Here is a 230,686-nt window from a genome sequence, read left to right on the forward strand (position 1 = left end):
CGGTTTTTTGATGCGGTATCCGGTTTTTCCGAGCAGCCGTTCAGGCACTTGGCGGCTGCCCGGCCGGTCTTGCGTCCAGTCCGTCATGCTCAGGCCTTGGTGTTGATCTTAATCTGATACAAATCCCTTCTCCGGTCGGCCAGTTGCCGGACGGAGCCGCTGTTGCGGTTGCGGCGCAGCTTCTCAAGATCGACATCGCCGACAACGACGGTATCGACATTGGGATCGCATTCCCCGACAATGCCATCGCGGGCAAAACCGAAATCGGAGGGAGAAAAGATCCCGGACTGGGCATACTGGATATCCATGTTTTCCACGTGGGTCAGGTTGCCGACTGTTCCCGCAATACAGGTGTACACCTGGTTTTCAATGGCCCGCGCCTGTGCACAGTAGCGGACGCGCAAATAGGCCTGGCGGTCGTCCGTGCAAAACGGGACAAAAATAATGTTCGCACCGTGGTCGACAGCGACACGGGCCAGCTCCGGAAACTCGATATCATAGCAAATCAGAATCGCAATTTTCCCGCAATCCGTATCAAATACATTGAGTTCGTTTCCTTCCGCGATCCCCCACCATTTCCGCTCATTTGGCGTAATATGGAGTTTGGTCTGCCTCTCAATCGTCCCATCGCGCCGGAACAAAAAAGCGACATTGTAAATGCCCCCGTCTTCTTCCACAAAATGGGACCCGCCGATAATGTTGACATTGTAGCGTACGGCAAGCTCTGTAAACAGTTCAATATATTGGTCTGTGTACCCGGAAAGCCGGCGCACTGCCTGGTCAGGGCGTTTTTCTTCCAGGTAGGACATCAACTGTGTGGTGAAAATTTCCGGAAAAACGGCGAAATCAGAACCGAAATCCGCGGCCACATCGACATAATATTCTACCTGTCTGACAAAATCATCGAAGGAATCAATTTTTTTCATCATATATTGGATCGCTGTAATCCTGACCGGGAACGAAGCATGATAGACACGGCGGGACTTCGGCAAATAATCGACGTTATGCCATTCCATAAGCGTTGCAAATGAAGCGGATGCTGTATCATCCGGCAAATACTGCCTGTTGATCCGCATAATCTGGAACCCTTCAAGCAGCTGGAAGGACAGAACCGGGTCATAAATATTGTGCATCTCGACTTCTTCCACGTATTCGCGCGGGGTCATTTTGTCTTTATATTTGCTGTAATTCGGAATCCGGCCGCCAATGATGATGCTTTGAAGGTTCATTTTCCGGCAAAGCTCTTTCCGTGCCTCATACAAACGGTGCCCGAACTTCATGCGCCGGTATTCCGGGTCGATCATCACTTCAATGCCGTACAGGTTGAGCCCGTGCGGATTATGGTTGGTAATGTAGCCGTTCGCAGTGATCGTATCCCATGTATGCTGGTCTTCGTATTCATCGAAATTGACAATTAAGCTGGAGCAGGAACCGACGATTTTCCCTTCGTATTCCACGCAAAACTGCCCTTCCGGAAAAATCCGGATATGGCTTTCCAGCTGCTCGTGTTTCCACGGCTCCATCCCCGGAAAACATTTTTTCGACAATGCCATAATATCATCAATGTCTTCAAAGCGGATGTTCCGCACCTCGATTTTCTTCTCAAACTTGGATACATCTGTCTCTGGCACAATCTCACACCCTTAACACACTTTTTCTATTATCATACCCTATCCGAATCGGTTTTGCCCGAAAAGCAGCTGAAATGCCGAAAATATAAGTTGACAAATCGGAATAATATTATTTATCATAGTTTTAACAAATTATTTCTATACAGCTTATCAAGAGAGGGGGAGGGACTGGCCCGAGGAAACCTCAGCAACAGATTCTTTTTGGGAATACTGTGCTAATTCCAGCAAGCGCCAAGCTTGGAAGATAAGTTAAGGAGCCTCGCCCTCTTCTTAACTTTTCTTGAAGGGGGCCTTTCTTTTTTGGATCATCCGCATGGCCGGCCGGACCACCACGCACACACGAAATTTATTTTGGGGGGTATGAAAAATGGCTCATATTGATGAAACGAAAGTAGCCCGCATTATGGAATCATTGCAAAAACTGGAGTTTGGAACAGTGGTCATTTCGATCCATGAAGGAAACATCACACAGATCGAAACAACCGAGAAAGTCCGGTTTGCACTGGAAAAGAAAAAAGCGGCACTTCCCAAACAAAAGATGGGATGACGGGCGCCGGCATTCCGGTTATCTCTTTTCCCGTTGTTCGTGCTACACGAATGCCGGCATTTGGATATCGTCCAAATGCCGGATTTGTTTAAGAGTACAGCGGTATGGAAATTTGCGGAAATGCTGTTTTTAAAGCAGCATTCAGGCGGCCAGCCGCTTGCCGGTCGAGTTCATAAAACCCATCCTTTTTTTTCACTTGTTGGTCGAGAATGAACACCCCTTTTTCAATGCAAGTTGTCCCGAGCGAAGCCAAGACCGGTTTCAGGGCGTAATCGAGCGCGAGCAAGTGGCCGAATGTGCCGCCCATGGCGAGCGGCAGCACCTGTTTGCCGGATAAGCCATTTTGCGGCAAAAGATCCAGAAACGTCTTGAGCAGTCCGGAATAAGACGCTTTATAGACCGGTGTCAAAATGATTATCGTATCGCCTTCTTCCACTTTTCTTAATGCCCCGGTGATGGGCGGGCTTTGCCGGGCATGCATTAAATCGCCGGCCGGAAGTTCCCGGATATTGATGAGCTCCGGTTCGTACCCGTGCCCCCTTAACCCGGCCCTGATATAATCACGGATCCCATTTAATCTCGTATACGCAGAAGGGCTCCCGTTCAGCAGTACTATTTTTTCCGCCATATGAATCCCCCATTTCTTCCTTAATTTTTCATTGCATGCAAAACCGGGTGGCCGCTCCCTAAAATGCGGTTTAAAATATGATTGGCCGTTGCTGCAAAGAGGGCGTGGTCCCTTTTCCGCGGATAAGGGAGTTTTACCGGGCAGTCCATCCCAATTTCCCCTTCTTCGATTAACACTACCCGATCGGCAAGGGCGACTGCTTCTTCCACGTCATGTGTCACCAATATGGCCGTAAAATGTTTTTCAAGCCAAAGCGACTGGATCAGCGCATGCATTTCAATCCGGGTTAATGCATCGAGCGCCCCAAGCGGTTCATCGAGGAGAAGGATGTCCGGCTCATGGATTAATGCCCTCGCCAGTGCCACCCTTTGTTTCTGGCCGCCGGATAAAGACGAAGGCCAATCATTTGCACGCCCTTCCAGCCCGACTTTTCCAAGCATTTCAAGTGCCTTGTTCTTCCAGTCGCCCGCAAGGCCAAGCCCGACATTTTGAAGCACGGTTTTCCATGGGAGCAGGCGGCCGTCCTGAAACATCATTTTTGCCGATCCGTTTCTGCCGGATAAAGGCGCCCCGTTTATAAGGATTTTTCCGCCGCTTGCCGCTTCAAGTCCTGAAAGCAGCCTGAGAAGCGTACTTTTGCCGCATCCGCTCCTCCCAACAATCGCAACAAATTCCCCTTTTCTTATTTTTAAATGAAGATGGCGCAGGATGCGATGGCTGCCGAATGATTTCTCCAGCCCCTCAATCTCTACAGCAAACGCCTTTTCTTTCGGCATCGTTTCCTCCTCCTTTATTTTTGATATGACGGGTGCCACTTTAACAATCGTTGTTCTGCGATTTTTGCCAGCCAGTCGGACAGTTTTCCAAGAAGGGCATATAAGACAATACTCAAAACGACAACATCAAGCTGCATGAACTCGCGGGCGTTCATGGCCATATAGCCAATGCCGGAGTTGGATGCAATCGTTTCGGCCACAATCAAGGTTATCCATGTGACCCCGAGCGCATAGCGCACACCGACTAAGATGGAAGGAAGCGCCCCCGGCAGGATCATATGCCAAAAAAGTGCCGTCCCTTTCAGCCCGTAAACTTCTCCCATTTCGATTAGCGCTCTGTCCACCGAGCGGATGCCATGGAACGTATTTAAATAGATTGGAAAAAAGGTGCCGAGCGCAACGAGAAACAGCTTCGCTTCTTCCCCGATCCCGAACCATAAAATGACAATCGGAATTAGGGCAAGGTGGGGAACGTTTCGGATCATTTGCACGGTACTGTCGAGCAGGCTTTCCGCTTTTGTGGACAGCCCGGTAAACAACCCGAGTCCAAATCCGATTCCGCCGCCAACCAAAAATCCGATCAGTGCCCGTTTTGTGCTTGCGCCGATATAATCGAAAAGCTGTCCGGATTGTGTGAGACCCCAAGCCGCTTTTACAACGGCAACAGGGCTTGGGAGCACATTGGGTGGCAAGATGCCAGCAGAACTTGCAAGCTGCCAGGCAAACAGCAGGCAAACCGGCACCACCCACGGCATGACGCGTTTTTTTAACATCAGATCGGCCTCCTTACTTTAATACTTTCGGCAGTGCATCGTTCGCCACAATCTCGCCGAACGGGCTGATGACATTGGAAACGGGGGCATCAGGCTGTTCAAGCGGAAGGTATGGGAACAACAGCTCAGCCGTCCGGTACGCTTCTTCAAGATGCGGATAACCGGATAAAATGAACGTTTCAATGCCAAGCTCTGCATATTCCTTCATTCTTTCTGCGACAATTTCCGGGCTCCCTACAAGCGCCGTTCCCGCCCCGCCGCGCACGAGCCCAACGCCGGCCCAAAGGTTCGGGCTAATTTCAAGATTGTCCCGGCTGCCGTTGTGAAGAGATGTCATCCGTTGCTGGCCGACCGAGTCAAACCGTGAAAAAATCTTTTGGGACGCATGGATGAGTTCATCATCAACATACCGGATCAAGTCATTGGCTGCATCCCATGCCTCGTCTTCTGTTTCCCTCACAATGACATGGAGCCGAATCCCGAAACGCACTGTCCTTCCTTGTGCTGACGCCAGTTTTTTGACATGATCGATTTTTTCCTTTACTTTTTCCGGCGGCTCGCCCCAGGTCAAATAGACATCGACATGTTTTGCCGCCACTTCCTGCCCGATTTCTGACGACCCGCCGAAATAAAGTGGCGGATAAGGCTGCTGCACCGTTGGGTAAAGCAGTTTGCTCCCTTTTACGTTTAAATATTTGCCTGTAAAATCCGCTTCCCTGTTTTCGAGCAAGTTCCGCCAGATGGTCAGAAATTCATCGGTCAGTTCATAACGTTCGCGGTGGCTGAGGTGGAGACCGTCCCCGGCCAGTTCAACCGGATCTCCCCCTGTGACAACATTGATGAGCAGCCGGCCTTCAGAAAACCGGTCAAATGTTGCGGCCATTCTCGCTGCCTGCGATGGAGACATGATCCCGGGCCGGACCGCAACGAGAAACTTCATTTTTGAAGTAACCGGAATCAGGCTCGAGGCCGTCACCCATGCATCTTCGCAAGATCTTCCGGTTGGGAGCAAAGCCCCAGTGTAGCCGAGCTGGTCGACCGCTTGTGCCACTTGCTTTAAATAATGATAAGTGACGGCCCGCCCGCCGGTTGTTACCCCTAGGTAGCGCGAATCGCCATGCGTCGGTATAAACCAGAATACTTTCATGTATCATTTCCCCTTTCATTTAGTCGGATAAAAAGGCTTCTTTCACTTTGATTGGTTTCGGAATTAACTTCAGTTTGTAAAATTCATTTGCGATTTGCTGCTGGCCCTTAATCGTTTGCGCTGTGATTTTTTCAACGCCAAACTGTTTGCGGCTGAGCGCCAGTTCCAATGATTTTTTATCCATTCCAATCTGCGGCGCCAGGAATTCAGCCGCCTGCTTTGGATTTTTCTCCACCCATAGGTCTGTTTTCTCAAGTTGTTTAAAAATCACTTGGAGAACGTCCGCATGGTTTTGTGCAAACGGCTTTGCTGCCAGGAAGAATTCCCGGTTCGCGACAAGGCTGGTGCCGTCCACTATGGTGCGGGCTTTCGTTGCCAGCTGTGCATCAGCCAAAAACGGATCCCAGATCACCCATGCATCGACATCCCCTTTTTCAAATGCAGTGCGCGCATCGGCGGGCGCCAGAAAAACCGGATGGATGCTGCTGTAGGAAATGCCGGCTTTCTCCAATGCCCGTACAAGCAAATAATGGACATTCGACCCTTTGTTCAACGCGATTTTCTTGCCTTTTAAATCTTTGAGGCTATGAATGTTGGAATTTTTCGGGACAATGATGGCTTCCCCTTTTGGATTGCTGGCCGAATTGGCAAAATATACGAGCGGCGCCCCTGCTGCCTGGGCAAAAATGGGCGGCGCTTCCCCCGTATGGCCAAAGTCTAGACTCCCCGCATTGAGTGCTTCCAAAAGCTGCGGGCCGCCGGGAAATTCCGTCCATTTTACGGAATATCCGAGCGGTTTCAGTGCTTTTTCAAGTGTTCCTTTCGCTTTTAAAATGTTTAAGGTTCCGAATTTCTGATAGCCAATCCGGACCACTTTACCGCCTTTTTCGCCCGATTTTGCCGCTGCTGTATCCTTTTTCCCACTGCTGCATCCGCTGATGAGTAAAAAAATGGCGGTGATCAGCAGCAAATGGACCGACACCAGCCGCTTTCGTTTCTTTAACATTTTCCTCTCCCCTTTCTTGTTTTATAGCATTATGTAGGAGGTACACATGAGCACCGCCTCCTTTCCTATCATTCCGATTTATTTAGTGGGTATAAAGCCGCAAAAAAGGCCCCTCATCTTTTAAATAAAGTGAGGAGCCTTCGGTTGACCGGCCGGCTTCAAAATATTTCAATTGTCTTTCCACATCTGTACCCGTCAGATGTGGTTTCCCGTTTGAAAGGTTAAATTCATTTTAATTCCACTATTCCGACGTGTCAAGTATTATTATATTTTTTTAGGATTCGTGCTGGCCACCGGCATCGGGGTGGATGGTGCACTTTCATGAAAACCTTTGACAATTGTAAAAAAATCAGGTAAAGTACCAATGTACGAACGTTTATTGAGTTATATTCAAATAATATTCGTTTTTAGGGGTGTAAAACCATGGATACAGTGTTTGATTATGAAGATATTCAGCTGATTCCGGAAAAATGCATTGTAAACAGCCGGTCGGAATGTGATACGAGTGTGGAATTGGGCGGGCGGAAATTCAAGTTGCCTGTTGTGCCGGCTAATATGCAAACAATTATAGATGAAAAAATCGCAGTCTACCTTGCGGAAAACGGATATTTTTACATTATGCACCGTTTTCAGCCGGAAAAGCGGCTTTCGTTTGTAAAGGAGATGAAGGAACGCGGGCTTTATGCTTCTATCAGCACAGGCGTCAAGCCGGAAGAATATGCGTTTATCGAAGAGCTGGCTACAAGAAACCTGGAGCCGGAGTATATAACAATTGACATTGCACATGGCCATTCGAATGCCGTGATTGATATGATCCATCACATCAAAAAGCATTTGCCGGAAACCTTTGTCATTGCCGGAAATGTCGGCACGCCCGAAGCTGTCCGGGAACTGGAACATGCCGGGGCAGACGCCACAAAAGTCGGGATCGGGCCGGGGAAAGTATGCATTACAAAAATTAAAACCGGGTTCGGAACAGGGGGCTGGCAACTGGCGGCATTGCGCTGGTGTGCAAAGGCGGCAAGCAAGCCGATTATTGCGGACGGCGGGATCCGCACGCACGGCGATATCGCCAAATCGGTCCGGTTCGGGGCGACAATGGTAATGATCGGCTCCCTTTTCGCCGGGCACGAAGAATCCCCGGGTGAAACGGTTGAAATGGACGGAAAACTTTACAAAGAGTATTTCGGTTCGGCATCGGAGTTTCAAAAAGGGGAACGCAAAAACGTCGAAGGAAAAAAAATGTACGTGGAATACAGGGGCCCGCTTCAGGATACGCTGAAAGAAATGGAAGAGGACTTACAATCTGCCATTTCCTATGCCGGCGGCAACAAACTGGCGGACATCCGGAAAGTGGACTATGTCATCGTGAAAAGCTCCATTTTTAACGGGGACCGGGTATATTAACGCCCGCCACAGTTGAACCCATCATATGAATGTCATAAGGGACTCTTTTTGTGCAAACCTCAAATTCCTTCATTATAGGATTGCTTGCTAGCTCGTTTCAGAGAGACAAAAATTGGGTGCGGCACAAATATTCGGCTTCGGCAGTTAATGGCCACAAATATCGCCATTCCCGGGGGCATTATAAAGGCACGGTTTCCTCACGAAGGCGTTAAAAAAGGATATGAGCCCGATTGAAGCCCATATCCTTTCGCTTTTACTTGAGCTGTAAATGTTTTTCCCTGACTTCTTTCGTCGCTTGGACAAGATTTTTAAGCGCAGGAATCGTTTCTTCCGGTTTTCTTGTTTTCAGGCCGCAGTCAGGATTGATCCAGAATAATTTAGGGTCAATCACGCGAAGCGCACGTTCAATGCTCGTCTTGATTTCCTCGACACTTGGTATTCTGGGGCTGTGAATGTCATAGACACCGAGGCCGATCCCTTTGTCATACTCATGGTCTTCAAAGGTGGAAATGATTTCCCCATGGCTTCTGGCAGCCTCAATTGAAATCACATCAGCATCCAATTGATCGATGGCATCAATGATTTCATCAAATTCTGAATAACACATATGCGTATGAATTTGTGTGCTATGATCCACATAGCTGGTTGCCAAGCGGAAAGCATAAACAGCATCATGAAGATACTTTCCTTTTTTCTCCTCTTTTAATGGTAACCCTTCGCGAATCGCGGGTTCATCTACTTGAATCATCCGAATATCATTTTCCTCAAGGGCATGAATTTCTTTTTTCAAGGCAAGCGCAATCTGTTTGAAGACATCAAATTGACTGATATCATTTCGAACGAATGACCAATTGTAAATCGTAACAGGGCCGGTGAGCATGCCTTTGACCGGTCGTGTTGTCAGACTTTGGGCATAGGTGCTTTCTTTTACGGTCATTGGAGCCTCCAGATCAACATCGCCAAAAATAATCGGCGGCTTGACACATCTGGAACCATATGATTGAACCCAGGCAAAACGGGTAAAAGCGAAGCCGCGAAGTTTTTCACCAAAATATTCGACCATGTCATTCCGCTCAAATTCGCCATGGACGAGCACATCGATGTCCAAGTCTTCCTGAATTTTAATCCATTTTGCGATATTTTGCTGAATGAATTGTTCATATTGGCTTTCCGTCCATTCGCCCTTGCGCCATTTTTGTCTTGCTGAACGAATCTCTTTGGTTTGCGGCAGACTGCCAATTGTTGTCGTCGGCAGAAGCGGCAGTTTCCACTTCTTTTCTTGAATCGCTTGCCGCTCAGAAAATGGCAACGGCCGTTTTGGCATGTCATCCCCAAGCGATTGAATTTCTTTTTTAACTGAATCAATGTTTCGATGCGATGAGTGATTTAATGCCTGTATCGCTTCTTTGCTTTCTTTTATTTCTTCAAGGATGGCATCGCGCCCTTCATTCACGCCTTTTACAAGTGCCACGACTTCTTTCAGTTTTTCATCCGCAAAACTGATCGCATTTTTTAAAACTGGCTCCAGTTCGCTTTCTTGGCGGACCGTGACGGGAACATGCTGTAAACTGCAGGATGGCTGAATCCAAAGCCGTTCCTGATCCACAAAATGGAGGAGATCATTTACTTGTTGTAACGCTTCATCAAGATCGGTGCGCCAAATATTCCGGCCATCCACCACTCCCGCAGCAAGTACTTTATCTTCCGGGAATCCGTATTTTTCAAGTGATGCAAGATTAGCACCGTCATCATATACAAAATCAAGACCAATCCCTTGGACAGGGAGAGCTGCCACGTCCTGATAATGATCAACAGATTCAAAGTACGTTTGAAGTAAAAGATTTAAATTGGGAACAGCTTGATGAAAAGCTTCGTATGTTTCTTTGAAGTAGCCAAGCTCTTTCTTGTCAAGCGTTGTGGAAAGAATGGGTTCATCGACTTGAACCCATGTCGCTCCCGCTGTTTGAAGATCGGTAAAGACTTCAATATAAAGCGGGATAAGGGCGCGCAAAAGATTCGGAAAGTCCTTCTTTTCAAACCCCTTTGATAGTTTTAACAAGGTAACAGGGCCCACAATAACCGGCTTTCCATCGATATTCAGCTCTTTCTTCGCTTCAAGATAAAGATTGAGCAAACGATTTTCAGTAATATAAGGGGTAGTGCCGGCGTTTATTTCCGGGACGATGTAATGGTAATTGGTATTAAACCATTTTGTCATCTCGGAAGCGACCGCATTAGAATTGCCGCGGGCTATACTAAAATATGTATCTAAGCTGACAGCGCCGTTTGTATGGTGAAACCGTTCAGGGATCAGGCCGAAAAGAACAGCAGTATCCAGAATGTGATCATATAAGCTAAAATCACCGATTGGAATCAGATCGATACCGCTATTTTTTTGCTTTTCCAAATAACTTAAGCGCAATTCCTTTACCCGTTTTAAAAACGCTTCTTCAGAAAGCGTTTTTGCCCAAAATTGCTCGAGCGCCTTTTTCCATTCCCTTTTTTCTCCGATTCTGGGGTAACCTAAGTTGGAACTTTTTACTTTTGACACATCGTTCTCCTCCTTGTTCGTGACCCTGTATAAGGGGTTCCGCTGCGAAGTTATGGAAAAATACCGAAGTTATGAAAAATACTGAAGTTATGTTTCTTATTGTATACAGGCTGGTGCCTGAATGCAAGGAAAAATTGGATTCGGTGAATACGTCGGGGGATTATTTTCGAGGGGAAATCGTTCGAAATGCCATCTTAAACGGTAAAACCGTACGAATTATCTTTATGCATTCCAAATAGGCGCGGGAATCCGCTGCATATAAGCGCATGCTGGTCCCGCATATCGCCGCACAAAAACAGGCAGCAAGAATTTTGCTGCCTGTTTTCGGCTTACATATCATCTTTGGAAAACGCGCCGGGGAGGAGTTCTCCGACGGTGGTTAGCCGCCTGTCGCCTTTTGTGTTGACAAGCAGGACCGGCATATCTTTCTCGCAAAATTCGCTCATCACTTGGCGGCATGCCCCGCATGGCACAATGGGTTCATCCGTATCTCCGGCGATGACCATGTATTGAAATTCCCTTTCCCCTTCAGATACCGCTTTAAAAATAGCCGTTCTTTCCGCACAGTTGGATAATCCGTATGATGCATTTTCAATATTGCATCCTAAATATTCCTTCCCGCTTTTTGTAACAAGACAGGAGCCAACCTCAAAGTGGGAATAAGGAACATAGGCGGCTTTACGAATTTCAATGGCATCTTTGACCCATTTTTCAACATCCATGTCTCGCACTCCCTTTCTTATTCGCTTACAATTTGCACCGATCCAGCTCTTTGAACGAGCGAATCCCCGATTACGATTCGCTCACAATTTTTACGCCGGAGCTGGCCCCGATTCTTGTTGCGCCGGCTTCAATCATGGCTTCCGCTTCTGCTTTTGTATGGATTCCGCCTGAAGCCTTGACACCGGCTTTGTCCCCGACTGTTTGCCGCATCAGTTTTACATCCTCTATCGTGGCGCCGCCTGTTGAAAATCCGGTTGACGTTTTTACGAAATGGGCGCCTGCCTTGACAGCCAGTCTGCAAGCCAGTTCTTTCTCTTCGTTTGTCAATAAGCAGGTCTCGATAATGACTTTGACCAATTTTCCTTGTGCCGCTTCCACGACCGCACGGATATCCGCCTCAACGGCTTCTATATCTCCGCTTTTTAATGCACCGATATTGATGACCATATCAATTTCATCCGCGCCGTCCTCGATTGCTTTTTTCGTTTCAAAGGCTTTTGTCTCGGACGTTGTGGCGCCAAGCGGGAAGCCAATGACGGTGCAGACTTTCACGCCTGTTCCAGCCAGCTCTTTGGCAGCCAATTTTACCCAGTAAGGATGAATGCAGACAGATGCAAAATGATATTGTGCAGCTTCTGCTGTTAAATTTAAAATGTCTTTTTCGGTTGCTTCTGGTTTTAATAAGGTATGATCAATATACGCTGCAAGGTTCGTCATAAAATTTCCCCTTTCAATAGGATCGATTATTCTGTAATGATTTTATGAATCAGTTTCGGTTCCTCACCGTGATCGGAGATGGTGATATTGTCGTATATTTTTTCTTTTACTTCTTCGACTGCTTCCCGGTTTGCATAAATCGTGGCGAGCGGTTCTCCGGCTTCTACCCGATCCCCGACTTTTTTCCGCAAAACGATTCCTACTGCAAAATCAATTTTATCTTCTTTCGTGGCGCGTCCTGCCCCCAGCATCATTGCCGCAACCCCGATCTGGTCTGCAACCATTTTGGAAACGTACCCGGAAGTTTTTGCCGGGAGATCGATCGCATATTTCGCTTGCGGCAGTTTTTCCGGATGGTCAATCACAGAAGGATCCCCGCCCTGGTTGGCGACAAATTTTTTAAACTTCTCAAGACCGGCGCCGTTTGCGATGGCTTCCTTCAGCATGTTCCTTGCTTCTTCCAATGTCGTTGCTTTTCCGGCAAGCACCACCATCTGGCTGCCGAGCGCAAGCACCAGTTCCGTCAAATCATCAGGGCCTTCTCCTTTTAATGTATCGATGGCTTCTTTTACCTCGAGGGCATTGCCGATGGCGTATCCGAGCGGCTCGGACATATCGGAAATTACGGCCATGGTTTTGCGGCCGACATGGTTGCCGATCCGGACCATTGTTTCAGCGAGGCGGATAGCATCTTCTTCTTTTTTCATAAAAGCGCCGGCGCCTGTTGTGACATCTAAAACAATGGCGTCTGCACCCGCAGCAATTTTTTTGCTCATGATTGAACTTGCAATCAGCGGGATGGAGTCCACCGTCGCAGTGACATCCCTGAGGGCGTACAGCTTTTTATCAGCGGGGGCCAGGTCGGCGGTTTGTCCGATAACCGCGACTTTTTCCCGGTTCACCAAATCAATAAACTGGTCTGTCGTAATTTCAACATGAAACCCTTGAATGGATTCCAGCTTGTCAATGGTACCGCCGGTGTGCCCCAAGCCCCGGCCCGACATTTTTGCTACCGGGACGCCGAGTGCTGCGACAAGGGGGGCCAGGACAAGCGTTGTTGTGTCACCGACACCGCCGGTTGAATGTTTGTCCACTTTGATGCCGTGGATGGCGGACAGATCAAGCGTCTCCCCGGAATGGACCATCGCCATGGTCAGATCCGCGATTTCACGGTCTGACATATCCTGGAAGTAGATGGCCATAGCCAGGGCGCTTGCCTGATAATCAGGAATGGTGCCTTCTGTATACCCCTTCACAAAAAAGTTGATTTCTTCTGTTGCCAGTTCTCCGCCGTTCCGTTTTTTTTCAATAATATCGATCATCCGCATGGCTCGTCACCTTTCTTTTCAGCGTAGTTCGTTCAAAAAGCTGGTCCCGATTTTGGGCGCACGGACACCGAAGTTCTCTGCGACCGTTGCGCCGAGATCGGCAAACGTCTGCCTTACAGGAAGGGCGCGGCCTTCTTTAAAACGCGGAGAGTAGACAAGCAGCGGCACGAATTCCCGTGTATGGTCCGTTCCTTTAAACGCCGGATCGTTTCCGTGGTCAGCTGTAATAATCAGTAAATCTTCTTCCGACAGTTCCGGCAGCACTTCATCCAGCCGTTTGTCAAACGCTTCAATCGCTTGTCCGTAACGGATCGGATCACGGCGGTGGCCGTATTTCGCGTCAAAGTCGACAAGGTTTGTAAAACAGAGGCCGTGGAACGGTTTTTTCAGTTCGTCCACTAATTTATCCATGCCGTCCATATTGCTTTCCGTGTGGAATCCTTTTGTAATCCCGTGACCGCTGAATATGTCGTTGATTTTGCCGATGGCGATGGAATCCAGCCCGCTGTCTTTGATAAAATCCATCACAGTTTCTTCCGTTGGTTCCAGTGTAAAATCTTTCCGGTTGGATGTTCTTGTAAAATTATCGGCGGACGTTCCGACATATGGCCTTGCAATGACGCGCCCGATCCGGTAAGGCTCATCAATCGTCAGCCCCCGCGCATATTCGCAGATTTTGTACAATTCTTCAAGCGGGATGATTTCTTCATGGGCCGCAATCTGGAGAACAGAATCCCCGGAAGTATACACAATCAGCTCCCCTGTCTCCATTTGTCTTTCACCGAACTGCTTAATGATTTCCGTGCCGCTTGCCGGTTTGTTCCAAAGCACTTTGCGGCCGCTGAAATCCTCGATTTTTTTTATCAATTCATCCGGGAAACCTTCCGGAAACGTGTGCAGCGGGCTTGTGACAGGAAGGCCCATCATTTCCCAGTGGCCGTCCATACTGTCTTTCCCTGCAGAAATTTCCTGCATTTTGGTAAAGAAAGCTTTCGGATGCTCCTGAACCGGCACCCCAACGAGCGGATTTTCTGGACGGATATTGGACAATCCCATCGCTGCCATATTCGGGACGTTGAGCCCGTTCATTTTTTCGGCAATATGGCCGAGTGTGTCGCACCCTTCATCGCCGTACTTTTCTGCATCGGGCGCTTCTCCAATTCCGACCGAATCCAGTACAATAATCGATACTCTTTTAAATTTTTCTGCCATCATTGTTCTCTCCTTTATGCCAAAACATGGTTTGAAAACTCACTTGCCTCATTTGCTGGTACTGCTCAGGCACCCCGTTGTGAAAACAGAATGACAGCCACATTGAAAGGTTTACCTGAAAAAACGGTTGGCCGGCAGGCAGCAAGGAAGACCCGGAAAACGCGGTAAATATTTTTACCTGCTGTAATCGCTTCCTTTCGCCCCCATCATAGCCCTCTGTTTTTTCTTTGTCAATATCTGGGACACAGCGATATTGGGGGCGCCTGTTTTTTCGCGCGTGGCGTCCATTCAGGATTGGCTTTATTGCAAGCCGGCAATCCGGAAAATCCAGCCAATCAGCACACCCGTTTTCCGCGGACCTTTTATCCCGGCATTTGTATTGCGCTATGTTGCTTGGCTATCACAATGCAGGAAACCGCATGCCTGTTTTCTTCTTTTATCGGAACCCCTACTTTATCCCTGTTCCATGCCCAGCAATTGTTTAGCGGTATGTTGATCGGTAATCAATACATTTGCATAGCCGGCTGTAAGTGCCGTATGGGCAGGAAGGACTTTCCGCCTGCCGCCCGCAATGAGGATGGACCATTCTTTTTTGCGCAGTTCCGCAAGTTCAATGCTCACCGTCCGCCTGTCAATCGACGTGTCGCATATCTTTCCGTTTCGGTCTATAAACCGTGAGCACACATCCCCGACCGCTTTTTCCATCAGTTTTTCTTTTTCTGCTTCGGTAAAATAACCGAGCTTAAACAGCAAGGCCTCTTCATCTGCAGCCCCGACCGTAAAAATGGCTGCCTGGGCTTCCCTGCCTTTCTCTATAATTTTTTGGATGGATTGATCTTGCATGACGATTTCCATGGCTTCCGCCTTTTCAAACAACAGCGGCAACGGAAAATAGACAGGGAGCGTCTGCAGGGCATTGCCGAAAAGCATTAACGTTTCCCATGCGTACGTGTTTACATGCGAGAAACTCGTCCCGCCTTTTAACTGTACCACTTCTGCCCCTTTGACATGCATTTTCGGAAGTTTTGCCGCGACCTCATAGACGGTCGATCCCCAGCTGATGCCGATGCTCATGCCGTTTCGGATCAACCCGCTTAAATACTCGGCCGCCCGGATGCTCACATAATGCAGAATGGTTGCCGGATCTGATGCAGGTGAAAACGCGACACACGCCTCTTTCAGGCGGTATTTTTCGGCCAGCTGCTGCTCGAGTTGCTGCAAATCCACGAAAGGGTCCGCAATTTTAATTTGCACATATCCTTTTTCTCTCGCGTATTGCAGCAATCTGGAAACCGTCGGGCGTGATATTTTCAAATGTTCAGATATCTCCTGCTGGCTGTAGTTCAATTGATAATAGAGCTCTGCCACTTCAATGCTTAACTTGCTTTTCTCCATTTCTTTCTTCATCAGGTTCCCCTCCCCGGCCTGACACGAAAATGGCGCTTTGTGTAAAATTTTTTGGAAAATCGTGCAGCGCGGCAGCACGGCTTGGCATGCAAACATGCAGCAGCTCTTTCTGCCTTTATTTTAACCGTTCTTCTTTACATTTGGCAATCGGGTTTGTGAAATTATTTTCATGTCTGCGTTTACAAAATTTTTCGGACGTGTTATATTGGCACTAGAATTCAAGATGCATCTTGGTTTGACTATCTTTTCGCCTTTTTCAACAATTCAGGCATGCTGCATCCGGCCATTTTTACGGATGACAATTTCAGTAAAGGAGCATCATAAAATGAGCACACATATTGGCGCAAAACAAGGCGAGATTGCTGACACAATTCTGTTGCCGGGAGACCCGCTCAGGGCGAAGTATATTGCGGAAAATTTCCTTGAGAACGCGGTATGCTATAACGAAGTGAGAAATATGTTCGGATTTACGGGAACGTATAAAGGCAAAAAAGTATCGGTCCAAGGCACAGGCATGGGCATTCCTTCCATTTCGATTTATATCACGGAACTGATGAAGGATTACGGTGTGCAAAATTTAATTCGTGTCGGGACATGCGGCGGCATTCAAAAAGATGTCAAAATCCGCGATGTCATTCTAGCCATGGGGGCATCGACCGACTCCCAAATCAACCGGAAAATTTTCGGTGCAATGGATTACGCACCGCTGGCAAATTTTGACTTGCTGAAAAGCGCATACGAAAGTGGCGTGGAAAAAGGATTGAATTTGAAAGCCGGCAATGTGTTCAGTGCAGATTTATTCTATGATGACTACGCTGACCACGAAAAATGGGCACAATACGGCATTTTGGCCGTAGAAATGGAAACTGCAGCCCTTTACACGCTGGCAGCCAAATATGGCAGAAAAGCACTGGCAATTTTAACGGTCAGCGACCACCTGTTAACAGGGGAAGCGACAACGGCCGAAGAACGCCAGACCACATTCAATGACATGATCCGCGTTGCTTTAGATGCTGCTGTAAAGTAAGCAAAAAATGTTGCCGGCCGGTTTATCGGCCGGCTCTTCTTTTTCCCGGAATCTATTGCCCTTCCTGGTTTTTCTTCCCTTTCCTGTAAACTGAAAATTTAATCTTTGAAAATAATTTTATGTTTGCGTATACAATTGTTCAATTCAGTGTTATATTCACTTTGTGAAACAGAACACAGCCACCATGTTTTTGTATGATTTTTTTCCGAAAACATTTGAAGTTTCAGATGTAACCGGAAGCGTACAAGGGACATGCTGAAAGCTTCATAAATGTTTTGTTTATCTTAATGGAAAGAAGGTCTGTGCCATGTTCGGATATTTGCTTCTCAACATCGTTGGCATTTTGGTATTTATTGGCGTCGCTTATTTATTGTCAAAGGATAGAAAGAATATTCATTGGAAATCCATTTCCGTGATGGTTATCCTCAATATTTTCCTGGCCTGGTTTTTAATCCGTTTTCCGGTAGGGCGCGCCATGGTGCATGGGGCAGCATACGGTTTTAACTGGCTCGTGCAGACGGCTTACGACGGCATCGGGTTTGCATTTTCCAGCTGGGTGCATGTCAAACAAATGGACTTTTTCGTCAGTGCGTTGCTTCCGATCCTGCTCGTCGTTCCTTTATTTGACATTTTAACTTATTTCAATGTATTGCCTTGGATTATCGGCAAACTCGGATGGATTTTGTCCAAAATTACCGGCCAGCCGAAATTCGAGTCGTTTTTCTCTGTTGAAATGATGTTTCTGGGCAATACGGAAGCGTTGGCGGTTTCCAGCCTGCAAATTAAAAAGAACAGCCCGGAGCGGAATTTAACGCTGGCGATGATGTCGATGAGCTGCATTACCGCGGCTATTGTCGGGGCCTATACACAAATGGTGCCGGGACAGTTTGTGCTCTCTGCAATTCCGCTCAATATTATCAACGCCATTATTGTGGTCAACATCCTGAACCCTGTAAAGATAGATCCGGATGAAGATAAAGTGGTGGAAGTCAAAAGAGAAGAAAAAGAACCTTTCTTTTCTTTCCTTGGCGACTCCATTCTGGCAGCGGGCAAATTGATTTTGATCATTGCCGCTTCTGTTATCGCTTTTGTCGCACTTGCCGCATTGATTGACAAACTTCTGATGCTCATAGCCCCTTGGCTGACACTGGAATCGATTTTGGGCATCATCTTGTTCCCGTTCAGCTTTTTGCTCGGGCTGCCGGCAGACCAGGCTTTCCATATGGCACAATATATGGGGACAAAGCTGGTTACCAATGAATTTGTCGTAATGGGTGAAATTGCGCCAAAAGTCAATACGTTCGCACCACATTTCCGCGCCGTCCTTTGCACGTTCCTGATTTCTTTTGCGAACTTCTCGACGCTGGGGATGGTGATTGGTGCGTTTAAAGATTTGTCGGACAAGGCCACCGTCAACCATATTTCGAAAAATGCAGGCTATTTAATCCTTTCCGGTATCCTTGTCTCACTCATGAGCGCCGGCTTTGTCGGTTTGTTTGTATGGTGATAGGATGATCATGTGTAAAATTTCCCCTGAAAACAGGGCGCTTCGTTCCGGAAGAATAAATATAAAAAAATCCGTGCACCCTTCCTGTTCGCGGCGGGTGCACGGAAAATGGCGGAAAGGCCGTTAAAAACGCGGACTACTCTCTATCTGATGCCCGGACGGAATAGGAAGGAAGGCAAAGAAGCGCCGTTTTTTTCCGCCCCGTTGCTGATTTTTTTCATCTTTCCGCTGTTTGATAAAATCAGTTTCTGTCTGTTCATGCCGGCGGGAGGTGTAGCAAACATCCCGTTCTAAACAGGGCGGTTGCCAATAGAACATACAAATAAAAAGGGAATGAATCAAAATGTCTCATCACCAGCTCTATCATGATCGCACGCTGTCTTCCGGCCGGCCATCCTTATGGCAGGCCTTTTCTGATAAATCCATTGTAAAAAGGGAAATCACAGCCGGAATAACCGGTTTTTTTGCCATTTCGTATATCATCATTGTGAATCCGATGATTTTGGCGGATGCCGGGATTCCCGTCAACTTGAGTGTATTTGCCACCATTTTATCTTCCGTGGCTGGCTGCCTGATTATGGGGTTTTGGGCAAATGCACCCATCATCCTGACGCCCGGAATGGGAGTCAATGCCTTTTTTACGTATACGATTGTGGTCAATATGGGATTGCCATGGCAACAAGCGCTTGCGATTTCCATGCTGGCCAGTGTGCTGTATATGCTTGTGGCTTTTACAAAACTGGGCACAGTGTTATCGGCGGCCATCCCGGCTTCCTTGAAAACCGGCATTACAGTCGGAATCGGGTTGTTTCTTGTTGAAATCGGGCTGGAAAAGGCATCTTTGATCCAGCCGGGGAAAGCTTCATTAATCGAACTCGCCTCTCTCACCAATCCGAATGTCCTTCTTTTCTTGTTCGGCCTTTTTGTCAACTTGATGCTTTTTATCAAAAAAGTTAACGGCGGATTTTTGATCGGCATTGCAGTGACAGCTATTGCCGGCATCCTGTTTGGCATCCGCGGCAGCGAATCCGCGCATGTGTCCTTATCCAATTTTACGGGCTATGGCGCGATTGTTGGGAAAGGGGATTTCTCACACCTGCTTTCTCTCCCGTTTTTGCTTGCAGTCTTTTCCATGTCGATGATCCTTATTTTTGAATCGATGGGCATGCTGGAAGGAATCCTCCCTGATAAAAGGAATTTCAAACGGACTTTCGAAGGGAGTGCTGCGACAAGCTTGATTTCGGGTATATTGGGCACAAGCCCGACCGTTGCCGCTGCAGAAAGCGCGGCCGGAATCGAAAGCGGCGGCAGAACGGGGATCATGGCGGTAACAGCCGGCATTCTGTTTGCCTTATCGCTTTTCTTTACGCCGCTGTTGGGTTATATTCCGCAGGCTGCCATTGCGCCGATTATCTTCATTACCGGCGCAATCATGATGCAGCAGTTAAAAGACCTTCATTTCGATGATTTCAGCAGCTGGTTTCCGGCATTTTTGATCATCGTGCTGATTCCTTTTACGTCCAGTATTTCCACCGGCCTTTCTTTTGGTTTTGTAGCTTGGCCCGTTCTGAAAATCCTGGAAGGGAAGGCAAAAACATTGCACCCTGTAATGATTTTATTAGGGGCTTTATTTCTGATCAACTTGATCTGCAGTGCTTTATTATAATAGGAAGAAAAGCGAAAAACCCGTCAGGAAATGAACTTTCCAGGCGGGTTTTTTTGAGGCGCCGCGATGCCGCGTGAAAACATTTCGGATAGGAAAATTCCTGGAAAATCAAACAGTGTCCCGCAAGCCGGCTGGCAGCGGGACACTGTTTGATTTGCTACAATTTTTCTCCGTTTGTTGCACGCTGACGATCATTGCCCTGCCCAGACACCCCTGTTGAAAACATTTCTGACTGCAGCCCATGCCGTTTTGCCCTTCATCCGTTCGCCCCGTCTTAGTGCAGGGCTCCGCCTGTTTCCACCAGATCTTTTTCGGTCGTGGCGGAGACGGAAACAGCAATTTCAAGCGCTTTGACGATCGTTTCAAGGGACATGCTTGGAGCGCTTGTTTCGGTTGTTTGTTCCGGAATATAAGGCACATGGATAAAACCGGCGCGGGCCGGTATGTTGTTTTTTGCCAGATGGTGCATGACGCCGTAAAACAGGTGGTTACAGACAAATGTGCCTGCTGTGTTGGAGACAGCAGCCGGGATTCCCGCCTCTCGCAGCTGCCTCGTGATCGTTTTAATCGGCAGCGTCGACCAATAAGCCGCGGGGCCGTCCGTTGCAATCGGGTCGTCAATGGGCTGATTGTGCTGATTGTCCGGGATGCGGGCATCATCGATATTTATCGCCACACGTTCCGGCGTGATTTGCGTGCGCCCCCCTGCCTGCCCGACGCAAATGACAACATCGGGCTTTTCGCGTTCAATGGCCTCAGCAGCGATCCGGATCGATTCGTGAAATACGGTCGGCACTTGCTGCGTGACGATACGAGTACCATCCATATTTTTTCCGTCCAATTGCTTGATGGCTTCCAGGGCAGGGTTTACTTTATCCCCGCCAAAAGGATCAAAACCGGTTAAGAGTACTTTTTTCTCCATTTTCCTCTCCTCCTTCAATAAAGTGCAATGATCTCTCGTTTAATCTCGTATTCTCCAAATTTCAAATGGATATAAGCAGGGTAAGGCCCAGCCTCCTATTTGACTAACAGATACATCAATACAATGTTAAATGCAAGTGTCAGCAACGCGGTTGGCACTTGTACACGGATGACATGGTTTTTATCTTTTAAATCAAGCAGCGCAGCCGGCACAATATTAAAATTTGCTGCCATCGGGGTCATGAGCGTGCCACAGTAACCGGCGAACATCGAAAGGGCTGCAATCTGGTCCGCATTGGCACCGAACCGCTCGATCAAAAACGGAATCGCAATCCCGGCCGCCATCACCGGAAAAGCGGCGAACGCATTGCCCATGATCATCGTAAAAAGTGCCATCCCGACACAGAAAACAAACACGACCCAGAAAACCGAATTTTCCGGAATCACTTTTGTAATCAGGCCTGACACCACTGTACCGACCCCTGCTTTTGTAAAAATGGTACCGAGCGTCGCCAGCATTTGCGGAAGGACAACAGCCCAGCCGATTGCTTCCAAAAGGCGCCGTGATTCTTTAAACGTGGTTTGCGGGCGGCTTTTTGTCAGCACCATTGCGGTAAGGATGGCAATCATACACGCCACCCCGAGCGCGACAAGCGTCGGATTGGAAGGATCCAGCAAAAGACGCGAGCCGATTTTTACATTGACAAGCAATTTTGAGCCCAATACGGTTAAAACCGGGATCAGTATTGCCGGCAGAAAAAGCTTGTTTCCCAACCGCTTGCGGCTTTTTTCCCGCTCATCCGCACTCACCCCGTTGTAGCTTCCCTTTTGCAGGCCGCCAAATGCGACAATTGCCACCATGGCAAGTACCATCAACCCGGTGTAAAAAGGCGGGATCACTTTTCCAAATAAGAGCGTAACGGCATAAATCAGGTAAAAAAGGCCGGACGGGATGCGCCTGCTGTTTGCCTGATCAAAAAAAGTGTAGGCAGAGCAGAAAAAGCAAACGATTCCCATGATGATATAAATCCACTCAGTTGAAATGATCATTTTTCCACATCCTTGCTTCCGGTTTTTCCAAGCTTGCGGTCCAGTTTCCGGTCAAAGAGGCGGAGCCGGATGGAATGGACGATAAATACAAATATGGCTGTCGGCAACCCCCAAAGCGCCATCGAAATCGGATCCGCTTTAATGCCGTTTTGGTCAAAAAATCCTTTCATTAAAAGAATGGCGCCGACCGCAACAAAGATATCTTCTCCGAAAAACAGGCCGATATTATCGGCAGCAGCCGCCTGGGCACGGATTTCTTCTCTGTCTTCTTCCGGAACATCGCCGTAATTTGCTTCCGCCGCCCCTTCAGCCATCGGTGCAATGAGCGGCCGCACTGTCTGCGGGTGCCCGCCGAGGCTGTTCAGGCCGAGCGCTGCGGCAATTTCACGGATCAGCAGATAAAACGTGAGGATTTTACCGGCCGTTGCTGCTTTGATTTTGGAAACGAGATGTTTCGCCTGTTCCTGCAACCCGCTTCTTTCCAAAAGGCCGATCACCGGCAAGGTAATAATTAAGATGGACATATAGCGGTTTGTTGTAAAAGCTTCCCCGAATTGCGTAATCAGTTGTTTCAGCGGGAGGCCCGCGATCAATCCGGTGACAAGGCCCGAAACGGTCACAACGACCAGCGGGTTAAATCTGAGTGCAAATCCAATGATAATCAGTGCAACACCGATCAATACCATACCCGTTCACTCCTTTTCTATATACAGATAACCCCCGCCCGTACTTTTTGTTCTGTAATCTTTAAGGCGGGGGAATTCACGTGTGATAGGAAAATGTATAATTTCAATCTGCAGCAGTTCCGCGGTGATTTGTTAAACCAATCGGGCATATGCCGCTGTGCTGCTTGTTTTCTGCCAGCAGTTGGTTGGGCCCGGCTTTGCGAGGGAGGGTTATGAATGTTTAACCCTTGCAGACTCACAAATATATTGGCCATATGCATTGGACCGGTTTTACGCGGAGAGACTGCGATTTTTCGGGATAAGCCGTTGTGCTGCTTTCCTCCCATTCCAAGGGTGGCGGTCGGAATTCCAGTTGGCGCCACCCTGTTCAGCTCAAATGGCTGATTTTTTCTATCTTGATTCCTTCCCGTTCAAGCGACTGGCGGATAAATTCCGCGAATGCAAGCGCCTGTCTGCCGTCGCCGTGGATACAGATTGTATCCGCACGGACGCTGACATCTTCTCCTTGCACGGAGGTGACCACGCCTTCTTTGATCATCCGGATCACCTGTTTTGCCGCCGTTTCACGGTCTTCAATCAAGGCATTCGGTTTGCGCCGCGGTGTCAAAGAGCCATCTTGTTGATAAGTCCGGTCGGCAAAAACTTCGCTCGCCGTCTTTAAGCCGGCTTTCTCTCCGGCTTTCACAAGTTCCGAGCCGGCAAGCCCGAATAAAATCAAGCCGGGGCTGACGTCATAAACCGCCTCCGCAATGGCTTCGGCCAGGTTTGGATCTTTGGCTGCCATATTGTAAAGTGCGCCGTGCGGTTTTACATGCCGGACGGTACTTCCTTCCGCTTTTGCAAACGCAGCAAGGGCACCGACCTGGTAGATGGTCATATCATAAGCCTCTTGCGGGGAAATTTGCATATTCCGGCGCCCGAACCCCATCAAATCCGGGAGCCCGGGGTGCGCGCCGATCCCAATCCCTTTTTCAGCCGCCATCCGGACCGTTTTCCGCATCACAGCCGGATCGCCGGCGTGAAAACCGCACGCAATATTGGCGGAAGTGACCAAATCCAGTATTTCTTCATCTCTCCCAATGGTATAGGCACCAAAACTTTCGCCCATATCACAGTTCAGATCAACGCTCAGCATGCGTGCCCCTCCTTCTCGCCTGATAGGCAATTGTTCCCTTCAACATGCGAATTTGTTTTTCTCTTTCTATATAAAGCAACTGTGCTTCCTGCAACGTTATTTTTTTGAACCTGAGCTTATCACCCGGCTTCAGCTGGGCGAGTAACGGCAAATCTACAAAAGCAACCTGGGCGATTTTCGGATATCCCCCTGTCGTTTGCCGGTCTGCCAACAGGACAATCGGCTCCCCGCCGGACGGCACCTGGATGGTTCCAAAGCTGACACTTTCAGATAACATCTCCTGCGCCGCTTTTACCGCCAGTTTCGGACCTTCGAGGCGGTACCCCATCCGGTCGGAATTTTGCGAAAGGCGGTATGGTTCATGGAAAAATGTTTCAATACTTTCTGCGGCAAATAAATCGTGATGGCGGCCCGGAATGGCCCGGATCGTTGGAAACGGACTGTAATCTGGCAGCATGTTTTTCGATACAGACCATGCCGGCGGGTATTCAAGAGATGCAGCCAGTTGCCTGGAGACTTCCCCGGGAGTCCCGGTTTCGAGCACATCGCCCGCCTGGAGCGCCCTGCCGTTGAAACCGCCTATCCTTGCGCGCAAATAAGTTGACTTGCTTTTCAGCACTTCCGGAACAGATATCCCGCCGGCCACTGCCAAATAGACGCGGCAGCCGGTCCCGCCCTGCCTCAGTCTGAGTTCACTGCCGCTTTTCACTTTCACGGGGCGCCATAGCCCGACCGGTTTCCCGTCCAAAACAGCATGGAACCCGCTGCCGCAAATGGCAATCAGTGTATCGTTCTGAAACTCCAGCACCGGCCCTGTGAGCGTAATTTCCAGTGTTGCTTCATTTTCTGGATTGCCGACAAGCAAGTTTGCGGCTCTGTGGGCAAAAGCATCCATTGCCCCGCTTTGGACAACCCCGTATTTTTGGTAGGGCCGCCCGAGATCCTGCACCGTTGTCAGCATGCCCGGTTTGATGATTTTAATCATGACGGCATCTTCTCCAGTTCCTGGTATTCTTCAAGGCTCACCGGCCGGAAGCGGATTTTGTCGCCCGCTTGCAGGAGGCTTGGCCCATCCCGGTCCGGCCGGAACAGTTTGACAGGGGTCCGGCCGATGATTTGCCAGCCTCCGGGTGTTTCGATCGGATAAATCCCGGTTTGTTTCCCGGCGATTCCGACCGATCTTTCCGGTATTTTGAGCCTCGGCGTTTTTTTCCTTGGCGCTGCGATTTTTTCAGGCATGCCGCCGATATAAGGAAAACCTGGTGCAAATCCGATCATGTATACGGTGTAGTCGCCGGAAGCATGGATGCGGATCACTTCTTCAGGCGTAAGGCCGTTGATGCGGGCAACATTTTCGAGATCCGGCCCGAATTTGCCGCCGTAGCATACCGGGATATCGACTGTGCGCGGTTCCGGGATAAATGTAGGCTGCGCTTTTTCAAGAAGACGGGTGAAATAGCGGGATACATATCTGTAGGGATATTCGCCAAATTTTGCATAAACTTTGAAAGGGTCATACAGAACGGTGACTGTTGTGTAGGCGGGAATATATTCAATCATCCACGCAGGCGCCGCTTTTTCGATTAATGAAACGATCGCCCGGATTTTCCTGTGGTTTGCAAGGCTGATTTCTTTCCCTGCTTCAATCAGGATTGCGCCGTCGCCTTCCGGAAACAATTGAAAATCCATATAGACGCCTCCATCCTTGTATTCATTTAAAAAGATTATTATCATATAATAACAAATGTTTTCTATTTTGTCACTGAAAAAAACCCAGCCGGTAATGCCACAGCATTTCGTTTTGATTTGCTGCAAGAAAGAAGTAGCAGTTGGCTGCTTTAACGTTTTTCGAACCCTTTGTTTAAGCAGCGCAACCGTATCCGGTTTCAAGATTGTTTTTTAAAAAATCTGTCTCCCGGCAAACCGGTTGCGGGAAGCTTGCGGATGGAAAAGCCGTGCTGATAGCAGGCGTTTTGACAGCCATGAGAATAATATTTTGTGATAACTTTGGAAAGTATTTCTATCTTTAAATTATTCACTTTGTAAACATTTATATTTCAAAGTATACACCGGCATTAAGGGATAAGGCAACGATTGCGCATGTGCACGTTTCCCCCATGGTAAACCATCGGACCGAATGCTTGTTCTGACTTTGTAATGTTCTTCGATGGCGCTGCGTTAGAAACGCAAGGGGGCTGCTGAAAAAGTGTGCTTGGTAATCTTTCTCGCTAGGTGCCGCACTCCCTGCAGCATGGGCCCCTATAGTGAACTACCCTCCACTTATCAACCTTACGGTTTGATTGAAGTGGGGGCTTCTCGACTTATCGTTGCTTTTACTAGCCAACGAAAACTGACCGAGCTAACCCTCTTGTTCCAAGAGTTTTGTTACTTATGATAACGCTAATAAGCGTAATCCCTCATTTTTGATATTGATTGCTGAATTGTGATCGCGATCTAATACAAAGCCGCAAGAACATTTATATACACGTTCAGATAATGGCATTTCTTTTTCCTTGCCGCAACATGAACACTTCTTAGTGGAGGGAAACCACTTATCAATTTTCACAAGTTGTTTCCCTTGTTCTTTTAGCTTATACGCTAAGAAAGTAGTGAACATTCCCCAGCCGTTATCATGAACGCTTTTCCCAAAGTGAAGGGCTTGAGACATCCCTTTCATGTTCAAGTCCTCAATCACGACAGCATCAAAGTTAGAAGCTAATTCTTTTGACTTATGATGAAGAAAATTCATGCGTTGGTTCGCCACTTTCTCATGTAACTTAGCCACTACTAGTCGTTGCTTGTTCCAACGTGCAGAACCTTTCTTTCTTCGAGAAAGAATTCGTTGTGCTTTTGCTAATTTATCTAAGGCTTGCCGATAGTAACGTGGGTAATTGGCTTTCTTACCCTGTTCACTCTCGACATATAGACCATCCATAGCAAAATCCAAACCAACAACTTTTTGTATTTTAACTGGACGAATATCTTTCTCATATTCTGTCAAAATTGAAATGTAGTATTTTTTAGAAATAGTGCAAGATTTGATTTTATAATCAGCAGGTATCTCTCTATGCTGTTTCATTTTTATTGGCTTTTTGATTTTTGGCAGTTTGATATGACCATTTTCTAGCTTAATATTTCCGTTGACCATATTAGTTGTATAGGATTGTTTTGCTTTACGATTTTTGAACTTTGGAAAATCCGCATTTCCTTCAAAGAAATTCTTATAAGCAGTCTGTAAGTTCATTTGTGCATTTGCCAAAGCTAAAGAATCCACTTCTTTTAGGAATGGAAATTCACTTTTATATTTTGCAGGGGTCGGAAACTTTTGCTTTTTAAGCAATTCTTTATCATCCTTGAACTTTTCATACGTTTCTTTGCGTTCAGCTAACATCTTATTGTAGACAAAGCGAACACAACCAAATGTCTTAGCTAATAATGCGGATTGTTCTTTGTTTGGTAACAAACGAAACTTGAAAGCTTTGTTTTGCTTGGCCATATCAATTCACCTCACTTTGTGCGGAAAAATTTCGTATATATTGATTATATCGTAAAAAATCCGTACAATCAATATGAGGTGATAATCATGAGAGAAGAGAAAGAACGTGTAGAAATTCGTATGCCTAAGACGATATTAGAAAAATTGGAGCAATATCAAAAAGAAAATGGGATTCCAACTAGAACAGCCGCAATCTTAGAATTGTTGAGAAAAGGATTGGAAAAATAACTTTGGCTAAAGCCAACCGAAATTCATCTCGCACCTTCACATTCCTTGAGGATGGGAGACTTCTTTCGGAAAGCCGTTAAAAAATTGCGCCGGCTGATTTTCATCCCTTTGCCGGTGCTGCACTCTTTGCAGCACGGTTCTGCGCCGGGCACCCCCACCATGCCAGGTGTAAAATGCGGCATGGACATATTCGAAGAAGAGCTTCTGTTATTTCTGGTATAGACACACATTGAATATTCTTGCTGAAACGTTCTATAATGAAGTTACCTGTTTTTGTATGTTAGAAATGGGGGGGTACTTCCTTTGGATAAACCGAAATTGTGGACGAAAGACTTCATTATGATTTCTTCCACAAATTTTTTTACGCACGTTGTATTTTACTTGTTAATGACCAGTATTGCCATGTATGTCACAACCGCCTACCATGCAAGCCAGGGGATGGCAGGGCTTGCGGCGGGAATATTTGTGCTCGCTTCGCTCATTGCACGGTTATTTGCCGGGAAATATTTCGACAAAATCGGCCGCAAGCAGATGCTGGTCAGCGGATTGGTTGTTTTTCTGGCGGTGATGTTGCTTCATTTTAAAGCTGACAGTCTCCTGTTTTTGATGGTTTTGCGCTTTATCCAGGGAGCAATGCACGGCGTGATTACGACAGCGGCCGGCGCCATTGTCGCGGATATCATCCCGAATGAACGGCGCGGGGAAGGCACCGGCTATTATGCGACAAGCATGAATCTAGCGATGGCGATCGGGCCGTTTTTAGGGATTCTGATTACCCGGTTTGCCGATTTTCAGATGATCGTGCTGGTGTCAAGCATCATTGCATTCATCGATCTGATTTCTGCCATTTTGTTATCCGTTCCAAAACCGGCGCCTGCGAATGCACAAGTGAAGGAAATGGCCCGTTTTAAAGTAAAAGATTACTTTGAACCGGCTGCCGTGCCGATTTCAGGTGCAGTTTTTGCGGTTACGCTTGCCTATTCCAGCGTGCTGTCTTTCTTATCTTTGTATGCAAGGGACATTGGACTAACCGGCGCCGCCACTTATTTTTTCCTTGTATATGCGGCAGCGCTCGTCATTACAAGGCCTTTCACAGGCAGATGGTTTGATGAACGCGGGGAAAATGTTGTCGTTTACCCGCTGTTTATTTTGTTAATTGCCGGTTTCGTCCTGCTCAGCCAGGCGCACAGCGGATGGATGCTGCTTTTGTCAGGAGCTTTGATCGGGATCGGTTACGGCACCGTGCAGTCCAGTTTCCAGGCAATTGCCATTCAGCTTTCGCCGCCGAACCGGAAAGCCCTGGCAACTTCGACGTTTTTCATTTTTCTTGACCTGGCAAGCGGATCTGGGCCTTATCTGCTCGGGACAGTTGCCGGTTTGATGGATTTCCGGATGTTGTATCTTGCGGTTTCGGGCTGGGTTGTCCTGTGTATTGCCGTTTATTATGCCGTCCATGGGAGAAAAGCAGCAGCCAGCAAAAACACAACAGCAGCAGAAAGTAAATTTTAACAGGAGGGGTTGCATATGGCAGAACATCATTTTCATTTAAAAGCAGACTGGCCGGGGCTTCGCAATGATACAGGGAACATCGCATGCGGAAATCTGGTGGCAAAAATTTCCATTCCTCCGGAGATGGGCGGTCCGGGTGCCGGCACAAATCCGGACGAAATGTTGCTCGGAGCTGCCGCAGCATGTTATATCATTACGCTGGCGGCGATGATGGAACGCAGCAGCCTGGAGAAAGAAAGTTTGACAATGGCATCAGAAGGGATCGTCGATGTGACCGGCGGCGTATTTACGTATAAAAAGATCATCCACCGGCCGGAAATTGTGCTGAAACCGGGCGCATCCGAGAGCGACGTCCGGCTCGCGCGGAAACTCGCGGAAAAAGCCGAAAAATCATGCATGATCAGCCGGGCCATTCAGGGAAATGTGGAAATGGAGCTTGAAGTTACGGTAAAAACAGCCGGCTGACTGGAACGGCAGGCAACTGTGAAAAAAGAAAAAGGCTGCCCTGCTGTTTGGGAAGCCATTGGAAAAGTGATTTTGCATGTCAGTATACAACATATAGAACGGAAAAAGACGTTGAGGCGGTGTCCCAACGTCTTTTCTTAGCTTCGCTTTTTGGGAGCTGCCTTCGTTTCCAGCAGCTCCTTTCGGTGAACAACTGTGTTTTTTACAATACTTTGTCCAAAAAGTCCTGTGCCCGGGTTGTTTTCGGGCGCGAAAAGAATTCATCCGGTGTGCTGTCTTCCAAAATTTTTCCGCCGTCAAGAAACAGGACGCGGTCGGCCACTTCGCGGGCAAAGCCCATTTCGTGTGTGACGATGACCATCGTCATGCCGGTTTGGGCAAGGTCTTTCATGACGTTCAGCACTTCTTTGACCATCTCGGGATCAAGTGCGGATGTCGGTTCGTCAAACAGCATCAGTTTCGGTTCCATCGCCAGCGCGCGCGCAATCGCGACACGCTGCTTCTGCCCGCCGGAAAGGCTGTCCGGATATGCGCCTTCTTTTTCCATCAGGCCGACTTTTGCCAGCAATTCGCGCGCTTTTGCTTCGGCGGTATGGCGGTTCATCTTCTTTACTTTCATCGGCGCGTAAGTCAGATTGTCCAGCACCTTTTTATGCGGAAAAAGATGAAAGTGCTGGAACACCATTCCAATTTCCGAGCGGACTTTCATTACATTCGTTTTTTTATCGGTGATTTCTTCCCCGTCAATCCAAATCCGCCCTTTTGTCGGCTCCTCCAGGAAATTCAGGCAGCGCAGAAAGGTCGATTTGCCGGATCCGGACGGTCCGATGACAACGACGACTTCCCCTTTTCCGACTTCTGTTGTAATATCTTTTAAAACTTCATTATGCCCGAACTGCTTATGGAGATGTTCGACTTTAATCACTGTATTTCATCTTCCTTTCCACTTGTCTGCCAAGCATGGTGAGGATAAAGACAAGCACCCAGTAAATCGCGGCAACAAACAGCAGCGGTTCAAAATTGTGATACGTTTGCGCGCCGACAACCTGGGCACGGCGCATCAAATCGAGATAACCGATGGTCGATACAAGGGCAGACTCTTTTGTCAGGGAAACAAATTCATTCATCAACGCCGGCAAAATATTTTTCATCGCCTGCGGTAAAATCAAGTCTTTCATCATTAAATAATACGGTACGCCGAGCGCCTGGGCAGCTTCGGTCTGGCCTTTGTCGACCGCCTGGATCCCGGCCCGGATGATTTCCGAAACGTAAGCGGCGGAGTTCAGGCCGAATGCGAGAATTGCGGACGGAAACGGCTGAATATCGTAACCGGTCAGCTGCGGGATGGCAAAATAAATGAGCATCAGCTGCACAATAAGCGGCGTGCCCCGGAAAATCGATGTATAAATATCGCCAATCCATTTTAATGTTTTAATATGTGAAATTTTAAAAAGGGCAAAAATCGTGCCGAGCACGAACCCGAAAAGGATCGCAAAGAATACAAATTTTAAAGTTACCCATATTCCTTTTAAAATAAAAGGAATATAAGGCACAATTTGGCTGAAATCCAAATTCATGCCTTACACCTCACTTTGATTATTTTGAAAAAACAGCGCCCTGCTCAGCAAGGCGCCTGCATGCATTACTGTTTGTCAAGTTTCCATTTCTTTCTCAGCTCATCCAGCTTCCCGTTCTTTTCCGCTTTTGCCAGCACTTTGTTGACTTTTGCCGTCAACTTGCTGCCTTTTGGAAAGGCAACCGCCATACCCGGGGAACTTGAGGTCGGATCATCAAAGCCGGCCAGGTTTTGCTTCTTGATATAACCTTCTGCGACCGATTTATCCAGATAGGCTACTTGAATCCGTTTTGAAAGCAATTCTTCAATTAAGTTTGTGGAGTTGTCCAGTTTTTTGACCGTAAAATTGTACTTCCCTTTCAGCTTGTCCGCGCCCTCTTCCTGAATGGTGCCGAGCTGGACGCCGACAGTTTTGCCTTTCAAGTCATTCAGTGTCTTGATAGGGGAACCCTTTAACGTAACGAACATTTCCCCTGAATGATGGTACGGGGTGGAGAAGTCGACGTTTTTGGCGCGTTCTTTCGTTGCGGACATCCCGGAAAAGACCATGTCAACACGGTGCGATTGCAGCGCCCCGATCAATCCGTCAAATTTCATATCTTTAATTTCGAGTTTGTATCCCAGTTCTTTTGCAATATAGTTGGCGAGATCCGCGTCAAATCCAATTACTTTTCCTGCTGTGTCCCTTGTTTCAAACGGGGCAAAGTCGGCTGAAGTGCCCATGACGAGCGTTTTTTCTTTTTTCGCGGTGCTTTTGCTGCTGTTCGTTTGGCCGCAAGCTGCCGCAATCACCATTGAAAATACAATTGCGATGCCTAACACGATCTTTTTCACAATGTTTCCCCCTATGAATATATCATTCTTGGTAAGTATCTTTATTCAACAAAATGTATTTTAACACGATGCGCAATGTTTGAAAAGATCCTTATTTTAAAAAGGATTGCCATTTTTCAGCTGCTTACCGGTATTTTTTTAACGGTTTCTGCAAACTCGCCTTTTACTTTTTCCAAAAGTTCCCCATTTGTGAGAAGGTCAAATCCGGTCATGGCCAAAGCCAGCGCGCCGCTCGATAAGATCTGATGCGCATTGTCCGTAATCGTCATATCGGCAAATGCTTTTGTATGTGCGACAAGCCCCGGGGCATCCAGGCCGATATACGGGTGGATCGCCGGCACGACATGGCTGACATTGCCCATATCAATGGATCCGTATGAGGTTTTTGGCGGATTGACTTTTTTCACTTTTGTTTGTAAAAGGTTTTCCGTGAACATTTTCGACAATGTCTTGTTGGTGATCATATTGTCATAGCTTAGTTCATAATTGGATATTTGCACGGCGGCACCGGTCATCATCGCCGCACCCTGTGCGATTCTTTTCACCTTTTCAACCACTTCGTTTAAAACAGCGCGTGCTTTGGCGCGCACATAAAACTGGGCTACCGCCTTATCAGGGACAATGTTTGCGGCAATGCCGCCTTCTTTGATAATGCCGTGGATACGGACATCGGAAGTGACATGCTGGCGGAGCGCATTTACGCCGTTAAACAACTGGATCGCCGCGTCGAGTGCGTTAATGCCGTCTTCCGGATTGGATGCCGCATGGGCTGATTTCCCGCGGAAGTCAAACTGGATCGCGTCCATCGCAAGCGACTCGCCGCTTTCATACGACTCATCGGCCGGGTGGACAATCATCGCGGCATCGATCCCATTGAAAATGCCCTGTTCCGCCATCGCAACTTTCGCGCCGTTCGTTTCTTCCGCCGGTGTCCCAAGCACCACCACGCGGCCGCCGGTTTCACCAATGATTTTGCTTAAAAGCAAGCCCGCACCTGCGCTCATCGTTCCGATCATGTTGTGGCCGCAGCCGTGGCCGACACCCGGAAGCGCATCATATTCGCATAAAAAGGCAACTGCCGGTCCCGGTTTTCCGCTGTCATAAACTGCTTTAAAAGCAGTCGGCCTGCCGACAATCCCTTTGTCCACCGAAAAGCCGTGTGACGTAAGGAAATCCGTGAGCAATTTCATAGACTGGTATTCCTGGTCGCCAAGTTCGGGATGATGATATAAGTAGTCGCTCATTTCCCAGAGCTTGGACTCGATTTGACTCAAATGGTGTCTAAGCTGTTCCTTCATTGGATGGCCCCCTTGTATTGTTCGTGTGCGCCAAAGTTAATATTTATAAATAATATGTTATAAATATACATCACCTTTCCCATTCGGGCAACCCTTTTTTTATAAAAAATACAAAAAGACCCCATCTTGCTTTCAGATGGAGCCTTCTTCGTCATATAAACTACTGCTATTCATGAAATGTTCCAGCCATACGGTTTGCAAATGTCCCGGTGCTCACCGGCACGGGCACAGCAACCATGCCGGCCGTCGCGGGGGCCGTAGATTTGCTGGATGTCCCGTGGCTTTTTTGCAATATGCGGGCTTCCTTATGCCATCATTTTGCAAATATCATTTGAAAATGCAACCGGGTCTTCAATCTCGAGCCCTTCAATCAGCCGCGCCTGGTTATACAACAGGTTTGTATAAAGCTTGCATTTGTCCTTGTCATGGGCGAACGCCTCTTTTAATGCGTTAAATACATCATGATGGATGTTAATTTCGAGCACTTTATCGGCTTTCACATTTTGCCCGTTCGGCATGGCGCTCAGCACCTTTTCCATTTCAATTGATACTTCGCCGTCCGTGGTGAAGCAGACCGGATGCGATTTTAAGCGGTGCGAGGCGCGGACATCTTTCACTTTTCCGTCCAGTGCCTCTTTCATAAATGCAAAGAGATCTTTGTTTTCTTTTTCCTCGGCATCGGTTTCTTTTGTGTCTTCCGTTTCAAAGCCGAGGTCGCCGCTTGACACGGACCTGAATTCTTTTTCCTTATAATTCATGAGCATCTTAATCGCAAATTCATCAATATCTTCCGTAAAATAAAGGATTTCGTATCCTTTATCAAGCACAAGTTCCGTCTGCGGCAATTTTTCAATCCGGTCGATCGACTCGCCGGTTGCGTAATAAATGTATTTTTGGTCTTCCGGCATGCGACTTACGTATTCATCAAGCGTAACAAGCTTTTTCTCTTTTGAAGAATAAAACATCAGGAGATCCTGCAAATCTTCTTTGTGCGCGCCAAATTCATTGTACACACCGAATTTCAGCTGGCGGCCGAATGATTTGAAAAACGCTTCGTACTGCTCGCGGTTCTCTTTCAAAAGGTTTGCCAGTTCGCGTTTGATTTTGCTTTTGATATTTTTCGCAATCAGCTTCAGCTGACGGTCGTGCTGGAGCATTTCCCGCGAAATGTTCAGAGACAAATCTTCGGAATCGACCATCCCTTTGACAAAGCTGAAGTAATCCGGTAAAAGATCCGGGCATTTTTCCATAATCAGGACGCCATTCGCATACAGTTCCAACCCTTTTTCATATTCCGGCGTATAATAATCGAACGGAATTTTTTCCGGAATGTAAAGAATCGCATTGTAACGCACAGTGCCGTCGACTTTGATGTGGATATGCTTAACCGGTTTGTCAAAGCCGTAATGCTTTTCCATATAAAATTGCTCATAATCTTCGTCTGTCAGTTCGTTTTTGTTTTTGCGCCAGATCGGGACCATGCTGTTGAGCGTTTGTTCTTCTTTGACCTCTTCGTACTCATCTTCGCTGCCTTCTTTCAGGCGCCTTTCCGTTACTTCCATTTTAATCGGGTAGCGGATAAAATCAGAATATTTTTTCACGATGGCCCGCAGCCGGTACTCTTCCAGGTACTGATCGTAGTCTTCATCCTCTGTGTTTTCTTTCAGCTTCAATATAATTTCCGTGCCGTTGCCGTCTTTTTCGCACGGTTCAATTGAATAGCCTTCCGCGCCTTTCGACTGCCATTTATAAGCCTGATCGCTCCCTGCAGCCTTGGAAATGACGGTAATTTCATCTGCCACCATGAATGCCGAGTAGAAACCGACGCCGAACTGGCCGATGAGGTCATATCCGTCTTTCATTTCATTGTCATTTTTAAACGCAAGTGAACCGCTTTGTGCAATGGTGCCGAGGTTTTCTTCCAGTTCCGTCTCCGTCATGCCGATCCCGGTATCGGAAACCGTCAGTGTCCTGTTTTCTTTGTCCGGGGTAATTTGAATGTAGTAGCTGTCTTTATCAAATGTTAAATTTTCATCTGTCAAAGCTTTGTAATAAATTTTATCGATCGCGTCGCTGGCGTTGGATATCAGCTCGCGCAAGAAAATTTCTTTTTGCGTGTAAATCGAGTGGATCATCATGTCGAGAAGCCGTTTGGATTCTGCTTTAAATTCCTTTACCGCCACTTCGATCTCTCCTTTATATGTATAAATGATGGCAATGCCCCTTTAGCACTCCGAACGCAAGAGTGCTAACATCTTATTTTTTAGCACAGCACCGCTTGTTTGTCAATGAAACAGTGGCAGAAATTGTCCTTTCCAACAGGCAGGGGTTGTTCTATAATTAGTAACTGACATCTAAATACGGGCCTGGGCGATGGAAACAGGTGAAATTCCTGTACGGTCCCGCCACTGTGATGGAAAAAATTTTCCTAAGTCAGATCTTTCTCCCAAGCTGCCGGTTTATTTGAAGCCTACGAGGTATAGGCGAAAAATTTTTGCCCTTGTATACCTCTTTTTGTACAGGGGTTTTTTTATGGAAAGGAGAGCGGTAATGGTGGGGAAAAAATGGTTCGGGATTCTCTGGGGAATTGTTCTTATTTTTGTGTTATCTTTCCCGTCCGAAAGCTTTGCAGCAGTATCTGTCAGCAAAGACATAAAGAATACGGCATCATATTTTAAATCTTCCGCTTTAAACTCTGATTTTGCAGTAGCCGCACTGGCAAAGGAGAATTTGCTAACAGCCAATGAGATAAAGCAGTACCGGGGAGTTTTAACAGACCGGGTGAATGCCAAAAAGGTAACCGGTACGGAACTCGTTAAGACCATCATCGCTCTAAAAGCGATTGGAGAGGATCCGGAAAACTTTCAAAAGCAGAATTTGATCAAACGCGTATACGATACGGCGGCAGAAAGCTCGGTAACCGGATATGCCTATGATTTAATCGCTTTGAATACGGATGACTATGAGATTCCGAGTGATGCACCGAATACTCCTGCTAAAATTGCAGCAAAACTGGTTGATGCGGAACTTCCGGACGGCGGTTGGAGCTGGAGTTCTTCCGCCAAAAATTCGGATGTTGACTCAACCGGCATGGTACTGACCGCACTTGGCACTTATCAGGATAAACATGATAAAGATGTGAACACGGCAATCCGTGACGGCATTAAATACTTGAAGGCAGCAGAAAAAGAAAACGCCAGCTTTGACAACTACGGCATTAATTCGTGCACAACCGCCCAGGCCATCATCGGTCTTGTCTCTGTCGGCGTTGACCCGACAACCGGTGATTTTGTTAAAAAAGGCACGAATCCTATTTCTGCACTCAGCACATATAAAGATTCCAAAAACGGCGGGTACAAATGGCAAACGACAAGCGAATCTTCAGACAGCTTTTCAACAGAACAGGTTTTCCAAGCCCTTGTCGCCTATGACCTTTTTCTAAAAGGAGATACCCTGTATAACTTCAGGAATATTAGCAGATCCGATGCCGGCAGTACGGGCGCAACTGATTCGGATGCTGAAGACAAAGATCCAGGCAAAAGTCCCGGTCACAGCCCGGCTGCAGCTCCTCCGAGAGTGGTTGAAAAGCATACGAAAGAAGTCGTAACCAAAACGAACACCATTACGAATACGAAAGACCATACGATTACGCATAACAACACCACTACAAAAACCAATACGGTGGAAAAACCGGCTGCAGCCAAAAAACAAACGCCGGCAAAAACAAAAACAGCTTCAAATGCAAAAAAAGAGGACAAGCCTGCAACTGCAGCTGCCCAGGCACCCCCTGCAGAAGATGTGCAGCAAGAGCCGAAAAAAGTCGTCATTACCAAAACAACGGGTGTTTCTCCTGTGCACGGCTGGGTCGGTTCCCTTTCTGCGGGTGCAGGCGTCATCCTGCTAATCATCCGTAAAAAATTTCTGGGGGTATGAGCAGGAATGAAATATAAAAGTATCATTATTGATAGTATTGCCGTTTTATTGATTGCATTCGGCGCCTGGTTTTTTATCGATGGTTTCCATTTTGAATCGAAAACCGTTAAAACTTATTCAGAAACAACACAACTTGCAAACACTTCAGCGAAGGAAAAGGATGCGGCAGCAAAAGACAGTACATCCGGAAAGAAAACGGACGCCGCCGGCAGCAACAAAACGGATGAAAAAAGCAATACGGGCGGATCCGAAAGCAATGCGGCGGATTCAGCTGCCCACTCCAAAAATGCTGAAGAAAAGGCTTCTGCAGACAGCAAGACGGATAAAGCACCTGCCACAAATACCAAAACGGCGGTCACATCCAGCACATCAACGAAAACGACAACCGGGGCTTCTTCGTCCGGGTCCGGCAGCAGCCACGCTTCCGGCAACACCGCAGCGCCATCTAAAGCAAAAGCTGAAACGGTTTCTTTAACCGTAAAGGGCTACAAAGGGCCGGTTTTCAGCGGCAAATACAGTTATAAAAGCGGAGACACTGCATTTTCCGCTTTAAAAAAAGCCGCCGCTTCTGAAGGCGTAAGCCTCGATTATTCCGGGTCCGGTGCAACCGTCTATGTAAAGGGCATTAATGGCCAGTATGAAGGGGATCAAGGCGGCATGAGCGGCTGGAAATATAAAGTAAACGGAAAAGAGCCAAACGTTTCCGCAGGGTCGTATAAACTAAAAACCGGCGATCAGGTTGTCTGGTTCTATTCTAAATAGGAGATGCATAAAATGGGGAATCAGCCGCTTGAAAAAAGGAAGTCAGCGAAAACCGCTTCACGGCTGACAAGGAGAATGGCGCTTCTTGCCATGCTGGCGGCCCTGAGCGTCGCCGGGCGGATTTTGATGGCATCGGTCCCGAATGTCCAGCCGTGCACCGTGATCATCATTTGCAGTTCTTTTGTTTTCGGCATCCGCTTCGGTTTGGCGCTTGCCTTTTTGACGGTCTTCGGTTCCGACATGTTTCTCGGCATGGGGCTGTTTGCGATCATGCAATTTCTTGCGTGGGGTACTATCGCGGTGCTTTCCGGCCTGCTCGGCAAGAAAGAGTTATACAAAAAAGTCCCGCATCTCGTGTTATGTCTGTATGCAGCTTTTACCGGCTTCCTGTTCGGCTTTATGGTTTCATTAAATTATTTATTTATCGGCGGGCCGTTTGCGTTTTGGACATACTACCTCGGCGGGCTGTTGTTTGACAGCTACCATGCCGCGGGAAACTTCTTCTTTTATTTAATTTTAGGGCCGGTTTTAATCAAACTGATTGCAAAAGAAAAAACGCGAATCGAACGCATTTAGCCTAAGGCTGCCTGTTTCACGCAGGCAGCCTTGTTTGGCTGTTGTCTGATATGGAGCACAACAAAAGATGTTGGGTTAACTTAATGGAGAGAATTTAAGTGAACTATTTGAGGTTGGTAATACTTTCGAGTTTATATAATGTTTTAACTGCTATGAGTCTTTCAAGATTCCATTGAATAGCACAATAAACAACAGCACCTCCTTCGTATCCATCAAAGGAAGTGCTGTCCTGTATACTTATCAAAATGATACGTACTGATTACTCATTTCTTCAGTCTGTAATTGATATTCCCGTACAAAAGCCCTGGCCATCTTGGCAACTCCCGCAAAATCATTGTTTTCCGCAGGCTTCAACAAGCTTCCGCCAACGCCAATTATTCTGCAGCCTGCCTTTATCCAATCCCCCATATTATCCAGATTTATGCCGCCTGAAGGCATAATTTCCAGTTGAGGCAAAGGGGCTTTAACATTTTTTACAAAAGCCGGGCCGACAATGTTACTTGGAAACAATTTTATTATTTCCGCACCTGCCTGCATCGCTTCTTTCATTTCATTAACAGTCATACACCCCGGGATATAAGGAATTTGATAAAGATTACATAGCAGGGCAGTTCCCTTATCGAAAGTTGGTGAAACGATAAATTTCGCTCCGGAAAGATGTGCGATTTGAGCAGTCGCGGAATCAAGAACAGTGCCAGCCCCTATCAATATGCCCCGCCGATCTTTATATTTCTCTGTAATTTTTCTTATTGCGATATCCGCGTTAGGGACCGTAAATGTTAATTCAATATTTTTGATACCGCCTTCAATTAAAGCATCTGTAATTGTAATCGCTCGTTCAACGGTATTAGTCCGTAAAACAGCAATAAGCCCATTTTTTTCTAAAGCGCTTAATATATTACCTTTTTTCAAAATGCTCACACCCTTTATCTCTATTAAGAGAACCCAGAATTGCCCTTAATGATTCTTTTACAGTACCGACTTATTTCCAGCTTCTCCCCACTGGTACTGCCTTAAAGGAGAGAATATCCATTCCCAGAGAAAGTTAAGCAGCCTGATCAACTATATTACATTGCCTTAAAAGTCTTCATTCTCTTCATCAGAAGGATCTTTTTCTGACGGCCATACCACCATACTCTGCTGGCCTTCATTTAAAATAGCATTCACTGCCTCATGAATAGGAGTGCCCATCATTCTCTGATTGATCGCTTCAATTAACACTGGCAAGTTAACACCGGTAATAACAAATATTTTTTCCTGCTGTTCAACAGGGAGTGAATGAACGGCTAAGGTAGCCTGATTGTAGGGGCTTGCACCAAAAAGGTCTGTGAAAATCATAACGCCATTATCTTGATCAACTTTATTAATTGCTTCAAGTACTTGTTTATTTAAATCCTGAACATTGTCTCCTTGAAACAAATTCAAGGTTACAATATTGTCTGTCCCGCCTATAATAAGTTCGGCAGCGTCCACTAAACCATCACTCAATTTCCCATGGGTAGCGACAATGATCCCGATCATTTGGATTTCCTCCTTGCGACTTGCTCTAAAAACGCAAACGCATTCTTCATATTACTTTCATTCATCTTCTTTTTCTTCAAATCATTCCGTGATAATACAAATTGGTTATCCTTTTTATCTCCGCTAATGATATAAACCAGACGTTCATTCTTTAAAGCTAGTGAATCCTCTTGGCCCCCCTGTTTTATGGCGCTGTATTGCCCGGATTTTGGATTTACCAGATAGAGTGGTTTTTCAGCACCAATGCTATCCAGCATGAAAATTTTCGCATGACTGTCATGCATGACTTTTTTCAAACCTGCATTGTTTGTACAACCAGCATCCACAAAAGCAAACGCCAGCCGTTCTGAACGGAAAGAGGCGATACAATTCAAAAGCAATAATATAGAAGAAGTGTTTTGTATTACATTATTTTTTTTAGGCCACCCTCGTGTAATTTTATTCAGGAAATAAAAATACAGGATGTATATCAAAATACATAATACGAACCAAGTTTTCCCTGTTTCTTTTGCTTGGAATATTGGAATGGCTACAAATAAAGTAAATAGCAATCCAACAATAATATATAAAATGGAAGAAAATAAAATGGTTTTTGTTATACTTCTCTTCCTGTTCTCGACATCAAAAAAATGATATGGACTGAACCGGGCTGCTGGCGTATCATAATAAGTACAGAAAATGGTATCCGCTTTTTTTACATTGCCCACATAAAGATTTTTGTATTCGCTTTTATCTTTCTCATTTATTTTAAATATATCAAGCTTAATATCCTTACGAAACGGAAGGATATCAGCAGATAAGCTTTTCAAAAAACGATCCTTCTGTTTTATTGTATAACGCTTATTAAAAATCAAACGATAGCGAACATACCAATCCTGCAAAAGTTCTTGTCGGTTCATCCATATCATTCCTTAATAACGAATTTTATAACTTGAATTTACTTAATACCTCTTTCAAGCTGGTACGGGGAGCTGAGGGCGTTGCTTGAAAATAGATATTTTCAACCCCATATTTTTCGTTTAATTCTTTTAATTTCAGTGCATTTTCTTTATTTAAATAAACAGATTTGGTGACCAGCACGTCTTTTTCAGAATCCTTTTGAGCAATGCCGCCGATATTTAGTTCTTTCATCGGAACCCCATGTTTTACTAACTCATACATGACATCAATGGTTTTGGCAATGAGAATACAGCTATATTCTTTAAAACGATATTCATCCCAATAATACTTACATTTATCCAGGGTCATTACAATTGTTTTTTGGCCTGTACGGCTGCCTGCACTCTTATAGAGGTCTTTCATAAATTTATCTTTTGCTACAACATCATCCACTACGAATATGGAGTTAACACCGTTGCGCTTCGATAAGGTGATCATCACTTGTCCATGGATTAGACGCTCATCTACACGAGCCAGATTTACAACACCCATTCATTCTATCCCCTTTGCCAAAAATTTTTTGTTATAAAATTCTAACAGCTGCAAGAACACCCAATATTACGGTTAGCCAGATTAATGCCCGGGTAACTTTCAATCCCTTCTTCGTGTAGTACCAGTATACTCCTAATACTACTGCTAGAGGCAACATTCCAGGCAGAATAGAATTTAATGTCTCTTGTATATTAAATTCGCGTCCCGATAAATGGAATGTCAAAGATGATGAAACTTTTACATAGTTCCCGGCCAGAATGCCCATCATGAACAAACCTAAAATTGAAAGCAAGTCAATAATATTTTGAATCCCTGAACTTTGCATCAATGAAGTCGCATTACGTCCTCTTGTAAATCCTTGACGGGCGAAAAATAAACCAATCAATACTTGGTAGGTAGCAAAGCAAACAAACGGGAAAAGTGCGCCCAAGGCACTTCCATGTTGAGCCCAAGGAATGGCAATTGCAATAAAAATGTATTGAATCGTACCTGAGTCAATTGAATCCCCGATACCTGCTAAAGCTCCCATCAACCCGGCCTTCGTATTATACATTAAGTCGTCGGTCATTTTTATTTCTTCACGGTTATACTCTTCTCGGGCACGTTCCTGCTCCATTGAAGACATTAAACCGGTAATGATACCGCCGCCCCAGGTTAACTGCGTGTTAAAGAACAACAGTTGCCTCTTATATGCCGCACGTAAAGCTTCATCATCTTTATACAATTTACGCAGTATTGGCATCATAGCCCATAATAATGAAGCTGCCAGATAACGGTCAAAAGAGTGCGGGATTTCATTCGCAAAATGCCATCTTATATAGGATTTGGATACATCTTTACTTGTAATTTGCTCAGGTTCCAAATTTGAACCTGATGCATTTGGCAGTTTATTTCCTTTGTCCTGCATTTTAAATTCTCCTTTCTTTTAGCCTATTAGAAGTCATCATCATCGTCATCAAAACTGCTTGCATCATTTGCATTTGTTGAAGCCGTTCTATTATTCGAACTTTTAACAAGCACGAATATCGCAGCGATTAATGCGCCCAGGATTGCATATGTTACCATTGTGATTTTTAAACTTGCAAAAATAACACTCATAAAAAAGGCTAATAGGAAGAAGACAATATATTCCCGGCGCCCGATGACATAAATCGTTGTCGCAATACCAATTGCTGCTAAACCGCCTCCAATGACTTCAAGGATATGAAATACGACAGTTCCTTCCAAAGTTTTAATAACATCAGCGATAACAGGAGCGCCAAAATACAATGCAATAAAGACCAACGGAACAAACAGGATAAAGGACGCTATAACAGGATAAAGAACAATACTGCGAGTAATTGCACCATCATCCAACTTTTCTACAGCCCTATCAGTTATTTTGCCTAAAAAGGTATTGATGAAAAAGCGGAATTGATATAAATATGCACCTAACAACCCAACAGGTACTGCTACCGCGATGGCTGCTTCCGGCTTTAGATTACCTAATATTGCAACCGGAACAGCGATGGCTGCTGCAATTGAGGGCTCTGAAGGCATTGTCCCCCCAGGAGAAAAAACCCCCATATAGATCAACTGAATGGCTGCGGTGATGATCATTGCTTCTGCTACATGCCCCATTACTATCCCTACAACTAAACCTGTCATTAATGGGGAAAAGCGTAATGTTAATGTTGCCCCTCCTAAAAACGCGCGCGACATTATGGCTGCTACCCAAAGCGCTATGATCAAACTTTGCCAAAATGTTAATGTTTCCACGCTTTGCAACCCCCTTATTTATTAATATAATTCTCCAAATTGATTAACGCTTCCGTTAAAACGTTTTCATTTATTTCAATTGGAAGCAAGTGTACTTTTTGTTTGCTATTAACAAATTGAATAATGTCTTTCAATAAACTTTCAGACATAGGGTATACGCCCATTTCCGTTAAAGACTTCGGTAAATTCAATTTCTCATAAAACGGAGTTAATTCATCAATGACTTTCCACTTTCCTTCCAATGCCAATTGATAAAATATGCCATACGCTACTTTTTCTCCATGTAAATATTTATGCACTTCCGGTATATAGGCAGAGATCGCGTCATGGATTGCGTGTGCTGCAGTATTGCGTGCATATTTATCACCCAATCCCCCAACCAAACCGGAAATGGCTATAATAATTTCTGAAACATGCGTGAATTCATCGGAGATTGTTTTATTTTTCATATCTTCAATCGCCTTCATGGACTCATTTAAAATCGTATCTTTGCACATCCGTGCTGTATACCGTGCCAGCTGTGGAAAAGGTTCTCTGCTAAATTTGTCTTGTTCCAAAATCAAATCAGATTCATACCATTTCGCCATAGTATCTGCAATGCCAGCAATAAAATATTTTACGGGCGAATCAATGACAAGTGCTGGATCCATAACAAGAAATGCAGCTTGGCGTTTCACATGCTCCGTTTTCCCTTCTGCTAAGCCGTTGTCTTTATACATAACAGAAAGTGGCGTCCATGCCGCACAATTGCTGGCTAAAGTGGGGACTAAGCCAAATGGGGTACTTGTTAAATGACTGGTGAGCAGCACCAAATCGCTTAGTTTTCCTCCCCCGACGCCTATTACAAAATCAATATCATTTTCCCGGATGATTTCTGCAATCCGGTGGCTCTCATTATAACTGCATTCGCCATGGTATTGTTCATAAATAATTTTTTTATCTAAACCCATTACCTTTTTCATAAAGGGTTTTGCTTTTTCCCAAGATACCGTCCCATGGACAATCATGATGTTTTTAGCTTGATATTCCTGGAGTATCTCAGGTATAATATCTATTGCACCCTCGCTATATCGATAGAATTGAGGGCCAACTTTCACATTTAAATCCTGGATCATTTTAAAAACCTCCTACTTTAAATAGCAACTAACCGGTTGTACAGAACGGTTCGGGAGGATTCCTTTTGCCATCATTTCACAGTCCGTAACACACTTATCCCCCATACCTCTCAGACATTCCATTGTATATGCAGAAGTATGCGGCGTCATGATAACGTTATCAAAGTTTAAATAAGGATGGTCCGATCTGCCGGGTTCATCTTCCAATACGTCTGTTGCAAAACCAGCCACTTTCCCATCTTGCAATGCTTTTACCATCGCTTCTTCTTTAATTAATGCCCCCCTGGCAGTATTCGATATATAGACATGATCTTTCATCCTGGCAAATTCTTTTTCGGATAACATATGATAATTATCCTTGTTAAGACTTGCACATATACTAATGATTTCAGCTCTTTCCAACAGCTCATTCAGTTCAACTTTTTTAACACCAAATGCCGCCAGGTCTTGCTTAGTTTTATAAGGGTCATATCCTAGTACTTCACACCGGAATCCATAATAGAATATTTCGGCAACACGGCTGCCTATGTTTCCTACTCCAATGACCCCGGCTGTTTTGCCACTGATCTCATGGCCAATAAAATTTGCCCGTTCTTCCCATTTATCTTTTATAACTTTTTGATGCGCTTTATTTGTTTGCCGCATCACATTTAGTAAGTTCGTAACATTATTCTCTGCAACTGCATCACGTTCCGTTAAAGGCGGTACAATGGAAACAACTGTATTATGTTCTCTTGCAGCCTCAAGATCGATATTATTAAAGCCGATCCCATGTCGTGTAATTAACTTCAACTCATCTTTGTACTCAAAAAATTCTTTTGTAAAAAAGGGCGTTATACTTGCGATGATCATATTGAAGCCTTTTAACTCTTTCGCCAGTGTTTTCCCATCAATTTCACTATCAAAATGAAATCTTTCAACCTCCCCTAACTGACGCAATCTTTCCATATGATCCGGAAAAATCTTTCCAAAACTGCTTGAATTTACGATTGCAATTTTATTTTTTTCACCCATAATGACTACTCCTTAGTGTTCAACTATTTCGTGTCCTCCAAATTGATGCCGAATCGTTGATACAACTTTTGCAGAGAAACTATCTTCAATTTTTGAAGCGTTCCGTACGAACAATGAACTTGCAATAACCGGAGCAGGAATATTCAAATCAAGCGCTTCTTCTACAGTCCATTTTCCTTCACCGCTTGCGTCAATAATTCCGCGCAAATGATCCAGCTTTGGATCCTCTTTAAAACTTTTTTCCGCCAATTCCATCAGCCAGGAGCGAACCACAGAACCATGGTTCCAGACTGAAGCAACCTTTTCAAAATCGTAATCATACTGGCTTGCATGCAAAACATCGAATCCTTCTCCGATAGCCTGTAACATGCCATACTCAATCCCGTTATGAATCATTTTTAAATAATGGCCGCTCCCTGGTTTGCCTGTATAGGTATAACCCTTTTCACATGCCAATTTAGAAAAAATTTCTTCAACTTGATCAAAAATTTCTTTTTTTCCGCCGACCATCAAGCATGCACCGTATCTGGCCCCTTCTATGCCCCCGGACGTTCCGCAATCGAGGAACCCGATTCCTTTTTCTTGAGCCAATTCGAAGTTTTTGACACTATCTTTGTAATAGGAATTCCCCGCATCTATTATAATGTCCCCGGGGTTTAGTTTGTCTAAAAGCGTTTTTACTAATGTGTTCGTAATGTTGCCCGCAGGTGTACTTAACATAACAATTTTTTTCTCTTCTAAAACATTTAATAACGCATCAAGTGAATCTTGAACAGGCAAGTTTTCCTCGTAAGCTTTTTTTCTAACACTCTCTGAAGCATCATATCCTGCAACATTCACCGATTTTTCCTGCAAATTCAGCAGCATGTTCCATCCCATTTTGCCTAACCCTATCATGCCTACTTTCATCAGACCAACCTCCATTGATCAATTTACTCGGCGAAAAACAAAACCAGCTTCCCAAAAAATACATGGCTTAGCTTGGAAAAACTCATGTCAAAAACGGCTGATTCTTATAAAGCAGCTTTGAATATCAATCTCTGGATTTTTTTGTTTTTTATCACTTCCCTGAGAAATTTTGGGGTATATCAATGATCAAGTTCATCTTAGCAAATATTTTTTTATCTGTAAAGGCTTACAGGAAAAAAATATTTTTTCAATCCCGTGAGTGTGATATCATAACTTTAAAGGATGAAACCTGCAGTAATTTAATTGATTTTTTTCCTCTTTCCCGTTTCTCCAGGATTTGAGAGGACAAAATAAGAAATATCTCTCCCTAAGTCTTGTATAATGAAAATTGATTAGAGACAAAAAAGAGATTGAAGTGACGCTTGCTTCTGACCTTCTACCACAAAGATCTTATTTGGCATCTAAGAATAAAGATGATGGAAACAGTCCATTGCTATGAATCTTTATTAAAGTGCCACACCACTTGCAATGATTCCATTTTGGGACACCGGGAGAAGTAACCTATGGGGGGTGGCGAAACCCTTGTGAAACGGTTAAATGAAAATATTGCCTTCATCTGTCAGAAAACCCCGTTTTTCCGGCTCATATCAAACTGAAAGGGTCCAAATACTTTGGAAGCGGGAAATGAATACCCAGGCATTGCTAAAGGATTTATCATAGATGACACAGTCATTTGAAGCTCGTAAGCAAACACCAAATATCCATACAAATATTTCAAAAACGTGGCAGTTAGCCGAAAGAAAAAACGTCATAAGTAGCGGTTGAAAAAGCTAAAAAGGTCACAGGCCGATAAATGATTTTCATTCAAGCACACAAGGAAAATTTAAACAATAAAACGGATTCAATTAGGATACTATACTTCCAAGAGGTGAAATACGATGACCTACGATTATTTGAGAAATTTACTTCGCCCTCGTTTGAAAAGTTTTACTGATACCGAAAAAATCATTGCAGAATATTTCATGCAACTTGGTAAGAAAGTTGTAAACAAAACCCTTTCCAATATTGCTGAGGATACTGGCGTCTCGGAATCTACAATTTTTAAATTTGTTAAAAAAATCGGATTCGACGGTTTTCAAGACTTTAAAATTACTGTTGCCTCAAACTTTCGTACAAACGAAGAACGCAGCCAAGAGATTGTTGTTTTTCCGGATATTTGTAAATCTGATTCTACGCATGTTATTGCACAAAAAATTATAAATTCAAATAAAGGGCTGTTAGAAAGTTTACTTCAATCTTTGAAAGAGGAGCAACTAAATAAAGCATTGAGCTTAATTTATCCGGCAAAGTGCATTTACTTTTTTGGCCAGGGGGCCTCATCCGTCATTGCCCTTGATGCTTACCATAAATTCCTGCGAACCAAATATCATTGTAACTATGTTGCTGACTTACATATGCAGCTCAGTTATGCAACAAAATTAGGTCCCGATGATTGTGTGTTTCTATTTTCACATTCAGGAGAGACACTTGATACCATTGAAATAGCAAAAATTTCGAGGGAAAACCGGGCAAAAATTATTACATTAACGGGAAATTATGATTCGGAGTTGGTCAAACTCTCGGACACCGCTTTTGTTGTTTATTCTGAGGAATCTGCTTTTCGATCGGAGACACTTACTGCACGTATTCTTTATTTAACCATTATTGATATTATATATGTGTCTGTCATGTATCATGATGAAGAAGAAAATAAGAAGTCGCTTGAAAAAATACGGAAAGCGCTATATTTCACAAAAAAGAGTGGTGTACAAGAATGACAATTAAAGCGATCGTTTGTGATATGGATGGAACCCTGCTTACATCAGAAAATAACATATCACCGAAAACATTCCATAAGTTGATTGAACTGCAAAAAAAAGGGGTTAAGCTCATATTGGCCAGTGGCCGTAGCTATATCAGACTCCTTCCAGATGCCTTAAAACTGAATATGGATAAATATGATGGAATTTTGATAGACGTAAACGGCACTTCCATCTATCATGTTAAAACCCGTAAACGGACTCGAATAAGCGTTTTGGACGCTTCAAACATTAAAGAAATTAACGATTTCTTTTCCTTATTTAATGTTGAATTGCAGTACAGCCAGGATGATACCATTTATACTTATTTGCCGGAATCCATTTATAATATCAAACGTAACATTCGAGCGGAAATGCGGCTTCCTGAAGATTACCCATGGACCGGTGGCATGTACAGCTGGCTATGTGATACCCGTGACGGATATCCAAACCAAATTTTGATCCGGGACTTGAAAGACTCGCCTGATTTTTGTAATAAAATTTCTATTGTACAGGACCCTCTTTATATGAGGTTTGTCCGTCAAACATTAATGAACAATCCCTTTTATCACAAATATGAATTTGTTTTTTCAGATGAACGAAAAATGGAAGTTACAAACAAGGGAATTTCAAAAGGAAAAGCATTAGATATCATTATGGAGAAATACGGGATCCGTGATGATGAAATCATTGTATTTGGCGACAGTGAAAATGATATTTCTATGTTTAACAGAAAAAAATATTCCATAGCTATGGCAAATGCGCTTCCTAATGCAAAACAGTTTGCCAATTACCTTACTGCCAGCCATAACCAGGAAGGAATTTTCAATATGCTGGACCGTTTAGAAAAAGAAGGGTTATTTGAAGAAAATGGTTTTGGGCATTAACCTATTGAAAGTGAATAGCTCTTATGAGCTGGACCTCAACTATAAACAGTCAGAGATCGCCAAAAACAAAGGGACTTGGAAAAAATACAATCGAGTAGGAGGCTAATCATTATTTGATTAGCCGACCTCTCACACCACCGTGCGTACGGTTCCGTACACGGCGGTTCTAAAGTTTACGACCGTACAGACAGATAGTAATCCAGAAAACTTATATACCTTGCTCTTCGGAAGAGTTCGTTTGTAAGGGTTCTAGCTAAGATATGGCTGCCGGAGATTCTCCAGTAGCCTTTTCTTGTGTTAGCCCATTCCCACGCCTTTCTTTTATTGATCCCTAATTTCTTGAGCCAATAAAATCTTGTGCGTACTCTCTTCCATCTTTTCCAAGTTACCATTCGCATTCTTCTTCGTGTCCATTGGTCCAGTCTGGTTACCAGACTTTTCATATCCGCTAGCTTGTAGTAATTTACCCATCCTCGGACAGTGTCGTTTAGCCTTTTCTTTCTTTCCTCTACGCTTAATCCGTTGCTTCTTCCTGTGATTCTGCGAATTTTCTCCTTTAATTTTTGAACACCCTTCGGGTGTACCCGGAATTTGCATTTTCCTTCATAAAGGTAAAATCCATAACTCAGGAACTTGATGTTTCTAATATGTGTGATCATCGTCTTCTCTCGGTTCACTTTGAGTCGCAATTTCTTCTCAATGAATGGGAGAATGTTATGGTATGTTCTTTCGCAGCTTCTTCGGCTTTTACAGAATATGATCACATCATCAGCGTAACGGACAAATCGGTGATTTCTTGCTTCCATTTCTTTATCCAATTCGTTTAACATTACATTGGCAAGAAGCGGACTTAGTGGTCCTCCTTGTGGAACACCGAAATCATTTGTTGTCCTTATTCCTTTGATCATAACACCTGCATTTAGGAATTTATGGATTAAGGAGATTACACGTCCGTCGTGAATTGTTTCACTCAATATCTGGATAAGCTTACTATGGTTTACCGTGTCAAAGTACTGTTCTAAGTCCAGGTCTACTACATACTGGTATCCTTCATTTACATTCTTTTGGCACTTGAGAAGTGCCTGATGTGTACTTCTATGTGGTCGGAAACCATAGCTATTGTCTGAGAACTTTCTTTCATATATAGGGACTAGGACCTGCGAAATGGCTTGTTGGATGACTCGGTCTACTACCGTTGGTATTCCAAGTTTCCTTGTTTTCCCGTTGTCTTTTGGAATTTCTACCCTTCTAACGGGTTGGGGCTTGTATGTCCCATTTCGAATGGAGAGGACGAGTTCCCTCTGATGTTCAGTTAGGTATGCCAAAAGTTCACCTGTTTTCATTCCATCGACACCGCCCGCACCTTTGTTTTTCTTTACCTTTTTATAGGCACGGTGCAGGTTATTACTTGAAAGGATTCGTTCGAGCATCCATTCGTTCTGTCTGTTGGTGTTAGTGGTGTTGTTTTCAGTTATCCTCTTGAAACTATGCCCTCTGCCATATCCTTCCTGTTCCGCAGTATCTTTTTGACAGCAGGTTTCTTCCTGTTTTCTGCATTTGTTCGTTTCTTCGGTAACTTTCATTGACTTCCACTTCCTTTAGTTCAGCCCTTCCTTCGATGCTCCAGGCATCTCCGTACTATGGCTTCTGCTGACTTCTCACGGCAAATCTTGTTTCAACCAGGTTTCATACTCTGTTTCCACCTGTCCGTGAGACCTCCCGTGGTAAGGTGATTTGCTTTCATTCCATGTACCCGCACCATTTACGTTTCCACATCCGGATAGCTTTTGGGCTTTGACTTGTTCAGCAGCCTTACCCTGTGAGAGTACGCCTAATGATGTTCGTGTTCCTCGGGTCAGAATTTTGCCTCCAGCTTCCTTCAGATTCCATCTCACGATGGACACCCTTGCTCTTGGCTAATGGTTGGTCGCTACCTACCCCCATAGCGGACTTACACCGCCTAGCGAATCGCCATGCACGGCGCACTGCAAAAGGGGCCATACGATGCGCCCCTTGCTATTTTTTGGAAAGCCATTCTGATTGCTTTTCTTACAATTCAATGTCGTATCAGTTTTTTCTCAATTATATTCGAATCCTCACGAATCAGAATCTTCCCCGTTTTAAGTATCTACCAACGGCAGAAAACTATTTTCAAAGCCAAGGTTTAGAAAAACTCCATTTAATGATTCAGGGTAAAAATGGCAGAGGTAACTCTTTATATATCCCTGATGTATTACCTTCCTGGTCTTTGCACAATATTAATAATGCTAAAGACTGTCTTCCTCGATAGCCGGGAGCTAAATAAGGCGCAATGGAAAATCTTGCGGACCAACTGTTTTGATCGAGTATGACACTCTGTTTTTCTCCATTATCATACAATCTTAGTTCAGATACCCCAATCGGGTCATTTGCAGTCCCATTAAGTTCTGCCCTATTTCCAACAATTCGCGTGTTTACTGTAATGTTGGGCTGAGTTTTATCCTCGCGTTCTTCAGGGCGTTTACATAAATGCACAGCATAGCGAAAGATTTCATCCTCAAGCGGAGGAGTCAAAGGGGGTGCTTTCCTATTCCTGCTTGCTTGCTCGTAATCATATGCATATCTAAGCAAATCATTATCACTGTATGCAGGCACGATAAAAGTCAGATTTACTATAATGGACCCGTAAAACCAACACATGATGAGGAGGTGTTCTGCTCATGCCCGTGGTCTTAAAAGAAGAAAAATTGATGAATGAAGATTGCTTCTATTCATAACTAAGAAGAGTGGAAATCAAGGTTTCCGGTAGCAACAACAGGGCAAATGCAGGGCTATTTCGGCCATAAATCCCCCGGAGCCCCTTAAAGCCCCGGGACCTTTTAAACTTTATCTTCCAATATGCTGATTACATTTCGACAACCAGACGGGCCGCTTCACCATTAGCCAATTTATCAAATCCTTCGTTGATTTTTTCAAATGGTAACGTATCTGTTAAAAGCCGGTCAACAGGAAGCCGGCCTTGTTTGTACAATTCAATAAAACGGGGAATATCACGGGAAGGCACACAACTTCCCAAATAAGACCCTTTGACCGTACGTTCTTCAGCAGTTAACGTGACTTGCGGAAATGAAAATTGATGGCTGGGATCAGGCAACCCTGTTGTTACTGTCATCCCTCCTCTTTTTGTAATCCGATAAGCGGTCTCCATTGCGGGAACAGCACCCGCTGTTTCAAATGCATAATCAACACCACCGTCTGTTGCTGAACGAATTTCTTTAATCACATCCGGATTTCGGGAATTAAATGTTTCAGTTGCGCCTAGTTTTTTGGCAATCTCAAGTTTTTGGGTATTAATATCCACCGCAATAACTTTTCTTGCTCCTGCTAACACCGCACCAAGCAATGCGTTAAGTCCAATTCCACCCAGACCCACCACGGCAACACTGCTTCCAGGTTTGACCCTTGCTGTGTTGATGACTGCACCTACCCCGGTAATCACAGCACAACCAAAGATAGCAACTTTGCTAAATGGGATTTCAGGATCAACCTTGACAACAGAATTTCTGGAAACCACCGCATACTCCGCAAAACCTGAAACTCCAAGATGATGGTTGATCTCTTTGCCATTTTTCTTAAGGCGTCGCCCTCCCGACAACATTTCCCCTTCATTGTTGGCCTTCGCACCCGGTTCACATAATGCAGGACGTCCTTCTTGACAAGGGAGACAGTGACCGCAGCTGGGAACAAAAGAACAAACAACATGATCACCGGGTTTTAAATCCGTAATACCTTCCCCCGCTTCAATCACTTCACCTGCTGCTTCATGACCAAGAGCCATTGGCATCGGCCTTGGCCGGCTTCCATTTATGACTGAAAGGTCTGAATGGCATAAACCAGCGGCCCTAATTTTTATCAAGAGTTCCCCTTGTTTAGGAGGTTCCAATTTCAATGTCTCAATCTTTAACGGCTGGCTTTCCTTATAAGGGGCTGGCAACCCCATTTCATACAAAACAGCTGCCCGTGTCTCCATTTATGAAACCCCTTCCAAAATTATTCATAGTAACCCTCGGTAGATTTTCGAAATGTCTCAAACTGATGGGCATCATGTCCGTACCAAACAACAGAATTTGTTTCCTTTGCTAAACGCCTTATTTTTTCAACAGCTTTTGCCCACCCTACAGAATCATATAAAATTCCTGGCGGTTTAATTGGAGGCCCGTAGCTCTCTGCGGTATAAATGGCGTCAGAGGCAAGAATAATAGACCCGGTCTCAGGCATATTAACTTGTAACCCAATCAATCCCCATGCATGGCCGCTACCAAAATTTATAATTCTTACGCCTTCTACCAGCTCTAAATAGTCTTCATAAGGTTTAATGGTTTGCCACTGAAGATTATTTTTAATCCATGCATTTATATCAGCCCAGATATAGGCGCCTTCGCTTTGGTTACGAGCAAAAACCCGCAACGCACCATTTAATTCATCATCATGAACAATGATGGTTGCGTTCGTAAACATTTCCAGACAACCCGCGTGATCCAAATGAAGATGGGACGCCACCACATACTTTATGTCCTCCGGCCGGACATTTAATTGCTCTAATCGATTGTGTAAGTAACACTCTTCGCTTGCAGTCCATGGGAATCCTTTTTGTGTAGCCTCATTCCACCGTCCTTCCGGTCCCATTGAATCGGGATTACAGGAAGTATCAAATAAAATTTTTCCTTCCGGATGATCAATTAGCACTGTATAAATCGGAAATTCTACCATTTCATTTGGGGCATTGGGATGATCGACAGTTGCTTGATTTGATCCCGCAATCATTAGGTTTTTGTCCATTCTCATTCGCCCATTGTCCATAACATAAAGTTTGGGCCTGGGTTTCTTAATGTTTACCATTGCCATTCCTCCTTCAATAAAGTTCAATTATCTCTCCTTCAATAAAGTTCAATTATCTCTCATTTACTCGCATATTCTCCAAATTTCATAGGTATTTGATTTACACCTAATCGTTGTCACACCTCTAAATAGATATAAGCAGAATTTTCTTGCAGGGTAAGGTCCATCCTAACAACCAAATTGGATATATTTGGTAAACGAAAAGGTATAACCGTGCATAAAATCTCCACACAACTCACGGTCGCTCACCCTCCTATGTCTCCCAGGATCGGGGTCCACACATTCCTTCGTCCTGCGTATCCATGAGGTGGAGGCCGGATATGCTCCTCGACTGGGTCATAATGCCCGAATGGAATAAATAAACTCCGGCTCTGCACTATTGGTGTTTTTATTCGGAATAAAGCTGTATTTAAGAGCTACCTTGCTTTTTTAAGCAACCTGTAATGTTTCTATTTGAGGCAATCCTTGCAATAATTTTGCCCCATCAAAATCGCATTGCTTGTTGCCAATGGCAAATAGGACACGCAATAACTTACAACACAAGGCTATGAGTGACTGCTGTTTCTTCAACGGGTGTTTAGGGCGCTTTGTATAATATTGGTGCAGGGCTTTAAACGCCGGATTGTGCACAACCAGCGGGCGAATTGCCAGATACAAGGCTCTTCGAAGCCTCTTTCTTCCCCGTTTGGTGATGGTTGTTTGCCCTTTAAACTTCCCTGAACTATGTTCTTTCAATGAGAGCCCTGCTAAATTTACAAGCTGTTGGGGGTGGCTATACTTTGTAATGTCACCCACCTCAGCGAAAAATAAAGCGACTGTGGTCTTTCCCAGGCCTGGGATAGCCATCATTTGCCTGGCTCCCGGGAGATCTTCTACCAGGCTTTCCAGTTCTTGATCCAACTGTTGGATTTGTTGATTGTAAAGCTCATACTGCTCAAGCAGGCAGTCTATTTCCCGTTTGGCAAACTTCATGCCAACTTGAATGCCAATACTCTTTCTGGCTGCTTCCACAAGCTTTGTTGCCTTTTTGATGCCGACACCTCTTTTAACCTGTGTCTTCCATTTCTCAAGCACTTCTTCAGGAGTCATTTCCTTGATTTGTGAAGGAAATGGAAAACTTTTTAAGGTACAAAGGGCCGCTTTGCCTTCCCAGTCTTTAAATACGTCAAAAAACTCCGGAAAGTAGCGCTGAATAACGTTTTGAATACGGCCATCTGTGATCATAAGCTGTTTAACGAGCTGATCTCTTAATTTGGCGCCTTCTCTCAGTTCGGCATAAATGCCGTCCAGGAGATTGGGTACGGAGTATCGCCCGTCCTTAATCAGCTGTGCAATCACTTTGGCATCTTTCGTATCATTTTTCGTTGGCGAATTGTCATCCAGCTCTTTGCTTTTCTTGACGTGCATCGGGTTGACCAAAACAAAATCATAACCCTTAGCCTTAAGAAAATAGGCAAGGCTCAGCCAAAAATGCCCTGTTGGTTCAACCCCGAAAATCACATGGTCTTTATGGTTCTGTTTTCTTAGTCTTTCCATCCAATCCAACAGGGTTTGAAAGCCATGAAATCGATTTTCAAAGATCAGACGTTTGCCAAACTCAATGCCTCTGTCATCCTGCGCTCGTGCGACATGTTTGTCCTTCGCTACATCAATGCCGATAATGAGCGTTGATCAGCTCTGAGGAGTAAAAATTTTTCGTGATAATTTAACTATCCCCCCCAAAAATGCGGCTAAATATGTAATAATTTAAATAATTAGAGCTTGCTGGACGAATATTTTGGCATGGCTTAGTGACAAGTCGAATACAAGCTAAAATTTGATTCGTTCAGCAAGCCCTAATTAAACTTGGCTGTTTTGAGGGGGTTTTTATTTTGGTTACTAGAAAAGAAAAAAGAAATCGTGAAAAAGAAGCAAATTATTTTTTCGAGTTCCTTAAAATTCAGAAGCATTTTTTCAAAGACCTGATGAATAACCTAAAAAAGGTAGCAGACCACCGACATCAAAGCTATATCACTTATGGTCCAGAGGTCCTTTTATTTACGATGATGTTGAAAAATATGACCGGCCTAAAATCCATGAGAAACATGAGTGAGAGTTTTAATAAAGAAGAATGTATTAAAAATGTAGGGAAGGTGTTAGGCTTAGATTCTCTTGAAGAACTTCCACATTATGATACAATTAACGACTTTTTATCTGGCTTAGATGTAAATGAATTAGAAAAAATTAGAACGTATATGATTAAAGAATTATTGAAAAAAAGGTCTCTCGAGTCTTATCGAATTGAAGGAAAGTACTGGGGTGTCATCATTGATGGAACTGGATTACACACCTTTCATGAGAAACATTGTAAACACTGCCTGAGACGGGCATATACAAATAAAGAAACAGGAGAAACGAACGTACTTTATATGCACCATGTACTTGAAGCCAAGCTTGTCGTGGGGGATATGGTCTTCAGTATTGCCTCCGAATTTATCGAAAATGAATCAGAAAATGTTTCTAAGCAAGATTGTGAATTAAAAGCCTTCGACAGGCTGGCAAAGAAAATAAAAAAAATATTTAAAAGACTACCGATTTGTATCTTGGGAGATAGTCTCTATGCATGTGAAACGGTATTTAATCTGTGCAGGGCGCACAAATGGAAATATATATGCAGATTTAAGGAAGGGAGAATTAAAAGTATCTCGACGGAGTTTAAGGCAATAAAAGAGCTGGAACAAAGTAAGGATCAGAATTCATTAGTTTGGGTGAATGATATTGCCTACAAAGACAGAACGGTCAATCTGATGGAGGCCACAATGAAAACAGAGGATGGGAAATCGAAAGAGTATGTATTTATAACGGATATTAAAATCACGAAAAAGAACGTGGAACGACTCATCGCTGCAGGAAGAAGCCGCTGGAAGATTGAAAATCAAGGATTTAACGAACAAAAAAATAATCGTTACAATATAGAACATGCCAATAGCCAAAACTACACAGCCATGAAAAATCATTATTTATTAGTTCAAATAACAGATATTATTAGACAGCTGTTTGAAAAAGGTTCGTCAATCTTAAAAGCACTCAAAAAAACGGCAAAAGAAAAATCCTCAAATCTGTTGGAATCGTTTCGGACACGCATTTTAACAGACGAGGATTTCACCCATTTAAGTAAGCCAATACAAGTAAGGTTTACTTAATGGTTATATTATAGCAAAGGATGTGATGTAAAAAAAGGTTTTTTTGAAGTTATCCACAATTTTAAAAAAGAAATTTGCAAATTCGGCTCTTTTTGACTTTGAAAGCAGAAAAAATAGATGGAAAAATTTTCTAAATGTGGATAAGTCATTTTATCATAAAACATCTAAAAATTGATGAATTTACTCTTCAGAACTGAGCGTTGATGTCGTGATTTGCGAAATCTTGTGATTCTGGGTATAATTCATGGTGAGTCCTCCCTGGATATCAATTAAGGGTCCATTTTTGCTTTTGAAGCTCTGGACACCTCGTATCATACCAGGGGGGCTCTTTTTTGTGCAAACCTCAAATTTCCTTCATTACAGGAATGCTCCTTGTGGGATATCAATGATTTTTCATTGTCCTTACCAAAAATAATCTGCCAGTTTACATCCTGTTACGTAGTTTAGCAAGTATATCTAACCACCCCATTCCTAATTATTCAATCCATTAAATGCAAAAACCATGCCATTTGAAAAGCCCGCCATACTTTAATTGATTATTTTTATCGGTGAAAAATTCCACCTAATTACGAATTATATTGAAATTCAAAAGAAGGTTTTTCTACAAGTAATACAGAATCGTTATTGGTGAAGCATGTCACCATTAATATAAAAAAATCACCAATTACGAGGAGGTTAACTTGATGAAATCTCTTATTCCGGAAAACGGATTATGGGAAAATATCTTTTCATCAATGTACAATGGCCTTGTTGTCATTGACAAAAACAACAAAATATTAATGATGAATTCATCTGCAGAAGAACTATTGAATATCAAATGCAAGAACGATCCGGATATACACATTCGAAATATTATCCCAAAAACCGAACTGCCTGGCATGGCTAAACAGAGGAATACCAATGCAGGTGAAGAGATAGTAATAAATAACAGACGGCTTTTAATAAATAGAACACCACTCTATGAAAATCATAAATTATTAGGAGCAATCATTGTAATTCAAAATATAACGCAAATGGAACGATATCGTGATCATCTAAAAAAGATGGAAGCCATCATAGAATTTTCAACAGATGGTATTTACGTTACAGATCATAACGGTATAACCATTTTAGTGAATTCGGAATATGAGAATATTACGGGTTTTAAAAGAGAAGAACTAATCGGAAATCACATGGCAGATTTAAAGGAACAAGGATATATAGATCAATCCGTATCATTGCTGGTCCTTGAAAGAAAAAAGCGAATCTCGATCATGCAAAAAATTAATGGGAAAAAAGATGTTATTGTTACTGGAAATCCCGTATTTGATGAAACCGGTAATATTGAGATGGTAGTGACGAGCGTAAGAGACATCACCCATCTTAATGACATGAGGCAAGAACTCGAGAAAGCAAAATATTTTTCCGAACTCAACTACAATCGATATACTTTTAAAATGAATGACCCGCGCCAGCCGATAATTTTTAAAAGCCAAAAAATGAGGCAAATATATGATGAAGTTAAACTAATTTCCCCACACCCTACAAGTGTGCTCATATCCGGCGAATCAGGAACAGGAAAAGAAGTCGTCGCTAACCTGATTCATAAGTTAAGTGATAGAAAAGATAAACCTTTTATTAAGGTCAATTGTGGTGCGATTCCGGAATCTCTCATGGAATCAGAGCTTTTTGGGTACGAAAAAGGAGCTTTTACAGGCGCTCGAGAGGAAGGGAAAATCGGACTTTTGGAATTAGCTAACGGTGGTACGATTATGTTAGACGAAATTGGTGAAATGCCTTTACAATTACAAGTAAAATTATTACGGACCCTCCAAGAAAAACAAATCCAAAGAATTGGAGGCAAAAGCCCGCGTAATTTGGATATCCGAATTATTTCAGTTACAAATCAGAATTTAAGAAAACTTGTAAAAGAAGGGAAATTCCGTGAGGATCTCTTTTATCGGTTACTCGTCGTAGAAATCGAAGTGCCTCCTTTAAGAGAAAGGCAAGAGGATATCGACGAATTAATTGACCATTACTTTCTCCATTATTGCAGGGAATATAAAATTAAAAAAAGCCTTTCAAGTGACACCAAAAATGTTTTGAGAAGCTATAACTGGCCGGGTAATGTCAGAGAGTTAAGGAACTTAATGGAGAGCATTGTAGTATCCATACCCGTAAATTGCATTGAAATTTCACATCTGCTCCCTCATATATATAATGCTTACAAAGACGCTAAACCAAATACAAAGTCTTTCTCAACCCTGAAAAATCAAGTTGAACAGTTTGAAATGCAAGTCATACGGGACTCCATTCAAGAAAATAAATCAATTCGCAAGGCGGCTGAAAAGTTGGGCGTAAGCCATTCTACACTGGTCAAAAAAATGAAAAGGTGGAAAATGATCATAGAATAATGTTGAATTACCAAAATCCACTAGCCTTTTCCCCTCCCCCGGAATGCATAAAGAATCTAAGATCTACTGAAACAGCTCAAAGATACTTGAAAAGTAATGCTGCCTATCAATATTCTGGCAAAAAACAGCCGTTCCTAATAGAACTTACTCAATGGAACGGCTATTTTTTTCAGGGGTGCCCACTCCTCACCCCATTCCCTAGATAACCTTCCAATACGAATTCTTTTGACCCAGTCCATCAACGATGGCCATTTTTCAGGGGTATGGCTGGCTTTTACCTGGAAAAAAGCTTTATACCAGACATATGCCGTTCTGCGGGCATGGTGTCATGTCCGTACAATTCGGAAATTCGATGTCCTCAGCGGCTTTTTCAATATCTGCTGAGTGGGCGGAGGAAGGCAGATCAAAGTAAGCCTTCTCTTATCCAAGCATTCACTTCCTATGAAACCAAAGCTGAGTATCCATTAATTTCACCATCATCCTCACGCAAGCCGGTACACGACAAATTTTTCGTATGGATTATGCTTGTATAAAAGCGTTAGCGGGACTTCGAGTTTTTTTTCAAATGGTGTATGGTCTTCAAGGAAGTAAATATAGTCCTGAGACGGATAATATAAAATAATGTCTGTTTCCCGGTATGCTTCTTCCACCGAGCGTAAAATATTTTGCACAACCTTCATAAAGATTTGAACAGAAAACGGATTAAAAAAGTAAAAACGGTTGTCGTCCGGCAGTATCTTATAATTTTCGGCAAGGCAACATATAAACCGAATACGGGCGGGCTGGACCGGGAATTTTCTCTCATAGCGTTTCTTGTTTTCGAGGGCTTCCCGGTACAACCATTCATTCATTTCAATGCCGGTCACGGTTGCGCGAAACAAATGATGGATATAAAAATTGAGCCGCCCTTTGCCGCAACCGAAGTCTACCACATGGTCGCTTTTATCCAGTTCATAATGATCGAACAGTTCATCAAGCGCATGATAAGGCGTCGGCTCATAACGGTTGTAATGCAGTGATGCATTAAACCCTTTTTGCTCACCGGTTGTTTTGATATGCAAAATTCCGTCAAAGTAGGAATCGTTCATTGTTTCGCTCCTGTTTTTTCTTGATAAAAGACCGGCCCTGCTGTTTATAAAGGGGCAATTGCCTGTTCCAGCCCGTACGGTGACAAATCCAGTTCTGTTTTCCGGCCGAGCGCAATCCTTGCAAGCTCAGCGCCGAGAAAAGGGCCGGCCGTTAAACCGGATGCCCCGAGCCCGTTTGCGCAAAGTAGCCCATCATAACCGGGCCATGTGCCGATCACAGGCAAAAAACCCGGCGTGAACGGCCGGAATCCGACTTTCACATCAACAAGGGAAGCTTCAGCCAAACCCGGTGCAACCGGCAGCACTTTATTTAAAACTTCGTGGACCCCGCCGGCTGTTGTGTGCAAATCAAAAGCTTCCGTGTTTTCATGGGTGGCGCCGGCAATGATACGGCCGCCATCGAATGCCAGCAAATACTGATCATTCGGCGGCATGACGACCGGCCAGCTGCTTGTGTCCATACCTTGCAGTTTTAAATGGAGAATCTGCGCTTTTTGGTGGCTGACTTGAAAAGCCGCACTGAGCGGTTTGAACAAATCTTTTGCCCATGCACCCGCTGCCACAATTATTTTGTCCGCATGCAGCGTGCGGCTTCCGACTTCAACCCCGATGACTTTTCTGCCTTCCACAAGCAGCCGGGCATTGCCATGAATGACTTTGGCTCCGCGTTTGCAAGCAGCATTTAACAGGCAATTGCGCAATGCCTTCCCGTTTACGCGCGCGGCACCGCCGGTATAGACCGCACTGAACCCTTCGTCCAGAATCGGAAACATGGCATGCGTCTCGGCGGCAGACAGCCGTTTTACTTCCCCGATTTCAGGCGCATCTTCCCTTCGCTTTAACGCGCGTTCCTGCATTTTATCAAGCTTTTCTTCATCTGTATGTATGCTGAGAGCGCCAGTCCGTTTATAACCGGTTTCCGTCTCCCCGTCTTTTTCCAATTGGGCAATTAAATCAGGATAGTATTTTGCACCTGCTTTTGCGAGCCGGTACCAGTCTTTGTTGCGCCGCTGCGACAGCCACGGGCATATGATGCCGGCAGCCGCTTCCGTTGCCTGCCCGGGATCCGCCCGGTCAACCAGTGTAACAACTGCGCCTGCTTTTGCAAGATGGTATACAGCAGATGCCCCAAGCACCCCGCCGCCAATTACGATATATGATAGCATGAGTTACGCCTGCTTTCTGTAAAATAAGATTTGCTGTGAACTATCCTCCACTTATCAACCTTACGGTTTGATTGAAGTGGGGGCTTATCTTATTCAAGACCACTTCATCTTCCATACACAGCCCCGTTTTTTGCAATATTTTTCAATATTTAGGCACGTTCCTCGTTAAGCTTTGCATACAAACGATACGCCAGCATTCGTTTTACATTCAGGGCATTTTCATTTTTCATATCCATGACGATGCCGGTTGCAAAAATCTGCGCCTGAAATACAGTAGGGGCCTGGTTCAGATCAATAAGATCCACATCCTTATTTAATCTATCTGCAAGTTCCTGGGCAAATAAAAAACATTCATAGGGTGCCAGTATACCGCCTTCTTTGTAAAAGCGATGTCAACATCACTATCCGGCCGGGCATATCTTTTGCATACGAACCGAACAATGATAAAATCCGGATCTATTTTTTCTTTTAAAAAAGCAATGATTTCCCTCCGCAAGTTCGGCGCCTCCCTGTACACGGTACTCATCCCTATTATACGAACAAACCGGCAAAAAAGCGAAAAATCCCCGTGCAAACAGGGATTTTCATTTTCGCTTACTTTATGATGTTTTGCCTGCACTTATTTCAACGACATATCCAGAACCATCCTGCCTTGTATTCTGCCTTCTTCCATTTCCTTAAAAACATCTCCAACTTCTTCCAGCCTGCGCGTTTGCACAACCGGGACGACTTTTCCTTCCGCACCGAACATAAAAGCTTCCTCAAGGTCTTTTCTTGTGCCAACCAAAGACCCGACGACTTCTATCCCGTCAAGGACTGTTTTCACAATTTCAAGATCCATTGTTTCCGGAGGGAGCCCGACAGCAACGACTTTTGACACCGGCCGTACGGAGTGGACAGCCTGGTTGAATGCCTGTTTCGAAACAGCCGTTACCACTGCAGCATGCGCGCCGCCAACTTCTTTCTGAATCCACTCAGCCGGATCGCCATCCGTTTTGGAATTAAAGGTGAGATCAGCACCGACTTCTTTTGCCAGTGAAAGTTTGTCGTCATTGATATCGACCACAATGACTTTCGCATTAAATACATGTTTGGCGTACTGGACAGCAAGGTTCCCGAGGCCCCCTGCTCCATAAATGGCAATCCATTCGCCCGGCTTCACATCTGCGACTTTAATAGCTTTATAAGTGGTTACACCGGCACAAGTAATGCTTGTCGCCTGCCTTGGATCCAGCCCTTCCGGCACTTTTACGGCGTAATCCGCTTTGACAATGCATTGCTCTGCCATGGCCCCGTCGACACTGTAGCCTGCATTTTTCACATTACGGCAAAATGTTTCATTTCCCGTTAAACAGTATTCACAATGTCCGCAGCCTTCAAAAAACCAGGAAGCGCTTACACGATCGCCCACTTTAAGAGAAGTGACACCATCCGCGACTTCCCTGACAATGCCGACCCCTTCATGGCCGAGAATGCGTCCCGGCACATCGCCAAAGTCGCCCTTTGCCACATGCAAATCCGTATGGCAGACACCGCAGTATTCGATATCCACCAAAGCTTCCCCGTACTCAAGCGGACGCAACTGCACATCTTTGACCTCTACCAGCTTTTGCTTATCAGAACTGACGACTGCTGCTCTCATGCGGATCCCTCCCGGAAAACTAGTTTGATATTTCGCAATTTTAATTTTTATTATAATGGCCTCTCTCCGGTCAATCAAGATTTTTTTGAAAAATTTTCCGGTTTTTCCACCCGGTATATGTCTGGCTTACCTTCTTTGAAACAGGGTATAAAAATAAAAACCTTTCCTGCCATACTGCGATGAGAAAATAGGTGAGTACGCATGAATATGGACAAATTGAGTAAAGTGACCCCTGGTGTTTATAAAATTGAAGAAAATTATGTTGGCGAAGCCATGAAGAACCTTCAGGAAAACCAATTGATCATTCAAGGCGATATTTTTTGGCACAGCCATGAAACAAAGAAAGTGAAACTGATGAAGCGTGCCAGTTATTTAGTCGGATACAACCCGTTCATGAAAATGGATTACGACTATTTAATAGAATTAAAAAGTTTGCTGGAAATTTTGCTTGAAGACAAAGATCCTGACCTCGTCCACTGCACAATTAAAAATGCCAGATGGATTACAAAAGATTATATATACACGATCACGGATAACAAAATCAACATTGAAGTGAACCTGGCTTAACTTTTTAGGGCAGGGCCTTTGTGAAGGCTTTTACAAAGCAGGGGGCCCGGAGCCTCTGCACCCCGGCGCCGAAATCCAGATCATGAAAGGAGCGCAGGCAAAGACAAGGCTTAAATTTAAACTTACTTGAATGAACAGACAGGCTTGGCGGTTTAACCCCCGGGCCTGGTTTCATGATTTAAAGTGAAATAGGCATTGGTTTTTAAACCACTAAAACAAAAAATTTATCATTTTTTCAAGCTGTTTTAGAGGCAGACAAAAAAACATCCAAATTGCCAAACGGTATCAGCGGTTTATGAGATTGGTGGTATAAGAACTACACCTATATTCGGGTAAACCCGGACCAGCTTTTGCCGGTTACACACGCCAAATTTTTTACAAAGCGGTGAATGTCTGCAAAAAACATGAAAGCGGAAACAAAAGGGCGTATACTTAGATCAACATATTGGAGGTGTTGATGATGGCAAAATTAAAAGGAAAAACTGCCCTTATTACCGGCGGATCGCGGGGCCTTGGGGCGGCAATGGCCGTTACGTTTGCAGAAGAGGGCGCAGAGAATTTGATTCTGGGTGATGTGCTGCAGGAAGAATCCAATCAGACTGCCGGAAAGATTAAAGAACAATTCAGAACTAATGTCCTTCCGGTTCAGCTTGATGTAAGTTCGGAAGAAGATTGGGCGAAGGTTATGGAAACAATCCGGAGAACTTACGGAAAGCTTGACATTCTCGTCAATAATGCCGGCATCAATAAGCGGGCCAAGTTTGCCGATTGTGAGCTTGAAGATTGGAACCGGGTCGTTGCCGTTAACCAAACGGGCGTCTTTTTAGGCATGAAGCACGCCTGCAAGCTGTTAAAAGAGCAGCAGCAAAGCGCAATTGTGAACGTGTCCTCGATTGCCGGCCTGACCGGTTATTTTGCCGCGCCTTACACTGCAAGCAAATGGGCAATCCGGGGGATGACAAAAGCTGCCGCAATGGAATTCAGCGATTGGGGCATCCGCGTTAACTCCGTCCATCCGGGATTTGTTTATACGCCGCTGACGCAAGCTGCAAGCAAAATGGTGGATGCTTTCAATGAAATCACAGCCCTGGAGCGTCCGGGCGAACCTGAAGAGATCGCCAAAGCCGTTGCCTTCCTGGCTTCTGACGACGCTTCCTACATCACCGGCGCCGAACTGGCAGTGGACGGTGGAATGACAGCAGGCGGCGGTCCAAGACATATTGTAAAAAATTTAAACTTACTTTAACCAAAACACACAGGCTTGGCGGTTTAACCCCCGTGTTACTGGCGCCCCAAAATGGCAGGAAATTGACGGTGTTATTTGTCCAGAAATTGACGGAATTGTTGTCAATTAAGGGGGGGAGCCAGTTTGCGCTTTATTGTGGCTTCCCCTATGAGTTTAATACTTAAATTTAAATCATCCCAAATTACGAAAGTGCAGCGATTTGATAGCTAAAATCCACACACGTGGAAGTAAATGTAAAATATGGAATCCAAATCTATAATTTCAGGTGGTTGAAGGTATACTTTCCCCCTCCCCACCTTTGCGGGCTTTTTAATTTCCAGTATTCAGTTCCTGTCTCTCAATCAATCATGCGCACACTTTGAATCATTTTCCGGAATGCCCATTTGTGGGCATATGTCTCACAAATGTTCAATGAGACCCTCCGGCTGTGAGACGTCAGCACGCCGGCCGAATAAATAAACTCTCTTCGAAACCGCCTGATGGTATAGGACTTGAACGCAGCCGGGCAATGGTCCTTTTTAAAGATCTCGAATAAATTGTACGCCAGTAATTTAATCAGAAGATCCATATGATTTGCCCCGAAAGAATCTGTTGGAATCTTGTCCATCGAAAAACCATATTTAGACTCTTTGATATAGTTTTCCAGACAGGCTCTCTGATTGTAAAATCTCCAAATATCCATAGGTTCCCAGTCCATCGTTGTCACAATGGCTTCATAATCCCAGAGAAAATCAAACAATTGAAGCTGGTCTTCCTCATACTTGTCAGCTTTTCGGATGACCGCAACTCTTCTTGGCTTTTCCCAGGAAGTTGCTTGGTAGTAGACTGTTTTTCCCTCTATAACAATCAGCTCATCATCAACATACCGGATCCACGGAGAATTGTCGTTTTCAACATACTTTTTCAATCTTGATGTCCATTTCAGTTTGCCGGCGTAGTTAATCTTCTGCTGCTCCCAATAACTGTAAAACTTTTCTCCGCCAAATCCCTTGTCAAAACGGGCGTACCGGATAAGGTACTGAGCGGAAAGCAATCGATAGGTTTCCTCGGCAAATTCAATTCCGTTGTCAGCTGAATGGACGTTTCCCGGTCTTAGCACACCGTTTAAGCAAAGATGGGATTTTCCTTCAAAAACGAGAAGGGGGTGGTAGCTTTTTCTGCCCGGCTTATGGGGGTTCACCCCGATTTTCGCTCCCTCCTGGTTTCCATAAACCGTTTCGACACTTGAATCAAAGTCAAGAATGAGATCGGAATCCAGCCATGGTTCGATGATGTCCATCACCCGTTCTTTGAATTCTATGGCAGCATCCTCGATTTTCTCCAACCTTAATAGATCCTTGCTTAAAAGCGTATAATGCGGGCATTTTCCTCCTAAGAAAGCACGAATCAAAGGGTCATTCTGGAGTGATTGAAAATGAAACATACGGGAGCAATCTGCCATCCAGCCCGCAATCAGATATACAAATATTTTACTTAGAGGAAATTTGGCATTGTCTTTCTTTAAGCAATCAAACCCCCGGAAAGTCTGCTGGATTTTCATCCGTTCCAGAAATTGCAGAAATGGGAGGATGCCACTAAATTTTGTACTATTCTTTAAATTGAATTCATATTTAATTCTTGAGACAGGAATGATATAATTCACCTTAAAGGTGCCCCCTTTCTTGGTTATTGTTTTTTTCTCAAAATCAATTATACCAAAGGATGGGGCACTTTTTTATTTTAAATTACTATTTTACTTTCGTAATCTGGGTTCATATGTTTACCACAACAAGGGGAAGGTACTTTTTCCGCACCCCTAACCAAAAACACCAAGTTGAGTATTTTCAATTAGCTTATAATCTGATACAATAACCATAATCGTTATTTTTGGTGGGACATTCCCCGTATAGCTGATGGTACAGTTATACATCATGGGGGATGTCCTTTTCCTTTCTCAAGAATAAATACGAGGACATTATACTCGTCAAATTCCGGACAGGCAATACCGTCAACTTTCGGTTATTTTTGGATGTCAGAAACATGATGGCTTCGCTTTCATCTCACGTCTGTATTTTTTCCATTTTACCATAAACTGCGATAAATCAAATGTGTGGAATTCCAGATGCGGGCTCCAAATGAAATGCTCGTTATCCTCGTAAAGATGAAAAACGTTGTGGAAGCTGTCGGTTTCGTGGGGAAAAAGCGGGTAGTTTAAGATGGAGATCATGATGGTAGGGACGAGTACAGAGTAATTTTGTCCGGATTGCAAAGATGATGAGAAAAGTTTTGACCAGTAATAAAGCACCCGTTCGGGCATATCGTGCTGGTTTACCATTTGAATTTCAACATTAATCCTTTCATCGTTGGAAGTGTAAACCAGCACATCGAGCCGGCTTGTCTTGCCAACCTGGTCCGACTTAATGAGTTCGGTGTTTTCGTATTGAACGTCGGTAATCCGGTCGCGGCCTTGCCGATGAAGCAAATCATTCAAAAAGGCAATGGTAATCTTCTTTCTGCTTGGGTGGCCGAAAAGCTGTTTGAACATAAAGTCCAATTTGAGGTCGAGGTATTCTGTTGTCATGAGGGTCGATCCTTTCGGGGGTGGTATTTGAGGTTGGTGCGAGGTAGTATATCTGTTTATTTTATATTATTTGAAAATTAGTGTCAATAATGTTATTGCTAATCCAGTTCTGAAGAGTAAATTCATCAATTTTTAGATGTTTTATGATAAAATGACTTATCCACATTTAGAAAATTTTTCCATCTATTTTTTCTGCTTTCAAAGTCAAAAAGAGCCGAATTTGCAAATTTCTTTTTTAAAATTGTGGATAACTTCAAAAAAACCTTTTTTTACATCACATCCTTTGCTATAATATAACCATTAAGTAAACCTTACTTGTATTGGCTTACTTAAATGGGTGAAATCCTCGTCTGTTAAAATGCGTGTCCGAAACGATTCCAACAGATTTGAGGATTTTTCTTTTGCCGTTTTTTTGAGTGCTTTTAAGATTGACGAACCTTTTTCAAACAGCTGTCTAATAATATCTGTTATTTGAACTAATAAATAATGATTTTTCATGGCTGTGTAGTTTTGGCTATTGGCATGTTCTATATTGTAACGATTATTTTTTTGTTCGTTAAATCCTTGATTTTCAATCTTCCAGCGGCTTCTTCCTGCAGCGATGAGTCGTTCCACGTTCTTTTTCGTGATTTTAATATCCGTTATAAATACATACTCTTTCGATTTCCCATCCTCTGTTTTCATTGTGGCCTCCATCAGATTGACCGTTCTGTCTTTGTAGGCAATATCATTCACCCAAACTAATGAATTCTGATCCTTACTTTGTTCCAGCTCTTTTATTGCCTTAAACTCCGTCGAGATACTTTTAATTCTCCCTTCCTTAAATCTGCATATATATTTCCATTTGTGCGCCCTGCACAGATTAAATACCGTTTCACATGCATAGAGACTATCTCCCAAGATACAAATCGGTAGTCTTTTAAATATTTTTTTTATTTTCTTTGCCAGCCTGTCGAAGGCTTTTAATTCACAATCTTGCTTAGAAACATTTTCTGATTCATTTTCGATAAATTCGGAGGCAATACTGAAGACCATATCCCCCACGACAAGCTTGGCTTCAAGTACATGGTGCATATAAAGTACGTTCGTTTCTCCTGTTTCTTTATTTGTATATGCCCGTCTCAGGCAGTGTTTACAATGTTTCTCATGAAAGGTGTGTAATCCAGTTCCATCAATGATGACACCCCAGTACTTTCCTTCAATTCGATAAGACTCGAGAGACCTTTTTTTCAATAATTCTTTAATCATATACGTTCTAATTTTTTCTAATTCATTTACATCTAAGCCAGATAAAAAGTCGTTAATTGTATCATAATGTGGAAGTTCTTCAAGAGAATCTAAGCCTAACACCTTCCCTACATTTTTAATACATTCTTCTTTATTAAAACTCTCACTCATGTTTCTCATGGATTTTAGGCCGGTCATATTTTTCAACATCATCGTAAATAAAAGGACCTCTGGACCATAAGTGATATAGCTTTGATGTCGGTGGTCTGCTACCTTTTTTAGGTTATTCATCAGGTCTTTGAAAAAATGCTTCTGAATTTTAAGGAACTCGAAAAAATAATTTGCTTCTTTTTCACGATTTCTTTTTTCTTTTCTAGTAACCAAAATAAAAACCCCCTCAAAACAGCCAAGTTTAATTAGGGCTTGCTGAACGAATCAAATTTTAGCTTGTATTCGACTTGTCACTAAGCCATGCCAAAATATTCGTCCAGCAAGCTCTAATTATTTAAATTATTACATATTTAGCCGCATTTTTGGGGGGGGAATAGTTAAATTATCACGAAAAATTTTTACTCCTCAGAGCTGTAAGCATTCGGATCACATAAGATGAATGGTATGAACTTTGCTTTACCCGGACTTATAGAAAAATGGACTGTTTTTTTATCCGCGCTTTGCGGGCAATGCATTAAAATATTGCGCCGATCCGAGTATTTCTTTTCATACAACTTTGGCAATATGAGTTCGCCTGTAAGATTTGTTGGCTTCAAATTTTCAATATAGATCCCATAGACAAGGCAGCTTAGTCTTGCACCCGTTCTTCCGACGGGTGCATACACAATGATGGTGCATTTTAAATCTTTTAAGTCGTGTTTAATTCTTGGAAACAAATTAAACACCAGGTCTGCCTCAACCCTGTTTTTGGAATTTTTAAAGTCATAAAGTTTATCATCATAACGTATTTTAAATGATAAGTCATTTTCCTGAACAAAATCCTTTGATACCCATACCCCGGGTTTGTCTTCCGTTAAATAATTACCATGATAAAACGATATGCTTTTAATGGTTCCAAACTCATCTATACTGGATGTCACTTTATTATTTGTAACATCAAAAGAAAAAGATTGATCCGGCAGTTGCTTGAGATAATAACTTTCTTTATTTGTACTAAAATATTTTCCGTTCTCAATTGTTAAATTGAAATAGGGATTGACCGATTCATCGATAAATTGAGTTATGTTTTTTGCCATATTATTTTCTCCCGAATTTTTTTTAGACAATGCCCAAGACAGACAACAGTACGCCTAAAACCATGATCCCGAAGATAATTGCGATAACATTTACTTTTTTCTTCAATAAATAGAAGCAAAGAAAAGTGATCAGCAAAGGAATGATTCCTACAAAAATACTATCCAATACATTTTGGACGTTCATGATTTCTTTTCCATGCATATGAAAAGCTAAGACTGTTTTAAATTTAACCATTTGGACAGCCATCGCACCAACCATGATCAGCCCTAAAATACTGGCAGCTTTTGTTAAAACTGCGATAATGCCTTCTGAATACATTTTTTCAATATACTTGGACCCAAGTGAATATCCTAAAAATGCGCCGTAATACCGGATTAAATAGTTGGGTATATTAAACGCCAATAAAAAGATAAGCGGTGCCAGGAAATTCCCCGCATTTGCAAGCCCGATTGCCAGTCCGGCACATACAACACGCCATACACCCCAAAAAAGGGAATCACCAATGCCGGCTAACGGCCCCATCAAACTTAATTTAATGGCATTAATACTTTTCGGATCAAAGTTAGGTTTCTCACTGTTTTCCTTTTCCATTGAACCGGCAATTCCCATCACAAAAGAAGCAAAGGGGATAGTTGTACTAAAATAAGCTGTATGCCTTTCAAGCGCTAATTTCCGGTCTTCTTTATTTTTATAGAAATGGTGAATAAACGGTATCATAGAGTAGCAAAAACCGCCTCCTCCCATCGTAATCGGATTGACCGAAATATACATGGTAGCGGAACGCCAAAACATTTTTCTAATCATTTTCTTTTCGTCTTTACTAAGGTTCTGTGTTAGTTTCATTTGAAAAAGTCCTCCTCTTCATCCGAGATGGCGGCATTTACATCCGGGGCACTTGCCGTTGCCATCTTTTTCAATTGAAGATCTCTTGGAGAAACAACGACAGCAATGATAAACGCGATTGTAGCGACAGCAATTAAAGGAAGTTTTAAATATGCAACCAATACAACGCCTAAAAAGAAGTAAGCAGCAATTTTATTATCCCATAGCATCATTAACAGCATTGCCATCCCTACGGCAGGCAACATGTTCCCGGCAACTGTTAAACCATTCATAATCACTTTCGGAATACTGTTTAATACATCTCTGACAACATCCGATCCAAACAATACCGCGAAAAATGGGATGAGCGCATATAAACCATAGTGTAAGAACCATAATCCATAGTGAAGGCCGACGATTGATTTTTCTTTTCCTTCAAGCGCGAGCTTTCTGAATTTCGGTGCAAATGGCCCGATAACAAAAGAAAAGATCAAGTTCATCAATTGCAGTCCTAAAATGGCTAATGGAAAAACCAACGGGATAATCGCGCCCATATTCCCGCCCATGTTGATTGAAAAAACAGTGGCTAATCCTGCTGCCAGTGAAGGCTCTGCTGTACTGGATATGCCAATATTGACGACGCCCATAAATATTGTTTCCAGAGACGCCCCTACAAGGAGTCCTGTGTTTAAGTACCCCAGTAATAAACCCGTAAGAGGAGCGACAACGATTGGGCGGCTTAGCATAGACATGCCAAGCAATTCATGTCCTGCAACTCCTGCAAATACTGCAAACGCGACGACAATTGCATCATACACAAGGTATTCCTCCTAACGTCTTATGTTTTTAAGGATATTTACAGCTAACTTTTTTTCCATGGCTGGAGTAGGCTGAAATTCTGTATTTGGATACAGCTTTACCAATGTTTCTAAATGATCAATTTCTTCTTGTGTGAGCATGACTTCTTTTGAGAATGTGATCTTTTCCCCATCTGTCATTTTTCCGGCGTTTCCGATATTTACGAGTTCAATGTCCTGAAATCTTTCGCAAATTGTAACAGCATCTTTCACAGTTGTGACCAATACCATAAGCCTCATTTTTTGAGCCCTTGGGTCGTTCAGCAGTTGTATTGCAGACTCCACCGTTTTAATAATGCATTTTATCTCTTGAGGCACAGCCATTTTCAAACTCATTTTTTGAATTTCATTATTTGCTGCCTCATCATTTGCAACTACTAAACCATCAAGTTTTAACGCCTTCGTCCAAGTCATGGCTACTTGTCCATGTATTAATCTTTCATCCACTCTCAGAGCAACGATCATCTTAATCCCTCCTAATTAAAAAATAAATCCTCATTGTTATCTTTTTCCGTTTCCTGTTTGGAAAGATTGCTTAGTTCGATTAATTTCATTTGTTTCTGAGAATCGGCAACCATTTCCTCTAGCAGCTGATCCGTCAGTTTTTTTGTTGAAAGCACGACTTCAAGGATGACCGGTAAGTTAAAACCGGAAATGAGATGCACTTTTCTTTTTATGGAACTGGCGTAAGCAATGATCTTCTGGGTTACACTTCCTCCGTATAAATCAGTAAAGATAATAATTTCATTTTCTTCACTTGCAGATTGGAAAAAATGTTCAATTTGTTTGTCAATGCTCTCATCATTGACGTATGCATTCAAAAAATAGATGTTTTCTTCCACACCCGTAAGAAGTTTAATACTGCTTTTGATGCCGTTTGCAAAATAACCATGAGTGGCAACTAATATTTTGTTCATTTCTCTCCTCCTTTCGTCTCATCGGTTTTTCGTATATTATTAATGCAATTTCCGTGCCAGTCTTTTAAAAAACAGGTATGCCAGGCATTTCAATTGTAAAAAATAATGTGTCCAAAAAATTGGACACAACAGGAACACTGGATAGACAGATTACGGGATTCACGAAAGCCCTCTCATTTTTGAATAAACGGGCCAATTAATTGGTATAACAACGAGATTTCGTATTGGCTGACCATAATGTTGTAATTATTTTCCATTGGCTTAAAAATATTTTTTGAAGTAACGTAGAATTCCGCTTCGGGTTCTGACAATTTCTCTTTAATATCCTCTTTTTCTTCTCGAGAAATAAAAAGACGTTCTATCATAAGAGCGATGTGCATATACAAATTTAACTTTACTTTTCCAGTAAACGTAATACGATAATAATTTTCATATTTTGTCAAAACATTTTCCACTTCATTGATCACAACAACGGGATTTAAAAATTTCAGCCGGTCTACCACGCCTTGTATTGAAAATAGTTTTAGCAATTCCTGAATCATTTTATCAAAGGAATTTCTACTGATATCGTTATAAATTAAACTCCATAAATTGGAAATACCCTCTGCATCCAGCATATTGTATATATTGACATGGGGAATGGAAAAAGAGCTTGGTAAGTCCGTTGTGGTAATGACAAGCTTTGTTTTGTCAAAATAATTTTTTGAATTCCTGTCAATTGTATTTTTCAATTCCCTGTATTCCATCGTTAATACTTCTATCTTTTCTGTAGATAAATACTTGCTCATGATATCTTTAATTTTTTCCGATATGCCCATGCCGGACATACAAGAAATAATGATGTTTTTTGTTTTTGAGAAGCCTTCAAAATACTGGGTTTCAATTTTATATTTTTCGACAGACTGTTCTCTGCTATGGTTTTAAAAGGCACCCTGTTTTTTATTTTAAGCCCTATGTCCAGTGCAATCGAGGTGGTTAAGTTGTCGACTATTAATAAATCACCCTGCAGAGCGTTCTTAATGGATGAATACAGTTTGCTGAGCGAACCCATATCAACTAATAAAGTAAGCCCGTCCGGATTCGCCTGATGATGAATAAACATACGTGCTTCTGTAATAATATTTTCCAGTGCTGTATTGATCGGCATATCAATGGCTTCAAAAACATATGTTTCACATAATCGGTTGACCACAGACTGGATACTGCTGGCCGTGCTTTCTCCATGAGCGATGAGCAAACCCTTCAGTTCAATATCTTCTTTCACATAATCAGATAGCAGGAGGGAGATCACTATTTTTAGGAACGCACTTTTTTCGCTTGTTAAGTGCAGGGAACTGACAAATTTATCGGCAATATAACTCGTTCTTGGATAAACCGTTTGAATTTCTATATTTAAATCCTTTAAACAGCCTAAAAAGGGTATCTTTTTCTCATGAATGTAATAATAAAAATCAAAGCTGATTTTGTCTATTGATACACTGTTTACAATCCCGTACCGGTTCATAATGATATCTTCCCATTTTTGAATAAACATGTTCTTTACATACATTATGCTTTGATTGGATACATTTTCAAAGTAAGAAAAGTTACCCAAGCTTTTTAAATGAAGCGTCTGTAATCTGTTTTTTAATTGTTCCAATGACGCCTTTGAACCCGTGCCTTTAGCATCGTGCAAATCTGACATGATTTTTTTCAATTCCAGCATGAAGCCATCTGCATGCTCCTGGTCAAAATCAAAAGGGAATGCATATTCAATCAAGAGATAATTGTGCGGATACTTGCTTGTTTCCGCTTTCCGAACAGGCATATCAGAAATGGTACCGGGGCTTATCAGTAAAGTATCATGGTCGGGATGATGATTATAAGCATCAGCACAACTCAGCTTAATCATATTTTTTAACTTTCCGATGTTGCCATTAAAATGGCTGTTTAATAATAATTGTACGGACTCTCCTTTAACCAATATATTTTTTTGAAGGATGTTTGCTTCTTGATAAAACATATATTTTATTAACTGTATTTTTTCAGCCAATGGCCGGTTATTGAAATTAGAAATAGTAACATGTACTTGAATCCTTCTCAGAAATGTTTCTAAAAATATATTTTCCTCATTTTCTGTGGTTGCGAAAATAAATCGGACTTTCGATTCATTCCATGTCTTATTTTCCCCGAGCGGTCTGTATTTGCCGGTATCCATGAACAAAAAAAGCTTTTCCTGGTTTTCTTTAGATAATCTATGGATCTCGTCTAAAAATAAAAAGCCACCGTCCGCCTCTTGGATAAGCCCGTCTTTTTCCGGGTTGCCCCCGTAAAAGCACCCTTTTTATAACCAAACAGAACAGAAGATAATAATTCTGCATTGTCTGCGTAGTCTGCACAGTTTAAAACAATGTAAGGGGCGTTTTTTTAATAACCTCTTGATTTATGGCATACTGATAGATTAACGACGCGAGAAAACTTTTGCCGACACCTCTTTGTCCGGTGATCAATATATTTAAACCGTTAGGAGGGTATTTAACCGCCGCCTGGCAACGTTGTATGATTTCACTCTGGCTGCCATGATATCCAATAAAAGATTCGAAGACGTCTTCCGTTTTCATCTTGCTTATAACAGACCAATAGACAGGTTTTGTGGCTGTTTTTGCCACTTTTCCTTCTTCAAGTAACCTGGAAAGATAATGACTTACTACTTGCCTTGAAAGGGAAAGCTTTTCTGCAATTTCTGATGCAGTAATTCCATCTTTGGCGGTATTTAATTCGCTTAGTAATTTAAATACCTTATCTTGCGCTGATATTTTCATTTTGCTCACTCCCGGCTGGAACTCTATATTGATAGCACAATCATACCATTTGAAAAATATATTACAAATTCAGAAAAAAGCAAGAGATATGGCCGGAGTGGATATAACTTATCTTAAAATCTCTTGATTCAAGGATAGCAACGCCAGGCACTCCACGGAAAAAAGCGGTTCGGGCTGGTGTTGTTTAGTCGGAAAGTATCAACGGCAGTTAATAACAAGTGATCAATGAGACCATTCTCCAGTTCCTTTTTCAACTCCGGAAAAGTGGCTTCTTTGAACTCTTTTTTTGTCCAGATCAGCTTTATCAAAGTATACGTTGCCATAGAGTAGCTGAATCCAAGCCTGTTTAACATCTTAGAAACACCCTTTGGAGTAAAAGTATTAGGAAAAATTAGATTTTTATTTACTTTTCTCCCTAAACTTTTTGGCCTTTTGAGGGATTCGAAGTATTTTGGAGGACCCATTAAAAATAGGGAGTAATATGAGAATGGGGTTTTATTTCCTGATGGAATATTGCTAAATTTAAGTCTAATAGGGATTTACAAATATTTATATTTAGTGTACAATTCTGTATATAAGATGAAACACAAAGACTGGGGGAAGGTATTGTGAAGTATCCATTAGTACGTAAGCATCTCATGATGGTACCCTTCGGTAAGAAATTGTCTATAGGAACTATTCCTAATGGCGCAATTGAAATTGAAGATCCTGATAGAGCGATTGATTCTGTATTATCCATTTATGATGGAAAAAGAACAGTAGAGGAAATACATAGATTGAATGTTATGGATAATATTAAAAAACTAATTTAAAAGGAGATTCTTTTATGAAAGCACTACTTGTTTTAGATATGCAAAATGGAATATTAGAAATGAAGGACTTTAGTGAAGAAAGGAATAAAATCAAGAACATTATAAAAAGGTTTAAAGATGCAAAAGATTTGGTGGTATTAACAAAACATATAGATAAGGATCCAAATAGTCCACTAGCTGAAAATACTGAAAAGAGTGATATTGATAAGGAATTTGCTCAATATGCGGATCTTACTATAACCAAAAACACTCCAAGTGCATTTTTTGGTACAAAGTTAGATTCTATTTTAAAGGAAAAAAATATTGATCATCTATATATTACAGGATTTAATACAGAGTATTGCTGTTTATTTACTGCTATAACTGCATTTGAAAGGGGATATAAAGTCACTTTTATCGAAGATGCAACAGGAACTGTTAATGATGATGATACCTATGAAATGAAGGGATTGGATATAAACGATTTTGTAGGTTGTATATTGGATTGGTCAGGTATAATTGAGGTTCTTTACTACGAGGAGTTTGAAGAGCAATATGCTGCATCAATATGAGAAGGCTATTGTATCAACAATAGTGACCAGGGGTATCTTGTGAATGTCTTTTGATTCTTTATGAAAACGGATTTATCCTACGTAATAGTAGAAGTATTATTCTTCATTTATTTCATTTTGAGAGATAAATATAAACAAAAGAAGCACTTTAATAAAATGAAAATTTCCATTGAGGTGTGTAACTATGAATATTATTACCTACAATTGGTCCGTTCATAATGGGGAAAAAGTTGAAACTGTAGTCAAGTATTGCCCAAATTGCGGAAAGGTAGTAAATTTTTATGACACTTTAATGAGAAGACATAATTCAAACGGAAAAAATATTTATAAATTTACTATTTTTAAATGCGAAAAAAACCACACTTGGAATAGAAAAGAGAAAATCTTTAAATCGTATGACCCTAAGTTGGAAATTAAAAATAGGGATTTTCCGAATGAAGCACCCCAGAATGATAACGAAAAAATTAATTTGGTTACACACTTAAAAAACGGATTTAATAAGATTTGTATTAATATAAATTATTTAGATGAACCTGTTCGTATCGATAAGTTGCTTGGAAATCAACTCATTGATATAAGTAGGAATCAAATTTGTTCGTTAATTAAAGAGGGGAAAATACTATTGAATAAAAATACAATTAAAAATCATACTGCTGTTAAAGAAAAAGATACAATAGAAATATTTATTTGATAAAAAATTAAATGATATTTTCACGGGATCAGTTCTATATTTTTATATTTAACCTGTGAAACTGAATAAGGAGATACCAAATCTTTACAGTATCCTTTTTAACTTCTGGTTACGGATACAGGAATCTACCACCACCCTACCAATTACCAACCTTCTTACAGGTGAATATACGAAAACCAAGGATTGGTGTGCCAATCCTTGGTCCTTGTTGAAGAACGTTACTACATGTCTTCATCAATGTTAAATTCGCCGTTTTCTTTTAAATATTGATAGGTAAATTGCAGTTCTTCCCTCGGCCTTATGCCTTTTTTTATAGCCTCCTCGTATTCTCTTAGCCAATAATCTTTCTGATTGTATGTTTTAAGCTTATTGAGCAAGCTAAACAATGCGTCTTCTTTAGATTCTTCCTGAATATTGCTTTTAAAATAACGGATAGCTGACTCATATTCACACAGTTCCATCTTTAGTTTGAAAACCGTTTCAATCAATTCATTTATATTTCGCTCCCGGCTATATTCATCATCCTTCCAAACCCATGTCTCTTCTGGCGTTATCGTTCGCTGCTTCAATCCCATTAGAAAATGATGGCATTGTTCGATTGCTATTTCTTTAGCATCCACAGTTCTCAAATTCGCAATGAACACGTTGAATAAAGATGACCGCAGTGTATCCATGTCGAGATGATAATTAATAATTTGTTTCAGGGCAGAACTTATAGTTTCTTTGTTAATCCCCATACTGAATTTTCTTTTTAGGAGAATATCGAATAATTCCACTTGCTCCATACCAATAGATCTAAAGGGATTGTCTGTGTTAAAGATGTAATAGCCACACCCATAACATAACATTTCATACAGTGCATCGAGTAAATCTGTAGCACGCTTCCCTTCGTCTCCTTCAACGGGTACCTGTTGCAATTGTTTTATGTATGATTTGACCTTGAATCGCCACTTGGGACGTTCCTTTTTGCTAACATACCGATTTGGGGCAATGTAATTTTGTTTATAAGCATTTTGAATGAATTGCGTAATTTCACGTTCCAAATCATTAAGGTCAACATGTTTTTCTTTCTCTTTTTTTATCTTTTCAGCTTCTTTGTACTGCTGAAAATCTTGCAACATCCCATCAATTTCTTTTTCATCACGCACTTTTTTCGGTATCGCCTTATACAATTCAATCATCATTTTGCTTAAGTCGTCCTTACTGTATTTTTCAAGGAGCTCTCTCAGCTCAGTGACACGCATTTAACATCCCTCCCATTCGTTTAAAAAACTCCCGGATTCCCGGCATTTGCTTGTTTCAATCAACAAATGTTACTCAATGGTATCTATTTTATTTACCATGTAACCCTCTGTTTAAATAAAAATTTTAAGTGATAAACTTCGAAGGTAAATTACTTATAACAAACTGTTTCCTGAATTATTCACAGAAATTCAGAAACTTATTATAACTTATGGATTACCAAGCCTTTTCGGCTTTATTGTAATTCATTAAAAAAATGAAAAAAGAATCCATTTCTGTTAAAGTTAAAGTAACCAAAACAAAAACCAAACAGAAAGGACTCTTTATATGGTTACTTTAACGCAAAAAACACTTGATTTCAATCATAAAATTAAATTGTCAAATGATGGAGGTTCTCTTTCCTCCGATACAGGTGAGTTTCTTTTTAGAGAATTCGATGAAAAAATTGGTTTTTCAAAGACTTTAGTTAAGTACTTGAGACTTAACGATTCAAGGAAATATTATCTTCATTCAAATGAAAACTTGTTACGTCAAAAAGTCTATCAAATCATTGCCGGGTATGCGGAAGATGATGCGGCTGATCAGTTGACTCATGATCCTGTGTTTAAGGAAATCATTGAAACTCCAACACTTGCTTCCCAGCCCAGTTTGTCTCGCTTTTATACACGATTTGATAAAGATTCAATTGAACAATTAAATCTGGCTAACCAAGAAATGCTTGATAAGATTCATTGTTTTCGACAATCGAAAGAGTTATTTATCGACTTGGATTCGACTCATTCGGATACATATGGGGACCAAGAATCTTCGTCATATAATACTCATTATGGCACGATGGGTTTTCATCCATTAGTCGCCTTTGATGGTGCGACTGGTGACTTTTTGAAAGCACAACTCCGTCCCGGAAATGTTTATACATCAAATGGTGTGGTGGAATTTATTCGGCCTCTCATTAAACATTATAACGAAATGTTTCCGGAAACTACCCTGTTTCTTCGTGGAGATAGCGGGTTTGCTGTTCCGGGATTATACGATCTGTGTGAAGAAGAATCTGTTTTGTATATTATTCGGTTGAAATCGAATTCACAACTACAAAGTTTAGCGAAGGAATACCATCCTTCTTCCGCACCTTTAGATGTTTCCAAGACGGAAACCTATTATGAAGAAACGATTTACCAAGCAAAATCATGGTCAAAACCAAGAAGGGTGATTATTCAATCGGTACGTCCTGCAGGTGAGCTGTTCTTTACCCATTCCTTTTTTGTTACTAACTTTGAATTAGCTTTCCCTCAAGATATCGTCCGAGCTTATCAAAAAAGAGGGACGATGGAAAACTATATCAAAGAAGCAAAAAATGGCTTTTACTTTGATCATATGAATAGCCACGCTTTTCTAGTGAACGAAGTAAAAATGATGTTAACACTTCTTGCATATAATTTGACCAATTGGTTACGAACTCTTTGTTTTCCGGAAGGTCAAAAAACTATGCAAATTGATACGATACGTACTCGGTTAATTAAAGCGGCAAGTAAAGTCGTGAAATCAGGCAGATCCCTTTACTTCAAACTATCATCGAGTTTTGTGTATCAAAATTTCTTTTGGGATGTACTGAATCGAATTCAAAAGCTACAATTGGAATGACCAATAGAATACTTCTCATAACTGAAAAAAATAAATTTTTCAGTCAAGGGGCAAGTATGCCCAAAATACCAGAGTTGTTCTATTGAAAATTCAGTTATTTTATGAATTGGCTACGGTTCTTAATTAAATACCGTTATTTTCAACTAATTTAACAAAATTTATCAAATGGGATTTGTAGCTATGAATATTTCAGGTGTTTTTATGTTTTCATTGGATATAGTTTTTTCCTATCTGGTTCTTTCATTATATTTACGCTCCTTTCATTTTTCAATATATCTTTTATAAGTTCACATTTTTATTTGAATTACATAATTAATCCGCTTTCATCCAGCTTTTAATCCTTTTCTTCGGTATCACACTCTTCACATCTGTCAAATCTATGGAAATGTGTATGTGCAAACCATAAGTTTAAAAAAGGGTGTGAGACCCAGAGTGATTAAAGTGTCACTTTTCCCTTTAATATGTTGCTGGCGAGTTTGCAGCTGCCTGATCAGCCTTTACACAATCGATGGCGACAACGATAGCTATGAGAATCGTTTCCATTTCTTCTTTTAAGATTTGAATTTTGTAACTATCGCCCCAAGTAAACCATTCCTTACTAACTTTACCGACCACTTCACCGTGCCGCAACACTTCAAAATCCATATCCAGCCAATTCCCACGCACTTCAATTCCTGCCGCATCAATCGTATAGCGTGCCTTAAAGAAGGATAGCTCTTTCTTTATTGTTAACACTTCTCGTCCATTTACCTCGACAATAAACTTTGGAAGAAAGCTAAACGCCTTTTTCGTAATAAGCGCGACTTCCTCTCATTTTGTATTCATAATCGAGAACGTCTTAGGGATTTGCAAAAAGCTGCCCTCAACATAATAAACATCTCGTTCCTGTTGATCCTTGACCGTAAATTTGCCGCTTAAACTAAAAACCTTCTGCTTCATATATAGCTGCTTCATACCCGTCCTCCTTTATTTTAAAGGAATTTTTTATGATTCTATTCTCTCACATTATACCGAATCCACCAATGGGTTGACATGGCTGTTTGTACTAGAATAGAAAAATAATCTTGAATATAGAAGTTAAATTAAATGCTCGTTTGTTTAATAGTCTTTGGACACTATATAAAATGCACTAAACCTTGTTATTCTGTTTCCTAGCCCTGAAGTTACAAAGGCTCAAGACATTCCTTTTGCACAAAAAATAATTCGATAAGATATTGTAGGAAAAGTAATCGAAAGAGACATCGTAATTTAATATGAAAAAGACCCAGAAATCGAAAATGAAATCCGGGTCTGAATGGGAAATGTTTTATATTATTCTACATCCCAAACAGCAATTTTGTGACGACTTCCACATGTGTCGTATGCGGAAACATGTCAACAGGCTGTACTTCCACTGTACGGTATCCTCCCGTTTCCAGGAACCGCAAGTCTCTTGCCAATGTTGCCGGGTTGCAGGAGACGTAGACGACTTTTTGCGGTTTCATCTCCAGGATGGTTTTGAGCAGGGCTTCGTCACAGCCTTTGCGCGGCGGGTCAACCACTAAGACATCTGCCTTGTTGCCTGCCTCGTACCATTTTGGGATGACCGTTTCCGCTGTGCCCGCTTCAAACTCCACATTCGTGATACCGTTGAGCGCCGCATTTCGCTTTGCATCTTCAATCGCTTCCGGCACAATTTCTACGCCGAATACTTTGCGGGCCTTCTGTGCAAGGAAAAGCGAAATTGTCCCGATGCCACAGTATGCATCAATGACCGTTTCGCTGCCGGTAAGTTCCGCGTACTCGAGCGCTTTTTCATACAGCACTTTCGTCTGAACGGGATTGACCTGGTAAAAAGAAGGCGCGGAGATGGCGAATTTTATATCCCCGATTTTGTCGTAAATGACCTCATTTCCCCACAGTACTTTGGTTTTCTCCCCTAAAATCACGTTTGTGCGCTTCGGGTTGATATTGTGCACGATCGACTTAACTTGCGGCAGGCGCGAGACCACTAAATCCACGAGTTTTTTCCGATGCGGCAGTTCCACTGTTCTCGTGATCAGGACGACCATCAGCTCGCCGGTCTTCCTCCCGTAACGCACCATGATGTGGCGGAGGACGCCGCTGTGATGTTCCTCATCGTAAGCCGGGATGCCAAGTTCCCGGCAAATTTCTTTTACCACTTGGACGGCTTCGTTTACCGCCGGAAGCTGGATCACGCTCTCATCGGCATCTAGTATTTCATGGGTTCTCGGTTTAAAAAAGCCGGCTACGAGTTTCCCATTTTTTTCGCCGACCGGCACCTGGGCTTTGTTCCGGTAATGCCACGGGTTGTCCATGCCGATCATCGGATGGATGCGGGCGCCTTCAATTTTTCCAATCCGGGCGAGTGCCTGGCGCACCTGATTTTCTTTGTACATAAGCTGGCCATCATAGCGGATATGTGCAAGCTGGCAGCCACCGTATTTCGGTGCGTCTTCTTTCGGGATGTCGACGCGGTACGGGCTCCTTTCGTACAGTTCGAGGAGGCGACCGATCCCGTAGTTCTTGTTGGCTTTAATGACTTTAATGCGGGCTTTCTCCCCTGGCAAGCCGTTTTTGACAAACAGCGGATAGCCGTCCACCTTTGCCACCCCTGCACCGTCATGCGTCAAATCTTCAAAAACAACCTCTATTTCTTCGTTCTTTTGAACCGATAATGTTTTTTTCATGCCTGTCTTCCTTTTCGTCTTAATGGCTACGGAAATTTTAACATAAAGCGGCTTTGAATGCGAAAAACAATCAGTTGCCGCGGACTGTTTTCTTGAATATTCGACCGTTTTTAAAAATACACCTTTATTAAACAGATATTATGATGATAAAATGTTGTTGAAAGGACCAAAAACAAAGGGGGAAACGCTTCTTGAGTGATCAAACATTAAAAATGATTTCGATCGCCATTTATATGGTGCTGATGCTCTGGATCGGCTGGGTGGCTTACCGGCGGACGAGCAACCTCGATGATTATATGCTCGGCGGACGTTCGCTCGGCCCTGCAGTTGCTGCTTTAAGCGCAGGCGCTGCCGATATGAGTGGATGGCTGTTGATGGGCCTGCCGGGCGGTATTTATCTGACCGGGCTTGCTGATGCATGGATTGCGATCGGACTTACGATTGGGGCCTATTTAAACTGGCGGCTTGTGGCACCGCGTCTCCGCTCCTATACAAAGGTGGCCGGTGATTCCATTACGATCCCTTCTTATCTTGAAAACCGTTTCAAAGACCCGACCAAAATGCTGCGGCTTGTTTCTGCACTTGTCATTTTAATTTTCTTTACGCTTTATGTATCTTCCGGGATGGTATCCGGGGCCGTCTTTTTTGAAAACTCATTCCATACGTCCTATTATTTAGGGCTGATCATCGTTGCGGGCGTTGTTGTGTTGTACACGCTTTTCGGCGGGTTTCTCGCTGTTTCATGGACCGATTTTGTCCAAGGGCTGATCATGGTCATCGCGCTCGTTCTTGTGCCGATTGTGGCTTTTACCAAAACGGGCGGGCCGGTTGAAACTTTCCATACCGTGAAATCGATCAATCCGGATTTGCTGGACTTTTTCAAAGGGACAACGGCATTGGGGATCATTTCCGCGCTCGCGTGGGGGCTCGGCTATGTCGGCCAGCCGCATATTATTGTCCGCTTTATGGCGATTAAATCGGTAAAAGAAACGAAAAGCGCGCGCAGAATTGGGATCGGCTGGATGATTTTGTCGCTGATCGGCACATCCCTTACTGCGTTGATTGGGATTGCTTATTTCCATCAGGCCGGCCATAAACTGGAAAATCCGGAAACGGTTTTTATCCAGCTCGGGCAGATTTTGTTTCACCCGCTCATTGCCGGATTTGTGCTGGCAGCAGTGCTTGCAGCGATTATGAGCACCGTCTCATCCCAACTGCTTGTTACTTCAAGTGCGCTGACGGAGGACCTGTATAAGCTCTTCTTCCGTCGCAATGCTTCGGATAAAGAGTCGGTATTTTTCGGGAGGCTCGCGGTGCTTGTTGTTTCTGTTGTCGCTGCATTGCTCGCTTTAAACCGCGATTCCACCATTTTGCAGCTTGTCAGCTATGCATGGGCCGGGTTTGGCGCATCATTCGGGCCGGTGATCTTTTTGAGCCTGTTCTGGCGCAAGATGAACCACTGGGGCGCCCTTTTCGGTATGATTGTGGGTGCCGTGACAGTGATTATCTGGACCGTGTCAGGAATGGATGCCAAATTGTACTCCATGGTACCGGGTTTTGCCTTTAACCTGATTGTCAGCATGGTGATCAGCATCGCAACCTACAAACACCATGCAGGCATTGAAGAAGAATTTAATGACAGCCTTTCCGCAATGAAAAAGGAAAGTTGATTGTAAAAAACGTCGGAAGCTTTTTATACTGCTTCCGGCTTTTTCAATGGAGCAGGGGTTGCACAAAATGCCGGGTTGGACTACAGATTTAAAAAACGCCGGCAGTCTGCGTGTATGCTTCCGGCGTTTAATCTTGTCCTACAGGCATTATTTCCAATCAGAGATGGCTCAGATTTCCAAAATCTGGGAATGCTTTCCGGTCTTTTCACCAAGGCGGTTGGTGCTAAAAACCCGCAATGGCAGTGTTTTCAAAAGCCGGCAACCTGCATACCCGCTTCCCGTTCTTTTGTCAGTCAGCCTTGTCCGGCGGGCGGATGTTGCCAATCAGAGATGGCACAGATTTTAAAAACCGGGACTGCTTCCGGTTTTTTACCAAGATGGTTGTTGCTAAAAACCCAGGATGACAGTGTTTTCACAAAAGCCCGCTTCCCGTTCTTTTGTCAGTCAACCCTGTCTTGCGGGCGGATTTTATCAAGCGGCGCAAAGACTTCGAGATGGCGGTACAGGTTTTCAAAAACAGCAGGGGCTTCTCCGCCGAGTTCGCCGTCCAGATTTAATAAAATTTTATCCGGTGAATGAACTTTTACGCGGCTGGCGGAGGTGTAAATGACGTTCGGGTCATTCAAATGTTCACCGCGCAGCGCAAGGGTAACAACCCGGATGAACTCAGCCAGGTTCGTTTTTTTCAAAATCATTAACGTAAACAGGCCGTCATTGATTGAAGAGTCCGGAGCAAGTTTTTCAAAGCCGCCAATGGAATTCGTCAGGCCGATTAAAAACATCATCGCTTCGCCTTCAAACAGCTTCCCGTCATATTCAATCGTCATCTGAGTCGCGCGGATCGAAGGCAGCATTTCAATCCCTTTTAAATAATAGGCGAGCTGGCCGAGCATCGTCTTCAGCCGGCTTGGCACATCATATGTCAGTTCCGTGAGCCGCCCGCCGCCACCGATATTGATAAAATATTTCTCATTCATTTTCCCAATATCGACTGGAAGGGTATCGCCTTTTACGATAATTTCCGTTGCCGCCTGCACATCACGCGGGATTTGCAGTGCGCGTGCAAAATCATTGGTTGTACCCATTGGGATGACGCCGAGTTTCGGCCGGTAATCCTGTTCGGCAATGCCGTTGACGACTTCATTGATCGTGCCGTCCCCACCGGCTGCCACGACAATATCATACTTGCGTTCAACCGCTTTCCTTGCTGCTTTAATGGCATCCCCGCCGCCGGTTGTGGCATGGCAGGACGTTTCATATCCGGCCACCTCCAATTTTTGCAGTACATCCGGGAGATGGCGCTTAAACGCTTCACGGCCGGAAGTCGGGTTATATATGATTCTTGCTCGTTTCATTCGCATCATCCTTATTTATGTTGATGTACATGCGTCTTTATGTAATCCTGTTTCGTGCAGATAAAGGACAGTTTCCCCAAAAACAGACCCAGATAGGGAAACTGCTCGATATGTTGTCCGTTCGTTTGCATGGGGTACATCCACCGAATTATAATACAACTTTTTTGAAAAAAAATCCACTAACAGCAAGGTACGGCGTGCGCCTTGGCCGCAAAAAGATGCCTTTTCGGCTGCCGTGTGCGTGGTGGCTGCCTTGTACCAAAGTGTGGTTCGAGGCAAGGGGGACGTGCAGGCACGAATGATTTGGCGTGCATTTTAAAATTCCATACTTGCGCATCATCACGGGCTGAACAAACGGATGCCGCGCTCATTCAGAAATTGTATCGTTTCCAGCAGAGCATCTTCGCCGATCTTGTAAACTTCCCCGATGGTATCTTTCCAGCGGGCGAAATCCCGCATGTGCAGCTCGCGGATATTGCGGTAGTTCATAATTTTTAATGAGCGGTCGCGCAAATAGTAGCATTCCCGCCCGTTGAAGCGAACGGCGGTCACCCTGCGCATCGTCTGATTGGCGTTGTCGTCAAGGTATGATGCACGAATATCTTCTTTCAAATCGTCTTCCGTAAGCGGCAGCCATTCAATTGTTTTTTTCACAAAAGATTTCCCATTTGAACGGCGGTCGATTTCGTAACGGCCGGGCTCAAGCTGCGTAAAAATGATATCTTCACCAAAACCATGGAGCACGTGGCGCCGTTTTGCCTCAAGTTCAACCGGCTTCATGATCGGGGAGCCGTAGCCGACATCCACGTACAGTTTTTTTTCGTTTAATAAAACCATCAGCGCGACATGGCCGGGCACCACACGCACAAACGAGCATTGAAAACCCAAGCCACGCAACAGCCGCGCAAAATTGATGTTTAATGTAAAACAGGTGCCGCCCCATCCTTTTTCCCATAAATGCTCCACAAAAGTCTCAAACGGAGGTATGTAAATCCCCTCACGGAAGTAATGAAACTTGCTGAACGTTTCATAGGGGACACAAGAAAGATGGTGCTGGATGAGCCGCTGCAAAAAATTCAGCCCCGGCTCTTCACGTTCAAGCTTTAAGTAATTCAAATAAGCCTCCACCTGTTCTTCCATTTTCTTTTCCCCTTTCAAGTGCTTTATCCGTTCTTTTCGCTGCCCGGCATGAAAAAACCTTTTTTTCGCAACAACAGGGATGAAAAAAGTGACTCGACATGCATCCTTATTCTATTTTAAACGTTTCTGCACTAGACGCACAGCTTACAGGCTCTTTATTTCCTTATTGGAGTTTTTAAAAGGACAGTTTGCTCCCGGTCCGGTACTCTTTTTTGTCTTTTTAAGCCCTCCAAAAGGACAATTGGCCCCGGGTCTGGCTCTCTTTTGTCTTTTTGAAGCCCCCAAAAGGACAATTCGACCGGATTCCAGTTCCCTTTTGTCTTTTTAAACCCTCCAAAAGGACAATTCACTCGGATTACAGCTCTCTTTTGGATTAAGTCCGTATAATTGTGTAAAAAGAAGGAGTCATTTTATCAACTCTTGGCAACACTGTTTTCAACGACGATAAACTAATGAAAAGAGGAGATAAAATGACTCACTTACAGTTTAACTTAAATTTGGATGTTTTAAAAGAAGCCATCATGACTTCCGATCTTGACGCGGTAATTAAATCAGCGGTTGTCCTCGTGTTAAACGAGTTTATGGAAAAGGAAAGGGATGACTATTTAAAAACGAGCCCTTATGAACGCGCTGTTGAACGCCGGGATTACCGGAACGGTTACTATGAACGCGAGCTGTTGATGAGCATCGGCAATGTTACATTAAAAGTTCCCCGGACACGTAATGGCGAATTCTCAACTACCTTATTTGAAAAGTATGCCAGATGTGACCAAGCTTTCGTCCTTTCTATGTTGGAGATGGTCATCAATGGCGTCTCTACCCGTAAGGTCACAAATGTCGTAGAACAGCTTTGCGGTAAGAATGTATCCAAGTCGTTTGTCTCTTCCCTTACGCAAAAACTGGATCCCATTGTGAATGCTTGGGCCGAGAGACCGTTGAATACAACCTACTACCCTTATGTGTTTGTGGACGCCATGTATATAAAAGTACGGGAGCACCATAAGGTCATATCAAAGGCTGTTTATATTGCGACTGCCATTACAGAGAAGAATACACGTGAAATACTGGGTTTAAGCGTTGACCATGCAGAAAGTTTGGAGAGTTGGAGTTCATTTTTTAAACAACTTAAATCACGTGGACTCCAATCACCAAAACTCGTTATTTCCGATGCTCACATGGGCCTTCAGAAAGCAATACAACGGGAATTCATTGGCACTGCTTGGCAAAGGTGCAATGTTCATTTTAAACGCAATATCATTGAAAAACTGCCCAAAAAAGATACTGCAGAAATCCGGGTGATGATTAAGCGCGTGTTTGAGGCCGTTACGATTGAGGACATACGCAAGTTTAAAGATGAATTAATAAACAAATTTGGTACAGAAGCAAGATTTGAAAAAGCTCTGGCCATTTTAGATGAAGGTTTTGAAGATACTATCCAATACATGAACTTTCCTGAGAATATCCGTATGCACATACGGAGTACTAATTCCCTCGAGCGGCTTAACCAAGAGGTTCGTAGAAGGGAAAGGGTCATTCGCATTTTTCCTAATACCCAATCTGCTTTTCGTTTGGTTGGTGCCGTTTTAATGCAGTATCAAGATACAGAATACTCGAAGAGGAAGTCACTTATGGGAAAGAATAGTTAGCAGCATTTTCAGCTTAACTTCCATCATGGATGATTTCATCTCCGGGAAGGGATGTCAAATTGAAAGGCATTTGACATCCCTTCCCGGAGATGAAGAAAAAAATCCATGGAAGTTAAGCCGAAAAAATGAAGGGGTGGTTGAAAACATTTGCCCATAAATTTACACAATAACCTGGACTTGACTCTCTTTTGTCTTTTTGAACCCTTCAAAAGGACAATTGGCCCCAGGTCTGGCTCTCTTTTGTCTTTTTGAGGCACTCAAAAGGACAATTCGAACGGATTCCAGTTCCCTTTTGTCTTTTTGAACCCTCCAAAAAGACAGTTCGACCGGATTCCAGCTCTCTTTTGTCTTTTTGAAGCCCCCAAAAAGACAATTCGCCCGGATTCCAGTTCCCTTTTGTCTTTTTGAACCCTCCAAAAGGACAGTTCGACCGGATTCCAGCTCTCTTTTGTCTTTTTGAACCCTCCAAAAGGACAATTGGCCCCGGGTCTGGCTCTCTTTTGTCTTTTTGAGGCATCCAAAAGGACAGTTCGACTGAATTCCAGCTTTCTTTTGTCCTTTTGAACCCTCCAAAAGGACAGTTCGACCGGATTCCAGCTCCCTTTTGTCTTTTTGAAGCCCCCAAAAAGACAATTCGACCGGATTCCAGTTCCCTTTTGTCTTTTTGAACCCTCCAAAAGGACAGTTCGACCGGATTCCAGCTCCCTTTTGTCTTTTTGAACCCTTCAAAAGGACAATTGGCCCCGGGTCTGGCTCTCTTTTGTCTTTTTGAGGCATCCAAAAGGACAGTTCGACCGGATTCCAGCTCTCTTTTGTCTTTTTGAACCCTCCAAAAGGACAATTGGCCCCGTGTCTGGCTCTCTTTTGTCTTTTTGAACCCCCAAAAGGACAATTCGCTCGGATTTCGGCTCTCTTTTTGGTCTTTTTTTGAAGCCTTCAAAAATCAATTTGCCCATCCCGGTTTCCACCTCTCCAAAACCTGTCTCTCAAAGGGTGCATGCCCATTTTTACAACGTTTTCCGGACGGGCGCTGCTTAAAAGATGATTCCATTTTTGTCTATTATTTTTTGGTGAAAGTTTATTCCTGCTAGATCGTGGTATATATGATACCGTAAGCGATATTCAAAATCACCGAACAAAGGAGAGATTTGAAATGGCAGACAAAGATAAAAAAATGACAGTAGAAGAAGCAGGTCGCAAAGGCGGGGAAGCTACTGCTGACAGCCACGATAAAGAATTCTATCAAGAAATTGGTAAAAAGGGTGGAGAAACCACTTCCGAAAAACACGGCAAAGAATTCTATCAGGAAATTGGTAAAAAAGGTGGAGAAGCCACTGCCGACAGCCATGACAAAGATTTCTATCAGGAAATCGGTAAAAAAGGCGGAGAATCTACAGCGGATAATCATGATAAAGAATTCTATCAAGAAATCGGCAAAAAAGGCGGAGAAGCCACTGCTGACAGCCATGACAAAGATTTCTATCAAGAAATTGGAGAAAAAGGCGGTAACGCAAGAGCGAAAAACAACGGTGAAGATTAAGAGGAATGGTTTCACCCAAACCGGTTCAGCCCGTACGCTGAACCGGTTTTTTTTCCCTTAATTCGTACTCTCTTTCTTTTTCTCCAATTGTTATCCTTATTATAGCACAGCCTGCCGGATTTGGCAGTACATTTTGAAAAGACACGCAACTTGGATGCGCTTACATAAAAAGAGCCGGCATCCACTTTGCCCGCTCTTTTTATACATTCTATTCAACTGGCAACTGTATCGCAAGTATTTTAAGCTTCTACCGGATTTGCCTGTTTTTCAACAGTTTCTTCGATCAAATTCCGGATTTTCACTTTTAAAAAATGTTCTTTGCAATAATAACCGAGCAGTTTATTTGTTTTCCAGTCATACACCGGATAAACAGCATCAATTTCTTTGCCGGCTTTTCTCAAACAATATGCACACGTGGTTGTCAGTTCAAATAAGCAATCACACATTGTTTGCAGCCTCCTATCGTCAATTTCACCCTTTCGTTATATACCCGGTCACCAAATTTTAAAACAAAAAAAGCGGTGGGGCACACCGCTTTTTTGAAAACTTAACGTTTATTCATTTCCTGAATCAGCAGTTTATTGACAATCGGTGGGTTGGCCTGCCCTTTTGTTGCTTTCATGACCTGTCCGACCAAAAAGCCGAGCGCCCGGTCTTTTCCGTTTTTATAGTCAATAATGGATTGTTCGTTTTTATCCAGTACTTCTGTTACAATCTTTAAAAGCTCGCCTTCATCGGAAATTTGCACAAGTCCTTTTTCCTTGACGATTTTTTCCGGGTCACCGCCTTTTTCGACCAGTTCGCGGAATACTTTCTTCGCCAATTTCGAAGAGAGCGTGCCGTTTTCGATCAATTTGATCATGCCGGCGAGGCTTTCCGGTGTAAGCGCAATATCATGCAGTTCTTTCTGGGCTGAATTCAGGTACGCGGACACTTCGCCCATCAGCCAGTTTGATGCCTGTTTTGCATCGGCGCCGGCTGCGATCGTCGCTTCAAAGAAATCGGACATTTCTTTCGTCAGTGTGAGCACCATGGCATCATAAGCCGGGAGCCCGAGTTCTTCCGTGTAACGCTTTTTCCGTTCGTCCGGCAGTTCCGGGATTTCGGCGCGCACCCGTTCTTTCCAGGCGTCATCAATATACAGATCCACAAGGTCCGGTTCCGGGAAATAACGGTAATCGTCCGAGCCTTCTTTCACCCGCATCAGAATCGTTTTGCCGGTTGCTTCGTCAAAACGGCGTGTTTCCTGTTGGATCACACCGCCTGCAAGCAGCACTTGTTTCTGGCGTTCCTGCTCATACTGCAGGCCTTTGCGCACATAGTTGAACGAGTTCAGGTTTTTCAGTTCGGTTTTCGTGCCGAATGTTTCCTGCCCGATTGGACGGATGGAAATATTGGCATCGCAGCGGAGTGACCCTTCTTCCATTTTGCAGTCGGAAACGCCGGTATATTGAATGATGGATTTTAATTTTTCAAGATACGCATACGCTTCTTCCGGCGTACGGATATCCGGTTCCGAGACAATTTCAATAAGTGGCGTGCCCTGGCGGTTCAAATCGACGAGAGAATACCCTTCATTTGCCGCGTGGAACAGTTTCCCGGCGTCTTCTTCCATATGAATGCGGGTAATGCCGATCTTTTTCTTTACGCCGTCCACTTCGATTTCAATCCAGCCGTTTTTCCCGATCGGTTTATCAAATTGGGAAATCTGATAGGCTTTCGGGTTGTCCGGGTAAAAATAGTTTTTCCGGTCGAATTTCGTTTCGGTTGCAATTTCGCAGTTCAGCGCCATGGCGGCCTTCATTGCGTAGTCAACCACTTTTTTATTCAGTACCGGAAGCACGCCCGGATAGCCGAGATCGATGACATTTGTGTTCGTATTCGGTTCTGCCCCGAAATGCGCAGGCGCCGGCGAGAAAATTTTTGTATTGGTTTTGAGTTCAACGTGCACTTCAAGTCCGATCACTGTTTCAAAATTCATCTTTTTCACCCCTTACAATTGCGGTTTTTGGTTATGGAAGTCCGTCGCCTGTTCAAATGCGTGGGCAACGCGGTACACAGTGCTTTCGTCAAAATGCTTCCCGATGATTTGCAGCCCTAATGGCAGCCCGCCTGCAAACCCGCATGGAACAGAGATCCCCGGAACGCCTGCCAGGTTAACCGGAATTGTTAAAATATCATTCGCATACATTGTTAACGGATCTTCTATTTTTTCCCCGATTTTAAAGGCAGGCGTCGGCGTTGTCGGCCCGATGATGACATCATATTTTTCGAGTACATCGTCAAAGTCTTTTTTGATCAGAGTGCGGGCCTGTTGTGCTTTTTTGTAGTACGCATCGTAATAGCCCGCACTTAGCGCAAAAGTTCCGAGCATGATGCGGCGTTTTACTTCGTCCCCAAAACCTTCCGAACGGGTCTTTTTATATAATTCTTCGAGGTTCGTGGCGTTTGGCGAACGGTAGCCGTAGCGGACGCCGTCGAAACGGGCCAGATTGGAAGACGCTTCGGATGAAGCAAGCAAATAATAGGTGGCCACGCCGTATTTCGAATGCGGCAGCGACACTTCTTCCCATGTGGCACCGAGCTTTTCCAACACTTTCAAGGCATCGAGAACAGCCTGGCGTGCTTCTTCACTGACGCCTTCGCCTAAGTATTCTTTTGGCACGGCAATTTTCAAGCCTTTTACATCGCCTTTGAGCGCCTCCACATAGTTCGGCACTTCCACATCGGCTGAGGTGGAATCATGCCGGTCAAGCCCGGAAATCGCTTGTAACAGATAGGCATTGTCTTCCACGGTCCGGGTAATCGGCCCGATCTGGTCGAGCGAAGAGGCGAATGCGACAAGGCCAAAACGGGAAACGCGCCCGTAAGTCGGTTTCATTCCGACAACTCCGCAAAATGCAGCCGGCTGGCGGATCGAGCCGCCCGTATCGGATCCAAGCGCAAACGGTACTTCTCCTGCTGCCACCGCTGCAGCCGAACCACCAGAAGAACCGCCCGGCACCGTATCCAGGTTCCAAGGGTTACGGGTGATTTGGAATGCGGAATTTTCCGTCGACGAACCCATCGCAAACTCATCCATATTCAATTTGCCGATTGTGATCGTCTTTTCCTTATGTAATTTTTCCATAACCGTGGCATCATAAATGGGATCGAAGTTTTCAAGGATTTTGCTGGCACAGGTTGTCCGCAAATCTTTCGTGACAATATTGTCCTTGATTCCGATCGGCATGCCAAACAGCACATTTTCAGCTTCCGGCGAGCCAATTTTGCCGTCCAGTTCCGCTGCAGTTTTGCGGGCCCGTTCTTCATCTAACGTTAAAAAAGCTTTCACTTTGTCGTCTGTTTCTGAAATCTTTTGATACGCTTCATCAACAAGTTCTGAAACTTTAACTTCCTTATTATGTAAAAACTCGTGGAGCTCCGAGATTTTATGGTCAAATAAAGACATGCTTTCCCCTCCTTATTCTACAATTGTCGGCACACGGATCATGCCGTCCTGAGTATCCGGCGCATTTTTCAACACAAGCTCACGCGGCAGTCCTTTTTCCACTGTATCTTCACGCATGACATTGCGGATTTCAAGTACGTGCGTGGTCGGCGGAACCCCGGTTGTGTCAAGTTCATTTAATGATTCCGCAAAATGGATAATATCCCCCAGCTGTTTCGTAAACTTTTCCGTTTCCGTCTCATTCATTTCAAGGCGTGCCAGGTCGGCAACGTGTTGGACTTGTTCTTTTGAAATATCAGGCATAGCCTTTCACCTCCGTTATAAAAGTCACATCAATTGTACGTGGAACCAATCGGGCGTGCAGTTCATTCCCCGCAGCACAACCCGGAAAGCGGGGCCTGACTGTCCGTTCATATGGGGCGAATCGAACCCTGCAATACTATTGATCATAGCAGAAAAGCCCGCCCTTAAGCAAGGGGGGCGGCCAGGGTTGCAAAAAAGAAAACGCGGCAGACCTGGCTTCGTCCTGCCGCGTTTTGGCGTGTTCCAATTTAATGAATGAATTGTTCCTGCTCGGTCGATCCTGTGAGTGCGGTGGTGGAAGAAGTGCCGCCTGAGATGACCATCGAGACTTCATCGAAATAACCGGTCCCGACTTCGCGCTGATGGCGTGTTGCCGTGTAACCATATTGTTCGTTTGCAAATTCGGCCTGCTGCAGTTCGGAATAGGCTGCCATGCCGCGGTCGCGGTAGTTGCGGGCCAGTTCAAACATGCTGTGGTTCAAGGCATGGAAGCCGGCAAGCGTAACGAACTGGAATTTATAGCCCATGCGCGCAATTTCTTTCTGGAAGTTCGCAATTGTTTTGTCATCGAGTTTCTTCTTCCAGTTGAACGACGGCGAGCAGTTGTAAGCCAAAAGTTTACCCGGGAATTTTTCATGGATCGCTTCTGCAAACCGGCGTGCTTCGTCCAGATTCGGCTCACTCGTTTCGCACCAGATCATATCGGCATATGGCGCGTAAGCAAGGCCGCGGGCAATCGCCTGGTCTATGCCTGCTTTTGTGCGGTAAAAACCTTCCGCTGTCCGTTCCCCGGTGATAAACGGCGCATCATATGGGTCAACATCGCTTGTGATCAGATTTGCCGCATTTGCATCCGTCCGGGCAATGATAACGGTCGGCACGCCCATGACATCAGCAGCAAGGCGGGCTGCAATCAAATGGCGGATAGCTGTTTGTGTCGGCTGCAACACTTTGCCGCCCAAATGGCCGCATTTCTTCTCGGATGAAAGCTGGTCTTCAAGATGGACAGACGCGGCACCCGCTTCGATCATCGCTTTTGTCAGTTCGAATACGTTTAACGGGCCGCCAAAACCGGCTTCTGCATCGGCAACGATCGGCGCAAACCAATCAATCCGTTCGTCCCCTTCTGCATGGTGGATCTGGTCGGCACGCTGCAGGGCCTGGTTGATCCGTTTGACGACATTCGGCACGCTGTTCGCCGGATACAGGCTTTGGTCCGGATACATTTGCCCGGCCAGGTTCGCATCAGCTGCAACCTGCCAGCCGCTTAAATAAATGGCTTTCAATCCGGCCTTTACCTGCTGGACGGCCTGATTTCCCGTGAGTGCACCCAATGCATGGATATAATCTTCCGTATGCAGCAGATTCCAGAATTTTTCCGCCCCCCTGCGCGCCAAAGTATATTCAATTTGAACAGAACCCCTCAGTTTGAGCACGTCTTCCGGAGCATACGGGCGGACAATCCCCTGCCACCTTTCATCTTTCTCCCAGCTTCGTTTCAATTCAAGCGCTTTTTCGTTTACCATCAAAAATTCCTCCCATTTTTTCAATATAATGTAAATCCGCAGGCAAAATAAGGCTTTCCCGAGGTTCAAACGATTCTCCTTTATACGGCTGCGGCTAAAGCAGCTAACATATAGAGCTTACGGTATTCATATGATTCCTCTCTGCATGACTGCAGAGCTTTCCATTGTACGACTCCCCTTGCTGCGCTCATGCTTCGTCAAATCGCCATTCGATCAGCCCAGCAGTTCATACGCCGGTAAGGTTAAAAATTCAATAAATTCGTCTTCTTTAACAAGCCGGTCAAATAAGGCCACTGCTTCTTCAAAACGGCCGGCCCGGTAATGTTCCTCCCCGATTTCCCGGCGGATGCGTTCCAGTTCTTCCGCTTTGATTTGTTCATATAGCTCAATCGTCACTTTTCTGCCGTCTTGAAGCACGCCCTTCGGATGGCGAATCCAGTGCCAAAGCTGGGTGCGAGAAATTTCAGCCGTCGCCGCATCTTCCATTAAGTTCGAGATCGGCACAGCACCCCTTCCCCTGAGCCAGGATTCGATGTACTGGATGCCGGCATAAATGTTTTCACGGATTCCTTTTTCCGTGATTTCCCCTTGCGGCACAGCAAGCAGATCATCTGCCGTCGCCGTAAAATCCATCTGCTTGCCGGAGTGGATTTGGTTCGGCTCAGGCATTTCTTTATTAAATGCTTCCAAGGCGACTGGCACAAGCCCAGGATGCGCAACCCAGGTGCCGTCATGCCCGTCTCTTGCTTCCCGCTCTTTATCGGCACGCACCTTTTGGAAGGCTTCTTCATTTTTTGCCGGGTCGTCTTTTACCGGGATCTGCGCGGCCATTCCCCCGATTGCCGGCGCATTCCGGCGGTGGCACGTCTTAATGGTCAAAAGCGAATAAGCGCGCATAAACGGGACCGTCATGGTGACAAGAGACCTGTCTGGCGTAATAAACTGCGGATTGGTACGCAGTTTTTTAATATAGCTGAAAATATAGTCCCAGCGCCCGCAGTTGAGGCCTGCCGAATGCTCTTTCAGTTCGTAAAGGATTTCGTCCATTTCAAATGCAGCCATAATCGTTTCAATCAGGACAGTCGCTTTAATGGTGCCTTTCGGGATGCCGATATACTTTTGAGCAAAGATAAAAACATCATTCCAAAGGCGCGCTTCCAGATGGCTTTCCATTTTTGGCAGGTAAAAGTACGGGCCTGTGCTGTTTTCAAGGAGCCTGCGGGCATTATGGAAGAAGTAAAGCCCGAAATCTGTTAAACTGCCGGATATAGGTTTACCGTCTACTAAAATATGTTTCTCTTCCAAATGCCATCCGCGCGGTCTGACGATTAAGACAGCGGGATGATCGGCCAGTTTGTATTCTTTTCCATTCGGCCCGGTAAAAGTAATCGTCCGGTTGACCGCATCACGGAGATGGATCTGGCCTTCAATGATATTCTCCCATGTCGGGGAAGTAGCATCTTCAAAGCAGGCCATAAATATTTTTGCGCCTGAATTCAAAGCATTGATCACCATTTTCCGGTCAACCGGCCCGGTAATCTCCACACGCCTGTCCTGCAAATCTTCGGGAAGCGGGGCAATGGTCCAGTCGGATTCGCGGATGGAGGCCGTTTCTTCGAGAAAATGTGGAAGCTTGCCCGATTTGATTTCTTCATCGCGCTTTTTTCTGTAGGCCAGCAGTTCACGCCGCCTTTCGCCGAAATGCCGCTCCAGCTGTTCCAAAAATTGCAGCGCTTCCGGGGTCAATATGTCGTCATACCCGTCATGGATGGATCCCGTTACGGTAATGCCTGGTGCTTTGGTCTCCATATCTGCACTCCCTTTCCTTGTTATAATACAGTATGTTTTGCATGTTTTTATTATATAACAGTGTTTTCAAAAATGGTAGCCTTTTTTTGAAAAAAACTTAAAAAATGTTTTCCTTTTTTGAAATGTGACATACTAAAAAAAGAGCAGATACAATTTTCATGTATCTGCTCTTTTTTCAGTTATAAATGTGGACGGTCGGGTCTTTTGCTTTTGATTCTCTTACAATGAGCGCTTTTGCTTCATTGTTAGCCGTGATGCTCACTTGTAAATTGACATAATCCGGGAAGGTTTTGACCACCAAGCCGGCGACATATTGCGTAAAGGCAATGACTTCCGCCTGGCCATAAAACTGGATCGGAATGTCGATGCTTAAATCAGCAAGCTGCCCGTCGCTGTATCTTGCCCTGCCAATACACCCGGTGTAATTCGGGAAAAAGTCTTCAATGTCCGTTTTAAAATTCTCAAATGTTTTCTCATCATCACGATGGGCTTTTTCCGCATCGTCGGACGGGAACAAATAATATTTTTCATTGATGTTTTTCCAATCGTCTGCAGATGTGCTGTTTGCCGGAACGGTAGCGTAAGCAAAGTAATTTCCGGGAATAACGGAATCCTTGCTCTGCTGTTTGTACAGCCCGATCGTAATCGGGACATTTTTCAATCCATCCATCTTGCGCAGGCGCTGGACGACTTCCGATGCAATCTGCTTCCCTTTTTCGTCCAGCGTTTTTTGGGAAATATTGACGTCATACGTGGAACCGTACTTTTCCGTCTGATAGTAATAAACCGAGTTCAGGGCAAGCCCGATGGCAACGCCGGACAGTTTGACGTTCCCTTTGCTGTCTTTTGTTAAATAATCCTGTTCGAGAATTTGCGCCAAATAAATCGGGTTTTTCTCGTTTTGCTGCTTTGCCGATCCTTTTTCATCATTCACCGGATTCAGCCCGACATTGTCCTGTTCTTTCAGGCCTTTCTTTTTCAACTGGTCTACCGTATATTTCCGGTTCAGCCATTTTGTTATGGTGTCGGAAGTCAGATACTGGCCTTCCTGAAAAAGATAGTCATCCGGCGGGTAGTTTCTCTGCGCAACCCGCATCAGGCCGGTTTCAAATTCCTCGATATCATATGAAGTATTTAAGTTGCTGACAACGAGCCCCCGCGATTTGCTCGTTTTATAGGGGTAAATATTTTTATAATACTGGTCGGAAATTTGGTAACTCGAAACAACGGATGTTTCTTTTTTATTGTTGCTTTTCTGGACCACTTTGTTATCCGAGCCGAAACCCGGTGAACAGCCTGCCAGTAAAACCATCGATATGATGAGGGGGTACCATTTTTTCATACTGCCTTTCCACCTTTTTGATTTCTCGCTTTCCCTTGCATTTATGAATGGAGCCGTTCCAAAAACGCTGCTTCATCCCATACTTCAATGCCGAGCTGTTCCGCTTTGGTCAGCTTTGTGCCCGCATCTTCCCCGGCGATGACAAGGTCGGTATTTTTGCTTACGCTGCCGGTCACATTTGCCCCGAGCGCCTCCAGTTTTTCTTTTGCTTCGTTGCGGGTCAAGTTCACCAGTTTTCCGGTTAAAACGACCGTCTTTCCGGCAAAAGGCGAATCTGCATTGCGCTTTTCCGCACGTTTGGGGCCTTTATAAACCATATTGACCCCGAGCGCAGCCAATTCCCGGACCAGGCCAAGCGCTTCTTCATTTTCAAAATACGTAACAATGGAATCCGCCATCTTTTCGCCAATATCGGGTATGGCCTCCAGTTCTTCACGCGTTGCTTTCGACAGCCGTTCCATTGTTTCGAAATGCGCTGCTAAAATTTTCGCAGCTTTAGCGCCGACATGGCGGATGCCGAGGCCGAACAGCAATTTTTCCAGCGAATTCTTTTTTGAGGCTTCAATTGCGGCAAGCAAATTGGAAACCGATTTTTCCCCCATTCTTTCTAATTGTAACAGTTCTTCTTTTTTCAGTCGGTAAATATCCGCAACATTGTGGATCAATTCATGCGCGAACAGCTGGCTGATGACCTTTTCCCCCAGCCCTTCAATATTCATCGCATTCCTTGATACGAAATGGATCAGCCCTTCGCGGATCTGCGCCGGGCAGTTCGGGTTAATACAGCGGAGCGCCACTTCATCCTCGAGCCGGACAAGCTCGCTGCCGCAGTCCGGGCAGTGGGACGGCATGGAAAACGCCTGCTCTTCGCCGGTCCTCCGTTCGGGAATCGGGCGGACCACTTCGGGAATGATGTCGCCCGCTTTTTTTACTATGACATAGTCCCCAATCCGGATATCTTTTTCGCGGATCAGATCTTCATTGTGGAGCGTGGCCCGCTGGACGGTTGTTCCGGCCACTCTTACCGGATCCAGTATCGCAGTCGGCGTGACGACCCCGGTGCGGCCGACTTTTACTTCAATGCCGGTCAGTTTTGTGACTACTTCTTCGGCAGGAAATTTGTAAGCAATGGCCCAGCGCGGGCTTTTCACCGTTGTGCCAAGGGCGGCTTCCTGGGCATAGTCATTTACCTTAATAACAATGCCGTCAATTTCATACGGGAGGGCCGGCCGTTTTTCCGTCCATTCCGCGATAAATTCGAGCACTTCCCCGATATCCCGGCATATCCTTGTTTCTTTATTGACCTTAAGGCCGAGCTTTTCCAAATACGCAAGCCCTTCGCTATGGGCGGCAATATTGAGCCCGGTTGTATCACCGATCGCATACATAAATGTATCAAGGTTCCGGGATGCCGCAATTTTCGGATCGAGCTGGCGGAGCGAGCCGGCTGCCGCATTGCGCGGATTGGCAAACGGTTCTTCCCCGTTTTCTTCTTTGATACGGTTCAATGCCTCAAAAGACTTTTTCGGCATAAAACATTCCCCGCGCGCCTCGATGGTGACCGGTTCATTCAGCCTGAGCGGTATCGAGCGGACGGTTCTGAGGTTGGCCGTAATGTCTTCACCGATCGTCCCGTCCCCTCTTGTGGACCCTTGGACGAATAAACCATTCTCATATTTAAGCGAAATCGCCAGCCCGTCGATTTTCAGTTCGCACACGTATTCATATGGATCGCCGGCCGTCTCCCGGACTCTGCGGTCGAAATCGCGAAGGTCGGCTTCGTTAAAGGCATTTGCCAGACTGAGCATCGGTGTATCATGGACCACTTTGGCAAATCCGGATAAAGGTTCTCCTCCGACCCTTTGCGTTGGCGAATCCGGCGTGATCAACTCCGGATGCGCATTTTCGATCTCCTGCAGTTCACGCAAAAGCCTGTCGTATTCCGCATCCGGGACGCTCGGGCGGTCGAGCACATAATATTCATAACTGTACTGGTTCAGCAGTTTGCGCAGTTCGGCTGCCCGGGCGGCTGCCGCGTGATTATCCATGTGCAACAATCCTTTCCATCAGGGCAAAAGAGGCATTTGCCGCCTGTGTCCCTTTCGTTGTCCAGACTTATTCTATTCTACTTTTGTAATCGGCGCAAACTCGGCTAAAAGCCGTTTGATGCCGACAGGGCTCGGGAATGCAATGTCAAGTTCGGCTGATTTGCCTTCTCCCTTGACACTGACAACCGTGCCGATCCCCCATTTTTTATGTTCGGCTTTATCGCCCACTTGCCAGGAAAGATTGCCGGCCCCGTTTTGTTGCCAGGCAGGAACAACAGGCGGCCGTTTCTCTTTTCTTTCCGTTTTGCCGCGCGAAACCTGGCGGAAATCGAGCCGGTCTTTTTCCTCCTTGCGAATATCCTCGATCAATTCTTCCGGAATTTCATTGATAAACCGTGAAACCGGATTGATATTCATGCGCCCGTAAAGCGTCCGCACTTCAGCATTGGTCAGGTACAGCTCCTCTTGTGCCCGCGTGACGCCGACATACATGAGCCGCCTTTCCTCTTCCATTTCCGCTTCGTCCATGAGGGAACGGCTGTGTGGGAAAATGCCCTCTTCCATGCCGATCAGGAAGACAACCGGAAATTCAAGCCCTTTGGCGGCATGTAACGTCATTAATACAACGGCATCTTTTTGTGCATCATCTTCTTCAAGCCGGTCAATATCCGCGACAAGCGCCAAATCCGTCAAAAAGGCAACAAGGCTTTTGTCATCGTTCTCTTTCTCAAATTCCTGGGCAACTGAAAGAAATTCATCAATATTTTCGAGCCGGCTTTCGGCTTCAAGCGATTTTTCCAGTTTCAGCGCATCCCGGTAGCCGGACTTGTCCAGCAATTCTTCCACCAGTTCGGTAACGGATAAATATTCCTGCATCCGGGTAAAATTGCTGATAAGCTCGTAAAATTCTCGGCAGGCTTTGGTAATTTTCGGACTGAGGCCGATAAAATCGATTTCCTGAAGTGCCGTAAATAAGGAAACATCCTGGTCCGCCGCATAACGCACGATCTTATCCAATGAAGTCTGACCGATCCCGCGTTTCGGCACATTGATAATCCGGGTCAGGCTGAGGTCGTCATCCGGATTGGCGATGACCCGCAAATACGCGAGAATATCTTTAATTTCTTTCCGGTCGTAGAAACGGGTGCCGCCGACGATATTGTAGGCAATGTTCGATTTCATCAATACTTCTTCGATGACACGGGACTGGGCGTTCGTGCGGTACAAAATGGCAATATCGGAGTACCGGCGTTTACCCGATGCAGTGAGTTCCTTAATTTTTCCGGCAACAAACTGCGCTTCCCCCTGTTCGCTGTCTGCCCGGTAATAGACGAGATTTTGCCCCTCATCGTTTTCCGTCCATAAATTTTTCTTTTTCCGGTTTGCGTTGTTTTCGATGACTTTATTGGCCGCCTGTAAAATTTTCTTCGTCGAGCGGTAGTTTTGCTCGAGCAAAATGACTTTCGCGTTCGGGTAATCTTTTTCAAATGACAAGATATTGGCAATATCCGCACCGCGCCAACGGTAAATCGACTGGTCATTATCCCCGACAACACACAAATTCTGAAACCTTGAAGCCAACAATTTCACAAGTGTATACTGGGATTTATTGGATATGGATAGGTAAGCCTTTGAAGTCATCTCCAGCTTTTCCCCCCATTCACACCGTACATGAGAGTTTCCCCTCATACGGCGTTCCATCAATTTGTTATCGCGTTATAATACCTACTATTTTATCGTTTCCAACCAAATCGCGAAGTTTGTTGATTTTATCTAGGGCATTCTCGTCTTTCTTTAGCTTTTGGTTGTTATCAGTCAACTAATCACCACCCGGTTACTGGCAGCTTTCGTTTCTCTTAGTCATACTCGAACCTGATAGACGATAAATGTAGTTGCTTTAACAAATTGACTAGTGGCTATCCCTCCATGATGTTTCCATCACCTCAACGGTACTGTGCCACCACTTTCACTGACATAAAGATAAGTTATAGCCTTCGCTTTTCCTTATCACCGCTTCATTGGCCGGTAAGTCCTCCGCGTTGTCAGCTTCCCACGTTCCGATGATTCTATCTGTACATACACTTTTAGGTGAATCCTCTAGTCCTGCTAGCTTGGACGTGCCTGTAACACGTCAAGGTGTTTCATAAAGACAATTCTTACTCCACCTCACTAGCGCCACGTACCGTGACAATGCCATTTCTAGCATCTATACCTCTAGAACCGTACATTCGGATTTTCGTCAGTTAGTTGTTGTTCACTAACATTCTCACCATGAGTGTTTTATAGACCCCCGGCTTATTTGCTGCACCTTCCACCTCTGGAAAGCTTTCGTCAACTTGACTTGTTACGGCAGCATTCAGCCGACTTCACCGAGCTTATAACCTCAAGATCCTTACCTATCTTGACGCTATTCGGAGGATCAGGGAGAGCCTTTCCGGGCGTTACTCCTTCATTCGACTCTTCGAATCATCAGTTCTCCCAGCTTTCGCTGGTGGCTAATCTTTTCAATTAGCAACGTGTCGCACTATCCTGATACTCATCAACGTGGATGTATTGAAATTTTCTTTGGTAGTATTCGAGGACTTCCGGGACGCGCTTGAACAATTGGATTGTCATCATGATCAGATCGTCAAAGTCAAGCGACTGGTTTTTCTTCAGGCGTTGCTGGTAAGCCTCGTATACGTCACTGACAATTTGGTCAAAAAAATCGCCCGCTTGTTTGGCGTACTGCTCAAAATCAATCAGTTCATTTTTCGCGCTGCTGATTTTCCCTAAAATCGCCCGTGGATCAAATTTTTTCGGATCCAGATTTTTTTCTTTTAAAAGGTTTTTAATGACCGATAGCTGGTCGGTCGCGTCAAGGATTGAAAAATTGCGGTTAAAGCCGATCCTGTCGATATCCCTCCGCAAAATGCGCACGCACATCGAATGGAAGGTGGATATCCACACTTCTTCAGCAGCACCACCCATGATCCCGGCAATCCTGTCTTTCATTTCGCGGGCGGCCTTATTGGTAAACGTAATCGCTAAAATATTATACGGATTCACGCCTTTTTCCACCATTAAATAGGCAACGCGGCGAGTCAGCACCCGCGTTTTGCCGCTTCCCGCCCCGGCAAGAATCAAAAGCGGCCCTTCCGTTGTTTTGACCGCTTCTTTCTGTTCGGGGTTCAGCCCGTTCAGAATACGGTCGGTTAAAAATTGCATGATTTCACCACCAAATGAGAATGTTTGTTCTATTTTATCACAAACCTGTTTGCTTTACAACCCGAACCGTTTTCACGGCCTCGTGTATATTTTCATAAACCACATTGCCGACGACCACTACATCTGCAGCCCGTGCCATCTCCGCAGCCTGTGCCGCAGTGCGGATGCCGCCGCCGTAAAACAAAACGGTATCTTCCAGTACTGTTTTCACTTTTTCAACAAGCTTTGGATCTCCGTAAGTGCCGCTGTATTCCAAATAAAAAACCGGAAACTTGAACATATGCTCCGCCATGCTTGCATAAGCGAGAACGTCGTCGTCATCAAGGCCGGTTGCTGCTTCTGCAAGCTGAGCGGCTTTACAGTCCGGATTTAAAATACAGTAGCCTTCCATGACGATCTCATTCCAATTCATCCATTCCCCGTATGCTTTCACTGCTTTATGGTGGGCACCGGTGATCCAAGTTGTATTTTTGCTGTTTAAAACCGCCGGAATCAAGTAAAGGTCATAAGCTGGTGCGATTGCGTCCGGATCCGATACTTCGAGGCAGCACGGCACGGCGTATCTTCTCACCCTTGACATTAACTGTAACGTGTTATCAAGGGTGACACCGTCCGTTCCACCGATAATCACTGCATCCGTGCCGGACTCGCAAACTTTTTCCAAATCTTTTTCCGAAATATCTTTATTCGGATCCAATTTGAAGGCATGCCGCCATTCACGCACATCATACATCAACCGGAAATCCTCCATTCTTCATCCATCATAGCCCATTATAGCATTTGAAGGTACAGGCAAAAAAGCTTTTCATCGGAACGGGAAAATATAACAGGCCTGCCCGGAAACGCCGCGCTTTCCCCCCATTAAAGCCGGAAAATCTCTCCTGTATGCTTATGCAAAAAAAGCGGTGCCGGCAGAAGGAAAAATGAAAAGCGCAACTTTTCTAGCAAGATGCGCCAAGCCCCGTGATTCTATCACGAAAAGCGGTTGTTCTGCGTAAAAAAAGCCCTTCTTTTAAAAGAAGAGCTTTTTCTTTTTATTCTGATGGTTCTTCTTCTGTACGGTTTTCCTGCCTTTGTTTTTTTTCGATCCGGTCGAGGACCATCTGGTAGGAATCGTTGCCATAATTCAGGCAGCGTTTGACACGGGAGATAGTAGCTGTGCTCGCGCCGGTTTCCGTCTCAATCGCATGGTACGTCTTATCGTTGCGCAGCATTCTCGCCACTTCCAGGCGCTGCGTCATCGCCTGAATTTCGTTGACGGTGCATAAATCGTCAAAAAAACGGTAGCACTCTTCAATCGTTTCAAGCGACAGGATCGCTTCAAACAGCTGATCCAGCGCTTTTCCGCGTAATTTGTCTATTTGCATAAACGTTTTTCTTCTCCTTTACTCTATTGCTTTCCAGCACGGCTCTGCCGGACTGCCCGAACCCCTGCCTAATCTGTAACGGTAACACTGCTTAAAGTTGGTACAATATTGATCCATGTTTTTCCCGGCACCAGTTTGACCGGTTCCCCGTTTTGATACGGAAGAATCCTGCCGTTGTCATTTTCCCATTCGACTTCCCGGAGCTTTCCCTTTTGGATGAGATACGCTTTGCCTCCAGATGTTAAATCAATATCCTTGCGCCCGTGACTGTCAATCAGCTTATGTTTAGCAGCAACAATGAACAAATTGTCGATGAGGACCGGTTGATCGTTGTTTGCATCCACCGTCTCCACCCCGCCAGAGTAGCGGTCATACTTTCCTTTTTCTGCGTTATACCGGTACACGGCATTTAAATTTTCCCGGCTTGAATAACGGATACTGACTTTCCCCGCAGAAATGCCCGAAATGTTTTTCACTTCATTGGCAGAGGCAAAAGAAAGAGGAGACGGAGGCTGGTTCATTACATAGCCTTTTTTCCGTGCGCCCTTTAAAATATTTTGATAAGTGATATAGGAATTATGGGGCGCTTTTCTGGCCGCCGACCGTTTGAACAAAGTGCCGTCATACTGCATGCCGTTCAGTTCATCGACATAGCCCGAATCGAGCAGCTTTTTCGCGCCCGGGCTGTAGCCGTGGGCAATATATAAAGCATCGTATCCCTTTGCCAGCTTGATGAAATACGGTCTGGCGCTCCGGACAGGCCCGAATTTGGCCGGCATATGGCTCTCAAAAATTGCGACAAACCGGGTGATTTCCCCTTCTGCCAGGGCTTCATAGACCACATCGGCTGAACTTAACCCTGACTGCGGGCGTGCAAGCGGATGATTATTGATCATGACGGCAACCGCCCGTTTTGCTGGCCTGTTTGTTGTCCGAAGCCCTGTCAGCGGTGCGGTCCACCGGTGTGCCGCAGATTTTCCGGCTCCCTGCTGCTGACTGCCTGTACCATGCTGGCGGCCGCATGCCGATAGCACCAACAGGAGGAACATCAGACCAATCAGTCGTTTCTTTCCCATTTTTGCAACTCCAATCACATTTCTTAAATACACCGAACGGCAAACCGCAACCTGCCGTACAGAAAGAGGTTTTTTAGAAACGAACCATCTCCCTTTTTACGCCACGCTTAACCATTTCCATTACTTTATTATTTTAACGCATTATTGTTGGAAAGAGTATCGTTTTCTTCATCACATCGTACATTCCTTTGGAAGTGATCCGGATATAGGGCAAATGGGTCGCGCATAAAAAGAGCAAAGAATACATCGGATCATCATATGCATAGCCGCGGTCCCTTAAAATACTGGAAAATTTTTTCATATCCCCGATCAGTTCATCCATGCTTTTATCCGACATGATGCCGCCGACCGGGAGCGGAATCTCATGGATGATTTTCCCGTTTTCCGCAATCACGATGCCGCCGCCCATTTCTTTCATCCGTTTAAATGCAAGCAGCATATCGCTCTTTGATTTTCCAATGCAAAGAATGTCGCCTGTTGATGAATAAGAAGAGGCAAGGCCCATCAGATTTTTGGCAAATCCTTTCACCAGTGTGTTGATCCGCCATTTTCCTTTTTTATCCATTAACATGAGAAAATTATCTTCATAGTTGTCCGGAAGCACTTCATACGATACGTCATACGAAATGGAGTACGGCCTTGTAATGACACTGTTGGACATCTCTAGTCCGAATGGCATGGAAAATTGCAAATCGTCCGGTTCGAGATCCCAATCCAGTTCAAGCGGGCCTTGACCGTACAATGCCCAATCGACCGGTTCTTCCGGTTCGATTCCTTTGCCATCTTTTTTCAACCAAACTCCTTTCGACAGAACCGAAACAGGCACCGGATTTGTTTCGCTCTCCAAAAAATTGATACTTGCCACCCGGCCTGTTGCAATGATACCGTGCAAATGCTGGATATTGTAGTAACGTGCCACATTGTAGCTTGCCATTAAGTATGCGTCCACCGGGGGCACCCCGTGTTCCATCGCGATTTGAATCATCCTGTCGATCACGCCTTCTTCGTAAAAAGCAGGCGAGCTGCCGTCGGTTGTAAAAAACATTTGATCATACTGGTCAATGCCGAGCGCTTTCATTTCATCCAGTAACACAGGCAGATCGGGGCGGATGGATGAGTGGCGCAAAGACACCGTGTATCCCTGCATCAGCCGGTTCAGTACTTCCTTGCCCGTCATCGCTTCATGGTCACAGTCTGCCCCAAACAGCATCATTTTTGCCAATGTTTTCTCGGAGGCACCCGGGAAATGGCCTTCAATTTTTTTCCGCATCCGCTTGGCTTCCTGAATCCAATGGAGCATTAAGTCGTCGCCGTCCACCAGTTTCGGCCAGCCGGTCAGCTCCCCTCCCTGCAGGACAGCATCATGCTCGAGCCACGATTTTACACACTCGTGAGAAAAAACCATTTCTTCGTCCACAAGCTCCGTCTGCCCGTCGAACCGGGCCCACCAATACATCGTAACCGGTGAATGGCGGAGCTTTTGCATTAGAGAAAACGCTTTCTTTTTGTCTGTTAATAAAACGAGCATGAGGTTATCGTTGATCAATGTTGTTGTCCCTTTTTGCGCTGCATAATGGGCAAAGGTTTGGGGATTATAAAGTTGAAACGGATGGACATGCGGTTCAATATACCCGGGCACAAGCCACTGCCCCGAGCAATCGGTGATTTCGCATCCGGATGTCTTTTCAGGCAGTTTTTCCCCGGTGTATATAATCCGGTCCTGATAAATCCAAATATTGCCCGTAACCCATTTTCTTAACGTCGAATGAAGAAACCGGGCATTTGTTAAAACCATGTCTGGCGAAAGCTTGCCGTCCAGCACGGCGACATGTTCCCTGATTTGTTTGTTTTTCCATCTGTAACGTTGGTCAAGCATTGTCTCATTCCTCCCTAGGGAGACCCTAATATATTCATATATTACCATATTTTATCCATTAAAGCAGTAAAGAAGTTCGAAAACATGGGAAAGGAGATGTTCATCATGAAAATCGCACCCAATATTGGCATTTTAAATGCCTTAATCCGAATTACGTGCGGGCTCACTTCGCTTGCATGGGCCACAGCTAAATTATCGAAAAAACCGGGGCGCTGCAGCTATTTATGTGTTGCGCTCATGGGTGCCATGAAAGTGGGAGAAGGGATTGTCCGTTACTGCCCTGTGACGGATCTCATTCAAAACCGGCAAATGAATGGCGGCCAGGAAGAAGTGTAAACGAGAAGGTAATATAAGGAATAGGAAACATTACCATCTGGAGAAAAAACATACCAGGCAAAAGGCCGGGATTTTCCAGCCTTTTGCCTCAAGGGCTAAGCCTGATTTCTTTTGCCGATATCTCTCCGGTAAAAAAAACCATCCAAACGGAGCCTTTCCAATTCGTGATACAGCGCTTTTCCCGCTTCTTCCAGCGTACCGGCTTTCCTTCCGATGAAAAGAACCCTTCCACCGTTTGATACAAGCCTTTCCCCATCCGCGCGCGTGCCAGCATGGAAAACAAAAGACTGCAATTTTGAAAGCGACGGAATTGGAATCCCTTTTTCGTACGCATCCGGATAGCCGTTTGCCGCAATCACAACCCCTAATACAGCTTCCTTGCGCCACTTGATGCTAGGGGTTTTGTCGTCCAACAGATCGAGAAAAATCTGTGCCAGATCCGATTCAAGCCTTTCGAGCACAACCTCCGTTTCCGGGTCACCGAAGCGGGCATTGAATTCAATCACTTTCACACCTTTTTCCGTCAACATCAAGCCGGCATACAGGACGCCGGTAAACAGGCAGCCTTCCTCTTTCATCGCTCTGGCTGCCGGGCGCAAAATATGTTCCACTGCCTTTTTCACTTCTTCATCCGGGATTTGCGGAACCGGGGAGTAGGCGCCCATTCCGCCTGTATTCGGGCCGCTGTCGCCGTCATATGCACGCTTATGGTCGCGCGCGATGACCATGGGATACACTTCTTCTTCCCGGACAAACGCCATCAGGGAAAATTCTTCCCCTTTTAAAAATTCTTCTACAACCACTTGGTTTGAGGCTTCCCCGAATTTCTTCCCGATCAGAGCAGCACGGAGCGCTTCCTTTGCTTCTTCCAGTGTCATCGCAACAGTTACACCTTTTCCGGCGGCGAGGCCGTCTGCTTTAATGACGATCGGTGCGCCTTTTTCTTCAATATATTTCTCTGCCTCCGAATAGTCGGAAAAAACGCGGTAATCCGCAGTCGGAATGTCGTATTTTTGCATCAGTTCTTTTGCGAATGCTTTGCTGCTTTCAATCCGAGCCGCTTGTTTTGTCGGCCCGAATATTTTCAAGCCGGCATTTTGAAATTCGTCGACAATCCCTGCGCTTAAAGGGGCTTCCGGACCGACAACTGTTAGTTCAATGCCCTTATCTTTTGCAAAAGCAAGCAAAGAAGCCGTGTCCGTTTCATGGATCGGAACGATTTCGGCGATTTGCGCAATGCCGCCGTTTCCCGGTGCGCAATAAATTTTATCAACGCGGGCGCTTTCCGATATTTTTTTGCAGACGGCATGCTCGCGGCCGCCGCTGCCGATTACAAGTACTTTCATTTTAACGTGGCCTCCTCTCTTTGTCCATCATTTTGTAAGGTCTTCTGACTAATTTTATGATCTGATATAACGGGCACCCAGGGACAAATTTCCTGCCGAAACATTCGCCGGTCCTGGCCGGACAGTGGCCTTCGCTTTTCTGTTTACCCGGCTCTGCTTCCCGGGCTTGCGTACTTCTGCGCCTTTTCCTTTTGATAAGCGGGCATCGGTTCGCCTGCAGTCATTGTGTCCTCCAAAGTAAGCCGTACGCTGCGCTTTTCTGTTAGTGTTTAAAGTGGCGGATGCCGGTGAAGACCATGGCGATGCCGTATTCATCGGCCTTTTTAATGGAGTCTTCGTCGCGGATGGAGCCGCCCGGCTGGATGATCGCGGTAATGCCAGCTTTGGCAGCTGCTTCGACAGTGTCGTCCATCGGGAAAAACGCATCGGATGCCATCGCGGCTCCTTTTGCTTTTTCGCCGGCCTGGGCCAACGCAATTTCTGCCGCGCCAACACGGTTCATCTGCCCGGCGCCAATGCCAAGCGTTTTTTCAGTATCCGTCACCACAATCGCATTTGATTTCACATGTTTTACCACTTTCCAGGCCAGTTTCAAAGCCTTCCATTCCTGTTCTGTCGGCTCACGTTTTGTGACAGTTTTCACTTGGGCTTCATTCAAAGTATAGGTATCCTGATCCTGGATCAGCAGCCCGCCTTCAACGGAAGTAATGATTTTTTCCGGTTTGTGCGCTTCCGTAAAAGGCACAGTCAAAAGGCGGATATTTTTCTTACTTGCCAAAATGTCAAACGCTTCGTCCACAAACGACGGGGCAATTACAATCTCGAGAAAAATTTCATGTAGCAGCTTGGCCGTTTCCGGGTCAACAGGCCGGTTGAATGCGACGATGCCGCCGAAAATCGATTTCGAGTCTGCCTCGTACGCTTTTTTATACGCTTCAAGCGCCGAATCTCCGACCCCGATGCCGCACGGATTCATATGCTTTACGGCTACAGCTGCCGGTTCCTTGAAATCTTTTACAATCTGCAGGGCGGCATCTGCATCGCGAATATTATTGTACGATAATGCTTTGCCGTGCAGCTGCCTTGCGTGCGCAATCGAAAACGGCGAACCAAGCGGGTTGATATAAAAGCTTGCTTTTTGGTGCGGGTTTTCCCCATAACGGAGCGTTTGCTTGAGCTCATATGTAAATGTGACATTCTCCGGGGCCTCTTCGCCAACAAGCGTTGTCATATAACCGGCAATCATGGCGTCATACGCTGCTGTATGGCGGAAAACTTTTGCAGCCAGCGCTTTTTTCGTATCTTTCGTCACATCGCCGTGCGTTTTAATTTCGTCAATCACTTTGTCGTAGTCCCCTGCGTCCGTAACAACGGTGACATATTCGAAATTTTTCGCAGCCGCACGCAGCATTGACGGTCCGCCGATATCAATATTTTCAATGGCCTCTTCTTCCGTGACATCCGCCTTTGCAATCGTCTCTCGGAACGGATAAAGGTTTACACAGACAAGGTCAATCGGTTTGATCCCGTGCGCTGCAATTTGCTGTTCATGTTCCGGCGTCCGTTTTGCCAAAAGCCCGCCGTGGATATTTGGATGGAGCGTTTTTACCCTGCCTTCCAAAATTTCCGGGAAACCTGTTACCTCTTCCACCCCCGTAACAGGCACGCCGGCTTCTTCCAGCGCTTTTTTCGTGCCGCCGGTTGAGAGAATTTCAAAGCCGAGCCCGCTCAAACTTTGTGCAAATGCCGTTACCCCTGTTTTATCCGATACACTGATTAATGCTCTTTTCATTCTGGTAAAACCTCCATGTTGGTTTGATTTTCCACTAGCTTCCTGAGCACATCCGGATACAGCATATGCTCTGTCTGATGCATTCTTGCCGCCAGTGTTTCGTATGTGTCCCCGTCAAGCACAGGGACAGCCGCCTGTGCAATAATCGGCCCGGTATCCATGCCTTCATCGACATAATGAATGGTCACGCCCGTTATTTTCACGCCTGCCGCAAGCGCCTGCCCGATCGCGTCTTTGCCCGGAAAAGCCGGCAGCAGCGACGGATGGATATTAATAATCTTCCGCGGATACGCATCCAGTAGCACCTGCCCGATCAGCCGCATATAGCCGGCCAAGGCAATCCATTCAATTTGTTTTTTCTGTAACTGCGCCAAAATTTCCTGCTCATACGCCCGCTTATCCGGATACGTTTTCGGATTGAACACAAACGCCGGGATGTTTTCCTGTGCTGCCCGGCGGATGACATACGCATCTTCACGGTCACATACCAGCAGTTCAATCGCGGCATCAAGTTCCCCTTTTTTGACTGCATCACAAATCGCCTGGAAATTGGTGCCGCTGCCCGATGCAAAAACAGCCATTTTATGCATTGCCTCTGCTCCCTGCTGCAAAACGGACACCCGCCGTATTTGTAACATGGCCGATGATGAAAGCTTGTTCCCCGGACTGGTTGAAAAAGGAAACAGCGGCCTGTGCCTCTTCCGCCTTCACCGCGAGGACAAACCCGATTCCCATGTTAAAAACGTGAAACATCTCATCGCGGCTGACGTTACCGTAAGATGCCACAGCGGAAAAAACGGGTGGGACCGGCCATGAACCGAGGCTGATTTCAACACCGAGCCCGTCTCTGTGCATGCGCGGAATATTTTCATAAAACCCGCCGCCTGTTACATGTGCCATTCCTTTAATCTCAAATTTTTTCAGCGCGGAAAGCACCGGTTTGACGTAAATTTTGGTCGGGGTTAACAGCACTTCTCCAAGCGGCCGGCCCAGTTCCGGCAAAATCGTATCAACGGTCATCGCATGGTCTTTGAAAAAAATTTTCCGGATCAGCGAATAGCCGTTACTGTGAATGCCACTTGAGGCAAGGCCGATTAAAACATCTCCGGGTGCGGTATTACCCGTGACAAGCGCATCTTTTTCACATGCGCCAACCGCAAATCCCGCCAAATCGTATTCGCCTGCTTCATACATATCCGGCATTTCCGCCGTTTCTCCGCCGACGAGTGTGCACCCTGCCTGCACGCACCCTTCTGCCACGCCTTTTACAATTTGCTCAATCGTTTCCGGGTTCTGGCTGCCGCAACCGATATAATCGAGGAAAAAAAGCGGTTCCGCCCCCTGGACAATAATATCATTGACGCACATGGCGACACAGTCGATGCCGATTGTATCATGCTTGTTTGTTAAAAAGGCAAGTTTCAGTTTTGTGCCGACGCCGTCCGTTCCGGAAACAAGCACGGGCTTGCGGTAATGGAGCGCAGATAAGTCAAACATGCCGCCAAATCCGCCGAGTGCACCGATTGCCCCCGCCCGGTTTGTCCGCGCCACATGCTTTCCCATCCGTTTGACCGCTTCATAGCCTGCTTCGATGTCGACGCCTGCATCCCGGTATGTGTTTGCCATAGGAATCCTCCATTAATTGCTATTTTTGAATCAGTTCTTTTTCATGCGGCAGCACCGTATCCGGATAAATTTCCGTCGGATACTTGCCGGTAAAACAGGCGAGGCACTGGCCGCATGTTTCATTAATGGCCGGCCTGCCGATTGCTTCGAGCATATTGTCAACCGTCAAAAAAGTGAGGGTGTCTGCGCCGATCATCTGGCGGATTTCCTCCACGCTGTGATGGGCTGCGATCAGTTCTTCGTGCGTCGATGTGTCAATGCCGTAAAAACACGGATGTTTCATCGGCGGCGAGCTGATGCATACATGCACTTCCGTTGCCCCGGCATCGCGGAGCATTGTGACGATCCGTTTGCTTGTCGTTCCGCGCACGATCGAATCATCGACCATGACCACCCGCTTTCCTTCGACGATGGCGCGCACCGGCGACAGTTTCATTTTCACGCCCTGTTCGCGCAGCGACTGCGACGGCTGGATAAACGTGCGTCCGACATAGCGGTTTTTGATCAGGCCCATTTCATAGGGGATGCCGGATTGTTCCGCATAACCGATCGCCGCCGAAATGCTTGAATCGGGCACGCCGGTTACGACATCCGCGTCAATGCCCGCCTGGATCGCAAGCCTTCTCCCCATATTTTTGCGTGCGGCATGAACGTTGATGCCGTGGATATTGCTGTCCGGCCGGGAAAAATAGACATATTCCATTGTACAAATGGCCGGATTCGCAGCATACGCATACTGCTCCGACTCAATGCCGCGGCTGCTGATCGATACGAGTTCACCAGGACGGATATCGCGGATAAACTCAGCCCCGACAATATCAAGCGCGCATGTTTCCGACGCAACGCAATAAGCGTCGCCGATTTGTCCGAGTGAAAGTGGGCGCAAACCGTTTGGGTCAAGGGCGACAAGCAGCTCATCTTCAGTCATAACAGCAAATGCATACGCCCCCTTTAGCATCGTAAGCGCGCTTTTCATCTGTTCTTTCATGGTACGGTAGCCGCTTCTTTTCATTAAATGGGCGAGCACCTCTGTATCGGATGTCGTCTGGAAAATGCTGCCCTGCATTTCAAGCTGGTGCTTCAATGTATGCGCGTTGACGAGATTGCCATTATGCGCAAGCGCAAGGCTGCCGTTTTGCGAATGGAACAGAAGCGGCTGGACATTTTCAATCCCGCCACCACCCGCTGTTGCATAGCGGACATGCCCGAGGGCTGCATCCCCGTCAAGCCCGGCAAAAGACTGGGCTGAAAATACTTCCGTCACAAGCCCTTCCCCTTTTTTGCCAATGAGGCGCCCGTTTTGTTTGACTACGATACCCGCACCTTCTTGCCCCCTGTGCTGCAGGCTGTGGAGCCCGTAATAGGCAAGTTGCGCTGCATCTTTGTGGCCCCATACCGCGAAAATCCCGCATTCCTCATTTAATCCCTTTATTTCAGCAAGCATCTTAAGGCTCCTTTCCAAGCCGTTTCACATTCCGCTGTATCCGCCAGAATCCACGTCTCCCCGTTTTCCCCTTTGATGGTCATTTGCTTATCATCCGTGACATGGCCTATCCAAACAGCCTCATTCACCAAATTTTGAAAAACCTGCTGGTGCTCTTTTTTCACTGACACAATAAATCGTGACTGGGTTTCGCTGAATAACGCCGTAACCGGGTTGCCTTTTAAAACGACATGGGCCCCCAAATTTCCCGTCCCAAACAGGCATTCGGCGAGTGCCGGTGCAAAACCGCCTTCCGAGACGTCATGGGCGCTTTGCACAAGGCCGGACTGGATCGCAGCAAGCAGTTGGTGCTCTCGCCGGGCTTCGGTTTCCAAATCGAGTGCCGGCGGTTTTCCGGAAATTTGGCCGTCTGTAAGCTTTTGCAGTTCGCTGCCACCGAATTCCGGTTTTGCTTCCCCGATTAGATAAATGAGGTCACCAGCCTGTTTAAATGTCTGCGTGGTCGCATGAGTAATGTCTTCGAGAAGCCCGACCATGCCGACAATCGGTGTCGGATACACGGCCTGTACGGACACTTCCCCATTTCCTGTTTTTTGCAATGTTTCATTGTACAGTGAGACATTGCCGCCAATGACCGGTGTTTCAAGCGCGCGGCACGCTTCGCTCATGCCGTCTGCTGCCTTTTCGAGCTGCCAGAAAATTTCCGGTTTTTCCGGTGCGCCGAAGTTCAGGCAGTCTGTCACGCCAAGCGGCTGGGCCCCGGAACAGACAATGTTGCGCGCCGCTTCCGCCACTGCGATTTTCCCGCCCGTTTCCGGATCCAAATAGACGTAACGGGCGTTGCAGTCCGTTGTCATCGCGAGCGCTTTTCTTGTCCCGCGGATCCGGATGACGGCTGCATCCGATCCCGGCATGACCACCGTGTTCGTCCGCACCTGATAGTCGTACTGTTCATACACCCATTCTTTGCTGGCAATGGTTGGCTGTTTGAGCAATTGGAAAAAGGTTTCCTGAAGATTTTCCACCGCCGGGATTTGCGGTTTCATCACCTGATAGGCCGCAAAGTAAGCCGGCTCTTTGGACGGTTTATGGTAGACGGGCGCATCCTCTGCAAGCGCATCGGCCGGCACATCCGCAACAAGTTCGCCGTGGTGGTACAGTTTCAACCTTTGATCATCGGTTACCGTTCCGATGGCAACAGCATCGAGCCCGTATTTTTGAAAAAGGCGGATGATTTCCGGTTCCCGGCCCTTTTTTACGACAATCAGCATCCGTTCCTGCGATTCGGAGAGCATCATTTCGTATGGTGTCATCCCGGTTTCGCGTTGCGGAATGCGGTCAAGATTCATCACAAGCCCGACGCCCGCCTTGCTGGCCATTTCGGAAGAGGAGCTGATGAGCCCGGCCGCCCCCATATCCTGGATGCCGACGAGCGCATCATGGCGGACAAGTTCGAGGCAGGCTTCAAGGAGCAGTTTTTCCATAAACGGATCGCCAACCTGGACTGCCGGACGCTTTTCATCCGAATCTTCGCTGAGCTGCCCGGAGGCAAAAGTGGCGCCGTGGATGCCATCCCTTCCTGTTTTTGCGCCGACATACATGACCGTGTTGCCGATGCCGCGCGCCTGCCCTTTTTGAATGTCTTTATGTTCGATCAGGCCGACGCACATCGCGTTAACGAGCGGATTGCCGTCATAACACGGATCAAATGCCGCTTCCCCGCCGACTGTCGGAATCCCGATGCAATTGCCGTAGCCCGCAATTCCGGCAACGACTTCTTTGAAAAGACGTTTCACCCGCGGGGAATCGAGTTCGCCGAAACGGAGCGAATTGAGAAGCGCAACCGGCCTTGCCCCCATCGAAAACACATCGCGGATAATCCCGCCGACGCCCGTTGCCGCGCCCTGGTACGGTTCAATCGCGGACGGGTGGTTATGGCTTTCAATTTTAAAAACAACCGCCAGCCCGTCGCCGATATCAATGATGCCGGCGCCTTCCCCGGGCCCCTGGAGAACGCGTTCGCCTTTTACCGGAAACTTTTTTAAGACCGGCTTAGAGTTTTTGTAACTGCAATGTTCCGACCACATGACGGCAAACAGCCCTGTTTCGGTATAGTTCGGCGTCCGGCCGAGAATCGTTTCGACCCGTGCGAATTCTTCGTCTGTCAGCCCGATTTCACGGTAAATCTTTTGGCTTTTGATTTCGGCCGGTCCTGGTTCAAGCAATAACGGCATGGGATTCCCTCCAGTTTTTCACAATGGATTTGAACAGCTTCAAGCCGTCCGTGCTTCCGAGTAATGTCTCAACGGCCCGTTCCGGATGGGGCATCATCCCGAGTACATTACCTTGTTCGTTCATAATTCCCGCAATATTGGCAATACTCCCGTTAGGATTTTCCCCGTACGCGAACACAATTTGCCTATTTTCTTTCAGCTTTTCGAGCGTTTCTTTATCACAAGTATAGTTCCCTTCCCCGTGGGCAACTGGAATCCGGATCGTTTCCCCATGTTCATACAGGGAAGTAAACATCGTTACGGCATTTTCGACCACAAGCGGTACCGTTTTGCAGACGAATTTCAAGCCTGCGTTCCGGAGCATGGCCCCTGGCAAAAGGCCGGCTTCAAGCAAAATTTGAAACCCGTTGCAGACGCCAAGCACCGGTTTGCCCTCTTCAGCAGCTCTTGCAACAGCCTGCATGACCGGCGAAAAGCGTGCGATCGCGCCTGTCCGCAAATAGTCGCCGTACGAAAACCCGCCCGGCAGGAGGATCCCGTCAAAACCATCTAAGCTATCCGCATCATGGCGGACGTATGCCGCTTCTTCACCAAGTGCATCTTGAATCGCATGAAACATATCGGTGTCACAGTTCGATCCCGGAAAAACAAGACATGCAAACTTCACGGCGCAACACACTCCTCAATTTCATAGCGGTAGTCTTCGATGACAGGATTTGAGAGCACCCGCCCGCACACTTCCCGGATGACGGCATCCAGGTCCCGGTCCGCCTTTTCTACAAGCAGCTCCAAATATTTTCCGGCCCGCACATCCTGCACTTCACTGTAGCCGAGCTGGACAAGCGACTGGTTGATGGCAGCCCCCTGCGGATCAAGGATGCCCTCGCGCAAGGTGACATAGACTTTCACTTTATACATGCGAAATATCTCCTCTCAAGCGATTTAAGATTTCCTGGTAAACTTCCGTTAAACTGCCCAAATCCCGGCGGAACACATCTTTATCCAGCTTTTCATTCGTTGCCCGGTCCCAGAGCCTGCACGTATCCGGGGAAATTTCATCGGCCAAAAGGATCGCCCCGTCACGTCCGCGTCCGAACTCGAGTTTGAAATCCACAAGGCGGACGCCGATTTCCGCAAACAGCGCCGTTAGGCTCTCATTGACAACGAGCGCCTGTTTTCTTAAAAACTGCAAATCTTCCGAACTTGCAATCCCTAAAAGCCGTACATGGTCTTCTGTAATGAGCGGGTCGCCGAGTTCGTCCTTTTTATAATAAAATTCGACAACCGGCTGCCCGGCCGGCGTTCCTTCTTCAAGCCCGAGGCGCTTTGCAAGGCTGCCCGCCACGACATTGCGGACGACTACTTCAAGCGGGATGATCTCCACCCGGCGCACAAGCTGTTCGCGTTCCGATATTTTACGGATAAAATGGCTCTTGACCCCTTTGTCCGCAAGCCGCTTAAAGATCAGGCTTGAAATCTCATTGTTCAGCTTCCCTTTTCCTTCAATCTCCGCTTTTTTCACGCCATTAAACGCGGTGGCCGAGTCTTTGTACTCGACGCGCAATACATCCGGATCCTCTGTTTCATACAACCGTTTTGCTTTCCCCTCGTATACAAGCATGCGCCTGCCTCCTTAGCCTGCTGCGCAAATTTCGCAGCCGCTTTTTATTTTCCGGGACAGCCGGGCTGAATTCACCCGGCCGCCCCGGTTCAGTTCAGCCCGAGACGGTCAAAAATCGTATCGACATGTTTCAAATGATAATGGTAGTCAAAGCATTCCTCGAGTTCTGCTTCCGTGAGCCTGCTTTGGATGGCCGGGTCTTTTTTCAACAGTTCCTTAAACGGCACTTGTTTTTCCCACGACTCCATTGCTTTCGGCTGCACCGTATCGTATGCAGCTTCACGGGACATGCCTTTATCAATCAGGGCAAGCAAAACCCGCTGTGAATAAATGAGACCGAGCGTTTTGTCCATGTTCCGTTTCATATTTTCCGGGAAGACGGTCAGGTTTTTCACAATATTGCCGAACCGGTTCAGCATATAATCAATGGCAATCGTTGCATCCGGCAAAATAATCCGTTCCGCGGAAGAATGCGAGATGTCGCGCTCATGCCAAAGGGAGACATTTTCATACGCCGTTACCATATAGCCGCGCAGCACCCGCGCCATCCCGGTCATATTTTCCGAACCGATCGGGTTGCGTTTATGCGGCATCGCGGACGATCCTTTTTGCCCTTTGCTGAAAAACTCTTCCACTTCACGGGTTTCGCTTTTTTGCAGCCCCCTGATTTCCGTAGCAAATTTTTCAATCGATGTCGCGATCAAAGACAAGGTCGCGATGTAATAAGCGTGGCGGTCGCGCTGCAGCGTTTGCGTGGAGATTGGCGCCGGCTTTAAGCCGAGTTTCCCGCAGACATACTGCTCAACGAACGGGTCGATGTTGGCATAGGTCCCGACAGCACCGCTTAATTTCCCGTAACGGATGCCGTCCGCCGCTTGCCTGAAGCGTTCGAGATTCCGTTTCATTTCTTCGTGCCAGAGCGCCATTTTCAGGCCAAAAGTGGTCGGTTCGGCATGGACGCCGTGGGTACGGCCCATCATGACGGTGTATTTATGTTCAATTGCTTTTTGCTTTAAAATTTCAATAAAACGTTCAAGGTCTTTTTCAATGATTTCATTTGCCTGTTTGATCAAATAAGAAAGCGCCGTATCGACCACATCCGTGGACGTCAGCCCGTAATGCACCCATTTTCTTTCTTCGCCGAGCGACTCCGAAACGGCCCTTGTAAAAGCGACAACATCGTGGCGCGTTTCCTGCTCAATTTCTAAAATTCTTTCAACATCAAATCTGGCATTTTCACGGATTTTTTGCACATCTGCTTTCGGGATTTCCCCAAGCTCCGCCCATGCTTCACAGGCAAGGATTTCCACTTCAAGCCATGCTTTGTATTTATTTTCGTCTGTCCAGATGGCGCCCATTTCAGGCCTTGTATAGCGTTCAATCATTCACTGCTGCCTCCGATCGTTTCTGTACATCCTGCCATACACCGGATTGTTCAAGGGAAAGCAAAGTCTCTTCGATTTCCTCTGTCAGCACTGTAACATGGCCCATCTTTCGCTGGAATTTCGCTTCTTTTTTGCCGTAAAGATGGACCGACCATTCCGGCTGGTAAGGAATTTGCGTAAGCGCCCTTTCGACGTGCTGGCCGAGCAGATTGACCATGACAGCCGGCTTCAAAAGTTCCACTTTGCGGAGCGGCCAGTTGCAGATCGCGCGGATATGCTGGCCAAACTGCGAAATCGAACAGGCTTCAATCGAGTAATGCCCGGAATTATGCGGGCGCGGTGCCAGTTCATTGACATAAAGCGTACCGTCCGCTTCTAAAAACATTTCGACTGCAAGCGTACCGGTTAAATGAAGCTGCTCTGCCACCTTTAGGGCGAGTTGCTCCGCCTCTTTTTTCACCGTATTTTCCACCCGTGCCGGCGCGATTGTTTGATGCAAAATATGGTTGTGATGAATATTTTCAACTACCGGAAAAAGGCTCGTTTCCCCTGCTTCATTCCGGGTGATGATGACAGAAAGTTCTTTTGTAAATGGAATCATTTTTTCAAGGACACATGCGCCGTGGGCAAGAAGCGGATCCGTTTCCTTAAAATCCCCTTCATGCCGGAGCGTGATCTGCCCTTTTCCATCATAACCGCCGCGCGCCGTTTTTAAAATACATGGATAGCCAATTTCTGCAACAGCTTCTTTCAAATCCGCCGCGTTTTCAACGACGCGGTACGGCGCAACCCGGACGCCTGCTTTTGCAACTGCTTCTTTTTCAAAAATACGGTTCTGCGTGATCCGGATCAGCTCCGCTCCCTGTGGGACATGGGCAAATCCGGTGGCCTTTTTCAATGTTTCATAATCGATATTTTCAAATTCATAGGTGAGCACATCGCATCGTTCCCCAAGCTCCCGCAATGCCGCTTCATCATCATATGGCGCCGTGATTTGCCCGTCCGCTACCTGCGCACACGGGCAATCCGGCACAGGATCAAGGACAATGATCCGGAAACCCGCCTCTTTTGCGGCAAGGGCCATCATTCTCCCGAGCTGGCCGCCGCCGATGATGCCGATTGTACTCCCCGGTTTAATCATTTTCCTGTTCAAGTTGATCACTGCTTTCATATACGGTTTTCGAAAGTCTTTCCCGCCTTTGTTCAAGCCTTTTGGCAATATGTTCGTTTGTTATGGATAAAATTTGGGCGGCAAGCAGTCCGGCATTCGTTGCGCCCGCTTTTCCGATCGCGACCGTTGCAACCGGGACACCACCCGGCATCTGCACGATTGAAAGCAAAGAATCAAGGCCGTTCAACGCTTTCGACCGGACCGGCACGCCGATGACTGGCAACGTCGTTTTTGCTGCGACCATCCCTGGCAAATGGGCCGCACCGCCTGCTCCCGCAATGATGACTTTTACGCCCCTGCTTCTTGCCTGTTCTGCATATTGAAACATCAGATCCGGCGTCCGGTGCGCAGAGACGACTTTTTTCTCGTAAGGTACGTTCAATTCATCCAGCACGCTGCATGCATGTTTCATCGTTTCCCAGTCCGAAATGCTGCCCATAATGATGCCAACTTCAACTGCCACCTGCATCCCTCCCCTGTTTATGTACAAAAAAACCCGGACGGATCTGCCCACTCTATTTTAGAGAGAAAGCAGTCCATCCGGGTGCAGCACAAATAAGCAAGGAAAACCTTGTGATTCCCAACTTCCGCTTTCCCTCATAGTCCGATTATTTACGGTAACCGGGTAGAGACGTATGGGCCGTATTCCCATTATATATGAGGGTCATATTCACTTTGTATTTTTATCTTAACAGGGAGGCTTGTTGCTGTCAACGAATAATTCATGTTTTACAGGTCGGGAATGTTCGGGTCTGAACTTGATTTTCTTCCTTCAAATACAATTTTTCTGGTGACCGGCTCATATTCTTTCTTGCCGTTTTTCTTGACTTCCCGGAACACCGGCTTTTCGATTCTTCTGAACGGTTGGAAGCCTTCTTTTTCCATTCTTGCCAGACAGTCCGCAATGGTCTCATTTTCCAGCACTTCAAACTGTTTTTTCATTTGTTCAATTTTCCTTTCTTCACCGCTTTTACCCAAAAACCGCCATAAATGGTTTTCGGCTCGTATGCAATGATAAAGGCCTTTGGATCAATCGTCTTTATCGCTTGGTATAATTTCAGCTCATATTTCCTCGGCGTCAAAACCTGGAGGGCAATCCGATCCCCTTCAAGCCCGTGCGCATCCCATGTAGTCACGCCGTAGCCGCTTTCCCGCAATTTTTTTGCCAAATCCAGATTTGCCCCTGTTGTAATGACATTGACCGTAATATAGCCGAGCGCCAGTTTTTCTTCAATTTTCATCCCCACCATAACACCGATTCCGTAACCGGCCGCATACGCAATAATGTTTTGGATCTTATTCAGATTGTCAAGAACAAGCCCGAGACCGATGATATACACGATAATTTCAACCATGCTGACAAAAGCGGCAATATACCGGTATCCTTTTAACGTTAGAATCATCCTCGTTGTCGAAAAGGATACATAGATAATATTAACAACAAAAATAATCAGTACCATGACAATACTATTGTGGAGCAATGATGTTCCCCCTCCTCATCACACATTCATTTTGCTTCTTTTCCATCATATCACGGCCGGAGCAAAGTAAACGTGTCCATAAGCATGATTTTTTATGATAAAACTTTTTTATGATACGATAGGGGGTAATCGAAGAAATGGGGTGTTCATATGAAAATTGAAGTGTGGTCTGACTTTGTCTGCCCATTTTGCTATATTGGAAAACGGCGTTTGGAAATGGCGCTGGCACAATTTCCGCACCGGGATGAGGTGGAAGTTGAATTTAAAGCTTTTGAACTTGACCCTGCTGCTGAAAAAGGCATCGGCAAAAATATCCACGAAGCGATTGCCGAAAAATACGGCATCAGCATGGAAGAAGCAAAACAAGCAAACCGCGGCATCGGTGAACAGGCGGCAAGTGTCGGGCTTCGTTATGATTTTGACAACATGAAGCCGACAAACACGCTGGATGCACACCGCCTTGAAAAATTTGCCGTGGCTGAAGGCAAAGGGGCGGAACTCGCCGAAAAACTGTTCCACGCCTATTTTACAGAAGGAGCGTATATCGGTGACCACGAAACACTTGCCGCAATCGCCGAATCTGCAGGCCTCAGCCGGGAAAAAGCTTTGGAAGTGCTTCGTGACCCGAATGCCTATTTAAATGACGTACGCGTGGATGAAGCCATCGCACAGCAATACGGCATCACCGGCGTCCCGTTTTTTATTCTCAACCAAAAATACGCCATCTCCGGCGCCCAGCCGCTCGAAACCTTTACAAGCGCCCTTCAGAAAGTATGGCAGGAAGAAGCCGCAGCGCCGGTGCTGCAAGACCTGTCCACCGAAGAAGACGTTGCCTGTGCAGATGGAAGCTGCATTGTACCGGGGAAGGAAGAAAAGTAACCATATTATGGCAGGCAGGGATATTCCCTGCCTTTTTAAAATATGCATTGGCACTCTTTCTGTGCCCGCTTTTAAGGGGTAGAAGAATTTGTTCACGAATTTAAGTTATCGTTTCCATTGCTACATTCCTGGGCAGGCTGATCCTGGCCCTCTATTTTAATTCAACTTTTCCGATCCCATGCCCCGCACTCACTTTGCCATTTGCTGAAATCGCAAAATCCAAAATACTGTTGGAATTTGTAAAGATCACCATTACACTGTTATCCTTTCCAGCTGCTTTCAGTGCGGATAAGTCCATATCGGCAATTTTATCACCAGCCTGGACCGTATCATTTTCATTTACATATACCTGAAAAGGCGCCCCCTTAAGTTCTACCGTATCAATCCCCAGATGCACCAATACTTCGAGCCCATTATCTGTCTGAATACTAATGGCATGTTTTGTGTCAAAAACGCTCAAAATTTTTCCGGATACCGGGCTTCGGACTTCTCCGGCCGCTGGTATTACGGCAAATCCATCTCCCATCATCTTTGTGGAAAAAACCGGATCATTTACTTCCGTTATTGGTACTAAATGGCCGCTTGCAGGCGCAACCAAGCCTACTGTTTGGCTCTTTTTCTTTTTTAAAAAGTTGAGCATATCGGTTCCCTACTTTCTAAATCATTAATTTAAGCAAAACAAAATCACAAAACATATACATTACAAGAAAAGCTCCAAGCATTGATAAATAGCTGGCATCATTTCTTAAATTAGATAATTAGAGTTGTGCCATGCTGCGAGAATGCATCGCGTCAAACGGTTTCAAGAGATCGCAGACATCGGGTATTGCGCTTCAAAAAAGCAATGGTACTATGGGTTGAAGCTGCACCTTCAAGTGACCGATCAAGGGTTGCCCATGGGCTATGTGGTGACGGAAGCATCCTGCCATGATCGTATCGCCGCTGAAAGCGTGATGACTCAAATTCCTCATCCCTATAACTTCGGGGACAAAGGATTCATTAGCCGTGAGTTGCAAAAAAGGCTGTACGAAGAATACCAAATGGCGCTTTGGACTCCGTCTCGAAAAAACCAGAAACATTGCTCGTCCGAGGCATGGGAGAAATGGATCCAACAAAAACGCAAAGTGATCGAGACGGTGTTCTCGGTTCTGGTTGACCAATACCGGATCACAGAGATTCGAGCGAATTCCATGATCGGATTTGAAGTAGCGCTCGACGGCATATTGTTAGCCTATTCGCTGGTCACACTAGGGCTAGTTGAGTTCTAACGCTCAACTAGCACCACGGGTCTTCCTAATATCCTAATAGATTCAATTTATAATATTCACAAAAATATAAAAAACAGAATTCCATCTTAATAATAAATCAATTTCTCTATTTTGTGAACATATAATTACCAAAAAAGTAAAAAAAAAGAACTAGACACCTCTAAGGCATCTAGTCTTTTTGAACCAAACCAATTTAACATTCAACGATTATTTCTGGCCTCATTTTTTTTATTTGTTTTAAAAATAACGATTTGTCTTTAGGAGAAATTAAGATGAACTTCGATTTCCCGTACACTACTTGTAAACGATCAAGTGATAGAGCTGGTGCCGCTAGAGGATTTTTAGACTCAGTAATCACTTCAATCTCTTCAAGAGGAATTGTCCAACTAAAAATTCCTCCTCTAACTTTTAAGACTTTGTCAGTTAAAATGTAAAATGTATGGAACCATCCTGAAAGCAAAAATAGTGTAAATAAACTACAAATGACTGTTAATAAAATTTTGTCAGTAACAGTTAGATCCTCCGCTATAGTACCTAACTCTAAGTGGACAGCTGTTGGCAACACAATACTCCCAACGATTAATAGCCATGTCAGGATGGAACTAATGGGTCCTTTTTTCGAGTAAAATACCAACTCAATCCCTCCTTCCTTTTACATCTATATTTATTATATTTTACCATGTTTATATATGTAAAAAACAAGTGATGCTTAAAAAAAATTGAATAAAGACTTTATGAGATATTTTTTGCCATGAATTTTTTTATGTACAGAGGACATATTTGTAATTAGATAACTTAATTTTTTTATTTGGAGAAGATAAAATCAATAGTACAATAAAAAAGGCAATTAAAAAATAAATTTGCAAACAAAAAAGAATTTCATTTTGTGGAAAATATTTCATTGAGGTATACCGCCTTCCATATCCTTCCTCCAGCAGTGATTTTGAGTAAAACGGGCTGCATTCCGGTGAAAGCAGTAAACAGTGTTTTTTATACAGGTACGAAAAAACCGCAGACAAATCGTCTGCGGTCTTCATTTGGCCCGGCAACGTCCTACTCTCGCAGGGGGAGACCCCCAACTACCATCGGCGCTGGAAAGCTTAACTTCCGAGTTCGGGATGTGTTCGGGTGTGACCTTTCCGCCATCATCACCGGACCCTTATTTTATTTTGGGATGTGTTCCCTGAAAACCGGATGGGAGAAAAAACTGTAAACGGAGAATAGCTTTGAAAATTGTCCAGCTCTAGCGCGCCCTTAGCAAGGCACCTTCGCTTTTCTATTTGGTTAAGTCCTCGATCGATTAGTATCCGTCAGCTGCACGCGTCGCCGCGCTTCCACCCCGGACCTATCAACCTGATCATCTTTCAGGGATCTTACCAGTATAAACTGTGGGAAATCTCATCTTGAGGGGGGCTTCATGCTTAGATGCTTTCAGCACTTATCCCTTCCGCACATAGCTACCCAGCGATGCCTTTGGCAAGACAACTGGTACACCAGCGGTGCGTCCATCCCGGTCCTCTCGTACTAAGGACAGCTCCTCTCAAATTTCCTGCGCCCGCGACGGATAGGGACCGAACTGTCTCACGACGTTCTGAACCCAGCTCGCGTACCGCTTTAATGGGCGAACAGCCCAACCCTTGGGACCGACTACAGCCCCAGGATGCGATGAGCCGACATCGAGGTGCCAAACCTCCCCGTCGATGTGGACTCTTGGGGGAGATCAGCCTGTTATCCCCAGGGTAGCTTTTATCCGTTGAGCGATGGCCCTTCCATGCGGAACCACCGGATCACTAAGCCCGACTTTCGTCCCTGCCCGACTTGTAAGTCTCGCAGTCAAGCTCCCTTATGCCTTTACACTCTGCGAATGATTTCCAACCATTCTGAGGGAACCTTTGGGCGCCTCCGTTACCTTTTAGGAGGCGACCGCCCCAGTCAAACTGCCTGCCTGACACTGTCTCCCACCCCGGTAAGGGGTGCGGGTTAGAATTTCAATACAGCCAGGGTAGTATCCCACCGATGCCTCCGCCGAAGCTGGCGCTCCGGTTTCCAAGGCTCCTACCTATCCTGTACAAGCTGTACCAAAATTCAATATCAGGCTGCAGTAAAGCTCCATGGGGTCTTTCCGTCCTGTCGCGGGTAACCTGCATCTTCACAGGTACTATAATTTCACCGAGTCTCTCGTTGAGACAGTGCCCAGATCGTTACACCTTTCGTGCGGGTCAGAACTTACCTGACAAGGAATTTCGCTACCTTAGGACCGTTATAGTTACGGCCGCCGTTTACTGGGGCTTCAGTTCAGAGCTTCGCCTTACGGCTAACCCCTCTCCTTAACCTTCCAGCACCGGGCAGGTGTCAGCCCCTATACTTCGCCTTGCGGCTTCGCAGAGACCTGTGTTTTTGCTAAACAGTCGCCTGGGCCTATTCACTGCGGCTTCCCGGGGCATACACCCCAAAAAGCACCCCTTCTCCCGAAGTTACGGGGTCATTTTGCCGAGTTCCTTAACGAGAGTTCTCTCGCTCACCTTAGGATTCTCTCCTCGCCTACCTGTGTCGGTTTGCGGTACGGGCGCCTTTCACCTCACTAGAGGCTTTTCTTGGCAGTGTGGAATCAGGAACTTCGGTACTAAAATTTCCCTCGCCATCACAGCTCCGCCTTGGCGCGAAGGATTTGCCTCCGCACCGGCCTAACTGCTTGGACGCGATCAACCAGTGTCGCGCTTGCCCTATCCTCCTGCGTCCCCCCATCGTTCAAACGGTGAAGAGGCGGTACAGGAATATCAACCTGTTGTCCATCGCCTACGCCTTTCGGCCTCGGCTTAGGCCCCGACTAACCCTGAGCGGACGAGCCTTCCTCAGGAAACCTTAGGCATTCGGTGGAAGGGATTCTCACCCTTCTTTCGCTACTCATACCGGCATTCTCACTTCTAAGCGCTCCACCGGTCCTTCCGGTCCGGCTTCAACGCCCTTAGAACGCTCTCCTACCACGGACACCATACGGTGTCCATCCGCAGCTTCGGTGATACGTTTAGCCCCAGTACATTTTCGGCGCAGCGTCACTCGACCAGTGAGCTATTACGCACTCTTTGAATGATGGCTGCTTCTAAGCCAACATCCTGGTTGTCTAAGCAACGCCACATCCTTTTCCACTTAACGTATACTTTGGGACCTTAGCTGGCGGTCTGGGCTGTTTCCCTTTCGACCATGGATCTTATCACTCACAGTCTGACTCCCAAGCATAAGTTTTTGGCATTCGGAGTTTGTCTGAATTCGGTAACCCGATGAGGGCCCCTCGTCCAAACAGTGCTCTACCTCCAAAACTCTTCGCTTGAGGCTAGCCCTAAAGCTATTTCGGAGAGAACCAGCTATCTCCAAGTTCGATTGGAATTTCTCCGCTACCCACACCTCATCCCCGCACTTTTCAACGTGCGTGGGTTCGGGCCTCCAGCAAGTGTTACCTTGCCTTCACCCTGGACATGGGTAGATCACCTGGTTTCGGGTCTGCGGCCTCATACTCTTTCGCCCTGTTCAGACTCGCTTTCGCTGCGGCTCCGCTTCTTCAGCTTAACCTTGCATGAGACCGTAACTCGCCGGTTCATTCTACAAAAGGCACGCCATCACCCGTTAACGGGCTCTGACTACTTGTAGGCACACGGTTTCAGGATCTCTTTCACTCCCCTCCCGGGGTGCTTTTCACCTTTCCCTCACGGTACTGGTTCACTATCGGTCACTAGGGAGTATTTAGCCTTGGGAGATGGTCCTCCCGGATTCCGGCGGGATTCCTCGTGTCCCGCCGTACTCAGGATCCACTCGGGAGAGAACGAAGTGTCAGTTACAGGGCTTTTACCTTCTCCGGCAGGCCTTTCCAGGCCGCTTCACTTACCCCGTTCTTTTGTAACTCCCATATGAGTGTCCTACAACCCCGGAAGGCAAGCCTTCCGGTTTGGGCTGTTTCCTGTTCGCTCGCCGCTACTTGGGAAATCGCAATTGCTTTCTCTTCCTCCGGGTACTGAGATGTTTCAGTTCCCCGGGTGTGCCCTTCCTGCCCTATGGATTCAGGCAGGAATCCTGTCCGATTAAAGACAGGGGGTTTCCCCATTCGGAAATCTCCGGATCAAAGCTTACGTACAGCTCCCCGGAGCATATCGGTGTTTGTACCGTCCTTCATCGGCTCCTAGTGCCAAGGCATCCGCCGTGCGCCCTTTCTAACTTAACCATAAAAGGTTTAAATCCAAAAATAAGCGATTCTCGGTTTACTTGGTTTATTTCTCCTATCCGGTTTTCAAAGAACACATACTGAAGGATTGGACCTTCAAAACTGGACAAAACGGAAACGCCAAACTTAATTTCGGAAAACCGAAGGTTTTCCTTTTATGTCTAGCTCCGGGCGCTATCGGCTAGCGTATTTCTACGTCTTCTCCCTACGATAAGCGGGCATCGATTCGCCTTTAAGGCTCATCATGTTTCCTTTATCTCAGTCGAAGACTTCGAAATCCGTACGCCGATGAACGAGCGCCCTACGCTTTTCCCCTTAGAAAGGAGGTGATCCAGCCGCACCTTCCGATACGGCTACCTTGTTACGACTTCACCCCAATCATCTGTCCCACCTTCGGCGGCTGGCTCCGTAAAGGTTACCTCACCGACTTCGGGTGTTACAAACTCTCGTGGTGTGACGGGCGGTGTGTACAAGGCCCGGGAACGTATTCACCGCGGCATGCTGATCCGCGATTACTAGCGATTCCGGCTTCATGCAGGCGGGTTGCAGCCTGCAATCCGAACTGGGAATGGTTTTCTGGGATTGGCTTAACCTCGCGGTCTCGCAGCCCTTTGTACCATCCATTGTAGCACGTGTGTAGCCCAGGTCATAAGGGGCATGATGATTTGACGTCATCCCCACCTTCCTCCGGTTTGTCACCGGCAGTCACCTTAGAGTGCCCAACTCAATGCTGGCAACTAAGGTCAAGGGTTGCGCTCGTTGCGGGACTTAACCCAACATCTCACGACACGAGCTGACGACAACCATGCACCACCTGTCACTCTGTCCCCCGAAGGGGAAGGCCCTGTCTCCAGGGAGGTCAGAGGATGTCAAGACCTGGTAAGGTTCTTCGCGTTGCTTCGAATTAAACCACATGCTCCACCGCTTGTGCGGGCCCCCGTCAATTCCTTTGAGTTTCAGCCTTGCGGCCGTACTCCCCAGGCGGAGTGCTTAATGCGTTAGCTGCAGCACTAAAGGGCGGAAACCCTCTAACACTTAGCACTCATCGTTTACGGCGTGGACTACCAGGGTATCTAATCCTGTTTGCTCCCCACGCTTTCGCGCCTCAGCGTCAGTTACAGACCAGAGAGCCGCCTTCGCCACTGGTGTTCCTCCACATCTCTACGCATTTCACCGCTACACGTGGAATTCCACTCTCCTCTTCTGCACTCAAGCCTCCCAGTTTCCAATGACCGCTTGCGGTTGAGCCGCAAGATTTCACATCAGACTTAAGAAGCCGCCTGCGCGCGCTTTACGCCCAATAATTCCGGACAACGCTTGCCACCTACGTATTACCGCGGCTGCTGGCACGTAGTTAGCCGTGGCTTTCTGGCCGGGTACCGTCAAGGCGCCGCCCTGTTCGAACGGCACTTGTTCTTCCCCGGCAACAGAGTTTTACGACCCGAAGGCCTTCTTCACTCACGCGGCGTTGCTCCGTCAGACTTTCGTCCATTGCGGAAGATTCCCTACTGCTGCCTCCCGTAGGAGTTTGGGCCGTGTCTCAGTCCCAATGTGGCCGATCACCCTCTCAGGTCGGCTACGCATCGTTGCCTTGGTGGGCCGTTACCCCGCCAACTAGCTAATGCGCCGCGGGCCCATCTGTAAGTGGCAGCCGAAGCCGCCTTTCCTTTTTCCTCCATGCGGAGGAAAAAACTATCCGGTATTAGCCCCGGTTTCCCGGCGTTATCCCGGTCTTACAGGCAGGTTGCCCACGTGTTACTCACCCGTCCGCCGCTAACCTTTTAAAAGCAAGCTTTTAAAAGGTCCGCACGACTTGCATGTATTAGGCACGCCGCCAGCGTTCGTCCTGAGCCAGGATCAAACTCTCAGTAAAGATGTTTGATAAAAGCTCAAAAAGAATTTGACGTTTCGTTTTGTCCAGTTTTCAAGGAACAATCTTTGCTGTTCTTAACAGCGACTTAATTATTATATCAAAATATCAATTCGCTGTCAACATCTTTTTTATCAGACTCCCAATATTTATCAGTTCCTGTCGAGTCAGCTTTATTATCATACCATCCGTGTTATCCTAAGTCAATATAAATTGGCATGAAATTTTTTCCAAACCCAATCCATCAAATTACCAACAAAAAGACCGACACACGGGGATCTTTTGGGCAAAATCAAATTGACTTCTTTTTGTTATCAGTGGAAAATGAAAACGTGTAGGAGCGATGCATTTTCCGATTAAGGAGAGGTTGATTTTGAAAACATTTTTTCGCAATTACAAATCCACTGCCATATTGTTGGCTGCCATCATCATTGGCGGCATTGCGGGCGTGGTTGCAGGCTCAAAAGCAGAAGTTGTAAAGCCATTCGGGGATTTATTTTTAAATTTAATGTTTACGGTTATTATTCCGCTTGTCTTTTTCAGCATTTCTTCTGCCATCGCAAATATGGCCGGTCTTGGCCGTTTGGGCAAAATTTTAGGAAGCATCATTCTTGTATTTCTTGGCACTTCCCTCTTGGCAGCCATCATTGGTTTTGGCGGCACTTTCATCATCAAGCCGCTTGCGCATACAGATACAACCGCCATAGAACAAATGATGGCAAAAGCTGACGGCAGCCGGCAAAATAGTACTCATCCGTCTTTTCTCGAACAACTTGTTCAAACGTTCACAGTGCCTGATTTTCCAAATTTATTTACCAAAACGAATATGCTTCAGCTGATTGTTTTTTCTGTTCTGTTCGGCCTGGCTACCACATTGGCCGGGGAGAAAGGAAAGCCTGTTGCTGTTTTTTTGGCATCAGGAACAGCCGTCATGATGAAATTTGTTAAAATCATCATGTATTATGCGCCAATCGGGCTTGGGTGTTACTTTGCTTCCATCATCGGCACACTTGGCCCGCAAATTTTGGAAGGATATGCGCGTTCGTTTGGTTTATACCTGATCTTAACGATCATTTATTTTTTCGGCTTTTTTACCTTATATGCCTTTATGGCCGGGGGGACGGAGGGCATCAAGGTGTTTTGGAAAAATGCGGTCCCCCCTTCTGTTACGGCCATTGCGACCTGTTCAAGTGCTGCCTGCATTCCGATTAATTTGGAAACCGTTCAAAAAATGCATGTGCCTTCCGACATCGCAGAAACAGTGATTCCTTTAGGTGCGAACACGCATAAGGACGGCTCTGTGTTTGGCGGCGTGCTGAAAATCGTTTTTTTGTTCACCTTGTTCGGAAAAGATTTGACAAGCCTGCCCCATATGCTGGCAGTCATTGCCGTTGCATTTCTTGTTGGCGCGGTAATGGGGGCGATCCCGAGCGGCGGTATGATCGGGGAGATGCTGATTTTAAGCGTTTTTGGATTCCCGCCGGAGTCGCTGCCGATTATTGCAGTAATCAGTACGATTATTGATGTCCCGGCCACACTTTTAAACTCAACCGGAAACACGGTAAGCGCCATGCTCGTTTCCCGGCTCGTAGAAGGAAAACATTGGCTCAGCCGCACGCAGTAAAAGAAAGAACAAGGCAGCCCGCTTCTCAGGCGGAATCCGTGGCGGCCGGAGAAGGAGCCGGCATTTCCGCCGGTTTCTTAAAAGAAACGCTGTTTCGGAAAAAACATGACGGAAATGGAAAATCCGCCGGGAAAAATGATTTTCCCGGCGGATTTCTTGTTTAAAAAAGGGGCAGCCTGTTGCCCGTAAAATTAGTTTGTTTTCACAGCTGTTTCCTGTTTTTTATACAGATTCAGCAAAGCTTCGTCCGCATAGGTTTCGTCGACTGCGGCTTGTTCAACTGCATCATATGCCATCGTGTTGGTTACGATCACCATCGTTGTCGTGTCATAGCCGGCTTCTTTTATTTTTTCCGGGTCAAAGGTGCCGAGTACATCACCCTTCCTGATGCGGTCCCCGGCTTTTACATTGGAATGGAAATGTTCCCCGTTTAAGTTGACGGTATCAATGCCGACGTGGATCAATACTTCTGCCCCGCGGTCGGATTGCAAGCCGTATGCATGGCCGGTCGGAAAAGCAACAGATACTTGTCCGTCAAATGGAGCGACCACTTTTCCTTCTTCCGGCACAACGCCAACCCCTTTTCCCATCGCTTCCGAGCTGAAGACCGGATCATTTACAGAGGTTAACGGAACAACGCGGCCTTTTACCGGATTGTAGACAATTTCGTTCAGCTCCATGCCGGCTGTATCCACTTTTGGCAGTTCTTTTTGTTCCGCTTCCATTTTGCTTTCCACAGCTGCCGTTTTCTTTTCCGTCAGGCTTTTCTTGCCCATTTGTACGTTTGCGAGCATTTTTTCATTGTTTTCTTCATTAAAACCGAAGATCAATACAAGTACGAACGCAATCGCCCATGCGGCAACACCCGCAACAGCTTCCATGGCAACGCTTGAACCTTTGCCGATAAACAGCGGAAGTTCAAAGAAATTCATAATCGGCGTGTACTGAAAAGCTTTTACACCGGCAAAACCAGCAATAGCGCCGCCGATCGCACTGCCGGCCAAACCGAAAATAAAACCTTTTTTATATTTCAAGTTGATGCCGTATATCGCAGGCTCTGTAATGCCGAAGAAGTTACTGATTGCAGCGGAAACGGCGATTTCCCTGTTTTTCGATTTTTTTGCTTTGAAAATCGCGCCTGTCACCGCCCCAAACTGTCCGAAAACGGCAACAAACATCATCGAAAGCAGCGTATCATAACCATAGTTTTGAATGTTAATCAGTGAGATTGGCAAAATCCCCCAATGCAGCCCAAAGACGACAAACACCTGGAACAGCCCGGCCAGAATAAATCCAGCAACAGCAGGACTTAAGCTGTACAAGTATTGATAGCCGTAAGCAAGACCCATGCCGATCGCATTGCCTAATGGGCCGATCACGATAAAAGTGAGGGCGCCGGCAACGAGCAAAGTGAAAAACGGCACAAACACAAGCTGGGCAACAGCCGGTAAATGTTTCTTAAACCATCTTTCAATATAACTCATCATCCAAATGGCCAAAATGGTCGGAATCACTGCACCGCCGTACTGTTTAAAGTTGATGGCGTAATCGGCAATGTGGCCGATTTTTGGAATCGCGCTGTCTGTCAGCGGGTAAATCATCGCTGCAGCAAGAGCAACAGAGATAAACCGGTTTGTGTTAAACTTATCCGCCGCCGTAATCGCAATAAAGATCGGCAGCAATGTAAACACACCGGTTGCAAGCGCGTCCAGGATGCTGTACCAGACGGATGATTCAGACACGATATGGGTGTTTGCCAAAAGGATGGCAACGCCTTTTAAAACGCCAGCACCAGCCAGGACGGAGATAAACGGCGTAAAAATACCGGAAAGCACTGCCACAAAGCGGTCGAAAATATTGCCTTTTTCTTCGCTTTCTTCTGCAGCCGCATCGTTTTCAGCCCCCGCATCGGAAGCCGTAAAATGATACTGGTCCATAATGGCGTTATAAACAGGAACGACTTCATCCCCGATCACGACTTGGTACTGTCCGCCTGCATTCACCGCCGTCAGTACATTTGGTAAGCCTTCCAGCACTTCTTTGTTTGCCTTGCCTGTATCTTTTAACCGGAAGCGCAAACGGGTGGCACAGTGCACAAGCGACTTTACATTATCAGGCCCTCCGACATTTGCCACAATATCGCGGGCAAGCTGTGAGTAATCTTTCTTTGCCATGCAAAATCCTCCTCAAATCATGATGGTTTCCGGAAACAGACGTGCAGCAATTCCCCAGGAAAATAAAAAGGCATGAGGAAAAAGCGGGAAGACTGTGGCGGCTGCCACTCCCGGCATCTTTTTCACTCATGCCTGATCGAATCAGTAACACGTTATGATAACTATTGATTATTTTTTTATGGAACCCGTTTCAGACGCATGCTGCCAGAAAAACGGCTTTCTGCATCGTATACCGGTTTTTTACTGTTTGCTGCATCATTCACAATTTCCACGACAAATTATAGCACCATAGGTTTCCTGTTTCAAGAAAAAAATTAAAAAAGCATTCTACATCCCGGCATGAAAAATCACGGCGTTTTGCCATATATTCAGCCTTTCATCACGCATGCCATGTATGCCCGCGATCAGGATGGCGTTTCATGATTCCATTTTGGTTTGAATCCGCTGCAGATGCATCGTCAGGTAAACGGCTTCTGCTTCGTACACCGGTTTTTGTAATGCTTGTTGCATGATTTTGATCAATTTCCACGACAGATTATAACACCGCGGGTATTCCTGTTGCAGAAAATGATTCAATTTCTCGGGCTCCTCCACTTTTTCCCCCGTCAGCACGCGGTCAATCGTATAGCGCAAATGGCGGACAAGGCGCATGTAATGAATACTGTCTTTGTCAAAAGTCATTTTAAATTCATGCTCAACCGTGGAAATGAGCTGCCCGATCAGATGGGAATGCCGGCTTAATTCGGAAAGTTGCTTATCCGTTACGGCACTGTGGATGTGCAAGGCAATAAACCCGGCTTCCCCTTCCGGCAAATAGACGTCCGTTGCTTCATTGATATAATCCACTACTTCGCAGGCAATTTCGTATTCGCGCGGATAGAGAATTTTCGTTTCGGCAACGAACGGATTTTTGACAGCCAGCCCTTTCCGGATCCGGTCGATCGCAAAAGCAATATGGTCTGTCAAGGCAACATGGATATGTTCATTTAAAGGAGAATCCGCCCGGCTGCGGATCATTTCAATCGCCGAAATGACCACTTCAAGGGTTTGATTATCAATAGAAGGAATCAGCTTCATATACTGTTCCTGTTCTGTTTCGTTTTTCAGCACAAACATTTTTTCAGCGGATGCCTGCGGGATGGGCTCCCCTTTTTTTCGGTTAAAACCAATCCCCTTTCCAATCAACACCGTTTCTTCATAGCGGGGGTGGGAGGCAACAAGTACATTATTGTTTAAAACTTTTTTAACGATAAAAGCTTCCATTTCAATCCCCCTCGGCTATAGTACAATATGATTAGTTTAAATGAAATGCGCCGGTTTTTCAATTTCAAGCGCCATAAAAAAACTTGCAGAGCGCGCTCTGCAAGTTTTTTGGGCACTATTTTAAGAAAATAAAATACAGTAAGAAGACGACAAAGAAGAAATACATGACCGGATGGATTTCTTTGATTCTTCCTTTTACAATCATCGTAATCGGATAAAAGATGAAACCAATGGCAATCCCGGTTGCGATGCTATAAGTGAGCGGCATGGCAATCAATGTAAGGAAAGCCGGTACGGCAATTTCGAATTTATCCCATTCAATATGACGCAAGTTCGATACCATCAGCACGCCGACAATGATGAGCGCCGGTGCTGTGACGTTGGTAGTAATGACTGATAAAAGCGGGAAGAAAAAGATCGATAAAATAAAGAAACAGGCCGTAACAAGAGAAGCAAAACCGGTTCTTGCCCCTGCGGCAACCCCTGACGAAGACTCGACAAAGGAAGTTGTCGTCGAAGTCCCGAGCACAGCCCCAATAATGGTCGCAATGGAATCTGACACAAGTGCCCGTCCTGCATTCGGCAGTTTGTTGTCTTTCATGAGCCCTGCCTGGTTTGCAACCGCCACAAGCGTTCCGGCATTATCAAAAAAGTCGACAAAGAAAAACGTTAAAATAGCACCAATCATTTGCGCCGACCAGAAAGAGGAGTCCCCGAATGAACTGAACAGCGCGCCGAACGTCGGACTTAAACTTGGAACCGAACTGACAACTTGATGCGGCACCTTCAACAATCCAAAAATCATCCCGACAATACTTGTAAGAATAATGCCGTAAAAAACGGAACCTTTTATCCCTCTTGTCATCAGAATAACGGTGACCACAAGCCCGAAAATGGAAAGCAGAACAGGCCCTTTTGACAAATCCCCCAAGGCGACAAACGTTGCATCATCCCCGACAATAATGCCGGCATCTTTCAGCCCGATAAACGTGATGAACAGGCCGATGCCTGCACCGATCGCGTGTTTTAACTGGATCGGAATGGCGTTGATCAATTTTTCGCGGATGCCCGTCAGTGTGAGCAGAAAGAAGAAAACGCCGGAAATAAAGACAGCGGCGAGTGCGTGCTGCCAAGGAATTTTGTAGCTCAGGACGACTGTATAAGCAAAAAAGGCATTCAATCCCATGCCAGGAGCAAGCGCGAGTGGATATTTCCCAAAAAGGCCCATCACAATTGAACCGATCGCGGAAGCAATGGCGGTGGCCACAAATACAGCCCCCTGGTCCATATGCATGGAAGCCGGAAGTCCCTTTACGCTGGCAAGCGACAATGTCAGCGGATTTACGGCCAAAATATAGGCCATAGCCAAAAAGGTTGTCAGTCCGCCAATAAATTCCTGGCGGTAACTTGTTCCGATTTTTTCAAACTCAAAATAGTTCTTCATGTTGCCTTATCCCTCCTGTGGAATTTCCAAATTCGCCATAACAGAAAAACGTTCCGAACGTAAACGCCCGAAACGCCAGACTTAAGGAATGAGGAGGGGCAAAGGTTGCTATTTTTATACGATTGCCCTCAGACTCTATCTCATTACCTCGTAGTCAAGCTATTTACGGCAGCTTGGTAGAAACGTTCAGGCCATATCCCTGAATATATACGATGGTATTGCATATTGAATTGACAAGATTGATTGTAACGGGAAAGTGAAAAGAAGTCAATAGAAAACACGAACATTTTCCTCTTGCTGCAGGTTAATATTCGTTCGTTTGTGGGCCGCCATTTTGTTAAAAATAAAATTTTTGGGCTGGCAGAGAACCGATTTTTCATTTATCCGCCCCCAATTCACGAAATAGAGAGCCCCATTTTTCGCTTTTCGCCAGTTGCAGGAAAGGACATCATCCCTTAGAATGAGCATATATTCGACAAAGGAGGTGGAAAAATGGCAGAAGTCACAAACGAAATGCTGCTTACGGCCATCAAAGAACTGTCCGGCGAAGTCCTTTCAATGAAGGCAGAGATGAAAGAAATGAAAGCAGACATCGCCGGACTGAAAGAGGATGTTGCCGAGCTGAAGCAAGATGTTACAGTGCTAAAACAGGATGTTGCTTCCCTGAAAAGCGAAATGGCAGAAGTAAAGCAGGATGTTGCAGGTTTGAAACAGGATGTCGCAGTGCTAAAACAAGATGTTGCCGAGCTGAAGCAAGATGTTGCAGTGCTGAAACAGGATGTTGCTTCCCTGAAAAGCGAAAGAGCAGAAGTAAAGCAGGATATCGCGGGCATGAAAAAAGATTTGGACAACCTCGACAACTATTATGCCAGGCTGGATGATAAAATGGATGTCTTGTTCGAAGACTTAATAAATGTCAAGACGGATATCCGCCACTTAAAAAAAGCCCGATAAGAAGCTTCCATTTTGCGCAGCGGACAGCCTGCGTTTTTTTCTTTTAAAAACCCCGCCATATACACGGAATAAACCATGCCAGCAGGCGGGGACCAACATTTTTTAAAACCACTCCGTACCAAAAGGCAGGCCCGGATCTACTATTGGTACTGGGCCTCGTGCAGTTTTGCAAAAATCCCCCCGCGGGTAAGGAGCTCATCATGGCGCCCTTGTTCGGCAATTCCATCCTTGGTGACGACAACAATCCGGTCAGCATTGCGAATGGTCGCCAGCCTGTGCGCAATGACAAGCGTTGTCCGGTCTTTTGCCAGTTCATCCAATGCCGCTTGGATTTGCCTTTCGGTTTCCGTATCAAGGGCAGACGTTGCCTCATCCAGGATTAAGATGGGCGGATTTTTCAAAAACATGCGCGCAATCGCCAGCCGCTGCTTTTGCCCACCGGAAAGCTTAAGGCCGCGTTCGCCGATTTGCGTATCAAACCCATCAGGCAGCGCACGGATGACCTCTTCCAAATGGGCGCGCCGGGCTGCTTCTTCAATTTCTTCATCTGTTGCATCCAATTTTCCGTACGCAATGTTTTCGCGGATGGTGCCGGCAAAAAGGAAGACATCCTGCTGAACAATGCCAATCTGCGAGCGGAGCGATTTTTTCGTCATATTGCGGATATCCATTCCGTCAATGGTAATGCTGCCGCTATTCACATCGTAAAAGCGTGGGATCAGGGAGCAAATGGTCGTTTTCCCTGCACCAGAAGGCCCAACAAATGCAACCGTCTCCCCGGCACGGATTTTGAGATTCAGCCTCTTTAACACAGGCTGGCCGCCCGGATAAGCGAAGCTGACATTGTTGAACGCGATGTTGCCGTTTAACGCCGGAACCTCGACCGCATTTTCCCTGTCCCGGACATCCGGCGTGCGGTCCAGTAATTCTGTAAACCGTTTAAAACCGGCCATCCCTTTCGGATACAGCTCCATGATCGCACTGATTTTATCAATCGGCTTGAACAGCACGTTCACATACAGCACAAAACCGACCAGCTCGCCGTATTTCAATTCCCCGCTGTATACCAGCCATGCCCCGTATACAAGGACGACAAGGACGATCAGCCGGCTCATCATATACGTGCTGGAATTGGTCAGCGCCATCGTTTTATACGCAAGCAATTTCGCTTTCCGGAACCGTTTGTTATTTTTCTGGAACTGCGTGATTTCATAATTTTCATTCGTAAATGACTGGACGACGCGGACCCCTGCCACACTGTCCTCGACACGCGCATTCACTTCGGCAATCTCGCCGTACATTTTGCCCCATGCCTCGTTCATTTTCATATTGCAATACGTGATGATCCAGACCAAAAACGGCACAATAATAAGGGTGACAAAAGCCAGTTTGGCATTGACCGTAAACATAATGCAAAACGCGCCGAGAAACGTCATGACGGCAATAAAAGCATCTTCCGGACCGTGGTGGGCAAGTTCGCCGATGTCAAAAAGATCGTTTGTGATCCTGCTCATGACGTGGCCGGTTTTCACATTATCAAAAAATGAAAAAGACTGCCGCTGCACGTGTACAAACAATTCTTTGCGCATATCCGTTTCAATATTGAGGCCGAGCTGATGCCCCCAGTAGGTGACGATGTACTGCAAATATGTGCTGATCAAATAGAGGAAAAGCAGCGCGATGCTGACGCTCGTAATCGTTGCCCATTTTCCGCTCGGCAGCAGGCTGTCAATAAACCACTGGACACAAAGCGGAAAGGCCAGTTCAAAAACAGCGACAATCACCGCGCTCGTAAAATCCAGAATAAACAGCTTTTTATGCGGCAAATAATAGGAAAAAAAGCGGCGTAACATATGTCCCCTCCTGTCAAAAAATTAGTTGGAAGCATTCCGTGTAGAAACAAGCCATTTTCTCTTTGCAATCACGGCCAGCCGGACCGAAAACACAATGGCCAGCACCGTCAGCGCAGCGATCATCAGCACAACCCCGTTCCATCCGAGCCGGCTGTAGAACACGCCCCCGACTGTCCCGCCGATGCTCGAGCCGATATAATAAAAGAATAAGTACAATCCGGAAGCCTGCGCTTTATCATGGGAGGAAAGGCGGCCAACCCAGCCGCTTGCGATCGAATGGCCGGCAAAAAAGCCGAATGTGAACACGGCAATGCCAAAAATTTTCAGCCATAAAGATGGAACAAGCGTAATCGAGGCCCCCAGGAGCACAATAAGGAGCGAAAGCTGCAAAATTTTCCGCCTGCCGTGCCGGTCCGCAAGCATCCCCATCCATGCCGAGCTGAATGTACCGACAAGGTAGACGATAAAAATGAAGCCGACGACCGTCTGGCTCAGCGAATACGGCGGCGCAATTAGCTGGAATCCGATGTAATTATACAGCGAAACAAAGCTCCCCATTAATAAAAATCCAATCAAAAACAAATAAATCAGGCCCGGTTCCGCAAGCTGGCGGACAAGGCTTCCCGCCAGTTTCCCGATTTCAAACTTCCGGGCAGTAAAGTGGGAAGACGGCGGCAGCACGGCCCAGAACAGGATGCTTGCGAGCAGGCTGATCACCCCGATCGACGCCAGCGCCACATGCCAATTGAAAAAGTCGGTCAAAGTTCCGCAGATGATCCGCCCTGCCATGCCCCCGATCGAATTCCCGCTGATATATAACCCCATCGCAAGTCCGAGGCTTGACGGCAAAATCTCTTCCCCCAGGTATGCCATGGCAACAGCCGGCAGCCCGGCAAGCACAAGGCCCTGCAGCACCCGGCAGACAATCAGCAAATGATAAGTCGGGGCAAAAGCGGTCAGGATGCAGAGGGCAGACGAAGCAATCAGTGAAAAAGACATCACGGATTTTCGCCCGAACACTTCCGACAACGATCCGGCAATCAGCATGCTCACGGAAAGCGTTACGGTGGTAGAAGACAGGCTCAGGCTCGACATTGTCGGCGACAGGTGAAACTGCCTGGCAATATCCGGCAGAAGCGGCTGCATCCCCCAGAGAATCGCAAACGTATTGAATCCCCCGGCAAATAGCGCAAGATTTGCCAGGCGGAATTTTCTTGTCCCTTGCTCGATGTATTTCATGTCTGCACAAACCCCTTTGCTGCAAATTCAAAAATTCCGTACCATACTATCTATCATAACCTTTTTTTCTTTCTGTTCCAATCATTCAATCCCACACGCCCATGCCGCAAAGAATGCGCCCGCAAAATAGAAAGAACAAAGCGGAAAGATAAAAAACAGAATGTATGCCGGGTGCAATTCAGCTATAATGGAAAGAAGAAAAGGCGGGGACGGAGGGAAAAGGATGGATAAAATTAAAATTGTGATTGCCGATGACAATTCCTTTATACGCGAAGGGTTAAAAATCATTTTATCGTCATACGAAGAGTTCGAAGTCATGGCAACAGTCGGAAACGGCAAGGAAGCGGTAGCATATTGCCTTAACCAACCGGTTGACATCGCCCTTTTGGATGTACGGATGCCGGAGATGAACGGCGTCGAAGCTGCGAAAATCATTGCAGCCCAAACATCTGCCAAACCGATGATCCTGACCACCTTTGACGATGACGAATATATTGTCGATGCATTAAAAAACGGGGCAAGAGGCTACTTGCTGAAAAATAATGATCCTGAAAAAATCCGGGATGCCATCAAAAGTGTCTATAACGGCAACAGCATTTTCCAGGATACGGTTCTCGATAAAATTAAATCCAATTTAAGCAGCAGAGAACCGGAACCGAAAATAGACATGAAAAAGTTCACGGAAAGAGAACGTGAAATCATGTCCCTGATTGCAAAAGGCTTTTCCAATAAAGAAATTGCCAAAACCTTGTACATTTCAGAAGGAACGGTCGCAAATTACATTACCTCCATTTTTGGCAAAACAGGGCTTGAGCACCGCACACAGATTGCCGTTTATTATCTTACAGGGAAAGGGAACAAAACATGGAATCCCGGCTGATTGCGGCAAAGCTGGCACTTATTGGCTGGGCTGCTTTCATGGCTGTTCAGGAAGATTTGCCTCTGGCTCCCGCTGTATTCCTGCTTCTACTCTATTTTATAGCAAATATCGCGATGTACATTTGGAACAGGAAGGCGTTTCCCGCTTTTTTTGCGGCCTGCTCCATCGGTATTGCCGGTTTCGGCGCTTTATATGTGAATCCCCTGTTTGTCATCTTCGCGCCGCTATCGGTTTTGGAGCTCGCCGCAAGGTGGCCCGTTCCAAGATCGATACAGGCGCTCATCCTGCTTGTACCCGTTTTTTATTTAAAAACTGGGACAGCCGGCCAGTATGTTTTCTCGGCAGCCTTCAGCTGGATCATTTGGGATACGGCCATTACGTACGCAGACCGACTGGAAAAGAAAGAACAGCAGCTTGACCGGCTGCGCACTTCAGTCCAGAGGCTCGCGCGCCGCCTGAATGAAAACGAGGAATTCATCCGCCAATCTGAATACACCTACCGGCTGGAAGAACGGAACCGGATTTCGCAGGAAATTCACGACAATGTCGGCCACGCGATGACCGGCGCACTCATCCAGATGGAAGCGGCAAAAAGCCTTCTGGAAAAAGATCCCGCACAGGCACGGGCGTTACTGCAAAACGCCATCACCATTACAAAAGAAGGAATTGAAAGCATCCGGCTGACGCTGAAACAAATGAAACCGCCCGTTGAACAAGTCGGCATTCACCGGCTGCAGCTTGCTTTAGATGCGTTTTCCGCAAGATATGAACTTGAAACAGTGCTCACTTACAGCGGCAATCTCGACTGCATTACCCATGTACAGTGGAAAATCATTCAAGAAAATGTGAAAGAAGCGCTGACCAATGCGCGCAAATATGCCGATGCATCACAGATTGCCATCAACATTCAAATCCTTAATAAAATCATCAAAGCAGAAGTAAAAGACAATGGCAAAGGTGCCGCCAAAATCAAAAAAGGGATTGGCATTACCGGCATGGAGGAACGAGCAGCAACACTTGGAGGCCATGTCATCACCGACGGTTCGCACGGTTTTTCCGTGACCACCCTGCTTCCCATTGAGCCGTGAACAGCCTCACCTTCAAAACATGAATTTTTTCATATGAAAGTCATGAACGATCCCACTTACCGGGTATCGTTCCTTTTTTTATACTAAAGTCATAAAGGAAGTCAGGGGGAAAGAAACCATGAACGTATTGGAAATCCGGAATTTGACGAAAAAATTCGGCGACTTTATTGCGGTCGACCGGATCTCACTGCAAGTAAAGGAGGGGGAAATTTTCGGTTTTCTCGGGGCAAACGGCGCCGGCAAAAGTACGACGATCAACATGATTGCCGGCCTGTTAAGAAGCAATGGCGGGACCATTGAAATCCTCGGGAAAAACATCATGAAAAATAAACGGTTTGCGAAAATGAATCTCGGCATTGTCCCGCAGGATCTCGCCATTTACGAAGATTTAACCGCTTTTGAAAATGTCCGTTTTTTCGCCGGGCTCTATGGCCTGCGCGGCAGTGAACTGGATGCGAAAACAAGGGAAGCACTCGCTTTTGTCGGCCTTGGGGACCACCATAAAAGCACACCGGACAAATTTTCCGGCGGGATGAAGAGGCGCCTCAATATTGCCTGTGCGATCGCCCATCAGCCGAAACTGATCATCATGGATGAACCGACAGTCGGGATTGACCCGCAGTCCCGCAATTATATTTTAAACTCCGTACGTAAACTGAATGAAATGGGCTGCACCATTATTTATACGAGCCATTACATGGAAGAAGTGGAAGAAATCTGCACAAACATCGCGATTATTGACCATGGGAAAATTATTGCAGAAGGCACAAAGGAGCAGCTGAAGTCGATCATCACAGACAAAAAAGAAGTCCGGATTGAAGTGAAAACAGATGCGGCCGATGCCGCGGAAATCAGGAAGATTAAAGGCGTTGAAACGGTATCCGTCCATGAAAGCACGATCCGGATCCAGTCGGATGCAAGCATTAACAATTTAAATCTGATTCTTGAATTTTTGATCAGCCGGCATATTGAAATTAAGGCCCTGCAGGAAAAAGAACCGAACCTTGAAACGGTATTTTTAACCTTAACCGGCCGGAATTTAAGGGATTAGGGAGGAGAAAAGTGATGTCAAGCATCCTGCACATCTTAAAAAAAGAAGTAATAACCGCATTTCGCAACAAACGCACCATTATTTTCATGCTTGCATTCCCGCTCGTTTTAATGCTTGTGCTCGGTTCCGCCCTTTCGAATGCATTTGACAAGACGGTTTCGGTCGGCGAGATTCACGTGTTGTACAAAAGCAGCCTGGATAAAAATGCCGCACCCTATTTCCATACATTCCAACAGTATGCGGAAAAATCAGATATCCATTTTGAAAAGGCCGGCAAAAACACGGACGGATTGAAAGAAGTAAAACTTGGCAACGCGGATGGTTACGCCGTTGTAAACGGCCGGGGCATCCGACTGTATACGAACGGAAGAAACAGCATAAAAGGCAGTATTTTAGAAGGGGTATTTTCGGCTTTTACCGACCAGTACAATCTTGCTGCCGAAGTGATGAAAACCGCGCCCGAAAAAGCCGGGGCTGCCTTCGGGAAGGTCAAAAACAATTACATTCAAACAGAATCGCTGCTGCCGAAAAAGCAGCCCGGTTCAATGGATTATTATGCGATCGTGATCACCACAATGATATGTCTGTATGCGTCTTTAGGATCGAGCACTTTAATTGCAGGGGAGCGCATCCGAAAAACAGCTGACAGGCTTATCGCCGCCCCTGTCAGGAAAAGCAGTATTTTTATCGGAAAGCTTTTCGCGTATGTTTTCGTTTATGCCCTTTGCATCGCACTCCTTATCGTAGTGAGCAAGGTCGTTTACAAAGCGAATTGGGGAGACCATCTACCGCTTGTCTGTCTCCTGCTTTTGACAGAAATCATTTTTTCCGTCAGTATTGGCATCGGCGTCAGTATGTTCAGCAAATCTGCAGGTGCCAGAGCCATCCTGAACATTTTTATCCAACTTGCCTCGTTTTTTGGCGGCGCCTATTTCAAAATTGAGCATGCTGGCAAATTGCAGGCCCTTTTAAACCTTTCGCCGCTGACATGGATCAACCAGGCGATTACGAAAATCATTTACAACAATGATTTATCTGCTGCCATCCCGGTCGCGGCAGCTAATCTTTGCATTGCCCTATTGATTCTTTTGATTTCTGTAACCGCACTGCAAAAAAGGGAGGGTTTGTAATGAAAGACGTTTTATGGCTGGCCCGCAACACATTAAGCAAAACCTTTCGAAAGAAAAGAAATGTTCTCCTGTATATCGGGTTGCCTTTTATCAGCATCTTTATCGCTTTCCTTGTATACGGCGGGAGCGGTGTAAAGGCCCTCCACGTCGGCATCGTGGATAAAGATCACAGCCAAATTGCCGCTGATACGGTCCATTTCCTGAGCGGGCTGAACAATGTCAAAACAGCCGCAATTTCGCAATCCGAAATGAAAAGCCAATTGGCGGACGGAAAGCTCGACTGTGCCATTATTTTTGAAAGGGGGTTTGCCGAAAGTGTCCGGAGCGGAAATCCTGCCCATATCCGGATGACTTCAATTAAGGGAGCAGAAGTAACAAAGTTTATTCAATCCTATTTATATCAATACATCGGTCATATCGTATCCATCAGCAAAGTATCATCAGGAAACGAACAGGCTTTTCAAACGATGTATGATGAGTTCCAAAAAGCTTCCTATAAAGTGAAAACCATTCATTTGCAGGATCTTTCCCAATCCAATGATTTGACCTACCAGACGATGGGCGTGCTTATCCTGTTTATGCTCATGTCTGCTTTCAATTTGTCTGAACTGATTCTTGCCGAAAGAGAAAACCGCACGTATTTCAGGCTGTTGTCTTCGCCGGTCAGCGCTGGCAAGTATGTATTGTCCAATGTACTTTGCAATCTGATCGTGATGGCGGTCCAAATTGTATTGATCACAGCAGCCATGAAGGATGTTTTCCATATGACGATGAATCTTTCCATCTGGCAAATGTCAGCTGTCATGTTCCTGTTTGCCTGGATTTCAACCGGCATTTCTTTAATGATGGTATCATTGTCAAACAGCCGGAATGCTTTTAACTCGCTGCAAACATTAATCGTCGTACCGACGTGCATGCTTGCCGGCTGCTTCTGGCCGGTGGAAATCATGCCGAAAGCCCTGCAGAAAGTATCCGATTTCCTGCCCCAGCGCTGGACATTGGAAACCCTGGACAAATTGCAAACCGGCCATCCGCTCAGCAGTCTGTATTTAAACATTTTGATCCTGATTGCCTTTGCGCTTTGTTTCTTCCTGTTCGCCATTTACCAGTTCAGCAGAAACCGCAATACCCGCAACTTTGTATAGTTCCTGCAAAAAGAGAGGCAGATCCGCCTCTCTTTTTGGCATGTTGCGGGCTAAGGTTACATAGGTTGCTTTGCTCCGCTGCAGCCAATCGATCCGCAGGCCGCAAAGGACCAGGAACACCCCATTCACCTGCTTTTCAATTCCGCAAGTTCCCGTTTGGATCCCCGTTCCCGCTTGCCAGCTCTGCCACCTTCAATTCCACTAACGGGCTGTATCTCTGATGTGGTACCAGCCCCAAGCATTCATCCAGAGGGTAATGCGAACCCCCTCTCTTGTCATGCATGAATGAGCGTTTAAAATTCACACTTCCAAATAGAAACTGAACGCTCCTGTAATCACTCCGGCAGTACTGCCATCCTTCCGCCTGTTTCTTCAGTCTAATCGTTTGATCTAACTTCTCAAATACGTCCCCAACCCATAGTGTAAAAACTTTTTGCATCAGAATTTTAACCTGTTCTTCAAATTCAATAAGACTCTTTGTATCCTTTAATAATCCAGCAATTATTGATATAATATCCATGGGAAGACCTCTCTCTAGATGTTCATTTCATGGTGTACATTTAGATGATAGAGTGTCTTCCTATTTTTTTCCACTCATCTGCCCCTGCGAGTAAAATTTTACACATACCTTTTTATGAGCCATAATTTTAATACAATCAAAGGGCCTATGCCAGCCCTTTGATTGTAAATCTTTTGTTGTATACATCTTAAACAGAATTTTTATCCTCAGACCGCCATATGCTTCCGGATTGCCCAGGTTTAAAAGCCGGTACTCCCGCGTTTCCACATCTTTTTTTCAGGAAAAACCTCTTGCTGAATTTTCTGGCCAGCAGTACAATAATCTACTGTATTTCCTGCCAAATCCCAAGCTGCCTGTTCTTATCTGTCAGGGAAACTATGCCGCCAACTACCATTTATGTTTTTTATTTCAAATTATAAAATAATAAATAACAGAATTATAGGTGTATTTTGTAGGGGATTAAAACGAATCCTTCCTATACTTTGTATGAAAATGAAAAATAAGACCAATATTTTTACAACAGCCCTTTAACTTTTTCAATATAAATGTTTACATGTTTTCTCAAAAGTCTTTCCTTAAGTTCTTTAGCTTTTAATTTTTTAGAACAGTTTAAAATATTGCTTGTCTTTCCATAATTATAGCATTCTATAATACCAAAATAAAACCTGCAAATGTTTAAACCGGGCCGGGCTGGTTTTCTTCCCTGTTTCTTTTAATCTTCTCCCTGTAAATGGTCCCATAAATATTCGTCTCCTTTTATATCCACCTGAGTGCTTAGAAATTTCCTATTTTATGCATCCTGCTGAAATCTACGGAACCGCTTGCAAAAATACACCAATCTTTAACATTTTCTCTCCTGCCACTTTGCTACAATTCATATAGGGTAAATATTTGGAAGAATTCACAAGGGAGTGATCATAATGAATGGCGCCAACCAGCAAATGAAGAAAACCAAATGGCAATGGGTTTGGATCGCTGCTGCTTTTGCCGCTCTGATTGCGATTACGCTTCTCCCGCATACGAAAGGCCTGCCGGTAGCCGGCCAACGTGCACTCGCCATCCTTGCCTTCGCACTGATTTTATGGGTGACGGAAGCCGTTTCCTATCAGGTCAGCGCCGCCATGATTGTCGGGTTAATTGCACTCTTGATCGGACTTGCGCCAAGTATCCAGGATCCTGCACAAATGACGGGAACAGGCAATGCCCTGGCCATGGCCCTCAGCGGATTCAGCAGCTCTGCCGTTGCTCTTGTGGCCGCTGCCTTATTTCTGGCTGCTGCCATGCAGGTAACCAATCTTCATAAACGGCTTGCCCTCTGGATCTTGTCCCGTGTCGGCACGAAAACGAGCAACCTCGTCTTTGGCGCGATCCTTGTTTCCATCGTATTGGCATTTTTTGTCCCGAGCGCCACTGCCCGTGCCGGTGCCGTGGTCCCGATTTTACTCGGAATGGTGGCTGCATTCGGGCTGCCGAACAACAGCAAACTCGGCGCATTGCTGGTGATTACTTCCGTACAGGCAGTTTCCATTTGGAACATCGGCATCAAAACGGCGGCCGCCCAAAATATGGTCGCACTCGGGTTTATTCAAAAAGAATTTGAAACAGACATTACATGGAGTTCCTGGTTTTTATATGCCGCTCCGTGGGCAATCATCATGTCCATCCTTTTGTTTTTCGTGATGACCCACTTAATCAAGCCGGAAACAAAAGCCCTTGAGGCAGGAAAAGATTTAATCGAAAACCAATTAGAAGAACTCGGCCATTTAAAAGCTTCTGAGATCCGTTTAATCGTGATTTCCCTGCTTTTATTGCTTTTCTGGACGACGGAAGGAAAACTTCATCCTTTTGATACGACCACTGTAACAATTGTTGCGATTGGGATTTTACTGGCACCAAAGATCGGGGTTTTTGATTGGAAAACAGTTGAGCATCTCATTCCGTGGGGAACCGTGATCGTGTTTGCAGTCGGCATTTCGCTCGGTACGGTTTTGTTGGATACCCGCGGGGCACAGTGGCTGTCTAACAAAATATTCGGCTCGCTCGGTCTGGAAACGATGCCGCTCATCGCTACGATTGCCCTTGTAGCTTTGTTCAATATCCTGATTCATCTCGGCTTTGCGAGTGCGACCAGCCTGTCTTCAGCACTGATTCCGATCTTTATTGCACTCACCTCCACGATCCATCTGGGTGACAACCGGATCGGATTTGTCCTGATCCAGCAATTTGTCATCAGCATCGGTTTCCTGCTCCCGGTCAACTCGCCGCAAGCCATGCTTGCATACGGGACAGGCGCTTTTACGGCAAAAGATTTTCTGAAATCAGGCCTGCCGTTGACTATTATCGGTTATCTATTAGTCTTATTGTTCAGCATGACATACTGGAAATGGGTCGGATTGCTGTAAACAGGCTCTTTGATATAAAGGCAAATGGGGATGGTTTAATGGACAGCAACCGGGATATCATTTTGGAAAAAATCAGGAATAACCAGGCATGGTATGAATACGGTACTGCCCGGTTCAAAAGGATTTTGTCAGAGAATAAAGGAAAGATGCAGGCGGATGGCACGCATTATTATGATGAAAAAACAGACCGGCTTGAGCAACAGCGTTATTACCGGAAAGCCCGAAAGCACCCTGCATCTGGCCCGGCGTTATTTGCACTTTACCATGATCTCGTGCAAAAAACGCACAAAAACCGGCTGCCGTACCATGTCAGCAAAAACCAGTATTTGGTACATGTGTGGGCCTGCATCCGGGCCATGAACGGCCGCGCGGCTCATTTTACGCCTAAAAAGAACAGGGGTTTCCCGGCCCCTGTTCTGCTTTTACTTTCCAATCCCCTTTATCTCCATTGCCTTCACCGGTAAAAAGGTTTCGCCGGTACTGAGGTAAGTCACCTTCACCTGGTCTCCTTCTTTCAAATAAATGGCCATTGGGACGGTATCCGAGCTGACGGTAAAGTTTTGTCCGCTAGCAAGCAGGAAGGAGACATTGGTATAATCGCCCGTTTTCTCTTTATAAACACGGAGCACCTTGCCGGAAACGGTTTTCGTTTCCGAACCCGATGAGCCGTCAACACTGCTGCCGCCGTGCCGGAGGGCAATTTTATACAACTTAAGCGCAGCATCGGGTGTCGAAGCATTCACCGAGATTTCCGGATTGGCCGCGGAAACGATAAAATACGTCTGCAGAAAACCGTTGGAATCGAGCACAGGCGTCAGCCAGCTGGCTTCGCCGTAAAAATTGTACAAAATCGGCATCGAGCCTTTCCATTTCTTCTCGATAAATTTTTTCTCGACAATTTGCAAATTGCCTTGCGAATCCATATACGATTCCTGCAAATTGCCTGTATAATATGTGGCCTTCCCGGTCCGCGCATTTGTGAGCGAATAGCCGAGCATCGAGTCCACATCTTTTTTCGGGCTCGTAAAATCGGTAAAATAATACATCGTCCCCTTATCATTAAAAATCGGGCTGACATTTGCTTCCGTTCCTTCATCCGTCGGGAGCTTCACATCCCGCTTGCCGAACAGCGTGTTCCAGTAACCGTGGACAAATTTGCCGAAATAACTGTTTTGCAGGCTGACGGCTTCCGGAGAAACAGCACCGTCAATAAAAGCAGGCGCCTGTTTTAAAGAATAGGACTTCATGGCCCCTGATTCCGGATCCACAAGTACAATGCCTTCCGCCTTAAATCCGTTCCTTGCCGATATAAAATGGCCGTAAGTCCGGATATAATACGATTTGCCGTGATCATCCACTTCCACTTGCGGCTCGCCGTAAAAAATCTTTTTCGGATAATGGAGGCGAATGTGGCGGGACAGGTTCTTCTGTAAGAAAGAAGAAGGCGTATAGCGCATATTTTGCTTTACAAATTTTGGATTGTCATCCGCATCTGTTGCGCTCATCACAAAATATCCGGGTGTTTCCCTGCCTTTTAGCCATTTAAAAAATCCGGAAAATTCCACCGGCGCAATATAAACGTATTTGCCGTTCACTTTCTGGATTTGCAGATTTCCCAACTGGTAATAACTTGCATTCGGAACCTGGCCGAATGACTTCTTCATTTTATTGCGCGCAAACTTCGGCGGCACGCTCGCCGGTGTTTCCCGCTCATCAAACGGCTCAATTTCCGTTTTTTGCGCCATTTTCGCTGTGTGATATTTTTCCCCGGCATTCCAAAGCGGCGCTGTCAGCATATACCCGGCGATGCCCAAGGAAACGAGCAAAACGAGCCCCTTTGCGAACTGTTCTTTTCCACTGGCGAGAAAAGCACCGGCAAGAGAAGCAAAAAACAGTGCCGGCCAGAAAACCGATGGGTTCATATCCCTTTTCGTCACGTAGAAAAAAACAGCAGAAAGCACCCACACTAACAGGAATAAAGATAAAAATGTCTTCAGTTTTTCTCCATTTTGCGGCTCGCCGGCGTGTTTCAATTTTTTATCTGAAAAAGGAAATACCAGCACCGCGGCAACCATCGCAAAAATGGCCGTAAAAATGATGAGTAACCCCACATCAACCACCCTTTCTGATCATCTATACGAAAAACTGGAAAAGAAGTTTCATTAAAATAGAAGATGGATGGCATGCGGGGGAGGACTTTTGAAACGGTTTTTGTCAATCTCCAGTTTTAAGCCCCTCTAGCTTCTGGCCGCACAATGGATCATCATGCGGGTCCCGTTACTCAATGCATGCGGCCCGACAGCAGTAAAATGGCCAGCCAAACCGTCCATAAAAAGGCCGGGCCTGCCGTAACCGGAATCACGAAATAGCCAAAATCAAAATGCAGGCACGTGATGATAATGCCAAAAAAGGCGAGCAGGCCGGACCACCGGGCAGAAGCAGAAAACCATTTCGGAAAAGTGCCGCCGGACTGTTTCATCGCCATGCCGTAGCAAAAAATGCCGATCCAGCTGCAGGCAAAACCGAAATAGCCGGACAAAAGCCCGAAGGAAAAAACCGCTTCCCACACTTTGACATCTGTGCCTTTGTTGCCGAGAATCGGGAGAATGGTTAATTCTGAGGCAAGGATCAATATCCAGGCTGCCAGTGCCACAAACATCATCCCTGCGCCAAAATCGGAAGTTTTATTGTTCCTTGCCATGTATGCTTTACTTGCTGCAAGCCCGGCCAGCCATAAGCTGATCGCAATGAGCATGAGGATATGGTCGCCTATCCAAAACTGTGCATGCTTGAACTCGTGATAAGCTTTTTGAAGGTCATATGGATCGACAAGCGGCGGATGCAAAATCGTAGCGGCGAGCATCAAAACCGCGCCAAGCAAAATGAGCCAACCTTCCGGGCGTGCTTTTTTGAATGGATTCATCATAAGCCTCCGCATTCCAGGTTTCTTTCCATTATTTTCCCCTCCGCGGCCGCGCTTCAAACCCACCCCCGGATGTTAAAAACAGGCGTTGAATTTTCATCGCCATAAAAAAGGGGGGCAATGCCTGCTCGCGGCACCGCCCCTCCTGACATGTTAGCAGCAGAAGTTGATAAACGCCCGCTGACACAGCTTTATCATCACTTTTCCTGCGCGATTACAAGTCTATTTTCTTCTCAATCAGATACCCTGTCCCTAAGAATAAGGCGATCATCAACGCCAAATGATAAACAAAAGATGCGATATTTGTGGCGGCAGATCCTGCAATTGCATTAAAGTGCAGCCCGGCGCTATGGTAGTGCATCTGAAGCAGATCATGGTAGGAAGCGGGTGTTTCCACATGGAAAGTGCTCAGGTCTAAATAATACGGTATCCACTGGCTGATTTCGGTGTCAATATAGCCGAATATGCTGCTTAAAATGATAAACAAGACGAACCACAAACAGCCAATCTTTTTATGGCGGAACGTTACTTTGCTGAGTGCCATTGAAAAATAGATCAGCAATAACACACTGACAACGCTAAAAACCATAGATAATGTCATGTAAATGCACGCTTTTATGGATAGAACTTTTGAGATCGCAGAGAAAAGTTTTGATATGTGATCAATATGGAATGGGCTGAAAATCATCACCATTAAGAAGTTGAATAGCACAACGCCAATGCCTAACACCATAAACCAAAACAAAGCAGCGATGAGTTTAGATCCAAGAATTTGATTTCCTGTCAACGGCAATGTAAAGGTAAGGTAGCCACTGTCTTCATACAATTCTTTTCGAAACGAGCCGACGATGTAGAGGAATGCAATGAGAGCCGCACCAAATAATAGCATGACACCAATTGACATAAAGATTTGCGCTGAATGAAACAGCGAGCCTTCCTTATTAGAATAGGCATACATGCTGGTTAAAAGAATGAACACCAAAGCCAATATGCCCAAAATAAACTTGTACGTTCCTCTTATTTCATACTTTACATATTTCAACATCCGGTTTCCCTCCTATGCCCCGAATACTTCTTTATAGATTCCGTCGATTTGCTTGCCCTTTTCTTCCCGTAATTGCTCTGCATTTCCCGTCAAAACAATTCGGCCATTTTTTAAAAAGACCACTTCATCCAGCATGCTTTCCATATCCCTGACTAAATGCGTCGTAATGATCATCGAACTGTTTTCGCGAAAGTTGCCGATAATCGCATCCAATATTTGGTCTCTTGCAACCGGGTCGACGCCGGCGATTGGCTCATCTAGAATATATAATTTTGCATTTCTTGCCAGGACAAGCGAGAGGTTCAGTTTTTCATGCATGCCTTTTGACAACGTATCAATTTTCATGTCTTTTTCCAATTTCATAAAATCAAGTAATGCTTCGAACTTCTTTTCATCGAAATCCTCATAAAAATCCTGATATAATTTTAAAGCATCCTTGATCCGCATCCATTTATACAGAAAATTACGGTCAGGCAAATAAGAAACAATGGATTTTGTTGCCACGCCCACTTTGTGTCCGTCAATCCGTACTTCTCCGCCTGTTTGCCGTAAAAGGCCGGTTAAAATTTTAATCAGCGTTGTTTTTCCGCTCCCATTCGGGCCTAATATTCCAACGACTTTTCCTTCCTCTATCGTTAAATTCAACTGATCGAGGGCTTTTTTACGAAAATAATGCTTTGTCAGCCCGTTCATTTCTACAATATTCTTCATTTTATTCATTCCCTTCCATAAACCTTTCCGATATCATTTTTTTGATTTCATCGGGCTGGAAACCCAAATTTTCCATTTCTCTGAAAAAACGATCTATGACCGCGGCAGCCATGCTTTGTTTTAACTGGCTGATGATAAGGCTGTCCTCTGTTACAAAAGTTCCCATTCCTCTTTGCGTTTTCACCAGCTCTTCCCGCTCCAGTTCCTGATAAACTCTTTGGATCGTATTCGGATTGACTCTCAATTCCTTTGATAATTCCCTGACCGATGGCAGTTTTTCCCCTCTATCGATTTCACCGGAAACCACCTTTGTCTTAATTAAATTCATGATCTGTATATAAATGGGCAAAGAACTGCTAAATTCCACCTTTTCACCTCCAGTACTGTCAACGGCATATTCTCTTTCCGGAGCTGACCCGGCAAGCCCAAACGAAAAGACCCTGAAATCGGAAAAGATTTTTCACGAAATCAGGGCATTATTTGAAAACCAAAATGCCTTTTTACGCAAGCCGGGGCAACGATTCAATGATCCTATCCTGAAAATATAGCCAGCTGAATTTGGATACCGCCTTCACTGCGGTTTGTCTTATGGCTAAGGAACGTTCACCTTTTTTGCCTGATAAACCGGATGCTTTTTTTCAGCCAGTCTACATAGCTTTCTTCCCGGGAGATCGCTTTTGTCAGGACAAGATAATGCCCTAACTCATCTGCTGCAAGTCCCATTTTCTCTTCTCTTTGCGCAAAAATAAGCTGGTAACGGGATTTCAGCTCCGATAATTTTTGCTCCCGCTGATCCAATTGGTCCTGGAAAAGCGGAAGAATTTTTTCTTCGGGAATGTATTGGATAAAATAAACTTTTAAAGCAAATGTATCTTTCTCCGTCTCGGGAATTTGTTCCGGGTGCATCAGCCACTGTGCCAGTTCCTTTTTTCCTTCTTCTGTCAGCTTGTACATCTTTCTTTCCAGTTTGACGCCCGATATTTCAATATATTGTTCGATCAGTTTTTCATCCAGCAGTTTTTTTAATTCGGTATAAATCTGGCTGTGTTTGGCACTCCAAAATTGGGAAATTTCCTTTGTAAACTCGGCCGTAATATCATAACCGCTCATATCTTGTTTTCTCAACAATCCCAGAATCGCGTGTTTAAGGACTCTTTTTGCCATCGGCTAACCTCCGTCACGATTTATTGACATTATTATAGCATAGGTATAAAATAAAACATGTAAATATTGACATGTTTAATATTGAATGATTTATTAAATACAGAAGGTTTATAATGAAAACATTAGAAGAATTTTTAGGCACCCATATGATCTATACGTATGAAAATGGCTGGGAATATGAATTTTATGTAAAAAATCAAAATACCGTTGATTATCGCATCCACAGCGGAATGGTTGGCGGCCGCTGGGTCCGCGGCCAAAAAGCAGATATCGTGAAGATCACGGATGGCGTTTTTAAAGTTTCCTGGACAGAACCGACAGGCACAGACGTTTCCCTGAACTTCATGCCGGATGACAAACGGATGCACGGAGTGATCTTTTTCCCGAAATGGGTACATGAACACCCGGAAATCACGGTCTGCTATCAAAATGACCATATTGATTTAATGGAAGAATCACGCGAAAAATACGAAACTTACCCGAAATATGTTGTTCCGGAATTTGCGGATATCACCTATATTAAGAATGAAGGCATCAACAACGAAAAAGTGATTTCAGAAGCGCCTTATGCAACGATGGCCGATGACATCCGCTCAGGAAAACTAAAATTTTCATAAGCGAAAAGCCCACAAAAACAAAAAAACGGCGAGACATCGTGTCTCACCGTTTTTTTGCAAATAAAAATAAACGATCACTTTTTCAGTGCCTTCACTTGATTTTCTTCTAACATATTGGCTGTAGAAGGTCAGAATCACGCAAATGTGATAGCCTCTTTATACAACAAGTTGTTATTCTGCTTCGCCGACAACAGAAAATCGTTCATTTTTATGGTGCGGATTTTCAATTTCATCCAGGATTGCAACCGCAAAATCTGCATAGCTGATGTAGCTTTCCCCTTTTGAGTTTAACGTCAGCACATCCCCGCCTTTTTTGTAGGATCCGGTTCGTTTGCCTGCCGGATCAAAGAACGCGGCCGGGCTTACAAAAGTCCATTGGATACCGGTGGAATGCTGCAGGTCTTCTAAATTTTGTGCCTGGCTTTTCGCAGTTGGCAGGAATGCAGCGGGAAAATCGGGTGTGTCCATGACCCGAACGGTTTCTGATTCATCCGCAAACAGGCTGCCGGCGCCTCCCACAACGACGAGGCGTGTGCCGGGCGCCCCTTTTAAAGCTTCAATTAAAACCCGGCCGGCTTCCACATGCTGGTGTTCCTTTCCTGGAGCAGCACCAAATGCATTGACGACCACATCATATTTTTGAAGATCTCCGGATTTGATATCGAAAATATTTTTTTCCACCACATCAACCCGTTTGTCTTGAATTTTCGCTGCATTCCGTACAATTGCCGTCACTTCGTGGCCCCTGTCAACCGCTTCTTTGAGAATAAGGCTGCCGGCTTCCCCGCTAGCGCCAATAATTCCAATTTTCATATGGCATTCCTCCTGTGATATGTAATCAACTTTATTACATGTAATTATTATAATTACAAGATGGCAGGCATGTCAATGATATTTATTTCCTTTAGGAGTTATACTATACTTGTAATTATATGAATTACATGAGGATGGTGACTGGAAATGTCGATCAGCAGTCGTTTTGCTGTTGGAATCCATATATTGGCATTGATTGAAATGAATAAAGATGGCGTGAGTTCTTCCGAGTTTTTAGCGGAGAGTGTGAATACAAATCCTGTTGTCATCCGGAAAATCATGGGGATGTTGAAAAAATCCGGCTTAATAGAAGTCCATCCGGGAAAAGCAGGGGCAAAGCTGGCAAAAGCGCTGTCCGATATTACACTCCTTGATGTTTATAAGGCCGTGAATGTCGTCCAGGATAAAGCGTTATTCAGCATTCACCGTAACTCGAACCCGAAATGCCCTGTGGGAAGAAATATTCAGAACACCATTGAACCGATATTTGAAGCATCCCAGATTGCAATGGAGAAAGTTTTGGAGCAAGTGACATTGGAAGACGTGGTAAAAGACATTGCTAAAAAAGAAAACACCATCTGTTAAAGTCCAAACAATTAAGCAGCTATTTCTCTATTGGAGAAAAAAGTTCTCTGTGAAAATTTTTGCTTTAGTATAAGGTTTAGAAAAATATATTATTTCTGTGACTATAGTCACAGAAATAATGAATATAATGAGATAATATTTATAGTATAAGAGAAGGAGGTGATAGATAATGAGTAAGGAAAATACACAAAATAGTAATGTGAAAAATTTGGAATTTAAGAGCTTGGTAGAAGAATCTCAAAAGTTGGCCAAAGTTAACGATCTTTGGTACTTTGTGAAATCAAAGGGGAACCGTTGGATAGTTGGAAGTGGACATTGATAAAAGTCACATATAGTAGACTTTGTCTCTTATACTTAACTAGCAAAAAATTTCTTTCTTAAATCATGAGTTTAGAAAGGGCCAGGGCTTTGCAGAAATCAAAGCCCTGAGCCATACTTGTTTTTAATTTTGATTCCTACACTTCACTGTCTAAATCAAAGAATAAGGAGGAAATCGTCCGATTGGATCCGAGATCGCTTTAAGCTAAATTCTCCAGTGTATCTTATGAATCTTTGTCACAAAAAGAAGAGATGACAATATAAAATTTAGATAAGTTTTTCGCGCCAAAATTAATCATGACCCGGATAGATATTGACTTCTGGCAATACATAGGCAATGGCAAAATTTAGTTCAAATTATATAACAAAAAAGTCATTCTCAAAACATGAAAGCACTAGTAACATAGTAAGACGAATAGTATCTTATTTTGAAGCTTTACTCTGCTATATAAAGCGAACTTAAGTTATTCGCGTCAAAATCAGTTATAGTCAGGACAGATGACATTGCTTCTGGCTACACATCATGAGTAGTAATGTTTAGTTCAAATTATATAGCGGGAATTTTATATACCGACTATCTTTGTTTTGTTAAAGCAAAGACAGTTATTTATATTTTCGATACTAAAAGTATACACACTTGTAACAATCCATATTGAAGAACGATTAAACTCAATTGATGGGATTCGTCATAAAGCTAAAAAACAATTCTGTATAATCATATTTTTATGCAGCTGTTTCCTTCTAAATAGGAATGAGGCTTTTTTACGATATTTGGAGTCTATGGCACGGGGGCTTATCAACAAATTTGATATTTTTACAACGGCTGTTTTTTGTTCGTGCAAAGACTAATTTAGGAAAACAATGATTAGTTTTTCTAAGCTTAACATGGTCAGTAATTTTTGACTATTAAAGGGGATGAATATTTAATGTATAATAAGACAGTAGCAATTAATTTAGATTCAAAATGTAATGCATCTTGTGATCATTGCTGCTTTTCTAGCTCACCAACTTCTGAAGTAAAAATGGAAAAAGACTATATAAGGAATTTAGTAAATGAATTTGCAAGAAGCAAAACAATAGAGGTAATTTCATTCACAGGCGGGGAAATCTTTTTAGATTATAAATTTTTAAAAGAATTAATGGAAATAATAAAGCCTTACAAAAAACAAATAACATTGATTTCTAACGGGTTTTGGGGAGGTAGCCAAAATAAAGTTGAGGAATATTTTAAAGACATGAACTCTTTAAATGTGGTAGCATTAACTATAAGTTATGATGAGTACCATGCTCCTTTTGTAAAATTATCCAGTGTCAAGAGAATATTTGAACACAGTAGGAAATATCCAGATATTGACGTTTCTCTAAATATGGCAGTCACCAAAGATAAGATGTCAAATCGTATTTTGGAGGAATTGGGTGACTCAATCTTAGGAATTAAGATTACAAAATTTCCATTGATCCCGGTTGGTGCTGCTAAAAATAGAATTAGCCAGGAAAATATACATAAATTTTATAATCTTGATGATGAAGATTCTCTGCAATGCCCTGGCTACGAAATTGTTTATCACCATGATGGAGAGATATATCCATGCTGTTCCCCTGCTATTTTCGAAACAAAAATAACTTTAAGAGAGGAATATAGTCAAACTTATGAAAGAACTGTAGAAAAATTGCAGTCTAACCTACTCCTGTTTATTATAAGAAAAGAAGGATTTAAATGGTTTTTAAATATTTTAAAAGAGAATAAAAAAATAGAGGAATTTGGTATTCCCTATGAGTTTTCTTCTATTTGCAGTTTGTGTGTTTCATTATTTAATTCCGAAGACAAAATAAATTATTTTCATAATTTTATGGAAGATTACTACTACGCAAACTATGGAAATAAAGATCATGAAACCGCTAAAATTTGAAGATGAAGACTATGAAATTTTCGTGCAAAAACATGTTTTTATAAAAGACAAAAAAAGTGGGGAATATTATAAAAACAGGCTAGACTCTCTTACTGAGAAGCAATTAACACGCTTGAAGACTTATAAAGAAAAAGTACCAACAAAATTATTTTACGCCTTTTTATGCGTTATAGCTATATTATTTGTATTTAATTATACTCATTTAATGAAATTGCAACATGAATTATCCCCTCTAATTTATGGTTGGAAAATGTGGATAGTTATAGGCGGTTATTTCATAGTAAATATATTTTTTCATGAACTGGGACATATCTTGTCTTTGAAATTCTTTGGGAAAAAGTTTGATAAATTTGGATTTAAACTGAATTTTTACGTTTTCCCTGCATTTTATGTTCAAATGAATGAGACTTACATGCTTTCTAGGAATGAAAAGATTATTGTTCATGCAAGCGGTTTGTTTATCAATTATCTTTTTGTTAATATTGTTGAGACCGTGAATCAACTTACTTTTTCTTTTGAACCTTTAACAAAAGCATATATGTTTTTCTCAAGCACTTTATTGTGGAATTTAGTCCCCGTATTGAATTCTGATGGTTACAAAATTGTTCTAGCCTTTCTTGATTTAGACGAATATAATAGTATTAAAAAAAACCATTGGCTTGTACTTACTATTCAAATTATTGGGGTATGCATTGCAGCAAACACCATTGTACATTGGATATTGTATTTTGCAAACTAGTGATAAAGAGATAAACAAAAAAATTTATTGTGTTTATAAAAGCAATCATTAATAATGAAAAGAAGAAATAATCATCCCATTTTGTTTAAAAAGTTATTTGTTTAAAAGGAGCTCGTGTATGAACATTTCAAACTACACTTTAAGAGTAAAAGGTAAGACGTTACTTAAGAACACGAACCTACATTTCTCAAATGGAAGAATCAGTCACATCTTAGGAAAAAACGGAGTTGGAAAATCTCAACTTGCCAAGGACTTTCTATTAAACAATAGTGGACGGATTGGAAAAGATATTAGTCAGAACATTTCTCTAATATCCAGTTCATCTAATATACCTAATGATGTTTCCAAGGACTTTTTAATAAACTTTTTAAATAATAAATTTGATTCCAAACTGATAAGTAAAATTGCTGTCTTACTGAACCTTGAAAATATTGACGGAAAAGTTCTAATTAAAAATCTTAGCGATGGTCAAAAGCAAAAACTAAAATTACTTAGCTTTTTGTTAGAAGATAAAAAAATTATCGTTTTAGATGAAATAACAAATGCCTTAGACAAAAAAACAGTAATGGAAATACATCGTTTTCTGAATGAATACATTCACGAAAATCCGGAAAAAATTATTATAAATATTACACATAACTTATCAGATTTGAAAGCCATTACAGGAGATTATTACTTATTCAATAATCAATCAATTCAAAAATATGATTCTATAGATAAGTTGATCGAAGTATATATAAATGAGTAAGTATATTGTGGGAGGGCAACGATGAAACTGGAGTTTAAAAAAAGTATTAATAACAAGGTTTTAATTATACTGGGATCTATGTTTCTGTTTGTTTTTTTACTCGGGTATTTTCTACCGATTGGAATAGACAGGGTTAGCAAAGTTACATATCATATATTCTTCTTTAGCTCCTATACAGTTGCTACAGAGTTTGGTTTTATGTTGTTTTCATTCGTTATAGCTTTCTTTATCAACAGGGAGTATACTAATAAAAATATTTTATTTTATAAGTTAATAGGGGAAAATATTTTTACCTTCTTTTATAAAAAAGTGGCGGTTTTGTTCATAGAATGTTTTGTGTTTATATTGCTCGGCTTATTTTTGATATCAATAATATATCACAACTTTTCACATTTTACTTTGTTGCTATTTTTATTTTCAGCTGTTGTTTTTCAATATATCGTCATTATTGGAACGTTTAGTATATTAAGCCCAAATATATTGATTAGTATTGGCATAAGTATTGTTTATTGGATAACGTCCGTTATTTTAGTAGCCATAAGTACGAAAATTTTTGGATTTATCGCTCCCTTTGAAGCAGGTAACACGATGTACGCACGAATAGATAAGGTGCTTCAAAGGGATAGTATGACACTTGATACCAAGGATATCTGGTCTATTGTGATATATTTAGCCTCTATTGTTATTATAAATATTATTATCCTAAGTCTTTCTAAAAAAAGATGGATTAAATTAGGAATCTAATAACCTATAGGAACTCGGCTAATATATTGTTCAACCATCAACGCAAAATTACTTTTTAACTAATAGGATGGAGATTAGCCACAATAAATTGGGATATTGTCTAAATTAATTTGAGGCTGCACCTCCTGGTACTATGAACGTATCAATTAAAGGAGGTGCTTTTCTTTGCCAAAACAAAAACTAACCATTGTCCCCGTAACATTACAAACTGAAAATGAAAATACTCCTGGAATAACCCCGCCCGTGCTGTCCTCGAAGCCTGCTTGCACGATCAAAACGGCAATCGCAGAGATTTCCATCTTCAACGACGTAGATAAGCACACCATTCAAACGGTCATGAAGGATTTGAAAAATCTATGAGATAGGACAACACAAGCATGAAAAACATTCATATAAACTTCTGGAAAACAGATATGCGGAAAGGTATTGATGGACTATATAAAATGAACTTAAGTTTTTTACATCAAGCCCGGGCGCCATTTGCATAAGGGTTACTTTGTACAGCAAGCAACAGAGCCGTGATATTTTATTCATTTTATATAGCAACGCTGATTCAATTAACCAACACCAAAAGGTGTATTCTAAATTTGCATATTTTTATCCCGCTTTGTCATTCGCTATGGTATACTAACGTTAACTTATATGCGAAAATTGGTGACTTTTATGGTTAATGCCTCTCCCAATAACGAGAAAATAATTTGACTTCTCGAGGAACAACTGACTTATTTAAATCAACAAAACAAAGATTTATCAAAAAAGCTTGATCAGTCGAATAAACAGATTGGAGCGTTAACCGAACAAATTCGCCAATTAACAAAACTTTTATATGGATCTAAAACAGAGAAATAAAAATACAATGTGCCCGATGGGCAAGCTTCCTTATTTGAGGATGGCCCTTCTTTTAATGATCCTGAGCATACAGAAGGACAAAGCCAACAGACGATTTTTTAAACTGTTGTACGGAAAGCAAAAAATAAAAAAAGAAACGAATCCTTGTGTGATGACATAGAAGTAGAGGTCATTCATTCTCACCCGGAAAGTAGGATTCGTAACCGTTGTCAGAAAAAATGTTCGAAATCGGCAGCACTCTCGTACGTGAAGAGGTAGAGTTCAATACTGGGATGACTTATTCTAACTCGAAAGGCAATTCAAGCATTTGCCTCCGAGTAAACGAAGAAAAAATCGCCACTCGAGGCCAATTGTCGAAAAGTTTCTGGACGGGTGGAAAAATCGTCATTTTAACGAAAGAGCGCACTTACAAAGGCAGCAGAATACATGCTCAATAGAGTGAATGGACTAAAAGCGTTTTTGAATGATGGACGAATTGAAATAGATAATAATCTAGCTGAAAACGCCATCCGTCCGAATGTCATTGGCCGAAAAAATTGGCTGTTATCCGTATGCGAGGCCGGTGCAAAAGTAAACGTCATCTGTTTAAGTATCGCAGAAACGGCGAAAACAAATGGGATAGTTTCTATTGGTACCTTGTGAAACTACTAACGGAACTACCGAATTTAGAAATTCATAGAAATCCGGAAATTTTAAACCAATATTGTCTTGGTCAAAACGATCCAGGCAGTGGAAAATATCCGTTGATTTGCAAAAAAATCCATGATAAGCGGCTATTTGTGATGCGTACCGAAAAGGTCCGCTTATTTTTATATAAGTAGGGCTTCCTGAAAGAATCATTTATAAAAATTTAATCAGAAAGCTCTACTTCAATATTTGTCAATCGGAGAGATATTTGCAAGGACAGGCTAATTTTCTCTTCTTCCTCCATTAAAATGGCTTCCGAGTCCAGAGTTTTAAACCATTGCTTTTAAAATTTCGTTAAAGCTCTGTCAGAATCATTATCCTACTGTTCTTGACTTGTTGAAATGAAAACCGTGGATATATCCATGAGCTGTGGAGCAACGCCATTTGAAGGCAAGCAGCGGAAGCCACGCACCTTCAAAAATTGAGTCCGTAAGCAATATCCTACTTTCGCAAAACAATCACAGTTAGTGTCTCGAAAAGTCAAAAAAGTAATTGCAAATAGCTTGAGTTAAGGATTCAATACTATGCCGTTTGCTCAATTTAAATAGTGAAAAAGTGAATATTTTACCATTCTCTATGAAAGTTCACAATAATGTAAAGGACAAGATTCGCAGTGTATGTAATTCCTTAAAAAGGTTATATTTTTGACGATAATACAATGATCCACACTATCATATGAAATAATTCCGTCTTTTTTTAACTGGTTCATATTTCTTGAAATAAATTCACGTGTTGTTCCACAAATCTGGCTTAGTTCTTCATGAGAAAGTTTTAATAAAATTTTATATCCATGTTCTTTTGGAACACTACATGTATTTACTAAACGAATTAATGTTGAATACAGTGTTCCCTTTTTCCCAAATAAAGTAAAGTCTCTTATTATAAGATTCTTTTTGTTTACCTGATTGTAAATGTATTCCTCCCATTTTTCTTTTAACATCTTGTTATCGCCTATCGCCTTACTGAAAGTTTCTTTAACTAGTTTTACCAAACGGCAATCTGTTTTTGCTAATGCAAAGTATTGGTAATTGATACTTTCATAGTCGGATATATCTAGCAAAAAGAAATGGCCAGGGTTCATGATTTTTATGATTAGTTCCTTCCCCTGACATGATAACTGTTTAACAAACATATAGCCATCTATCAGAGCATATATAAAAGATTGCTTTTCCGTATCCATATTGATGATCTGTCCTTTTTCATAGAAACAGGAACGCCCTTTTTTTGAAATAAAATTGAATATTTCTTCGTTTATAATTTTGTTTGTATACATAATACAGACCTCCGTTTCATCGTTTATTATACTTTTTATTTATTCCCTATTTAGGGCAACCTGAACGAATCGGATTTTGGCAATTTATCCGATCCTCCCAGCAAGCCGGTTTTAATGTTTACCACCAATAGAAGAGATATTTGCAAAAGGGGGGATTCTGTCCTCTTCTAACCATCGAAATAGCTTTCAATCGCATTTTTTTCTGTATTTTCTTTAAAACTCTTGCGTTAAAGTTCTGCAAAATCTTAAGAATCCTTGCCAATTCTGAGAATCTCGCTTATTCATCAACCTCTATTTATATTGGCTCTAAAAGTCCTTGTCTGGTGGTTTTTACAATGGTCATCAGCCAACCATAAACCTGAGAGGCTCAAACAGCAATATTCCCGAGCAGCCCAAAAATTCCTCTACTAATGATTATAAAAGATAAAGAATGGAGATGAAAGCAATTACAATAAATTGTTTAAAAATTTTATTTTTCCGGACTGTAATCGCTATGCTGCTTCATCAAGTTGTTCAAAGTTTGTGACAGTTTAGCCTGCTTCAGCTCGCGGGATGCTTACCGTTGCTTGCGTGCAGTCAAAGTGGCTGACAAGGTCATCCCCCGACTGCATTTCTTCAATGGCTTTCTTTGCTTCAATTAACGGGAACGGGCAAAGTTGGCCCATGACTCCCAATACTTTTTCCATCTTGCATTCCTCCCTACGCTATGGGGACGGCCTTTTCACCGCGGTTTTTTGGCGCTTTATTTGCGGACGGATAAACATGAAATAGGAAGCCGTCCATGCGCCAAATATCATAAACAGCAGTGCCAACCAGCCCTGCCATGTCATCATTTCCGTTTTGACGAGGCCGTTGCCGATCGAACAGCCACCTGCGACACTGGCGCCGAATTCCATCAAAGATCCCGCCAAGGAAACTGCGGATACCTGTCTTTGCGTCCGGCATTCTAAAACGAAATTCGCGGCTTGCTTTTGCGGCGATAAAAGAATCGAGAAAAATGCCAAGCACGAGAAAACGCCCCAGTTCTTCAAACGTTTGGTCGCCCGTTACAAGGAACGGTTACCACTATCGGCAGCTCGTGAAAGCGAGAACTTTCCGTCTTTCTTACTATTGTTTTGTTTCTTTTGCTATTTGTTTGACTATAATGGCTAGTCGGGCAATGGCGTCTTCAATGTCGGATAAAGGTGCATAAGCATAGGAAATTCGCAAGTACTGTATTGCATCGCGATCATACAGATTTCCCGGATTAAGTAATATCCCTTCTTTTAATGCTTTTTCAAAAAGTTCGCGAATCGATAAAGATGGAGTGAGATGGACCCAGACATAGAATCCCCCCTTTGGAAAATTCCACGTAGCGATATCGGTAAAGTGTTTCTCGAGTGACCGAACCGTTGCGTTACGACGAATTTTTAACTGTTCCCTAATATAACACATATGTTCATCATATAAGCCACTAGAAAACCATTCGGCAGCTGCCCATTGAGATAATGAACTTGAACCATAATCTGTTTGCATTTTTATATCTGCAAGTCGTTCGATTACAGCTTCCGGCCCCACAATCCACCCAATTCTTAACCCTGGACTTATTGTTTTTGACATACTTCCTAGGTACAAAACCATTCCATTCTTATCCTCTTTCTTTAAAGGATTTGGGGGTGGAGAATCGATCCATAAATCACGATAAACATCATCCTCGATAATAGGAAGACTCTCCTGTTCACATATCGCCATCAGTTGCTTTCGTTTTTCTTCCGTCAACAGTACCCCTGCTGGATTATGGAAGGAGGGGATCGTGTATAACAAGGAAGCATTATATTGTTTTTTATACTTTTTGATTAATGACGTTTGAAGACCAGTCTCATCCATTGGCACTCCATATAATCTCATACCAGCAGATTGAAATACTTGAACAGAATACAGGTAAGAGGGTTTTTCAAGTAAAATATTTGACCCCCTATTTAATAGACCAATGGAAATCAGTTGTAATGCTTGAAGCGCTCCTGAGACAATTAATATCGATGCGGGAGAGGCATTAATCCCTATCTTTTTTAAGTGTTCCGTTAGTTGCTGTCTTAAAAACAAGTCGCCTTTTGGCTCTTCGTATCCTAATGAGGCCATTCTATTAGGAAGTCTCTGGAATACATCTTGCATTTTTTTATACGGTAATAGTTCCGGTGAAAGTTCTCCGGTTCCTAAACGAATGATATTTGGCCTGAATTCTGCTTCATTAATATCTTGAATTGCAGGTAAATTGGGTTGATAACTCCCTGCCTTCACATACGAGTTCCAGTCGGGAGGATGGTTGGATACTAACAGATTCCATGTATTATTTATCACTTTTGTCCCACCCCCGGTTTTTCCTTCGATTAAACCAAGGGCAGTTAATTCATCCAATGCTGTTACGACGGTACTACGATTCACCCCAAATGTCTCGGCTAGTACCCTCTGTGAAGGTATTTTTGTACCGACAGTCCATTCTCCGTTTATAATCTTATCTTTTATGTACTTTTCAATCTGCTTATATAAAGCGACTGAAGACGACCTATTCGGTTTCCACTCTAAATGTTGCATGTCTTTTTCTCCCATCCATTTTATATTTTCATTATAAAATTTGGTTGGTTTAATATCCATCAAATTTGGATGGATACATATGGGGGATTCTCCTCTAAAATAGTCATAGGTTAATCAATCATAAGGAGTTACCCTTTGAATTTTCTTTTTGAAAGGAGGGAGAAGATGTTAGAAGCATTTTTACATGGATTTGTTTTAGCCTTTGGTCTCATTTTACCTTTAGGTCCACAAAATGTTTTTGTCTTTAACCAAGGTGCTTTGCAATCAAATCTTATAAAAGCTCTACCAGTAGTAATCACAGCAGCAGTTTGTGACACAATCTTAATTACTTTGGCCATTCTAGGTGTTTCAGTTATTGTTTTATCATTTTCATGGCTTCAAACCATTGTTTATGGGATTGGGTTTTTATTTTTAATTTACATGGGATGGTCGATTTGGAAATCTGCTCCTTCAAAGGACGAACAAGTAGAAAGTAAGATGTCAGCAAAAAAACAAATGACTTTTGCAATTTCTGTTTCCTTATTAAATCCTCATGCCATATTGGACACAATTGGGGTGATCGGTTCTAATTCAATAAGCTATACTGGTTTAGATAAACTTGTTTTTACAATAGCCTGTATAGGTGTGTCCTGGATATGGTTTTTTAGTTTAGCTGTAGCAGGTAGCGTGTTAGGTAGGGTAGACACAACCGGTAAATGGATGATTCGGTTGAACAAATTGTCTGCACTTATAATTTGGCTAGTTGCTATCTTCATTGGGAAAGAGCTAATCATCTCGCTATTTAAATAAAGAATATAAAATGAACTGAAGTTTTTACATTGACAAGTTCATCCATTTGCATGATGATTTTTTGCAGCCGGCAACAAAGTAGCAATGTTTAGTTCATTTTACAAAGGAGCATTAAAATGGAGGTTACCCTCAAACCTTATGTGTCCTATTAAGCATACGGCTTTTGAACAAATATTATTTTGCGGAGGAAGGCAGCAGTATCCGCATATTGGTTTTATGACCAACCAGAACTTGAAAAGTCAGAGGCCGTCTCGTGATCAACATTGGCAAAAAGACGGCCTCTGATTATAACGGTGGAGTAAAAGACGTTGTTAACAATGGATTCTTTGCTCCACTTCCAAAGTCGCTCCCGTTGCAATACGTACATTTGTTGTGTAACCTTTATTAAGAAAATTAATTGTTGTTGCTAATGTTGACGTTGGCGAAATAGGATTTCCATATGAATCATGTTGGACTACGCTAACAGCAGTTGGAGCAACTTCTGAACGAACATTGTCAGTGTTGGTTTCGTTAGTAACTGTTTGGTCTGAAGTCGTGTCATCCTAATGTAAAGGTGTCATCTGTTAAAGCTTGATCAGTTGAAGAACGTTTGATCTTTAGTTGTTGGATCAGTATCGGTATTTCCAATTCCGCTAGCTTTTGCAATTCTTCTTTTCTCCCTTCTTATCTTAGTTCATCCGCATACGTTTCATCGTGCCGCCCTCCCGTTTCAATACCATTCGCCTTATTCTTTTTCCAGCTCCTCCTTTATTTCAAGGATCTTTTTTTCAGAAAAGCCAGTTGCTTTTTTGATAAAATCGAGGGGTATCCCAAGTTTAATAAGGTTTCGGGTAATTTCAATTTTTTCTTCTTGTCTCCCTTCTTCTCTTCCTTCTTTTCTTGCTTCTTGCTTTAGTTCATCCTCATACGTTATCATCGTGCCACCCTCCCATTTCAAAGCCATCAGCCCTTATTCCTTTTCCAACTTCTCCTTTATTTCAAGGACCTTTTTTTCGGAAAGGCCTGTTGCTTTTTTGATAAAATCGAGGGATGACCCTAGTTTAATGAGGTTTCGGGTAATTTCAATTTTTTCTTCTTGTCTTCCTTCTCGTTTACCTTCTTCTCTTCCTTCTTCTCTTCCTTCTTTTCTTGCTTCTTGTTTTAGTTCATCTTCATACGTTATCATCGTGCCGCCCTCCCATTTCAAAGCCATCAGCCCTTATTCCTTTTCCAGCTTCTCCTTTATTTCAAGGACCTTTTTTTCGGAAAGGCCTGTTGCTTTTTTGATAAAATCGAGTGGTATCCCAAGTTTAATAAGGTTTCGGGTAATTTCAATTTTTTCTTCTTGTCTTCCTTCTCGTTTACCTTCTTCTCTTCCTTCTTCTCTTCCTTCTTTTCTTGCTTCTTGTTTTAGTTCATCTTCATACGTTATCATCGTGCCGCCCTCCCAATTTTTGATTTCCTGGTTAAACTCCTGTTGGTATTGACTTTCGAGTTTTATCATGTGGTCCATGAAAATGAAAAGTGTCAGTAAATCCTTTTTATCGAGCTGCAAGCGATCTTTCATAACAGCTAAAACCCGGAGCAGCTGCTTTTTCAATTCTAATTTGGTTGGCTGTGCAGCTGTTTTTCCATACAGGGCTTTTTTTGTCGCAAGGATTACAAAAGCAAATGGATTAGTCGATTGCAACAATTCATTTTCATCTTGTTCCGCTATTTTATACACATTGTATTCATAATTCAATTTTGTCCCGAAAAAGTTGTATTCATAACGGGGTGGGGTATACGTTTCGGAGTAATCTTCGGTGTAAATCACAAGCGCAAATATCTTTTTATCATACGCATCAAAAATCCGGTAGAAGTATTGAAACATTCTTTCTGCAAAACCAGTATCTTTCCACCCCTGCACTTCGATATGGACAAGTATCCACTGTTCGCTACCATTTTTCAAATACACTTTAAAAAGCCCGTCTGCTTCCCGGTCACGGCTTTTGCCGTCCGGATTCAGCTTTTGGAACTCCTTATCCAGGTCGTCAGGTGGCTTGTCCCAATCAATCATCTCATACAAGCCTGGTGAAAAAAACGCAACAAAATCTTCAAACAGCGAATGAATGACCCGCTTCCAATGACGGTCATATTCATTGCGCCCAGTCCGCTTATCCATCCCATTCCCCCTTTTCAAGTATTAAAACTATTCCGTTTTTATTATACAACATTTTTGAAATGAAGGGAACACCAATTCGACAAAAATGATGATTTCAAAATTTTTCGTCTTTTGATCCAAAACGTAGATGGGTGTGAAAACGCGACTATATTTCAGATGTCTCCGCTGATTTCCGTGAAAATAGACGTTACCCATGGAAAACGCCGCAGATTTTATAAACCAGCCTTCTTGAGACCCACTACAAGCCTGTCGAGCATCGGTAGCCAAGCTTTCTCCTTGCTCAAATTTCATCGGCGAGCGCCAAGCAGCCATGCACGGCGCACCGAAAAACAGGCTGCCCCTTGTGAGACAGCCTGCGTTAGAAATCAAGATTTATTTTTTCCGGACTGTGATCGTCCATGCTGCTTCATCAAGTTGTTCAAAGTTTGTGACAGTGTGGCCTGCTTCAGCTGCCCAGCGCGGGATACTTTCCGTTGCTTGCGTGCAGTCAAAATGGATGACAAGGTCATCTCCCGGCTGAATTTCTTCAATGGCTTTTTTTGCTTCGATTAACGGGAATGGGCAAACCTGGCCCATGACTTCCAATACTTTTTCCATCTTCCATTCCTCCTTATGCAGTGGTGACAGCCGTTTTCGCCGCGGTTTTTTGGCGCTTTGTTTGCGGGCGGACAAACATGAAATAGGAAGCCGTCCATGCGCCAAATATCATAAACAGCAGTGCAAACCAGCCCTGCCATGTCATCATTGCCGTTTTGACGAGGCCGTTGCCGATCGAACAGCCGCCTGCGACACTGGCGCCGAATCCCATCAAAATACCGCCAAAGAAACTGCGGATACCCGTTTTTGCATCCGGCATTCTAAAACGAAATTCGCGGCTCGCTTTTGCGGCGATAAAAGAACCGAGAAAAATGCCGAGCACGAGAAAAACGCCCCAGTTTACAAATGTTTGGTCACCCGTTACAAGGAACTGCAGAAGATTGGCAGTCGGCGTTGTAATCCCGAGGCCATCCATTCTTCCGGTTGCTTCGCTTAAAGGCCACGCTAAAATCGCAATAAGTCCGATAAGTACTGCTGTAAAAAACGGGTGCCAGCGTTTTTCAAACAAAAGATGCGCAAGCCCTTTGCGTTTTGCCTTCATCGCCGGAACCGCCACTTTCGGCTTCCGCATTTCCCTGATTAAAATGGTCAGTACAATCAGGGAAAAGACTGCGATAATGATCCAAATGTTAATCCCCAGTGTATCTGCAATCGCGTTTTTCGGAAGCTGTACGGACTGAAGGGAAGTGGTTACCGGTAAAAGCACGCCGGATTTCATCACGGCACTCATGACCATGTAGCCAAAGAGCGCGATCCAGCTGCCCAAAAGCCCTTCGCCGGCACGGTACCATGTCCCGGTTGCGCAGCCGCCGGCCATGACAATCCCTATCCCGAAAATATATGAACCAATGATAGCAGCAACCCACGGGAATGTGCCTGCAGCATATTTGATCATGCCAAGCTGAATAAGTGCGTAAACTCCGATGCTTTGAACGGCGATCGCAATTAACAGCGCGTAAAACATGCGATTGTCTTTTGCAATATACATATCACGGAAGCCGCCCGTCAGGCAAAACCTGCCCCTTTGCATCACAAAGCCGAGCAATGCCCCGCAAATTAACCCTGTTAAAAGCATAAAACTCCCCCTTTAATCCTCACTAAATTTATGGGATTAATTATAGTAATATTCCGCCCCATTTTCAAGTGTTATACATCAAAAAAGGGCAGCACAAATTTTCCCAGCCCAGGTTTGCTTTTACGGCGTTTACAAAAAGCCCCCTCAAAGTACGCCTCCATATTTTGCGGGTTCCGGTATTGGACCAGCAGCAAAGCCCCTGCTTATTGCCGTTTGCTGCTCTCATATTTGCCGGAAGCGGATCATAAAGTACTTTTTATAAGGAGTGATGCGAAGATGGAGCAAAAATTGCCGGATTTTACATCCACCCGTTTTCTGAAACAGCATATTCTGGATACGATAAACTTTTATGCACCGCGCTGTATAGACAAAGTGTCCGGCGGATATATCAACTGCTTTCTTGATGACGGCACAGTATGCGATTATGAAACGAGACAACTTGTAGGCCAGGCAAGGTTTGTGTTTATTTTCAGTGTGGCGGCGTTGCTGGAGCCCGGCCAAGCGTACCGGGAACTGGCGGAACACGGCATTTCGTTCTTGCAACGTCACCAGCGCGACCACAAACACGGCGGGTATTATTGGGAATTAAAGGGCCAGTCTGTATCCCATTCAGTGAAAAGAGCATATGGTCATGCCTTTGTTTTGTTAGCCGCAGCGATGGCAGCGAAAGCAGGCATATCATCTGCTTTTCCGATGATTGCGGAGACATTTGAAGTATTGGAACGCCATTTTTGGAGGGAAAATGAGGGGCTGTATGTTGATGAAATCTCAGCCGACTGGTCAGAAGTATCCCCTTACCGCGGACAGAATGCCAATATGCATCTGTGCGAAGCGATGATGACAGCATATGAAGCAACCGGCAACAAGCGATATCTTGAAAGAGCAGAACGCATTGCCGAGTCGGTCATGTTTCGTCTACTTCCCCAATCAGGAGGACTGATTTGGGAGCACTATCATGAAGATTGGACAATCGATTGGACGTACAATTACGGCATTACGAAAAGTGAGCTTCGGCCTTATGGCTTTATTTTCGGCCATTCGATTGAATGGAGCAAGCTGTTGCTGTTATTAGATCGGCTTGCTCCCGGCAATTGGCGGAAACCGTTGGCACAATCTTTATTCCAATCCGCTATTCACTTAGGCTTGGACCGGAAAAATGGAGGCATTTTTTTCAGCATGGCTCCAGGCGGGCGTATGATCGATTGTGATAAATATTACTGGGTCATGGCTGAAGCGATCGGTGCATCATCCCTGCTGGCCGCATCTGACCGCAATGCCTTGCAACTGTATCGTGATCTGTTTACCTATTGCTGGACCTATTTTGTTGATCAACAAAGAGGCGGCTGGTATCAACTGCTTAATCCGTGCAACCGCCGTTACAGCAATATAAAAAGCCCGCCGCCCAAAACAGATTACCATCCTGTAACGAATTGCCTCATCGCGCTTACGTCTTTTTCCCCATCCGGACTTACCGAATAGGGTTTGGGCACTGGTTCTGCATGTAAAAAAGCTACAGCGTAGCAAAACGGAGGTTAACCCATTTGGCAGCAGGTTTTTTAGGATACGGACAAAAACAAACCCCGGTTATGAAGCGACAAAACCTCCGCCGTTCACATGAATGGTCTGGCCTGTGATATAAGAGCCGTCGCTTGAAGCAAGCAACACATAGACAGGAGCCAGTTCATAAGGCTGGCCTGCGCGTTTCATTGGTACGTTATTTCCAAACGTTTTTACCATATCTGGTGAAAAGGATGCAGGAATAAGCGGTGTCCAGATTGGGCCTGGGGCAACAGCATTCACCCTGATCCCCTGGTCAACGATGTTATTGGCAAGCGCGCGCGTAAAGCTGACGATTGCCCCCTTCGTAGCTGTATAATCAATCAAATCTTTCCGGCCGGTATAGACATTAATCGACGCAGTATTAATAATGCTGCTTCCTTCAGTCATATAAGGAAGTGCGGCCTTTGTCATGTAAAAAAACGGATGCAAATTTGTATCAAACGTCGTATGCCACTGTTCGTCGCTAATATCCAAAAACCGGTTTTGAACAAATTGAACCGCTAAATTATTGACAAGAACATCTATTTTTCCGAATGTTTCAAGGGTGCAGGCAATGACATACTGACAGTGGTTTTTGTTGCGCAAATCCCCTGGAATCAAAAGGCAACGCTGCCCCAAATGCTCAATAGCCTGCTTCGTTTCTCTGGCGTCTTCATGTTCATCAAAATAAGCAATGACAATATCTGCTCCTTCTTTTGCAAAAGCCACTGCTACAGCCCTGCCAATTCCGCTGTCACCCCCACTAATGATCGCAACCTTGTTGTTCAGTTTTCCTGTTCCAATATAATGGGGATTGTCATAAACAGGACGGGGAATCATCAAATATTCAAATCCCGGCTGCCTCGTCTGGTGCTGGGGCGGAAATGTGTTCGAGACTTCTTCACACTTGATTTCTGATCCATAATAAGAAGATTTTGAATCCATGATTACACCTCTTTATCCATTTTCCTTAATGTATTCAGGCGAAAAAATAACGTTAATGCTCTATGCTCGGAACGGCAGAATGGATGGCCCCGATCCGCCGGTATGCGGGAGCTGGGCAAACATGGCCGTGTGGGGGATATAGCACGGTTATATTTCTTAATGGGCAGCTAAAAAATTCTTTTAAAGGGTATAATCAATCATAATGGCACCTTATTGAAGGAGGAATATTATGGAAAATATGACCGTTTACGCCAAAAATGCAACCGATCCATCCCAAATTCAGTTGATCGAGCATGAATTGAAAAAGATGGACGGGATTGAGCGCGTATTGTCTGATACAAATGACGGAGAGATCAAAATTGAATTTAACCCCGGACAATTGACGCAAAGAGAAATCATCACAAAAATGCAGGAACTGAACGTTCATCTGATCCTGGAAGAATAGGGTAATGCCTGGCAGAGTGCAGTAAGGAAAAACCCAATTTGCCTGTATGGATTCAGGTAAATTGGGTTTCGTTTTGACGAACTAGAGATGTTTTTCATGCAGATAATGATTTACCAATTCTTCTATTAAATCATGCTGGGGATAGTCACCATTAAATTCGAATCGGATTTCTTCAATAAATTTTTCTCCATGATAAACATGAATGGCACCGGTTTGGCTGACCACACTGAACTCCGGTTCAAAGGTATACCCATTATGCTTGATTGCACCCATCCTGTATCGTTTCCTTTCCACCATCATTTTTGGTTTTACCTATAGGATGCTGGAAATTACAAAATGCATGCATCGTAATCATATGGGCTAATGTTCTTCCCTTGTTTCCCTTTTTTCTTCAGTCCCTGATCCTTTCTTTTGAAAATATGTAAAAAAATTCGTTACTCGTAAATCGCTGATCATTTATCAACAAAAATATTTAAGGCTGAATAGGTTTAGAATTCCACAACATTTCAACAGGACGTTCATTATTGAAAATATTTCTAAATTTTACTATCCTCGTAAATTTTTTGATCCCACATTTCGCACGTCTTAAATATAGTTCATTCTAATTTTTGAATGAACTATATTTAAATGGCTTGGTGGGATGATATCTTCTTATTTTTGAGGAATTTTCGATAAAATTCTTTTCAATTCGACATTCTTTTCATGAATTCCTCCTATTGTGTGTTATTCTCCTTTGTTTTCGACATTTTTTGACACGTATATTGATACATCATACCCGCATAATTCAATGATTTTTTTGGCTTGTGAATCAATATTATCGGGTAAGAGCCTTATTTTTTGTTGATTTTGATTTATAAGGATCACGGTAATATCTTCTAATTGCTCTAACAATGCTTGGCCTGTGGGTTGATAGAGTTTCCTTTTTCCTTTCAAGATTAGAGATAGGTTCTTTTCTTTCAGTTCTTTTCTAACTCGATATTCTAAAATTCCATAGATTAATAAAGCCATCACATACACAATACCTAAGGCCTCAACCCTTTCCGGGGTTTTTAAGTAAATGGCATCAATCATTTGTGAATCTTTGATTAATCGGAAACGGGTCTCAGCGGCCGACTGTCCTTTATAAACCCTCAAAACTTCTTGATTGGATAGTGTCTCCTCATCTAATTTATTTGTGATTAAAACAAAAGTGCTGAGCATTTTTTTCTTATTTTCGATAAAATCATGATCTTTTTCAAACGATTCCAGTTGTATTTGATAGATTTGTTCTTGTTTTGTCTGTTCGTCCTTTTTAGGTCTTCCTCTCTTTTTTCGTTTGATAGGTTGATCACTCATCTGGACGTTTAGTTTATAACAGAAATATGAAGCCTTTTGTTTTTTCTTAAAAGATTGAATTGCTTCTAGTGCGTCCTCTTTACAATGAAAGATAACTTTACTCAGTTTTTCTATCTCTTTTTTTAATTGTATTTCTTCCTTTTCGATCGCCCGATTTAGGGTTTTCTCTTTTCGTTGATCTAAATTGTTTGAGTGGACAACAAGAAACCGGTAAGGAAGGTTTTGAATTTGTCTTTCAAAAGCTTGAATTTGGTAAATAGCTGCGTCTTTTTTATTGCTAAGTGAGCCTACCCTTTCCCAGTTATTGAGCAACCATGCCTCTTTCTTTAGTTCTGTGCTTAAACCGAATGTATCAGGTAAACGGGAAATAAACGATAAATTTTGTTGTTGAATTTCCGCTAGATTTTCCGTTGTGATTAATGCAGAATCGGCTTGATAAATGAGATTTTTCCAATCTTCATGGGAAAGGATTTTTCTCATCTTTTGAATGAATTCCACATTCCAAGATTTATCCGAAGTATTCCCATTTTCTACTTTTGCAAGGATAGGAATTCGTTCAGGTGTGACCCCCATCCCCAGAACGATTTGTTTTAAGTCAGGCCTATGGGCCTTACTATACCCGTACGTAATTTGCAGTCCATCTTCCTTCGGTTGCTTATATTCTCCGTAAACAGAAATTGAGGTTGTATCGTTATGCAGTACACCAATAGGAAGATTCAATTTTTTTAGTGCTTTTAATGCAATGGTGGAATAGACTTTCCATGCTTCGGCTTCATACAAGTAATCTAATGCTCTTCCTAATGCATCATCATTTAATTGATCGGGTGAAACCGATGTATCGAAAAGCATCTCAGAATCTAGGTTTTGATAGAATTCATGAACCTTATAAAGGGGCTTGCCACTGCATAAAATGTTTAAGACAAGGGCTTTAATCCTTGTTCCGGGTGAGACATGACAACGGACAGAATCCCATTTGACTAAATCATTAATGGTCTTTTCGAGTTCTATTTCATCACACAGTTTAGATAAAAGTTGAGACGGCCCCACATGTAAGGTTAAAATTTGATCTGACATAAAAATTTCCTCATCTTCCCGTAATTAGATAATCATTCAATTCTACAAAGAAGGAGAAAATTCCTTTAAAAAAATCATAAAATGGAAAAATTTACGTGCGGAATATGCGTTTGATAAGTGGAGCTTTTTTGGAGTAATTCATCATGTGTTCCTGAGAACTTAATAGTACCGTCCTTTTCCATTACAAAAATAATATCCGCTCTCAAAATGGTTTTGAGTCTATGAGCCACCATGATTGTAGTAGCTGTTTTGCTGATTGCTTTGATTGCATCAATAACTTCTTCCTCTGCAACTGCATCTAAATTTGCAGTTATCTCATCTAAGAGTATTATCTTGGGGTGCCTTAAAAATGCTCTGGAAATATTTAATCGCTGTCTTTGGCCTTCGGATAAGCCAATACCATCTTCACCAATTTTTGTGTTTATCCCCTGTGGAAATTGATTCACAAAAGTATTTGCACCAGATAATTCCAACGCTGCCTCAATCTCGGTTTCTGAAGCGTTACTATTCTTACCATAAAGCAAATTATCTCGAATTGTACCTGAAAATAAACTATTGCTCTGTAGAACAAAGGCGCATTGATTTCTAAGAGCAAAAGGTGAGATTTTACTAAGTGAAATTCCATCTATTTCTATACTTCCAGTATACCCAGTATAAAACTTCATTAGCAGTGATAGTATAGTTGTTTTCCCAGCACCACTTGGTCCAACAATTGCAACAAACTGTTTAGGTGCGATCGAAATACTAACATCATTTAAAACTTGTTTTTCCAATTCATAGCCGAAGGTGACATGATTAAAACATATTCCCCCATCATGAATTCTAAAATTGGAATCACCCTGATTAAGATCTTCATTAGGGAGCGACATAATATAAGTAATTCTGTGTAAAGCCCCCTTTGTCTCTGAAAGCTCTGACAAATTATTTATAATATCTATCATGGGGTTTACCATTTGCACAATATATAAAATAAACGTGATTAAGGCACTGAACGTCATAAGACCTTGTGTTACACTCAAACTTGCAGAAAGCAAAATTACGATTACAAACAACATCATCAGAGCTGACATAAATGTATTCAGCGCAGCAAGAACCTTTACAATTTGAACTAAATTGTTGGCTAACGCATTGAATCTAATCCTAAAATTACTTTCCTCTTGCTTATGCCCCAAAAAAGCTTTTATAATCTTAACGTTTCTAATTTTTTGCGTAAATTCACCACTTATATTTCCCAAGTAAGTTTGATGTGCATTGTATAATTTCTCTAATCGGTTATTTATCGGTGCAATAATTATAAAACATATTGGAATTATTAAAAGTGAGATTAAAGTTAATTTAAAGTTTATCTTTAGCAGCATCAGGACTGACCCACAAACAATAATCAAGTTGATGGTTAATTGTGGAAACAAAACTGTCACTATTTTTGTGACCTCTGAAATATCATTGGTCAGTCTGCTTGCCAAATCACCTGCAGACTGATGATCTATTTGCGAAAGTGGGAGCGAGAACGTGTAATTTGTAAACTCAGTTTGTAGTCTATTCATGGCATCTGCCCCTACACGCCCCAGCAAATAAATAGCAATCCCTTGAATCAAATATATAATCAGGAAGAACGCAGCTCCCCCAAGCATAATTAATTTATTATCTAAAATGTAGTGCATTGTTTTTACATCTACTATTCTACCAATCATTTGTGGTATAATAAGTTCAGCTAACGCTCCAAGGACGCTACAAAAAACTCCCAATATTAACAAGCCCTTATGTGGCAGACAGATTCTAAAAAGCTTTTTAAAATCACTTGCTTCTGATACATTAGTGTTCATTGTAATCGCATCCTGACATACCTAGTAGAATTTGCATGACTTTAATACTCCAAATTTTTAAAAGTGTGATTGGCAAATCCGTAAATAATTAAGGCATAAGCCAAAGACATAAATATCATAACAGACAAAGCCGTACCAAAGCCCATCTGTGTAACTAAGTTCGAATATCCATTAGGCAAGAAATATCTTAAGCCCTTTAAACTAGGCGCAATAAAAGTGACAAGCGCAAAAATAATGCCAATCAACATCGTAAAGCCATTACTTAGTTTAATCGAACTAGCTACTGCAATCAGGATACACAACTGTGTTACGACAAAAATTCCGAGTACAGAAATAATTACATATTGCAGATCCGCAACATGCCTTGGGAAAAAGGTTCCTGACGTGTAAGACATATGAACCAAGTGCAAATAATAGGTAACCAGGCTGGTGACAAATGTGAAAATAAAGTAAGTAAAATAAATGCTAAAAATTGACCAGATTTTAGCATTTAAAATTTCTGTCCGGTTAATATCTTTAAAAAGAAACATTTTCCCCGTAGTAATTTCATCATGAAAACAAGAAATTACCAAATAAATGAAAGCAATAATCGGCAAAGTCAACTGATACTGAACTGACTCAACCGCCCCAAAAAATTCAACAAAGCTCATAGAACCTTCAGGTGCACTTAATTGCATAAAATTAGTGTTAAAAAGATCAACAATTAGTAAGAGTAAAGGAAAAATACTAAACCCTACACACAGCCACGCTTCTTTTCTTTTAACAACAGTTCTAAAAACTGGCTTCCATAAATAATTCATCAGCTATTCCTCCGTAAAGTAACTTTCTAGTTCATCTTTAGTTGTGTAAATCTTCTCAACTAACTTTTGAGAAGATAGTTGTTCTAAAATTTCATTTAACTGATCTTTCTCAATCGCTATTGGTAGTTCTAACAGTTGTCCTCTGAGTTCAAGTTTATACTTAGAGGCAACACTATTCGCTATCCGCTGTGATTGAGAGTCTTGCAAATCCAATTGAATTACTAAGAAATTCTTTTTATCATCAAATTGTGTTTTTAATTTCCCGGACTCAATAAAGATATACCGATTGCAAAGATCCTCTAGCTCATTTAATTGGTGGCTTGAAATAATCATTGATGTGTGCTTAGTAGTAGACCATTGCTGTAAAATTCCGATGAGTTTCTTTACACCAATTGGATCTAACCCCACAAAAGGTTCATCTAATATCATAAAATCAGGTTCCGTTATTAGAGATAGCGCTAGCGAAACCCGCTGTTTCATTCCAAATGAAAAGTCCATTGGTTTGCGATCTTTTGCATGCCACAAATCGACTAGCTCTAAAATACTTTTGATATTATCCACATACTGTTCTTTTTTGTGAATTTCCAAGAAAAACATCAAGTTCTCATATACCGTTAAATGTGGATAAAAAATCGGTTCTATCATAATACCAAATTTATCAAGAATATTATCACTTTTCGAAATATCCTTGCCTTTAAACTTTATTGTACCAGTTGTAGGTTTTTGAGCCTTTGCCATTAACTTTAATAATGTGCTTTTGCCAGCTCCGTTTTTGCCAATTAAGCCGACTATATCGCCTTCTTCAATCGCAAAATTTATATCTTTAAGCGAATAGAATGAATTTGATTTATATTTCTTGCTAATATTTGTAGCTTCAATTATTTTCATGATGTGTACCTCTCAACTTCTTTATAATAGTTAATAGTAGGAATTCAATACTGAAATATAAAATAATGACAAATATCATCTGAGAAATACTTGTCAGGTGAGGATTAATTTTGACGTATGTATCACCTGTACTTACACTATTTTTTGCTACAAAACTCATCCATTTTTTAGTTCCATCAAGCGCATTTCCCAATAACCAGTACGTAATTATTGAAATCGTGGGGAAAAAAGTAGCACTAATTATCGTTGATTTTTCCAAATTTTGATGTCTCATTAACAGCGTCAATATACCATTAATTATCAACGGCGCCAAATATATTAGCAGAACGAATATTAAAACTGACATATGAGCTAACAGCTGTGTGCTAACAATATACAATATAATATTGAAAAGAATGGTTAAAACTGCCACTAAAATCAATTTTTTCACCTCGTATCAAACAATTTGCCCGATTACCATATTATAAAGCCAGTGAAATGCAATTGAACTTTGCAGTCCAAAAGTATCAGCCAAGTAGTACAATAAAAGCCCTGCTGGAAATTTAATTGCCAAATTAATTATAAAATTCCCATTCAAATGTAACAAAGATGCAAATAAGAGCGATCCAATAATGAATGTGGCTTTTTTATCAAACTGCGAGCTTAAAATGTTGAAGATGACATATCGAAATAAAAACTCTTCACAAATTGCAATTATCAAATCGTGTATAATCTCCTTAGAATGAAAAAAATAGAGCGCTAAAATTGCGATAACAACAAATAAAAGAACTGCCTGCATTAGATTGAATTTTATTTTAAAATGGATTAGATTTAGTACTCGCGACAACAAAAGCGGTAGAATAATGAATCCTATTGGGGCAGACACGGCAAGTATAACGACCTCAAGTAAACCTTTATTTTGGAATGGAAAGATAATTGCAAAAACATTGCCAACATTGATTATTAGCCCAGCAATCATTATGAGAGCCATAGATAAAAACAACATTTCTATTTTTTGAAAGTTTACTCTCATATTTTATCAACTCGCATTACATTTTAGAACTAAAAAATAACCGGAAAGATATCTGTTTAAGATCCTTTCCGGTTACGTTTTGTCCATTTATTTATATACCGGTAAGGTTCTCAAAAGCCATAAATGAAACTAACAAATATATAACTCAACTTTCGCGCCTAGAAAATCATAATAAATTCAGTGCTGGCTAATGTCTATTACGTCTCAGATACAGCACTTGACAGTAAAATTAATATATGAAAAAACACCTCTACTTTTGGTATAGTTGATTTATCGACAATCACTACCAAATAGAAGAGGTGTCTCCTACTATGATAGCGAAAAACAGCCTGAATAATCAACTACCAAATGAAATAAAATCAACATTTAAAGAGTTGAATGTGTTGAAACACTTGCGAATCGCTGGTATTACGAAGTCCTTTGGTTTTTCTTGTGCCTACATTTTTCAATTGATTTTTTGTATGATCTTTGAAAACAAAAACTGGTTCAGGATGTTGGAAAGTAAGAAAGCTACAGACATTCCAGCCAAAGATACCGTTTATCGGTTTCTCAACCAATCAACGTTCAACTGGCGTCGTTTCCTCCTTTCACTGGTTGCCTCAGTGATTGGAAAAGTTTCGAAATTGACACGTCATGACCGTCCGAAAGTATTGATTTTAGATGATTCATCTTATGACCGGAACCGAAGCAAACACGTTGAGCTCCTGGCTCGCTGCTTTGATCATGCATCTCAAAAAATGCGTTTTTACAAAGGATTCCGCATGTTGACATTAGGATGGTCTGATGGCGCAACATTCCTACCCGTTGACTTCTCATTATTGAGTTCGAAAAAGAGCCAGATCAACGGCATATCCGAAAATATCGATAAACGTAGCTCCGGTTATAAGCGCCGAAAAGAAGCATTACAAACGGCACCAGAACAGATTCCCGGCATGATTGCCCGGGCGATGAATTCTGGTATCGATGCTTCCTATGTTCTAATGGATTCGTGGTTCACCCAACAACCTCTCATCAAGGAGATTACAGAACAAGGTCTTGACGTAATTGGTATGGTCAAAAAATTAAAACAACGCTATTTTGTCGATGGTAAGCGTGTTAGCCTAGATGAATTGTATCGTCTAGCTAAACCGACTAGTGGAAAGAAAGGAATCTTGCGTTCCATCCATACAACGCAGGCCAATGGCGTGCCAATTAAAGTTGTCTTTGTTCGCAACCGCAACAAGAAAAGCGACTGGTTGGCGATTTTGAGTACAGACTGTACACTGAGTGACCAGGAAATCATCCGTATTTACGGGATGCGTTGGGATATTGAGGTTTTCTTCAAAACAACAAAGTCCCTATTAAAACTACAAAAGGAATTCCAGAGTCGTTCATATGACGCGCTTATCAGCCACACGACCATTGTGTTTGCAAGGTATATTGTCTTGTCATGGCAAAACCGTTGCAGTGTAGATGACAGAACATTAGGTGGCATGTTTTATGAATTATGTGATGAAATAGATGACCTTGATTGGGCTGTTGCATTGCAGCAGTTAGTCGAGATTCTTGAAGATACTCTGGATAAAAGTAATAAGAAAATTCAACAACTGATCAAAAGTCAACTACAACAATGGATTGCGGGTCTGCCGAATTATATCAAGGTATACCTACCTGTTTCAGTCTGCGAAAGTTGAGTATATAACTAAACATTCTACCAATTTCATTTCTTGCCTTTGTAGCCAAACGAGATGATCCCTAAGTTAAATTCATTCCGCGAAATAGTTTCTTCAATTATTTCATGATATTCATATCCCAAAATAAACCCTTCATCTCTTACTTGACGCAATTTTACCAGTGCCACTTTTTGCCCTTGTAGCCAAATGAAATGATCCCCAAATTAATTTCATTTCGTGTAAACAACTTCTTCAAATATTTCATGATATTTACCTCCTAAAATGAAGTACCCATTAGACCTTACGCCGTTCTTAGTATGCGCTTTCATTTAATCTAAAATAATTCCACCAACTTAGGCAACTACTGATTATTTCAATTGAACCACCCTCCTCATTACCAAAGTCTGATCTTGAAAGGATTGCAATTCCTTTCATAATTTTATGATAATCATATTTATTCCATTTTTCAAGTGTTTTAACAAAAAATTCACATTTTATTTGAATTGACTTTCTTTTGCGAGACTTGCAAACATGCAATTGAACGAGAAATGTTCTTAAAAAACATCTCAATTTGTGCTCCTGTATGATATGAGTCACGAATTTTTGCGGAGAAATATCTAATTACCCGCAAAAACTGTCTTTGTATCTTAACCAAATGCTGTTAAATCAACATTCTGGCTTCAAGTTTGATATTTACTTTAATCCCACTCGATCGTAATGGGTGGTTTGTTTGTAATTACAGGATTGGAAACAAATTTGACTGAAAAAACACCGCAAATCCAGATTGTATGTTAAATTAAATGATCCCATTTTTTTCTTCTGGCCTTTGGAGCATGACAACAACGCCTGAAAGACCAGTACAAATTAGCAATTCCTTGATCATACGATTCCACAAAAACCGAGCCCATTATTGACCCGCCAACCGAAGTAGCTTTCCAGATTTTCCGGGAACCAGCTTTGCGTCGCTTAGCGACAGAAAGATAGTCCTTACGGGGCCTTTTTCTGTAGGTCCGTGGCTTTTGTAACCTTCCTTTGTGTGGTTCATGCAGCACATCAATGATATGTCTCAGGGGCTTTGTTCAACAGTCCAACGCATATTCCGCACGTAAATTTTTCCATTTTATGATTTTTTTAAAGGAATTTTCTCCTTCTTTGTAGAATTGAATGATTATCTAATTACGGGAAGATGAGGAAATTTTTATGTCAGATCAAATTTTAACCTTACATGTGGGGCCGTCTCAACTTTTATCTAAACTGTGTGATGAAATAGAACTCGAAAAGACCATTAATGATTTAGTCAAATGGGATTCTGTCCGTTGTCATGTCTCACCCGGAACAAGGATTAAAGCCCTTGTCTTAAACATTTTATGCAGTGGCAAGCCCCTTTATAAGGTTCATGAATTCTATCAAAACCTAGATTCTGAGATGCTTTTCGATACATCGGTTTCACCCGATCAATTAAATGATGATGCATTAGGAAGAGCATTAGATTACTTGTATGAAGCCGAAGCATGGAAAGTCTATTCCACCATTGCATTAAAAGCACTAAAAAAATTGAATCTTCCTATTGGTGTACTGCATAACGATACAACCTCAATTTCTGTTTACGGAGAATATAAGCAACCGAAGGAAGATGGACTGCAAATTACGTACGGGTATAGTAAGGCCCATAGGCCTGACTTAAAACAAATCGTTCTGGGGATGGGGGTCACACCTGAACGAATTCCTATCCTTGCAAAAGTAGAAAATGGGAATACTTCGGATAAATCTTGGAATGTGGAATTCATTCAAAAGATGAGAAAAATCCTTTCCCATGAAGATTGGAAAAATCTCATTTATCAAGCCGATTCTGCATTAATCACAACGGAAAATCTAGCGGAAATTCAACAACAAAATTTATCGTTTATTTCCCGTTTACCTGATACATTCGGTTTAAGCACAGAACTAAAGAAAGAGGCATGGTTGCTCAATAACTGGGAAAGGGTAGGCTCACTTAGCAATAAAAAAGACGCAGCTATTTACCAAATTCAAGCTTTTGAAAGACAAATTCAAAACCTTCCTTACCGGTTTCTTGTTGTCCACTCAAACAATTTAGATCAACGAAAAGAGAAAACCCTAAATCGGGCGATCGAAAAGGAAGAAATACAATTAAAAAAAGAGATAGAAAAACTGAGTAAAGTTATCTTTCATTGTAAAGAGGACGCACTAGAAGCAATTCAATCTTTTAAGAAAAAACAAAAGGCTTCATATTTCTGTTATAAACTAAACGTCCAGATGAGTGATCAACCTATCAAACGAAAAAAGAGAGGAAGACCTAAAAAGGACGAACAGACAAAACAAGAACAAATCTATCAAATACAACTGGAATCGTTTGAAAAAGATCATGATTTTATCGAAAATAAGAAAAAAATGCTCAGCACTTTTGTTTTAATCACAAATAAATTAGATGAGGAGACACTATCCAATCAAGAAGTTTTGAGGGTTTATAAAGGACAGTCGGCCGCTGAGACCCGTTTCCGATTAATCAAAGATTCACAAATGATTGATGCCATTTACTTAAAAACCCCGGAAAGGGTTGAGGCCTTAGGTATTGTGTATGTGATGGCTTTATTAATCTATGGAATTTTAGAATATCGAGTTAGAAAAGAACTGAAAGAAAAGAACCTATCTCTAATCTTGAAAGGAAAAAGGAAACTCTATCAACCCACAGGCCAAGCATTGTTAGAGCAATTAGAAGATATTACCGTGATCCTTATAAATCAAAATCAACAAAAAATAAGGCTCTTACCCGATAATATTGATTCACAAGCCAAAAAAATCATTGAATTATGCGGGTATGATGTATCAATATACGTGTCAAAAAATGTCGAAAACAAAGGAGAATAACACACAATAGGAGGAATTCATGAAAAGAATGTCGAATTGAAAAGAATTTTATCGAAAATTCCTCAAAAATAAGAAGATATCATCCCACCAAGCCATTTAAATATAGTTCATTCAAAAATTAGAATGAACTATATTTAAGACGTGCGAAATGTGGGGTCCAAGATCTGTAGGGTAAGCAATATCGGCCAGTGCACAGGTTGCATTGAGAATGAGCTTTCCTTTGTTCCTCGTTTTAGCAGAGTCCGAGTCAGTTGAATTCTCTTCCGAAGTAGGGTCGGAAGATTGAGGTCGCCACTCCAATATCGTCATCATCATGACGATAATTATCGTAGTCATTTTCCTTAGAGACCTCTTCCAATTGGCGCTCTTGTTCTCCCAGAATGATTCACGTTTGCACCCAAACGTGGTCCAAAACGAGTCATCAGAGAATGATCGAATGGGGCTTTTTGATAGTCGCCATTAAATTCGAATCGGATTTCTTCAATAAATTTTTCTCCATGATAAACATGAATGGCACCGGTTTGGCTGACCACACTGAACTCCGGTTCGAAGGTATATCCATTATGCTTGATTGCACCCATCCTGTATCGTTTCCTTTCCACCATCATTTTTGGTTTTACCTATAGGATGCTGGAAATTACAAAATGCATGCATCGTAATCATATGGGCTAATGTTCTTCCCTTGTTTCCCAACTTTGGGTTACGGAGAAAAACCTATTTAAATTGATCAGGGTACATTTCCTTTGCCAGTTGTTCTATTCCATCGAGTGTGTTGTAGCTGTAGCCGAAAAGCTCATTATAATCCATCGCGTAAACTTGCTTATTTTTGATTGCTTTCATACTCGATAATTTGGGATTTTCATAAAGAGCCTTTTTGACCTTATCGGCATTGTTTTCCCAATTCAGTACAATCAATACATCGGGATTGGCTTTTACTAATTGCTCTACACTAACAGTCCCCCGCACATTTTGAAATATGTTTTTGAGTTTTAACATACCAAAAGCATTATTGAAAAAAGTTTCATTATAAGCAGAGTAGATGTTGATTTCTTTCGGATCGGACATGTGTAAATAGGCGAATGTCTTCGTTTCTTGAATGCCTGACAGTTCCGATGTAATCTTCTTCTGGCGCGCCTTTAATTTGTTGGAAAATAGTTTTGCTTTTTCCTGGACATTAAAAATTTTTCCGAGATTGTCAATATCTTTATATATTGAGTCATAGGTCCCGCCCGGAATGGATGATTCAAGAATATAGGTATGAATCCCCATATCATTCAGAGAATCAACCGTTCCGACACCCCAGTCGGCATTATCGAATAAGCCGCCGCGACTGACAATTAAGTCCGGGTTTGTCCCAAGCGCCGCTTCTTTTCCGACATACGAATTACTGAGTATCTTTAATGAAGCATAGTCTTTTTCAACCGATTTGTCCGGGGCGCCAAAATTCCCGCCTACCCCGACAATCTTATCTTTCAGGCCAAGATGAAGGAGCAGTTCCGCCGCCGTTCTTGTCGTAACCATCACCCGTTTCGGGGCTTCCTTGAATACCTGATCCTTTTTCTTATATGTAGTGCCGCCCTCTGCTTTTGTATAATTATGAATCGTCAGCGGATAATTCGACTTGCTTTTCATATTTTTTTCCGACCCGGTCGTTTCCCTGTTCCCGCAACCCGCAAGGACAAGCAGTGCGATGAGGCAACCGGCAAAGATTCCTTTTTTCATGTCTGTCCATCCTCCTTAAAGTTCGTATGCAAATCCAAGCCGGTTGGTCACAGGATTCACATAAGTTTGACATTTGATTTCATACAATTCCTCAATTAATTCCGAGGTCAGCACTTCTTCCGGTTTTCCATGTGCATATACTTCTCCGCCTTTCACGGCATATAAATAATCGCAATAGGCGACAGCCAGATCCAAATCATGGAGAGCCGCCAGCACACTAATGCCAAACTGCTTGACACAGGAAAGAATTTCGATTTGATGGCGAATATCCAAATGGTTGGTCGGTTCATCGAGAATCATTAAGTCCGGCTGTTGGGCTATGGCACGGGCAAGAATCACCCGTTGCTTTTCCCCGCCTGATAATGACAAATAGCTGCGTGTTTTATATTCAAGCAATTGCGTTTTCCTTAATGCCTCTTCAACAATTTTGTAATCGTCCGGCTGGTCCGATTCCAGTAACTTCTTGTGCGGTGTCCGCCCCAACAGCACCATTTGCTCGACTGTTAAATCAAAATTCATTTCATTGAACTGCCCTACTACGCCTAAATGCCTTGAAACTTTTTTTGCCGAGCTTTTCAGTACATTAAGGTCATCTAAAAAAACGCTCCCATTTTGCGGCACAAGACTTTTATAGATACTTTTGAGCAAAGTTGACTTCCCGCATCCATTCGGGCCTACTAAACCGACAAACTGTTTATCTTTGACAAACACGGACATGTTTTTGATGATCTCTTTCCTGCCTCTTTTTACTTGCAGCTTTTCCGCCGTTAAATCCACTTCCCTCAACCTCCAAATTGATAGCCTTTTTTCACAATCATATAGATAAAGAGTGGGGAGCCGATCACTGATGTAATGATGCCGATGGGCAATTCTACATTTTGGATTAGAATTCGGGACAAAATGTCCGCCCATATTAAAAAGAGCCCCCCTGAAAGGATTGTTGCCGGAAGCAGCTGTTTGTGATCTGCGCCGAAAATACCCCGGCAAATATGCGGAATGATCAGACCAACAAATCCGATTGTGCCGGCATAAGCAACCATCGTACCCGTTATCAATGCTGTGACCACCATGTAGAGCTTGCGGAATAAACTTAAATGAATGCCCAATGTGACGGCAGACTCATCACCGAGTAGCATCGTATTTAACACACGGTGCTGAAAAAGAAAAATCAAAGAGCCGATCAGGACCACAACAGACAAAACCGGCACCTTTTCCCAGCTCGCCGATGCAAGGCTTCCCATTGTCCAGAACGTAACGTCTTTAATCCCTTCTGCATTGTTGGCAAAGTAAATCACAAGGCTGGAAAAAGAACTGCACAATGCTCCGACAACGACGCCTGACAATACCAGTTTTACAGATGTTGCTTTTCCGCCAACACTTGACAAAAGCAATACTGCTACGGATGTTGCCATCGCACCCATAAAAGCGCCAAATGCAATGCTAAATGTGCCAAACAAGGCATTGCTTCCAAACCCGATCAAAATGACAATGGTCGCACCAAGCGTTCCTCCTGAAGAAATCCCGATAATATATGGATCAGCGAGCGGGTTTTGCACAACTGCTTGCATCACAATCCCGCACAAAGAAAGGCCCATCCCAATCAATAAAGCAAAAATAACTCTGGGCATTCTGATTTGATAAATGATATTAAAATAGGAGGAGTTTTCCATCCCTTTAATGTGCCCCATTTTGCCATTTGTCAGGACGTGCAGCAAAACATTCATTGATTTTTCAATTGGTATGTGGACCGTTCCAATTGAAACCGAATAAATGGCGGAAAACGCAATCATACAGATAAGGAGAAAGATAACAGGATAATAAATTTTCCCGATTACACCGTTGCTCGTCCCTTTCAAAAAAACACCTCCTTTTTTGCTTCTAATGATAATGAAAATCATTATCATTTATACATCCATTTATCATTATAAATGCTTCCTTGTAAACGTCAAGCAGATTTTTGTGTATTCATAAAACTTTTTAGGTGCCTAAATTGCAACATTAAATGCAATACTTAATGAAATACCCGTAAACCTGTGATATAATAAACTGTGTTATGAAGCAATAAAACTAAATAGATAGGGGATATAATGAAAAAGCAAATTATTCATGTCACAGTTGCGAGTTCTATTTTGTTTAGTGTGTCTGTTCCTTTTACAACTCATATAAAAGCAGCAGAAGTATCTAATCAGCAAGAAAATGTTCATTTAACAAATACTGAAACTCAAAACTTATTAAAGTTACAAAATGAATTGCAAGCTCATGGAATTGCTGAGACAGACATTGTAAATGGGATTCAATCAAGTTTATCTGGAGAAGACACTGAAAACCATGTTGTTACAACATTTGGCGTGAAATCGAAAGCAGCTAAAGTAGCGGCAAAGTCCATGATAAAAAAACTCAAAAAAATTGGTAGAATCTCATGGGATAGAACTGTAAGGAATTATGTTAATAAACTGCCTATTTCAAAAGGCTCGAAAAGTACCCTGAAAAAATATTTAAGTTACGAATTTGTAATGAAGACCCTTAATATTGTGGTAGACTTTGAGGGCACAATAACGAATGCACTAACAACTCAATTAAAAAATATGGGTGTACCTAGTTGGTTAGCTGGAACAGCTGCAAGAGCATTGGTAACCTTATTAATTTGAGAGAATAAGGATATAGGAGTGGGTATTCTATGGAGTGGTTCTTAAAATCATTGATAATCATAACAGGAGTATATGTTATTGCCAATATCCTTTTTGATTTAAATTTCAATCCTGAAATACATATTGTAACAAAAATCATTCAAGCTTTGTTCTTTCTATTGTTATTAATCTATGTTGTTTTTTTTAAGACCGGATCAAAAAATAAATAATTGGAGCTTGCTGAACGAATCAGATACAAGCCCAGTTTTAAAATATAAAATAGTAAAGTGCAAATATTTCAAAAATAGCCCTGAGGTTTCCCTCCAGATTCATTTTGAGAAACTGAAGGGCTACTACTGTTTCACTGGTCTCCTGAAAGCATGTTCGAATAAGGCTTAACCCGCACCTGTGCTTACCTTCGCAAAAATCTTCCTTCAGCGGCGCTACGTTCAGAGGTATCCTGTCCTGCAACACGTTCTAAGGTTTTTCTTCCGTTTTGTATGGACGCCCCAACTTTGGCCCCCCAAAGAAACAAAAACAGGTGAACCGCACCCTCAGTGGGTTAAAATAGTTTTAGGATTAACATCTCACACTGGGAGGTTCACCTATACATAGCATAATTAAATATAAAGAAAATTTATTTTACTTCGTTGGTTGAAAGTCGCTTTGCATTCTTTCGTACAAAAGCGCATGCTATACAAGCCAAAGCAATAGCAGCCATCGGCAATAATAAACTTTCACGCAATGCTGTTAAATAACCACTTAAATGGCCGCCAAATTTTGTTGAAATATCAAAGACCGATTCAAATTCCGAACCATGATTCATGGCAGAAATTCTATTTTGTAATAAAGCCCCAACAGCCGCACTGCCTCCAACTGTTCCCAATTGGCGGACAGTATTCATCACCCCGGATGCTGCACCTGCAACTTCATCCTTCACTTCTTTCACGGCAACTGCTGCCGTCGGTGAAATTAATAACCCGTTTCCAAACCCAGTAATCACCATCGACAACATAAATTGCACCCAATAGTTATGGCCATTCATGATAAAAATAACCCATATCATCCCGATCAGGGTCAGCGCTAATCCTGCAAGCACAAGGTATTTCCCATCTATTTTATTTGAAAATTTTCCGGCAAATGGAGATACACACATGGAAATAAGTGATGCAGGAACTAACGTAAGTCCCGCCCTAAATGCATCATATCCCAAAATGGATTGAAAATATATCGAGAGAAGGAGCATTAACCCAAGGACGCCAATAGAAAAAAAGACTCCTACCACATTCATTAACGTGTAATTACGATCTTCAAACAAGGCAAATGGAATTAACGGATCCCGCTTAGTTAAGTCCGTATAATTGTGTAAAAAGGGTTATCTGAATATGAGGGAATATGGAGTATAGGGGCTGTTTTTCTGGAGGGGGCTGGCCAGCCCCCTCCAGAAAAACAGCGGGATTTCATTTCTCTTGCCGTCTCTATCATTTTTTTATAGAAAATGAGCCAGAGCCCATCATCTCAGTTAGAATAGAGTTAACCAAAAAACTAAATTTCTAAAGGAGAGATTCAGGGATGGCTCAATTACAGATTACTCTAGATGAACAACTTTTGCATCAATTATTTCTTGGCGATTCAAAAGAATCGGGTATAAATGCCCTTTTGGAGGCGATTTTGAATCAAGTTCTGGAGGCACAGGCCAGCGAACAGCTGAAAGCCGAAAAATATGAACGTAATGAAGCTAGAATTGATTACCGAAACGGCTCCTACCCCCGCCAACTAAAAACCCGCGTGGGAAAGCTCTCTTTGTACGTTCCCAGGCTGCGCAACGGTCATTTTTCAACTGATCTCTTTCAGCGTTATCAGCGTAGTGAACAAGCACTGGTCCTGTCTTTGATGGAAATGGTGATTAATGGTGTTTCTACGCGCCGTGTCAGTCAAATCACCGAAGAGCTCTGTGGTTCAGACTTCTCGAAGTCGACCGTGTCGAATCTTTGTGGGCAGCTGGATCCCGTGGTTACGGGCTGGAATAACCGTCCCCTAGAGGGCAGCTATCCGTTTCTGTTTGTGGATGCAATTTATACAAAGGTGCGTGAAAATGGCCGTGTCCGTTCCCGGGGTGTATTGATTAGCTATGGTGTCAACGAGAAAGGCTATCGATCGATTCTTGGCCTAAAAGTCGATGACAGTGAAAGCACAGAGGCTTGGAAGAATTATTTTGATTGGCTAAAATCTCGTGGACTAAAGGGCGTAGATGTAATCGTTAGCGATGATCATGGCGGTTTAGTCAGCGCTGTTCAAAAAGCGTTTCAGGGAGCAACGTGGCAAAGATGTCAAGCTCATTTTCTGCGTAACGTACACGATCGGCTTCCAAAACATTTAGAGAGCGAAGGAACTGAACAAGTGAAAGCCATTCTCCACGCTCCAGACATTGAAACAGCACACACACTACTTCAGTCCTTTCTGAATACTTATCAGGATAAAGCGCCTAAAGTGACTGAAATGGTAGAGGAAGCCTTTGACGATGTCACTGCAGCACTCTCACTTCCGGAGCCGTATCGTCGTCGCCTGAGAACGACAAACGGCATGGAACGACTCAATGAAGAATTTCGCCGTCGGGAACAGGTTATCCGTATTTTTCCTAACCGGGATTCCGTAATCCGGCTAATGGGTTCTGTTCTCATGGAAAAGGATGAAAAATGGGCAGAAGGACGCCGCTATTTGAAGATGGAAGACTATTTTGAATGGAAAGCCAAACAACCGAAATCGTCTGACCAATCCAACAAAGCGACAGACATTTATTCGGGTTAATTACTCTATCCCGACTGAGAGGAATTTACACACAAAAAAAGACTTGACCTCCCGCTTCTGCCGCAATTTTTGTTGAACATAGAATATGATAAAGATAACTACGGAAATAATAAGAATGCCGACAATGTATATTGACCATTTAAAGTGTTGACCTTCAATTAATCCATAGGTTAAAAATAAACACGATAAAGAAACCAAGAGAACCCCCATCAAGTCAAGCTGTTGTTTTGCTGAATTTCGGATTTCCGGGACAAATAGATAAGTGAATATAAAGATCAATACTCCGATTGGAACATTTATCCTGAAATATTCATAGCTACAAATCCCATTTGATAAATTTTGTTAAATTAGTTGAAAATAACGGTATTTAATTAAGAACCGTAGCCAATTCATAAAATAACTGAATTTTCAATAGAACAACTCTGGTATTTTGGGCATACTTGCCCCTTGACTGAAAAATTTATTTTTTCAGTTATGAGAAGTATTCTATTGGTCATTCCAATTGTAGCTTTTGAATTCGATTCAGTACATCCCAAAAGAAATTTTGATACACAAAACTCGATGATAGTTTGAAGTAAAGGGATCTGCCTGATTTCACGACTTTACTTGCCGCTTTAATTAACCGAGTACGTATCGTATCAATTTGCATAGTTTTTTGACCTTCCGGAAAACAAAGAGTTCGTAACCAATTGGTCAAATTATATGCAAGAAGTGTTAACATCATTTTTACTTCGTTCACTAGAAAAGCGTGGCTATTCATATGATCAAAGTAAAAGCCATTTTTTGCTTCTTTGATATAGTTTTCCATCGTCCCTCTTTTTTGATAAGCTCGGACGATATCTTGAGGAAAAGCTAATTCAAAGTTAGTAACAAAAAAGGAATGGGTAAAGAACAGCTCACCTGCAGGACGTACCGATTGAATAATCACCCTTCTTGGTTTTGACCATGATTTTGCTTGGTAAATCGTTTCTTCATAATAGGTTTCCGTCTTGGAAACATCTAAAGGTGCGGAAGAAGGATGGTATTCCTTCGCTAAACTTTGTAGTTGTGAATTCGATTTCAACCGAATAATATACAAAACAGATTCTTCTTCACACAGATCGTATAATCCCGGAACAGCAAACCCGCTATCTCCACGAAGAAACAGGGTAGTTTCCGGAAACATTTCGTTATAATGTTTAATGAGAGGCCGAATAAATTCCACCACACCATTTGATGTATAAACATTTCCGGGACGGAGTTGTGCTTTCAAAAAGTCACCAGTCGCACCATCAAAGGCGACTAATGGATGAAAACCCATCGTGCCATAATGAGTATTATATGACGAAGATTCTTGGTCCCCATATGTATCCGAATGAGTCGAATCCAAGTCGATAAATAACTCTTTCGATTGTCGAAAACAATGAATCTTATCAAGCATTTCTTGGTTAGCCAGATTTAATTGTTCAATTGAATCTTTATCAAATCGTGTATAAAAGCGAGACAAACTGGGCTGGGAAGCAAGTGTTGGAGTTTCAATGATTTCCTTAAACACAGGATCATGAGTCAACTGATCAGCCGCATCATCTTCCGCATACCCGGCAATGATTTGATAGACTTTTTGACGTAACAAGTTTTCATTTGAATGAAGATAATATTTCCTTGAATCGTTAAGTCTCAAGTACTTAACTAAAGTCTTTGAAAAACCAATTTTTTCATCGAATTCTCTAAAAAGAAACTCACCTGTATCGGAGGAAAGAGAACCTCCATCATTTGACAATTTAATTTTATGATTGAAATCAAGTGTTTTTTGCGTTAAAGTAACCATATAAAGAGTCCTTTCTGTTTGGTTTTTGTTTTGGTTACTTTAACTTTAACAGAAATGGATTCTTTTTTCATTTTTTTAATGAATTACAATAAAGCCGAAAAGGCTTGGTAATCCATAAGTTATAATAAGTTTCTGAATTTCTGTGAATAATTCAGGTTGAATTAATTTTTGAGAAATATATTGAAAACCCCAACTGAAAAAGTATAGTGAAATAACTGGTGGTGAAATCAAGTTAAAAGAATGCTTTCGCTATTTAATTGAGCTGACATAGAAAAAAACAGCGATCCCTTAATATTCCTAGGATCACCGTTTTCCTGTTCCTACTCCCACTCAATCGTAGCGGGCGGTTTGCTTGTAATATCATACACGACGCGGTTGACGTGCGGGACTTCGTTGACGATGCGGGTGGAAATTTTTTCGAGCACTTCCCACGGAATGCGCGCCCAGTCAGAAGTCATGCCGTCGATGGATGTGACAGCACGGATGCCGATGGTGTAATCATACGTGCGCGCATCGCCCATGACACCAACGCTGCGGATGTTCGGCAATACCGTAAAATACTGCCAGATATCGCGGTCGAGGCCGGCTTTTTTGATTTCTTCGCGCAAAATAAAATCAGATTCGCGCACCATCTCGAGTTTTTCTTCCGTAATCTCGCCCAGCACGCGGATGCCGAGACCCGGGCCCGGGAACGGCTGGCGCCAGACAATTTCGTCCGGAATGCCGAGTTCAGTGCCGACTGCGCGCACTTCGTCTTTAAATAATGTATTCAGCGGTTCAATTAACGTAAACTGCATGTCTTCCGGCAGACCGCCGACATTGTGGTGCGACTTGATTGTCTGGGCAGTCGTTGTCCCGCTTTCGATGACATCGGTATACAACGTTCCCTGGGCAAGAAAATCAATCCCTTCGAGTTTTGCCGCTTCATCATCAAAGACATAAATAAATTCATTTCCGATGATTTTCCGCTTTTGTTCCGGGTCGGAAACACCTTTCAATTTTTTCAGGAACCGTTCTTTCGCGTCGACTTTAATGACGTTCATATTAAAGCCTTCTGAGAAAGTTTTCATCACACTCTCTGCTTCGCCTTTACGCAAAAGACCGTGGTCCACAAAAATACACGTGAGCTGGTCGCCGATCGCTTTATGGATCAATACCGCGACAACGGAAGAGTCAACCCCGCCGCTTAAGGCGCACAGCACTTTCTTGTTCCCTACCGTTTGCCGGATTTTTTCAATTTCCATTTCGATGTAGTTTTCCATTGACCAAGTTCCGCTGCAGCCGCAAATTTTAAAAGCAAAATTGCGCAAAAGTTCATTGCCGTAAACAGAATGGCGTACTTCCGGATGGAACTGGACGGCATACAAATGTTTGTCCGTGTTGCTCATTGCAGAAATCGGGCAGTGGTCACTGCTTGCATCTACCGTAAATCCGGCCGGTACTTCCGTCACAAGATCCCCGTGGCTCATCCAGACCACCTGATCTTCCGGAAGCCCGTCAAATAACCGGCCCCCGTTTTCGACATGAATCGTTGCTTTTCCGTATTCACGCTGACTGGCGGGTTCAACTTTGCCGCCATATTTTTTTGCCATAAGCTGCATGCCGTAGCATATTCCCAGAATCGGCACGCCAAGATTAAAAATGTCTTCATCGACATGGAATGCGTTTTGGTCATAGACGCTGTTCGGGCCGCCCGAGAAAATAATGCCTTTCGGGTTCATGGCCTTGATCTCTGCCGCTGTCAAAGTGTGCGGATGGAGTTCGCTGAATACGCCAAATTCGCGGATCCGGCGTGTAATCAGCTGGTTATACTGGCTGCCAAAATCCAAAACCACAATTTTTTCTATATCTTTCACATCGAATGTTTTTGCCATTGATTTTCCCCCATGTACTTTTATCTAGAAACGAAATCTGATCTTTAAAGCAGGATTCCGGCTCGGCTTTTTTAAAAATGTGAAACTGCCTGCGTCGGTTATCCTCAGTATACAGCATTTATATTTTGGCAGATTTCCGCCGGGTTTGTGCCTTAAAAGCCACACCATATTCACTTTCCGGCTGATGTTTGCCGGGATTCTTTACTTACAGCTGTAGTACGTTCACTTTTCATCGGAATTTTGGTTCGTTCCTTAACGTAGAAGCGTTCTATGTGAACTTTTCATCGGAATTTTGCGCGCTTCCTTAACGTAGAGGCGCTCTATGTGCACTTTTCATCGGAGTTTTGCCTCATTCCTTAACGTAGAAGCACTCTACGTGCACTTTTCACCGGATTTTTGCCCCGTTCCTTAACGTAGAAGCACTCTACGTGAACTTTGCATCGGAATTTTGCGCGCTTCCTTAACATAGAGGCGCTCTATGTGAATTTATCACCGGATTTTTGCCTCGTTCCTTAACGTAGAAGCACTCTACGTGAACTTTGCATCGGCATTTTGCACGCTTCCTTAACATAGAGGCGCTCTAGGTGCACTTTTCATCGGAATTTTGCCTCGTTCCTTAACGTAGAATCGTTCTACGTGCACTTTTCACCGGATTTTTGCCCCGTTCCTTCACGTAGAAACCCTCTACGTGAACTTTTCATCGGAGTTTTGCGTGCTTCCTTAATGTAGAAACCTTCTACGCGAACCTAGGGCCTAACTTTTGCTCGTTCTACCATAGAGCCAACCGCCCTTGTGAACTTGCGGCCAAAATTTTGCCGGGTTCCTCCGCGCTGGGAGCCCGGCTTTATCATTATTTCCAAAAATCATCAAAAATCGTAATCGGCATATGGCGTTTGTGCTGCCCTTTTACATACCAGGACTCGATGGTGGCTTTTGCTTTCGGGGAAATTTCTTTGCCTTCCAGGTAATCATCAATGTCATCATAGGTTACCCCTAATGCCACTTCATCGGCAAGCTGCGGACGATCGTCTTCAAGATCAGCTGTCGGCGTTTTTAAATAGAGCCGTTCCGGACAGCCGAGTTCTTTCAAAAGCATTTTGCCTTGACGCTTGTTTAACCTGAAAATCGGAACAAGGTCCGAGCCGCCGTCGCCATATTTTGTATAAAATCCGGTCACATTTTCAGCTGAATGGTCGGTACCGAGCACGACACAATTTTCCATCGCAGCAATGCTATACTGGACTTTCATTCTTTCACGCGCTTTTTCATTTCCTTTCGCATAGTCGGAAAGGACGATGCCCGCTTTTTCCAGGGACGCTTCGCTGGCATCAACGGCCGGCTTGATGTTCACGGTGATGTCCTTGTCCGGCTGGATAAACTGGGCGGCCAGTTCCACATCATCCGCATCTTTCTGTTCGCCGTAAGGAAGGCGTACTGCAATAAACTTGTATTCCTGGTTGCCGGTTTCTTCTTTCATTTCGTTGATGGCGATCTGCGCAAGCTTCCCTGTCAAAGTGGAATCCTGGCCGCCCGATAAACCAAGCACGAATCCTTTCAGGAACGGGTATTTTTTTAAATAACTTTTTAAAAAATCAACACTTTTACGGATTTCTTCTTTCGGGTCAATGACCGGTTTTACTTTCATTTCTTCCACAATTCTTTTTTGCATTGCGTCCATTTTTTTATCCTCCTTATCCGCATCTATATAAAATGAACGTAAGGATTTACATCAAGCCCGGTCGCCATTTGCATAATGGTTACTTTTTACAGCAGGCAACAGAGCCGCGATATTTTGTTCATTTTATATATTGTTCTTTTGCCACAAAACAGATGGAAAAAACCACCATCATCATTTAATCTTCTTCAAGCCGAATCACTTTTTGCCGCACTTCTTCTATATTGCGCATTTTGTTGTCCCAGCATTTTTGGCTCAAATCGACCGGGTATTCTTCAGGATTGAGAATGCGTTTATATTCGTCCCACAACAGGTCCAAATTATCTCTCGCATATTGTTTGATCGCATCCAGCGGCGGAAGTTCGTATACGAGCCGCCCCTTTTCATAGATGGTTTCATGGATATTGATGGCTTCAAAGTTTGTGACATATTTGCTGATAAAGGTATGGACAGGATGAAACATCTTCAGCCGCTTTTCCGCTGCCGGATTTTCGTCCTGCATGGCAATATAGTCGCCCTCCAGCTTGTTTGTCCGTTTGTTTAAAATACGGAATACTTTTTTCAGCCCCGGTGTTGTCACTTTTTCGGCATTGCTTGAAATTTTAATCGTATCCTGCATTTCCCCGTTCCCGTCTTCGATGGATACCATTTTATATACCGCACCGAGCGCCGGCTGGTCAAATGCCGTAATCAGTTTCGTCCCAACGCCCCATGCATCAATTTTCGCACCCTGGGCTTTTAAATGGAAAATCGTATATTCATCCAAATCACTGGATGCAAAAATTTTCGCATCCGTAAATCCGGCTTCGTCGAGCATTTCCCGTGCCTTTTTCGATAAAAAAGCCATGTCGCCGCTGTCCAGGCGGATACCAAGAAAATTGATTTTATCGCCAAATTCTTTTGCCACTTTGATGGCGTTCGGCACGCCCGAACCCAGTGTATCATATGTATCGACAAGAAAAATGCAGTTCTTATACGTTTCCGCGTATTTTTTAAAAGCGGTGTAATCATCCCGGTATGCCTGTACCATCGCATGGGCGTGCGTGCCACTCGTCGGCATGCCGAACACTTTCCCGGCCCGGACATTACTTGTTCCGTCAAATCCGCCGATGTAAGCCGCTCGCGTTCCCCACACGGAAGCATCCAGTTCATGGGCGCGCCTTGAACCAAATTCGAACAAGGCAGCATCATCACCGGCGACTGACCGGATTCTCGCAGCCTTTGTCGCAATCAGCGTCTGGTAATTGATGATATTTAAAATGGCGGTTTCGATGATTTGTGCTTCAGCCAAAGACGTTTCCACCTGGATCAGCGGTTCGTTGCCAAAAACGAGTTCCCCTTCGCGGACGGAGCGCAACGTTCCGGTGAAGCGCATTTCTGACAAGTACTGCAAAAAATCCTCGCTGTAATGGCCGGTGCTGCGCAAATAGGCAATATCTTCTTCAGTGAAGTGAAAGTGGTTCAAATAATCCACAATTCGCTCAAGCCCCGCAAAGATGGCGTAGCCATTTCCGAACGGTATTTTTCTGAAAAATGCTTCGAACACCGCTTTCCGGTTGTGGATACCGTCTTTCCAATAGGCCTGCGCCATGTTGATTTGGTATAAGTCTGTGTGAAGCGCTAAACTGTCATCTTTAAAACGCATGCTCTCGAATCACTCCTACCTAATGGGTTTGCACTTCCGCTCCGAGCGAACCTTTAAAATGGCTTAATGCCCATTTGTGCCCGTCCGGATTAAAACTTGCCACCGCGTTTTCGTGGACCACCAGCTTGAATCCTTTATTGTAAGCATCCACTGCCGTATGCAGCACGCAAATGTCTGTGCATACCCCGCATAAATGGATTTCTTCTATGCCCCGTTCCCGCAGCCGCAGCTCCAGATCCGTCCCGCAAAAAGCGCTGTAGCGGGTTTTATCGATCACATGAACGTTTTTCTTCCCTTTCCACGCTGTAAAAAGCGGCTGCAGTTTCCCGTACAGGTCGCGCCCGGGTGTGCCTTTGAGATTATGGGGAGGGAACAATTTCGTTTCCGGATGATAAGGATCATCTTGTTCATGGCAGTCGATTGCGAAGACCACGTAATCGCCGTTTTCAAGGAATGACTTCGTAAGCGCCACAATGTTTTCTTCAATCTGCTGCCCCGGTTTGCCGCATGTCAACCGGCCGTCGTCAGCTACGAAGTCATTGGTATAATCAATATTGATTAACGCTTTTCGGGCACCCATATGGATCCTCCGTTCATTTTAAATTATCCTTATTGTACACGAAAGATGGCTTCCGGCAAAATGTTTCATGCCGGAAGTTTATGGATAACCTACACAGGCTGGACGATGCCGATACCAGGCTGATCAGAGAGCAGGACGTCCTCGCCGTCATAGGTTAAATGATCCGGTTCTTCAGACAACCAGAGTGGCGCGTCCAGATCCATATAGACAACATTCGGATGGGCGGCCGCAAAGTGGGCAGCTGCCGCCACGGAAAGTGATGGCTCCATCATGCTGCCAACCATGCATTTCACACCGTTTGCTTCTGCAATGTCGGCAATTTTCCACGCTTCAGAAATTCCGCCGCATTTCATCAGCTTAATATTGATAAGATCGGCAAATCGGCCCGCGATCAATTTCAGCGCGTCTTTTGCCGAAAACAGGCTTTCATCTGCCATGACCGGCAGCTTTGTTCTTTCCGTTACAAACTTTAACCCTTCCCAATCATCGGCACGTACCGGCTGTTCGACAAACTCAATCCCGAAATCCTTTTTTTCCAGCTCTTGTAAAATTTGCACCGCTTGCTTCGGTTCCCACGCCTGATTGGCATCAAGGCGCAGTTTGACATCAGGCGAAACAGCGCGCCGGACCGCTTCAATCCGTTCGAGATCGATTTCCGGATATGTGCCGACCTTGATTTTCAACAGATGAAACCCGGCCTCCACGCTTTTTTCCGCATCCCATGCCATTTTTTCGGGCGTATCCACTCCGATTGTCATGGAAGTCCGGAGATTTTTCTGCCCGCCAAGATAGGCATACAGTGGAATGTTTAACCATTTGCTGTATGCATCGTAAAGGGCAATGTCGGCAGCAGCTTTTGCACTTGTGTTGCCCGTACAGCACCGCTGCACTTTTTTCAGGGCTTCCTGGAAATCACGCAAATCATGCCCGGAGAGCGCCTCCTTGATAGGCCCTGCCGCAACAGACATGATGCTTTCGGTTGAATCGCCTGTAATGACAACAGTTGGCGCAGCTGCCCCTGTACCTTTTATGCCATTGTCCAGTGTGATTTCCACTTCAATGCTGTCAATTTCATTGGCTTGCCGCAATGCTGTTTTAAACGGAACGAGCAGCGGAATGTTCCGGTAATGCACTTGCACATCTTTTATGATCATGGCAGCTTCTTCCCTTCATCCTGGCATTTCAAAGCCAATTTATGCTGGTTTTATTATATCATTAATAACGGGCCGGTGATTTAAACCCCGCATCATTTTTGCCTGTATTTTTTTGTGTGAACTTTTCCCTGGTTGCCCGCGTCTATTCAAACGTGCTTATGGAGAGAAGGGACCATACATCCAAAAATAGAAACGGGATGGTGTCAGACCGGAATGAAAATCAGTAATCATGAAAAAAATGCTTTATGGCTGGCCGTATGGATGCTGGCCGTCTACCTTTCGCCAATGTTTATTCTTGGCGGCAATATGCATATCCGGGTCCACGACAACCTGGATTCGAATATCGCCTGGTACCGGGTGCTCGACCGCAGCGGAGAACTGTTTGGCCCTCTGAATGCAACGATTCCGCAAATCATGAACGGGTTGCCGCGAAATGCGTTCGGGACGGAATTCAGCGGAATCCAGTGGCTTTACGCCCTGTTCCCTCCGGTCATCGCTTATACATTTAGCCAGACGATTACAAGAGTCTTTGCTTTTTTAGGAATGTACCTGTTACTGAAACGGCATTTCGTGCAAGGGCAGGACGGTTACTTCATCAGGGTATGGGTTTCTCTTGCTTTTGCGATCACCCCGTTTTGGCCGTCCGGCATGTTAAGCACATTGGGGATGCCGCTTGCGCTTTGGGCTTTTTTAAACATCAGGAACCGGCAGGCCACATGGAAAGAGTGGCTGGCGCTGACCCTTTTGCCTTTTTACTCCAGCTTTGTGCTCGGGTTCTTCTTTTTTCTGGCGGCGATGGGACTTTTGTGGATACGGGATGTGCTTGTGAAACGGGAGCGCAACTGGCCGTTCTTTTTTGCAATCGGCTGGATGCTGGTGCTGTATTTAGGGATTGAATACCGGCTTGTGTATTCCCTTGTCTTTTCCCATGAGCCGACAAGCCGGAATGATTTTGTTAGCTCGAAACTCGGCTTTTGGCACACGCTCCGGCTTGCGCTAAAAAATTATGTGTTCGGGCATACACATGATATGACCGTGCACACGTTTGTCATTCTGCCGTTCTCTTTTATCGCCATGTGGCTGATTTATAAAACAAAAGCATGGAAAAAGGAAAAACGGTATGTGCAGCTTTTTATGCTGAATGCCGTTTTATCGCTCTGGTATGCTTTCTGGTTCAACAAGGCATGGGAACCGTTAAAAGAAAAGATCAGCCTGCTGAATACGTTTAACTTTGCACGGTTTCATTTTTTGCGGCCGCTTATCATTTATACGATGTTTGCAGTGGGGGCATGGTTTCTTTGGAAACGCGGCAGAAAGTGGAAGGCATTCGTAAAATTTTGCCTCATCGCCCAGGTGGTTGTCCTGTTTGCGTTTAATCCTGAAATTTATTATCGTGTTGCCGGGAAACCTTCGTTCAACCAGTTTTACGCGACGGGCCAGTTTCACGAAATCGGCCGCTATATCGGCAAACCGAAAAGCGCTTACCGCGTCGCCAGCATCGGGATCCATCCGGCCATTGCCCAGTACAACGGTTTCTACACCTTAGATTCTTACAATAATTATTATCCGTTGTCTTATAAAAGGAAATTCCGAAAAATCATTGCCGGGGAACTGGAGAAAAGCCCGCAATTAAAAACGTATTTTGACCAGTGGGGGAACCGCTGTTATATTTTTGTCAGCGAACTGGGCAAGCATTATGAATTCCGGAAAAACAGCGGCGTCAAAATCCATCATCTTGCCATCGATACAAAAGCGTTTGAAAAGCTTGGCGGGCGGTATATTTTCTCGGCTGTCCCGATCCAAAACGCAGAAGAAGAGCATTTGCGGTTTTTAAAAACTTTCCGCAATGCCGACTCGGCGTGGACCATTTATTTATACGAAGTAAAGTAAGCATCATGCTGGTAAAGGAGATGCTGTAGAATGAGTCAATATCCGAAATTAACGATTGTTGTTCCTTGTTATAATGAAGAAGCCGTATTGCATGAAACGATGAAGCAGCTGTCAGAGGTGCTCGAATCTCTGATCCAGTCCAAACTGATTGCAAAAGACAGCACGCTCTTGTTTGTCGATGACGGGAGCCGCGACAAAACCTGGCAGATCATTGAATCCGCTTCGGCCCGCCATCCGTTTGTAAAAGGCATTAAACTGTCGCGCAATGCCGGGCACCAGAATGCGCTGCTTGCAGGGCTTACGGTCGCCAGTGAGCATTCCGACTGCGTCATCTCCATTGATGCCGATTTGCAGGACGATATCCGGGCGATTCGGGATTTTATGGAAAAATATTGGCAAGGCTACGATATTGTATACGGCGTCCGCGACAGCCGGGAAACGGACACTTGGTTTAAACGGACAAGTGCGCAAGGGTTCTACTGGCTGATGGGAAAAATGGGGATTCAGCTGGTGCCGAACCATGCTGATTTCCGGCTGATGAGCAAGAGAACATTGGAGGAACTTTTAAAATATAAAGAAGCAAATCTGTTTTTGCGCGGGATTATCCCTTTGCTCGGGTTTCCTTCTACGAAAGTGTATTATGACCGAAAAGAGCGGATGGCCGGGGAATCAAAATATCCGTTAAAGAAAATGCTCGCTTTTGCCCTGGATGGCATTACGTCTTTCAGCATAACCCCGGTCCGCTTTGTGACGGCCCTCGGGTTTGTCACGTTTATTTTAAGTGCGTTTGTCGGCCTTTATGCCCTTATAGAGGAGCTTGCCGGCCATACCGTCTCCGGTTGGGCTTCCCTGATCATCTCTATTTGGCTCCTTGGCGGCCTAGAGTTGATGGCGGTGGGGCTGATCGGGGAATACATCGGCAAAATTTTTAAAGAAGTCAAAAGGCGCCCGCGCTATACCATTGAAACGAATTTATATAAAAACGAGAAATCTTCTTTCGTCTTAAGCCAAAACAGTGATACAATGAAAACTTGAAAACACAACTTACGAAAGGTTTGCTGGACCCATGCTCAAACAATATGCCGCTTTTCTTAAGTTTTGCATTGTCGGCGCCGGAAATACGCTTGTTGATTTTCTCGTATTTTTTCTGCTCACCTCCGTCCATGTGCCTTATCTGGTTGCACAGGCATGTTCTTATACGGCCGGCATGGCAAACAGCTATTTGCTGAACCGGTTTTGGACGTTTCAAGTAAGAAAAAAAGCAACATGGGCTGAAGCTTCACGGTTTATCGCCGTCAATTTAATTGTCTATGCGCTGACTTCCCTTCTGCTTTTCCTCTTTCACGAGCAGTGGGGCTGGCCGCTTTTATACGCGAAGATCATTGCCACACTGGCAGGGATGGCTGTCAATTTTCTTGGCACAAGGCTCTGGGTATTCCGTGAACACGCGGAATAACCGGGCCGGCATCCCTAAAAAAACCGGCTTGCCTTCTTTCTGTCACCTGTTCAGGCCCTTCATTTCGCGCCCACCACGCTTACGTTTGCCGCTTGCCTCACCCGCCATCATTAGCGGCTTATGGGCATAGCCTTCATTCCGCAATCACTTTTCTCAAACACTTCCCTCTATTTTGCAACCATCTTACTTACGGTTTATACGCTTCCCTTCATTTCGCAATCACCCCGTACAGGACTCATGCCGCTTCCCTTCTTTTCGGCTTTTGCCATTTCAACACCCCTGTTCATTTGTAAGCATACACAAAGCGTGTATGAGAAACAGAAAAAAGAGGCTCCCGGTCACTTCCCGGGAGCCTCATTAAAAATGTAACGATCTAAAACATGAACCGAAACATGGAATGGTACAGTTTTGAACGTCTGTAAAAGCCGTTATCCCAGCATTTTCAGGCGCTTATTACATCATGCCGCCCATGCCCATGTCAGGGGCGCCGCCGCCTGCAGGTGCCGGCGGTTCAGGTTTGTCGGCAACAACTGCTTCTGTTGTAAGCAGCATTGCAGCAACAGATGCAGCATTTTGAAGTGCGGAACGGGTTACTTTCGTCGGGTCCACGATACCCGCTTCAATCATGTTGACCCATTCTCCATTGGCGGCATTGTAACCAATGCCGACATCTTCTTTTTTCAGGCGTTCGACAATGACTGAACCTTCAAGGCCGGCATTTTCCGCGATTTGGCGTACAGGTTCTTCTAAAGCGCGTGCAACGATATTGATGCCTGTTTGAACATCGCCTTCTGCTTGAATGGAAGCAACTTTCTTGATGACATTGATCAGCGCCGTGCCACCACCAGCTACAATGCCTTCTTCAACAGCAGCGCGCGTAGAGTTCAAAGCATCTTCAATGCGCAGTTTGCGTTCTTTTAATTCGGTTTCTGTCGCAGCACCGACTTTGATGACCGCTACGCCGCCGGCCAGTTTTGCAAGGCGTTCTTGTAATTTTTCACGGTCAAATTCGGAAGTCGTTTCTTCCAATTGCATGCGGATTTGGTTTACACGTGCGGAAATTGCAGCAGAGTCGCCTGCCCCTTCAACGATTGTCGTTGTTTCTTTTGTAACAACCACTTTTCCGGCACGGCCGAGTTGGTCAATGGTTGCAGATTTCAAATCAAGGCCGAGTTCTTCTGTGATCACTTCGCCGCCTGTCAGGGTTGCAATATCTTCGAGCATCGCTTTGCGGCGGTCACCGAAGCCAGGCGCTTTTACCGCAACGGCATTGAATGTGCCGCGCAGTTTGTTGACAACGAGTGTTGCAAGAGCTTCCCCTTCAACATCTTCCGCAATCAGCAACAACGGTTTGCCTTGTTGGACAACTTGTTCCAGAACAGGCAGGATTTCCTGGATATTGGAAATCTTCTTGTCTGTAATTAAGATGTAAGGGTTATCCAGAACAGCTTCCATTTTGTCGGAATCCGTTACCATGTAAGGCGATGCATAGCCACGGTCGAACTGCATTCCTTCCACAACGTCCAATTCCGTTGAGAAGCCTTTTGATTCTTCAATGGTAATAACGCCATCGTTGCCCACGCGTTCCATTGCTTCAGCGATCAATTCGCCGACTTCTTCGTCAGCAGAGGAAATTGCAGCAACTTGGGCGATGGAAGCTTTGCCTTCGATTGGTTTCGAAATGGCTTTTAATTCTTCGACAGCAGCCGCAACTGCTTTTTCAATCCCTTTGCGGATGCCAACCGGGTTTGCACCTGCTGTTACGTTTTTCAGGCCTTCACGGATCATTGCCTGTGCCAGAACAGTTGCAGTGGTTGTACCGTCACCAGCTACATCGTTCGTTTTGCTGGCCACTTCGGAGACAAGTTTGGCACCCATGTTTTCAAACGCGTCTTCGAGTTCAATTTCTTTTGCGATCGTGACACCGTCATTTGTGATCAGCGGAGAACCGAATTTCTTTTCCAGAACGACGTTACGTCCTTTCGGGCCCAATGTCACTTTTACAGCATCTGCCAGTTTATCCACACCACGAAGCATACCGCGGCGGGCTTCTTCGCCGAATTTAATTTCTTTTGCCATTTATAAAACCTCCTCATGTCATATCGTTATTTCTATGTTTCAACAAGCCAGGCTTATTCCACAACCGCCAGAATATCGCTTTCACGAAGGATTAAGTATTCTTTTCCGTCATATTTCACTTCAGTGCCGGCATATTTCGAGAAGATGATGCGGTCGCCTACTGCTACATCGATGGCAACACGTTCACCGTTATCAAGGGTACGCCCGGAACCGACAGCCACAACTTTGCCTTCCTGTGGCTTTTCTTTTGCCGTGTCAGGCAGGACAATACCGCTTGCTGTTTTTTCTTCCGATTCAACTAATTCAATGACAACGCGATCACCCAGTGGTTTTAACACGTGAAACAACCTCCTTAATTCGTATTATGTAAAATTTTGTCCATTATTAGCACTCGCATAAGTTGAGTGCTAACACATTTATTATAATAAATAATTCCTTGCTTTTTTGCAAGTCTCTCATCCAACTTTTTTTATTTTTTTCGGGCCCTGCATCCTTTAAAGAGCCCCGTCAAAGGATGCCGGTTGCGCGCCTCCATTTCAGCCGCTTGCCCTTTTATAAGTATGCTTGATCACCATCCGGATATGCAACTGAAAAGGCTGGCTCTGCGCACGGCATTTGAACCCCGCCCGGTTCAATAGTACAATGAACATATTGGACGAATTTGCGATCCTTTAAACTTTGAACTGGCAAGAAAGGAAAAGAACGCGTGAAAAAAGAGTATGTGTATATTCTCGTGACGTACATCCTTATGCTGCTGTCCGGCGCCGTCGGGTATCCGTTGCTCTACTATGCCGGGGTGAACGTTTTCCACGAACCGGCAGACAGCATGCGGACATTGACGCCCCCGCTTTGGACCGTCATCAGCTTTATCATCGGGCTGATCATCGTCCTGTACTTTTTAAGAAAAGCCGCAAAGAAAGAAACAGACCGGACTGAACCGCTTCCGGCCGCGCCATCCGCCATATGGGCAATAGGCGGCGTCTTTCTTTGTTTCTTTGCCCAGACTGCAGCCGCGATCATTGAATCATTATTCGGTGCCCCGGCTGCCTCCAACAATACGCAGCAAATCATGGCGCTGATTGAAAGATTTCCGCTCGTCATCCTCATCAGCTCGATCGCAGGGCCGATTCTCGAGGAAATCGTTTTTCGGAAAATCATTTTCGGCACGCTGCGCAGGCGCTTTTCATTCCTTTTATCCGGTATTGTCAGCTCGGTTATTTTCGGACTCGCGCATACCGAACCGAGCCACTTGTTTTTATATTCCCTTTTAGGGCTGACGCTCGCTTATTTATACGAGAAAACAAACCGGATCACCGTTTCCATGTTTGCGCATGTTTCCATGAACACGATTGTGGTCGTGAGGCTGCTTTTGCACCCGTCCGTTCTGCAGACATCCGTACATGAAATTTACAGCTCAATTGGAGGACTTCTATGATGAGACCACTTTTTTCAGGGATTGTAAACTGCCTGCTCGGGGCTTTGTTCACTTATTTTGCCATTCAGCAGGTACAAGTGGGCGGCTGGGGCTTTTTTTCTTATTTACTGCTGTTGATTGCAACATTGGATCTGGGTTCCGGCATCAGGCTGATCTTTCTCCATTTCAAGCTGAAAAACTCAGTGAAAAAATAAAAGCCGTTTTCCGGCTCCGTCCGGAAAACGGCTTTCTTATTCAGAAGCAATCGTCTGTTCATCCATTGGCATTTCTTTTGCCGCTTTTTTGGCATTGCGGTACGCCATTTTCGAAATCAGTGTGCTTGCTTCATACAGCAAAACGAGTGGAACAAAGGTAATCAGCTGCGAAAACACGTCCGGCGGGGTGATGATGCCGGCAGCTGCAATCAAAGCAAGATACGCATATTTTCTTACCTTTTTCAACAGTCTCGGCGTAATGATGCCAAGCCGGGTCAGAAACAGGACCACGACCGGCATTTGGAACACAAAGCCAAACGGAAGCGTGATCTCTAGCAGAAACTGAATATACTCCCGGATCCCGATCACCGCACGAATGCCCATTTCATTTGACAAGCCCATCATAAACTTCACCATCAGCGGACAAAGCACGAAATAGGAAAAAGAAACGCCGGCTATAAAAAGCAAGATGGAAACAGGAATGTAACTTAATGTCAGTTTCTTTTCTTTCTCATACAGCCCCGGGCTTATAAACGCCCAAAGCTGGTACAAAATCACCGGCAGGGTCAATAGGCATGCGATCACAACCGAAACTTCCATAAAAACCTTAATAGGATCGGTTACCCTGAAGGCATTCATCGTGAACATGCCGGCATTTTTGGCATGCTGCAAATAACGTATAACAGGTTTTGCGGTAAAAAAGCCAACAACCAGGGCAAACAGAAAGAAAATGAGAACGGTAATTAACCGCTTTCTCAATTCCTGGATGTGTCCGGTAACCGGCATTTTTTTCGTATTCATCGCCGTTCCCCTTTAAGTGCCGGCGTTGAATCCGCCCTTTTCCCTTTGCACGCCACAGCCAAATCCGGCCATTGCCATTTGCGCCTGCATTCCGTTTTCAATCGGGCCACCCCCTGTACCCACTATGATAACGGAAAAAAAGCTTTTTGGCTATGGCTTCGCAACCGGCTCTTTTGTTTCTTTCAAATTTTCTTCATCATTTGAATAATGTTTTAAAAAATAGATCAGTGCCTGTAGTTCCACGGCCAGGTCAATATGATGGACGCGGATATCCGGCGGCACGTTCAGCCGGGCAGGTGTAAAGTTTAAAACGCCTTTTACATTTGTACTGGCAAGCTCGTCTGTCACTGCCTGGGCACTGGAAGCGGGGACCGTCAAAATCACAACCGTCACATCTTCCGCGCAAAGCCGTTCTCTTAATTCGTCCATGCTGTAAACAGGCACATTGCCAACATGGCTCCCCACCTTCCCGGGGTCATTGTCAAATGCCATCACAATCCGTGCGCTGTTATTCTTCGAAAAATTGTAATTCAAAAGGGCTGTACCGAGGTTCCCAACGCCAACCAGCGCTACATCTGTGATCTCATCCTGGTTCAGCGTCTTGCCGAAAAAAGACAATAAATATTTTACATTATAACCATAACCTTTTTTTCCAAGTGCCCCGAAGTAGGAAAAATCCCTGCGTATCGTAGCGGAGTCGACTTTCACCGCTTCACTCAGTTCCGCCGAGGATACCCTTTGCTTGCCAAGTGTATATAAATTTCTCAGGTACCGGTAATATAATGGAAGCCGTTTTGCAGTGGCTTGCGGTATTTTTACTGATTCATCCTTCATGTGAAATCCCCCAAGTTGAAAGCTTAAGTTTTTTGTGCTGTTGGTTCCAATCGTGCGTCCATTCCAGAATGGCAGCGCTGCCATTCTTCATTATAATATTACTCCTATCTGAGCAAAGAAAAAATATGTTTTAAAAAAATGCCTGCATGCGTCTTTTTCTCTCTCCAACTATGTTAAATATATCACAAGTAAGCATTTTTTTCATGGGTTTTTACGAATTTATGTGAAAAGTTTTTTGACAAATTCCGATCACGCCGGTTGAGTTGCAGTTCGCCTTCCTGTACACTTACAATGGTATAGAGGTGAACATAAAGATGATGTTGCTGCAAGTTCAACAAGTCACAAAATATTATGGCGCTGAACTTATTTTATCGGATATAAAATTAGAAATTCAAACAAAAGACCGGATTGCCTTGGTCGGGAGAAACGGGGCCGGCAAATCGACCCTCCTGAAAATCATCGCCGGCCAGCTTTCTTATGATGAAGGTTCCATCATTATGCCGAATGGTGTCGAAATCGGTTATCTCGCCCAAAATACCGGACTCGAATCGGATCTGTCCATTTGGGACGAAATGATGTCGGTTTTTAAAAATTTGCTGGATATGGAAAAACAGCTTCGCGAATACGAACAAAAAATGGCCGACCCTAAGATTTATAACCGCCCGGCGGAGTATGAAAAAGTGCTGCATGCTTATGATACTTTGCAGACACGTTTTAAAGATGAAGGCGGATATCAGATCGAAGCGGATATCCGGTCCGTTCTGCATGGCTTCCGTTTTGACCAGTACGACTACAACACCCCGATCCGGACATTAAGCGGCGGGCAAAAAACACGCCTTGCATTGGCGAAATTGCTGCTCACAAAGCCGGACATCCTCATTTTGGATGAGCCGACAAACCATCTCGATATCGAAACGCTCACCTGGCTGGAGCAATATTTACAAGGCTATGAAGGCGCCATTCTGATCGTGTCCCATGACCGTTATTTTCTGGATAAAGTCGTCAACCAGGTCTATGAAATTTCAAGGCATTCTATTAAAAAATACCACGGCAACTACAGCCGGTATCTGGAACAAAAGGCCGCCCAGTACGAGCGAGAGGTCAAACAATATGAAAAGCAGCAGGAAGAAGTTGCGAAATTGCAGGCATTCATCCAAAAAAACATTGCCCGTGCCACCACGACAAAGCGGGCGCAAAGTAGGAGGAAACAACTGGAAAAAATGGAATTGATGGACAAGCCGCTTGGCGATGAAAAATCTGCCCGGTTTTCGTTTGAAATTGCCAAACAAAGCGGGAACGAAGTCCTTCATGTCCGGGATGCTGCCATCGGCTACGACGGGGAGCCGGTTGCCAAAAACATCCATCTTTCAGTCAAAAAACAAGACAGTGTTGCCCTTGTCGGCCCGAACGGCATCGGCAAGTCAACGCTTTTGAAATCGATTATCCGGAGAATCCCGCTGATATCCGGCACGATCGAATATGGCTCCAACGTTATGACCGGCTATTACGATCAAGAACTGGCCGACTTATCTTCCAATAAAACGGTCCTCCGGGAATTATGGGATACATACCCGCTGAAAACAGAAAAAGAAATCCGCACGGCACTCGGGAATTTTCTTTTTTCCGGCGATGACGTTTTAAAAACCGTCTCATCCTTAAGCGGCGGCGAAAAAGCCCGGCTTGCCCTCGCCAAATTGATGCTGGAAAAGGCGAACTTTCTAATTTTAGATGAACCGACAAACCACCTTGATTTGGACAGTAAAGAAGTACTGGAAAATGCGCTCATCGATTACCCGGGAACGATTTTGTTCATTTCCCACGACCGCTATTTCATTAACCGGATTGCCACAAAAGTGGTGGAGCTCTCGCCGGAGGGAACCCGTGAATTTCTCGGCGACTATGATTATTATGTGCAAAAAAAAGAAGAAATGCTGGAAATTGCACGCCTGGAAAACACGAAACAAGAAAAGGTTAAAGCGGAACAGCCGGCGAAAAACAACTACCGGCAGGATAAAGAAGCAAAAAAACGCGAGCGGCAAAAAAAGCGGAGGATTGAAGAAATTGAAACAAGAATTGAAACGTTGGAAACAGAAATTCATGACCGGGAAGAAAAAATGGCCGACCCGGAAATCTTTCAGGACCATATTAAAATCCGCGAGCTGACAGAAGAACTGGAGCAACGGAAATTGGAGCTGGACACGCTGATGGAAGAATGGGCAGAACTGGCGGAGTAATGTTTGGACCTGTGTGGAAATTTTCTGCACAGGTTTTTATTTTGGCATCTCGCGCCATGCACAGATTTATGCACAGGCGGTATATTGATTTCTTGCTTTCCAAAACGTTTTTCCACAAAATCCACAATTATCAACAGATTTATCCACAATACCCACAACCTGTCCGGAAAAATTTTAAAAGTTTTACACAAGTCCAATCATTTATCAACAACTTTTCCACAGATTGTGCACAATTCCCCTGCATATCTCCAAAAAAACCGGTGTATGGACGATTCCCATACACCGGTTTTTCACAACCCTGTTTAAAAGTTTTCAATGTCCAGCCCGGGATAAGCATTTAAGTCAAGGGAGCTTCTTTTTCCCTTTTCAAAAAGCACCGTCCCGCATGCGGCAATCATCGCCGCATTGTCTGTGCATAACTGGATCGGCGGGATGCGCAACGCCACTTCAGGGAGATCCCGGAATGCTTCTGAAAGGGCAGCGCGCAATCCTTTGTTCGCGGCAACACCGCCGGCGACCAGCACTTCTTTGACGCCAAACGCTTTTACCGCCTCCACGGTTTTACCGACCAATACATCAATCACACTTTGCTGGAAGCTTGCGGCCATATCTTCAGGCCGGATGCTTTCCCCGCGCTGCGCGGCATTATGGAGGGTGTTAATGACGGCTGATTTGAGCCCGCTGAAACTGAAATCATAAGTCCCTTCCAGCCAGGATCGCGGCAAATCAACATTTGGCTTTCCTTCATGGGCAAGCCGGTCAATCTGCGGACCGCCCGGATAAGGAAGGTTCAACGTTCGTGCTACTTTGTCATAAGCTTCCCCTGCCGCATCATCTCTCGTTTCGCCGATTACTTCAAACTCGGCATGGCCCTTCATCAGCACAAGCTCCGTATGACCGCCTGAAACGACAAGCGCAAGCAGCGGAAACTTCATTTCATGCCCGATCCGGTTCGCATAAATATGGCCGGCAATATGATGGACACCGACAAGTGGAATCTGATGCGCGAAACTGAGCGCCTTTGCGGCATTGACGCCAACAAGCAACGCGCCCACAAGCCCGGGCCCTTCTGTCACGGCGATCGCATCCAGGTCTTTAAAAGCCGCGTCTGCCTGCTGCATCGCTTCCTCAATGACAATGGTAATTTGCTCGACATGGTGGCGGGATGCAAGCTCTGGCACCACCCCGCCGAACCGTTTGTGGCTTTCAATCTGGGAAGCGACCACATTGGAAACAATTTCCGTCCCGTTTTTAATGACAGCTGCAGCCGTTTCATCGCAGCTCGTTTCTATGCCTAATACCAACAAATCTTTTTCCATTTATAAATTCACCCACATCACAATTGCGTCTTCATAATTATCCGTGTAATAGCCTTTCCGGATGCCGCCTTCCCGAAATCCGAGCTTCCTGTATAAGGAGCGCGCAATCATATTGCTGACGCGTACCTCCAGGCTGAGCGTTTTGGCATGGTTCAATGCGGCGTAAGCCATCACATTTTTTAACAGCGTCTCTCCCAGTTTCCGGCCTCGGTACTCCGGGAGCACCGCAAGATTGGTCACATGCGCCTCATCGACAATGACCCACACGCCGCAATAACCGATAACCTTTTCATTCTCGACAAGCACAAGATACATGGCAAAATGATTATGAACCAGTTCGTTGTAAAATGCTTCACGTGTCCACGGCATTGTAAAAGAATGCATCTCCACATTGTAAATTCCGTCCAAATCTGCAAGCGTGGCTTTTCGCAGCGTTATTTTCCCCGTTTTTTCCATTTTTAGTGACTCTCCCGTTTATGCTTTTCAAGCCATTTGGCTTCTGCCTCTACTAACCGTATGTAATTTGGAACGAAAGTGTGTATCTCCGCGTCCGGTTCATCCATCCCAAGCCTGGCCAGTTCGCCCGGCCTCGGATTATGCAGGGTCCAATCTGCTACCGCCATTTTATCTCCCAGCTTCTTCGCAAGAACGGCTTCATGAAGGGCAACATGCTGGCCGATCAATAATACGGGCGCCTCAAGCGCACTTAACCGGGTTCCCCATTCAGCGGATGATACATTGCAATCTTCCACTACTGTTTGCAAAACCCCGTTTTCATAGCGGTACAAACCGGTATAAATCCGCCCTCTGCGCGCATCAAAAAGCGGGGAAATATACCCGTCAAAATAACGGCCGGACGCCGCCAACAACTTCAGGCTGGAAACCCCCACCAATGGAATTTGAAGGCTCCAGGCCATCGTTTTTGCGATCGTGACGCCAATCCGTATGCCGGTGTAAGATCCGGGCCCTTTTGCCACCACAATCTTATCCAGCTCAGCCGGTTTTATCCCGCATGTCTCCATGACCTCCTGCACAGCCGGCATCACGCGGACACTATGATTTTTTTTCAAGTTTGTCATATATTCGGCCAGCACAACATGATCATCAGCCAATGAAACGCCCAGCACTTCATTTGAAGTATCGATTGCCAAAACTTTCATCCAAAAATCTCCTCACATAATGATACATAACGGTCCCCAAACGGTTCCACTTCAATAAGCCTGCGGTCTCCTTCAAGGCGGAGAATGCGGATTTCCAAATAGCTCTCAGGCAACAGATCTTTGATAAAATGTGCCCACTCCACAACCGTCACGCCATCACCTTCAAAATATTCATCAAAACCAAGGTCCTCCTGCGCATCCTCCAAACGGTATACGTCCATATGATACAGCGGCAGGTTCCCCCGGTACTCTTTTATAATGGTAAAAGTCGGGCTGTTCACGGTACGGCGAATGCCCAGCCCGTTCGCAATCCCTTTTGTAAAAGTCGTTTTTCCTGCCCCCAGGTCACCCTCCAGCAAAAGGACATCCCCCGGTTTCAGATGGGCAGCCATTTTTTCTGCAAAAGAAAAAGTCTCTTCAGGGCTGTTGGAAACGAAACGATAACTCCCCATTTGCCGCCTCTCCTCTACAACTTTATCGCAAATTGCCGCCAATCCAAAGTACGGCGCGCCTTATAAAAAAAGCCTTAGGAATGTTCCTAAGGATGCTTCAATCCAATTCTAGTTTAACCGATTTTGGACAAATACGCAAAAACAGGATGAAAAATATAAAGAACAAGCAGTCAAACCACTGCTTGTTCTGATCGATTGCGGGGGCAGGATTTGAACCTGCGACCTTCGGGTTATGAGCCCGACGAGCTACCAGACTGCTCCACCCCGCGATAATAATATATTCAGGCCCGGCAGCGTCCTACTCTCGCAGGGGGAAACCCCCAACTACCATCGGCGCTGGAAAGCTTAACTTCCGTGTTCGGGATGGGAACGGGTGTCACCTTTCCGCCATCGCCACCGGACCTTAATGACAAGAAAAATTATAACACAGTTGCTGTTATTTATCAAGAGGAATAATTGTATTCCTTCAAAGCCGGATGGGAGAAAAAACTGTAAACGGAGAACGCGTTTCTAACTTTGAGAATTGTCTAGCTCCAGCGCCTATCGGCTAGCGTATTTCTACGCTTTCTCCCTACGATAAGTCAACATCGGCTCGCCGTGTTTCCTTTATCTCAGTCGAAAGCTCCGAAATCCGTACGCCGATGAGCGAGCGCCCTTCACTTTTCTATTTGGTTAAGTCCTCGATCGATTAGTATCCGTCAGCTCCACGCGTCGCCGCGCTTCCACCCCGGACCTATCAACCTGATCATCTTTCAGGGATCTTACCAGTATAAACTGTGGGAAATCTCATCTTGAGGGGGGCTTCATGCTTAGATGCTTTCAGCACTTATCCCTTCCGCACATAGCTACCCAGCGATGCCTTTGGCAAGACAACTGGTACACCAGCGGTGCGTCCATCCCGGTCCTCTCGTACTAAGGACAGCTCCTCTCAAATTTCCTGCGCCCGCGACGGATAGGGACCGAACTGTCTCACGACGTTCTGAACCCAGCTCGCGTACCGCTTTAATGGGCGAACAGCCCAACCCTTGGGACCGACTACAGCCCCAGGATGCGATGAGCCGACATCGAGGTGCCAAACCTCCCCGTCGATGTGGACTCTTGGGGGAGATCAGCCTGTTATCCCCAGGGTAGCTTTTATCCGTTGAGCGATGGCCCTTCCATGCGGAACCACCGGATCACTAAGCCCGACTTTCGTCCCTGCCCGACTTGTAAGTCTCGCAGTCAAGCTCCCTTATGCCTTTACACTCTGCGAATGATTTCCAACCATTCTGAGGGAACCTTTGGGCGCCTCCGTTACCTTTTAGGAGGCGACCGCCCCAGTCAAACTGCCTGCCTGACACTGTCTCCCACCCCGGTAAGGGGTGCGGGTTAGAATTTCAATACAGCCAGGGTAGTATCCCACCGATGCCTCCGCCGAAGCTGGCGCTCCGGTTTCCAAGGCTCCTACCTATCCTGTACAAGCTGTACCAAAATTCAATATCAGGCTGCAGTAAAGCTCCATGGGGTCTTTCCGTCCTGTCGCGGGTAACCTGCATCTTCACAGGTACTATAATTTCACCGAGTCTCTCGTTGAGACAGTGCCCAGATCGTTACACCTTTCGTGCGGGTCAGAACTTACCTGACAAGGAATTTCGCTACCTTAGGACCGTTATAGTTACGGCCGCCGTTTACTGGGGCTTCAGTTCAGAGCTTCGCCTTACGGCTAACCCCTCTCCTTAACCTTCCAGCACCGGGCAGGTGTCAGCCCCTATACTTCGCCTTGCGGCTTCGCAGAGACCTGTGTTTTTGCTAAACAGTCGCCTGGGCCTATTCACTGCGGCTTCCCGGGGCATACACCCCAAAAAGCACCCCTTCTCCCGAAGTTACGGGGTCATTTTGCCGAGTTCCTTAACGAGAGTTCTCTCGCTCACCTTAGGATTCTCTCCTCGCCTACCTGTGTCGGTTTGCGGTACGGGCGCCTTTCACCTCACTAGAGGCTTTTCTTGGCAGTGTGGAATCAGGAACTTCGGTACTAAAATTTCCCTCGCCATCACAGCTCCGCCTTGGCGCGAAGGATTTGCCTCCGCACCGGCCTAACTGCTTGGACGCGATCAACCAGTGTCGCGCTTGCCCTATCCTCCTGCGTCCCCCCATCGTTCAAACGGTGAAGAGGCGGTACAGGAATATCAACCTGTTGTCCATCGCCTACGCCTTTCGGCCTCGGCTTAGGCCCCGACTAACCCTGAGCGGACGAGCCTTCCTCAGGAAACCTTAGGCATTCGGTGGAAGGGATTCTCACCCTTCTTTCGCTACTCATACCGGCATTCTCACTTCTAAGCGCTCCACCGGTCCTTCCGGTCCGGCTTCAACGCCCTTAGAACGCTCTCCTACCACGGACACCAAACGGTGTCCATCCGCAGCTTCGGTGATACGTTTAGCCCCGGTACATTTTCGGCGCAGCGTCACTCGACCAGTGAGCTATTACGCACTCTTTAAATGATGGCTGCTTCTAAGCCAACATCCTGGTTGTCTAAGCAACGCCACATCCTTTTCCACTTAACGTATACTTTGGGACCTTAGCTGGCGGTCTGGGCTGTTTCCCTTTCGACCATGGATCTTATCACTCACAGTCTGACTCCCAAGCATAAGTTTTTGGCATTCGGAGTTTGTCTGAATTCGGTAACCCGATGAGGGCCCCTCGTCCAAACAGTGCTCTACCTCCAAAACTCTTCGCTTGAGGCTAGCCCTAAAGCTATTTCGGAGAGAACCAGCTATCTCCAAGTTCGATTGGAATTTCTCCGCTACCCACACCTCATCCCCGCACTTTTCAACGTGCGTGGGTTCGGGCCTCCAGCAAGTGTTACCTTGCCTTCACCCTGGACATGGGTAGATCACCTGGTTTCGGGTCTGCGGCCTCATACTCTTTCGCCCTGTTCAGACTCGCTTTCGCTGCGGCTCCGCTTCTTCAGCTTAACCTTGCATGAGACCGTAACTCGCCGGTTCATTCTACAAAAGGCACGCCATCACCCGTTAACGGGCTCTGACTACTTGTAGGCACACGGTTTCAGGATCTCTTTCACTCCCCTCCCGGGGTGCTTTTCACCTTTCCCTCACGGTACTGGTTCACTATCGGTCACTAGGGAGTATTTAGCCTTGGGAGATGGTCCTCCCGGATTCCGGCGGGATTCCTCGTGTCCCGCCGTACTCAGGATCCACTCGGGAGAGAACGAAGTGTCAGTTACAGGGCTTTTACCTTCTCCGGCAGGCCTTTCCAGGCCGCTTCACTTAACCTGTTCTTTTGTAACTCCCATATGAGTGTCCTACAACCCCGGAAGGCAAGCCTTCCGGTTTGGGCTGTTTCCTGTTCGCTCGCCGCTACTTGGGAAATCGCAATTGCTTTCTCTTCCTCCGGGTACTGAGATGTTTCAGTTCCCCGGGTGTGCCCTTCCTGCCCTATGGATTCAGGCAGGAATCCTGTCCGATTAAAGACAGGGGGTTTCCCCATTCGGAAATCTCCGGATCAAAGCTTACGTACAGCTCCCCGGAGCATATCGGTGTTTGTACCGTCCTTCATCGGCTCCTAGTGCCAAGGCATCCGCCGTGCGCCCTTTCTAACTTAACCATAAAAAGGTTTAAATCCAAAAATAAGCGATTCTCGGTTTACTTGGTTTGTTTCTCCTATCCGGTTTTCAAAGAACACATGTTGAAGGATTGAACCTTCAAAACTGAACAAAACGGAAACGTCAAACTTAATTGTGGAAAACGAAGTTTTCCTTAATTTCCTTAGAAAGGAGGTGATCCAGCCGCACCTTCCGATACGGCTACCTTGTTACGACTTCACCCCAATCATCTGTCCCACCTTCGGCGGCTGGCTCCGTAAAGGTTACCTCACCGACTTCGGGTGTTACAAACTCTCGTGGTGTGACGGGCGGTGTGTACAAGGCCCGGGAACGTATTCACCGCGGCATGCTGATCCGCGATTACTAGCGATTCCGGCTTCATGCAGGCGGGTTGCAGCCTGCAATCCGAACTGGGAATGGTTTTCTGGGATTGGCTTAACCTCGCGGTCTCGCAGCCCTTTGTACCATCCATTGTAGCACGTGTGTAGCCCAGGTCATAAGGGGCATGATGATTTGACGTCATCCCCACCTTCCTCCGGTTTGTCACCGGCAGTCACCTTAGAGTGCCCAACTGAATGCTGGCAACTAAGGTCAAGGGTTGCGCTCGTTGCGGGACTTAACCCAACATCTCACGACACGAGCTGACGACAACCATGCACCACCTGTCACTCTGTCCCCCGAAGGGGAAGGCCCTGTCTCCAGGGAGGTCAGAGGATGTCAAGACCTGGTAAGGTTCTTCGCGTTGCTTCGAATTAAACCACATGCTCCACCGCTTGTGCGGGCCCCCGTCAATTCCTTTGAGTTTCAGCCTTGCGGCCGTACTCCCCAGGCGGAGTGCTTAATGCGTTAGCTGCAGCACTAAAGGGCGGAAACCCTCTAACACTTAGCACTCATCGTTTACGGCGTGGACTACCAGGGTATCTAATCCTGTTTGCTCCCCACGCTTTCGCGCCTCAGCGTCAGTTACAGACCAGAGAGCCGCCTTCGCCACTGGTGTTCCTCCACATCTCTACGCATTTCACCGCTACACGTGGAATTCCACTCTCCTCTTCTGCACTCAAGCCTCCCAGTTTCCAATGACCGCTTGCGGTTGAGCCGCAAGATTTCACATCAGACTTAAGAAGCCGCCTGCGCGCGCTTTACGCCCAATAATTCCGGACAACGCTTGCCACCTACGTATTACCGCGGCTGCTGGCACGTAGTTAGCCGTGGCTTTCTGGCCGGGTACCGTCAAGGCGCCGCCCTGTTCGAACGGCACTTGTTCTTCCCCGGCAACAGAGTTTTACGACCCGAAGGCCTTCTTCACTCACGCGGCGTTGCTCCGTCAGACTTTCGTCCATTGCGGAAGATTCCCTACTGCTGCCTCCCGTAGGAGTTTGGGCCGTGTCTCAGTCCCAATGTGGCCGATCACCCTCTCAGGTCGGCTACGCATCGTTGCCTTGGTGAGCCATTACCCCACCAACTAGCTAATGCGCCGCGGGCCCATCTGTAAGTGACAGCCGAAGCCGTCTTTCCTTTTTCCTCCATGCGGAGGAAAAAACTATCCGGTATTAGCCCCGGTTTCCCGGCGTTATCCCGATCTTACAGGCAGGTTGCCCACGTGTTACTCACCCGTCCGCCGCTAACCTTTTAAAAGCAAGCTTTTAAAAGGTCCGCACGACTTGCATGTATTAGGCACGCCGCCAGCGTTCGTCCTGAGCCAGGATCAAACTCTCAGTAAAGATGTTTGATAAAAGCTCAAAAAGAATTTGACGTTTCGTTTTGTCCAGTTTTCAAGGAACAATCTCAATTAGCAACTTATTTAGTATAACATTACAACAAGTCACTGTCAACATAAAATTTGGAGCGGGTGATGGGAATCGAACCCACGACAACAGCTTGGAAGGCTGTGGTTTTACCACTAAACTACACCCGCATGCAAATCGGGAAAACAGGATTCGAACCTGCGACCCCATGGTCCCAAACCATGTGCTCTACCAAGCTGAGCTATTTCCCGCATTTCCCTGGTCTAAAAACTATCAAACCAACTTACAATAAGAAAAGGCCTGTTTTTTATAAAGTTTTCAACTGCCCGGTAAGCTCTGGAGCCTTTTACGCAGCTGTTAACAGATCTTTTTTGCATGAAAAAATAGCGCGCCCAAGAGGAGTCGAACCCCTAACCTTTTGATCCGTAGTCAAACGCTCTATCCAATTGAGCTATGGGCGCGTAAATGCGGCCGAGAGGACTTGAACCTCCACGGGATTTAACTCCCACTAGGCCCTCAACCTAGCGCGTCTGCCATTCCGCCACGACCGCGTTATTAACTTGACACCTTTATATTATATCAAAACCTTTTATGGATGTCAACTACTTTTTATGGAGCGGAAGACGGGATTCGAACCCGCGACCCCCACCTTGGCAAGGTGATGTTCTACCACTGAACTACTTCCGCGATTTATCAAATCAATGCCGGTGAAGGGAGTCGAACCCCCACGCCGTGCGGTGCCAGATCCTAAGTCTGGTGCGTCTGCCAATTCCGCCACACCCGCGGATAAATGGTGAGCCATGCAGGATTCGAACCTGCGACCCTCTGATTAAAAGTCAGATGCTCTACCAACTGAGCTAATGGCTCAAAAATGGCTGGGCCAGCTGGATTCGAACCAGCGCATGACGGAGTCAAAGTCCGTTGCCTTACCGCTTGGCTATGGCCCAATGGCGGTTCCGACGGGAATCGAACCCGCGATCTCCTGCGTGACAGGCAGGCGTGATAACCGCTACACTACGGAACCACTCATGATATGATAAATTTCAAATGACCCGTACGGGATTCGAACCCGTGTTACCGCCGTGAAAGGGCGGTGTCTTAACCGCTTGACCAACGGGCCGCGATGACTGCTTTGTATGTATGGCGGAGAAGGAGGGATTTGAACCCTCGCGCCGCTTACGCGACCTACGCCCTTAGCAGGGGCGCCTCTTCAGCCACTTGAGTACTTCCCCAAAATGGCTCCGCAGGTAGGATTCGAACCTACGACCGATCGGTTAACAGCCGATTGCTCTACCACTGAGCTACTGCGGAATAACAAGCAACATCTTGTCGACTCTTAACATTATAATGACGGGACACGAAGGTGTCAACCCTGTTTTAAAATTTATTTTTAAAGCTTGTTTCGAAGATGCTGCATGCCCATTATTTCCGGCCCGGTTCAGCATACGTTTTGTGCAGCACCAGTTTTCCACCGCATCTCCCGCAAACGTACCGGTTGGTGTTGACCTTTCTTTGCCTTTTATACAGGATGCCACACTCCGTACAGACATATTCGTAACGCGGGGACGGGCGGCTGATCATGCGGGAAGCTGCTTTACTCGGCAGCACGGCACAATAGCGGGGCGCGTCCGTTTCCTTTAACAATTGTTTGAAGTCCGCATCCCGGTGCCTGTACCCTTTCCCTTCCAGATGAAGATGGTAATGGCAAAGTTCGTGTTTGATAATGCCGATCAGCTCTTTTTCTCCGAGTTCTTCTAAATATTTTTTATTGATTTCGATATTGTGGCTTTTTAACAAATATCTTCCCCCGGTGGTCCGCAGCCGGGGATTAAATGAGGCTGCATGCCGGAAAGGTTTGTGAAAATACTCCATTGATATTTTTTCCACAAGGCCTTGCAATTCCTTGTTATCCATGGCCGTATGCCTCCTTACTCATAATGAAAAATGGATGCCGCGGGCACCTGCGCTTTTCTTTTCACATGACAAGTTATTATAGCATATACTTTAGTAAAAGTGCGGGGGGATTGGTTTTGTTTCAGCATTCAGGAACAAGGGGGCGTTTGTGTGCCGGTATGGTTTCAAAACCAAATACGGAGAGCTTTTTGCGAGAAAAGGCGCAGTGAAATTAAACTGCTGAATGAATGCTGGTTTTTTTACAATGAAAAGAAGATGCGCGTGTAACTGGCGCATCTTCTTTTCACTTTTAATCATTTGGAAGCATGGTGAGCGATAATCTTCCTTTTTGGACGTCCACTTTCTCCACCCATACGGTAACAATATCGCCGACTGAGACGATATCAAGCGGATGTTTAACAAAACCTTTACTTAATTTTGAAATATGGACAAGCCCGTCTTCTTTCACGCCGACATCGACAAACGCCCCGAAATCGACGACATTCCGGACGGTTCCTTGCATCTCCATCCCCGGTTTCAGATCTTCCAGTTTCATAATATCCTTTTTCAAAAGCGGTTTTGGCAGTTCATCACGCGGGTCGCGGCCCGGTTTTTTCAAGGCTTCGAAAATATCTTGCAGGGTCAGTTCGCCGATGCCGAGTGTCTTTGCCATTTCCGGGACAGACAGTGTTTCGAGCGATTGGATCAGCTTTTCTGTACCGATATCCGCTGTCGTCATGCCCAGTTCATTCAGCAAAGATCTGGCCGCATCGTAGCTTTCCGGGTGGATCGGTGTTTTATCAAGTGGTTCTTCCCCATCCGGTATGCGGAGAAAGCCGATACTTTGTTCGTATGTTTTTGCGCCGAGGCGGGGAATCTTTTTCAATTCGGCCCGGTTTTTAAATTTGCCGTTCTCATCGCGGAATTTTACAATATTGCCCGCTACAGTGCTGCTGAGCCCGGACACATATTGCAAAAGAGACGGGGATGCGGTATTGACATCGACACCGACCTGGTTGACGGCTGTTTCAACGACGAAAGTGAGCGATTCATTCAGTTTCTTTTGCGAAACGTCATGCTGGTACTGCCCGACACCGACCGATTTCGGATCGATTTTCACAAGCTCTGCCAGCGGGTCCTGGAGCCTGCGGGCGATGGAGACGGCGCTCCGTTCTTCAACATGCAAATCCGGAAATTCTTTGCGGGCAAGGTCGGATGCAGAGTAGACGCTTGCCCCCGCTTCATTGACAATCATATAGAAAACATCTTCTTCTATTTCTTTTAAAATACCGGCAATCCATTGCTCGGTTTCCTGTGAGGCTGTGCCGTTTCCGATCGCAATGACCTCCACCTTAAAATCCCGGATGATGCTTTTTACAATCGCTTTGGCTTCTTCTGTTTTCGGTTTTGGCGGATGCGGGTAAATCACGCCGATTTTCAGCACTTTGCCCGTTTCATCCACGACTGCGAGTTTGCAGCCGGTTCGGTACGCCGGGTCAACCCCGAGCACCGTTTTTCCTTTTAAAGGCGGCTGAAGAAGCAGGTTCCTTAAATTTTCGGCAAAAATATGGATCGCCCGGTCTTCCGCTTTTTCGGACAGTTCGTTGCGGATTTCCCTTTCAATGGCGGGCTCAATTAGCCGTTTATAGCCATCTTCCACCGCTTCCTTGACGATGCCTGATGTAATGGAGGCTTCACTTCGGATCACTTGCCGGTTCAAATACGCCAAAATCCGCTCGGTGTCGGCCTCAATGGATACGCGCAAAATGTTTTCTTTTTCGCCGCGGTTAAGGGCAAGCACGCGGTGGGGAACGATTTTGCGGACCGGTTCTTCGTAGGCGTAATACATTTCGTATACTTTCTTCTCATCTTTTTCCTCGTCTTTGACGGTGCTTGCCATCACGCCTGTTTTAAACGTTTGGCCGCGGATCCAGCCGCGGTATTTCGGCTCATCCGAAACCATTTCGGCAATTATATCTTTTGCACCCTGCAATGCTTCTTCGGCAGATGCCACCTGCTTTTCCGCTGATACGTACGCTGCCAGTTCAGCATCCAGGTCGCCTTCAGCCGGAAACGAAAGCATCCAGCGGGCCAGCGGTTCCAGCCCTTTTTCCTTTGCAATCGTGGCCCTTGTCCGGCGTTTTTGTTTATACGGGCGGTAGAGGTCTTCTACCAGCTGAAGCTTTTCTGCCTGTAAAATTTTCCCTTTCAGCTCTTCTGTTAATTTTCCTTGCTCATCGATCAGGCGGATGACTTCCTCTTTTCGCTGCTCAAGATTTTGCAAATAGTTCCACCGCTCCATAATGTCACGGATCTGCACTTCATCGAGCGCACCGGTCATTTCTTTCCGGTAACGGGCAATAAAAGGAACGGTATTGCCGTCTTCCAGCAAACCGATGACATTCCGGATGCTCTTTTCCGGGAACTGCAATTCTTTTCCCAGCTGGCTGATAAGCCTTGCCTGTTTTTCTTCCAAATTAAACACCACACTTCTGATTACTCTTCTGTTATTTTATCATGCTTTACGGGCTGAAAAAAATTGCAAAATAAAAAAGCTTGCCTTTACTGCAAGCTCCCAATAATAAATGTAGCGTCGTCATCCATGGTCTGTTGTTCTTTTAACTGGTCGGCAATCCGTTCGATAGACTCACATTTCTTCAAAAAAGATTGGACATTCCGCTCTTTCACGCCGTCTGAATGGATGACGAACCTGGAACCCGGTTCATAGTCAAAAATCTCGGTTTTGAATTGCTGCGGCTTGCCGGACAAGTACCCGGTAATCGGGATCGGATAAGTCAGTTTGCCGCCCGGTGCCACCATAAAAAAGCGGATGTTGCCGACACAGCTGTAAACAAATTGGCGTGATTTAAAACAGGCTTTGAAAATGGCAACCGCTGCGCCCCGCTTCCGGTACAAAGCACGATTGCATGCGTCCATCAGCGTGTCAACATCGTCATCCGATTGTTCTTTCACGACTTTCGCAACAGCCTGGGAAGAGTAGTAGGCAAATTCCCCGCTCCCCAGCCCGTCTGCCAGCACACAGAGGAAATAGTCATCCGTTGCCTTCATAAAATAGGCGTCTCCGCACAGGTCCCGGCCGGCCTTTGTTGTCTGAAATCCATATACTTCTACTTGCTTTGAACTAAGATAATTCATAATGGCTAATTCTCCACATGTTGCAGTTCACCTTCTATGGCGTCCCGCAGTTTTTTGATCGCACGGCGTTGCAGGCGCGAGACGTGCATTTGCGAAATCCCCAATTTCTCACCTGTGTCCTTCTGGCTTAAATTTTCAATATACGTGTAGTGGATGACCTGGCGTTCCCTCTCGCTCAGTACGTGCAACACTTTTTCAAGCACAAGCCGCTGGTTGACTTTTTCATATCCGTCATCTTCACTGCCGACCATATCCAGCAGGGTCACGGTACTGCCGTCTGAATCCGACTCAATCGAATGGTCAACGGAAAGTGCGTGGTAGCTTTTGCTCATTTCCATTGCTTCCAGCACTTCTTCTTCTGAGATTTCAAGATGTGCAGCAATTTCAGCGATTTTTGGCGAGCGTTGCAGTTCGTTCGTCAGTTTTTCAACAGTGGATTTAATCCGCGGGCCGAGTTCTTTAATCCTTCGGGGGACGTGGACACTCCATGTTTTGTCTCTCAAAAACCGCTTAATTTCTCCGATGATGGTCGGAATCGCAAAGGATTCAAAGCTTTTTCCAATATTCGGGTCAAAGCGCTGAATGGCGCCGAGCAGGCCGATAATCCCCACCTGGAAAATGTCCTCCTGGTAGGCTCTTCCTTTCGAATATTTGCGGGCAAGCGACTCCACAAGTTTCTGGTAGTGCGCGACAAGTATTTCCTGCGCCTCTTTGTCGCCGTTTTGCTGAAAAGATTGTATCAATTGATTGACATCAATCTGATCAGGTTGAGGCAGTTTTGACATTCGTCTCCACCTGCTCCCCTTGAAGGTACTTGGTCATCATGACTGTAATCCCGCCATCATAATGTATGCGGACTTCATCCATTAAACTTTCAATGAGATAAAGGCCCAATCCTCCTTCTCTCATAAATTCGATCTGCACATCTTCCGTGTAAGGCCCAGCAAGTTCCCTTACTTTTTCCAGATCAAAACTGTCTCCGTTATCGGAAACCATGACTTCAAGGCGGTCCGGATAGAGGCTGAAATCGATGCTGACTTCCCCGTCCTCCTTGTCCTTATAGGCATGCTGGACAGCATTGGTAATAGCTTCGCTCGCGGCGATCTTCAAATCCTCGATGAGTTCGTAATCAAATCCCATGCGGCTTGCAATACCGGAAATGGTGAGGCGGATGACTCCGACATATTCCGCTTTGGCAGGGATTTTCATACTGATATGATCAAACTCCTCCATGTCTCACACTCCACCTTCTATTTCGGTATTAATCTTCATGATGTCGGAAAGGCCTGTAATATCAAACAGCCGTTTCAAACGGTCGGAAAGCCCCGTCAACGTGAGCATCCCGCCGTTTGCCCGCAAGCTTTTAAACAAACCGACCAGAACACCCAGCCCGGTGCTGTCCATATATGAAACATTGGTTAAATCTATTAAAACTTCCAAACCTGCTTTTCCTTCATATGGTTCAAATGCTTCTCTTAATTTTGGAGCTGTAAATGCGTCAATTTCCCCCGAAATGGTTACGTTTAAGGTATTTTGACTTTCCTTTTCCTTTACATCTACTGCAAAGTCCATTTCTTTCACCTCTTTAACATTCATCACTAAGTGGTTCATACCCTTTCCGGGCTGATGGCAAACCTGCTTTTAGGCAGTTCTTTTTAAAATCAGCAAGGTAAAATCATCACACAATTCAAATTCCTGCCATCTTTCCAGCTCCCTGTACACATTTTCCACGATTTCCTGTGCGCTCTTGCGAATATTTTTCCGGATCAGGCCGGTAATCGTTTCCCGGCTGACAAATCCTTCCTTTGTCCGGCATTCCGTTACACCGTCTGACAACAGCACAATCATATCGCCGAGCTGTACATCTTTTATATATTCATGATACTTCGATTTTTTTTCAATGCCCAAAAGCAGCCCTTTTGCGATTAAATCCTCAAATTCATCCGTTTCCGCATGATAGTAAAAACCGGGCTCGTGCCCGGCGGATGCGTAGGAGAACTTATGTACTACCGGGTCATACATACCGTAAAACATCGTGATAAACATACTCGGGTCGACATTCTGTTCAACGACGCGGTTCAGATTTTCCAAAATGATATGGGGTTGGTGGCTGTATTCCGGCAAACTGTCCATCGCGTATTTGATCATGGACATGCAGAGCGCCGCCGGGATCCCTTTCCCGATCACATCCGCGATTGCAATGCCGATACGGCGGTTCTCATCTTCAATAAAATGATAATAATCGCCGCTCATTTGTTTGGCCGGCATGCTGATCACGCCAATATCAATGCCATCCTGCTCCGGGACATTCGCCTTGAGCAGGGTTTGCTGCATGCCCGCAGCAATCTCAATTTCGCTCTTCAGTTCTTTTTGTTTTGTCCGGAGGCTTTGCTGTTCCCTGTAAACGAGCCCGTAGGCAAGCATAACTTCCAGCAGGACATCAAAGGACTGCTGCACCGTTTTGGAAAGCCCGGGTTCGATTTGCTGCAAAACAGAGCGGTGGCACATAATCATGTCTTCAGGAGAGATCCGGTTTTCAATCAGTTTGCGGCTGAACTTCTCGCACTGGTACAGCGCCTGTTCATCCGGATGCTGTAAAAAATGGCTGAGAATCTCTTTATATTCCTGCTCCATTGCATCGCGGAAATCCATCTTTTTCCTCCTATCATCGTATCCACTTGATTGCGGTAACGGTTGTTCCCTCATTCGGCGCCGAAACGATATCAAATTCGTCCATCAGGCGTCTTACTCCCGGCAGGCCTGCCCCAAGCCCTCCGGATGTGGAATAGCCGTCTTCCATTACTTTCCGGATATTTTCAATCCCCGGCCCTTTATCTGTAGCGATCACTTTCAGCCCTTTTTTCCCGTCTTGCAGAACTTTCTCAATCCGGATTTCCCCTTGTCCTGCGTATATAAAAATATTGCGGGCGAGTTCGCTGATGGCCGTTGTGATTCTTGCCTGGTCGACAGCACCGAAATGGAGCTCCCTTGCAATGTTTCTCCCAAGCTGGCGGGCGGCCACAATATCCCACTCATTCAAAATTTTTACACAGGAATGGTTATCCATACAGCTAGTCCCCCAATTCCTGTTTTAATTTCTCCAGGCCGCTTTCCAAATCCAGTGCCGTCATGACGCCCTCCATCGTAATTCCCAACTCGATCAGGGTAATGGCGACTGCAGGCTGGATTCCGGTGATGACCACTTTTGCGCCCAGCATTTTGGACATATTGACCACATCGCCCAGCACTTTTGCGATGAATGAGTCAATAAAATCGATAGAGGTGATGTCGATGACAACACCGCTTGCATTCGTTTCGTATATTTTTTTAAGCAAATCTTCCTGAAACTCCAAAGCTGTCTGGTCATCAAGCTCCCATTGGATCGAGACCAGCAGGCAGTTTCCCAGCTTTAAAATGGGTATGCGCATCAATCAACCCTCCCATTCTACGATTTTCCTCCCTGTCATTTCAAGAGCCTGTTCAATTCCTCTTTGCAGTGTACTCGTTGTTGTAATATGATTTAATTTGATTCCCAAATTTGTTAACGTATGTGCAATTTCAGCACGGATGCCGACAAGCATGCAGCGGGAGCCGACAAGCCGGACAGCATTTGCCGCCTGAATGAGATGATGGGCAACAACCGTATCAACAACTGGCACGCCCGTAATGTCGATCAGTACCACCTCCGACTTGTTTTTCACAATGCCGTACAGCAGGTTTTCCATAATCTGTCTTGCCCTTTCCGAGTCAATGGTGCCGACTAATGGAAGGACGGCAATTTTGTCAAACACCGGAATCAAGGGGGCGGACAATTCCTTTAACGCACTTTGCTGAAGCGAAAT

The 230,686-nt window shown here is 44.5% G+C and carries 197 protein-coding genes, 13 tRNA genes, 6 rRNA genes, 12 pseudogenes and 4 riboswitches (1 of these 232 running past the window's edge); of the genes and pseudogenes, 60 read left to right on the plus strand and 168 right to left on the minus strand.

Annotation, left to right across the window (positions count from 1 at the left end; translation table 11 throughout):
- Positions 1–89 precede the first annotated feature (89 nt).
- Positions 90–1,634: a bifunctional GNAT family N-acetyltransferase/carbon-nitrogen hydrolase family protein gene (locus NST70_RS14920; RefSeq protein WP_152598481.1), complete on the minus strand. Its 1,545-nt coding sequence runs from the start codon at positions 1,632–1,634 to the stop codon at positions 90–92.
- A gap of 141 nt (positions 1,635–1,775) precedes the next feature.
- A riboswitch (SAM riboswitch) is annotated at positions 1,776–1,882 on the plus strand.
- A gap of 116 nt (positions 1,883–1,998) precedes the next feature.
- Here NST70_RS14920 and NST70_RS14925 point away from each other — a divergent pair.
- Positions 1,999–2,178 (plus strand): YezD family protein, encoded by a 180-nt coding sequence (locus tag NST70_RS14925; RefSeq protein ID WP_017553067.1) that lies wholly within the window; start codon positions 1,999–2,001, stop codon positions 2,176–2,178.
- 88 nt (positions 2,179–2,266) lie between these two features.
- Here NST70_RS14925 and ssuE read toward each other — a convergent pair whose 3' ends face one another.
- The 5 genes from ssuE to NST70_RS14950 are packed head-to-tail and all read right to left on the minus strand — an operon-like array spanning position 2,267 to position 6,508.
- Positions 2,267–2,806, minus strand: coding sequence for an NADPH-dependent FMN reductase (ssuE, locus tag NST70_RS14930; protein ID WP_035189345.1), 540 nt, complete (start codon positions 2,804–2,806; stop codon positions 2,267–2,269).
- 20 nt (positions 2,807–2,826) lie between these two features.
- Positions 2,827–3,582: an ATP-binding cassette domain-containing protein gene (locus tag NST70_RS14935; protein WP_342475407.1), complete on the minus strand. Its 756-nt coding sequence runs from the start codon at positions 3,580–3,582 to the stop codon at positions 2,827–2,829.
- 14 nt (positions 3,583–3,596) lie between these two features.
- Entirely contained in the window at positions 3,597–4,355 is a 759-nt protein-coding gene (ssuC, locus tag NST70_RS14940) for an aliphatic sulfonate ABC transporter permease SsuC (RefSeq protein ID WP_342475408.1), read from the minus strand.
- A gap of 13 nt (positions 4,356–4,368) precedes the next feature.
- Positions 4,369–5,502 (minus strand): FMNH2-dependent alkanesulfonate monooxygenase, encoded by a 1,134-nt coding sequence (ssuD, locus tag NST70_RS14945; protein ID WP_342475409.1) that lies wholly within the window; start codon positions 5,500–5,502, stop codon positions 4,369–4,371.
- Positions 5,503–5,521: 19 nt separating this feature from the next.
- Positions 5,522–6,508 (minus strand): sulfonate ABC transporter substrate-binding protein, encoded by a 987-nt coding sequence (locus NST70_RS14950; RefSeq protein WP_342475410.1) that lies wholly within the window; start codon positions 6,506–6,508, stop codon positions 5,522–5,524.
- Positions 6,509–6,931: 423 nt separating this feature from the next.
- Between NST70_RS14950 and guaC the strand changes: the two genes are divergently transcribed.
- Positions 6,932–7,915, plus strand: coding sequence for a GMP reductase (gene guaC, locus NST70_RS14955; RefSeq protein ID WP_061574654.1), 984 nt, complete (start codon positions 6,932–6,934; stop codon positions 7,913–7,915).
- 253 nt (positions 7,916–8,168) lie between these two features.
- Here the strand turns inward: guaC and metE are convergent, their stop codons facing one another.
- The 6 genes from metE to NST70_RS14985 all read right to left on the minus strand — a co-directional run bounded on the left by metE (position 8,169) and on the right by NST70_RS14985 (position 15,853).
- A complete protein-coding gene (gene metE / locus NST70_RS14960) occupies positions 8,169–10,466 on the minus strand; it encodes a 5-methyltetrahydropteroyltriglutamate--homocysteine S-methyltransferase (protein ID WP_061087299.1) in 2,298 nt (765 codons plus the stop codon).
- Positions 10,467–10,795: 329 nt separating this feature from the next.
- Entirely contained in the window at positions 10,796–11,188 is a 393-nt protein-coding gene (locus tag NST70_RS14965; RefSeq protein ID WP_017552288.1) for a cytidine deaminase, read from the minus strand.
- Positions 11,189–11,258: 70 nt separating this feature from the next.
- Positions 11,259–11,906, minus strand: a complete 648-nt coding sequence (gene deoC / locus NST70_RS14970; protein WP_014096979.1) for a deoxyribose-phosphate aldolase — start codon at positions 11,904–11,906, stop codon at positions 11,259–11,261.
- Positions 11,907–11,932: 26 nt separating this feature from the next.
- Entirely contained in the window at positions 11,933–13,234 is a 1,302-nt protein-coding gene (locus NST70_RS14975) for a pyrimidine-nucleoside phosphorylase (protein ID WP_342475411.1), read from the minus strand.
- Between the two features lie 18 nt (positions 13,235–13,252).
- Positions 13,253–14,446 carry a phosphopentomutase gene (locus NST70_RS14980; protein ID WP_017554393.1) on the minus strand — a complete coding sequence of 398 codons (1,194 nt, stop codon included), beginning with the start codon at positions 14,444–14,446 and terminating at the stop codon, positions 13,253–13,255.
- A 453-nt stretch (positions 14,447–14,899) separates the two neighbouring features.
- Positions 14,900–15,853: a sugar-binding transcriptional regulator gene (locus tag NST70_RS14985; protein ID WP_342475412.1), complete on the minus strand. Its 954-nt coding sequence runs from the start codon at positions 15,851–15,853 to the stop codon at positions 14,900–14,902.
- Between the two features lie 325 nt (positions 15,854–16,178).
- Between NST70_RS14985 and deoD the strand changes: the two genes are divergently transcribed.
- The 3 genes from deoD to NST70_RS15000 all read left to right on the plus strand — a co-directional run bounded on the left by deoD (position 16,179) and on the right by NST70_RS15000 (position 20,053).
- Positions 16,179–16,880, plus strand: coding sequence for a purine-nucleoside phosphorylase (gene deoD, locus NST70_RS14990; RefSeq protein ID WP_013860540.1), 702 nt, complete (start codon positions 16,179–16,181; stop codon positions 16,878–16,880).
- 307 nt (positions 16,881–17,187) lie between these two features.
- Positions 17,188–18,387, plus strand: a complete 1,200-nt coding sequence (locus tag NST70_RS14995) for a nucleoside transporter C-terminal domain-containing protein (RefSeq protein ID WP_061574649.1) — start codon at positions 17,188–17,190, stop codon at positions 18,385–18,387.
- Between the two features lie 343 nt (positions 18,388–18,730).
- Positions 18,731–20,053, plus strand: a complete 1,323-nt coding sequence (locus NST70_RS15000; RefSeq protein WP_049783543.1) for an NCS2 family permease — start codon at positions 18,731–18,733, stop codon at positions 20,051–20,053.
- A gap of 274 nt (positions 20,054–20,327) precedes the next feature.
- Here NST70_RS15000 and pcp read toward each other — a convergent pair whose 3' ends face one another.
- The 7 genes from pcp to NST70_RS15035 all read right to left on the minus strand — a co-directional run bounded on the left by pcp (position 20,328) and on the right by NST70_RS15035 (position 27,341).
- Positions 20,328–20,975 (minus strand): pyroglutamyl-peptidase I, encoded by a 648-nt coding sequence (gene pcp, locus NST70_RS15005; RefSeq protein WP_342475413.1) that lies wholly within the window; start codon positions 20,973–20,975, stop codon positions 20,328–20,330.
- A 95-nt stretch (positions 20,976–21,070) separates the two neighbouring features.
- Positions 21,071–22,024 (minus strand): DUF979 domain-containing protein, encoded by a 954-nt coding sequence (locus NST70_RS15010; RefSeq protein ID WP_342475414.1) that lies wholly within the window; start codon positions 22,022–22,024, stop codon positions 21,071–21,073.
- Positions 22,021–22,710, minus strand: coding sequence for a DUF969 domain-containing protein (locus tag NST70_RS15015; RefSeq protein ID WP_014096970.1), 690 nt, complete (start codon positions 22,708–22,710; stop codon positions 22,021–22,023). The genes NST70_RS15010 and NST70_RS15015 overlap by 4 nt, the downstream gene beginning before the upstream one ends.
- A gap of 367 nt (positions 22,711–23,077) precedes the next feature.
- Positions 23,078–23,845, minus strand: coding sequence for a 5-oxoprolinase subunit PxpA (locus NST70_RS15020; RefSeq protein WP_342475415.1), 768 nt, complete (start codon positions 23,843–23,845; stop codon positions 23,078–23,080).
- Positions 23,832–24,830, minus strand: coding sequence for a biotin-dependent carboxyltransferase family protein (locus NST70_RS15025; RefSeq protein WP_342475416.1), 999 nt, complete (start codon positions 24,828–24,830; stop codon positions 23,832–23,834). The genes NST70_RS15020 and NST70_RS15025 overlap by 14 nt, the downstream gene beginning before the upstream one ends.
- On the minus strand, positions 24,827–25,534 hold the full coding sequence (pxpB, locus tag NST70_RS15030; RefSeq protein ID WP_017554682.1) for a 5-oxoprolinase subunit PxpB: 708 nt from the start codon (positions 25,532–25,534) through the stop codon (positions 24,827–24,829). The genes NST70_RS15025 and pxpB overlap by 4 nt, the downstream gene beginning before the upstream one ends.
- Before the next feature lie 700 nt (positions 25,535–26,234).
- Complete coding sequence (locus NST70_RS15035; protein WP_342475417.1) at positions 26,235–27,341, minus strand: RNA-guided endonuclease TnpB family protein; 1,107 nt, start codon at positions 27,339–27,341, stop codon at positions 26,235–26,237.
- Positions 27,342–27,428: 87 nt separating this feature from the next.
- On the opposite strand from NST70_RS15035, the gene NST70_RS15040 reads away from it, so the two are divergent.
- The 3 genes from NST70_RS15040 to NST70_RS15050 all read left to right on the plus strand — a co-directional run bounded on the left by NST70_RS15040 (position 27,429) and on the right by NST70_RS15050 (position 29,543).
- Positions 27,429–27,569: a ribbon-helix-helix protein, CopG family gene (locus NST70_RS15040; RefSeq protein ID WP_003352379.1), complete on the plus strand. Its 141-nt coding sequence runs from the start codon at positions 27,429–27,431 to the stop codon at positions 27,567–27,569.
- A gap of 303 nt (positions 27,570–27,872) precedes the next feature.
- A complete protein-coding gene (locus tag NST70_RS15045) occupies positions 27,873–29,078 on the plus strand; it encodes an MFS transporter (protein WP_013860550.1) in 1,206 nt (401 codons plus the stop codon).
- A 15-nt stretch (positions 29,079–29,093) separates the two neighbouring features.
- Positions 29,094–29,543 (plus strand): OsmC family protein, encoded by a 450-nt coding sequence (locus NST70_RS15050; RefSeq protein ID WP_342475418.1) that lies wholly within the window; start codon positions 29,094–29,096, stop codon positions 29,541–29,543.
- A gap of 202 nt (positions 29,544–29,745) precedes the next feature.
- Here the strand turns inward: NST70_RS15050 and NST70_RS15055 are convergent, their stop codons facing one another.
- The 5 genes from NST70_RS15055 to htpG all read right to left on the minus strand — a co-directional run bounded on the left by NST70_RS15055 (position 29,746) and on the right by htpG (position 35,434).
- Complete coding sequence (locus tag NST70_RS15055; RefSeq protein ID WP_017553175.1) at positions 29,746–30,468, minus strand: amino acid ABC transporter ATP-binding protein; 723 nt, start codon at positions 30,466–30,468, stop codon at positions 29,746–29,748.
- Positions 30,461–31,120, minus strand: coding sequence for an amino acid ABC transporter permease (locus NST70_RS15060; protein WP_013860554.1), 660 nt, complete (start codon positions 31,118–31,120; stop codon positions 30,461–30,463). Before NST70_RS15060 ends, NST70_RS15055 begins: the two co-directional genes overlap by 8 nt.
- A 65-nt stretch (positions 31,121–31,185) precedes the next feature.
- Positions 31,186–31,953: an ABC transporter substrate-binding protein gene (locus tag NST70_RS15065; RefSeq protein ID WP_342475419.1), complete on the minus strand. Its 768-nt coding sequence runs from the start codon at positions 31,951–31,953 to the stop codon at positions 31,186–31,188.
- Between the two features lie 116 nt (positions 31,954–32,069).
- Positions 32,070–33,251 (minus strand): M20 family metallopeptidase, encoded by a 1,182-nt coding sequence (locus NST70_RS15070; RefSeq protein WP_258921014.1) that lies wholly within the window; start codon positions 33,249–33,251, stop codon positions 32,070–32,072.
- A gap of 305 nt (positions 33,252–33,556) precedes the next feature.
- Complete coding sequence (htpG, locus tag NST70_RS15075) at positions 33,557–35,434, minus strand: molecular chaperone HtpG (RefSeq protein WP_342475420.1); 1,878 nt, start codon at positions 35,432–35,434, stop codon at positions 33,557–33,559.
- A 165-nt stretch (positions 35,435–35,599) separates the two neighbouring features.
- Positions 35,600–35,747: riboswitch (adenosylcobalamin (AdoCbl) riboswitch) on the plus strand.
- A 36-nt stretch (positions 35,748–35,783) separates the two neighbouring features.
- Here htpG and NST70_RS15080 point away from each other — a divergent pair.
- From NST70_RS15080 to NST70_RS15090, 3 genes are read left to right on the plus strand one after another with little or no spacing between them, the layout of a single operon-like run.
- Positions 35,784–37,184, plus strand: coding sequence for a terpene cyclase (locus NST70_RS15080; RefSeq protein ID WP_342475421.1), 1,401 nt, complete (start codon positions 35,784–35,786; stop codon positions 37,182–37,184).
- A gap of 6 nt (positions 37,185–37,190) precedes the next feature.
- Positions 37,191–37,946 (plus strand): DUF4430 domain-containing protein, encoded by a 756-nt coding sequence (locus NST70_RS15085; RefSeq protein ID WP_342475422.1) that lies wholly within the window; start codon positions 37,191–37,193, stop codon positions 37,944–37,946.
- Positions 37,947–37,958: 12 nt separating this feature from the next.
- The gene (locus NST70_RS15090; protein WP_017554696.1) at positions 37,959–38,522 is read left to right on the plus strand and encodes an ECF transporter S component; all 564 of its coding nucleotides are present in this window, start codon (positions 37,959–37,961) and stop codon (positions 38,520–38,522) included.
- Between the two features lie 240 nt (positions 38,523–38,762).
- On the opposite strand, the gene NST70_RS15095 is transcribed toward NST70_RS15090, so the two are convergent.
- The 9 genes from NST70_RS15095 to gnd all read right to left on the minus strand — a co-directional run bounded on the left by NST70_RS15095 (position 38,763) and on the right by gnd (position 46,270).
- Entirely contained in the window at positions 38,763–39,434 is a 672-nt protein-coding gene (locus NST70_RS15095) for a bifunctional 2-keto-4-hydroxyglutarate aldolase/2-keto-3-deoxy-6-phosphogluconate aldolase (protein WP_340703013.1), read from the minus strand.
- Between the two features lie 165 nt (positions 39,435–39,599).
- Positions 39,600–40,043, minus strand: a complete 444-nt coding sequence (locus NST70_RS15100) for a PTS sugar transporter subunit IIA (RefSeq protein WP_342475423.1) — start codon at positions 40,041–40,043, stop codon at positions 39,600–39,602.
- The gene (locus NST70_RS15105; RefSeq protein WP_342475424.1) at positions 40,040–40,942 is read right to left on the minus strand and encodes a hypothetical protein; all 903 of its coding nucleotides are present in this window, start codon (positions 40,940–40,942) and stop codon (positions 40,040–40,042) included. The genes NST70_RS15100 and NST70_RS15105 overlap by 4 nt, the downstream gene beginning before the upstream one ends.
- Positions 40,943–40,967: 25 nt before the next feature.
- On the minus strand, positions 40,968–41,474 hold the full coding sequence (locus tag NST70_RS15110; protein ID WP_340703016.1) for a PTS sugar transporter subunit IIB: 507 nt from the start codon (positions 41,472–41,474) through the stop codon (positions 40,968–40,970).
- 31 nt (positions 41,475–41,505) lie between these two features.
- Entirely contained in the window at positions 41,506–42,381 is an 876-nt protein-coding gene (locus NST70_RS15115) for a PTS system mannose/fructose/sorbose family transporter subunit IID (RefSeq protein ID WP_342475425.1), read from the minus strand.
- A 26-nt stretch (positions 42,382–42,407) separates the two neighbouring features.
- Entirely contained in the window at positions 42,408–43,232 is an 825-nt protein-coding gene (locus NST70_RS15120; protein ID WP_342475426.1) for a PTS sugar transporter subunit IIC, read from the minus strand.
- 14 nt (positions 43,233–43,246) lie between these two features.
- Complete coding sequence (locus NST70_RS15125; RefSeq protein WP_340703019.1) at positions 43,247–44,347, minus strand: iron-containing alcohol dehydrogenase family protein; 1,101 nt, start codon at positions 44,345–44,347, stop codon at positions 43,247–43,249.
- Between the two features lie 12 nt (positions 44,348–44,359).
- The gene (locus tag NST70_RS15130) at positions 44,360–45,361 is read right to left on the minus strand and encodes a D-isomer specific 2-hydroxyacid dehydrogenase family protein (protein ID WP_342475427.1); all 1,002 of its coding nucleotides are present in this window, start codon (positions 45,359–45,361) and stop codon (positions 44,360–44,362) included.
- 12 nt (positions 45,362–45,373) lie between these two features.
- Positions 45,374–46,270 (minus strand): phosphogluconate dehydrogenase (NAD(+)-dependent, decarboxylating), encoded by an 897-nt coding sequence (gene gnd, locus NST70_RS15135; RefSeq protein WP_342475428.1) that lies wholly within the window; start codon positions 46,268–46,270, stop codon positions 45,374–45,376.
- Between the two features lie 938 nt (positions 46,271–47,208).
- Here gnd and NST70_RS15140 point away from each other — a divergent pair.
- Positions 47,209–48,087, plus strand: coding sequence for a MurR/RpiR family transcriptional regulator (locus NST70_RS15140; RefSeq protein WP_342475429.1), 879 nt, complete (start codon positions 47,209–47,211; stop codon positions 48,085–48,087).
- A complete protein-coding gene (locus NST70_RS15145; protein WP_342475430.1) occupies positions 48,084–48,995 on the plus strand; it encodes an HAD family hydrolase in 912 nt (303 codons plus the stop codon). Before NST70_RS15140 ends, NST70_RS15145 begins: the two co-directional genes overlap by 4 nt.
- Before the next feature lie 173 nt (positions 48,996–49,168).
- Here NST70_RS15145 and ltrA read toward each other — a convergent pair whose 3' ends face one another.
- The 4 genes from ltrA to NST70_RS15165 form a co-directional block, all read right to left on the minus strand.
- Entirely contained in the window at positions 49,169–50,578 is a 1,410-nt protein-coding gene (gene ltrA / locus NST70_RS15150; protein WP_043052469.1) for a group II intron reverse transcriptase/maturase, read from the minus strand.
- A 1,301-nt stretch (positions 50,579–51,879) separates the two neighbouring features.
- On the minus strand, positions 51,880–53,004 hold the full coding sequence (locus NST70_RS15155) for a zinc-dependent alcohol dehydrogenase family protein (protein ID WP_342475431.1): 1,125 nt from the start codon (positions 53,002–53,004) through the stop codon (positions 51,880–51,882).
- A 20-nt stretch (positions 53,005–53,024) separates the two neighbouring features.
- Entirely contained in the window at positions 53,025–53,873 is an 849-nt protein-coding gene (locus NST70_RS15160) for an N-acyl homoserine lactonase family protein (RefSeq protein ID WP_342475432.1), read from the minus strand.
- Positions 53,874–54,302: 429 nt separating this feature from the next.
- Positions 54,303–55,535, minus strand: a complete 1,233-nt coding sequence (locus tag NST70_RS15165) for an IS110 family transposase (RefSeq protein ID WP_342476234.1) — start codon at positions 55,533–55,535, stop codon at positions 54,303–54,305.
- Between the two features lie 209 nt (positions 55,536–55,744).
- Between NST70_RS15165 and NST70_RS15170 the strand changes: the two genes are divergently transcribed.
- On the plus strand, positions 55,745–57,055 hold the full coding sequence (locus tag NST70_RS15170; RefSeq protein ID WP_013858128.1) for a transposase family protein: 1,311 nt from the start codon (positions 55,745–55,747) through the stop codon (positions 57,053–57,055).
- Positions 57,056–57,738: 683 nt separating this feature from the next.
- Entirely contained in the window at positions 57,739–59,448 is a 1,710-nt protein-coding gene (locus NST70_RS15175; protein ID WP_342475433.1) for a sigma 54-interacting transcriptional regulator, read from the plus strand.
- Positions 59,449–59,930: 482 nt separating this feature from the next.
- Here NST70_RS15175 and NST70_RS15180 read toward each other — a convergent pair whose 3' ends face one another.
- The 4 genes from NST70_RS15180 to adhP all read right to left on the minus strand — a co-directional run bounded on the left by NST70_RS15180 (position 59,931) and on the right by adhP (position 63,344).
- Entirely contained in the window at positions 59,931–60,536 is a 606-nt protein-coding gene (locus NST70_RS15180) for a class I SAM-dependent methyltransferase (RefSeq protein ID WP_019721595.1), read from the minus strand.
- Positions 60,537–60,580: 44 nt separating this feature from the next.
- Positions 60,581–61,702, minus strand: a complete 1,122-nt coding sequence (locus NST70_RS15185) for an FAD-binding oxidoreductase (protein WP_315958810.1) — start codon at positions 61,700–61,702, stop codon at positions 60,581–60,583.
- A 149-nt stretch (positions 61,703–61,851) separates the two neighbouring features.
- Positions 61,852–62,007, minus strand: coding sequence for a nucleotidyltransferase domain-containing protein (locus NST70_RS15190; RefSeq protein WP_258921009.1), 156 nt, complete (start codon positions 62,005–62,007; stop codon positions 61,852–61,854).
- Between the two features lie 314 nt (positions 62,008–62,321).
- A complete protein-coding gene (gene adhP / locus NST70_RS15195; protein ID WP_342475434.1) occupies positions 62,322–63,344 on the minus strand; it encodes an alcohol dehydrogenase AdhP in 1,023 nt (340 codons plus the stop codon).
- Between the two features lie 201 nt (positions 63,345–63,545).
- Here adhP and NST70_RS15200 point away from each other — a divergent pair, with 201 nt between their 5' ends.
- Both NST70_RS15200 and NST70_RS15205 read left to right on the plus strand, forming a co-directional pair.
- Positions 63,546–63,911: a hypothetical protein gene (locus tag NST70_RS15200; RefSeq protein WP_061575496.1), complete on the plus strand. Its 366-nt coding sequence runs from the start codon at positions 63,546–63,548 to the stop codon at positions 63,909–63,911.
- 460 nt (positions 63,912–64,371) lie between these two features.
- Positions 64,372–65,157 (plus strand): SDR family NAD(P)-dependent oxidoreductase, encoded by a 786-nt coding sequence (locus NST70_RS15205; protein ID WP_342475435.1) that lies wholly within the window; start codon positions 64,372–64,374, stop codon positions 65,155–65,157.
- Between the two features lie 337 nt (positions 65,158–65,494).
- On the opposite strand, the gene NST70_RS15210 is transcribed toward NST70_RS15205, so the two are convergent.
- From NST70_RS15210 to NST70_RS15265, 12 genes and pseudogenes are all read right to left on the minus strand, one after another.
- On the minus strand, positions 65,495–66,799 hold the full coding sequence (locus NST70_RS15210; RefSeq protein ID WP_104851506.1) for an IS1380-like element ISBco2 family transposase: 1,305 nt from the start codon (positions 66,797–66,799) through the stop codon (positions 65,495–65,497).
- A gap of 381 nt (positions 66,800–67,180) precedes the next feature.
- Positions 67,181–67,717: pseudogene (locus tag NST70_RS15215) on the minus strand (Rpn family recombination-promoting nuclease/putative transposase); the annotation flags it as partial.
- A gap of 300 nt (positions 67,718–68,017) precedes the next feature.
- Complete coding sequence (locus NST70_RS15220; protein ID WP_013858128.1) at positions 68,018–69,328, minus strand: transposase family protein; 1,311 nt, start codon at positions 69,326–69,328, stop codon at positions 68,018–68,020.
- Positions 69,329–69,513: 185 nt separating this feature from the next.
- Complete coding sequence (locus NST70_RS15225) at positions 69,514–70,191, minus strand: hypothetical protein (protein WP_014096941.1); 678 nt, start codon at positions 70,189–70,191, stop codon at positions 69,514–69,516.
- Between the two features lie 22 nt (positions 70,192–70,213).
- Complete coding sequence (locus tag NST70_RS15230) at positions 70,214–71,035, minus strand: PTS system mannose/fructose/sorbose family transporter subunit IID (RefSeq protein WP_014096940.1); 822 nt, start codon at positions 71,033–71,035, stop codon at positions 70,214–70,216.
- A complete protein-coding gene (locus tag NST70_RS15235; protein ID WP_014096939.1) occupies positions 71,032–71,832 on the minus strand; it encodes a PTS sugar transporter subunit IIC in 801 nt (266 codons plus the stop codon). Before NST70_RS15235 ends, NST70_RS15230 begins: the two co-directional genes overlap by 4 nt.
- Positions 71,833–71,844: 12 nt before the next feature.
- Positions 71,845–72,336 carry a PTS sugar transporter subunit IIB gene (locus tag NST70_RS15240; protein ID WP_014096938.1) on the minus strand — a complete coding sequence of 164 codons (492 nt, stop codon included), beginning with the start codon at positions 72,334–72,336 and terminating at the stop codon, positions 71,845–71,847.
- 11 nt (positions 72,337–72,347) lie between these two features.
- Positions 72,348–72,788, minus strand: a complete 441-nt coding sequence (locus tag NST70_RS15245) for a PTS fructose transporter subunit IIA (RefSeq protein ID WP_014096937.1) — start codon at positions 72,786–72,788, stop codon at positions 72,348–72,350.
- 173 nt (positions 72,789–72,961) lie between these two features.
- A complete protein-coding gene (locus tag NST70_RS15250; protein ID WP_179234739.1) occupies positions 72,962–73,534 on the minus strand; it encodes a PRD domain-containing protein in 573 nt (190 codons plus the stop codon).
- Positions 73,535–73,572: 38 nt separating this feature from the next.
- A pseudogene (locus tag NST70_RS15255) lies at positions 73,573–75,099 on the minus strand (sigma 54-interacting transcriptional regulator); the annotation flags it as partial.
- A gap of 70 nt (positions 75,100–75,169) precedes the next feature.
- Positions 75,170–75,589: an HTH domain-containing protein gene (locus tag NST70_RS15260; RefSeq protein WP_051039153.1), complete on the minus strand. Its 420-nt coding sequence runs from the start codon at positions 75,587–75,589 to the stop codon at positions 75,170–75,172.
- Between the two features lie 128 nt (positions 75,590–75,717).
- The gene (locus NST70_RS15265) at positions 75,718–75,942 is read right to left on the minus strand and encodes a hypothetical protein (protein ID WP_013860568.1); all 225 of its coding nucleotides are present in this window, start codon (positions 75,940–75,942) and stop codon (positions 75,718–75,720) included.
- Between the two features lie 255 nt (positions 75,943–76,197).
- Between NST70_RS15265 and NST70_RS15270 the strand changes: the two genes are divergently transcribed.
- From NST70_RS15270 to NST70_RS15280, 3 genes are all read left to right on the plus strand, one after another.
- The gene (locus tag NST70_RS15270; protein WP_014096932.1) at positions 76,198–76,401 is read left to right on the plus strand and encodes a hypothetical protein; all 204 of its coding nucleotides are present in this window, start codon (positions 76,198–76,200) and stop codon (positions 76,399–76,401) included.
- Positions 76,402–76,415: 14 nt separating this feature from the next.
- The gene (locus tag NST70_RS15275) at positions 76,416–76,952 is read left to right on the plus strand and encodes an isochorismatase family cysteine hydrolase (protein ID WP_017550765.1); all 537 of its coding nucleotides are present in this window, start codon (positions 76,416–76,418) and stop codon (positions 76,950–76,952) included.
- 184 nt (positions 76,953–77,136) lie between these two features.
- Complete coding sequence (locus NST70_RS15280; RefSeq protein WP_013860569.1) at positions 77,137–77,643, plus strand: S4 domain-containing protein; 507 nt, start codon at positions 77,137–77,139, stop codon at positions 77,641–77,643.
- A 221-nt stretch (positions 77,644–77,864) separates the two neighbouring features.
- Here the strand turns inward: NST70_RS15280 and NST70_RS15285 are convergent, their stop codons facing one another.
- Positions 77,865–78,887 carry a hypothetical protein gene (locus NST70_RS15285; protein WP_342475436.1) on the minus strand — a complete coding sequence of 341 codons (1,023 nt, stop codon included), beginning with the start codon at positions 78,885–78,887 and terminating at the stop codon, positions 77,865–77,867.
- Positions 78,888–79,212: 325 nt separating this feature from the next.
- Between NST70_RS15285 and NST70_RS15290 the strand changes: the two genes are divergently transcribed.
- A complete protein-coding gene (locus NST70_RS15290) occupies positions 79,213–80,526 on the plus strand; it encodes an IS1380-like element ISBco1 family transposase (RefSeq protein WP_017550355.1) in 1,314 nt (437 codons plus the stop codon).
- Positions 80,527–80,982: 456 nt separating this feature from the next.
- Here NST70_RS15290 and NST70_RS15295 read toward each other — a convergent pair.
- Both NST70_RS15295 and rlmD read right to left on the minus strand, forming a co-directional pair.
- Positions 80,983–81,480, minus strand: a pseudogene (locus NST70_RS15295) (LURP-one-related family protein).
- Positions 81,481–81,842: 362 nt separating this feature from the next.
- Complete coding sequence (rlmD, locus tag NST70_RS15300; protein ID WP_014096928.1) at positions 81,843–83,216, minus strand: 23S rRNA (uracil(1939)-C(5))-methyltransferase RlmD; 1,374 nt, start codon at positions 83,214–83,216, stop codon at positions 81,843–81,845.
- A 191-nt stretch (positions 83,217–83,407) separates the two neighbouring features.
- Here rlmD and putP point away from each other — a divergent pair, with 191 nt between their 5' ends.
- Complete coding sequence (putP, locus tag NST70_RS15305; RefSeq protein ID WP_081111656.1) at positions 83,408–84,886, plus strand: sodium/proline symporter PutP; 1,479 nt, start codon at positions 83,408–83,410, stop codon at positions 84,884–84,886.
- Between the two features lie 440 nt (positions 84,887–85,326).
- Here the strand turns inward: putP and NST70_RS15310 are convergent, their stop codons facing one another.
- Together NST70_RS15310 and NST70_RS15315 are read right to left on the minus strand one after the other, a co-directional pair.
- On the minus strand, positions 85,327–86,241 hold the full coding sequence (locus NST70_RS15310) for a diacylglycerol kinase (RefSeq protein WP_014096926.1): 915 nt from the start codon (positions 86,239–86,241) through the stop codon (positions 85,327–85,329).
- A gap of 339 nt (positions 86,242–86,580) precedes the next feature.
- Positions 86,581–87,381: an arylamine N-acetyltransferase gene (locus NST70_RS15315; RefSeq protein ID WP_014096925.1), complete on the minus strand. Its 801-nt coding sequence runs from the start codon at positions 87,379–87,381 to the stop codon at positions 86,581–86,583.
- Between the two features lie 470 nt (positions 87,382–87,851).
- Between NST70_RS15315 and NST70_RS15320 the strand changes: the two genes are divergently transcribed.
- On the plus strand, positions 87,852–89,027 hold the full coding sequence (locus tag NST70_RS15320; RefSeq protein WP_017551449.1) for an IS256 family transposase: 1,176 nt from the start codon (positions 87,852–87,854) through the stop codon (positions 89,025–89,027).
- A 159-nt stretch (positions 89,028–89,186) separates the two neighbouring features.
- Here the strand turns inward: NST70_RS15320 and NST70_RS15325 are convergent, their stop codons facing one another.
- On the minus strand, positions 89,187–89,804 hold the full coding sequence (locus tag NST70_RS15325; protein ID WP_342475437.1) for a hypothetical protein: 618 nt from the start codon (positions 89,802–89,804) through the stop codon (positions 89,187–89,189).
- Between the two features lie 376 nt (positions 89,805–90,180).
- On the opposite strand from NST70_RS15325, the gene NST70_RS15330 reads away from it, so the two are divergent.
- Positions 90,181–90,567, plus strand: a complete 387-nt coding sequence (locus NST70_RS15330; RefSeq protein WP_017550759.1) for a general stress protein — start codon at positions 90,181–90,183, stop codon at positions 90,565–90,567.
- 239 nt (positions 90,568–90,806) lie between these two features.
- Here the strand turns inward: NST70_RS15330 and NST70_RS15335 are convergent, their stop codons facing one another.
- From NST70_RS15335 to NST70_RS15400, 14 genes and pseudogenes are all read right to left on the minus strand, one after another.
- Positions 90,807–91,013, minus strand: a complete 207-nt coding sequence (locus NST70_RS15335; RefSeq protein WP_013860577.1) for a hypothetical protein — start codon at positions 91,011–91,013, stop codon at positions 90,807–90,809.
- Positions 91,014–91,114: 101 nt separating this feature from the next.
- Positions 91,115–92,548 (minus strand): Asp-tRNA(Asn)/Glu-tRNA(Gln) amidotransferase subunit GatB, encoded by a 1,434-nt coding sequence (gene gatB / locus NST70_RS15340; protein WP_013860578.1) that lies wholly within the window; start codon positions 92,546–92,548, stop codon positions 91,115–91,117.
- Between the two features lie 12 nt (positions 92,549–92,560).
- On the minus strand, positions 92,561–94,018 hold the full coding sequence (gene gatA, locus NST70_RS15345; protein ID WP_017550758.1) for an Asp-tRNA(Asn)/Glu-tRNA(Gln) amidotransferase subunit GatA: 1,458 nt from the start codon (positions 94,016–94,018) through the stop codon (positions 92,561–92,563).
- A 12-nt stretch (positions 94,019–94,030) separates the two neighbouring features.
- Positions 94,031–94,321: an Asp-tRNA(Asn)/Glu-tRNA(Gln) amidotransferase subunit GatC gene (gene gatC, locus NST70_RS15350; RefSeq protein ID WP_014096920.1), complete on the minus strand. Its 291-nt coding sequence runs from the start codon at positions 94,319–94,321 to the stop codon at positions 94,031–94,033.
- 248 nt (positions 94,322–94,569) lie between these two features.
- The gene (gene aceA, locus NST70_RS15355; protein ID WP_026104537.1) at positions 94,570–95,847 is read right to left on the minus strand and encodes an isocitrate lyase; all 1,278 of its coding nucleotides are present in this window, start codon (positions 95,845–95,847) and stop codon (positions 94,570–94,572) included.
- Positions 95,848–96,060: 213 nt separating this feature from the next.
- Positions 96,061–97,656 (minus strand): malate synthase A, encoded by a 1,596-nt coding sequence (aceB, locus tag NST70_RS15360; protein WP_342475438.1) that lies wholly within the window; start codon positions 97,654–97,656, stop codon positions 96,061–96,063.
- A gap of 175 nt (positions 97,657–97,831) precedes the next feature.
- Positions 97,832–98,998, minus strand: a complete 1,167-nt coding sequence (locus NST70_RS15365; RefSeq protein ID WP_014096917.1) for a CamS family sex pheromone protein — start codon at positions 98,996–98,998, stop codon at positions 97,832–97,834.
- A gap of 41 nt (positions 98,999–99,039) precedes the next feature.
- Positions 99,040–101,046 carry an NAD-dependent DNA ligase LigA gene (ligA, locus tag NST70_RS15370; RefSeq protein ID WP_342475439.1) on the minus strand — a complete coding sequence of 669 codons (2,007 nt, stop codon included), beginning with the start codon at positions 101,044–101,046 and terminating at the stop codon, positions 99,040–99,042.
- Positions 101,047–101,118: 72 nt separating this feature from the next.
- Positions 101,119–102,660 (minus strand): annotated as a pseudogene (locus NST70_RS15375) (3'-5' exonuclease); the annotation flags it as partial.
- A 912-nt stretch (positions 102,661–103,572) separates the two neighbouring features.
- Positions 103,573–104,253: pseudogene (locus NST70_RS15380) on the minus strand (UvrD-helicase domain-containing protein); the annotation flags it as partial.
- 37 nt (positions 104,254–104,290) lie between these two features.
- On the minus strand, positions 104,291–104,986 hold the full coding sequence (locus NST70_RS15385; RefSeq protein WP_014096913.1) for a heptaprenylglyceryl phosphate synthase: 696 nt from the start codon (positions 104,984–104,986) through the stop codon (positions 104,291–104,293).
- Between the two features lie 301 nt (positions 104,987–105,287).
- Complete coding sequence (locus NST70_RS15390) at positions 105,288–105,620, minus strand: YerC/YecD family TrpR-related protein (protein ID WP_014096912.1); 333 nt, start codon at positions 105,618–105,620, stop codon at positions 105,288–105,290.
- 68 nt (positions 105,621–105,688) lie between these two features.
- Positions 105,689–106,696: a DUF3048 domain-containing protein gene (locus tag NST70_RS15395; protein WP_014096911.1), complete on the minus strand. Its 1,008-nt coding sequence runs from the start codon at positions 106,694–106,696 to the stop codon at positions 105,689–105,691.
- A gap of 133 nt (positions 106,697–106,829) precedes the next feature.
- Positions 106,830–108,572 carry an adenine deaminase C-terminal domain-containing protein gene (locus NST70_RS15400; protein WP_017550750.1) on the minus strand — a complete coding sequence of 581 codons (1,743 nt, stop codon included), beginning with the start codon at positions 108,570–108,572 and terminating at the stop codon, positions 106,830–106,832.
- Positions 108,573–108,677: 105 nt separating this feature from the next.
- Here NST70_RS15400 and NST70_RS15405 point away from each other — a divergent pair, with 105 nt between their 5' ends.
- On the plus strand, positions 108,678–108,908 hold the full coding sequence (locus NST70_RS15405) for a DUF2892 domain-containing protein (RefSeq protein ID WP_014096909.1): 231 nt from the start codon (positions 108,678–108,680) through the stop codon (positions 108,906–108,908).
- A 95-nt stretch (positions 108,909–109,003) separates the two neighbouring features.
- On the opposite strand, the gene purD is transcribed toward NST70_RS15405, so the two are convergent.
- From purD to NST70_RS15475, 14 genes are all read right to left on the minus strand, one after another.
- Positions 109,004–110,254 (minus strand): phosphoribosylamine--glycine ligase, encoded by a 1,251-nt coding sequence (gene purD / locus NST70_RS15410; RefSeq protein ID WP_026684448.1) that lies wholly within the window; start codon positions 110,252–110,254, stop codon positions 109,004–109,006.
- Between the two features lie 262 nt (positions 110,255–110,516).
- Entirely contained in the window at positions 110,517–112,046 is a 1,530-nt protein-coding gene (gene purH / locus NST70_RS15415) for a bifunctional phosphoribosylaminoimidazolecarboxamide formyltransferase/IMP cyclohydrolase (RefSeq protein WP_061086440.1), read from the minus strand.
- Positions 112,043–112,636 carry a phosphoribosylglycinamide formyltransferase gene (gene purN, locus NST70_RS15420; RefSeq protein WP_342475440.1) on the minus strand — a complete coding sequence of 198 codons (594 nt, stop codon included), beginning with the start codon at positions 112,634–112,636 and terminating at the stop codon, positions 112,043–112,045. The genes purH and purN overlap by 4 nt, the downstream gene beginning before the upstream one ends.
- Positions 112,629–113,672 (minus strand): phosphoribosylformylglycinamidine cyclo-ligase, encoded by a 1,044-nt coding sequence (gene purM, locus NST70_RS15425; protein ID WP_342475441.1) that lies wholly within the window; start codon positions 113,670–113,672, stop codon positions 112,629–112,631. Before purM ends, purN begins: the two co-directional genes overlap by 8 nt.
- Before the next feature lie 19 nt (positions 113,673–113,691).
- Positions 113,692–115,116 (minus strand): amidophosphoribosyltransferase, encoded by a 1,425-nt coding sequence (purF, locus tag NST70_RS15430; RefSeq protein ID WP_017550745.1) that lies wholly within the window; start codon positions 115,114–115,116, stop codon positions 113,692–113,694.
- Positions 115,101–117,350, minus strand: a complete 2,250-nt coding sequence (purL, locus tag NST70_RS15435) for a phosphoribosylformylglycinamidine synthase subunit PurL (protein WP_035190018.1) — start codon at positions 117,348–117,350, stop codon at positions 115,101–115,103. Before purL ends, purF begins: the two co-directional genes overlap by 16 nt.
- The gene (gene purQ / locus NST70_RS15440) at positions 117,334–118,017 is read right to left on the minus strand and encodes a phosphoribosylformylglycinamidine synthase subunit PurQ (protein WP_342475442.1); all 684 of its coding nucleotides are present in this window, start codon (positions 118,015–118,017) and stop codon (positions 117,334–117,336) included. Before purQ ends, purL begins: the two co-directional genes overlap by 17 nt.
- Complete coding sequence (gene purS, locus NST70_RS15445; RefSeq protein ID WP_017552972.1) at positions 118,014–118,268, minus strand: phosphoribosylformylglycinamidine synthase subunit PurS; 255 nt, start codon at positions 118,266–118,268, stop codon at positions 118,014–118,016. Before purS ends, purQ begins: the two co-directional genes overlap by 4 nt.
- The gene (gene purC, locus NST70_RS15450) at positions 118,261–118,971 is read right to left on the minus strand and encodes a phosphoribosylaminoimidazolesuccinocarboxamide synthase (RefSeq protein ID WP_029142044.1); all 711 of its coding nucleotides are present in this window, start codon (positions 118,969–118,971) and stop codon (positions 118,261–118,263) included. The genes purS and purC overlap by 8 nt, the downstream gene beginning before the upstream one ends.
- 89 nt (positions 118,972–119,060) lie before the next feature.
- Positions 119,061–120,356, minus strand: coding sequence for an adenylosuccinate lyase (gene purB / locus NST70_RS15455; protein ID WP_035190019.1), 1,296 nt, complete (start codon positions 120,354–120,356; stop codon positions 119,061–119,063).
- Complete coding sequence (gene purK / locus NST70_RS15460; protein ID WP_080746306.1) at positions 120,349–121,509, minus strand: 5-(carboxyamino)imidazole ribonucleotide synthase; 1,161 nt, start codon at positions 121,507–121,509, stop codon at positions 120,349–120,351. Before purK ends, purB begins: the two co-directional genes overlap by 8 nt.
- Positions 121,490–121,990: a 5-(carboxyamino)imidazole ribonucleotide mutase gene (purE, locus tag NST70_RS15465; RefSeq protein ID WP_104851650.1), complete on the minus strand. Its 501-nt coding sequence runs from the start codon at positions 121,988–121,990 to the stop codon at positions 121,490–121,492. The genes purK and purE overlap by 20 nt, the downstream gene beginning before the upstream one ends.
- Positions 121,991–122,107: 117 nt before the next feature.
- Positions 122,108–122,208: riboswitch (purine riboswitch) on the minus strand.
- Between the two features lie 48 nt (positions 122,209–122,256).
- Positions 122,257–122,469, minus strand: a complete 213-nt coding sequence (locus NST70_RS15470) for an NETI motif-containing protein (RefSeq protein WP_035190025.1) — start codon at positions 122,467–122,469, stop codon at positions 122,257–122,259.
- A complete protein-coding gene (locus NST70_RS15475) occupies positions 122,466–123,008 on the minus strand; it encodes a DUF2179 domain-containing protein (protein WP_017550737.1) in 543 nt (180 codons plus the stop codon). The genes NST70_RS15470 and NST70_RS15475 overlap by 4 nt, the downstream gene beginning before the upstream one ends.
- Before the next feature lie 150 nt (positions 123,009–123,158).
- Between NST70_RS15475 and NST70_RS15480 the strand changes: the two genes are divergently transcribed.
- The gene (locus NST70_RS15480) at positions 123,159–123,887 is read left to right on the plus strand and encodes a DsbA family oxidoreductase (RefSeq protein ID WP_342475443.1); all 729 of its coding nucleotides are present in this window, start codon (positions 123,159–123,161) and stop codon (positions 123,885–123,887) included.
- Positions 123,888–124,038: 151 nt separating this feature from the next.
- Here the strand turns inward: NST70_RS15480 and NST70_RS15485 are convergent, their stop codons facing one another.
- Positions 124,039–124,527: a PTS glucose transporter subunit IIA gene (locus NST70_RS15485; protein WP_342475444.1), complete on the minus strand. Its 489-nt coding sequence runs from the start codon at positions 124,525–124,527 to the stop codon at positions 124,039–124,041.
- A 124-nt stretch (positions 124,528–124,651) separates the two neighbouring features.
- Here NST70_RS15485 and NST70_RS15490 point away from each other — a divergent pair.
- A pseudogene (locus NST70_RS15490) lies at positions 124,652–125,155 on the plus strand (IS982 family transposase); the annotation flags it as partial.
- 193 nt (positions 125,156–125,348) lie between these two features.
- Here NST70_RS15490 and NST70_RS15495 read toward each other — a convergent pair.
- From NST70_RS15495 to NST70_RS15510, 4 genes are all read right to left on the minus strand, one after another.
- Positions 125,349–125,720, minus strand: a complete 372-nt coding sequence (locus NST70_RS15495) for a PH domain-containing protein (RefSeq protein WP_235801740.1) — start codon at positions 125,718–125,720, stop codon at positions 125,349–125,351.
- A gap of 475 nt (positions 125,721–126,195) precedes the next feature.
- Positions 126,196–126,311, minus strand: a 5S ribosomal RNA gene (rrf, locus tag NST70_RS15500).
- 124 nt (positions 126,312–126,435) lie between these two features.
- Positions 126,436–129,368 (minus strand): 23S ribosomal RNA (locus tag NST70_RS15505).
- Between the two features lie 319 nt (positions 129,369–129,687).
- Positions 129,688–131,241 (minus strand): 16S ribosomal RNA (locus tag NST70_RS15510).
- Together the 16S, 23S and 5S rRNA genes form the textbook arrangement of a ribosomal RNA operon.
- A gap of 370 nt (positions 131,242–131,611) precedes the next feature.
- Between NST70_RS15510 and NST70_RS15515 the strand changes: the two genes are divergently transcribed.
- Together NST70_RS15515 and NST70_RS15520 are read left to right on the plus strand one after the other, a co-directional pair.
- Positions 131,612–132,862, plus strand: coding sequence for a dicarboxylate/amino acid:cation symporter (locus NST70_RS15515; RefSeq protein WP_014096894.1), 1,251 nt, complete (start codon positions 131,612–131,614; stop codon positions 132,860–132,862).
- On the plus strand, positions 132,841–133,026 hold the full coding sequence (locus NST70_RS15520) for a hypothetical protein (protein WP_026684240.1): 186 nt from the start codon (positions 132,841–132,843) through the stop codon (positions 133,024–133,026). The genes NST70_RS15515 and NST70_RS15520 overlap by 22 nt, the downstream gene beginning before the upstream one ends.
- A 27-nt stretch (positions 133,027–133,053) precedes the next feature.
- On the opposite strand, the gene NST70_RS15525 is transcribed toward NST70_RS15520, so the two are convergent.
- The 3 genes from NST70_RS15525 to NST70_RS15535 form a co-directional block, all read right to left on the minus strand.
- Positions 133,054–135,036: a beta-glucoside-specific PTS transporter subunit IIABC gene (locus NST70_RS15525; protein ID WP_342475445.1), complete on the minus strand. Its 1,983-nt coding sequence runs from the start codon at positions 135,034–135,036 to the stop codon at positions 133,054–133,056.
- Between the two features lie 417 nt (positions 135,037–135,453).
- Positions 135,454–136,299, minus strand: coding sequence for a transcription antiterminator (locus NST70_RS15530; RefSeq protein WP_211062380.1), 846 nt, complete (start codon positions 136,297–136,299; stop codon positions 135,454–135,456).
- Positions 136,300–136,414: 115 nt separating this feature from the next.
- A complete protein-coding gene (locus NST70_RS15535) occupies positions 136,415–137,743 on the minus strand; it encodes an NCS2 family permease (RefSeq protein ID WP_014096891.1) in 1,329 nt (442 codons plus the stop codon).
- A gap of 131 nt (positions 137,744–137,874) precedes the next feature.
- A riboswitch (purine riboswitch) is annotated at positions 137,875–137,976 on the minus strand.
- A 259-nt stretch (positions 137,977–138,235) separates the two neighbouring features.
- On the opposite strand from NST70_RS15535, the gene NST70_RS15540 reads away from it, so the two are divergent.
- Positions 138,236–138,697, plus strand: a complete 462-nt coding sequence (locus tag NST70_RS15540) for a hypothetical protein (protein ID WP_014096890.1) — start codon at positions 138,236–138,238, stop codon at positions 138,695–138,697.
- A gap of 140 nt (positions 138,698–138,837) precedes the next feature.
- Here the strand turns inward: NST70_RS15540 and NST70_RS15545 are convergent, their stop codons facing one another.
- A complete protein-coding gene (locus NST70_RS15545; protein WP_342475446.1) occupies positions 138,838–140,550 on the minus strand; it encodes an ABC transporter ATP-binding protein in 1,713 nt (570 codons plus the stop codon).
- Positions 140,551–140,571: 21 nt separating this feature from the next.
- Entirely contained in the window at positions 140,572–141,789 is a 1,218-nt protein-coding gene (locus tag NST70_RS15550) for an MFS transporter (protein WP_029143104.1), read from the minus strand.
- Positions 141,790–142,012: 223 nt separating this feature from the next.
- Between NST70_RS15550 and NST70_RS15555 the strand changes: the two genes are divergently transcribed.
- The 5 genes from NST70_RS15555 (at position 142,013) to NST70_RS15575 (ending at position 147,083) form a co-directional block, all read left to right on the plus strand.
- Entirely contained in the window at positions 142,013–142,669 is a 657-nt protein-coding gene (locus tag NST70_RS15555; RefSeq protein ID WP_017551853.1) for a response regulator transcription factor, read from the plus strand.
- On the plus strand, positions 142,654–143,757 hold the full coding sequence (locus NST70_RS15560) for a sensor histidine kinase (protein ID WP_017551852.1): 1,104 nt from the start codon (positions 142,654–142,656) through the stop codon (positions 143,755–143,757). Before NST70_RS15555 ends, NST70_RS15560 begins: the two co-directional genes overlap by 16 nt.
- Before the next feature lie 118 nt (positions 143,758–143,875).
- Positions 143,876–144,808: an ABC transporter ATP-binding protein gene (locus NST70_RS15565; protein WP_017551851.1), complete on the plus strand. Its 933-nt coding sequence runs from the start codon at positions 143,876–143,878 to the stop codon at positions 144,806–144,808.
- A gap of 14 nt (positions 144,809–144,822) precedes the next feature.
- Positions 144,823–145,938 carry an ABC transporter permease gene (locus NST70_RS15570; RefSeq protein ID WP_017551850.1) on the plus strand — a complete coding sequence of 372 codons (1,116 nt, stop codon included), beginning with the start codon at positions 144,823–144,825 and terminating at the stop codon, positions 145,936–145,938.
- The gene (locus tag NST70_RS15575; RefSeq protein ID WP_017551849.1) at positions 145,938–147,083 is read left to right on the plus strand and encodes an ABC transporter permease; all 1,146 of its coding nucleotides are present in this window, start codon (positions 145,938–145,940) and stop codon (positions 147,081–147,083) included. The genes NST70_RS15570 and NST70_RS15575 overlap by 1 nt, the downstream gene beginning before the upstream one ends.
- A 137-nt stretch (positions 147,084–147,220) precedes the next feature.
- Here the strand turns inward: NST70_RS15575 and NST70_RS15580 are convergent.
- Positions 147,221–147,603, minus strand: a pseudogene (locus NST70_RS15580) (UPF0236 family protein); the annotation flags it as partial.
- Positions 147,604–148,523: 920 nt separating this feature from the next.
- Between NST70_RS15580 and NST70_RS15585 the strand changes: the two are divergent.
- Positions 148,524–150,005: a DASS family sodium-coupled anion symporter gene (locus NST70_RS15585; protein ID WP_342475447.1), complete on the plus strand. Its 1,482-nt coding sequence runs from the start codon at positions 148,524–148,526 to the stop codon at positions 150,003–150,005.
- Between the two features lie 38 nt (positions 150,006–150,043).
- The gene (locus NST70_RS15590; RefSeq protein WP_342475448.1) at positions 150,044–150,469 is read left to right on the plus strand and encodes a hypothetical protein; all 426 of its coding nucleotides are present in this window, start codon (positions 150,044–150,046) and stop codon (positions 150,467–150,469) included.
- Here NST70_RS15590 and NST70_RS15595 read toward each other — a convergent pair.
- The 6 genes from NST70_RS15595 to NST70_RS15620 all read right to left on the minus strand — a co-directional run bounded on the left by NST70_RS15595 (position 150,428) and on the right by NST70_RS15620 (position 155,848).
- Complete coding sequence (locus tag NST70_RS15595; protein WP_328228455.1) at positions 150,428–152,116, minus strand: hypothetical protein; 1,689 nt, start codon at positions 152,114–152,116, stop codon at positions 150,428–150,430. The two genes, NST70_RS15590 and NST70_RS15595, sit on opposite strands and share 42 nt — an antisense overlap.
- Before the next feature lie 170 nt (positions 152,117–152,286).
- Positions 152,287–152,928 (minus strand): hypothetical protein, encoded by a 642-nt coding sequence (locus NST70_RS15600; RefSeq protein ID WP_046721966.1) that lies wholly within the window; start codon positions 152,926–152,928, stop codon positions 152,287–152,289.
- A 214-nt stretch (positions 152,929–153,142) separates the two neighbouring features.
- The gene (locus NST70_RS15605) at positions 153,143–153,973 is read right to left on the minus strand and encodes a hypothetical protein (RefSeq protein WP_260832136.1); all 831 of its coding nucleotides are present in this window, start codon (positions 153,971–153,973) and stop codon (positions 153,143–153,145) included.
- 12 nt (positions 153,974–153,985) lie between these two features.
- Complete coding sequence (locus NST70_RS15610) at positions 153,986–154,684, minus strand: ABC transporter ATP-binding protein (RefSeq protein WP_026684635.1); 699 nt, start codon at positions 154,682–154,684, stop codon at positions 153,986–153,988.
- A gap of 1 nt (position 154,685) precedes the next feature.
- The gene (locus NST70_RS15615; RefSeq protein ID WP_029142962.1) at positions 154,686–155,051 is read right to left on the minus strand and encodes a GntR family transcriptional regulator; all 366 of its coding nucleotides are present in this window, start codon (positions 155,049–155,051) and stop codon (positions 154,686–154,688) included.
- Positions 155,052–155,287: 236 nt separating this feature from the next.
- Positions 155,288–155,848, minus strand: coding sequence for a PadR family transcriptional regulator (locus tag NST70_RS15620; RefSeq protein WP_014096860.1), 561 nt, complete (start codon positions 155,846–155,848; stop codon positions 155,288–155,290).
- Between the two features lie 113 nt (positions 155,849–155,961).
- Between NST70_RS15620 and NST70_RS15625 the strand changes: the two genes are divergently transcribed.
- Positions 155,962–156,465, plus strand: a complete 504-nt coding sequence (locus tag NST70_RS15625) for a phenolic acid decarboxylase (RefSeq protein ID WP_017550974.1) — start codon at positions 155,962–155,964, stop codon at positions 156,463–156,465.
- Between the two features lie 171 nt (positions 156,466–156,636).
- Here the strand turns inward: NST70_RS15625 and NST70_RS15630 are convergent, their stop codons facing one another.
- Positions 156,637–157,278 carry an NAD(P)-dependent oxidoreductase gene (locus tag NST70_RS15630; RefSeq protein ID WP_029142963.1) on the minus strand — a complete coding sequence of 214 codons (642 nt, stop codon included), beginning with the start codon at positions 157,276–157,278 and terminating at the stop codon, positions 156,637–156,639.
- Positions 157,279–157,425: 147 nt separating this feature from the next.
- Between NST70_RS15630 and NST70_RS15635 the strand changes: the two genes are divergently transcribed.
- From NST70_RS15635 to NST70_RS15670, 8 genes are all read left to right on the plus strand, one after another.
- Positions 157,426–157,863, plus strand: a complete 438-nt coding sequence (locus tag NST70_RS15635; protein ID WP_029142964.1) for an Rrf2 family transcriptional regulator — start codon at positions 157,426–157,428, stop codon at positions 157,861–157,863.
- 169 nt (positions 157,864–158,032) lie between these two features.
- Positions 158,033–158,182, plus strand: coding sequence for an epipeptide YydF family RiPP (locus NST70_RS15640; RefSeq protein WP_029142965.1), 150 nt, complete (start codon positions 158,033–158,035; stop codon positions 158,180–158,182).
- Between the two features lie 925 nt (positions 158,183–159,107).
- A complete protein-coding gene (locus NST70_RS15645) occupies positions 159,108–160,091 on the plus strand; it encodes a YydG family radical SAM peptide epimerase (protein ID WP_029142966.1) in 984 nt (327 codons plus the stop codon).
- The gene (locus NST70_RS15650) at positions 160,072–160,830 is read left to right on the plus strand and encodes a hypothetical protein (protein WP_035181029.1); all 759 of its coding nucleotides are present in this window, start codon (positions 160,072–160,074) and stop codon (positions 160,828–160,830) included. The genes NST70_RS15645 and NST70_RS15650 overlap by 20 nt, the downstream gene beginning before the upstream one ends.
- Positions 160,831–160,948: 118 nt before the next feature.
- Positions 160,949–161,578 (plus strand): ATP-binding cassette domain-containing protein, encoded by a 630-nt coding sequence (locus tag NST70_RS15655; RefSeq protein WP_029142978.1) that lies wholly within the window; start codon positions 160,949–160,951, stop codon positions 161,576–161,578.
- Positions 161,579–161,599: 21 nt separating this feature from the next.
- A complete protein-coding gene (locus NST70_RS15660) occupies positions 161,600–162,322 on the plus strand; it encodes a peptide ABC transporter permease (protein WP_029142979.1) in 723 nt (240 codons plus the stop codon).
- A 165-nt stretch (positions 162,323–162,487) separates the two neighbouring features.
- On the plus strand, positions 162,488–162,682 hold the full coding sequence (locus tag NST70_RS15665) for a hypothetical protein (protein ID WP_029142980.1): 195 nt from the start codon (positions 162,488–162,490) through the stop codon (positions 162,680–162,682).
- 915 nt (positions 162,683–163,597) lie between these two features.
- Positions 163,598–163,813 carry a transposase gene (locus NST70_RS15670; RefSeq protein ID WP_029142982.1) on the plus strand — a complete coding sequence of 72 codons (216 nt, stop codon included), beginning with the start codon at positions 163,598–163,600 and terminating at the stop codon, positions 163,811–163,813.
- A 619-nt stretch (positions 163,814–164,432) separates the two neighbouring features.
- Here the strand turns inward: NST70_RS15670 and NST70_RS15675 are convergent.
- From NST70_RS15675 to NST70_RS15690, 4 genes and pseudogenes are all read right to left on the minus strand, one after another.
- Positions 164,433–165,131 (minus strand): Crp/Fnr family transcriptional regulator, encoded by a 699-nt coding sequence (locus NST70_RS15675; RefSeq protein ID WP_029142983.1) that lies wholly within the window; start codon positions 165,129–165,131, stop codon positions 164,433–164,435.
- 533 nt (positions 165,132–165,664) lie between these two features.
- Positions 165,665–165,817 (minus strand): annotated as a pseudogene (locus NST70_RS15680) (sulfurtransferase TusA family protein); the annotation flags it as partial.
- Positions 165,818–165,835: 18 nt separating this feature from the next.
- Positions 165,836–166,187, minus strand: a pseudogene (locus NST70_RS15685) (YeeE/YedE thiosulfate transporter family protein); the annotation flags it as partial.
- 51 nt (positions 166,188–166,238) lie between these two features.
- A complete protein-coding gene (locus NST70_RS15690) occupies positions 166,239–167,702 on the minus strand; it encodes a PLP-dependent aminotransferase family protein (RefSeq protein WP_029142985.1) in 1,464 nt (487 codons plus the stop codon).
- 165 nt (positions 167,703–167,867) lie between these two features.
- Here NST70_RS15690 and NST70_RS15695 point away from each other — a divergent pair, with 165 nt between their 5' ends.
- Positions 167,868–168,491, plus strand: coding sequence for a LysE/ArgO family amino acid transporter (locus NST70_RS15695; RefSeq protein ID WP_026684643.1), 624 nt, complete (start codon positions 167,868–167,870; stop codon positions 168,489–168,491).
- A gap of 724 nt (positions 168,492–169,215) precedes the next feature.
- Here the strand turns inward: NST70_RS15695 and NST70_RS15700 are convergent.
- The 5 genes from NST70_RS15700 to NST70_RS15720 form a co-directional block, all read right to left on the minus strand.
- Positions 169,216–169,407, minus strand: coding sequence for a hypothetical protein (locus tag NST70_RS15700; RefSeq protein ID WP_234969536.1), 192 nt, complete (start codon positions 169,405–169,407; stop codon positions 169,216–169,218).
- A gap of 33 nt (positions 169,408–169,440) precedes the next feature.
- On the minus strand, positions 169,441–169,656 hold the full coding sequence (locus NST70_RS15705; RefSeq protein ID WP_237682111.1) for a hypothetical protein: 216 nt from the start codon (positions 169,654–169,656) through the stop codon (positions 169,441–169,443).
- 33 nt (positions 169,657–169,689) lie between these two features.
- Positions 169,690–170,634 (minus strand): Rpn family recombination-promoting nuclease/putative transposase, encoded by a 945-nt coding sequence (locus tag NST70_RS15710; RefSeq protein ID WP_328229339.1) that lies wholly within the window; start codon positions 170,632–170,634, stop codon positions 169,690–169,692.
- A gap of 372 nt (positions 170,635–171,006) precedes the next feature.
- The gene (locus NST70_RS15715) at positions 171,007–171,231 is read right to left on the minus strand and encodes a sulfurtransferase TusA family protein (RefSeq protein ID WP_014096852.1); all 225 of its coding nucleotides are present in this window, start codon (positions 171,229–171,231) and stop codon (positions 171,007–171,009) included.
- Positions 171,232–171,244: 13 nt separating this feature from the next.
- Complete coding sequence (locus tag NST70_RS15720; protein ID WP_046721781.1) at positions 171,245–172,306, minus strand: YeeE/YedE family protein; 1,062 nt, start codon at positions 172,304–172,306, stop codon at positions 171,245–171,247.
- Positions 172,307–172,582: 276 nt separating this feature from the next.
- Here NST70_RS15720 and NST70_RS15725 point away from each other — a divergent pair, with 276 nt between their 5' ends.
- Positions 172,583–173,785: an AGE family epimerase/isomerase gene (locus NST70_RS15725; RefSeq protein ID WP_014096849.1), complete on the plus strand. Its 1,203-nt coding sequence runs from the start codon at positions 172,583–172,585 to the stop codon at positions 173,783–173,785.
- A gap of 105 nt (positions 173,786–173,890) precedes the next feature.
- Here NST70_RS15725 and NST70_RS15730 read toward each other — a convergent pair whose 3' ends face one another.
- A complete protein-coding gene (locus tag NST70_RS15730) occupies positions 173,891–174,790 on the minus strand; it encodes an SDR family oxidoreductase (RefSeq protein ID WP_061577785.1) in 900 nt (299 codons plus the stop codon).
- Positions 174,791–175,019: 229 nt separating this feature from the next.
- Here NST70_RS15730 and NST70_RS15735 point away from each other — a divergent pair, with 229 nt between their 5' ends.
- A complete protein-coding gene (locus tag NST70_RS15735) occupies positions 175,020–175,235 on the plus strand; it encodes a DNA-binding protein (protein ID WP_017551808.1) in 216 nt (71 codons plus the stop codon).
- 81 nt (positions 175,236–175,316) lie between these two features.
- Here the strand turns inward: NST70_RS15735 and NST70_RS15740 are convergent, their stop codons facing one another.
- From NST70_RS15740 to NST70_RS15765, 6 genes are all read right to left on the minus strand, one after another.
- Entirely contained in the window at positions 175,317–175,508 is a 192-nt protein-coding gene (locus tag NST70_RS15740) for a YbxH family protein (protein ID WP_017551807.1), read from the minus strand.
- Positions 175,509–175,958: 450 nt separating this feature from the next.
- Positions 175,959–177,644: an IS1634 family transposase gene (locus NST70_RS15745; protein ID WP_260832243.1), complete on the minus strand. Its 1,686-nt coding sequence runs from the start codon at positions 177,642–177,644 to the stop codon at positions 175,959–175,961.
- Between the two features lie 74 nt (positions 177,645–177,718).
- On the minus strand, positions 177,719–179,467 hold the full coding sequence (locus tag NST70_RS15750; protein ID WP_342475449.1) for an ABC transporter ATP-binding protein: 1,749 nt from the start codon (positions 179,465–179,467) through the stop codon (positions 177,719–177,721).
- 41 nt (positions 179,468–179,508) lie between these two features.
- The gene (locus NST70_RS15755; protein WP_168986136.1) at positions 179,509–180,267 is read right to left on the minus strand and encodes a hypothetical protein; all 759 of its coding nucleotides are present in this window, start codon (positions 180,265–180,267) and stop codon (positions 179,509–179,511) included.
- Between the two features lie 3 nt (positions 180,268–180,270).
- The gene (locus NST70_RS15760) at positions 180,271–181,155 is read right to left on the minus strand and encodes an ABC transporter ATP-binding protein (RefSeq protein WP_211161999.1); all 885 of its coding nucleotides are present in this window, start codon (positions 181,153–181,155) and stop codon (positions 180,271–180,273) included.
- Between the two features lie 436 nt (positions 181,156–181,591).
- Positions 181,592–182,167, minus strand: a complete 576-nt coding sequence (locus tag NST70_RS15765; protein ID WP_168986137.1) for a type II CAAX endopeptidase family protein — start codon at positions 182,165–182,167, stop codon at positions 181,592–181,594.
- Positions 182,168–182,478: 311 nt separating this feature from the next.
- On the opposite strand from NST70_RS15765, the gene NST70_RS15770 reads away from it, so the two are divergent.
- Positions 182,479–183,840 carry an IS4 family transposase gene (locus NST70_RS15770; protein ID WP_014096933.1) on the plus strand — a complete coding sequence of 454 codons (1,362 nt, stop codon included), beginning with the start codon at positions 182,479–182,481 and terminating at the stop codon, positions 183,838–183,840.
- A gap of 1,179 nt (positions 183,841–185,019) precedes the next feature.
- Entirely contained in the window at positions 185,020–186,705 is a 1,686-nt protein-coding gene (locus tag NST70_RS15775) for an IS1634 family transposase (protein WP_260832243.1), read from the plus strand.
- A 156-nt stretch (positions 186,706–186,861) separates the two neighbouring features.
- Here the strand turns inward: NST70_RS15775 and NST70_RS15780 are convergent.
- The 5 genes and pseudogenes from NST70_RS15780 to NST70_RS15800 all read right to left on the minus strand — a co-directional run.
- Positions 186,862–187,154 (minus strand): annotated as a pseudogene (locus tag NST70_RS15780) (IS5/IS1182 family transposase); the annotation flags it as partial.
- A pseudogene (locus tag NST70_RS15785) lies at positions 187,155–187,286 on the minus strand (DUF5370 family protein); the annotation flags it as partial. It lies immediately after the preceding pseudogene.
- 133 nt (positions 187,287–187,419) lie between these two features.
- Positions 187,420–188,427, minus strand: a complete 1,008-nt coding sequence (locus NST70_RS15790; protein WP_014096845.1) for an ABC transporter substrate-binding protein — start codon at positions 188,425–188,427, stop codon at positions 187,420–187,422.
- 15 nt (positions 188,428–188,442) lie between these two features.
- Positions 188,443–189,204, minus strand: coding sequence for an ABC transporter ATP-binding protein (locus NST70_RS15795; protein ID WP_014096844.1), 762 nt, complete (start codon positions 189,202–189,204; stop codon positions 188,443–188,445).
- A gap of 5 nt (positions 189,205–189,209) precedes the next feature.
- Positions 189,210–190,325, minus strand: coding sequence for an iron ABC transporter permease (locus NST70_RS15800; protein ID WP_061565864.1), 1,116 nt, complete (start codon positions 190,323–190,325; stop codon positions 189,210–189,212).
- A 189-nt stretch (positions 190,326–190,514) separates the two neighbouring features.
- Here NST70_RS15800 and NST70_RS15805 point away from each other — a divergent pair, with 189 nt between their 5' ends.
- Positions 190,515–191,075, plus strand: coding sequence for a hypothetical protein (locus NST70_RS15805; protein WP_061565621.1), 561 nt, complete (start codon positions 190,515–190,517; stop codon positions 191,073–191,075).
- A gap of 246 nt (positions 191,076–191,321) precedes the next feature.
- Here the strand turns inward: NST70_RS15805 and NST70_RS15810 are convergent.
- Positions 191,322–191,576: pseudogene (locus NST70_RS15810) on the minus strand (transposase); the annotation flags it as partial.
- Positions 191,577–191,691: 115 nt separating this feature from the next.
- The gene (locus NST70_RS15815) at positions 191,692–192,384 is read right to left on the minus strand and encodes an MFS transporter (protein ID WP_342476236.1); all 693 of its coding nucleotides are present in this window, start codon (positions 192,382–192,384) and stop codon (positions 191,692–191,694) included.
- Positions 192,385–192,626: 242 nt separating this feature from the next.
- Between NST70_RS15815 and NST70_RS15820 the strand changes: the two genes are divergently transcribed.
- On the plus strand, positions 192,627–193,862 hold the full coding sequence (locus tag NST70_RS15820; RefSeq protein ID WP_026684065.1) for an IS256 family transposase: 1,236 nt from the start codon (positions 192,627–192,629) through the stop codon (positions 193,860–193,862).
- A 493-nt stretch (positions 193,863–194,355) separates the two neighbouring features.
- Here NST70_RS15820 and NST70_RS15825 read toward each other — a convergent pair whose 3' ends face one another.
- From NST70_RS15825 to NST70_RS15850, 6 genes are all read right to left on the minus strand, one after another.
- Positions 194,356–195,669, minus strand: coding sequence for an IS1380-like element ISBco1 family transposase (locus NST70_RS15825; protein WP_017550355.1), 1,314 nt, complete (start codon positions 195,667–195,669; stop codon positions 194,356–194,358).
- A 320-nt stretch (positions 195,670–195,989) separates the two neighbouring features.
- Positions 195,990–197,543 carry a glutamine-hydrolyzing GMP synthase gene (guaA, locus tag NST70_RS15830; protein ID WP_035190156.1) on the minus strand — a complete coding sequence of 518 codons (1,554 nt, stop codon included), beginning with the start codon at positions 197,541–197,543 and terminating at the stop codon, positions 195,990–195,992.
- A gap of 850 nt (positions 197,544–198,393) precedes the next feature.
- Entirely contained in the window at positions 198,394–199,221 is an 828-nt protein-coding gene (nadE, locus tag NST70_RS15835; RefSeq protein WP_342475450.1) for an ammonia-dependent NAD(+) synthetase, read from the minus strand.
- A 175-nt stretch (positions 199,222–199,396) separates the two neighbouring features.
- Positions 199,397–200,863, minus strand: coding sequence for a nicotinate phosphoribosyltransferase (locus NST70_RS15840; RefSeq protein WP_061565641.1), 1,467 nt, complete (start codon positions 200,861–200,863; stop codon positions 199,397–199,399).
- 19 nt (positions 200,864–200,882) lie between these two features.
- Positions 200,883–201,443 carry an isochorismatase family cysteine hydrolase gene (locus NST70_RS15845; RefSeq protein ID WP_328229173.1) on the minus strand — a complete coding sequence of 187 codons (561 nt, stop codon included), beginning with the start codon at positions 201,441–201,443 and terminating at the stop codon, positions 200,883–200,885.
- An 89-nt stretch (positions 201,444–201,532) separates the two neighbouring features.
- Positions 201,533–202,597: a dipeptide epimerase gene (locus tag NST70_RS15850; protein WP_014096833.1), complete on the minus strand. Its 1,065-nt coding sequence runs from the start codon at positions 202,595–202,597 to the stop codon at positions 201,533–201,535.
- A gap of 213 nt (positions 202,598–202,810) precedes the next feature.
- Here NST70_RS15850 and NST70_RS15855 point away from each other — a divergent pair, with 213 nt between their 5' ends.
- Genes NST70_RS15855 through NST70_RS15865 form a run of 3 tightly spaced genes read left to right on the plus strand, consistent with a single transcriptional unit; the run spans position 202,811 to position 205,943 of the window.
- Positions 202,811–204,487 carry a DUF6044 family protein gene (locus tag NST70_RS15855; RefSeq protein ID WP_061565642.1) on the plus strand — a complete coding sequence of 559 codons (1,677 nt, stop codon included), beginning with the start codon at positions 202,811–202,813 and terminating at the stop codon, positions 204,485–204,487.
- 30 nt (positions 204,488–204,517) lie between these two features.
- Positions 204,518–205,522: a glycosyltransferase family 2 protein gene (locus tag NST70_RS15860; RefSeq protein WP_014096831.1), complete on the plus strand. Its 1,005-nt coding sequence runs from the start codon at positions 204,518–204,520 to the stop codon at positions 205,520–205,522.
- A gap of 31 nt (positions 205,523–205,553) precedes the next feature.
- Positions 205,554–205,943: a GtrA family protein gene (locus tag NST70_RS15865; protein WP_014096830.1), complete on the plus strand. Its 390-nt coding sequence runs from the start codon at positions 205,554–205,556 to the stop codon at positions 205,941–205,943.
- A gap of 453 nt (positions 205,944–206,396) precedes the next feature.
- Here the strand turns inward: NST70_RS15865 and groL are convergent, their stop codons facing one another.
- Positions 206,397–208,022, minus strand: coding sequence for a chaperonin GroEL (groL, locus tag NST70_RS15870; RefSeq protein ID WP_014096829.1), 1,626 nt, complete (start codon positions 208,020–208,022; stop codon positions 206,397–206,399).
- Positions 208,023–208,075: 53 nt separating this feature from the next.
- Positions 208,076–208,360: a co-chaperone GroES gene (gene groES / locus NST70_RS15875; RefSeq protein WP_014096828.1), complete on the minus strand. Its 285-nt coding sequence runs from the start codon at positions 208,358–208,360 to the stop codon at positions 208,076–208,078.
- 368 nt (positions 208,361–208,728) lie between these two features.
- Between groES and NST70_RS15880 the strand changes: the two genes are divergently transcribed.
- Together NST70_RS15880 and NST70_RS15885 are read left to right on the plus strand one after the other, a co-directional pair.
- Positions 208,729–209,457: a CPBP family intramembrane glutamic endopeptidase gene (locus NST70_RS15880; protein ID WP_014096827.1), complete on the plus strand. Its 729-nt coding sequence runs from the start codon at positions 208,729–208,731 to the stop codon at positions 209,455–209,457.
- On the plus strand, positions 209,454–209,651 hold the full coding sequence (locus NST70_RS15885) for a YdiK family protein (RefSeq protein ID WP_013860661.1): 198 nt from the start codon (positions 209,454–209,456) through the stop codon (positions 209,649–209,651). Before NST70_RS15880 ends, NST70_RS15885 begins: the two co-directional genes overlap by 4 nt.
- Before the next feature lie 36 nt (positions 209,652–209,687).
- Here the strand turns inward: NST70_RS15885 and tatC are convergent, their stop codons facing one another.
- Positions 209,688–210,452 (minus strand): twin-arginine translocase subunit TatC, encoded by a 765-nt coding sequence (gene tatC / locus NST70_RS15890; RefSeq protein ID WP_014096826.1) that lies wholly within the window; start codon positions 210,450–210,452, stop codon positions 209,688–209,690.
- 150 nt (positions 210,453–210,602) lie between these two features.
- Positions 210,603–211,286: a redox-sensing transcriptional repressor Rex gene (locus tag NST70_RS15895; RefSeq protein ID WP_014096825.1), complete on the minus strand. Its 684-nt coding sequence runs from the start codon at positions 211,284–211,286 to the stop codon at positions 210,603–210,605.
- A gap of 314 nt (positions 211,287–211,600) precedes the next feature.
- On the opposite strand from NST70_RS15895, the gene NST70_RS15900 reads away from it, so the two are divergent.
- Positions 211,601–213,520 carry an ABC-F family ATP-binding cassette domain-containing protein gene (locus NST70_RS15900; protein WP_342475451.1) on the plus strand — a complete coding sequence of 640 codons (1,920 nt, stop codon included), beginning with the start codon at positions 211,601–211,603 and terminating at the stop codon, positions 213,518–213,520.
- Between the two features lie 302 nt (positions 213,521–213,822).
- Here NST70_RS15900 and tsaD read toward each other — a convergent pair whose 3' ends face one another.
- From tsaD to NST70_RS16005, 21 genes are all read right to left on the minus strand, one after another.
- The gene (gene tsaD, locus NST70_RS15905) at positions 213,823–214,839 is read right to left on the minus strand and encodes a tRNA (adenosine(37)-N6)-threonylcarbamoyltransferase complex transferase subunit TsaD (RefSeq protein ID WP_017550684.1); all 1,017 of its coding nucleotides are present in this window, start codon (positions 214,837–214,839) and stop codon (positions 213,823–213,825) included.
- Positions 214,840–215,295, minus strand: a complete 456-nt coding sequence (rimI, locus tag NST70_RS15910; protein WP_014096821.1) for a ribosomal protein S18-alanine N-acetyltransferase — start codon at positions 215,293–215,295, stop codon at positions 214,840–214,842. It abuts the gene before it with no gap.
- 2 nt (positions 215,296–215,297) lie between these two features.
- Positions 215,298–215,999, minus strand: a complete 702-nt coding sequence (gene tsaB, locus NST70_RS15915; RefSeq protein ID WP_035190162.1) for a tRNA (adenosine(37)-N6)-threonylcarbamoyltransferase complex dimerization subunit type 1 TsaB — start codon at positions 215,997–215,999, stop codon at positions 215,298–215,300.
- Positions 215,996–216,451 (minus strand): tRNA (adenosine(37)-N6)-threonylcarbamoyltransferase complex ATPase subunit type 1 TsaE, encoded by a 456-nt coding sequence (gene tsaE, locus NST70_RS15920; protein ID WP_342475452.1) that lies wholly within the window; start codon positions 216,449–216,451, stop codon positions 215,996–215,998. Before tsaE ends, tsaB begins: the two co-directional genes overlap by 4 nt.
- A 195-nt stretch (positions 216,452–216,646) precedes the next feature.
- Positions 216,647–216,720, minus strand: a tRNA-Met gene (locus NST70_RS15925).
- Positions 216,721–216,736: 16 nt separating this feature from the next.
- A 5S ribosomal RNA gene (gene rrf, locus NST70_RS15930) occupies positions 216,737–216,852 on the minus strand.
- A gap of 267 nt (positions 216,853–217,119) precedes the next feature.
- Positions 217,120–220,052, minus strand: a 23S ribosomal RNA gene (locus NST70_RS15935).
- Positions 220,053–220,217: 165 nt separating this feature from the next.
- Positions 220,218–221,771: ribosomal RNA gene (locus tag NST70_RS15940) — 16S ribosomal RNA — on the minus strand.
- A 120-nt stretch (positions 221,772–221,891) separates the two neighbouring features.
- Positions 221,892–221,965, minus strand: a tRNA-Gly gene (locus NST70_RS15945).
- A gap of 7 nt (positions 221,966–221,972) precedes the next feature.
- Positions 221,973–222,046, minus strand: a tRNA-Pro gene (locus NST70_RS15950).
- Positions 222,047–222,182: 136 nt separating this feature from the next.
- A tRNA-Arg gene (locus tag NST70_RS15955) sits at positions 222,183–222,256 on the minus strand.
- Between the two features lie 5 nt (positions 222,257–222,261).
- A tRNA-Leu gene (locus tag NST70_RS15960) sits at positions 222,262–222,346 on the minus strand.
- A 61-nt stretch (positions 222,347–222,407) separates the two neighbouring features.
- Positions 222,408–222,482, minus strand: a tRNA-Gly gene (locus NST70_RS15965).
- Between the two features lie 15 nt (positions 222,483–222,497).
- A tRNA-Leu gene (locus NST70_RS15970) sits at positions 222,498–222,579 on the minus strand.
- 7 nt (positions 222,580–222,586) lie between these two features.
- Positions 222,587–222,662: transfer RNA gene (locus NST70_RS15975), tRNA-Lys, on the minus strand.
- A 5-nt stretch (positions 222,663–222,667) separates the two neighbouring features.
- Positions 222,668–222,742: transfer RNA gene (locus tag NST70_RS15980), tRNA-Gln, on the minus strand.
- A gap of 1 nt (position 222,743) precedes the next feature.
- Positions 222,744–222,819 (minus strand) — tRNA-Asp (locus NST70_RS15985).
- Between the two features lie 24 nt (positions 222,820–222,843).
- Positions 222,844–222,915: transfer RNA gene (locus tag NST70_RS15990), tRNA-Glu, on the minus strand.
- A gap of 21 nt (positions 222,916–222,936) precedes the next feature.
- Positions 222,937–223,027 (minus strand) — tRNA-Ser (locus NST70_RS15995).
- 4 nt (positions 223,028–223,031) lie between these two features.
- Positions 223,032–223,106: transfer RNA gene (locus NST70_RS16000), tRNA-Asn, on the minus strand.
- Between the two features lie 111 nt (positions 223,107–223,217).
- Positions 223,218–223,709 (minus strand): SprT family protein, encoded by a 492-nt coding sequence (locus tag NST70_RS16005; RefSeq protein ID WP_014096818.1) that lies wholly within the window; start codon positions 223,707–223,709, stop codon positions 223,218–223,220.
- 150 nt (positions 223,710–223,859) lie between these two features.
- Between NST70_RS16005 and cmpA the strand changes: the two genes are divergently transcribed.
- Positions 223,860–223,976, plus strand: a complete 117-nt coding sequence (gene cmpA, locus NST70_RS16010; RefSeq protein ID WP_088775937.1) for a cortex morphogenetic protein CmpA — start codon at positions 223,860–223,862, stop codon at positions 223,974–223,976.
- 22 nt (positions 223,977–223,998) lie between these two features.
- On the opposite strand, the gene NST70_RS16015 is transcribed toward cmpA, so the two are convergent.
- From NST70_RS16015 to NST70_RS16055, 9 genes are all read right to left on the minus strand, one after another.
- On the minus strand, positions 223,999–226,176 hold the full coding sequence (locus NST70_RS16015) for a Tex family protein (protein WP_017551128.1): 2,178 nt from the start codon (positions 226,174–226,176) through the stop codon (positions 223,999–224,001).
- Positions 226,177–226,250: 74 nt separating this feature from the next.
- Positions 226,251–226,844, minus strand: coding sequence for a PP2C family serine/threonine-protein phosphatase (locus NST70_RS16020; RefSeq protein WP_017551129.1), 594 nt, complete (start codon positions 226,842–226,844; stop codon positions 226,251–226,253).
- Positions 226,845–226,849: 5 nt separating this feature from the next.
- The gene (sigB, locus tag NST70_RS16025) at positions 226,850–227,629 is read right to left on the minus strand and encodes an RNA polymerase sigma factor SigB (protein ID WP_014096815.1); all 780 of its coding nucleotides are present in this window, start codon (positions 227,627–227,629) and stop codon (positions 226,850–226,852) included.
- Entirely contained in the window at positions 227,607–228,077 is a 471-nt protein-coding gene (rsbW, locus tag NST70_RS16030; RefSeq protein WP_014096814.1) for an anti-sigma B factor RsbW, read from the minus strand. The genes sigB and rsbW overlap by 23 nt, the downstream gene beginning before the upstream one ends.
- A 3-nt stretch (positions 228,078–228,080) precedes the next feature.
- Positions 228,081–228,416 carry an anti-sigma factor antagonist gene (locus NST70_RS16035; RefSeq protein WP_026104587.1) on the minus strand — a complete coding sequence of 112 codons (336 nt, stop codon included), beginning with the start codon at positions 228,414–228,416 and terminating at the stop codon, positions 228,081–228,083.
- Between the two features lie 69 nt (positions 228,417–228,485).
- Positions 228,486–229,496 carry a PP2C family protein-serine/threonine phosphatase gene (locus NST70_RS16040; protein WP_017551130.1) on the minus strand — a complete coding sequence of 337 codons (1,011 nt, stop codon included), beginning with the start codon at positions 229,494–229,496 and terminating at the stop codon, positions 228,486–228,488.
- A 13-nt stretch (positions 229,497–229,509) separates the two neighbouring features.
- Positions 229,510–229,911, minus strand: coding sequence for an anti-sigma regulatory factor (locus tag NST70_RS16045; protein WP_014096811.1), 402 nt, complete (start codon positions 229,909–229,911; stop codon positions 229,510–229,512).
- A 4-nt stretch (positions 229,912–229,915) separates the two neighbouring features.
- Positions 229,916–230,272, minus strand: a complete 357-nt coding sequence (locus NST70_RS16050; protein WP_014096810.1) for an STAS domain-containing protein — start codon at positions 230,270–230,272, stop codon at positions 229,916–229,918.
- A 3-nt stretch (positions 230,273–230,275) separates the two neighbouring features.
- Positions 230,276–230,686, minus strand: the 3' end of a protein-coding gene (locus NST70_RS16055; RefSeq protein ID WP_014096809.1) for an RsbT co-antagonist protein RsbRA. It continues 417 nt past the right edge of the window; 411 of the gene's 828 nt are visible here — the last part of the coding sequence; its start codon lies beyond the right edge, outside the window; the stop codon is at positions 230,276–230,278.

This window comes from Weizmannia sp. FSL K6-0777, assembly GCF_038593185.1.
Taxonomy (GTDB): domain Bacteria; phylum Bacillota; class Bacilli; order Bacillales; family Bacillaceae_C; genus Weizmannia; species Weizmannia faecalis.

Excerpts from the sequence above, each read along its gene's own strand:
- NST70_RS14925 (WP_017553067.1), top strand. The coding sequence starts at position 1,999 with ATGGCTCATATTGATGAAACGAAAGTAGCCCGCATTATGGAATCATTG.
- ssuE (WP_035189345.1), bottom strand. The coding sequence starts at position 2,806 with ATGGCGGAAAAAATAGTACTGCTGAACGGGAGCCCTTCTGCGTATACG.
- NST70_RS14935 (WP_342475407.1), bottom strand. The coding sequence starts at position 3,582 with ATGCCGAAAGAAAAGGCGTTTGCTGTAGAGATTGAGGGGCTGGAGAAA.
- ssuC (WP_342475408.1), bottom strand. The coding sequence starts at position 4,355 with ATGTTAAAAAAACGCGTCATGCCGTGGGTGGTGCCGGTTTGCCTGCTG.
- ssuD (WP_342475409.1), bottom strand. The coding sequence starts at position 5,502 with ATGAAAGTATTCTGGTTTATACCGACGCATGGCGATTCGCGCTACCTA.
- NST70_RS14950 (WP_342475410.1), bottom strand. The coding sequence starts at position 6,508 with ATGTTAAAGAAACGAAAGCGGCTGGTGTCGGTCCATTTGCTGCTGATC.
- guaC (WP_061574654.1), top strand. The coding sequence starts at position 6,932 with ATGGATACAGTGTTTGATTATGAAGATATTCAGCTGATTCCGGAAAAA.
- NST70_RS14965 (WP_017552288.1), bottom strand. The coding sequence starts at position 11,188 with ATGGATGTTGAAAAATGGGTCAAAGATGCCATTGAAATTCGTAAAGCC.
- deoC (WP_014096979.1), bottom strand. The coding sequence starts at position 11,906 with ATGACGAACCTTGCAGCGTATATTGATCATACCTTATTAAAACCAGAA.
- NST70_RS14975 (WP_342475411.1), bottom strand. The coding sequence starts at position 13,234 with ATGCGGATGATCGATATTATTGAAAAAAAACGGAACGGCGGAGAACTG.
- NST70_RS14980 (WP_017554393.1), bottom strand. The coding sequence starts at position 14,446 with ATGGCAGAAAAATTTAAAAGAGTATCGATTATTGTACTGGATTCGGTC.
- NST70_RS14985 (WP_342475412.1), bottom strand. The coding sequence starts at position 15,853 with ATGAAGAAAGAAATGGAGAAAAGCAAGTTAAGCATTGAAGTGGCAGAG.
- deoD (WP_013860540.1), top strand. The coding sequence starts at position 16,179 with ATGAGCACACATATTGGCGCAAAACAAGGCGAGATTGCTGACACAATT.
- NST70_RS14995 (WP_061574649.1), top strand. The coding sequence starts at position 17,188 with ATGTTCGGATATTTGCTTCTCAACATCGTTGGCATTTTGGTATTTATT.
- NST70_RS15000 (WP_049783543.1), top strand. The coding sequence starts at position 18,731 with ATGTCTCATCACCAGCTCTATCATGATCGCACGCTGTCTTCCGGCCGG.
- pcp (WP_342475413.1), bottom strand. The coding sequence starts at position 20,975 with ATGGAGAAAAAAGTACTCTTAACCGGTTTTGATCCTTTTGGCGGGGAT.
- NST70_RS15010 (WP_342475414.1), bottom strand. The coding sequence starts at position 22,024 with ATGATCATTTCAACTGAGTGGATTTATATCATCATGGGAATCGTTTGC.
- NST70_RS15015 (WP_014096970.1), bottom strand. The coding sequence starts at position 22,710 with ATGGTATTGATCGGTGTTGCACTGATTATCATTGGATTTGCACTCAGA.
- NST70_RS15020 (WP_342475415.1), bottom strand. The coding sequence starts at position 23,845 with ATGCTGAGCGTTGATCTGAACTGTGATATGGGCGAAAGTTTTGGTGCC.
- NST70_RS15025 (WP_342475416.1), bottom strand. The coding sequence starts at position 24,830 with ATGATTAAAATCATCAAACCGGGCATGCTGACAACGGTGCAGGATCTC.
- pxpB (WP_017554682.1), bottom strand. The coding sequence starts at position 25,534 with ATGGATTTTCAATTGTTTCCGGAAGGCGACGGCGCAATCCTGATTGAA.
- NST70_RS15035 (WP_342475417.1), bottom strand. The coding sequence starts at position 27,341 with ATGGCCAAGCAAAACAAAGCTTTCAAGTTTCGTTTGTTACCAAACAAA.
- NST70_RS15040 (WP_003352379.1), top strand. The coding sequence starts at position 27,429 with ATGAGAGAAGAGAAAGAACGTGTAGAAATTCGTATGCCTAAGACGATA.
- NST70_RS15050 (WP_342475418.1), top strand. The coding sequence starts at position 29,094 with ATGGCAGAACATCATTTTCATTTAAAAGCAGACTGGCCGGGGCTTCGC.
- NST70_RS15060 (WP_013860554.1), bottom strand. The coding sequence starts at position 31,120 with ATGAATTTGGATTTCAGCCAAATTGTGCCTTATATTCCTTTTATTTTA.
- NST70_RS15070 (WP_258921014.1), bottom strand. The coding sequence starts at position 33,251 with ATGAAGGAACAGCTTAGACACCATTTGAGTCAAATCGAGTCCAAGCTC.
- NST70_RS15080 (WP_342475421.1), top strand. The coding sequence starts at position 35,784 with ATGGAAAGGAGAGCGGTAATGGTGGGGAAAAAATGGTTCGGGATTCTC.
- NST70_RS15085 (WP_342475422.1), top strand. The coding sequence starts at position 37,191 with ATGAAATATAAAAGTATCATTATTGATAGTATTGCCGTTTTATTGATT.
- NST70_RS15090 (WP_017554696.1), top strand. The coding sequence starts at position 37,959 with ATGGGGAATCAGCCGCTTGAAAAAAGGAAGTCAGCGAAAACCGCTTCA.
- NST70_RS15100 (WP_342475423.1), bottom strand. The coding sequence starts at position 40,043 with ATGATCGGGATCATTGTCGCTACCCATGGGAAATTGAGTGATGGTTTA.
- NST70_RS15105 (WP_342475424.1), bottom strand. The coding sequence starts at position 40,942 with ATGAACCGACAAGAACTTTTGCAGGATTGGTATGTTCGCTATCGTTTG.
- NST70_RS15110 (WP_340703016.1), bottom strand. The coding sequence starts at position 41,474 with ATGGGTGTTGTAAATCTGGCTCGTGTAGATGAGCGTCTAATCCATGGA.
- NST70_RS15115 (WP_342475425.1), bottom strand. The coding sequence starts at position 42,381 with ATGCAGGACAAAGGAAATAAACTGCCAAATGCATCAGGTTCAAATTTG.
- NST70_RS15125 (WP_340703019.1), bottom strand. The coding sequence starts at position 44,347 with ATGATCCAGGATTTAAATGTGAAAGTTGGCCCTCAATTCTATCGATAT.
- NST70_RS15130 (WP_342475427.1), bottom strand. The coding sequence starts at position 45,361 with ATGGGTGAAAAAAATAAAATTGCAATCGTAAATTCAAGCAGTTTTGGA.
- gnd (WP_342475428.1), bottom strand. The coding sequence starts at position 46,270 with ATGAAAGTAGGCATGATAGGGTTAGGCAAAATGGGATGGAACATGCTG.
- NST70_RS15140 (WP_342475429.1), top strand. The coding sequence starts at position 47,209 with ATGACCTACGATTATTTGAGAAATTTACTTCGCCCTCGTTTGAAAAGT.
- NST70_RS15145 (WP_342475430.1), top strand. The coding sequence starts at position 48,084 with ATGACAATTAAAGCGATCGTTTGTGATATGGATGGAACCCTGCTTACA.
- ltrA (WP_043052469.1), bottom strand. The coding sequence starts at position 50,578 with ATGAAAGTTACCGAAGAAACGAACAAATGCAGAAAACAGGAAGAAACC.
- NST70_RS15155 (WP_342475431.1), bottom strand. The coding sequence starts at position 53,004 with ATGGAGACACGGGCAGCTGTTTTGTATGAAATGGGGTTGCCAGCCCCT.
- NST70_RS15160 (WP_342475432.1), bottom strand. The coding sequence starts at position 53,873 with ATGGTAAACATTAAGAAACCCAGGCCCAAACTTTATGTTATGGACAAT.
- NST70_RS15175 (WP_342475433.1), top strand. The coding sequence starts at position 57,739 with ATGAAATCTCTTATTCCGGAAAACGGATTATGGGAAAATATCTTTTCA.
- NST70_RS15180 (WP_019721595.1), bottom strand. The coding sequence starts at position 60,536 with ATGAACGATTCCTACTTTGACGGAATTTTGCATATCAAAACAACCGGT.
- NST70_RS15185 (WP_315958810.1), bottom strand. The coding sequence starts at position 61,702 with ATGCTATCATATATCGTAATTGGCGGCGGGGTGCTTGGGGCATCTGCT.
- adhP (WP_342475434.1), bottom strand. The coding sequence starts at position 63,344 with ATGAGAGCAGCAGTCGTCAGTTCTGATAAGCAAAAGCTGGTAGAGGTC.
- NST70_RS15200 (WP_061575496.1), top strand. The coding sequence starts at position 63,546 with ATGAATATGGACAAATTGAGTAAAGTGACCCCTGGTGTTTATAAAATT.
- NST70_RS15205 (WP_342475435.1), top strand. The coding sequence starts at position 64,372 with ATGGCAAAATTAAAAGGAAAAACTGCCCTTATTACCGGCGGATCGCGG.
- NST70_RS15225 (WP_014096941.1), bottom strand. The coding sequence starts at position 70,191 with ATGGCAAAAAACATAACTCAATTTATCGATGAATCGGTCAATCCCTAT.
- NST70_RS15230 (WP_014096940.1), bottom strand. The coding sequence starts at position 71,035 with ATGAAACTAACACAGAACCTTAGTAAAGACGAAAAGAAAATGATTAGA.
- NST70_RS15240 (WP_014096938.1), bottom strand. The coding sequence starts at position 72,336 with ATGATCGTTGCTCTGAGAGTGGATGAAAGATTAATACATGGACAAGTA.
- NST70_RS15245 (WP_014096937.1), bottom strand. The coding sequence starts at position 72,788 with ATGAACAAAATATTAGTTGCCACTCATGGTTATTTTGCAAACGGCATC.
- NST70_RS15250 (WP_179234739.1), bottom strand. The coding sequence starts at position 73,534 with ATGGAATACAGGGAATTGAAAAATACAATTGACAGGAATTCAAAAAAT.
- NST70_RS15260 (WP_051039153.1), bottom strand. The coding sequence starts at position 75,589 with ATGAAAATATCAGCGCAAGATAAGGTATTTAAATTACTAAGCGAATTA.
- NST70_RS15265 (WP_013860568.1), bottom strand. The coding sequence starts at position 75,942 with ATGTTAAACAGGCTTGGATTCAGCTACTCTATGGCAACGTATACTTTG.
- NST70_RS15275 (WP_017550765.1), top strand. The coding sequence starts at position 76,416 with ATGAAAGCACTACTTGTTTTAGATATGCAAAATGGAATATTAGAAATG.
- NST70_RS15280 (WP_013860569.1), top strand. The coding sequence starts at position 77,137 with ATGAATATTATTACCTACAATTGGTCCGTTCATAATGGGGAAAAAGTT.
- NST70_RS15285 (WP_342475436.1), bottom strand. The coding sequence starts at position 78,887 with ATGCGTGTCACTGAGCTGAGAGAGCTCCTTGAAAAATACAGTAAGGAC.
- NST70_RS15290 (WP_017550355.1), top strand. The coding sequence starts at position 79,213 with ATGGTTACTTTAACGCAAAAAACACTTGATTTCAATCATAAAATTAAA.
- rlmD (WP_014096928.1), bottom strand. The coding sequence starts at position 83,216 with ATGAAAAAAACATTATCGGTTCAAAAGAACGAAGAAATAGAGGTTGTT.
- NST70_RS15310 (WP_014096926.1), bottom strand. The coding sequence starts at position 86,241 with ATGAAACGAGCAAGAATCATATATAACCCGACTTCCGGCCGTGAAGCG.
- NST70_RS15315 (WP_014096925.1), bottom strand. The coding sequence starts at position 87,381 with ATGGAAGAACAGGTGGAGGCTTATTTGAATTACTTAAAGCTTGAACGT.
- NST70_RS15320 (WP_017551449.1), top strand. The coding sequence starts at position 87,852 with ATGACTCACTTACAGTTTAACTTAAATTTGGATGTTTTAAAAGAAGCC.
- NST70_RS15325 (WP_342475437.1), bottom strand. The coding sequence starts at position 89,804 with ATGCCTCAAAAAGACAAAAGAGAGCCAGACCCGGGGCCAATTGTCCTT.
- NST70_RS15330 (WP_017550759.1), top strand. The coding sequence starts at position 90,181 with ATGGCAGACAAAGATAAAAAAATGACAGTAGAAGAAGCAGGTCGCAAA.
- NST70_RS15335 (WP_013860577.1), bottom strand. The coding sequence starts at position 91,013 with ATGTGTGATTGCTTATTTGAACTGACAACCACGTGTGCATATTGTTTG.
- gatB (WP_013860578.1), bottom strand. The coding sequence starts at position 92,548 with ATGAATTTTGAAACAGTGATCGGACTTGAAGTGCACGTTGAACTCAAA.
- gatA (WP_017550758.1), bottom strand. The coding sequence starts at position 94,018 with ATGTCTTTATTTGACCATAAAATCTCGGAGCTCCACGAGTTTTTACAT.
- gatC (WP_014096920.1), bottom strand. The coding sequence starts at position 94,321 with ATGCCTGATATTTCAAAAGAACAAGTCCAACACGTTGCCGACCTGGCA.
- aceA (WP_026104537.1), bottom strand. The coding sequence starts at position 95,847 with ATGGTAAACGAAAAAGCGCTTGAATTGAAACGAAGCTGGGAGAAAGAT.
- aceB (WP_342475438.1), bottom strand. The coding sequence starts at position 97,656 with ATGGAGACCAAAGCACCAGGCATTACCGTAACGGGATCCATCCATGAC.
- NST70_RS15365 (WP_014096917.1), bottom strand. The coding sequence starts at position 98,998 with ATGAAAAAATGGTACCCCCTCATCATATCGATGGTTTTACTGGCAGGC.
- ligA (WP_342475439.1), bottom strand. The coding sequence starts at position 101,046 with ATGGATAATCACGCGGCAGCCGCCCGGGCAGCCGAACTGCGCAAACTG.
- NST70_RS15385 (WP_014096913.1), bottom strand. The coding sequence starts at position 104,986 with ATGTATGATGTGCGTGAATGGCGGCATGCCTTCAAATTGGATCCGAAT.
- NST70_RS15390 (WP_014096912.1), bottom strand. The coding sequence starts at position 105,620 with ATGCAAATAGACAAATTACGCGGAAAAGCGCTGGATCAGCTGTTTGAA.
- NST70_RS15395 (WP_014096911.1), bottom strand. The coding sequence starts at position 106,696 with ATGGGAAAGAAACGACTGATTGGTCTGATGTTCCTCCTGTTGGTGCTA.
- NST70_RS15400 (WP_017550750.1), bottom strand. The coding sequence starts at position 108,572 with ATGCTTGACCAACGTTACAGATGGAAAAACAAACAAATCAGGGAACAT.
- NST70_RS15405 (WP_014096909.1), top strand. The coding sequence starts at position 108,678 with ATGAAAATCGCACCCAATATTGGCATTTTAAATGCCTTAATCCGAATT.
- purD (WP_026684448.1), bottom strand. The coding sequence starts at position 110,254 with ATGAAAGTACTTGTAATCGGCAGCGGCGGCCGCGAGCATGCCGTCTGC.
- purH (WP_061086440.1), bottom strand. The coding sequence starts at position 112,046 with ATGAAAAGAGCATTAATCAGTGTATCGGATAAAACAGGGGTAACGGCA.
- purN (WP_342475440.1), bottom strand. The coding sequence starts at position 112,636 with ATGCATAAAATGGCTGTTTTTGCATCGGGCAGCGGCACCAATTTCCAG.
- purM (WP_342475441.1), bottom strand. The coding sequence starts at position 113,672 with ATGGCAAACACATACCGGGATGCAGGCGTCGACATCGAAGCAGGCTAT.
- purF (WP_017550745.1), bottom strand. The coding sequence starts at position 115,116 with ATGCTTGCTGAAATAAAGGGATTAAATGAGGAATGCGGGATTTTCGCG.
- purL (WP_035190018.1), bottom strand. The coding sequence starts at position 117,350 with ATGCCGTTATTGCTTGAACCAGGACCGGCCGAAATCAAAAGCCAAAAG.
- purS (WP_017552972.1), bottom strand. The coding sequence starts at position 118,268 with ATGTATAAAGTGAAAGTCTATGTCACCTTGCGCGAGGGCATCCTTGAT.
- purC (WP_029142044.1), bottom strand. The coding sequence starts at position 118,971 with ATGCTTGTATACGAGGGGAAAGCAAAACGGTTGTATGAAACAGAGGAT.
- purB (WP_035190019.1), bottom strand. The coding sequence starts at position 120,356 with ATGATTGAACGCTATACAAGGCCTGAAATGGGCGCCATCTGGACAGAC.
- NST70_RS15470 (WP_035190025.1), bottom strand. The coding sequence starts at position 122,469 with ATGAAAAAACAGTTTGAAGTGCTGGAAAATGAGACCATTGCGGACTGT.
- NST70_RS15480 (WP_342475443.1), top strand. The coding sequence starts at position 123,159 with ATGAAAATTGAAGTGTGGTCTGACTTTGTCTGCCCATTTTGCTATATT.
- NST70_RS15485 (WP_342475444.1), bottom strand. The coding sequence starts at position 124,527 with ATGCTCAACTTTTTAAAAAAGAAAAAGAGCCAAACAGTAGGCTTGGTT.
- NST70_RS15525 (WP_342475445.1), bottom strand. The coding sequence starts at position 135,036 with ATGGCAAAGAAAGATTACTCACAGCTTGCCCGCGATATTGTGGCAAAT.
- NST70_RS15530 (WP_211062380.1), bottom strand. The coding sequence starts at position 136,299 with ATGGAAGCTTTTATCGTTAAAAAAGTTTTAAACAATAATGTACTTGTT.
- NST70_RS15535 (WP_014096891.1), bottom strand. The coding sequence starts at position 137,743 with ATGAAGAACTATTTTGAGTTTGAAAAAATCGGAACAAGTTACCGCCAG.
- NST70_RS15540 (WP_014096890.1), top strand. The coding sequence starts at position 138,236 with ATGGCAGAAGTCACAAACGAAATGCTGCTTACGGCCATCAAAGAACTG.
- NST70_RS15545 (WP_342475446.1), bottom strand. The coding sequence starts at position 140,550 with ATGTTACGCCGCTTTTTTTCCTATTATTTGCCGCATAAAAAGCTGTTT.
- NST70_RS15550 (WP_029143104.1), bottom strand. The coding sequence starts at position 141,789 with ATGAAATACATCGAGCAAGGGACAAGAAAATTCCGCCTGGCAAATCTT.
- NST70_RS15555 (WP_017551853.1), top strand. The coding sequence starts at position 142,013 with ATGGATAAAATTAAAATTGTGATTGCCGATGACAATTCCTTTATACGC.
- NST70_RS15560 (WP_017551852.1), top strand. The coding sequence starts at position 142,654 with ATGGAATCCCGGCTGATTGCGGCAAAGCTGGCACTTATTGGCTGGGCT.
- NST70_RS15565 (WP_017551851.1), top strand. The coding sequence starts at position 143,876 with ATGAACGTATTGGAAATCCGGAATTTGACGAAAAAATTCGGCGACTTT.
- NST70_RS15570 (WP_017551850.1), top strand. The coding sequence starts at position 144,823 with ATGTCAAGCATCCTGCACATCTTAAAAAAAGAAGTAATAACCGCATTT.
- NST70_RS15575 (WP_017551849.1), top strand. The coding sequence starts at position 145,938 with ATGAAAGACGTTTTATGGCTGGCCCGCAACACATTAAGCAAAACCTTT.
- NST70_RS15585 (WP_342475447.1), top strand. The coding sequence starts at position 148,524 with ATGAATGGCGCCAACCAGCAAATGAAGAAAACCAAATGGCAATGGGTT.
- NST70_RS15590 (WP_342475448.1), top strand. The coding sequence starts at position 150,044 with ATGGACAGCAACCGGGATATCATTTTGGAAAAAATCAGGAATAACCAG.
- NST70_RS15600 (WP_046721966.1), bottom strand. The coding sequence starts at position 152,928 with ATGAATCCATTCAAAAAAGCACGCCCGGAAGGTTGGCTCATTTTGCTT.
- NST70_RS15605 (WP_260832136.1), bottom strand. The coding sequence starts at position 153,973 with ATGTTGAAATATGTAAAGTATGAAATAAGAGGAACGTACAAGTTTATT.
- NST70_RS15610 (WP_026684635.1), bottom strand. The coding sequence starts at position 154,684 with ATGAAGAATATTGTAGAAATGAACGGGCTGACAAAGCATTATTTTCGT.
- NST70_RS15620 (WP_014096860.1), bottom strand. The coding sequence starts at position 155,848 with ATGGCAAAAAGAGTCCTTAAACACGCGATTCTGGGATTGTTGAGAAAA.
- NST70_RS15625 (WP_017550974.1), top strand. The coding sequence starts at position 155,962 with ATGAAAACATTAGAAGAATTTTTAGGCACCCATATGATCTATACGTAT.
- NST70_RS15630 (WP_029142963.1), bottom strand. The coding sequence starts at position 157,278 with ATGAAAATTGGAATTATTGGCGCTAGCGGGGAAGCCGGCAGCCTTATT.
- NST70_RS15635 (WP_029142964.1), top strand. The coding sequence starts at position 157,426 with ATGTCGATCAGCAGTCGTTTTGCTGTTGGAATCCATATATTGGCATTG.
- NST70_RS15640 (WP_029142965.1), top strand. The coding sequence starts at position 158,033 with ATGAGTAAGGAAAATACACAAAATAGTAATGTGAAAAATTTGGAATTT.
- NST70_RS15645 (WP_029142966.1), top strand. The coding sequence starts at position 159,108 with ATGTATAATAAGACAGTAGCAATTAATTTAGATTCAAAATGTAATGCA.
- NST70_RS15650 (WP_035181029.1), top strand. The coding sequence starts at position 160,072 with ATGAAACCGCTAAAATTTGAAGATGAAGACTATGAAATTTTCGTGCAA.
- NST70_RS15655 (WP_029142978.1), top strand. The coding sequence starts at position 160,949 with ATGAACATTTCAAACTACACTTTAAGAGTAAAAGGTAAGACGTTACTT.
- NST70_RS15660 (WP_029142979.1), top strand. The coding sequence starts at position 161,600 with ATGAAACTGGAGTTTAAAAAAAGTATTAATAACAAGGTTTTAATTATA.
- NST70_RS15670 (WP_029142982.1), top strand. The coding sequence starts at position 163,598 with ATGCTCAATAGAGTGAATGGACTAAAAGCGTTTTTGAATGATGGACGA.
- NST70_RS15675 (WP_029142983.1), bottom strand. The coding sequence starts at position 165,131 with ATGTATACAAACAAAATTATAAACGAAGAAATATTCAATTTTATTTCA.
- NST70_RS15690 (WP_029142985.1), bottom strand. The coding sequence starts at position 167,702 with ATGCAACATTTAGAGTGGAAACCGAATAGGTCGTCTTCAGTCGCTTTA.
- NST70_RS15695 (WP_026684643.1), top strand. The coding sequence starts at position 167,868 with ATGTTAGAAGCATTTTTACATGGATTTGTTTTAGCCTTTGGTCTCATT.
- NST70_RS15700 (WP_234969536.1), bottom strand. The coding sequence starts at position 169,407 with ATGATAACGTATGAGGATGAACTAAAGCAAGAAGCAAGAAAAGAAGGA.
- NST70_RS15705 (WP_237682111.1), bottom strand. The coding sequence starts at position 169,656 with ATGATAACGTATGAAGATGAACTAAAACAAGAAGCAAGAAAAGAAGGA.
- NST70_RS15710 (WP_328229339.1), bottom strand. The coding sequence starts at position 170,634 with ATGGATAAGCGGACTGGGCGCAATGAATATGACCGTCATTGGAAGCGG.
- NST70_RS15715 (WP_014096852.1), bottom strand. The coding sequence starts at position 171,231 with ATGGAAAAAGTATTGGAAGTCATGGGCCAGGTTTGCCCATTCCCGTTA.
- NST70_RS15720 (WP_046721781.1), bottom strand. The coding sequence starts at position 172,306 with ATGCTTTTAACAGGGTTAATTTGCGGGGCATTGCTCGGCTTTGTGATG.
- NST70_RS15725 (WP_014096849.1), top strand. The coding sequence starts at position 172,583 with ATGGAGCAAAAATTGCCGGATTTTACATCCACCCGTTTTCTGAAACAG.
- NST70_RS15730 (WP_061577785.1), bottom strand. The coding sequence starts at position 174,790 with ATGGATTCAAAATCTTCTTATTATGGATCAGAAATCAAGTGTGAAGAA.
- NST70_RS15735 (WP_017551808.1), top strand. The coding sequence starts at position 175,020 with ATGGAAAATATGACCGTTTACGCCAAAAATGCAACCGATCCATCCCAA.
- NST70_RS15740 (WP_017551807.1), bottom strand. The coding sequence starts at position 175,508 with ATGGGTGCAATCAAGCATAATGGGTATACCTTTGAACCGGAGTTCAGT.
- NST70_RS15745 (WP_260832243.1), bottom strand. The coding sequence starts at position 177,644 with ATGTCAGATCAAATTTTAACCTTACATGTGGGGCCGTCTCAACTTTTA.
- NST70_RS15750 (WP_342475449.1), bottom strand. The coding sequence starts at position 179,467 with ATGAACACTAATGTATCAGAAGCAAGTGATTTTAAAAAGCTTTTTAGA.
- NST70_RS15755 (WP_168986136.1), bottom strand. The coding sequence starts at position 180,267 with ATGAATTATTTATGGAAGCCAGTTTTTAGAACTGTTGTTAAAAGAAAA.
- NST70_RS15760 (WP_211161999.1), bottom strand. The coding sequence starts at position 181,155 with ATGAAAATAATTGAAGCTACAAATATTAGCAAGAAATATAAATCAAAT.
- NST70_RS15765 (WP_168986137.1), bottom strand. The coding sequence starts at position 182,167 with ATGAGAGTAAACTTTCAAAAAATAGAAATGTTGTTTTTATCTATGGCT.
- NST70_RS15770 (WP_014096933.1), top strand. The coding sequence starts at position 182,479 with ATGATAGCGAAAAACAGCCTGAATAATCAACTACCAAATGAAATAAAA.
- NST70_RS15775 (WP_260832243.1), top strand. The coding sequence starts at position 185,020 with ATGTCAGATCAAATTTTAACCTTACATGTGGGGCCGTCTCAACTTTTA.
- NST70_RS15790 (WP_014096845.1), bottom strand. The coding sequence starts at position 188,427 with ATGAAAAAAGGAATCTTTGCCGGTTGCCTCATCGCACTGCTTGTCCTT.
- NST70_RS15800 (WP_061565864.1), bottom strand. The coding sequence starts at position 190,325 with ATGATTTTCATTATCATTAGAAGCAAAAAAGGAGGTGTTTTTTTGAAA.
- NST70_RS15805 (WP_061565621.1), top strand. The coding sequence starts at position 190,515 with ATGAAAAAGCAAATTATTCATGTCACAGTTGCGAGTTCTATTTTGTTT.
- NST70_RS15820 (WP_026684065.1), top strand. The coding sequence starts at position 192,627 with ATGGCTCAATTACAGATTACTCTAGATGAACAACTTTTGCATCAATTA.
- NST70_RS15825 (WP_017550355.1), bottom strand. The coding sequence starts at position 195,669 with ATGGTTACTTTAACGCAAAAAACACTTGATTTCAATCATAAAATTAAA.
- guaA (WP_035190156.1), bottom strand. The coding sequence starts at position 197,543 with ATGGCAAAAACATTCGATGTGAAAGATATAGAAAAAATTGTGGTTTTG.
- nadE (WP_342475450.1), bottom strand. The coding sequence starts at position 199,221 with ATGGACGCAATGCAAAAAAGAATTGTGGAAGAAATGAAAGTAAAACCG.
- NST70_RS15840 (WP_061565641.1), bottom strand. The coding sequence starts at position 200,863 with ATGCGTTTTAAAGATGACAGTTTAGCGCTTCACACAGACTTATACCAA.
- NST70_RS15845 (WP_328229173.1), bottom strand. The coding sequence starts at position 201,443 with ATGGGTGCCCGAAAAGCGTTAATCAATATTGATTATACCAATGACTTC.
- NST70_RS15850 (WP_014096833.1), bottom strand. The coding sequence starts at position 202,597 with ATGATCATAAAAGATGTGCAAGTGCATTACCGGAACATTCCGCTGCTC.
- NST70_RS15855 (WP_061565642.1), top strand. The coding sequence starts at position 202,811 with ATGAAAATCAGTAATCATGAAAAAAATGCTTTATGGCTGGCCGTATGG.
- NST70_RS15860 (WP_014096831.1), top strand. The coding sequence starts at position 204,518 with ATGAGTCAATATCCGAAATTAACGATTGTTGTTCCTTGTTATAATGAA.
- NST70_RS15865 (WP_014096830.1), top strand. The coding sequence starts at position 205,554 with ATGCTCAAACAATATGCCGCTTTTCTTAAGTTTTGCATTGTCGGCGCC.
- groL (WP_014096829.1), bottom strand. The coding sequence starts at position 208,022 with ATGGCAAAAGAAATTAAATTCGGCGAAGAAGCCCGCCGCGGTATGCTT.
- NST70_RS15885 (WP_013860661.1), top strand. The coding sequence starts at position 209,454 with ATGATGAGACCACTTTTTTCAGGGATTGTAAACTGCCTGCTCGGGGCT.
- tatC (WP_014096826.1), bottom strand. The coding sequence starts at position 210,452 with ATGAATACGAAAAAAATGCCGGTTACCGGACACATCCAGGAATTGAGA.
- NST70_RS15895 (WP_014096825.1), bottom strand. The coding sequence starts at position 211,286 with ATGAAGGATGAATCAGTAAAAATACCGCAAGCCACTGCAAAACGGCTT.
- NST70_RS15900 (WP_342475451.1), top strand. The coding sequence starts at position 211,601 with ATGATGTTGCTGCAAGTTCAACAAGTCACAAAATATTATGGCGCTGAA.
- tsaD (WP_017550684.1), bottom strand. The coding sequence starts at position 214,839 with ATGGAAAAAGATTTGTTGGTATTAGGCATAGAAACGAGCTGCGATGAA.
- rimI (WP_014096821.1), bottom strand. The coding sequence starts at position 215,295 with ATGGAAAAAACGGGGAAAATAACGCTGCGAAAAGCCACGCTTGCAGAT.
- tsaB (WP_035190162.1), bottom strand. The coding sequence starts at position 215,999 with ATGAAAGTTTTGGCAATCGATACTTCAAATGAAGTGCTGGGCGTTTCA.
- tsaE (WP_342475452.1), bottom strand. The coding sequence starts at position 216,451 with ATGGGGAGTTATCGTTTCGTTTCCAACAGCCCTGAAGAGACTTTTTCT.
- NST70_RS16005 (WP_014096818.1), bottom strand. The coding sequence starts at position 223,709 with ATGGATAACAAGGAATTGCAAGGCCTTGTGGAAAAAATATCAATGGAG.
- NST70_RS16020 (WP_017551129.1), bottom strand. The coding sequence starts at position 226,844 with ATGAATTATCTTAGTTCAAAGCAAGTAGAAGTATATGGATTTCAGACA.
- sigB (WP_014096815.1), bottom strand. The coding sequence starts at position 227,629 with ATGTCAAAACTGCCTCAACCTGATCAGATTGATGTCAATCAATTGATA.
- rsbW (WP_014096814.1), bottom strand. The coding sequence starts at position 228,077 with ATGGAGGAGTTTGATCATATCAGTATGAAAATCCCTGCCAAAGCGGAA.
- NST70_RS16035 (WP_026104587.1), bottom strand. The coding sequence starts at position 228,416 with ATGGACTTTGCAGTAGATGTAAAGGAAAAGGAAAGTCAAAATACCTTA.
- NST70_RS16040 (WP_017551130.1), bottom strand. The coding sequence starts at position 229,496 with ATGGATTTCCGCGATGCAATGGAGCAGGAATATAAAGAGATTCTCAGC.
- NST70_RS16045 (WP_014096811.1), bottom strand. The coding sequence starts at position 229,911 with ATGGATAACCATTCCTGTGTAAAAATTTTGAATGAGTGGGATATTGTG.
- NST70_RS16050 (WP_014096810.1), bottom strand. The coding sequence starts at position 230,272 with ATGCGCATACCCATTTTAAAGCTGGGAAACTGCCTGCTGGTCTCGATC.